At 62.3% G+C, this 225,227-nt stretch carries 218 protein-coding genes, 2 tRNA genes and 1 pseudogene (2 of these 221 cut by a window edge); 121 read left to right on the forward strand and 100 right to left on the reverse strand.

The genetic code is table 11. The features are described from left to right. Window positions 1–189 carry the beginning of a methionine gamma-lyase family protein gene (locus tag CWE16_RS00850; RefSeq protein WP_131592235.1) on the reverse strand. Its footprint begins 1,128 nt before the window's first position, so the window shows 189 of its 1,317 coding nt (coding positions 1–189); the start codon lies at window positions 187–189; the stop codon falls past the left edge of the window. 164 nt (window positions 190–353) lie between these two features. Here CWE16_RS00850 and CWE16_RS00855 point away from each other — a divergent pair, with 164 nt between their 5' ends. After that, entirely contained in the window at window positions 354–1,217 is an 864-nt protein-coding gene (locus CWE16_RS00855) for an acyl-CoA desaturase (RefSeq protein ID WP_443081598.1), read from the forward strand. Here CWE16_RS00855 and CWE16_RS00860 read toward each other — a convergent pair. Beyond that, window positions 1,205–1,879 (reverse strand): hypothetical protein, encoded by a 675-nt coding sequence (locus CWE16_RS00860; protein ID WP_443081599.1) that lies wholly within the window; start codon window positions 1,877–1,879, stop codon window positions 1,205–1,207. The two genes, CWE16_RS00855 and CWE16_RS00860, sit on opposite strands and share 13 nt — an antisense overlap. 127 nt (window positions 1,880–2,006) lie before the next feature. On the opposite strand from CWE16_RS00860, the gene CWE16_RS00865 reads away from it, so the two are divergent. The 7 genes from CWE16_RS00865 to CWE16_RS00895 all read left to right on the forward strand — a co-directional run bounded on the left by CWE16_RS00865 (window position 2,007) and on the right by CWE16_RS00895 (window position 8,829). Beyond that, the gene (locus CWE16_RS00865; protein ID WP_131592239.1) at window positions 2,007–2,939 is read left to right on the forward strand and encodes an acyl-CoA desaturase; all 933 of its coding nucleotides are present in this window, start codon (window positions 2,007–2,009) and stop codon (window positions 2,937–2,939) included. A gap of 41 nt (window positions 2,940–2,980) precedes the next feature. Further along, window positions 2,981–3,439, forward strand: a complete 459-nt coding sequence (gene rplI, locus CWE16_RS00870) for a 50S ribosomal protein L9 (RefSeq protein ID WP_131455019.1) — start codon at window positions 2,981–2,983, stop codon at window positions 3,437–3,439. Window positions 3,440–3,533: 94 nt separating this feature from the next. Beyond that, a complete protein-coding gene (dnaB, locus tag CWE16_RS00875; protein WP_131455020.1) occupies window positions 3,534–4,952 on the forward strand; it encodes a replicative DNA helicase in 1,419 nt (472 codons plus the stop codon). A gap of 21 nt (window positions 4,953–4,973) precedes the next feature. Next, window positions 4,974–6,953, forward strand: coding sequence for a tRNA uridine-5-carboxymethylaminomethyl(34) synthesis enzyme MnmG (gene mnmG, locus CWE16_RS00880; RefSeq protein WP_131592241.1), 1,980 nt, complete (start codon window positions 4,974–4,976; stop codon window positions 6,951–6,953). Between the two features lie 24 nt (window positions 6,954–6,977). Next, a complete protein-coding gene (locus CWE16_RS00885; RefSeq protein ID WP_131592243.1) occupies window positions 6,978–7,715 on the forward strand; it encodes a hypothetical protein in 738 nt (245 codons plus the stop codon). Then, window positions 7,712–8,311, forward strand: coding sequence for a chorismate lyase (locus CWE16_RS00890; RefSeq protein ID WP_201737952.1), 600 nt, complete (start codon window positions 7,712–7,714; stop codon window positions 8,309–8,311). The genes CWE16_RS00885 and CWE16_RS00890 overlap by 4 nt, the downstream gene beginning before the upstream one ends. Window positions 8,312–8,400: 89 nt before the next feature. Continuing rightward, the gene (locus tag CWE16_RS00895) at window positions 8,401–8,829 is read left to right on the forward strand and encodes a hypothetical protein (protein WP_131592247.1); all 429 of its coding nucleotides are present in this window, start codon (window positions 8,401–8,403) and stop codon (window positions 8,827–8,829) included. Here CWE16_RS00895 and CWE16_RS00900 read toward each other — a convergent pair. From CWE16_RS00900 to CWE16_RS00910, 3 genes are all read right to left on the reverse strand, one after another. Continuing rightward, window positions 8,799–9,320 (reverse strand): DUF1269 domain-containing protein, encoded by a 522-nt coding sequence (locus CWE16_RS00900; protein WP_131455025.1) that lies wholly within the window; start codon window positions 9,318–9,320, stop codon window positions 8,799–8,801. The genes CWE16_RS00895 and CWE16_RS00900 overlap by 31 nt on opposite strands. Before the next feature lie 45 nt (window positions 9,321–9,365). Beyond that, complete coding sequence (locus CWE16_RS00905; RefSeq protein WP_131592249.1) at window positions 9,366–9,908, reverse strand: RNA helicase; 543 nt, start codon at window positions 9,906–9,908, stop codon at window positions 9,366–9,368. A 106-nt stretch (window positions 9,909–10,014) separates the two neighbouring features. Beyond that, complete coding sequence (locus tag CWE16_RS00910; RefSeq protein WP_131592251.1) at window positions 10,015–10,602, reverse strand: SprT family zinc-dependent metalloprotease; 588 nt, start codon at window positions 10,600–10,602, stop codon at window positions 10,015–10,017. A 112-nt stretch (window positions 10,603–10,714) separates the two neighbouring features. Here CWE16_RS00910 and CWE16_RS00915 point away from each other — a divergent pair, with 112 nt between their 5' ends. From CWE16_RS00915 to CWE16_RS12070, 3 genes are read left to right on the forward strand one after another with little or no spacing between them, the layout of a single operon-like run. Then, window positions 10,715–11,134, forward strand: a complete 420-nt coding sequence (locus tag CWE16_RS00915; RefSeq protein ID WP_131592253.1) for a hypothetical protein — start codon at window positions 10,715–10,717, stop codon at window positions 11,132–11,134. 13 nt (window positions 11,135–11,147) lie between these two features. Continuing rightward, window positions 11,148–13,274, forward strand: coding sequence for an NAD-dependent DNA ligase LigA (gene ligA / locus CWE16_RS00920; RefSeq protein WP_131592254.1), 2,127 nt, complete (start codon window positions 11,148–11,150; stop codon window positions 13,272–13,274). Next, entirely contained in the window at window positions 13,271–13,441 is a 171-nt protein-coding gene (locus CWE16_RS12070; RefSeq protein ID WP_164498738.1) for a hypothetical protein, read from the forward strand. The genes ligA and CWE16_RS12070 overlap by 4 nt, the downstream gene beginning before the upstream one ends. Here CWE16_RS12070 and CWE16_RS00925 read toward each other — a convergent pair. The 4 genes from CWE16_RS00925 to CWE16_RS00940 form a co-directional block, all read right to left on the reverse strand. After that, a complete protein-coding gene (locus CWE16_RS00925) occupies window positions 13,423–14,067 on the reverse strand; it encodes a TVP38/TMEM64 family protein (RefSeq protein ID WP_131592256.1) in 645 nt (214 codons plus the stop codon). The genes CWE16_RS12070 and CWE16_RS00925 overlap by 19 nt on opposite strands. Continuing rightward, complete coding sequence (locus CWE16_RS00930) at window positions 14,067–16,811, reverse strand: valine--tRNA ligase (RefSeq protein WP_131592953.1); 2,745 nt, start codon at window positions 16,809–16,811, stop codon at window positions 14,067–14,069. The genes CWE16_RS00925 and CWE16_RS00930 overlap by 1 nt, the downstream gene beginning before the upstream one ends. An 85-nt stretch (window positions 16,812–16,896) precedes the next feature. Continuing rightward, window positions 16,897–17,523, reverse strand: a complete 627-nt coding sequence (locus CWE16_RS00935; RefSeq protein ID WP_131592258.1) for a 2OG-Fe(II) oxygenase — start codon at window positions 17,521–17,523, stop codon at window positions 16,897–16,899. After that, on the reverse strand, window positions 17,514–17,987 hold the full coding sequence (locus tag CWE16_RS00940) for a protein phosphatase (protein ID WP_443081593.1): 474 nt from the start codon (window positions 17,985–17,987) through the stop codon (window positions 17,514–17,516). The genes CWE16_RS00935 and CWE16_RS00940 overlap by 10 nt, the downstream gene beginning before the upstream one ends. A 47-nt stretch (window positions 17,988–18,034) precedes the next feature. Here CWE16_RS00940 and CWE16_RS00945 point away from each other — a divergent pair, with 47 nt between their 5' ends. Beyond that, window positions 18,035–18,292, forward strand: a complete 258-nt coding sequence (locus tag CWE16_RS00945) for a hypothetical protein (protein WP_131455034.1) — start codon at window positions 18,035–18,037, stop codon at window positions 18,290–18,292. A 23-nt stretch (window positions 18,293–18,315) separates the two neighbouring features. Then, a complete protein-coding gene (locus tag CWE16_RS00950) occupies window positions 18,316–18,720 on the forward strand; it encodes a Fur family transcriptional regulator (protein WP_131455035.1) in 405 nt (134 codons plus the stop codon). A 9-nt stretch (window positions 18,721–18,729) separates the two neighbouring features. Here the strand turns inward: CWE16_RS00950 and CWE16_RS00955 are convergent. After that, window positions 18,730–18,801, reverse strand: a tRNA-Val gene (locus CWE16_RS00955). Window positions 18,802–18,858: 57 nt separating this feature from the next. Here CWE16_RS00955 and CWE16_RS00960 point away from each other — a divergent pair. Both CWE16_RS00960 and mazG read left to right on the forward strand, forming a co-directional pair. Next, window positions 18,859–19,359, forward strand: a complete 501-nt coding sequence (locus CWE16_RS00960) for a metal-binding protein (RefSeq protein ID WP_131592955.1) — start codon at window positions 18,859–18,861, stop codon at window positions 19,357–19,359. Between the two features lie 29 nt (window positions 19,360–19,388). After that, complete coding sequence (gene mazG, locus CWE16_RS00965; RefSeq protein ID WP_131592262.1) at window positions 19,389–20,243, forward strand: nucleoside triphosphate pyrophosphohydrolase; 855 nt, start codon at window positions 19,389–19,391, stop codon at window positions 20,241–20,243. Window positions 20,244–20,266: 23 nt separating this feature from the next. Here mazG and CWE16_RS12075 read toward each other — a convergent pair whose 3' ends face one another. Together CWE16_RS12075 and arfB are read right to left on the reverse strand one after the other, a co-directional pair. Continuing rightward, window positions 20,267–20,434, reverse strand: coding sequence for a hypothetical protein (locus CWE16_RS12075; RefSeq protein WP_201737935.1), 168 nt, complete (start codon window positions 20,432–20,434; stop codon window positions 20,267–20,269). A gap of 69 nt (window positions 20,435–20,503) precedes the next feature. After that, the gene (arfB, locus tag CWE16_RS00970; protein ID WP_201737936.1) at window positions 20,504–20,941 is read right to left on the reverse strand and encodes an alternative ribosome rescue aminoacyl-tRNA hydrolase ArfB; all 438 of its coding nucleotides are present in this window, start codon (window positions 20,939–20,941) and stop codon (window positions 20,504–20,506) included. Window positions 20,942–20,990: 49 nt separating this feature from the next. Here arfB and speE point away from each other — a divergent pair, with 49 nt between their 5' ends. Together speE and speB are read left to right on the forward strand one after the other, a co-directional pair. After that, window positions 20,991–21,854 (forward strand): polyamine aminopropyltransferase, encoded by an 864-nt coding sequence (speE, locus tag CWE16_RS00975; protein WP_131455223.1) that lies wholly within the window; start codon window positions 20,991–20,993, stop codon window positions 21,852–21,854. Beyond that, window positions 21,854–22,741: an agmatinase gene (gene speB, locus CWE16_RS00980; RefSeq protein ID WP_131592264.1), complete on the forward strand. Its 888-nt coding sequence runs from the start codon at window positions 21,854–21,856 to the stop codon at window positions 22,739–22,741. Before speE ends, speB begins: the two co-directional genes overlap by 1 nt. On the opposite strand, the gene CWE16_RS00985 is transcribed toward speB, so the two are convergent. Next, window positions 22,735–23,151, reverse strand: coding sequence for a Crp/Fnr family transcriptional regulator (locus tag CWE16_RS00985; RefSeq protein ID WP_236629492.1), 417 nt, complete (start codon window positions 23,149–23,151; stop codon window positions 22,735–22,737). The genes speB and CWE16_RS00985 overlap by 7 nt on opposite strands. A gap of 104 nt (window positions 23,152–23,255) precedes the next feature. Beyond that, window positions 23,256–23,510, reverse strand: coding sequence for a metal-binding protein (locus CWE16_RS00990; protein WP_131592266.1), 255 nt, complete (start codon window positions 23,508–23,510; stop codon window positions 23,256–23,258). Between the two features lie 144 nt (window positions 23,511–23,654). Between CWE16_RS00990 and gcvT the strand changes: the two genes are divergently transcribed. The 6 genes from gcvT (at window position 23,655) to CWE16_RS01020 (ending at window position 30,713) form a co-directional block, all read left to right on the forward strand. Continuing rightward, the gene (gene gcvT / locus CWE16_RS00995) at window positions 23,655–24,746 is read left to right on the forward strand and encodes a glycine cleavage system aminomethyltransferase GcvT (RefSeq protein WP_131592268.1); all 1,092 of its coding nucleotides are present in this window, start codon (window positions 23,655–23,657) and stop codon (window positions 24,744–24,746) included. 56 nt (window positions 24,747–24,802) lie between these two features. Next, on the forward strand, window positions 24,803–26,623 hold the full coding sequence (aspS, locus tag CWE16_RS01000; protein ID WP_131592270.1) for an aspartate--tRNA ligase: 1,821 nt from the start codon (window positions 24,803–24,805) through the stop codon (window positions 26,621–26,623). Between the two features lie 65 nt (window positions 26,624–26,688). Further along, window positions 26,689–27,819: an RNA polymerase sigma factor, RpoD/SigA family gene (locus CWE16_RS01005; RefSeq protein ID WP_131592272.1), complete on the forward strand. Its 1,131-nt coding sequence runs from the start codon at window positions 26,689–26,691 to the stop codon at window positions 27,817–27,819. Window positions 27,820–27,893: 74 nt separating this feature from the next. Further along, window positions 27,894–28,376 carry a Dps family protein gene (locus CWE16_RS01010; protein ID WP_131592274.1) on the forward strand — a complete coding sequence of 161 codons (483 nt, stop codon included), beginning with the start codon at window positions 27,894–27,896 and terminating at the stop codon, window positions 28,374–28,376. 73 nt (window positions 28,377–28,449) lie between these two features. Next, window positions 28,450–30,108, forward strand: coding sequence for a CTP synthase (locus tag CWE16_RS01015; protein WP_131592276.1), 1,659 nt, complete (start codon window positions 28,450–28,452; stop codon window positions 30,106–30,108). Next, complete coding sequence (locus CWE16_RS01020) at window positions 30,105–30,713, forward strand: 7-carboxy-7-deazaguanine synthase QueE (protein ID WP_131592278.1); 609 nt, start codon at window positions 30,105–30,107, stop codon at window positions 30,711–30,713. Before CWE16_RS01015 ends, CWE16_RS01020 begins: the two co-directional genes overlap by 4 nt. A gap of 13 nt (window positions 30,714–30,726) precedes the next feature. Here the strand turns inward: CWE16_RS01020 and CWE16_RS01025 are convergent, their stop codons facing one another. Then, on the reverse strand, window positions 30,727–31,200 hold the full coding sequence (locus CWE16_RS01025; RefSeq protein ID WP_236629493.1) for an ecotin family protein: 474 nt from the start codon (window positions 31,198–31,200) through the stop codon (window positions 30,727–30,729). 111 nt (window positions 31,201–31,311) lie between these two features. On the opposite strand from CWE16_RS01025, the gene queC reads away from it, so the two are divergent. From queC to CWE16_RS01050, 5 genes are all read left to right on the forward strand, one after another. Further along, the gene (gene queC, locus CWE16_RS01030) at window positions 31,312–32,010 is read left to right on the forward strand and encodes a 7-cyano-7-deazaguanine synthase QueC (protein ID WP_131592282.1); all 699 of its coding nucleotides are present in this window, start codon (window positions 31,312–31,314) and stop codon (window positions 32,008–32,010) included. Beyond that, the gene (locus tag CWE16_RS01035) at window positions 31,980–33,308 is read left to right on the forward strand and encodes an anthranilate synthase component I family protein (RefSeq protein WP_236629494.1); all 1,329 of its coding nucleotides are present in this window, start codon (window positions 31,980–31,982) and stop codon (window positions 33,306–33,308) included. The genes queC and CWE16_RS01035 overlap by 31 nt, the downstream gene beginning before the upstream one ends. Next, window positions 33,305–34,171: an aminotransferase class IV gene (locus CWE16_RS01040; RefSeq protein ID WP_131592284.1), complete on the forward strand. Its 867-nt coding sequence runs from the start codon at window positions 33,305–33,307 to the stop codon at window positions 34,169–34,171. Before CWE16_RS01035 ends, CWE16_RS01040 begins: the two co-directional genes overlap by 4 nt. 124 nt (window positions 34,172–34,295) lie before the next feature. Continuing rightward, window positions 34,296–35,870 (forward strand): APC family permease, encoded by a 1,575-nt coding sequence (locus CWE16_RS01045; protein ID WP_131592286.1) that lies wholly within the window; start codon window positions 34,296–34,298, stop codon window positions 35,868–35,870. 24 nt (window positions 35,871–35,894) lie between these two features. Beyond that, window positions 35,895–36,656 carry a carbonic anhydrase gene (locus tag CWE16_RS01050; protein ID WP_131592288.1) on the forward strand — a complete coding sequence of 254 codons (762 nt, stop codon included), beginning with the start codon at window positions 35,895–35,897 and terminating at the stop codon, window positions 36,654–36,656. Between the two features lie 3 nt (window positions 36,657–36,659). Here the strand turns inward: CWE16_RS01050 and urtE are convergent, their stop codons facing one another. From urtE to ureE, 8 genes are all read right to left on the reverse strand, one after another. Next, complete coding sequence (gene urtE, locus CWE16_RS01055) at window positions 36,660–37,370, reverse strand: urea ABC transporter ATP-binding subunit UrtE (protein WP_131455052.1); 711 nt, start codon at window positions 37,368–37,370, stop codon at window positions 36,660–36,662. Further along, complete coding sequence (urtD, locus tag CWE16_RS01060; RefSeq protein WP_131592290.1) at window positions 37,367–38,122, reverse strand: urea ABC transporter ATP-binding protein UrtD; 756 nt, start codon at window positions 38,120–38,122, stop codon at window positions 37,367–37,369. The genes urtE and urtD overlap by 4 nt, the downstream gene beginning before the upstream one ends. Next, window positions 38,119–39,246: an urea ABC transporter permease subunit UrtC gene (urtC, locus tag CWE16_RS01065; protein WP_131592292.1), complete on the reverse strand. Its 1,128-nt coding sequence runs from the start codon at window positions 39,244–39,246 to the stop codon at window positions 38,119–38,121. Before urtC ends, urtD begins: the two co-directional genes overlap by 4 nt. A gap of 4 nt (window positions 39,247–39,250) precedes the next feature. Then, window positions 39,251–40,405: an ABC transporter permease subunit gene (locus CWE16_RS01070; RefSeq protein ID WP_131592294.1), complete on the reverse strand. Its 1,155-nt coding sequence runs from the start codon at window positions 40,403–40,405 to the stop codon at window positions 39,251–39,253. 103 nt (window positions 40,406–40,508) lie between these two features. Then, window positions 40,509–41,801 (reverse strand): urea ABC transporter substrate-binding protein, encoded by a 1,293-nt coding sequence (gene urtA, locus CWE16_RS01075; RefSeq protein WP_131592296.1) that lies wholly within the window; start codon window positions 41,799–41,801, stop codon window positions 40,509–40,511. A gap of 120 nt (window positions 41,802–41,921) precedes the next feature. Beyond that, complete coding sequence (gene ureG / locus CWE16_RS01080; RefSeq protein ID WP_131592298.1) at window positions 41,922–42,527, reverse strand: urease accessory protein UreG; 606 nt, start codon at window positions 42,525–42,527, stop codon at window positions 41,922–41,924. Continuing rightward, window positions 42,527–43,198: an urease accessory protein UreF gene (locus CWE16_RS01085; protein WP_131592300.1), complete on the reverse strand. Its 672-nt coding sequence runs from the start codon at window positions 43,196–43,198 to the stop codon at window positions 42,527–42,529. The genes ureG and CWE16_RS01085 overlap by 1 nt, the downstream gene beginning before the upstream one ends. Then, entirely contained in the window at window positions 43,195–43,704 is a 510-nt protein-coding gene (ureE, locus tag CWE16_RS01090) for an urease accessory protein UreE (protein ID WP_131592302.1), read from the reverse strand. Before ureE ends, CWE16_RS01085 begins: the two co-directional genes overlap by 4 nt. Before the next feature lie 112 nt (window positions 43,705–43,816). Between ureE and CWE16_RS01095 the strand changes: the two genes are divergently transcribed. Genes CWE16_RS01095 through ureC form a run of 4 tightly spaced genes read left to right on the forward strand, consistent with a single transcriptional unit; the run spans window position 43,817 to window position 47,153 of the window. Further along, window positions 43,817–44,776, forward strand: coding sequence for an urease accessory protein UreD (locus CWE16_RS01095; RefSeq protein WP_131592963.1), 960 nt, complete (start codon window positions 43,817–43,819; stop codon window positions 44,774–44,776). Between the two features lie 18 nt (window positions 44,777–44,794). After that, window positions 44,795–45,097 (forward strand): urease subunit gamma, encoded by a 303-nt coding sequence (locus tag CWE16_RS01100; protein ID WP_131592304.1) that lies wholly within the window; start codon window positions 44,795–44,797, stop codon window positions 45,095–45,097. Between the two features lie 22 nt (window positions 45,098–45,119). Continuing rightward, window positions 45,120–45,440, forward strand: a complete 321-nt coding sequence (locus tag CWE16_RS01105; RefSeq protein WP_131455060.1) for an urease subunit beta — start codon at window positions 45,120–45,122, stop codon at window positions 45,438–45,440. A 3-nt stretch (window positions 45,441–45,443) separates the two neighbouring features. Next, window positions 45,444–47,153, forward strand: coding sequence for an urease subunit alpha (gene ureC, locus CWE16_RS01110; RefSeq protein WP_131592306.1), 1,710 nt, complete (start codon window positions 45,444–45,446; stop codon window positions 47,151–47,153). A 10-nt stretch (window positions 47,154–47,163) separates the two neighbouring features. Here ureC and CWE16_RS01115 read toward each other — a convergent pair whose 3' ends face one another. Then, on the reverse strand, window positions 47,164–48,774 hold the full coding sequence (locus CWE16_RS01115; protein WP_236629495.1) for an alpha/beta hydrolase: 1,611 nt from the start codon (window positions 48,772–48,774) through the stop codon (window positions 47,164–47,166). Window positions 48,775–48,913: 139 nt separating this feature from the next. Here CWE16_RS01115 and CWE16_RS01120 point away from each other — a divergent pair, with 139 nt between their 5' ends. From CWE16_RS01120 to CWE16_RS01130, 3 genes are read left to right on the forward strand one after another with little or no spacing between them, the layout of a single operon-like run. After that, window positions 48,914–50,395, forward strand: a complete 1,482-nt coding sequence (locus tag CWE16_RS01120; RefSeq protein WP_131592967.1) for a circularly permuted type 2 ATP-grasp protein — start codon at window positions 48,914–48,916, stop codon at window positions 50,393–50,395. Continuing rightward, a complete protein-coding gene (locus CWE16_RS01125) occupies window positions 50,389–51,372 on the forward strand; it encodes an alpha-E domain-containing protein (RefSeq protein WP_131455062.1) in 984 nt (327 codons plus the stop codon). Before CWE16_RS01120 ends, CWE16_RS01125 begins: the two co-directional genes overlap by 7 nt. Then, window positions 51,357–52,277, forward strand: coding sequence for a transglutaminase family protein (locus CWE16_RS01130; protein WP_131592308.1), 921 nt, complete (start codon window positions 51,357–51,359; stop codon window positions 52,275–52,277). Before CWE16_RS01125 ends, CWE16_RS01130 begins: the two co-directional genes overlap by 16 nt. On the opposite strand, the gene CWE16_RS01135 is transcribed toward CWE16_RS01130, so the two are convergent. From CWE16_RS01135 to CWE16_RS01145, 3 genes are all read right to left on the reverse strand, one after another. Next, window positions 52,265–52,756, reverse strand: coding sequence for a redox protein (locus CWE16_RS01135; RefSeq protein ID WP_131592310.1), 492 nt, complete (start codon window positions 52,754–52,756; stop codon window positions 52,265–52,267). The two genes, CWE16_RS01130 and CWE16_RS01135, sit on opposite strands and share 13 nt — an antisense overlap. Window positions 52,757–52,845: 89 nt before the next feature. Further along, window positions 52,846–53,901, reverse strand: coding sequence for a GTP 3',8-cyclase MoaA (locus CWE16_RS01140; RefSeq protein ID WP_131592311.1), 1,056 nt, complete (start codon window positions 53,899–53,901; stop codon window positions 52,846–52,848). Next, the gene (locus CWE16_RS01145) at window positions 53,888–54,508 is read right to left on the reverse strand and encodes a molybdenum cofactor guanylyltransferase (protein ID WP_236629496.1); all 621 of its coding nucleotides are present in this window, start codon (window positions 54,506–54,508) and stop codon (window positions 53,888–53,890) included. Before CWE16_RS01145 ends, CWE16_RS01140 begins: the two co-directional genes overlap by 14 nt. A 159-nt stretch (window positions 54,509–54,667) precedes the next feature. Here CWE16_RS01145 and CWE16_RS01150 point away from each other — a divergent pair, with 159 nt between their 5' ends. Next, window positions 54,668–56,224 (forward strand): MFS transporter, encoded by a 1,557-nt coding sequence (locus tag CWE16_RS01150; protein ID WP_131592313.1) that lies wholly within the window; start codon window positions 54,668–54,670, stop codon window positions 56,222–56,224. Between the two features lie 121 nt (window positions 56,225–56,345). Continuing rightward, complete coding sequence (locus CWE16_RS01155) at window positions 56,346–58,574, forward strand: molybdopterin oxidoreductase family protein (protein ID WP_131592315.1); 2,229 nt, start codon at window positions 56,346–56,348, stop codon at window positions 58,572–58,574. Here the strand turns inward: CWE16_RS01155 and CWE16_RS01160 are convergent. Then, window positions 58,555–59,025, reverse strand: coding sequence for a nitrate reductase associated protein (locus CWE16_RS01160; protein ID WP_131592317.1), 471 nt, complete (start codon window positions 59,023–59,025; stop codon window positions 58,555–58,557). The genes CWE16_RS01155 and CWE16_RS01160 overlap by 20 nt on opposite strands. A gap of 61 nt (window positions 59,026–59,086) precedes the next feature. Between CWE16_RS01160 and CWE16_RS12200 the strand changes: the two genes are divergently transcribed. Genes CWE16_RS12200 through CWE16_RS01180 form a run of 4 tightly spaced genes read left to right on the forward strand, consistent with a single transcriptional unit; the run spans window position 59,087 to window position 61,298 of the window. Then, window positions 59,087–59,296: a hypothetical protein gene (locus tag CWE16_RS12200; protein WP_131592319.1), complete on the forward strand. Its 210-nt coding sequence runs from the start codon at window positions 59,087–59,089 to the stop codon at window positions 59,294–59,296. Between the two features lie 28 nt (window positions 59,297–59,324). Further along, entirely contained in the window at window positions 59,325–59,540 is a 216-nt protein-coding gene (locus tag CWE16_RS01170) for a hypothetical protein (protein WP_131592321.1), read from the forward strand. 32 nt (window positions 59,541–59,572) lie between these two features. Next, complete coding sequence (gene moaC, locus CWE16_RS01175) at window positions 59,573–60,070, forward strand: cyclic pyranopterin monophosphate synthase MoaC (protein WP_131592323.1); 498 nt, start codon at window positions 59,573–59,575, stop codon at window positions 60,068–60,070. Continuing rightward, window positions 60,018–61,298 carry a molybdopterin molybdotransferase MoeA gene (locus CWE16_RS01180; protein WP_236629497.1) on the forward strand — a complete coding sequence of 427 codons (1,281 nt, stop codon included), beginning with the start codon at window positions 60,018–60,020 and terminating at the stop codon, window positions 61,296–61,298. Before moaC ends, CWE16_RS01180 begins: the two co-directional genes overlap by 53 nt. Before the next feature lie 2 nt (window positions 61,299–61,300). Here CWE16_RS01180 and CWE16_RS01185 read toward each other — a convergent pair whose 3' ends face one another. Then, the gene (locus CWE16_RS01185; protein WP_131592325.1) at window positions 61,301–61,753 is read right to left on the reverse strand and encodes a molybdenum cofactor biosynthesis protein MoaE; all 453 of its coding nucleotides are present in this window, start codon (window positions 61,751–61,753) and stop codon (window positions 61,301–61,303) included. Window positions 61,754–61,794: 41 nt separating this feature from the next. Then, the gene (locus CWE16_RS12395; RefSeq protein WP_330848521.1) at window positions 61,795–62,229 is read right to left on the reverse strand and encodes a MoaD/ThiS family protein; all 435 of its coding nucleotides are present in this window, start codon (window positions 62,227–62,229) and stop codon (window positions 61,795–61,797) included. On the opposite strand from CWE16_RS12395, the gene moaB reads away from it, so the two are divergent. Next, entirely contained in the window at window positions 62,125–62,670 is a 546-nt protein-coding gene (moaB, locus tag CWE16_RS01195) for a molybdenum cofactor biosynthesis protein B (protein WP_131592327.1), read from the forward strand. The genes CWE16_RS12395 and moaB overlap by 105 nt on opposite strands. Here moaB and cobA read toward each other — a convergent pair. Together cobA and CWE16_RS01205 are read right to left on the reverse strand one after the other, a co-directional pair. After that, window positions 62,648–63,463, reverse strand: coding sequence for a uroporphyrinogen-III C-methyltransferase (gene cobA, locus CWE16_RS01200; protein WP_201737938.1), 816 nt, complete (start codon window positions 63,461–63,463; stop codon window positions 62,648–62,650). The genes moaB and cobA overlap by 23 nt on opposite strands. After that, window positions 63,460–64,113, reverse strand: a complete 654-nt coding sequence (locus CWE16_RS01205) for a DNA mismatch repair protein MutS (RefSeq protein WP_131592329.1) — start codon at window positions 64,111–64,113, stop codon at window positions 63,460–63,462. Before CWE16_RS01205 ends, cobA begins: the two co-directional genes overlap by 4 nt. Window positions 64,114–64,161: 48 nt before the next feature. On the opposite strand from CWE16_RS01205, the gene CWE16_RS01210 reads away from it, so the two are divergent. From CWE16_RS01210 to CWE16_RS01230, 5 genes are all read left to right on the forward strand, one after another. After that, a complete protein-coding gene (locus CWE16_RS01210; RefSeq protein ID WP_131592331.1) occupies window positions 64,162–64,353 on the forward strand; it encodes a hypothetical protein in 192 nt (63 codons plus the stop codon). Between the two features lie 224 nt (window positions 64,354–64,577). After that, on the forward strand, window positions 64,578–66,119 hold the full coding sequence (locus tag CWE16_RS01215) for a ferredoxin--nitrite reductase (RefSeq protein ID WP_131592333.1): 1,542 nt from the start codon (window positions 64,578–64,580) through the stop codon (window positions 66,117–66,119). A gap of 96 nt (window positions 66,120–66,215) precedes the next feature. Continuing rightward, window positions 66,216–66,350, forward strand: coding sequence for a ferredoxin--nitrite reductase (locus tag CWE16_RS01220; RefSeq protein WP_131592335.1), 135 nt, complete (start codon window positions 66,216–66,218; stop codon window positions 66,348–66,350). 62 nt (window positions 66,351–66,412) lie between these two features. Beyond that, window positions 66,413–67,303, forward strand: a complete 891-nt coding sequence (locus CWE16_RS01225; RefSeq protein WP_131592975.1) for a formate/nitrite transporter family protein — start codon at window positions 66,413–66,415, stop codon at window positions 67,301–67,303. Between the two features lie 5 nt (window positions 67,304–67,308). Next, the gene (locus tag CWE16_RS01230; protein WP_131592337.1) at window positions 67,309–68,046 is read left to right on the forward strand and encodes a HEAT repeat domain-containing protein; all 738 of its coding nucleotides are present in this window, start codon (window positions 67,309–67,311) and stop codon (window positions 68,044–68,046) included. A gap of 72 nt (window positions 68,047–68,118) precedes the next feature. Here the strand turns inward: CWE16_RS01230 and cynS are convergent, their stop codons facing one another. Further along, window positions 68,119–68,598 (reverse strand): cyanase, encoded by a 480-nt coding sequence (cynS, locus tag CWE16_RS01235; protein WP_201737954.1) that lies wholly within the window; start codon window positions 68,596–68,598, stop codon window positions 68,119–68,121. 203 nt (window positions 68,599–68,801) lie between these two features. On the opposite strand from cynS, the gene CWE16_RS01240 reads away from it, so the two are divergent. The 6 genes from CWE16_RS01240 to CWE16_RS01265 all read left to right on the forward strand — a co-directional run bounded on the left by CWE16_RS01240 (window position 68,802) and on the right by CWE16_RS01265 (window position 75,522). After that, the gene (locus CWE16_RS01240) at window positions 68,802–68,999 is read left to right on the forward strand and encodes a hypothetical protein (RefSeq protein ID WP_131592339.1); all 198 of its coding nucleotides are present in this window, start codon (window positions 68,802–68,804) and stop codon (window positions 68,997–68,999) included. 62 nt (window positions 69,000–69,061) lie between these two features. Further along, window positions 69,062–70,141, forward strand: coding sequence for an anthranilate phosphoribosyltransferase family protein (locus tag CWE16_RS01245; protein WP_131592341.1), 1,080 nt, complete (start codon window positions 69,062–69,064; stop codon window positions 70,139–70,141). 21 nt (window positions 70,142–70,162) lie between these two features. Beyond that, window positions 70,163–71,425 carry an MFS transporter gene (locus CWE16_RS01250; RefSeq protein WP_131592343.1) on the forward strand — a complete coding sequence of 421 codons (1,263 nt, stop codon included), beginning with the start codon at window positions 70,163–70,165 and terminating at the stop codon, window positions 71,423–71,425. A 43-nt stretch (window positions 71,426–71,468) separates the two neighbouring features. Beyond that, the gene (gene ppk1 / locus CWE16_RS01255) at window positions 71,469–73,634 is read left to right on the forward strand and encodes a polyphosphate kinase 1 (RefSeq protein WP_131592345.1); all 2,166 of its coding nucleotides are present in this window, start codon (window positions 71,469–71,471) and stop codon (window positions 73,632–73,634) included. Between the two features lie 215 nt (window positions 73,635–73,849). Beyond that, complete coding sequence (locus tag CWE16_RS01260; RefSeq protein ID WP_131592347.1) at window positions 73,850–74,875, forward strand: RpoD/SigA family RNA polymerase sigma factor; 1,026 nt, start codon at window positions 73,850–73,852, stop codon at window positions 74,873–74,875. A 20-nt stretch (window positions 74,876–74,895) separates the two neighbouring features. Further along, window positions 74,896–75,522 carry a diacylglycerol/polyprenol kinase family protein gene (locus tag CWE16_RS01265; RefSeq protein WP_236629498.1) on the forward strand — a complete coding sequence of 209 codons (627 nt, stop codon included), beginning with the start codon at window positions 74,896–74,898 and terminating at the stop codon, window positions 75,520–75,522. Here CWE16_RS01265 and CWE16_RS01270 read toward each other — a convergent pair. Further along, window positions 75,519–75,839, reverse strand: a complete 321-nt coding sequence (locus CWE16_RS01270) for a hypothetical protein (RefSeq protein ID WP_131455082.1) — start codon at window positions 75,837–75,839, stop codon at window positions 75,519–75,521. The two genes, CWE16_RS01265 and CWE16_RS01270, sit on opposite strands and share 4 nt — an antisense overlap. Before the next feature lie 123 nt (window positions 75,840–75,962). Further along, window positions 75,963–77,036 (reverse strand): 3-deoxy-7-phosphoheptulonate synthase, encoded by a 1,074-nt coding sequence (locus CWE16_RS01275; protein ID WP_131455083.1) that lies wholly within the window; start codon window positions 77,034–77,036, stop codon window positions 75,963–75,965. Between the two features lie 112 nt (window positions 77,037–77,148). On the opposite strand from CWE16_RS01275, the gene acnB reads away from it, so the two are divergent. The 3 genes from acnB to CWE16_RS01290 all read left to right on the forward strand — a co-directional run bounded on the left by acnB (window position 77,149) and on the right by CWE16_RS01290 (window position 82,936). Next, window positions 77,149–79,749 (forward strand): bifunctional aconitate hydratase 2/2-methylisocitrate dehydratase, encoded by a 2,601-nt coding sequence (acnB, locus tag CWE16_RS01280; protein ID WP_131592351.1) that lies wholly within the window; start codon window positions 77,149–77,151, stop codon window positions 79,747–79,749. 37 nt (window positions 79,750–79,786) lie between these two features. Continuing rightward, on the forward strand, window positions 79,787–81,280 hold the full coding sequence (locus CWE16_RS01285; RefSeq protein ID WP_131592353.1) for a ClC family H(+)/Cl(-) exchange transporter: 1,494 nt from the start codon (window positions 79,787–79,789) through the stop codon (window positions 81,278–81,280). Between the two features lie 81 nt (window positions 81,281–81,361). After that, entirely contained in the window at window positions 81,362–82,936 is a 1,575-nt protein-coding gene (locus tag CWE16_RS01290) for a B12-binding domain-containing radical SAM protein (protein WP_131592977.1), read from the forward strand. Here the strand turns inward: CWE16_RS01290 and CWE16_RS01295 are convergent. Then, window positions 82,884–84,155, reverse strand: coding sequence for an O-antigen ligase family protein (locus CWE16_RS01295; protein WP_131592979.1), 1,272 nt, complete (start codon window positions 84,153–84,155; stop codon window positions 82,884–82,886). The two genes, CWE16_RS01290 and CWE16_RS01295, sit on opposite strands and share 53 nt — an antisense overlap. 26 nt (window positions 84,156–84,181) lie before the next feature. Continuing rightward, a complete protein-coding gene (gene purU, locus CWE16_RS01300; RefSeq protein ID WP_201737939.1) occupies window positions 84,182–85,036 on the reverse strand; it encodes a formyltetrahydrofolate deformylase in 855 nt (284 codons plus the stop codon). Window positions 85,037–85,113: 77 nt separating this feature from the next. Here purU and psbQ point away from each other — a divergent pair, with 77 nt between their 5' ends. From psbQ to CWE16_RS12205, 3 genes and pseudogenes are all read left to right on the forward strand, one after another. Further along, entirely contained in the window at window positions 85,114–85,572 is a 459-nt protein-coding gene (gene psbQ, locus CWE16_RS01305) for a photosystem II protein PsbQ (protein ID WP_131592357.1), read from the forward strand. Window positions 85,573–85,589: 17 nt separating this feature from the next. Beyond that, window positions 85,590–86,687 (forward strand): NAD(P)/FAD-dependent oxidoreductase, encoded by a 1,098-nt coding sequence (locus tag CWE16_RS01310; protein WP_330848522.1) that lies wholly within the window; start codon window positions 85,590–85,592, stop codon window positions 86,685–86,687. Between the two features lie 60 nt (window positions 86,688–86,747). Next, window positions 86,748–87,002, forward strand: a pseudogene (locus CWE16_RS12205) (phosphate ABC transporter substrate-binding protein PstS); the annotation flags it as partial. A gap of 102 nt (window positions 87,003–87,104) precedes the next feature. Here the strand turns inward: CWE16_RS12205 and dnaK are convergent. Next, complete coding sequence (gene dnaK, locus CWE16_RS01320; RefSeq protein ID WP_131455090.1) at window positions 87,105–89,015, reverse strand: molecular chaperone DnaK; 1,911 nt, start codon at window positions 89,013–89,015, stop codon at window positions 87,105–87,107. 129 nt (window positions 89,016–89,144) lie between these two features. Here dnaK and CWE16_RS01325 point away from each other — a divergent pair, with 129 nt between their 5' ends. The 4 genes from CWE16_RS01325 (at window position 89,145) to CWE16_RS01340 (ending at window position 91,404) form a co-directional block, all read left to right on the forward strand. Next, complete coding sequence (locus CWE16_RS01325; protein ID WP_131592361.1) at window positions 89,145–90,050, forward strand: shikimate dehydrogenase; 906 nt, start codon at window positions 89,145–89,147, stop codon at window positions 90,048–90,050. A 32-nt stretch (window positions 90,051–90,082) separates the two neighbouring features. Next, window positions 90,083–90,547, forward strand: coding sequence for a Tic20 family protein (locus CWE16_RS01330; RefSeq protein ID WP_131455092.1), 465 nt, complete (start codon window positions 90,083–90,085; stop codon window positions 90,545–90,547). An 80-nt stretch (window positions 90,548–90,627) separates the two neighbouring features. After that, the gene (rpsF, locus tag CWE16_RS01335) at window positions 90,628–91,014 is read left to right on the forward strand and encodes a 30S ribosomal protein S6 (RefSeq protein WP_131592363.1); all 387 of its coding nucleotides are present in this window, start codon (window positions 90,628–90,630) and stop codon (window positions 91,012–91,014) included. A gap of 45 nt (window positions 91,015–91,059) precedes the next feature. Further along, window positions 91,060–91,404 (forward strand): hypothetical protein, encoded by a 345-nt coding sequence (locus tag CWE16_RS01340; RefSeq protein ID WP_131592365.1) that lies wholly within the window; start codon window positions 91,060–91,062, stop codon window positions 91,402–91,404. 3 nt (window positions 91,405–91,407) lie between these two features. On the opposite strand, the gene CWE16_RS01345 is transcribed toward CWE16_RS01340, so the two are convergent. Together CWE16_RS01345 and CWE16_RS01350 are read right to left on the reverse strand one after the other, a co-directional pair. Continuing rightward, complete coding sequence (locus tag CWE16_RS01345; RefSeq protein ID WP_131592367.1) at window positions 91,408–92,613, reverse strand: argininosuccinate synthase; 1,206 nt, start codon at window positions 92,611–92,613, stop codon at window positions 91,408–91,410. Continuing rightward, on the reverse strand, window positions 92,613–92,837 hold the full coding sequence (locus tag CWE16_RS01350) for a hypothetical protein (RefSeq protein WP_131592369.1): 225 nt from the start codon (window positions 92,835–92,837) through the stop codon (window positions 92,613–92,615). Before CWE16_RS01350 ends, CWE16_RS01345 begins: the two co-directional genes overlap by 1 nt. Window positions 92,838–92,912: 75 nt before the next feature. Between CWE16_RS01350 and CWE16_RS01355 the strand changes: the two genes are divergently transcribed. Both CWE16_RS01355 and mraY read left to right on the forward strand, forming a co-directional pair. Beyond that, window positions 92,913–93,167 carry a DUF3134 family protein gene (locus CWE16_RS01355; RefSeq protein ID WP_131455097.1) on the forward strand — a complete coding sequence of 85 codons (255 nt, stop codon included), beginning with the start codon at window positions 92,913–92,915 and terminating at the stop codon, window positions 93,165–93,167. Between the two features lie 50 nt (window positions 93,168–93,217). Next, entirely contained in the window at window positions 93,218–94,318 is a 1,101-nt protein-coding gene (mraY, locus tag CWE16_RS01360) for a phospho-N-acetylmuramoyl-pentapeptide-transferase (protein WP_131592371.1), read from the forward strand. Here the strand turns inward: mraY and CWE16_RS01365 are convergent. Next, on the reverse strand, window positions 94,311–94,706 hold the full coding sequence (locus tag CWE16_RS01365; RefSeq protein WP_131592373.1) for a hypothetical protein: 396 nt from the start codon (window positions 94,704–94,706) through the stop codon (window positions 94,311–94,313). The genes mraY and CWE16_RS01365 overlap by 8 nt on opposite strands. A gap of 168 nt (window positions 94,707–94,874) precedes the next feature. Here CWE16_RS01365 and CWE16_RS01370 point away from each other — a divergent pair, with 168 nt between their 5' ends. Beyond that, window positions 94,875–95,123 carry a hypothetical protein gene (locus CWE16_RS01370; protein WP_131455099.1) on the forward strand — a complete coding sequence of 83 codons (249 nt, stop codon included), beginning with the start codon at window positions 94,875–94,877 and terminating at the stop codon, window positions 95,121–95,123. A gap of 30 nt (window positions 95,124–95,153) precedes the next feature. Here the strand turns inward: CWE16_RS01370 and CWE16_RS01375 are convergent, their stop codons facing one another. Continuing rightward, window positions 95,154–95,312, reverse strand: coding sequence for a cytochrome B6 (locus CWE16_RS01375; protein ID WP_131592375.1), 159 nt, complete (start codon window positions 95,310–95,312; stop codon window positions 95,154–95,156). Window positions 95,313–95,358: 46 nt separating this feature from the next. Here CWE16_RS01375 and purT point away from each other — a divergent pair, with 46 nt between their 5' ends. Continuing rightward, the gene (gene purT / locus CWE16_RS01380; protein ID WP_131592981.1) at window positions 95,359–96,525 is read left to right on the forward strand and encodes a formate-dependent phosphoribosylglycinamide formyltransferase; all 1,167 of its coding nucleotides are present in this window, start codon (window positions 95,359–95,361) and stop codon (window positions 96,523–96,525) included. Here purT and CWE16_RS01385 read toward each other — a convergent pair. From CWE16_RS01385 to recN, 4 genes are all read right to left on the reverse strand, one after another. Beyond that, the gene (locus CWE16_RS01385; RefSeq protein ID WP_131592377.1) at window positions 96,522–98,657 is read right to left on the reverse strand and encodes an HAD family hydrolase; all 2,136 of its coding nucleotides are present in this window, start codon (window positions 98,655–98,657) and stop codon (window positions 96,522–96,524) included. The genes purT and CWE16_RS01385 overlap by 4 nt on opposite strands. A 243-nt stretch (window positions 98,658–98,900) precedes the next feature. Continuing rightward, complete coding sequence (locus CWE16_RS01390; RefSeq protein WP_236629499.1) at window positions 98,901–100,421, reverse strand: alpha/beta fold hydrolase; 1,521 nt, start codon at window positions 100,419–100,421, stop codon at window positions 98,901–98,903. Between the two features lie 26 nt (window positions 100,422–100,447). After that, window positions 100,448–103,393: an excinuclease ABC subunit UvrA gene (gene uvrA / locus CWE16_RS01395; protein WP_201737955.1), complete on the reverse strand. Its 2,946-nt coding sequence runs from the start codon at window positions 103,391–103,393 to the stop codon at window positions 100,448–100,450. Between the two features lie 46 nt (window positions 103,394–103,439). After that, entirely contained in the window at window positions 103,440–105,131 is a 1,692-nt protein-coding gene (recN, locus tag CWE16_RS01400) for a DNA repair protein RecN (RefSeq protein WP_131592381.1), read from the reverse strand. A gap of 78 nt (window positions 105,132–105,209) precedes the next feature. Between recN and CWE16_RS01405 the strand changes: the two genes are divergently transcribed. From CWE16_RS01405 to purF, 7 genes are all read left to right on the forward strand, one after another. Then, complete coding sequence (locus CWE16_RS01405; protein ID WP_131592383.1) at window positions 105,210–107,069, forward strand: ABC1 kinase family protein; 1,860 nt, start codon at window positions 105,210–105,212, stop codon at window positions 107,067–107,069. Window positions 107,070–107,092: 23 nt separating this feature from the next. Then, window positions 107,093–107,686 carry an alpha/beta hydrolase gene (locus tag CWE16_RS01410; RefSeq protein ID WP_131592385.1) on the forward strand — a complete coding sequence of 198 codons (594 nt, stop codon included), beginning with the start codon at window positions 107,093–107,095 and terminating at the stop codon, window positions 107,684–107,686. Between the two features lie 112 nt (window positions 107,687–107,798). Next, entirely contained in the window at window positions 107,799–108,857 is a 1,059-nt protein-coding gene (thrC, locus tag CWE16_RS01415; RefSeq protein ID WP_131592985.1) for a threonine synthase, read from the forward strand. A 431-nt stretch (window positions 108,858–109,288) separates the two neighbouring features. Next, window positions 109,289–110,425: a DNA polymerase III subunit beta gene (dnaN, locus tag CWE16_RS01420; RefSeq protein ID WP_131592387.1), complete on the forward strand. Its 1,137-nt coding sequence runs from the start codon at window positions 109,289–109,291 to the stop codon at window positions 110,423–110,425. Window positions 110,426–110,429: 4 nt separating this feature from the next. Next, window positions 110,430–111,227, forward strand: a complete 798-nt coding sequence (locus tag CWE16_RS01425; RefSeq protein WP_131592389.1) for an RNA methyltransferase — start codon at window positions 110,430–110,432, stop codon at window positions 111,225–111,227. Between the two features lie 41 nt (window positions 111,228–111,268). After that, window positions 111,269–113,599, forward strand: coding sequence for a phosphoribosylformylglycinamidine synthase subunit PurL (gene purL / locus CWE16_RS01430; protein ID WP_131592390.1), 2,331 nt, complete (start codon window positions 111,269–111,271; stop codon window positions 113,597–113,599). Window positions 113,600–113,677: 78 nt separating this feature from the next. Then, window positions 113,678–115,120, forward strand: a complete 1,443-nt coding sequence (gene purF, locus CWE16_RS01435; protein ID WP_236629500.1) for an amidophosphoribosyltransferase — start codon at window positions 113,678–113,680, stop codon at window positions 115,118–115,120. On the opposite strand, the gene CWE16_RS01440 is transcribed toward purF, so the two are convergent. From CWE16_RS01440 to queG, 3 genes are all read right to left on the reverse strand, one after another. Continuing rightward, complete coding sequence (locus CWE16_RS01440) at window positions 115,111–117,588, reverse strand: DNA gyrase/topoisomerase IV subunit A (RefSeq protein ID WP_131592394.1); 2,478 nt, start codon at window positions 117,586–117,588, stop codon at window positions 115,111–115,113. The genes purF and CWE16_RS01440 overlap by 10 nt on opposite strands. Window positions 117,589–117,655: 67 nt before the next feature. Further along, entirely contained in the window at window positions 117,656–118,549 is an 894-nt protein-coding gene (locus CWE16_RS01445) for a tetratricopeptide repeat protein (protein WP_131592396.1), read from the reverse strand. Further along, window positions 118,549–119,526, reverse strand: a complete 978-nt coding sequence (gene queG, locus CWE16_RS01450; RefSeq protein ID WP_131592398.1) for a tRNA epoxyqueuosine(34) reductase QueG — start codon at window positions 119,524–119,526, stop codon at window positions 118,549–118,551. The genes CWE16_RS01445 and queG overlap by 1 nt, the downstream gene beginning before the upstream one ends. Window positions 119,527–119,567: 41 nt before the next feature. Between queG and CWE16_RS01455 the strand changes: the two genes are divergently transcribed. The 7 genes from CWE16_RS01455 (at window position 119,568) to CWE16_RS01485 (ending at window position 126,881) form a co-directional block, all read left to right on the forward strand. Next, window positions 119,568–120,233 (forward strand): HpsJ family protein, encoded by a 666-nt coding sequence (locus CWE16_RS01455; RefSeq protein ID WP_236629501.1) that lies wholly within the window; start codon window positions 119,568–119,570, stop codon window positions 120,231–120,233. Between the two features lie 75 nt (window positions 120,234–120,308). Then, the gene (locus tag CWE16_RS01460) at window positions 120,309–121,058 is read left to right on the forward strand and encodes a DUF502 domain-containing protein (protein ID WP_131455114.1); all 750 of its coding nucleotides are present in this window, start codon (window positions 120,309–120,311) and stop codon (window positions 121,056–121,058) included. 36 nt (window positions 121,059–121,094) lie between these two features. Then, complete coding sequence (gene nusB / locus CWE16_RS01465) at window positions 121,095–121,748, forward strand: transcription antitermination factor NusB (protein WP_131592402.1); 654 nt, start codon at window positions 121,095–121,097, stop codon at window positions 121,746–121,748. 26 nt (window positions 121,749–121,774) lie between these two features. After that, entirely contained in the window at window positions 121,775–123,316 is a 1,542-nt protein-coding gene (ftsY, locus tag CWE16_RS01470; RefSeq protein WP_131592405.1) for a signal recognition particle-docking protein FtsY, read from the forward strand. A gap of 36 nt (window positions 123,317–123,352) precedes the next feature. Then, window positions 123,353–124,762 (forward strand): PP2C family protein-serine/threonine phosphatase, encoded by a 1,410-nt coding sequence (locus tag CWE16_RS01475; protein WP_131455242.1) that lies wholly within the window; start codon window positions 123,353–123,355, stop codon window positions 124,760–124,762. 32 nt (window positions 124,763–124,794) lie between these two features. After that, window positions 124,795–126,201: an argininosuccinate lyase gene (gene argH, locus CWE16_RS01480; RefSeq protein ID WP_131592407.1), complete on the forward strand. Its 1,407-nt coding sequence runs from the start codon at window positions 124,795–124,797 to the stop codon at window positions 126,199–126,201. A gap of 110 nt (window positions 126,202–126,311) precedes the next feature. After that, the gene (locus tag CWE16_RS01485) at window positions 126,312–126,881 is read left to right on the forward strand and encodes an RNA recognition motif domain-containing protein (RefSeq protein ID WP_131592409.1); all 570 of its coding nucleotides are present in this window, start codon (window positions 126,312–126,314) and stop codon (window positions 126,879–126,881) included. A 36-nt stretch (window positions 126,882–126,917) separates the two neighbouring features. Here CWE16_RS01485 and dusA read toward each other — a convergent pair whose 3' ends face one another. Beyond that, on the reverse strand, window positions 126,918–127,925 hold the full coding sequence (gene dusA, locus CWE16_RS01490) for a tRNA dihydrouridine(20/20a) synthase DusA (protein ID WP_131592411.1): 1,008 nt from the start codon (window positions 127,923–127,925) through the stop codon (window positions 126,918–126,920). A gap of 62 nt (window positions 127,926–127,987) precedes the next feature. Here dusA and msrB point away from each other — a divergent pair, with 62 nt between their 5' ends. Beyond that, window positions 127,988–128,500, forward strand: a complete 513-nt coding sequence (gene msrB, locus CWE16_RS01495; RefSeq protein WP_131592413.1) for a peptide-methionine (R)-S-oxide reductase MsrB — start codon at window positions 127,988–127,990, stop codon at window positions 128,498–128,500. Next, entirely contained in the window at window positions 128,427–129,737 is a 1,311-nt protein-coding gene (locus CWE16_RS01500) for an NAD(P)/FAD-dependent oxidoreductase (protein WP_131592415.1), read from the forward strand. Before msrB ends, CWE16_RS01500 begins: the two co-directional genes overlap by 74 nt. A gap of 7 nt (window positions 129,738–129,744) precedes the next feature. Here CWE16_RS01500 and CWE16_RS01505 read toward each other — a convergent pair whose 3' ends face one another. Genes CWE16_RS01505 through CWE16_RS01515 form a run of 3 tightly spaced genes read right to left on the reverse strand, consistent with a single transcriptional unit; the run spans window position 129,745 to window position 133,845 of the window. After that, complete coding sequence (locus CWE16_RS01505) at window positions 129,745–130,995, reverse strand: type II secretion system F family protein (RefSeq protein ID WP_131592417.1); 1,251 nt, start codon at window positions 130,993–130,995, stop codon at window positions 129,745–129,747. Between the two features lie 14 nt (window positions 130,996–131,009). Then, the gene (locus tag CWE16_RS01510; RefSeq protein ID WP_131592419.1) at window positions 131,010–132,083 is read right to left on the reverse strand and encodes a type IV pilus twitching motility protein PilT; all 1,074 of its coding nucleotides are present in this window, start codon (window positions 132,081–132,083) and stop codon (window positions 131,010–131,012) included. Between the two features lie 10 nt (window positions 132,084–132,093). Beyond that, window positions 132,094–133,845, reverse strand: a complete 1,752-nt coding sequence (locus CWE16_RS01515; RefSeq protein WP_236629502.1) for a GspE/PulE family protein — start codon at window positions 133,843–133,845, stop codon at window positions 132,094–132,096. A 114-nt stretch (window positions 133,846–133,959) separates the two neighbouring features. Between CWE16_RS01515 and grpE the strand changes: the two genes are divergently transcribed. The 4 genes from grpE to rsgA are packed head-to-tail and all read left to right on the forward strand — an operon-like array spanning window position 133,960 to window position 137,053. After that, window positions 133,960–134,739, forward strand: coding sequence for a nucleotide exchange factor GrpE (grpE, locus tag CWE16_RS01520; protein WP_131592987.1), 780 nt, complete (start codon window positions 133,960–133,962; stop codon window positions 134,737–134,739). A gap of 45 nt (window positions 134,740–134,784) precedes the next feature. Continuing rightward, complete coding sequence (gene dnaJ / locus CWE16_RS01525) at window positions 134,785–135,912, forward strand: molecular chaperone DnaJ (RefSeq protein ID WP_131455125.1); 1,128 nt, start codon at window positions 134,785–134,787, stop codon at window positions 135,910–135,912. A 3-nt stretch (window positions 135,913–135,915) separates the two neighbouring features. After that, on the forward strand, window positions 135,916–136,158 hold the full coding sequence (locus CWE16_RS01530) for a sulfurtransferase TusA family protein (RefSeq protein ID WP_131592423.1): 243 nt from the start codon (window positions 135,916–135,918) through the stop codon (window positions 136,156–136,158). A gap of 19 nt (window positions 136,159–136,177) precedes the next feature. Continuing rightward, window positions 136,178–137,053, forward strand: a complete 876-nt coding sequence (gene rsgA, locus CWE16_RS01535; RefSeq protein WP_131592989.1) for a ribosome small subunit-dependent GTPase A — start codon at window positions 136,178–136,180, stop codon at window positions 137,051–137,053. Here the strand turns inward: rsgA and CWE16_RS01540 are convergent. From CWE16_RS01540 to murC, 3 genes are read right to left on the reverse strand one after another with little or no spacing between them, the layout of a single operon-like run. Further along, window positions 137,028–137,369, reverse strand: a complete 342-nt coding sequence (locus CWE16_RS01540; protein WP_131455127.1) for a YbaB/EbfC family nucleoid-associated protein — start codon at window positions 137,367–137,369, stop codon at window positions 137,028–137,030. The two genes, rsgA and CWE16_RS01540, sit on opposite strands and share 26 nt — an antisense overlap. A gap of 32 nt (window positions 137,370–137,401) precedes the next feature. Beyond that, window positions 137,402–138,316, reverse strand: a complete 915-nt coding sequence (murB, locus tag CWE16_RS01545; RefSeq protein WP_236629538.1) for a UDP-N-acetylmuramate dehydrogenase — start codon at window positions 138,314–138,316, stop codon at window positions 137,402–137,404. Continuing rightward, complete coding sequence (gene murC, locus CWE16_RS01550; protein WP_131592427.1) at window positions 138,316–139,767, reverse strand: UDP-N-acetylmuramate--L-alanine ligase; 1,452 nt, start codon at window positions 139,765–139,767, stop codon at window positions 138,316–138,318. Before murC ends, murB begins: the two co-directional genes overlap by 1 nt. 203 nt (window positions 139,768–139,970) lie before the next feature. On the opposite strand from murC, the gene gap reads away from it, so the two are divergent. Further along, window positions 139,971–140,993, forward strand: a complete 1,023-nt coding sequence (gene gap / locus CWE16_RS01555; protein WP_131592429.1) for a type I glyceraldehyde-3-phosphate dehydrogenase — start codon at window positions 139,971–139,973, stop codon at window positions 140,991–140,993. Window positions 140,994–141,090: 97 nt separating this feature from the next. Here the strand turns inward: gap and thiL are convergent, their stop codons facing one another. Together thiL and CWE16_RS01565 are read right to left on the reverse strand one after the other, a co-directional pair. Next, window positions 141,091–142,077 (reverse strand): thiamine-phosphate kinase, encoded by a 987-nt coding sequence (gene thiL / locus CWE16_RS01560; RefSeq protein ID WP_131592431.1) that lies wholly within the window; start codon window positions 142,075–142,077, stop codon window positions 141,091–141,093. Window positions 142,078–142,103: 26 nt separating this feature from the next. Further along, window positions 142,104–143,177: a peptidylprolyl isomerase gene (locus CWE16_RS01565; RefSeq protein WP_131592432.1), complete on the reverse strand. Its 1,074-nt coding sequence runs from the start codon at window positions 143,175–143,177 to the stop codon at window positions 142,104–142,106. 64 nt (window positions 143,178–143,241) lie between these two features. On the opposite strand from CWE16_RS01565, the gene efp reads away from it, so the two are divergent. Continuing rightward, window positions 143,242–143,805 carry an elongation factor P gene (efp, locus tag CWE16_RS01570; RefSeq protein WP_131455133.1) on the forward strand — a complete coding sequence of 188 codons (564 nt, stop codon included), beginning with the start codon at window positions 143,242–143,244 and terminating at the stop codon, window positions 143,803–143,805. Next, a complete protein-coding gene (accB, locus tag CWE16_RS01575) occupies window positions 143,802–144,299 on the forward strand; it encodes an acetyl-CoA carboxylase biotin carboxyl carrier protein (RefSeq protein ID WP_131592433.1) in 498 nt (165 codons plus the stop codon). Before efp ends, accB begins: the two co-directional genes overlap by 4 nt. On the opposite strand, the gene pdxA is transcribed toward accB, so the two are convergent. Further along, window positions 144,277–145,308 (reverse strand): 4-hydroxythreonine-4-phosphate dehydrogenase PdxA, encoded by a 1,032-nt coding sequence (pdxA, locus tag CWE16_RS01580; protein ID WP_131592434.1) that lies wholly within the window; start codon window positions 145,306–145,308, stop codon window positions 144,277–144,279. The genes accB and pdxA overlap by 23 nt on opposite strands. Before the next feature lie 116 nt (window positions 145,309–145,424). Further along, window positions 145,425–146,417 (reverse strand): SDR family oxidoreductase, encoded by a 993-nt coding sequence (locus CWE16_RS01590; RefSeq protein ID WP_131592435.1) that lies wholly within the window; start codon window positions 146,415–146,417, stop codon window positions 145,425–145,427. Window positions 146,418–146,448: 31 nt separating this feature from the next. On the opposite strand from CWE16_RS01590, the gene CWE16_RS12210 reads away from it, so the two are divergent. Further along, entirely contained in the window at window positions 146,449–146,658 is a 210-nt protein-coding gene (locus CWE16_RS12210; RefSeq protein WP_236629503.1) for a serine protease inhibitor, read from the forward strand. A 13-nt stretch (window positions 146,659–146,671) separates the two neighbouring features. Here CWE16_RS12210 and CWE16_RS01600 read toward each other — a convergent pair whose 3' ends face one another. After that, complete coding sequence (locus tag CWE16_RS01600; RefSeq protein ID WP_131592436.1) at window positions 146,672–147,106, reverse strand: HNH endonuclease; 435 nt, start codon at window positions 147,104–147,106, stop codon at window positions 146,672–146,674. A 226-nt stretch (window positions 147,107–147,332) separates the two neighbouring features. On the opposite strand from CWE16_RS01600, the gene CWE16_RS01605 reads away from it, so the two are divergent. After that, the gene (locus CWE16_RS01605) at window positions 147,333–148,874 is read left to right on the forward strand and encodes a DEAD/DEAH box helicase (protein ID WP_201737956.1); all 1,542 of its coding nucleotides are present in this window, start codon (window positions 147,333–147,335) and stop codon (window positions 148,872–148,874) included. Here CWE16_RS01605 and CWE16_RS01610 read toward each other — a convergent pair. The 3 genes from CWE16_RS01610 to CWE16_RS01620 form a co-directional block, all read right to left on the reverse strand. Next, complete coding sequence (locus CWE16_RS01610; protein WP_236629504.1) at window positions 148,829–149,242, reverse strand: hypothetical protein; 414 nt, start codon at window positions 149,240–149,242, stop codon at window positions 148,829–148,831. The two genes, CWE16_RS01605 and CWE16_RS01610, sit on opposite strands and share 46 nt — an antisense overlap. Beyond that, window positions 149,220–149,639, reverse strand: coding sequence for a DUF6554 family protein (locus CWE16_RS01615; protein WP_131592437.1), 420 nt, complete (start codon window positions 149,637–149,639; stop codon window positions 149,220–149,222). The genes CWE16_RS01610 and CWE16_RS01615 overlap by 23 nt, the downstream gene beginning before the upstream one ends. 63 nt (window positions 149,640–149,702) lie before the next feature. Further along, window positions 149,703–150,218 (reverse strand): AbrB family transcriptional regulator, encoded by a 516-nt coding sequence (locus CWE16_RS01620; protein ID WP_131592438.1) that lies wholly within the window; start codon window positions 150,216–150,218, stop codon window positions 149,703–149,705. Between the two features lie 83 nt (window positions 150,219–150,301). On the opposite strand from CWE16_RS01620, the gene CWE16_RS01625 reads away from it, so the two are divergent. The 3 genes from CWE16_RS01625 (at window position 150,302) to CWE16_RS01635 (ending at window position 151,324) form a co-directional block, all read left to right on the forward strand. Continuing rightward, window positions 150,302–150,616: a chemotaxis protein gene (locus CWE16_RS01625; RefSeq protein ID WP_131592439.1), complete on the forward strand. Its 315-nt coding sequence runs from the start codon at window positions 150,302–150,304 to the stop codon at window positions 150,614–150,616. A gap of 108 nt (window positions 150,617–150,724) precedes the next feature. Then, window positions 150,725–150,952 carry a hypothetical protein gene (locus tag CWE16_RS01630; RefSeq protein ID WP_236629505.1) on the forward strand — a complete coding sequence of 76 codons (228 nt, stop codon included), beginning with the start codon at window positions 150,725–150,727 and terminating at the stop codon, window positions 150,950–150,952. A 171-nt stretch (window positions 150,953–151,123) separates the two neighbouring features. Then, window positions 151,124–151,324, forward strand: coding sequence for a hypothetical protein (locus tag CWE16_RS01635; RefSeq protein WP_131592440.1), 201 nt, complete (start codon window positions 151,124–151,126; stop codon window positions 151,322–151,324). 22 nt (window positions 151,325–151,346) lie between these two features. Here the strand turns inward: CWE16_RS01635 and CWE16_RS01640 are convergent. Both CWE16_RS01640 and CWE16_RS01645 read right to left on the reverse strand, forming a co-directional pair. Then, a tRNA-Gly gene (locus tag CWE16_RS01640) sits at window positions 151,347–151,418 on the reverse strand. A gap of 44 nt (window positions 151,419–151,462) precedes the next feature. Continuing rightward, a complete protein-coding gene (locus CWE16_RS01645) occupies window positions 151,463–152,614 on the reverse strand; it encodes a pyridoxal-phosphate-dependent aminotransferase family protein (protein ID WP_131592996.1) in 1,152 nt (383 codons plus the stop codon). Window positions 152,615–152,700: 86 nt separating this feature from the next. Between CWE16_RS01645 and cbiD the strand changes: the two genes are divergently transcribed. The 5 genes from cbiD (at window position 152,701) to mrdA (ending at window position 158,403) form a co-directional block, all read left to right on the forward strand. Further along, window positions 152,701–153,852 (forward strand): cobalt-precorrin-5B (C(1))-methyltransferase CbiD, encoded by a 1,152-nt coding sequence (gene cbiD / locus CWE16_RS01650; RefSeq protein WP_131592441.1) that lies wholly within the window; start codon window positions 152,701–152,703, stop codon window positions 153,850–153,852. A gap of 56 nt (window positions 153,853–153,908) precedes the next feature. After that, window positions 153,909–155,495, forward strand: coding sequence for a glutamine-hydrolyzing GMP synthase (gene guaA, locus CWE16_RS01655; RefSeq protein ID WP_131592442.1), 1,587 nt, complete (start codon window positions 153,909–153,911; stop codon window positions 155,493–155,495). A 61-nt stretch (window positions 155,496–155,556) separates the two neighbouring features. Further along, window positions 155,557–156,168: a hypothetical protein gene (locus tag CWE16_RS01660; RefSeq protein WP_131455143.1), complete on the forward strand. Its 612-nt coding sequence runs from the start codon at window positions 155,557–155,559 to the stop codon at window positions 156,166–156,168. Window positions 156,169–156,182: 14 nt separating this feature from the next. Continuing rightward, window positions 156,183–156,542, forward strand: coding sequence for a hypothetical protein (locus CWE16_RS01665; RefSeq protein ID WP_131592443.1), 360 nt, complete (start codon window positions 156,183–156,185; stop codon window positions 156,540–156,542). A gap of 22 nt (window positions 156,543–156,564) precedes the next feature. Continuing rightward, entirely contained in the window at window positions 156,565–158,403 is a 1,839-nt protein-coding gene (mrdA, locus tag CWE16_RS01670; RefSeq protein WP_236629506.1) for a penicillin-binding protein 2, read from the forward strand. 16 nt (window positions 158,404–158,419) lie between these two features. On the opposite strand, the gene CWE16_RS01675 is transcribed toward mrdA, so the two are convergent. The 4 genes from CWE16_RS01675 to CWE16_RS01690 form a co-directional block, all read right to left on the reverse strand. Next, complete coding sequence (locus CWE16_RS01675) at window positions 158,420–159,565, reverse strand: glycosyltransferase family 4 protein (protein ID WP_131592444.1); 1,146 nt, start codon at window positions 159,563–159,565, stop codon at window positions 158,420–158,422. 28 nt (window positions 159,566–159,593) lie between these two features. Then, window positions 159,594–160,790, reverse strand: a complete 1,197-nt coding sequence (locus tag CWE16_RS01680) for an NAD-dependent epimerase/dehydratase family protein (RefSeq protein WP_131592445.1) — start codon at window positions 160,788–160,790, stop codon at window positions 159,594–159,596. A gap of 58 nt (window positions 160,791–160,848) precedes the next feature. Beyond that, window positions 160,849–161,016 carry a photosystem II assembly protein Psb34 gene (gene psb34 / locus CWE16_RS01685; RefSeq protein WP_131592446.1) on the reverse strand — a complete coding sequence of 56 codons (168 nt, stop codon included), beginning with the start codon at window positions 161,014–161,016 and terminating at the stop codon, window positions 160,849–160,851. A gap of 90 nt (window positions 161,017–161,106) precedes the next feature. Further along, window positions 161,107–161,934 carry a thiazole synthase gene (locus CWE16_RS01690; protein WP_131592447.1) on the reverse strand — a complete coding sequence of 276 codons (828 nt, stop codon included), beginning with the start codon at window positions 161,932–161,934 and terminating at the stop codon, window positions 161,107–161,109. A 92-nt stretch (window positions 161,935–162,026) separates the two neighbouring features. Between CWE16_RS01690 and CWE16_RS01695 the strand changes: the two genes are divergently transcribed. Then, window positions 162,027–162,548 carry a hypothetical protein gene (locus CWE16_RS01695; protein WP_131455149.1) on the forward strand — a complete coding sequence of 174 codons (522 nt, stop codon included), beginning with the start codon at window positions 162,027–162,029 and terminating at the stop codon, window positions 162,546–162,548. On the opposite strand, the gene CWE16_RS01700 is transcribed toward CWE16_RS01695, so the two are convergent. The 3 genes from CWE16_RS01700 to rpmI are packed head-to-tail and all read right to left on the reverse strand — an operon-like array spanning window position 162,516 to window position 163,705. Beyond that, window positions 162,516–163,088: a tetratricopeptide repeat protein gene (locus tag CWE16_RS01700; protein ID WP_131592448.1), complete on the reverse strand. Its 573-nt coding sequence runs from the start codon at window positions 163,086–163,088 to the stop codon at window positions 162,516–162,518. The genes CWE16_RS01695 and CWE16_RS01700 overlap by 33 nt on opposite strands. Before the next feature lie 29 nt (window positions 163,089–163,117). Then, on the reverse strand, window positions 163,118–163,465 hold the full coding sequence (rplT, locus tag CWE16_RS01705; protein WP_131455151.1) for a 50S ribosomal protein L20: 348 nt from the start codon (window positions 163,463–163,465) through the stop codon (window positions 163,118–163,120). A 42-nt stretch (window positions 163,466–163,507) separates the two neighbouring features. After that, window positions 163,508–163,705 (reverse strand): 50S ribosomal protein L35, encoded by a 198-nt coding sequence (gene rpmI, locus CWE16_RS01710; RefSeq protein ID WP_131455152.1) that lies wholly within the window; start codon window positions 163,703–163,705, stop codon window positions 163,508–163,510. A gap of 57 nt (window positions 163,706–163,762) precedes the next feature. Here rpmI and CWE16_RS01715 point away from each other — a divergent pair, with 57 nt between their 5' ends. Then, on the forward strand, window positions 163,763–165,346 hold the full coding sequence (locus CWE16_RS01715; protein ID WP_131592449.1) for a SpoIID/LytB domain-containing protein: 1,584 nt from the start codon (window positions 163,763–163,765) through the stop codon (window positions 165,344–165,346). A gap of 24 nt (window positions 165,347–165,370) precedes the next feature. Then, entirely contained in the window at window positions 165,371–166,696 is a 1,326-nt protein-coding gene (locus CWE16_RS01720; RefSeq protein WP_131592450.1) for a glycosyltransferase, read from the forward strand. A 3-nt stretch (window positions 166,697–166,699) separates the two neighbouring features. On the opposite strand, the gene CWE16_RS01725 is transcribed toward CWE16_RS01720, so the two are convergent. The 7 genes from CWE16_RS01725 to tig all read right to left on the reverse strand — a co-directional run bounded on the left by CWE16_RS01725 (window position 166,700) and on the right by tig (window position 175,309). Next, window positions 166,700–168,490, reverse strand: coding sequence for a DNA polymerase III subunit gamma/tau (locus tag CWE16_RS01725; RefSeq protein ID WP_131592451.1), 1,791 nt, complete (start codon window positions 168,488–168,490; stop codon window positions 166,700–166,702). Window positions 168,491–168,513: 23 nt separating this feature from the next. After that, window positions 168,514–169,209 carry a lecithin retinol acyltransferase family protein gene (locus tag CWE16_RS01730; RefSeq protein ID WP_131592452.1) on the reverse strand — a complete coding sequence of 232 codons (696 nt, stop codon included), beginning with the start codon at window positions 169,207–169,209 and terminating at the stop codon, window positions 168,514–168,516. A gap of 106 nt (window positions 169,210–169,315) precedes the next feature. Beyond that, complete coding sequence (locus CWE16_RS01735) at window positions 169,316–170,809, reverse strand: zinc-dependent metalloprotease family protein (RefSeq protein ID WP_161567551.1); 1,494 nt, start codon at window positions 170,807–170,809, stop codon at window positions 169,316–169,318. Between the two features lie 70 nt (window positions 170,810–170,879). Beyond that, on the reverse strand, window positions 170,880–171,623 hold the full coding sequence (locus CWE16_RS01740) for a calcium-binding protein (RefSeq protein ID WP_131592454.1): 744 nt from the start codon (window positions 171,621–171,623) through the stop codon (window positions 170,880–170,882). A 91-nt stretch (window positions 171,624–171,714) separates the two neighbouring features. Next, window positions 171,715–173,070: an ATP-dependent protease ATP-binding subunit ClpX gene (clpX, locus tag CWE16_RS01745; protein ID WP_131592455.1), complete on the reverse strand. Its 1,356-nt coding sequence runs from the start codon at window positions 173,068–173,070 to the stop codon at window positions 171,715–171,717. An 87-nt stretch (window positions 173,071–173,157) separates the two neighbouring features. Then, window positions 173,158–173,847: an ATP-dependent Clp endopeptidase proteolytic subunit ClpP gene (gene clpP / locus CWE16_RS01750; protein ID WP_131592456.1), complete on the reverse strand. Its 690-nt coding sequence runs from the start codon at window positions 173,845–173,847 to the stop codon at window positions 173,158–173,160. Window positions 173,848–173,893: 46 nt separating this feature from the next. Further along, window positions 173,894–175,309, reverse strand: coding sequence for a trigger factor (tig, locus tag CWE16_RS01755; RefSeq protein WP_131592457.1), 1,416 nt, complete (start codon window positions 175,307–175,309; stop codon window positions 173,894–173,896). A gap of 224 nt (window positions 175,310–175,533) precedes the next feature. Here tig and CWE16_RS01760 point away from each other — a divergent pair, with 224 nt between their 5' ends. The 3 genes from CWE16_RS01760 to CWE16_RS01770 are packed head-to-tail and all read left to right on the forward strand — an operon-like array spanning window position 175,534 to window position 179,556. After that, window positions 175,534–176,517 (forward strand): aspartate-semialdehyde dehydrogenase, encoded by a 984-nt coding sequence (locus CWE16_RS01760; protein ID WP_131593000.1) that lies wholly within the window; start codon window positions 175,534–175,536, stop codon window positions 176,515–176,517. Beyond that, window positions 176,514–177,422 carry a 4-hydroxy-tetrahydrodipicolinate synthase gene (gene dapA, locus CWE16_RS01765; protein ID WP_131592458.1) on the forward strand — a complete coding sequence of 303 codons (909 nt, stop codon included), beginning with the start codon at window positions 176,514–176,516 and terminating at the stop codon, window positions 177,420–177,422. Before CWE16_RS01760 ends, dapA begins: the two co-directional genes overlap by 4 nt. Before the next feature lie 52 nt (window positions 177,423–177,474). Beyond that, window positions 177,475–179,556, forward strand: a complete 2,082-nt coding sequence (locus CWE16_RS01770; protein WP_131592459.1) for a ribonuclease J — start codon at window positions 177,475–177,477, stop codon at window positions 179,554–179,556. Window positions 179,557–179,570: 14 nt separating this feature from the next. On the opposite strand, the gene CWE16_RS01775 is transcribed toward CWE16_RS01770, so the two are convergent. The 3 genes from CWE16_RS01775 to CWE16_RS01785 are packed head-to-tail and all read right to left on the reverse strand — an operon-like array spanning window position 179,571 to window position 184,469. After that, window positions 179,571–180,794, reverse strand: coding sequence for an HlyD family secretion protein (locus CWE16_RS01775; RefSeq protein WP_131592460.1), 1,224 nt, complete (start codon window positions 180,792–180,794; stop codon window positions 179,571–179,573). A gap of 1 nt (window position 180,795) precedes the next feature. Further along, complete coding sequence (locus CWE16_RS01780) at window positions 180,796–183,762, reverse strand: ABC transporter transmembrane domain-containing protein (protein ID WP_131592461.1); 2,967 nt, start codon at window positions 183,760–183,762, stop codon at window positions 180,796–180,798. Further along, window positions 183,759–184,469 (reverse strand): peptidylprolyl isomerase, encoded by a 711-nt coding sequence (locus CWE16_RS01785; protein ID WP_131592462.1) that lies wholly within the window; start codon window positions 184,467–184,469, stop codon window positions 183,759–183,761. The genes CWE16_RS01780 and CWE16_RS01785 overlap by 4 nt, the downstream gene beginning before the upstream one ends. A 52-nt stretch (window positions 184,470–184,521) precedes the next feature. On the opposite strand from CWE16_RS01785, the gene CWE16_RS01790 reads away from it, so the two are divergent. Both CWE16_RS01790 and CWE16_RS01795 read left to right on the forward strand, forming a co-directional pair. Next, complete coding sequence (locus CWE16_RS01790) at window positions 184,522–185,781, forward strand: sulfotransferase family protein (protein ID WP_161567552.1); 1,260 nt, start codon at window positions 184,522–184,524, stop codon at window positions 185,779–185,781. 40 nt (window positions 185,782–185,821) lie between these two features. Beyond that, window positions 185,822–186,616, forward strand: a complete 795-nt coding sequence (locus CWE16_RS01795; RefSeq protein ID WP_131592464.1) for a glycosyltransferase — start codon at window positions 185,822–185,824, stop codon at window positions 186,614–186,616. 10 nt (window positions 186,617–186,626) lie between these two features. Here CWE16_RS01795 and CWE16_RS01800 read toward each other — a convergent pair whose 3' ends face one another. From CWE16_RS01800 to tilS, 6 genes are all read right to left on the reverse strand, one after another. After that, the gene (locus tag CWE16_RS01800) at window positions 186,627–188,831 is read right to left on the reverse strand and encodes a glycosyltransferase (protein WP_131592465.1); all 2,205 of its coding nucleotides are present in this window, start codon (window positions 188,829–188,831) and stop codon (window positions 186,627–186,629) included. Then, window positions 188,828–190,645 carry a glycosyltransferase family A protein gene (locus CWE16_RS01805; protein ID WP_161567553.1) on the reverse strand — a complete coding sequence of 606 codons (1,818 nt, stop codon included), beginning with the start codon at window positions 190,643–190,645 and terminating at the stop codon, window positions 188,828–188,830. Before CWE16_RS01805 ends, CWE16_RS01800 begins: the two co-directional genes overlap by 4 nt. Window positions 190,646–190,713: 68 nt before the next feature. Then, window positions 190,714–193,158: a calcium-binding protein gene (locus CWE16_RS01810; protein ID WP_201737941.1), complete on the reverse strand. Its 2,445-nt coding sequence runs from the start codon at window positions 193,156–193,158 to the stop codon at window positions 190,714–190,716. A gap of 137 nt (window positions 193,159–193,295) precedes the next feature. Then, window positions 193,296–198,602, reverse strand: a complete 5,307-nt coding sequence (locus CWE16_RS12400; protein WP_131592467.1) for a choice-of-anchor I domain-containing protein — start codon at window positions 198,600–198,602, stop codon at window positions 193,296–193,298. A 137-nt stretch (window positions 198,603–198,739) separates the two neighbouring features. Continuing rightward, the gene (locus tag CWE16_RS01820) at window positions 198,740–199,279 is read right to left on the reverse strand and encodes a hypothetical protein (protein ID WP_131592468.1); all 540 of its coding nucleotides are present in this window, start codon (window positions 199,277–199,279) and stop codon (window positions 198,740–198,742) included. 6 nt (window positions 199,280–199,285) lie between these two features. Continuing rightward, complete coding sequence (tilS, locus tag CWE16_RS01825) at window positions 199,286–200,290, reverse strand: tRNA lysidine(34) synthetase TilS (protein WP_131592469.1); 1,005 nt, start codon at window positions 200,288–200,290, stop codon at window positions 199,286–199,288. A gap of 50 nt (window positions 200,291–200,340) precedes the next feature. Between tilS and CWE16_RS01830 the strand changes: the two genes are divergently transcribed. Both CWE16_RS01830 and CWE16_RS01835 read left to right on the forward strand, forming a co-directional pair. Beyond that, window positions 200,341–201,114 carry a DUF561 domain-containing protein gene (locus CWE16_RS01830; protein WP_131592470.1) on the forward strand — a complete coding sequence of 258 codons (774 nt, stop codon included), beginning with the start codon at window positions 200,341–200,343 and terminating at the stop codon, window positions 201,112–201,114. 62 nt (window positions 201,115–201,176) lie between these two features. Next, complete coding sequence (locus tag CWE16_RS01835) at window positions 201,177–201,593, forward strand: phage holin family protein (RefSeq protein ID WP_131592471.1); 417 nt, start codon at window positions 201,177–201,179, stop codon at window positions 201,591–201,593. Between the two features lie 63 nt (window positions 201,594–201,656). Here the strand turns inward: CWE16_RS01835 and CWE16_RS01840 are convergent, their stop codons facing one another. Next, the gene (locus tag CWE16_RS01840) at window positions 201,657–203,693 is read right to left on the reverse strand and encodes a S8 family serine peptidase (protein WP_131592472.1); all 2,037 of its coding nucleotides are present in this window, start codon (window positions 203,691–203,693) and stop codon (window positions 201,657–201,659) included. A 144-nt stretch (window positions 203,694–203,837) separates the two neighbouring features. Then, window positions 203,838–206,567, reverse strand: coding sequence for a DNA mismatch repair protein MutS (gene mutS, locus CWE16_RS01845; RefSeq protein WP_131592473.1), 2,730 nt, complete (start codon window positions 206,565–206,567; stop codon window positions 203,838–203,840). A 120-nt stretch (window positions 206,568–206,687) separates the two neighbouring features. Between mutS and uvrB the strand changes: the two genes are divergently transcribed. Next, window positions 206,688–208,724 carry an excinuclease ABC subunit UvrB gene (gene uvrB, locus CWE16_RS01850; protein WP_131593002.1) on the forward strand — a complete coding sequence of 679 codons (2,037 nt, stop codon included), beginning with the start codon at window positions 206,688–206,690 and terminating at the stop codon, window positions 208,722–208,724. Between the two features lie 15 nt (window positions 208,725–208,739). Here the strand turns inward: uvrB and CWE16_RS01855 are convergent, their stop codons facing one another. Next, on the reverse strand, window positions 208,740–210,542 hold the full coding sequence (locus CWE16_RS01855; protein ID WP_131592474.1) for an aspartate kinase: 1,803 nt from the start codon (window positions 210,540–210,542) through the stop codon (window positions 208,740–208,742). A gap of 57 nt (window positions 210,543–210,599) precedes the next feature. After that, the gene (gene holA / locus CWE16_RS01860) at window positions 210,600–211,580 is read right to left on the reverse strand and encodes a DNA polymerase III subunit delta (protein WP_131592475.1); all 981 of its coding nucleotides are present in this window, start codon (window positions 211,578–211,580) and stop codon (window positions 210,600–210,602) included. 41 nt (window positions 211,581–211,621) lie between these two features. On the opposite strand from holA, the gene CWE16_RS01865 reads away from it, so the two are divergent. From CWE16_RS01865 to ribH, 3 genes are all read left to right on the forward strand, one after another. Further along, window positions 211,622–212,278, forward strand: coding sequence for a precorrin-8X methylmutase (locus CWE16_RS01865; protein ID WP_443081594.1), 657 nt, complete (start codon window positions 211,622–211,624; stop codon window positions 212,276–212,278). 121 nt (window positions 212,279–212,399) lie between these two features. Beyond that, window positions 212,400–212,588: a photosystem II reaction center protein PsbZ gene (psbZ, locus tag CWE16_RS01870; protein ID WP_131455170.1), complete on the forward strand. Its 189-nt coding sequence runs from the start codon at window positions 212,400–212,402 to the stop codon at window positions 212,586–212,588. A 32-nt stretch (window positions 212,589–212,620) separates the two neighbouring features. Continuing rightward, complete coding sequence (gene ribH / locus CWE16_RS01875; RefSeq protein ID WP_131592477.1) at window positions 212,621–213,106, forward strand: 6,7-dimethyl-8-ribityllumazine synthase; 486 nt, start codon at window positions 212,621–212,623, stop codon at window positions 213,104–213,106. Between the two features lie 272 nt (window positions 213,107–213,378). Here the strand turns inward: ribH and CWE16_RS01880 are convergent, their stop codons facing one another. The 4 genes from CWE16_RS01880 to CWE16_RS11985 form a co-directional block, all read right to left on the reverse strand. Then, entirely contained in the window at window positions 213,379–213,795 is a 417-nt protein-coding gene (locus CWE16_RS01880; protein ID WP_131592478.1) for a PIN domain-containing protein, read from the reverse strand. After that, window positions 213,795–214,025: a DUF6364 family protein gene (locus tag CWE16_RS01885; RefSeq protein WP_131592479.1), complete on the reverse strand. Its 231-nt coding sequence runs from the start codon at window positions 214,023–214,025 to the stop codon at window positions 213,795–213,797. Before CWE16_RS01885 ends, CWE16_RS01880 begins: the two co-directional genes overlap by 1 nt. A gap of 102 nt (window positions 214,026–214,127) precedes the next feature. Next, complete coding sequence (locus CWE16_RS01890; RefSeq protein ID WP_201737942.1) at window positions 214,128–214,271, reverse strand: hypothetical protein; 144 nt, start codon at window positions 214,269–214,271, stop codon at window positions 214,128–214,130. Window positions 214,272–214,667: 396 nt separating this feature from the next. Further along, complete coding sequence (locus CWE16_RS11985) at window positions 214,668–214,856, reverse strand: hypothetical protein (protein WP_161567555.1); 189 nt, start codon at window positions 214,854–214,856, stop codon at window positions 214,668–214,670. On the opposite strand from CWE16_RS11985, the gene CWE16_RS11990 reads away from it, so the two are divergent. Further along, on the forward strand, window positions 214,849–215,379 hold the full coding sequence (locus CWE16_RS11990; protein ID WP_161567556.1) for a hypothetical protein: 531 nt from the start codon (window positions 214,849–214,851) through the stop codon (window positions 215,377–215,379). The genes CWE16_RS11985 and CWE16_RS11990 overlap by 8 nt on opposite strands. Window positions 215,380–215,482: 103 nt before the next feature. Here the strand turns inward: CWE16_RS11990 and CWE16_RS01905 are convergent, their stop codons facing one another. Next, on the reverse strand, window positions 215,483–215,683 hold the full coding sequence (locus CWE16_RS01905) for a hypothetical protein (protein WP_131592482.1): 201 nt from the start codon (window positions 215,681–215,683) through the stop codon (window positions 215,483–215,485). A gap of 259 nt (window positions 215,684–215,942) precedes the next feature. On the opposite strand from CWE16_RS01905, the gene CWE16_RS01910 reads away from it, so the two are divergent. From CWE16_RS01910 to CWE16_RS01920, 3 genes are all read left to right on the forward strand, one after another. Beyond that, window positions 215,943–216,197, forward strand: a complete 255-nt coding sequence (locus tag CWE16_RS01910; protein ID WP_131592483.1) for a CopG family transcriptional regulator — start codon at window positions 215,943–215,945, stop codon at window positions 216,195–216,197. Then, window positions 216,197–216,607 carry a type II toxin-antitoxin system VapC family toxin gene (locus CWE16_RS01915; protein ID WP_131592484.1) on the forward strand — a complete coding sequence of 137 codons (411 nt, stop codon included), beginning with the start codon at window positions 216,197–216,199 and terminating at the stop codon, window positions 216,605–216,607. The genes CWE16_RS01910 and CWE16_RS01915 overlap by 1 nt, the downstream gene beginning before the upstream one ends. A gap of 262 nt (window positions 216,608–216,869) precedes the next feature. Then, on the forward strand, window positions 216,870–217,286 hold the full coding sequence (locus CWE16_RS01920) for a hypothetical protein (protein ID WP_131592485.1): 417 nt from the start codon (window positions 216,870–216,872) through the stop codon (window positions 217,284–217,286). Window positions 217,287–217,325: 39 nt separating this feature from the next. Here CWE16_RS01920 and CWE16_RS01925 read toward each other — a convergent pair whose 3' ends face one another. Then, a complete protein-coding gene (locus CWE16_RS01925) occupies window positions 217,326–218,369 on the reverse strand; it encodes a glycosyltransferase family protein (RefSeq protein ID WP_236629507.1) in 1,044 nt (347 codons plus the stop codon). A gap of 101 nt (window positions 218,370–218,470) precedes the next feature. On the opposite strand from CWE16_RS01925, the gene CWE16_RS01930 reads away from it, so the two are divergent. Then, window positions 218,471–220,786, forward strand: coding sequence for a DNA gyrase/topoisomerase IV subunit A (locus tag CWE16_RS01930; RefSeq protein ID WP_236629508.1), 2,316 nt, complete (start codon window positions 218,471–218,473; stop codon window positions 220,784–220,786). A gap of 1,179 nt (window positions 220,787–221,965) precedes the next feature. After that, complete coding sequence (locus CWE16_RS01935) at window positions 221,966–222,955, forward strand: radical SAM protein (RefSeq protein WP_131592487.1); 990 nt, start codon at window positions 221,966–221,968, stop codon at window positions 222,953–222,955. On the opposite strand, the gene CWE16_RS01940 is transcribed toward CWE16_RS01935, so the two are convergent. Further along, window positions 222,950–224,287 carry a hypothetical protein gene (locus CWE16_RS01940; protein WP_131592488.1) on the reverse strand — a complete coding sequence of 446 codons (1,338 nt, stop codon included), beginning with the start codon at window positions 224,285–224,287 and terminating at the stop codon, window positions 222,950–222,952. The genes CWE16_RS01935 and CWE16_RS01940 overlap by 6 nt on opposite strands. 626 nt (window positions 224,288–224,913) lie before the next feature. On the opposite strand from CWE16_RS01940, the gene CWE16_RS01945 reads away from it, so the two are divergent. Then, window positions 224,914–225,227: the 5' portion of a glycosyltransferase family 25 protein gene (locus CWE16_RS01945; RefSeq protein ID WP_131592489.1), read on the forward strand. It continues 457 nt past the right edge of the window; the window shows 314 of its 771 coding nt (coding positions 1–314); it begins with the start codon at window positions 224,914–224,916; its stop codon lies beyond the right edge, outside the window.

Below are 225,227 nucleotides of genomic sequence, written 5' to 3' on the forward strand. Positions count from 1 at the left end.
GGTACCGACCCGCTCAGCCGTAAACGCAGCGAGGACCTTTTCAAGACGGCTTGCCACCCCCGCCGTCCGTGCAGCAGCGGAGGCCGACTGCTGCTCCCGCACGGCCTGAACCACGGCCCTGGCCTGCGCCTCAGCCTCAGCCCGGTCTCCAGTGGCAGTGGCAGTGGAAGCGGCGAAAGACGAATCCATGAAACGGTGTCGCTCGCTGCATCATGCAGCGCTCTCCTACATTCTCTTCTCCAGCCGAACGCCTTCCAGCTCCGGGCTTACCGAAGTCAAGGGCGCACCGGTTCGAGGAGTACTCCTTGGTTACAACTGCACCGGCCCCTGCCGTCACCGACCGTGAGCTGCGCATGCGCGCTGCGGTCATGTCCCCGCGTCAGCCCCTGCCTCGCCGGCAACGACGCATCAAGTGGGGCACCACAAGCTTCATGCTCGTGATGCACGTTCTGGCCACCGTGGCCCTGCTGCCGCGCTTCTGGAGCTGGCAGGGAGTGGCAGCCCTAGCGGTTCTTTACTGGGTCACCGTTCTCGGCGTCACCCTTGGACTCCATCGCCTGGTAGCCCACCGCAGCTTGGAGGTTCCCCGCTGGCTCGAGAGGATCCTGATGGTGATGGGCACCCTGGCCTGCCAGAGCGGACCGATCGACTGGGTCGCTCTGCACCGCCACCACCACAAGTTTTCTGACCAACCCAACGACCATCACGACGCTGGTCGTGGCCTCTGGTGGAGCCACAGCGAATGGATGCTCCATGAAATCCCCGCCCTTGAACACAAGGAGCGCTTTGCAGGCGACCTCTTGAGCGATCGCTTCTACGTGTGGCTGGATCGCTGGTTCCTGTTACTCCAGATTCCCCTGGGACTTGGCCTGTACTGGTACGGCAACGCAGCGCAAGTGCATGGTGGCGGCCTGGGCCTGGTCCTCTGGGCCATTCCCCTACGCCTGGTGCTCGTCTACCACGTGACCTGGCTGGTGAACTCGGCCACCCATGCCTTTGGCTATCGCAATTTCGACTGCCCCGACCTTTCACGCAACTGCTGGTGGGTGGCGATCCTCTCCTTCGGCGAGGGCTGGCACAACAACCATCACGCGCACCCTGCCAGCGCTCGTCATGGCTTGCGCTGGTTTGAGTTCGACATCACCTGGCAGCACATCCGGCTGCTGCGGCGCCTTGGGCTGACCCGTCGCATTCGCCAGGCGAGTTACGTGCCCTGAGTCCCGGCAGTCAGCCCCTTGGCCTTCTGCCGCAATTCGGCCAGGAATCCTTCGGCTCCAGAGCGACTTGATCCGCCGAGGGCTTGATGGGTGGCATGCAAGTCCAGGAGCTCCCCATCGAGCTCCTCGGCGCTGTAGTCCCGCAGACCGGCCATCACAGCAGCGAAACGCTCCCGCCGCTGACTCTTGCTGGCTGGATAAGCAGCCATCACCTGATCGCGGCACTGCCGCCAGGACTGGCCGCCACAAAGATGTTCAGCCAATGCCGCACTGAGCGAAGCCCCCTCATCGGCTTCAATCCGCCAATCAAACCCAGGCGGCAACGGCGCCAAGCCCACGAAGATCTCGAGAAGATCCCCAGCTCCCAGGGCCTCACCCCGGGCATTGCGAAGCGGTTCAGCACCCGCGGCCAGCACCTCCAAAAGCTCGGGGTGCACCTCAGCAAGACGCGCTCGGATTGATTCCAAGCCGGCATGGAGAACTGCATTGGCCTGTCCTAAGGCGAGGAACACCTCAGGACCGGGAGACGCGAGCTTGCCGTTGCGCAGGTTGGAGATCTGGGAGTTATGCACACGGCCGAGATCCAGGGTTTCGGCGAGGGCGGGCAACACCTTGTGCGACCAGCCATTGCGCTCATGCCAGACGTGCACGAGATGGGCCATGGCCCAACGGCCCTCGGCGAGGCGCTCCCGGTAACCCTTGGTCACAGAATCAGCCTGGATATTGAGCTCAGCCACTTGATACGGATCCTTATCGCTTATAGTTTATCGATAGTTACCGGATCGAGCCATGGTTTCAAACGTGATCACAGCACCATCGCCACCCAGCAGGCCGACAGACTCGCACAGGGCCTTGGAAAGGGCTCAAGGGCTGCACAAACCCCGCAAAGGCGAAACCTCTGTGCCGCTGGATCACGGACGGCGCTGGGGAACCATCGGCTTCATGATCGCGATCCATGTGCTGGCCGTGGTCGCCTTGCTGCCGAGCTTCTGGAGCTGGCAGGCCGTCACCAGCCTGCTGGTTCTCTACTGGGTCACCGCCTGCCTGGGGGTGACGATCGGGTATCACCGCCTGCTCTCGCATCGATCCTTCCAGGTGCCCCACTGGCTCGAGCGCTTCTTCGCCACCTGCGGCGCGCTGAGCTGCCAGCACGGACCCATCGACTGGGTGGGTCTTCATCGGCATCATCACAAGTTCTCTGATACGGATGCAGATCACCACAACAGCCACCGCGGATTCTGGTGGAGCCACATGGGCTGGATGTTCGAACCCATTCCAGCCATGCAGGCCGTCCCGCGCCTGAGCGGCGATCTGGCCAGCGATCCCTACTACCGCTGGCTCAACAACAATTTCCTGCTGCTGCAGTTGCCCCTTGCGGGACTGCTCTTCTGGATCGGCACCGCCACTGGCGCAGGCGGCTGGGCACTCGTGCTCTGGGGCATCCCCCTACGCCTCGTGCTCGTCTATCACGTCACCTGGCTGGTGAATTCGGCCACCCACTGCTGGGGCCAGGTGGTGTATGACAGCGGCGATGCCTCCCGCAACAACAAGTGGGTCGCAGCCCTCACCTTCGGCGAAGGCTGGCACAACAACCATCACGCTTTCCCCCATTCCGCCCGCCATGGGCTTCAGCCCGGTCAGATCGACCTCACCTGGGAGCACATTCGTCTGATGCGGGCGCTGGGACTAGCCAGCAAAGTGCGCCTACCCGTCGCATCGTAAAATTCTCGATCGCTCCATCGTCGTCGTCAGGAAGCATCCCCATGGCCAAGCGCGTACAAGTCGTTCTGAATGAGGACGTTCTCAGCCTCGGCCGGGATGGTGATCTGGTTGAGGTGGCTCCGGGCTACGCCCGCAACTTCCTGCTCCCCTTCGGCAAAGCCGTTCCCGTCACGCCTGCCGTGATGAAGCAGGTGGAGCACCGCCGGGCCAAGGAAGCCGAGCGCCAGGCCGCCCTCAAGCAAGAGGCCCTGGCCTTCCGCACCGCCCTCGACACCATTGGCCGCTTCACCGTCAAGAAGCAGACCGGTGACGACGACGTTCTCTTCGGCACCGTCACCAATGGCGATGTGGCCGAGGTGATCGAGGAAGCCACCAAGAAGGAAGTCGACCGGCGCGACATCACCGTGCCCGACATCCACCGCACCGGCTCTTACAAGGTCAGCGTCAAGCTGCACAGTGAAGTCACTGCTGAAATCAATCTGGAAGTGGTCAGCTACTGATCCCTCAAACTCAAGGGTTTCTTCCGTCACAACCCACTCTGACGCCTGCCCAAGGGTGCGCCAGAGTGGGTTTTCGCTTGCAGCCAACGACTCCATGGTGACCGTCCCCTTCAGCGATCAGGGCGGCGAGGCCGCTGAGGGGGGACGCCGGGGTTTCGGTCAGGGCCGCCGCCGAGATGAGCCCAATTTCGAAGCCTTACCGGACTCGATTCCCCCTCAGAACCTGGAGGCGGAAGAGGCGGTGCTGGGCGGCATCCTGCTGGACCCCGATGCCATTGGCCGCGTCGCCGATGTGCTCCAGCCGGAAGCCTTCTACCTCAATGCCCACCGGGAGATCTTCCGCACCGCGGTGATGCTCCACAGCCAGGGCAAACCCACCGACCTCACGGCCATGACCGCCTGGCTGGCCGATACAGGTGCCTTGGAGAAGGTGGGGGGAAGCAACCGGCTTGTGGAGCTGGTGGAACGGGTGGCCTCCACCGCCTCGATCGAGCAGGTGGCCCGCCTGGTGATGGACAAATTCCTGCGCCGTCAGCTGATCCGCTCTGGCAACGAGGTGATCCAACTGGGCTTTGATCAGAGCCTGCCGATGGAGCAGGTGCTCGATAAGGCCGAGCAGACGATCTTCGCCATCAGCCAGGAGAAACCCACCAAAGGCCTCACTCCCACGGCTGAGATTCTCACCAGCACCTTCAACGAGATCGAGAGCCGCTCGCTCGGCACCTCCGTGGCGGGCATCCCGGTGAACTTCTACGACCTCGATGCCATGACCCAGGGCCTGCAACGCAGCGACCTGATCATCGTGGCGGGCCGGCCAGCCATGGGCAAAACCTCGATCGTGCTCAACCTGGCCAAGAACGTGGCTCAACTGCACAACCTGCCGGTGTGCGTGTTCTCCCTGGAGATGAGCAAGGAGCAGCTCACCTACAGGCTGTTGTCGATGGAAGTGGGCATCGAAGCCGGGCGCCTGCGCACGGGCAGGCTGCAGCAGGAGGAATGGCCCTTGCTGGGGCAGGGCATCAACACCCTTGGCCAGCTGCCGATCTTCATCGACGACAAACCCAACTCTGGAGTACTAGAAATGCGCTCCCTCTGCCGGCGCCTGATGGCCGAACAGGGCAAGGAGCTCGGCCTGATCGTGATCGACTACCTGCAGCTGATGGAGGGCTCCACCCCAGACAACCGGGTGCAGGAGCTGTCGCGAATCACCCGGGGCCTCAAAGGCATGGCCCGAGAATTAAACGTGCCGGTGATCGCCCTCTCCCAGCTCAGCCGGGGCGTGGAGTCGCGCACCAACAAACGGCCGATGCTGAGCGACCTGCGCGAATCGGGCTCGATCGAGCAAGACGCCGATCTGGTGCTGATGATCTACCGCGACGAGTACTACAACCCGGAAACTCCTGATCGGGGCATCACCGAAGTGATCGTGACCAAGCACCGCAACGGACCCGTGGGCACCGTGAAACTGCTGTTCGAGCCCCAGTTCACCCGCTTCCGCAACCTGGCGGCCTGAGTCGTTTCCGATACTGGTGGGATGACACCCAGTCCAACCCCCACTGAAGTCTTCGACGTGATCGTCGTGGGGGGTGGCCATGCCGGCTGTGAAGCCGCCATCACCGCCGCCCGGCTGGGCCTGAACACCGCCCTGTTCAGCCTCAATCTCGATCGAATCGCCTGGCAGCCCTGCAACCCTGCCGTCGGCGGCCCCGCCAAAAGCCAGCTGGTGCATGAAGTGGATGCCCTCGGTGGAGTGATCGGCCGCCTCGCCGATGCCACCGCCATCCAGAAGCGGATCCTCAATGCCAGCCGCGGCCCTGCGGTGTGGGCCCTGCGTGCCCAGACCGACAAACGCCAGTATTCACGTCAGATGCTGCAGCTGCTGCAGCACACCCCCAACCTGGCCCTGCGTGAGGCGATGGTCACAGGGCTGGACATCGAAGGCGATCCCAGTGGCGGTGGTGAACGGTGGGATCCCAGCCAAGGCCCAGCCGCACGGATCACAGGCGTACGCACCTATTTCGGCAGCATCTACGGCGCCAAGGCCGTCGTGCTCACGGCCGGCACCTTCCTGGGGGGGCGCATCTGGGTGGGCCATCAATCGATGGCGGCAGGCCGTGCCGGCGAGCAGGCCGCCGAAGGCCTCACCGAAGCCCTGCAACAGCTTGGATTCCATACCGACCGTCTCAAAACCGGCACCCCGGCGCGGGTCGACCGGCGCAGCATTGCCCTCGATCAACTCGAAGAGCAACCCAGCGACGCCGCCGATCGCTTCTTCTCGTTTGACCCCGCCGCGTGGAGCAGCGGTGAACAGATGAGCTGCCACATCACACGCACCACGGCAGCAACCCATCAACTGATCAAAGACAACCTGCATCTCACCGCCATCTACGGCGGCGTGATCGACAGCAAGGGGCCGCGCTACTGCCCCTCAATCGAAGACAAGATCGTGCGCTTCGCCGATAAAGACAGCCACCAGATCTTCCTCGAGCCGGAGGGGCGCGACACGCCCGAGATCTACGTGCAGGGCTTCTCCACGGGCCTGCCCGAACCGATCCAGCTGCAACTGCTGCGCAGCCTGCCGGGCCTGGAACAAGTCGTGATGCTGAGGCCGGCCTACTCCGTGGATTACGACTACCTGCCCGCCACGCAACTGTTGCCCTCGCTGGAAACCAAACGGGTGCAAGGGCTCTTCAGCGCCGGCCAGCTCAACGGCACCACCGGCTACGAGGAAGCCGCGGCCCAGGGACTGGTGGCCGGCCTCAATGCCGCCCGCCGCATCCGCGGCCAGGAGCCGGTGCATTTCCCCAGAGAAGGCAGCTACATCGGCACGATGATCGACGATCTGGTGAGCAAGGATCTACGCGAGCCCTACCGGGTGCTCACCAGCCGCAGTGAATACCGGTTGGTGCTGCGGGGCGATAACGCCGACCGCCGGCTGACGCCACAGGGCCGTGAGCTCGGTTTGATCGATGACCGTCGCTGGCGCTTGTTTGAAGACAAACTCCAGGCGATGGAGGCCGAAAAGCAGCGGCTGGAAACCGTGCGCCTCAAAGTGAGCGATCCGGTGGCCCCTGCGGTCGAAGCAGAGACCGGTGCGCCAATTAAGGGCTCCATCACCCTGGCGGATCTCCTGCGACGCCCGGGCATGCATGCCGCCGATCTGGTGCGCCACGGCCTGGCCGATGCCGACCTCCCCCTGCCGGTGCGCGAAGGCGCCGAAATCGACATCAAATACAGCGGCTATCTGCAGCGCCAACAGCAGCAGATCGATCAGGTGAAGCGCCAGGGCCAGCGCAAATTGCCTGCCACCATCGACTACACCAACATCAGCACCCTCTCCCGGGAGGCGCGCGAAAAGCTCACGACCGTTCGCCCGTTCACCCTGGGGCAGGCCAGCCAGATCCCCGGGGTCAGCCAGGCCGACCTCACCGCTCTCCTGGTGTGGCTGGAGCTCCAGCAACGGCGTCGCCAATCCGGCGAGTCAGAGCTCGCCCCCCTGGGCCAAGCTCGATAGCGTTGCAGCAGACAACGGTCTGCGGTGCCACCACGCCTTTCCACATCCCGGGCCTACTGGAACCTGCGCGCAGAGCAGGTGATGGATCGGGTGTTCAGTGATGGCGAACAACGGCTTGAAGCCGTCACCGTGCAGGTGGAACCGGCCTCAGCACCTGCCGCCCCCCGAGCCACAGCAGCTGCACCAGAGCGTCAGCCTCGAACCCTCCGCTGGATGCTGGCGTTGATTGGCATGCCAGCCCTGATCAGCATGGCCATGAGCGTCTGGCTGGCGCGCAACTGGCAGGCCTCCCAACGGGCCCTCAGCCGCGAGCGTGACCTCCAGCTGATCGAACGGGTGCGCCGCCTGCCCCCTCCAGAACCTGCCAAAACCACAGACAACTCAGCCGCAACAGCCCCGTCAGCCGCCCAAACCAGCAACAGCGAGATCCGGCTCCCCACCAGCCTTGAACCGGTGATGGTGCCCTTGCCTGCCATCCCCCGAATCGATGGAACATCAGCGAACAGCGCCGGATCAGCAGCACCGGTGAATGCTCCAACCCCTCAAACGCCTGCTGGGTCTGACCCCCTACTGGTGGGAGTCGTTCATGCCGGTGGAGGCAAGGGCTCGGCGATCTTCCGCCTCGATCAGCTCTCCCTCTCCGCCAGCCCGGGGGAGATGATCGGCAACAGCGGATGGCGGCTTCACTCGGTTGAAGCGCAAGGAGCGGTCATCGAGCGCCAGGGTCAGCAGCGCCAGCTCTCGGTGGGAGGCGCCTTCTGAACGACGTACCCTCAGCCCTCTTCCCTTCACCCGAGCCTCTCTGGCAAGCCGCAAGCGCCTCGGTGATCGGTGCCGAAAGCCCTTGGTCACTGCCAGGCCCCTGGAGGCTGATGCTGCTGGGGGATGGCAGCCCCACCCGACACCTGCGGCTGCTCACTGGCCATCCCGTGGCCGTGCGCCTGATCGCCATGGAAGCCGACAGCACCATGGAAGGAGCACCTCGAGAGGTGCGGGAACTGGACCATCCGCTCCTGCGCCGGCAGGTCTGGTTGGAATGCGGCGGAATCACGCTGGCCTGGGCAGAAAGCTGGTGGAACCAGACGGAAGCGGAACAGCATCTGCAAGACAGGAATCTGCCGATCTGGCTGAGCCTGACCCAGGGCCGTTCGGAACTGTTCCGGGAGGTGGATGGCCTGGCGCTTGTTCAGAGCCATTGGCTTGAGGAAGGATTCCAGGCCACTGGTCCGTTTTGGAGTCGTCACTACCGCTTCTTCCGTCAGGGGCGGGAGCTGACCGTGATCCGGGAGGTGTTCAGCCCCCGATTGGAGGACTGGCTGGGCGCAGCTCCTCGACAAGCGCTTCACCTCCCGTCATGAAGGAATCACTCGGATTGTCCCGTTTTCCTCTTGACAACTTGCCATTCAATGTGCTCTCCCCATGATGGCTGCACTGGAACTCCACTCCAATGGCAAACCACTCCTGGCTGAGCCTTACTGAGCTGGGGCAGCTGTTTGGCATCTCCACCCGCCACTGTGAACGTGCCCTCGATCAGGCCGGCTGGCTGGACCGCCATGGCAGGCCGACCCCAGCGGCGCTCGACGCCGGTGCAGCCTCCGTTCAAGGACCGCAATGCCACCCGCGCGGCAGTCGCTGGAATGCAGACATCTGCCGCACCCTGCTCGAAACCCGGGGCTACAGGCCCATCAGTCGCGACGACCAGGTGAAGCAATGGGTGGCCCTGCTCGAAGCGATGAGCGAAGGGTCTCCATCCATCGCCGCCACGGCTGACCAGATGGCGGAGGATCTTCCCTCCGATCTGGTGGAGGACGTCAACGCTGGCCTGAGTCGCCTGGGCTGCCGATATCAGGCCAGCCGTAGGGCTTCCGCCTGCTGACGTGCCTTCTCCAACTGCTCCCGCAGGCGTTCCTCATCCGCATGGCTGAGGCTGGTCTGAATCAGACGGGCATGGGGAGCATGGCGGCGAAGCTTTTCGATCACGCGATCCGCGGTCACCTCGCGCACAAGCAGGGCCAGAGCCGCCGTTCCCTTGGGAAGGGTCTCCCCAAGATCGCGCAGGAACTGGTCATTGATCCCCATGTCACTGAGGGCACCGGAAGCCGCACCGGCACTGGCACCGACCGCCAAACCCAGCAAGGGATTGGCGAACAACAGCCCCACAAGCACCCCCCAGAAACTGCCACCGAGAGCACCCGCTGCCGTGAGGTTGATCGCCTGACGCAGGTGCACATGCCCGTCCTGCCCATGCTCAAGCACCACGGCATCCTCCAGGGCAATCAGATGCTCCTGCTGGAATCCCACCAGTTCCTGACGGACCTCCTCGGCCTCCTCCAGCTTGGGGAAGCCCACCACCACGAGATTGCTCATCAGTCCACAGTCGGATAATTCGAGGCTAGGAACGGTTCGGCGATCTCAACCGTCCCGACGACGACTGGAGCGGGGTAGAGAGCGGCGCACAGGAGACTCCGCAGCAGCGGAACCTGGACGTCGCACCGGAACGCCCTCAGGAACACCGGCGACTTCCGATGCAACGCCTCGCTTCCAGCGCTCCACCCGGAATTCACTCTCATCCGGCCACTCATCGTCGGCCACCGATGGCTGCCGCGCCTGAACTGCAGGAGGAATCAAAGGTGGCTGGCGGCGAGAGATCGCCTCGAGGGGCCGCTTGCGGCCGTTGGATCGCAAAGGCTGTTCAGATCGCAGGGGCTGTGCAGATCGAACAGGCTGTGCAGGCGGTTCCCGCCAGCTGTCACCGCCATCGTCCTCCTCATCCAGGAGCCAGTCGATCTTGTCGCCCACCCAACGCCCAACCGCATCCAGGCTGCCCGCAGCAGTCCGGCCTGAACGGGAGCCAGGGCGTCGTCCTGGGCGCGTCCCGGCAACACCATCCACCAGCTGTCGGCCCGTTTCCAGCCACTGATCCAAGCGTTGCGCCTGTTGCCGTCGTCCATCCATCTCCTGACGTTACCGACGCCGTCGTCTCAACCAACGCTCCCGGCGCCATCCCACCAGAGCGATGGCGATGCCAGAGCACTGAAGCACCAGCAGAAACAGATCGATTTCAGCCATCCGCCCCAGGGCCTTGATCCACGACAGAGCAGGTGTCTTGACCGTCATACGGCTGAAACTGCAAGACACAGCTGGCATGCCATCGCCCCCCATGGTGGCGATCACAACAGGAGCGACAGGCGGCCTGGGCCAGTCGGCGGCGGTAGGGAGAGCGATGCCCACAGCGGGGGCAGACCGCCAGCCAACGCGGGGCTGTCACAGGCACCGGAAAGTGATGGCGCACGCTCACCACAAATCGATCCTGGGCGCGGTTGATCTGCTCCATCCGCGCCCGGAACTCAGGTCCATGCCCCTCCGACGACCCCAGCACCAGATCCACCCAGGCGTGAATCATTTCGTGGCAGAGGGTGCTTTCCGTCGCCAGGCGTGGCAAGGGGTCGAGCAGAGGGCGGGAGAGCACGATTTCACGGCCATGGGGCGGGGCGACCTGGGGGCCACGGCGGTAGAGCCCGGCCGTGCGCCGCATACGGCCGTCACTCCAACGCACCGCAAGCAAGGGCTGCTGTCCGCGCACGAGGCTGCCCTCGAAATGCTCTCGGTTCAAGCGATGAAACAGGGGGAGCAGCGGCTCCAGGGCCATGGGAGGGGTCCGGTGAGCGTCCAGCCGGTGGTCAACGGCGCCAGTCTGCACACCTTCGGCAACGGCCTGCACAACCGTCAGTCAGACTCTTTGCGCATCATCGTGGCCGCGGATGGATCTGGCTCTGGTTCGGGAACTCGGAAGCAAGGCCCTGCTGGCCGGTGCCGGAGCACTGCTCCTCTACTGGACGATCACCGCCGTCAAGCTGGTGCTGAGCGCCCGTGGCATCAACCCCCTGATCAAGCAGTTCTTCACCCAGGTGGCAGCAGGACGCATCGACGCCGCCTACCTGCTCACCACCAAGAGCTACCGCCAGCACGTGAACCGCCAGCAATTCATCCGCTTCCTGGCTGGTCTCAAGCTCAATCGCTTCCGCAACCTCAAATCCGGTCGCCCAAGGATGCAAGAGGGCAACATCATTCTCACCGTGAAGCTGCTGGCTGAAAACAAAGAGGAAATGCCGCTCGACTTCACCTTCACCAAGGTGGAGGAGAGCTGGAAGATCGAGCGGATCACCCCGGTGAACGCCTGACGCCTCCCCCGTCATGACAGCCCCACCCCGGGAACGGGCCAGCGAACTGCGTGCTCTGCTCAACCGGGCTGCCCACGCCTATTACGTGCTGGATGCTCCAGTCATGGAGGATCCGGTCTATGACCGTCTCTACCGTGAACTGGCAGACCTGGAGGCTGCCGATCCTGAGCTGATCAGCGCCGACAGTCCGACCCAAAGAGTCGGAGGGTCCCCCGCTGAGGGATTCACGAGCGTGCGCCATCGCATCGGCCTGCTCAGCCTCGACAACGCCTTCAACATCGAGGAGCTCCAGGCCTGGCATGGCCGACTGCTGCGGGCTCTCGATCGGGAGCCGAACCAAGGCGAGCCTCTGCCAGCCCTGGCGATGGTGGGCGAGCTGAAGATTGACGGGAATGCCCTCGCGCTCAGCTATGAGCACGGCGTGCTGGTGCGAGCCGCCACCCGCGGCGATGGCGAACAGGGGGAGGAGATCACCGCCAATGTGCGCACCATCGCGTCCGTGCCCCTGCGTCTGCAACTGGAACAGCCCCCCGCATGGCTGGAGGTGCGGGGCGAAGCGTTCATTCCCGATGGCACCTTTGATGCCATCAACCGTGCGCGACAGCAGCGGGGCGAAGCCCTATTTGCCAACCCCCGAAACGCCTGCGCCGGGACCCTGCGCCAGCTCGATCCAAAGGTGGTGGCCGCCCGCAGACTTGATTTCTTCGCTTACACCCTCCACCTACCGGAAGGCTGGCAGGGCCATGGGAGCGACCCGCCACTGCCTGCCACTCAGTGGGAGTCATTGCTGTGGTTAAAAGCCGCCGGCTTCAAGGTCAATCCCAATGCCGAACTACTCCCCGACTTGGCGGCGGTCGAGACGTTCTTCGCTGCCTGGGACAGCCAACGCCACGAGCTCGATTACGCCACCGACGGGGTCGTGGTGAAACTCAACGACCTTCGCCTGCAGGACGCCGCCGGCTTCACCCAGAAGGCACCCCGCTGGGCCATCGCCCTGAAATACGCCGCAGAGGAGGCACCCAGCAAGTTGCTGAGGATTACCTGCCAGGTGGGACGCACTGGGGTGGTGACACCCGTGGCCGAATTCGAACCCGTGCCCCTAGCCGGCACGGTTGTGAGCAGAGCCACCCTGCACAACGCCAATCGGCTGGCGGAGCTCGATCTGCATGGCGGCGACACCATCGTGGTGCGCAAGGCAGGGGAAATCATTCCCGAGGTCGTGCGGGTCCTCACAGAACTACGCCCCGCCGGCAGCCAGTCACTCGCCCTGCCCCACAGCTGTCCTGAATGCAGCTCCGAGTTGGTGCGGGAAGAAGGCGAAGCGGCCACCCGCTGCGTCAACAGCAGCTGCCCGGCGATCCTGCGCGGGGCGCTACGCCACTGGGTCAGCAAGGGCGCGCTGGACGTCGATGGACTGGGCAGCAAGCTGATCGAACAGCTTGTCGACCGGGGCCTGGTGCGCTCCATCGCTGATCTCTACAGGCTCGATGCCGCCCTGCTGGGAAGCCTGGAGCGGATGGGCAGCAAAAGCGCCACGAATCTGCTGACCGCCCTCGAGGCCTCCAAGAACCAACCATGGCATCGACAGCTCTATGGATTGGGAATCCACCATGTGGGCGAGGTGAATGCCAAAGCGCTGGCGGCCAGCTTCACGACTGTGGAGACGCTGGCCCGCGCGGCAGCCGAGCAATCGGACGCGTTGACAGCCGTCCAGGGCATCGGCGGTGAAATCGCCCAGAGCCTGCAGCAGTGGTTCGCCACCAGCGCCAACCAGGAGTTGCTGAACGGCCTGCAGGCCATGGGCTTGAGCCTGGCGGCATCCGAGCAGGAACTGGCCGGAGCGGCCGCCAGGGAGCGCGATGGCCACCTCAACGGTCAGACCTTTGTGCTCACCGGCACTCTTCCCAACCTCAGCCGCTCCCAGGCCCAGGCCTTGATCGAAGCAGCAGGGGGCAAAGTCAGCGGGTCGGTGAGCAAGAAAACCCACTACCTGGTGGCTGGTGAAGAGGCGGGTAGCAAGCTGACCAAGGCCGAGGCCCTAGGGGTGCCGGTGCTGGATGAGGCAAGCCTGCAGCAGCTGCTGGCAGCCAATGGACCGAGCGATCATTCTTCCTCAAGAGCATCGAAGCAACTGGAATGACACCAACAGCCTTCCGCTGGATCAAAAGCGACTGCGGAAGGGCCAAATATGCCGATCTGGCAGGCCGCCGCGGTGCCATCGCACGACTGCGACTGGGCTGGTTCATCCTTATTGCCGCCCTTCGCGACTGGCGCCTGCCCGATCCTGATCAGACCTCAGGATCCTGATCAAGGCCAGGGCCCTCCTGCAGCGCCCGCCGGGCGGCACGACCCACGAACCACACCACGGCGATGGTGGCGAGCACACCGACAACCCGTAACCACCAGGCCCCTGGCGAGGCATCACCGGCCAACACCTCCCCAAAACGGGCGGCATCACCGGCCAAGGCACCAAGGGCACAAAACATCACCGTACCGGGAAGAATTCCGATCAAGCCAATGGTGTAATCGCGCAGCGACACTTCACTGAGGCCATAAGCCAAGTTGAGCAGCGAGAAGGGGAAGGCGGGCGAGAGTCGGGTGAGCAGCACCAACTTCAGGCCCTCGCGACTCACAGCACGCTCCACAGCCTGCAGCTTCGGCAAACTCGCCAATCGCTGCTGCGCCCATCCGCGCAGCCAGGTTCTCCCCAGCAGAAACGCCGCTTCAGCGCCGAGGCAGGCGCCCACGAAAACGATCAAGCTGCCCCACCAGGTTCCATACAGAGCTCCCGCGAGCATCGAGGCCCACACCCCCGGGAGCAGCAACGTCACCCAGAGGGCGTAGAGGGGGATGAACAACAGGGCCCCCAGCGGAGACTGCAGGGCGGGAAGCCAACCCTGCCAATCAAGGAGCACGCCCAGAGCCGCCAGCATCAACCAAGATCCTGCAGGCGACGGCGGGCCAACTCCGCTTGCGCTTCCGCTTCCGCAAGGTTGGCCTTGCATTCCGCCACCACCTCGGGCGGCGCCTTGTCCGCAAAGTTGGGATTGCTGAGGCGACCAGCCAAGCCTTTGATCTCCTTCTCCGCCTTCGCGATGTCTTTCTCCAGGCGCGCCTTGAGCGCCTCGAGGTCGACCAGGCCCTCAATCGGCAACAGCACCTGCAGTTCGCCGCTCACGCCAGCGAGCGCTTTCGCCACCGGTGCTGCTTCAGCCTGCTCAGCAGTCATCACCTCGACGGTCTCCGCGCGCGTGAGTGCACGGATGTCAGCACTACCCTGCTGCAGCACAGCCGTCAGAGCATCACGACCGGTCACGAAACGCACCGGCACCGTCTGGGATGGCTTCAAGCCGGCCACAGCACGCAGATTGCGCACGACTCGGATGGCCGCGATGAGTTCAGCAAACGACGACTCGAGCTCGTCATCCAAAGCCTCCATATCGACAGCGGGCCAGGATTGCAAGGCCAAGACCGTTGTCTCCGGTTGAGCAGTGACGCTATGCCAGAGCTCCTCGGTGAGATGGGGCATCAAGGGATGCAGGAACAGATGCATTTGACTGATCACCTTGGCCAGCACCTGCTTGGCGGTTCGCTGATCGGCCAGTGCCTCGGCTGAGGGGTTCTCGCCCGGATTGAGCCGACGCTTGCTCAACTCCAGATACCAGTCGCAGACATCGTTCCAGGCGAATTCATAGAGACCCTTGGCTGCTTCGCCAAGGCCGTAGCTGCCGTAGCGCTCGGCAGTTTCCCTGTTCACCCGTGCCAAGCGCGACAGAATCCAACGGTCGGCCAGCTGCAGGGCAGCGGGATCGGGCTCCCCGAGCTCAGCTGGCGTCGCACCATCCAGGTTCATCAGCGCAAATCGCGTGGCGTTCCAAAGCTTGTTGGCGAAGTTGCGCGCTGCCTCCACCGTGGCGGAGGTATCGGATTTGCGGTCGTAATCGAGGCGGATGTCCTGACCAGCACCGGCGACCTCCCGCACCAAAGCGAAACGCAGGGCATCGGTGCCGTAGCGATCGATCAGCAGCAGCGGATCGATGCCGTTGCCCGCGCTCTTGCTCATCTTGCGGTTCTGTTCATCCCGCACCAGACCGTGGATGTAGACCTCCTTGAAGGGCATCTCGCCGGTGAAAGCGCCGGCCATCATCGTCATCCGGGCCACCCAGAAAAAGATGATGTCGAAGCCCGTCACCAGGGTGCTGGTGGGATACCAGCGCTGCAGGTCAGCACTGCCTGTATCGGGCCAGCCCAGGGTCGAGAAAGGCCAGAGACCGCTGGAGAACCAGGTGTCGAGCACATCTTCGTCCTGCTCGATCTCCGCAGCAGGGCCGTACTCCGCTTTGGCCTTCTCCAGGGCTTCGGCTTCGTTGCGGGCCACCACGTAGGGCGTGGTGTCGGTGTACTGGCCACCAGTTTCGCTGATCACGAACCAGGCGGGGATGCGATGGCCCCACCACAGCTGGCGGCTGATGCACCAGTCGCGGATATCGGTGAGCCAGTCGCGATAGACCTTCTCCCAACGCTCGGGGATGAAGCGGGGATCCTGCTTCTCGAGAGCTTCGCGGCAGCGGGCCGCCATTGGTTCAGTTTTGACAAACCACTGGGTGGAGAGCAACGGCTCCACCGGCACCTTGCCTCGGTCGGAATAGGGAACGCTGTGGCGGTAGTCCTCCACCTTCACCAGCAGCCCTAGCGCGTCGAGCCCTGCCACCACTGCCTTGCGGGCCTCGAAGCGATCCAGCCCCTCAAACTGGCCGGCTTCGGCATTCATCGTGCCGTTCTTGCGCATCACGGTGATCTGGGGCAACCCGTGGCGCTGGCCGATCGCAAAATCATTGGGGTCGTGGGCCGGCGTCACCTTCACGCAACCGGTGCCGAAATCCTTCTCCACGTGATCGTCCGCCACGATCGGAATCTCCCGACCCACAAACGGCAGGGTGAGGGTCTGGCCCACCAGATGGGCGTAGCGCTCATCGGTGGGGTTCACCGCCACAGCCGTATCACCGAGCATCGTTTCGGGGCGGGTGGTGGCGACCTCCAGGTGTCCCTCACCACTGCTGAGCGGATAGCGGAAATGCCAGAGGTGACCATCGACCTCTTTCATCTCCACCTCCAGGTCACTCACCGCCGAACCGGAGGCGGGGCACCAATTCACTAAGTACTCACCGCGATAAATCAACCCCTGCTCATGCAGTCGAACGAAGGCCTCCTTCACGGCCTCACTCAGCCCCTCATCGAGGGTGAAGCGCTGACGCTTCCAATCCACCGAGTACCCCAGCCGCCGCAGCTGCCCAACAATCCGTCCACCGCTCTCGGCCTTCCACTGCCAGGCCCGCTCTAGGAAGGCTTCCCGACCCAGGTCGTGTCGGGTCTTGCCCTCCTCCTTGAGCTGCTTCTCCAGAATCGTTTGCACCGCAATGGAGGCGTGGTCGGTGCCGGGCAAGCAGAGCACGTTTTTGCCCGCCAACCGCTGATACCGCACGATCGTGTCGATCAAGGCCGTGTTGAAGGCGTGGCCCATGTGCAGGCTGCCGGTCACATTCGGCGGTGGAATCACCACCGAGAAGGGCTCGCCCTCGGCGCCAGGATCGGGATGAAACGCCCCCTGCTCCTCCCAGGCCTGCTGCCAGCGCGCTTCGGTGCCCACTGGGTCATAGGTCTTGGCGAGCTCAGACACAGCGAACAGGCAATACAGAGGCGCCATGCTCGCAAAGGGGCGTCACCCTTGAACCAGCAAGGAGGCTTGAGTCGTCAGCCAAGGCCTAGCCCTGGGCCAGTCGCTCCAGATACCCCGACCTTGCCCCAGCATTGATCCAGCCTGTAGCAATCGTCTTGCTAGCGGTGTGATTCACCCGCCCGCGATGGATGTGGGAAGGACCTGCGGGAAAGATCAGCAACTTGCCGCGCTCGGCAGGTTCGTGGTGCCCCTGCCAGTGGAACTCCGTCCCGGCATCCGTCACCGTGTCGCAGTAAAGAATCCAGGCCAGCACCCGATGGACTGGCTCGGTGGCCTCATCGCTGATCGTCCAGTCGCAGTGCCACTGCTTGAACCCCTCTCCCGGCGCATAGCGCTGAAGATTGAAGATCGGCAAAACAAACAGCTCTTGATCGGGGCAGACCTGCTGGAAGAGGGGTCGCTCCTGCAGATAGCGCTCCAAGCCAGCGCTGACGCCCCGCAGAATCACCTCAGCAAGGGCAAAAGCCTCGGGGTCACTGCGATCGATGGCCACCAGGCTGATGTCAGTGCTGAGCTTGGCGGGTTCAGAGGGATCGGCTGACCCGAAGGCCACTCCGGGCCGATGCAGATCAGTGCGCCGCTCAAAGAACGTCATCACCCCATCAGCCACGGCCTCATAGCCAGGGTTGCTGTAACGCGCGATCAGCTCCATGGAATCGCCACCACCGCATCAAGGGTCTGCCAGCGGGTCTGATCGCTCGTCACCCGGCTCTCAAGACCCACCCGCTTCAGAGCCTGCTCGAGTCGCTCCGGCGAAAGCACAGCCGGATCCTGGGGAGCAAGGGAGAGCAAGAGCACCTGCTGCTCCGCCGGATCGGCAAGCACCTGCAGCTCCAGATCCGTGAGATCCCTCTCGAAGAACAGACGCCGCAACCGGGAGGTGAGCCGAGGCCCGAGGGCCTCGGCGAACTGCTCCAGGGCATCCCTCTCACCGGAGAGACCACAGTTGAGAGCCAACCAAATCAGCAGTTTCGCCCAGCTGTCGACAGTCCAGAGGGGCTGGAAGCTGTCTCGATGCTGGCGGATCAGCTCGGCCAGGGCGAAATCCACCAGGGTGCCCTGCAACTGGGCCGCAGAAGGGAGCAATGGATCGGATCGCTGGCTCATACCTGCCATCCTCTCCTCCGGGGGTCAGACTGGACGTTGAGATGCCCGCCATGGTCATGACCCTGGATCTAAACGATCCCGAACTCGAGTTCTCGGACCTCGTCTACGCCTACCAAAGCTGGGTGATGGCGGTGATCAACGATGAAAAACTGGACAGTGAGGACAAGCTTCTCAGTGACGAGATCACCGAGGATGCCCTCAACGCGATGCGCTTTCTCCCCGGCGAAGTCACCAGCGCGATCGAAACCAGCCTGGCTCGGGTCTACGACGTCGATGCTGATGAACTAGCGGCTCTGCTCTTCCCAGAAGACTGAGCAGCAGACAATCCAGGCACAGGATGGCCAGCCAGATCACATCGGTGAATGCCCGCCAGCGAAGGCTGCTGGAGGAACTTGAGCGCTGTGGTGACGAGATGAGTGGCCAGCAGCTCCATCGCGCCATCCAGGCCGGAGAGCGGCCCATGGGCCTGGCCACGGTCTACCGCCATCTGCGCCTGCTACAGCAACAGGGGCTGGTGCGCTGCCGGCACCTGCCGACTGGCGAGGCGTTGTATGCCCCTTTAACCAGAGATCGTCACCATCTGACCTGCGTGGACTGCGGCCGCACCAGCGCCCTCAGCCACTGCCCAATCCATGGCCTGACGGTGCCGGCCGAGGAAAGCCAAGGTTTCGAGCTGCTGTTTCACACCCTGGAGTTCTTTGGGCTCTGTGCCAGCTGCCGGGAACAACAGAGGCAGCCTTGACGTTTGGAATGGGCGATACCGGGATCGAACCAGTGACAATCTGCTTGTAAGGCAGGTGCTCTACCGCTGAGCTAATCGCCCGTGCTGCTGATTGTGCCTGAAGGCGGCAGGCTTGGTCCAACGCTTCGATGCGACGCGATGGCCTCCGGGCGGGACCACGACCGCGCCACCAGCCTCTGGGCCCTGCCCATGGCCGGCCTGCTCGCCATGCTGCTGGGTGGTTGGGCCGGTGCCCTAGGGGGCCTGGCCTTCCTCATGGGTGGCCTTTGGCTGTCACCGGATCTCGACACCCACTCCCGCGCCCTCAATCGCTGGGGCCCATTGCGCTGGATCTGGTGGCCCTACCGGCGTCTGCTCCCCCACCGTTCGCTCTTCTCCCATGGGCCTGTGATCGGCATGGCCCTGCGTCTGGGCTGGCTCCTGATCCTGCTGCTGCTGGTCTGGCAAGCCCTGGCCTGGTTGCCACTGGCATGGGTTCCCAACATTCAGGAGGGACTGCCCTGGCTGCTGCAGCAACTGGTGGGACAACCCAACGCTCTTCTGGCCGTGCTGCTGGGCCTTGAGGCCAGTGTGTGGCTACACCTCATCCTCGACGGCGATCCGCTGCCGGCGGAGTGGCGCGCCAGACGACGCCGGTGAGAGGGTGGCGGCAACTCGCTGCCGCCGAGATGGCCGACCCTCAGACCCAGCCGCCGCACCACCCCGATCCAATCCGCCAGCTGGAGGCTGTGGTAGCCAGGCTGCGTGATCCTGCAGGTGGTTGCCCGTGGGATCTCGAGCAGACCCATGCCTCCCTCGTGCCCTATGTGCTGGAAGAGGCTCACGAGGTGGCTGACGCAATCCGCCACGGGGATGACCGTCATCTCAAAGAGGAGCTTGGCGATCTGCTGCTGCAGGTGATGCTGCATGCCCGGATTGCGCAGGAAGAACAGCGTTTCGATCTCAATGCGATCGCCGAAAGCATCAGCGACAAATTGATCCGACGCCATCCCCACGTGTTCGCCGGCGCTGAGGCGGCCGACAGCGCTGCGGTGAAGGCAACCTGGGACGCGATCAAGGCTGCAGAGCGGGCCGAGCAAACGGCAGATGGGGCTCCTTCCAGAAGTCCCCTGAGCGACCAGCTGGCTGGCAAGGTGCGGGGCCAGCCGGCAATGGCCGGCGCCATGACCATCTCCAAGAAAGCCGCCAAGGCCGGTTTCGAATGGGATGACCTGGCCGGGGTGTGGGACAAGGTGCATGAGGAGCTCAATGAGCTCAAGGAGGCGGTCGCCTCAGGAAACAGGGCCCATGCCCAGGAGGAACTGGGTGATGTGTTGTTCACCCTTGTGAACGTGGCCCGCTGGTGCGGCATTGATCCGGAGGCCGGCCTAGCGGGAACGAACCGGCGCTTTCTGGACCGCTTCTCCCGGGTGGAAGCCGCCCTGGGCGGAGACCTGCAAGGACGCGGCATCCAGGAACTGGAACGGCTCTGGCAGCAAGCCAAGGCCCAGATCAGAGCAGAAGCAAACTCTCCAGCCAGCTGAAAGCAGCCCTGAGACGCTGAGCGTCAGCTCATCGTGCCTTCCGTGCTGCCCCAGAGTTGACGCTTGGCGGCATCGGCCTTGCGAATGCAGACCTTCGCCTCACCGCGCGTCAGGCAGACCCGGGCCCGTTCCTCGAGCTGCATCAACTCCACCAACTGGGTTAATGCCCCTCGGCTTTGTGGATGCTTCATGTCGACCTCCACAGTCTTTCCCTTTACTTAACTGCTGCTTAACCTTTAAGTCAACTGGGCTCAGCTTTCTTAATCATCCAGCGATGGTTTGCCCTGACGCCGCCGCTTGAGGGCGCTACGCCGCCCCTTGGCCTCGAGGCTCCGCCGCACCGCACCCCGCCCGGGACGGGTGGCACGCCGCTCTGGTGGGGGTGCTTTCAATCCCTCCCTGAGCAGATCCCCCAAGCGCACAAGCGCCAACTGACGGTTCTGCCACTGGGAGCGCTCTTCCGCCACCACCACCCGCAGACAGGTGCCATCAAGTCGAGTGCTCAGACGCTCCTTCAAGCGCGCCCGACGAAACGGACCAAGGGCCGACGACCGCTCCAGATCAAACACCAGCTCAACCCTGGAATCGGTGGTGTTCACCCCCTGGCCACCAGGACCAGAGGCACGAGAAAACCGCCACTGAAGCTCAGCGGCCGGGATCACCAGGCGATCGTTGACGATGCAGTGCAGAACTGACAAGAGGCCTCCCGCCGGTTTTAGCTGGAGAGAACCGTTTGCCACCCCTGCGATGAACCACGATGCTGCGGCATCCACCTCCGGCTGGATCGACGAACCCCATCAGGGGGTGCGTTACGGCCTGGCCGGGCGCGTGATCGCCGAGGAGCAATCACCGTTCCAACGGGTCACGATCATTGAGAGCGAGCGCTACGGCAAAGGCCTGCTACTCGATGGTTGCTGGATGACAGCCGAACGCCAGGAGCGGCATTACCACGAATCGATCGTGCATCCAGCCCTTTGCAGCGCCGCACAGATTGAGCGAGTGCTGGTGATTGGCGGCGGCGATGGCGGCACCGCCCGCGAGTGTCTGCGCCATGCGGGCGTGCAGCACCTCGACATGGTGGAAATCGATGGGCTGGTGGTGGAGTGGAGCCAGCAGCACCTACCGAGCATCGGCGGTGGCTGCTGGAGCGATCCGCGCTTCCACCTCACCGTGGGGGATGGCATCGCCTGGGCCGCGAATGCCTCCGACGCCAGCTACGACGTGGTGATCGTTGATGGATCCGATCCCGCTGGCCCAGCCGAAGGATTGTTCAACCGCGCCTTCTTCGAGCAGTGCCGCCGCATCCTGAAACCGGGCGGTGTGTTTGCCACCCAGAGCGAATCACCCGAAGCGTTCCGGCAGGTGCACATCGACACCGTGAAGGTGATCCGCGAGGTGTTCGGCCACGCGGATCCGATGTATGGATGGGTGCCGATGTACCCCAGCGGCTGGTGGAGCTGGACCTTTGCCGCCACCGACAGCCCGCGTTACCGACGGCCCGACCCAGTGCGGGCCGCCGCCGTCGCCGAGGGCTGTGAGATCTGGAGCCCTCGCTGGCAATGCGGTGCCTTTGATGCCGTGCCTGCCTTTGTTCAACGGGAGCTGGCTTGATGGACACGACCACCATCAACACCCAACTGGTCAACACCGATCTGTTTGACACCGATGGAGCCATCTACATGGGCAGCCAGCGGGACCCTGCCGGCTGCCGAGTGGGGCTGTTCGGCGTCCCCTACGACGGCACGACCTCCTTTCGCCCCGGAACCCGATTCGGACCGGGGGCCATCCGGGAGGTAAGCAACGGTCTCGAGACCTATTGCCCCCAGCTGGACCAAGACCTGGAGGACCTGAACTTCGCGGACCTCGGCGCCGTGGACATCCCCTTCGGAGCACCTGAACCCGTGGTGACCGCGGTGAAACAGGCCACCGAAACCGTACTGGCCCTTGGCCTGAAGCCACTGATGCTGGGCGGCGAACACTCGATCAGCTCCGGAGCAGTCGCAGCCGTGGCGGCACGACACCCCGACCTGGTGCTGGTCCAGCTCGACGCCCACGCCGACTTGCGCCATGAATGGCTTGGGGCCAGCCACAGCCACGCCTGCGCCATGCGCCGCTGCCTGGAGGTGCTGCCCAGCCAACAGCTGCTGCAGATCGCCATTCGCAGCGGCACCCGGGAAGAATTTTCAGAACTGCGCAACACAGGCCGTCTGGTGGCGATTGAACGAATGACCGACGCCCTGAAGCCACTGCGGGGCCAACCGATGTATCTCACGGTTGATCTGGATTGGTTTGACCCGGCCGTCATGGCCGGCACCGGCACCCCGGAACCAGGCGGATTCCTTTGGGGCGACTTCGCAACCCTCGTGGATGAATTACGCCACCATCAGCTCGTCGCCGCCGACGTGGTGGAACTGGCTCCGCAGTTGGATCCTTCAGGCGTGAGCAGCGTGCTGGCCAGCAAAGTGACCCGCAGCCTTCTGATGCTGCTGCATCAATAGAAATGGCAGGCATCCAGCCGCTGCTCCCGCAGTCGGCTGTGCTGCCGCTCCAGCAGGCTCAGCACCATGGTCGGGTGGCGGTGGACCAGCTCCAAAAAGCTGATGCGAGGCAGACGCACGAAGGCCACCGGCGTCAAGGCCCGGGCATCACGGCTGTGATGCAGACGGTTTCCTGACAGGTCTTCATAGAAGAACACCTCCCCGGCGCCGTAACGAAGCCGGCCGGCACCCGGGGCAGACAACTCAACCAGCCCCCGCTCAAGGGCATAGATGGCCTGCACGGGCTCGGAACGTCGGAACAGGATCGCGCCCGTCGGCACCGTGTGCTGATCGGCGTGGGCGTGTTCTGCAATCAACTCCACCGGCGAAGGCAAAGGGCTGGTGGTAATCAAGGCAGAGGGTTCCCCCACGTGTTCCATCAGGCAATGCTCACGGATGAGATCGGAAAAAGAGGTTGCTCAGATCACAGAATAGAAATCCAAGCTCGATCTTCAGCTTTTCTTCTGTTTTTAGCTCAACCCTCACCCGCTGCCGCCAGGGGCAGGGAGCGTTCTTGCAGTTCCAACTGAACGTCTGACCGAGCGACTGCTTGCTCCATCGCCACGAGCCGAGGCAACGACGGTGGGCGGGCGGTCCAGTGATGACACCAGGCCACCCGAGCGAGATCCGCATGAACCGGCAGGCGGCGCAGGCAACACCAGCCGCCATCTGCAGCCGCAGCGGCACCTGCAGTGCAGTGAAGACAGGTGTGGCAGCAAACGTCTGCCAAACGCAAAACCCGGAGAGCGCCAAGCGTAAGGACGGTTGAAAAAGCGAACCACCTCCGCAAGCAAATCTGCGGCTTTGCTTCCAATTACGGTGCGGAGGGCGATCACCTTCGCCGAGAATGCAGATCTCGTGCCCTCGGTGAGTGATGGAGCTGAAACGCACCCCCCTGCACGATCTCTGCCAAGAAGCAGGAGGCCGCATGGTGCCTTTCGCCGGCTGGGAGATGGCCGTGCAGTACTCAGGGCTCGTGGCCGAACACACCGCGGTGCGTCAGGCGGTGGGCATGTTCGACATCTCCCACATGGGAGTGCTGCGCTTCAGCGGGCCTAACCCCAAAGACGCCCTTCAGCAGCTGGTGCCCACCGATCTTCACCGCATCGGACCTGGCCAGGCCTCCTACACGGTGTTGCTCAATCACAACGGCGGCATCCTGGACGACCTGATCGTCTACGACCTCGACGACAGCACGGTGCTGGCGGTGATCAACGCCGCCTGTGCCGAAACCGATCGCGCCTGGTTGGCACAGCAACTCAGCAGCAGCTCCATCAGCATCAGCGACGCCAAAGGCGATGGTGTGTTGCTGGCACTTCAGGGCCCAGAGGCCCAGGCCGTTCTGGAAGAACTCAGCAGCACATCGCTGCAGGAATTGCCCCGCTTCGGGCACAGGCTGCTCGCCCTGCCAGGGCTGAATGTGGAGGCCCTGGTGGCGCGCACCGGCTACACAGGCGAAGACGGCTTTGAATTGCTGCTGCCCCGTGACGCGGGCCGGGCACTCTGGAAACACTTACTGCAGCAAGGCGTGACCCCCTGTGGCCTCGGCGCCCGGGACAGCCTTCGCCTTGAGGCGGCGATGCACCTCTACGGCCAAGATATGGATGTCAGCACGACCCCCCTCGAAGCCGGTCTGGGCTGGCTGGTGCACCTGGAGAATCCAGTGGCATTCATCGGCCGGGATGCCCTCGAGCGGGAAGTGGCCTCAGGCAGCCAGCGCAGGCTGGTGGGACTGCGCCTGGAAGGCCGGGCCATTCCCCGCCACGACTACCCGATCCTCAAGGGTGACCAAGTGGTGGGCAAGGTGAGCAGCGGCGGCTGGGCTCCCAGCCTCGAGGCGGGCATCGGCCTGGGCTATGTGCCAACAGCCCTCGCAACGGTGGGCACCCCCCTCAGCGTTGAGATCCGCGGCCAACGCCATCCCGCCACCGTGGTGAAACGCCCCTTCTATCGACGGACCACCTGACGGTGCAGCCTCCTCCCTGTGGGAAACTCGCCTCTCACATCACGCCCCCTGGCCCCATGCGCAGCAACGGATGCGGAGATCTGCGCGAAACACAGGTCAACGAGCAGGTCATGCTCTGCGGTTGGGTCGACCGACGACGCGATCACGGTGGAGTGATCTTCATCGATCTGCGCGACCGCACCGGCACCGTGCAGATCACCGTGGACCCCGATCTTGGGGCCGACGCCTTCGCGGTGGCTGAACACCTGCGCAGCGAGACCGTCCTCCAGGTGCAGGGCAAGGTGCGGGCGCGGCCGACTGAATCCCTCAATGAACGACTGGCCACCGGCGCGGTGGAAGTTCTGGCCAGCACCATCACGGTGCTGAACAACGTCAAGGGCAACCTGCCCTTCCCGGTGTCGATCCACGACGAGGAGAACACGCGCGAGGAGCTCCGCCTGCGCCACCGCTATCTGGATCTGCGCCGCAAGCGCATGAACGACAACCTGCGCCTGCGGGCTCAGACGATCCAGACCGCCCGCCGCTTCCTTGAAGACGAAGGCTTCATCGAGGTGGAAACTCCGGTGCTCACCCGATCCACACCAGAGGGAGCCCGCGACTACATCCTCCCAAGTCGCGTCTGTGGGGGGGAATGGTTCGCGCTGCCCCAGTCACCCCAGCTGTTCAAACAGCTGCTGATGGTGGGTGGCATCGAGAAGTACTACCAGGTGGCCCGCTGCTTCCGGGACGAAGACCTGCGCGCCGATCGCCAGCCGGAATTCACCCAGCTGGACATGGAGATGAGCTTCATGGATCAAGAGGACATCCTCGATCTGAATGAACGGCTGATCAGCACCATCTGGAAAACGGTGAAAGGGATCGAGCTGCCCCGTCCCTTCCCGCGCATGACCTGGCATGACGCCATGGAGCGTTATGGCACCGACCGACCCGACACCCGCTATGGGATGGAGCTCACCAATGTGAGCGACATCGTTCAGGACATGGGCTTCAAGGTGTTCAGCGGTGCGGTGAAGGCCGGTGGCTCCGTGAAATGCATCGCCGTTCCCGGCGGAAACGATGCCGTGTCAAACGTGCGCATCAAGCCAGGTGGGGATGTCTTCAGTGAGGCCCAACAGGCCGGCGCCGGTGGTCTGGCCTTCATCCGAGTGCGCGAGGGCGGCGAGATCGACACGATCGGGGCGATCAAAGACAACCTCAGCGAGGCGCAGAAGCAGGAGCTGCTCAGCCGAAGCGGCGCCGAGCCAGGCACCCTGCTGCTGTTCGGTGCCGGCGACACCGCCACGGTGAACAAGGCCCTTGATCGGGTGCGTCAGTACCTGGCGCGCGAACTGGGCCTGGTGAAGCACGACCGGGACAACGACCAGTGGAATTTCCTCTGGGTGGTGGACTTCCCGATGTTCGAGTTCAACAGCGACGAGAACCGCTACGAAGCGCTTCATCACCCCTTCTGCGCTCCCAACAACAGTGATCTGGGCAGCGATCCAGCGCAATGGGCCCACAACCTGCCCACGGCCCGCGCCCAGGCCTACGACCTGGTGCTCAACGGTCTGGAACTCGGTGGGGGCTCCCTGCGCATCCATGACTCAGCTCTGCAGCGTCAGGTGCTCCAGACCGTTGGACTGCCCCTGGAAGAGGCGCAGCAGCAGTTCGGCTTCCTGATCGACGCCCTCGACATGGGCGCACCACCCCACGGAGGCCTGGCCTTTGGCATCGACCGCATGGTGATGCTCTTGGCGGGTGAGGAGTCGATTCGCGACACGATTGCCTTCCCCAAAACCCAGCAGGCCCGCTGTCTGATGACTTCAGCGCCCGCAGGGGTTGCCGACAAGCAACTTGAGGAGCTGCACGTGGCCAGCACCTGGGTGGATCCCGAATAGATTCCGCGCATTCCAAGCACTGCTGAGCAACGCGCGGAACCCTGAGGGCATTCAGGCGTACGCCTTTGACCACCAGTGAGCGATCGAGCGGGGCCTCCCGGGAGCGCAGGGGCGCAGGTAATGACCTGCTGCGCCTTTACCTGCAGGACATCGGTCGGGTCGATCTGCTCAGCAATGAAGAGGAGGTGCTGCTGGCCCGGCAGGTGCAACGGCGGGAGCAACTGCTGCGGGAGGAACGCGCCCTAGCGGTGAACCACCCGGTGCTGCAGACGCTGTTGGAGCTGGAGGAACTGCAGCAACGGGAGGCGAACCATCTCTGCCACTGGCCGACCCGCCAGGAATGGGCGCGAGCGGCGGGGCTAGCCGTCAGCGACCTTCAGGCGACGCTGACCGAGGGGTACGGCACCTGGGCAGAGCTGATCCAACTGGAACCCAGGGAGCTCAAACGACAGCTGCGTGACGGTCGCCGAGCCCGCGACCGCATGATCGCCGCCAACCTGCGCTTGGTGGTGACCGTGGCCAAGAAATATCAGCAACGGGGGCTGGAACTGCTGGATCTCGTGCAGGAGGGCACCCTCGGACTCGAACGGGCCGTAGAGAAATTCGACCCCACCCGTGGCTTCCGCTTCAGCACCTACTCCTACTGGTGGATCCGCCAGGGCATCACCCGGGCGATCGCCACCCAGAGCCGCACGATTCGACTGCCGGTTCACATCACCGAAAAGCTGAACAGGATTAAGCGAGTGCAGCAGGAAATCGCAAGTCAGGAGGGGCGACTCGCCTCCCTTTCAGACCTGGCGAAGCGTCTGGGGCTCAGCGAGGAAACGGTGCGCCTGACCTTGATGCGAGTTCCCCGCTCGGTCTCCCTTGAAATGCGCGTGGGCCGCGAACAGGACACCCAGCTCGGCGACCTGCTGGAGGATGGCAAAGCCACTCCCGAACAGGAACTGACCCGGGACGCCCTGCATGACGACCTGGAACACCTGCTGGATGAGCTCACTGACCGGGAGGCGGAAGTGATCCGTCGGCGCTTTGGACTCGAGGACGACACCCCCTGCACCCTGGCGCAGATCGGTGAAGCGATGGCCCTCTCCCGGGAGCGGGTCCGGCAGATCGAAACCCGGGCCTTGCTGAAGCTGCGCCAACCCCAACGACGTTGCAAGGTGCGGGATTACATCCAGGAGTTCGATTCCTGAGCGGGGCCTGCTGCCCGCCGCTAAGACAGCCGCTCAGACAGCCGCTAAGACATAGGCAACAGGACCTCACCGTCATGACCGGCACCCCCACGATCGACATCGGCATCCCCGCTGACCAACGCGAACAGATTGCCTCCGGCCTCAGCCGACTGCTGGCCGACACGTATGTGCTCTACGGCAAGACCCACGGCTTCCACTGGAACGTGACCGGCCCGATGTTCAACACGCTCCATCTGATGTTCATGGAGCAGTACACCGAGCTCTGGAATGCCTTGGACGTGATCGCGGAGCGGATCCGCGCCCTCGGAGTTGTGGCACCCCACGGCGGCAGCACCCTGGCCAGTCTGGCCTCGATCCAGGAAGCCTCTCAACAACCTGCCGCCCTGGAGATGGTGCGCGAGCTGGTGGCAGGTCATGAAGCGGTGGCCCGCACCGCCCGGAGCGTGTTTCCCCTGGCGGAGGCCGCGAGTGATGAACCAACTGCCGATCTGCTCACCCAACGTCTGCAGATCCACGAGAAAACCGCCTGGATGCTGCGCAGCCTGCTGGAGGGCTGATCACGATTGGCGCGATCCCTGGGATCCATTCCCCTTGGGGCGCTCGGTACATTGAAGAGTCGCCTGGGGGGTCATGGCCAAATTCGTCTTCGTCACCGGTGGAGTGGTCTCCAGCATCGGCAAGGGGATCGTGGCCGCCAGCCTCGGTCGTCTGCTCAAATCCCGTGGCTACAACGTTTCGATCCTGAAGCTGGATCCTTATCTCAACGTGGACCCGGGCACGATGAGCCCGTTCCAGCACGGTGAGGTCTTCGTCACGGAAGACGGTGCCGAAACCGACCTCGACCTCGGCCACTACGAACGCTTCACCGACACGGCGATGTCACGCCTGAACAGCGTGACCACGGGCTCGATCTACCAGGCGGTGATCAACAAGGAGCGTCGGGGTGATTACAACGGCGGAACCGTTCAGGTGATCCCCCACATCACCGGAGAGATCCGCGAGCGGATCCATCGCGTGGCCTCCAACAGCGGCGCTGACGTGGTGATCACCGAGATCGGCGGAACCGTCGGTGACATCGAATCCCTGCCATTTCTGGAAGCCATCCGCGAGTTCCGCGGCGATGTAGGTCGCCACGACCTGGCCTACATCCATGTGACCCTGCTGCCTTACATCGGCACCTCAGGTGAACTGAAGACCAAACCCACCCAGCACTCCGTGAAGGAGCTGCGCTCCATCGGCATCCAACCCGATGTTCTGGTGTGCCGCAGTGACCGGGAGATCAGCGATGAACTCAGGCGCAAGATCGGAGGCTTCTGCGGTGTTCCCCAACGGGCGGTGATCCCATCGCTGGATGCCGACAGCATCTATGCCGTGCCCCTGACCCTGGAGGAGCAGGGCCTTTGCCGGGAAGTTCTCGATGTGCTGCAGCTCAATGATCACGAGAGCGACATGGCCGGATGGGCCCAGCTCGTGCACAAGCTGCGCAATCCAGGGCCCGCCGTGAAGGTGGCCTTGGTGGGCAAATACGTGCAGCTGAACGATGCCTACCTGTCGGTGGTGGAGGCCCTGCGCCACGCCTGCCTGGCCCAGGATGCATCCCTCGATCTGCATTGGGTCTGTGCCGAGGAGATCGAAAATCGCGGAGCCGATGCCCTGCTGGGCGGCATGGATGCGGTGGTGGTGCCCGGGGGCTTTGGCAACCGTGGCGTCGACGGGAAGGTGGCAGCGATCCGCTGGGCCCGCGAACAGCGAGTCCCCTTCCTGGGGCTTTGCCTGGGCATGCAGTGCGCCGTGATCGAGTGGGCTCGCAATCAGGCGGGACTCATCGGCGCCACCAGTGCCGAGCTGGAACCGGGTACGACCCATCCCGTGATCCACCTGCTTCCCGAACAGCAGGATGTGGTCGACCTGGGCGGCACCATGCGGCTGGGCGTTTACCCCTGCCGTCTGGCTCCGGGAACGATGGCCGCCAGCCTCTACGGAGGCGAAGTGGTCTACGAGCGTCACCGTCACCGCTACGAGTTCAACAACTCCTATCGGAGCCTCTTCCTGGAGTCGGGATACTCAATCAGTGGAACCTCGCCGGATGGACGACTGGTGGAACTGATCGAACTTCCCGGTCACCCCTTCTTCACCGCCTGCCAATACCACCCTGAGTTCCTGTCCCGACCGGGCCAGCCCCATCCCTTGTTCAGGGGACTGATTGAAGCGGCACAGCAGCGGCTGCCCTCCAGCCCCAGCGAAGCGCTGCGTCAGGCTGAGCAAGTCAGCGCCAACACCAGCCCTTGAGCCAGCAGCTACCGGTGGTGGAAACCTTCCATTCCCTGCAGGGGGAAGGGCTCCATGCCGGCCGCAGTGCTTTTTTCATCCGGCTCGGGGGCTGCCGTGTGGGCTGCGTCTGGTGCGACACCAAACACTCCTGGCCTGCCGACTCCCACCCATCGAGGAGCGTGGAGTCCCTCGCCAGGGAAGCATCCAAGGCGGCCCGTGATGGCGCTGCGTTTGCCGTCATCACCGGAGGAGAACCGCTCCATCACAATCTCGATGCCTTGACGGCAGCCATCCGGAGCGCCTGCACCCTGCCAGTTCACCTGGAAACCAGCGGCGTGGATCCTCTGAGTGGCTCCCCCGACTGGATCACCCTCTCACCCAAGCGTCACCGTCCACCACGACCGGAGCTGCTGAGCCACTGCCATGAACTGAAGGTGATCGTGCACGAACCGGCAGATCTGCTGTTTGCCGAGGTGGTGTCAGCCCAGGCACCCCAGGCCCACTGGCTGCTTCAACCAGGATGGGAGAGCAGCGAAGGCCAGCAGCTAGCCGTGGATCAGGCCCGCAGCAATAGCCGCTGGCGACTCAGCCTCCAGAGCCACAAGTGGCTCGGGGTGCGCTGATTCAAAATCCCGCTCAAAGCTTTACGGCGTCCTGCTGACGGGTTTCCGCCTTCCAAATCCGCCAGCGCAGTTCGGTGCCCTTGGGCAGATCGACCACAATCGGCCAGGAGGCGTTGTAGGGCACGAGAAAAGGCTGTTTGCCGAGGGCGAGGAAAGAACGCCCTGATGTCTGATCCGGCGGGCACGCCTTGCGGGTGCTCATCACCACCACCGGACCCTTCAGCTCGAAAAGAGCCTTGCCGGATGCCTGAGGCAGACGACGCAGGCTCAGGGCTGGGCCGCTGAGTCGCTTGAGGTTGCAATCCTTTGCCACCTCCTGACCCACGATCAACTGCACACGCCAGTCCAGAGGATTCCTGGAGATGAGAGCGTCTGGACTCTTCGGCAGCAGACCAGAGGGCTGAATCACCCAACGCTGCAGCCCCGGCGCCGGTGCGGGATATCCGCTGAGATCCAAACGGGGAATCGCCTTTGCAGCTGGTGCCATGGCTGCCGTTGCGGCAGCCAGCAGGACCAGACCCTGCAAACCCACACGCTTTGCGCTTGATGCGTGGAAGCAACGCCTGGCCATGACCCTTGCGGCAACAGAATGCCAAGCATGACCGATTCCATCGCGATTGCCCTCCTATCCGGAGGGCTTGATTCCGCCACCGCCGCCGCCCTGGCCATCGAAGCCGGGCAAAGGGTGATCGGCCTCTCCTTCGACTACGGCCAGCGCCATCGCCGTGAACTGGAGGCCGCCAGTCGACTGGCAAGCACCCTGGGGCTGGCGGAACACCACACCATCGCGGTCAATCTCGCCAGCTGGGGGGGGTCATCTCTCACCGATGCACAACTCACGATTCCCAGTGATGGCGTGCAAGACGGGGTGATCCCCTCCACCTATGTGCCTGGGCGAAACACCGTGTTTATTTCGATCGGCCTCAGCCTGGCGGAGGCACGGGGTGCAGAACGACTAGTGCTGGGGGTCAATGCCGTTGATTACTCCGGTTACCCCGACTGCCGACCCGACTATCTGGCCGCTTTTCAAACCCTGGCCAATCTGAGCAGTCGGGCTGGGCGGGAAGGCCGGGGTCCACGACTCTGGGCACCGCTGGTGGAATGGAGCAAACAGCGGATCGTGGAGGAGGCGCTGAGGTTGGGAGTGCCCATTGAGCAGACCTGGAGCTGCTACAGCGGTGGTGCCGAACCGTGCGGTGTCTGCGACAGCTGCCGCATTCGTGATGAGGCTCTGAGAAGCGCCGGGCGGCCGGATCTCTGCAGCCCTTGCGCTCCAGGCGACATCCAGCCGTGTTGATCCGTAACGCCTGCCCCTGGCGAGAGCCGTCGTGGATCGCGACGGCCTTAGCGGCTGACCATGGGGAAGACGGCCTGATCTGGCTGGATGGCGATGGCAGCGATCTGGGTCGTTGGATCACCCTGGCGGTCGATCCACTCGAGCAGGTCTGCTGCAGAGGGCTGCCCAGTGACGCTGATGCAGCAAATCCCTTCACGGCCCTCCGCAGCCTGGGCCCCGGCCACTGGAGCGGCTGGCTCAGTTATGACGCAGCCGCGTGGCTGGAGTCAGGCAACCCCTGGAAAGCCGACTCGATGGCGAGCCTCTGGATCGCCCGACATGACCCAGTGCTGCGTTTCGATCTCCAGCGGCAGGAACTCTGGCTGGAAGGCATGGATCCCGGTCGCCATGCGGCAATGCTGCGCTGGCTGAGCGATCTCACGGATCACCCTGCGACCCCCGAGGCTCCAGCACCACGCCACAGCCCCTGGCGCCGTCACACCGACCGGGATGACTTTGTGGTCGGTGTGGAGCGGATCCGGGAACTGATCGCCGCCGGGGATCTTTTCCAGGCCAACCTCACCGCCTGCAGCAGCTGCAGGCTGCTCGAGCCCATCAGCAATCTGCAGCTCTACAGGCGCCTACGCCAACGCTGTCCGGCACCGTTCGGCGGACTGATCGTGGCGGCGGGAGAGGCCGCAGGGGAGGCACTGCTTTCCACATCACCGGAGCGGTTCCTCTCGGTGGAGCCCGACGGGCGGGTGGAAACCAGGCCAATCAAAGGCACCCGGCCCCGCGATCCAGATCCGGAGCGGGACGCTGATCTGGCGGCCGAACTGATCTGCAGCGGGAAGGACCGAGCGGAGAACGTGATGATCGTCGACCTCTTGCGCAACGACCTGGGACGGGTCTGCCAAACGGGTTCGGTGCAGGTGCCTCAATTGGTGGGCCTTGAAAGCTACGCACAGGTGCATCACCTCACGTCGGTGATCACCGCTCAGCTCCGGGAGGGAGCGACTTGGGTGGAGCTGCTGGAGGCGAGCTGGCCGGGGGGATCAATCACCGGTGCCCCGAAGCTGCGGGCCTGCCAACGCTTGCAGGAGCTTGAGCCAGTCGGGAGGGGGCCCTACTGCGGCTCCCTGTTGCGCATCGACTGGAACGGCCGTTTCGACAGCAATATCCTCATCCGCACGGTGCTGCGCCAAAACGACCAACTGCGCCTGCATGCAGGCTGCGGGATCGTCACCGACTCGCAACCCGAAGCAGAAGCGGACGAACTGGACTGGAAACTGCTGCCACTGCTGGAGGCCCTGGGATGAGCAACCTGTCCGCGCAGAACTCCAAGCCTGAGTCGATCAGCTGGTGCAACGGCCTTTGGGGTTCTGCAAAGGAGCTGGGGGTACCCCTCAGCGACCGAGGCCTGCTGCTGGCAGACGGTCTGTTTGAGACCGTGCTGGTGCAGGCGGGCAAACCACGGCTGCTGGAGGACCATCTCCAGCGCTGGCAGATGAGTGCGGCGCTGCTGGCCATGGCCCCTCCCCCTGAAGCGGACTGGCTGAAAGGCCTGATCACCGAAGCAATCGACCGCTGCGGTCTAAGCGGGGATGGGAATGAATGCAGCGGCGCCCTGCGCTTGAACTGGAGCCGAGGCGATGGCGACGGCCGCGGGATCGAACTTCCAACCGCAGCCACCGATCCAAACCAGCATCGCTTTTGGTTGACGTTGCAGCATCACACCCCGACCTTCTCCCCGGTCCGTTGCTGGATCAGTCGCCATGAACGCCGCAATGCCACAAGCCAGCTGAGCCGTTGCAAAACCTTCGCCTATGGCCAGGCGATTCAAGCCCGACGAGAAGCACGGACCCACGGCGCCGACGATGCCCTGCTGCTGAGCAGCAAAGGGGATCTTTGCTGCGGCAGTACCGCCAACCTGCTGGTCCTTCGCCAAGGCACCTGGATCACCCCGCCCCTGAGCAGCGGCTGTCTGCCAGGCATCATGCGAGCCCGCGCCCTGACCCTGCCCAACGCCAACGAGGAACCACTCGGCACACAACCGCAACCAGGGGATCAGTGGCTCCTGATCAACAGCCTTGGATGCAGGCCGCTGGCGCAGGTCGACGACCAACCCCTAAACGTCAATGTGGCCAGCGCCCAGGCGCTCTGGAGAAACCTGCTGGACTGAGCCGAGCAAAAAGAGACGCTGACGTTACCGAATAGTTACTGAATCAACACCGAATCGTGCCATGGATCAATCTGTGGCGGGAGCGCCGTGCTGTGGTGATGCTGCAACAAAGAGGCGCAAGCCGATGGAACTGAAACGCGATCTGGGGATCAGCACCCTCACCCTGGCCGTGGTCACCAGCACGATCGGGTCTGGGTGGTTGTTCGCGCCTTACTTCTCAGCCCGTAGCGCCGGGCCTGCGAGCCTGCTGGCCTGGGTTGTCGGTGGAGCCATGGCCTTCGTTCTGGCCCTGGTGTTCGCCGAGCTGGGAGCACTCGTCAACAGCTCAGGCGCCCTGGCCCAGATCCCGCTGCTCAGCCATGGGCGGCTCTCCGGCTTTATCGGCGGCTGGAGCGCCTGGATCTCTTACGTCTCCCTACCCACCATCGAGGTTCTGGCCCTGCTGCAGTACCTGGCCAGCAGCCTGCCCTGGCTCACCCACGACGAGGGTGGCCAGCAACTGCTCACCGGTGCCGGTCAGCTGCTGGCTGTTGCACTGCTGGTGTTCTTTACCTGGATCAATCTCGCCGGAGTCAGCCGACTGGCCCGATGGATCGACAGCCTCACGATCTGGAAACTGATCGTGCCGGTGCTGGTTTCAGTGACCCTGATGCTTCTGGCAGGCCATTGGGGCAACCTCGGCATTCGGGTCCCCATGGGACAGGGTGCCCTCGTGGACGCGATCGGCAGTGGTGGCATCCTGTTCAGCCTGCTGGGATTCCGCACCGCCATGGATCTCGCCGGGGAAGCACGCAGACCGCAGAGAGACGTGCCCCTGGCGATGGGATTGGGCCTGGGCCTCTGTCTGGGGATTTACTTGATCCTCCAGCTGGCCTTCCTGGTGAGCGTGCCTCCTGCAAACCTCGCCGGAGGCTGGTCGCGCCTCACCCTCAGCGCCCATGGTGGGCCGATGGTGGCCCTTGCCCTTGGCCTCGGCCTGGGCTGGGTGGCCACCCTGCTGCTGATCGATGCTGTGATCTCACCGGGAGCCACGGCCCTCACCTTCGTAGGGGTGTCGGCACGGGTGAGCTGGATGATGGGTGAATGCGGCCTTCTACCGAAAGGGCTCGGACGTCTCAACAACCGTGGCGTTCCCCACTGGGCATTAATCAGCAGCCTCGTGATCGGCTCCGCGCTGCTCTGGATCGGTCCGAGCTGGCAGACGGTGGTGAGTTTCCTCACCTCCACCCTGGTGATCGCCCTGGCGATGGGCCCGGTGAGCTTGCTGAGCCTGAGGCGGCAGCTCCCGAATGAACCCCGCCGGTTCCGCATCCCCCAGGCGCGGTTGCTCTGCAGCATCGCCTTCGTGATGGCCACCTGGGCCACCAGCTGGTGCGGCCGTCCAGCCCTGGAGGGAGCCGTGGTGGTGATCCTGATCCCCACACTGATCTATGTCGCCAACCGCTGGCGGCAACGCCAGCCAATCGATGCTCGCGCCGGTCTTTGGTGGATCCTCTATCTGGGTCTGCTGCTGCTGGACATGGAACTGTTCAGCGAAGGACAACCCTTCGCCCTGCCAACCGGCCTCCACCTGCTGCTGCTCACGGTCCTTGCCCTCGTGGTGCTGCCCCTGGCGACCTGCAGCGCCCTGAATGAAGTATCACCGCACGCGCTCACCGGCCTGGGACAAGACACAGCCGGATCCAAAAGGGCCAGCTAGGTTCCGGACATTCGTCCCATCAGCATGACTCTCGACCGTCGCAGTTTTCTTCTTGGCACCGGACTCACCGCCCTAGGCCTGGTGGGTTGTGCGAAAAAAGCCACCCCAGAATCATCTGGAGCGACGGGCGGAACCACAACAGCGGCCAGCATTCCCGCGGATGAAAACCCCAGATCCTGCAGGCCTTCTGATTCACTGAAGGCCCTCAAAGACGGCAATGCCCGCTTTGCTGCCGCCTGGGAGAAAAAGAACAGCGCCAACACCCCTCAAGAACGCGCTCAGGTGATGTCCAACCTCTGGCTGGACAATTGTTTCCTTCCCGCCAGTGTGCTTAGCGAGGGGCAGGCCCCATGGGCCACCGTCCTCACCTGTGCTGATTCGCGGCTGGCCCCGGAATGGATCTTTGATGCCGCTCCCTCTGATCTGTTTGTGATTCGCAGCGCTGGCAACACCGCGTTCGATGATGCGATCGCTTCCATGGAGTTCGGCGTTCTGGCCCTGAAGACGCCCTTGATCATGGTGATGGGCCATAGCGCCTGCGGCGCTGTAAAGGCTGCGCAAGGCGACGAACTCCCCACTCCGCTGCTGACGGAACTGGTGAAGCCGATTCGAGCGGCCATCCAACCAGGGCAAGATGTGGAAACGGCGACCAAAGCCAATGCCAGTTACGCCGCCAAGCAGCTCACCGCCCGAAGCGAGGTGATCAAAGACGCCGTCGACAACGGCACATTGCAGATCGTGGTCGGCTATTTCGACATTGGCTCTGGCAAGGTGACGATCGTCTGACGATCACACACTCAAAAAGCGATCCACGACCGCCTGACTGAGTTCGGCGGTCGGACCGCTCGCCACAATCCCCCCCCGCTGCATCGCGTAATAGCGATCGGCTTGCCGGACAAAATGGAGGTGCTGCTCCACCAGCAGCACACCAATGCCGGTCTCGGCAATAATGCGACGAACAGCAGCTTCAATGTCCTGCACGATGTTGGGCTGAATGCCCTCGGTGGGTTCATCGAGGAGCAGCAATTTGGGCTTGCCAAGCAGTGCCCGGGCAATGGCCAGCTGCTGCTGCTGGCCACCGCTGAGGTCACCACCCTTGCGGGGCAGAAACTCCCGCAAGATGGGGAAGAGCTCATACACAAACGGATCGATGCGCCGGTGGCGTCCGAGCCCACCTGGGAGCGCTTCCATACCCAGCATCAGGTTGTCCTCAACGGTCAGCTGGGGAATGATTTCTCGCCCCTGGGGCACATAGCCGACCCCAGCCCTTGCCCTCTGATAAGGAGCCTGACGGTCGAGCCCATCACCGTTGAAGACAATCTCTCCGCGGCGTGGTCGCAACAGACCGATCAACGACTTGAGCAGCGTGGTCTTACCCACACCGTTACGGCCGATCAGACAAACCATCTCACCAGATTTCACGGTGAGGTCCACGTCCCGAAGGATATGGCTCTCGCCGTAATAGGTGTTCAACCCGCGGATTTCCAGAAGTTCCGTCATCCGTTCTGCTCCTCCGTGGTTCCGAGATACACCTCAATCACACGCGGATCAGCCTGCACCTGATCCATCGTTCCCTCACAGAGCACATGACCCTGGTGCAACACCGTCACTGGGCTCTCCAAGCGCCGGATGAACTCCATGTCGTGCTCAATCACCAGCACGGTGTGATCCCCCGCCAACGACTTGAGCAAATCGGCGGTGAGATCCGTCTCCTCATCGGTGAGTCCTGCCACCGGCTCGTCGACCAGGAGAAGGTCAGGATCCTGACCCACCAACATCGCAATCTCCAACCACTGTTTCTGACCATGGGAGAGAGCGCCTGCAAGCCAGTCAGCCCGGTGTTGCAGATTCACGATGCTCATCAGCTGATGCACCTGATCGCGCTGCGTGGCATTCAAACCGCCTAATAACAGTGACCATGGCTGCTTGGGCCGGCTGACCGCCAGTGCCAAGTTCTCCTGGACGCTGAGCTTCTCGAACACCCGCGGACTCTGAAATTTGCGGCCGATGCCGAGTCGAGCGATGCGGTGCTCTTTGGTTCCCACCAGGGAGCGCCCCTTAAACACCACATCCCCTTCGGTGGGAGTGGTCTTGCCAGTGATCACATCCAAAAAAGTGGTCTTGCCAGCCCCATTGGGACCAATCACCGCCCTCAGTTCACCAGGCTGGAGACTGAGATTGAGATCGCGTAGGGCCAAGAAGCCGTCAAAGCTGACTGTGATCTGGCGTAACTCCAAAAGGGGAGCACTCATGGCTGCACCTCCTCCTGACCGTCGATTTCCAGTTGGGGGTAGGTGGCGATTCGACGACCCAAACCCAGACGGGAAAGCAGATTGCGAGGGCCATCTGTGCGGAACCAACCGATCACACCTTCCGGCAGTGCCGTGACCACCAAAATGAACAGTCCGCCTTGAATAAACAGCCAGCTCTGCGGCATCGCCTCGCTCACCAGGCTTTTGGCGTACATGATCGAGACGGCGCCGAGGATGGCACCGACCAACGTGCCACGCCCTCCGACGGCGACCCAGATCACCATTTCGATCGAAAAGGGCACAGCCATGTACTGGGGCGAGACGATCCCCGACTGCACCGTGAAAAGGGCACCGCCAATGCCCGCAAGGCCTCCGGCAATCGCAAACACAATCGTCTTGAACAGGGTGGGGTTAAAGCCGGTGAAGCGAAGCCGCGGCTCGTCATCGCGGATCGCAATCAGCACATCGCCGAAGCGACCACGCACCACCCAGCGCACAAACAGCCAGGCCAAGATCACAATCACAGCGGTGATCCAAAAGAACCAACGCTGCATCTCAGGTGAACCAACCATCTGTCCGAACAGCTTGGTCACATCGGTTTTGAGACCGTTGGTGCCGTTGATCAGCTTCTGTTGGCCATTGAAAAAATTGAAAAACACCAGCAAGGCCGCCTGGGTCAGGATCGAGAAGTAGACCCCCTTGATGCGATTGCGGAACACCATGTTGCCGAGCAGCGCAGCCAACAATGCCGGCACTAGCCAGATGGCAATCAGCGTGAATAGAGGATTGTGGAAGGGTTCCCAGAACAAGGGCAGCCGATCCACGCCATAAAGGCTGAAGAACTCAGGGATGCCGTTGGGATGGCTAGCAGAGCTATTGAGCTGGAGATACATCGCCGCCGCATAGCCACCGAGAGCGAAGAAAATGCCCTGCCCGAGGCTGAGCAATCCGGTAAAACCCCAGATCAGATCGATGCCGAGGGCCACGATCGCCAGGGAAAGGAACCGACCCAAAAGATTGAGCCGAAACACAGGAAGCACCGCTGGTGCCGCCACGACCGCGGCAACGATCAGCACCCAAAGGAGCACCAGGGGCCAACGGCGCTGTTGAAAGACTTGAATCATGAGCTCAGGCCTCCACCATGCGTCCCTTCTGCGGGAAGAGACCCGCTGGACGGAACTGCAGGAACACCACGATCAGAGCGAAGACCATCACCTGAGCCATGCTCGTGGTGGCGAAGAACTTCACCGCTCCCTCCAAGGGGGCAGGCATACCGGGCCAGATCGAAAGCAGCCGCCCTGCACCGATGAGGTCGGTCAGCAAGCCGATGAAGAAGGAGGCGATCACCGTGCCCAGCAGATTGCCAACTCCGCCAAGCACCACGACCATGAAGCAGCCCACGATGTAGGACGTCCCCACATTCGGACCGACTGAACCGAGCAACGACACCGCCACACCAGCGACCCCGGCCAAGCCGGAACCAATGCCAAAGGTGAGCACGTCGACGGTGTCGGTGGGGATACCCAGGCAATCACTCATCTCTCGGTTCTGGGTCACAGCACGGATACGCATGCCCCAGACGCTGCGGTTGAGGAACCAGGTCACGCCGACCACGGCCACCACCGTGATCACGATGATCACCAGACGAGGCACGGGGAAGGTCAGATCTGCGAACTCAAGACCACCACGCATCCATTTGGGCGCCGTCACATCCACGTTGCGAGAGGTGGCACGCGCGATCCGGCTGACCTGAGACGCCAATCCACTGGCAAACACCACGCCAACCAGAGCTGCAACACCCCAGCTGGCAGCACGCATCCAACGGGCTCGGGGTCCTTGCAGCAGGAGCTGAGGAAGCAACAGAGGCAATGAAAAACCAAGCACCAGGGCAAGCACCACACCGGCGGCCTGAGCCAGGGGCACGCTGCGCACGAACTGCTGCAGGATCAAGCTGACGCCCCAGGTGGCCAGCAGTGTTTCGAGGGGATTGCCGTAGAGGCGGCGAATCACGGTGCGTTCCAAAAGGATGCCCACCACACCACTGGTAATGAAGGCCAGCGGAATCGCCACAAGAACGTAGGTGTCGTAGATGGGTTGAAGCGCGGGCAGCTTGAAGATCAGCTGCACCACATAGGTGGTGTAGGCCCCAAGCATGATCAGCTCGCCGTGGGCGAGGTTGATCACACCCATGAGGCCGAACACAATCGCCAATCCGAGAGCAGCCACCAGCAGCACCGAGCCAATGGCCACCCCGTTGAACAGGCTTTCAAAAAGCAGTTGCACGGAAGTTGATGAAATGAGCGATCAGACAAACCACAGAAAGAGGAGCCCCAGATGGGACTCCTCCGGAAAGCATGCAGACCAGGGTTCGGCCTGAGTCAAGCGATCAGAGCTTGTACTTCTCGCCCTTGCTGGGATCACTCCAATCGCAGGCAAAGCCCTTCGAAGAAGGCTCAAATTGGTTCCAGGTCTGCGGATCGATCGGATTATCAGACTGCTCAACGATCTTGAACTGACCGTCAGCGGTGATCTGACCAATGCGCACAATCTGGGAGATGTGGTGATTGGGCCGCACCTCAATTGGACCCTGAGGAGCATCGAACTTGATACCAATCAGAGCCTCACGCACCTTGTCATCATCAAATGTGCCGGCCTTCTCAACGGCCTTCTTCCAGAGATAGACCATGTTGTAAGCCGACTCCTGAGGGTCAGCCACCACGCGGTTGTCACCATATTTGGCCTTGAAGTCGGCCGCAAATTTCTTCGATGCCGGTGTGTCGATCGACATCATGTAGTTCCAGGCGCCGTAATGGCCTTCGAGGAACTCAGGTCCAATCGTGCTGATCTCTTCTTCAGCGATCGAATAACTCATCACGTAGTAACCATTGGCAGGCGTGATGCCGGCGTCCTGGATCTGCTTGAAGAAGGCAACATTCTGGTCGCCATTGAGAGTGTTGATGATGACACCACCGTCAGGAAGAGCCTTTTTGATCTTGGCAATAATCGGAGCCACCTCGGTATTACCCAGAGGCAGATAGTCCTCACCAACAACCTTGCCACCGAGCGACTTCAGCTGCTCCTTGGTAATCGTGTTGGAGGTACGGGGGAAGACGTAGTCCGAACCCACGAGGAAGAAGGGCTTCCCTGCTGCAGGGGAATCCTTGAACATGAAATAGGTCGCCGGCTCAGACTGCTGGTTAGGAGTGGCACCGGTATAGAAGATGTTCTTAGAACACTCCTGACCTTCGTATTGAATCGGATAGAAAAGGAAGGCATTCTTCGATTCGTAGACCGGCAACATCGCCTTGCGGCTGGCGGAGGTCCAACCACCGAAGACAACGGGCACCTTGTCTTGATCGATCAGCTTTTTCGACTTCTCAGCGAAGGTGGGCCAATCCGAGGCTCCATCTTCGACGATGTACTCAATCTTGTATTTCTTGCCGTCGACCTCAACACCACCAGCAGCATTGATCTCATCAATGGCCATTTTCTCGGTATCCACGAGGGTGGACTCAGAGATGGCCATGGTGCCGGTCAGTGAGTGAAGGATGCCCACCTTCACCGTGTCGTCGAACTGAACATTGGAGGCCTGATCACCACCGCCACAGGCCGTGACTACCACGCCCAGCGAGGTCGCCGCCAGGCTGATCAGAATGCGTTTTGACAACGGTTGAGACATGGTGTGTTGACAGTGATAACTGTTGCGCTAGGCGCCATGAGACAGTCCCAGCCAGCCGGACTCCTTCCAGTAACACTCACTACCAATCGGACAGAAGAGGCCTGATATCGGAGCAAGCAATCACGAATTCGGTAGTTGTTGCAACACAAACGCCACCACCAAATCCAGCCCCTCACCGCTGTGCAGATTGGTAAAGCACCAGGGGCGATCGCCGCGCATGCGCAGGGTGTCGTGCTCCATCACGGCCAGGTCAGCCCCTACCAGAGGCGCCAGGTCGATCTTGTTGATCACCAGCAAATCCGAACGCGTGATCCCGGGGCCGCCCTTGCGCGGGATCTTGTCGCCTGCGGCCACGTCAATCACATAGATACAGAGATCAACCAGCTCCGGACTGAAGCTGGCCGCCAGATTGTCGCCGCCGCTCTCAACCAACACCAGATCTAGAGCTGGGAACTGAGCTTCCAACTCCGCCACCGCTGCCCTGTTGATGGAGCAGTCCTCCCGTATGGCCGTATGCGGACAGCCACCGGTCTCCACACCACGGATCCGTGACGGCTCTAAAGCTCCCGCGCGAGTTAAAAACTGAGCATCTTCCTGGGTGTAGATGTCATTGGTGACCACCGCCAACTGCAGTTGATCCCGCAGTCGCCGGCAAAGCGCCTCCACAAGAGCGGTTTTGCCGGACCCCACCGGCCCAGCCACACCAAGCCGCAACTTGCTCCCCATCAGCTTCGGAATAAACGGGAATACAACTCAGCATGGGACAGCTGCGCCAGCGATGCCCCCACGCCCGCTGACCACAAGGTCCGTGGATCAGCAGCGAGGAGCTCTTGGGCCTCGGCAGCGATCCGCGGCAACAGACGCTGCTGAAGCACCTGAGCCCTGGTCGGGCCCAAAGGCAACAGGCGCACGGCCGCACTGAGCTGATTGGCTACCCAGCTGTAGAGGTAGCCCTCCACCGTTTCAGCCTCCGACACCCCCAGCGACAGTGCCGCCCAAGCCCATGCCGCCGGCCAGGCCAGGGGGAGTGGTTCTGTCAGTGGATGACCCATGTCGGCCAACAGCTGCAGGAGAGACCCCCCCATCTGACGTTGTTGAGCTCGCACCTCCGCAGCTTCACGGGTGGCCAGCAGCCAACCATCCAGATCCAGCAAACGAAGTCGGGCCGACTGATCAGCGCCATTCACCCATCGGTCCAGGTCAGCCATCAGGGTGGCGAGGGCGGCAGCCTCCAACCGCAGGGATCCCCGCTCCAACTCGGCGATCAACCACTGCTCGAGACCAGCCTCACTCTTCAGCGCCCCGGCCTGGATCAAGACCTCTAACCCCTCCGAGTAACTGAACGCTCCCACCGGCAAAGCCGGGCTCACCAACTGGAGCAACGCCAGGGAGGTCATGGCGTTTCATGGCTGTGACGATGAGCATGGCTGTGACCACCCCCATAAGCGCCTCCCTCCGGAACAAACGGACGCTCACAGGCACTCACACGCAAGCCACGGCTCCGCAACATCGCCTCCAGCACCGAATCCGCCAGCAACAACAAGTCCCCGTCGTGGAGCTCGAGCGCCACATGGCGGTTGCCGAGGTGATACGCCGCCTGCAGGAGCTCCAAGACTGAATCCGCCTGCACCCGCAGCAACGGTTCCGGCGCCGCAATCACCACCACCTCCCAGCTCCGGGAACAATCCAACAAGCAATCACCGGGCTGAAGGGCACCCTCCCGCGGCAGCTGAAGCAAGAGAGCACGTCCACAGTGGCTTCGGCGGCGACCACGGAGCACCGTGCGTTCTTCGGCCGTGAGCGGCAATTGCAGGCGGCGGTCGGGCGGAAGATCTCCAACGGCCTCACCCACTTGGCGATGCTCCAACACGATCGGTTTGTGATCGCTCGCGTTGTCACTCATCGCGTTGTCGTCCAAGGCTGCTCCGCTTTCACCCTGAGCCTGCCCAGCCGTCTGCCTTGATTTGGTGTTGATTGCTACAGGTCATCGCAGCTCGAGCGCCGAGCGTGGGGGCATGCAACGCCTCGATCCCTGGCATGGCCGCTGCGACCTGCGGTTTGAACACCGGCAGACCGAGCACGGCGACGCAGGCACAGTTCACCAAGGGGGCTGCAGCGCCCCGTTCAAGCTTCTGCGGGCTGAACAAGGCAACAACGGTCGCTGTGAGCTGCCAATCCTGCATACAGCTGGAGGACTGGTGGGTGGCGACCAACTCAGCATTGCCCTGGCCCTGAAAACAAACAGCCGCTGCTTGATCACCAGCGTCGCCGCCCAGAAGGTCTACGGATCCATCGGCCGCAGCCGCCTCTACCCCGAAGGCCAATGGGCCCGTCAACAGGTGCACTGCAAACTGGCGAAAAGCAGCGATCTGGAATGGCTACCCCAGGAGCTGGTGCTTTATGCGAATGCCCTCTATGAGCAGCATCTGACGGTGCAACTACCAGCTGACGCCTCCTTTCTCAGTGCAGAAATCGTGCGGCTGGGCCGCACCGCCGCCGGAGAAACCCTGCAGCAGGGTCGCTGGCGCTCAGCCCTGAGCATCTGCCGACGCAGTGATGAACCTCATCAAGCCGATCGCTGGGAAATGGTGGACCGGTTGGACTTGGGGGGCGATGCCCTCAACGACCAGCACGGACTGAACAAACAGCCAGTGTTCGGATCGCTGGTGTGGGCTGCGCCGATGCCCTTGAGCGGCGATGCTCTGGCGCAACTGCTGGAGCTGGTCCGCAGCGATCGCGAAGGCCTGGAAGGCACGCTGCGCTGCAGCCCCTTGAATCAGGGCCTGGTGGCCCGTTATGCCGGTCCGTCCAGCCGCGATGCCCGCTTCTGGTTCAGCCGCATCTGGGCTCGTACCCGCGCCCTGCGCGCCCTGAGCGCTCCACAGATCCCAAGGGTCTGGCCTCTGCAGGAACAGCCTTTGCCACCGTCATCGTTCACCACGAACACTGCTTGGCCCGCGGTAAGGACACACTGAGAATGACCGAGCCAGTCCATGCATCTCAGTCCCCAGGAAAAAGACAAGCTCCTGATCGTCACCGCGGCATTACTGGCCGAACGGCGACTCCAGCGCGGCCTCAGGCTCAACCACCCCGAAGCGGTGGCTTGGCTGAGTTTCCTTGTGCTGGAGGGTGCCCGCGACGGAAAGAGCGTTGCGGAGCTGATGCAGGAAGGCACCACCTGGTTAAGCCGCGAACAAGTCATGGACGGCATTCCCGAACTGGTTCACGAGGTGCAGATCGAAGCGGTGTTTCCCGATGGCACCAAGCTCGTGACCCTGCACGACCCAATTCGCTGACCCACCACCCTGCATCCCTGCCATGGCCCCGCTGATTCCCGGTGAACTGTTGCCCGAACCCGGCGACATCGAACTCAACGCCGGCCGGCCCGTGACCACCATTCCCGTGGCCAACAGCGGCGACAGGCCAGTGCAGGTGGGTTCCCATTTCCATTTCGCGGAAGCCAACAACGCCCTGCAGTTCGACCGCGATGCCGCCCGGGGTCAGCGGCTCGATATCCCCGCTGGCACAGCCATCCGCTTCGAACCGGGTGACAGCAGAGACGTGCATCTGATCCCCTTTGCCGGTGCCCGGCGGGTGATCGGCTTCAACGGCCAAATCAACGGATCCCTCGACGCCTGACCCATGCCCTACCGCATCTCCCGCCAGGCCTACGCCGAGACCTACGGACCCACCACCGGTGACCGGGTTCGCCTCGCCGACACTGAACTGATTCTTGAGGTTGAAAAGGACTACACCGTTTACGGCGATGAGGTGAAGTTCGGCGGCGGCAAGGTGATCCGCGACGGCATGGGCCAGGCCCAGACAACCCGAGCAGGTGGTGCCGTCGACACCGTGATCACCAATGCCCTGATCCTCGATTGGTGGGGGATCGTGAAAGCCGATGTGGGCCTGAAAGACGGCCGCATCGTGGGCATCGGCAAAGCCGGCAATCCCGACACCCAGGCAGGGGTCACGATCGTGGTGGGCCCCGGCACCGAAGCGATCGCCGGCGAAGGTCACATCCTCACGGCCGGTGGCATCGACACCCACATCCATTTCATCTGCCCTCAGCAGATCGAAACGGCCCTGGCCAGTGGCGTCACCACCCTGATGGGCGGTGGCACCGGCCCGGCCACCGGCACCAACGCCACCACCTGCACCCCCGGCGCTTTCCACATCAGCCGCATGCTCCAAGCCGCTGAGGGGCTACCGGTGAACATTGGCTTCTTCGGCAAGGGCAACGCCAGCACGCCCGAAGCGCTCGAAGAACAGGTGCGCGCCGGTGCTTGCGGCCTGAAACTGCATGAAGACTGGGGCACCACACCCGCCAGCATCGACGCCTGCCTGTCGGTAGCCGACCGCATGGATGTGCAGGTGTGCATCCACACCGACACCCTCAACGAAGCAGGCTTCGTGGAAGACACGATCGCCGCCATCAAGGGCCGCACGATCCACACCTTCCACACCGAGGGTGCCGGTGGGGGTCACGCCCCAGACATCATCAAGATCTGCGGAGAAGCCAACGTGCTGCCCAGCAGCACCAACCCCACCCGGCCTTACACCCGCAACACCCTCGAGGAACACCTCGACATGCTGATGGTGTGCCACCACCTCGATCCCAAGATCCCGGAAGACGTGGCCTTTGCCGAATCGCGGATTCGCCGCGAAACGATCGCCGCCGAAGACATCCTTCACGACCTGGGCGCCTTTTCGATCATCGCCAGCGATTCCCAGGCCATGGGCCGTGTGGGCGAAGTGATCACCCGCACCTTCCAGACAGCCCACAAAATGAAGGTGCAACGGGGTGCCCTGCCGGAAGACTCGAGCCGCAACGACAACCACCGGCTGAAGCGCTACATCGCCAAGGTGACGATCAACCCGGCGTTGGCCCACGGCATCAGCACCGAAGTGGGCTCGATTGAAACCGGCAAGCTCGCCGATCTCGTGCTGTGGAAGCCGGGTTTCTTCGGCATTCGGCCCGAACTGGTCCTCAAGGGCGGCTCGATCGTGTGGGCCCAGATGGGGGATGCCAACGCCTCGATTCCCACCCCTGGCCCGGTGCATGGTCGGCCGATGTTCGCTGCGTTCGGCAAAGCCTTGGCGCCCAGTTGTCTCACCTTCGTGAGCGAAGCGGCGATGGATGCCGACATCCAACGCCAGCTGGGGCTGGAGCGCACCTGCATGGCCGTCCAAGACACCCGCAGCGTGGGCAAAAGCGCCCTCAAACTCAACGCCGCCCTGCCGAACATCAGCGTGGATCCACAGACCTACGAAGTGTTCGCCGACGGTGAGCTGCTGACCTGCGAGCCTGCCGAAGTGTTGCCCCTGGCCCAGCGCTACCTGTTGCTCTAGGGCTGGTGGTCTAAGGGAACTGCTTGAGGCCAGGATCAACCTGATTGAGCTGTTCACGGCTGAAACGAGGCGTGATCAGCAGGCGCAGGGGATCGCTACCACTGAACACTCCGGATCTGGCCGTCGGTGCTGCAAGCGGCGGCGCGGATGGGGTGTTGCTCAGGTGATGATCGAAGAAAGCGCGGGCCATCCCCTTCAATTCCTCTCGCGCTAGAGGCTGATCCGGACCGATCACAACAGCGGGCAACGCGGACGTGCCATCAAGGAACGAGAGATGGGTGCCGTTGTGTTGAAGAGCCAACAAGGAACCAGGCTGCTGAATCGACGTGAAGGGGATCAGCTGCTGAGAGACGGGCGGCGCAAAGATATCGCCCGTACCGGAAACAAACAGAATCGGCGCAGCAATCGCCTTCAGCGACGTGGGGCTGAAGATCGGATTGGTCACCGGATTCACCGCCACCGCTGCCTTCACGCGCGGATCTCGGAAACTCTTGCGTTGCACCACCTGGCCGGGGGCGACACATTGCCAGACCACCGCAGGATTGAGCACCACCTTGTCGGGATCGTTCAGCTCATCGCACCCCTTCAGGAGATAGGGCCAATCGAGCTCAGCACCAGCCAGGGCCGTCACGGTGTAACCGCCGAGCGACTGACCAAGCACGCCCACAGCGGCGGTATTCACCTTGGTTCCCCAACGCTGCTGCATCTGGTCGATCAGGTCACTGACGCTGAGCGGTTGGCCATACCAGGCATTCGCAGGCGGAATCGCACCGGTGCCCTGAATCGCCGCCTTGATCGTGTTGGCGCTGGTGAAAGGGAAATTCAGCGATGCCACGGCATAGCCATGGCTCGCCAGCTGCTGGCCCACATACAAGAGGGCATTCATATCGGTGTTCAGGCCAGGAGCAATCAGCACCAGCCGTGCCGGGCTGGCGCTCGTGGCACTGTTGGGGATGTAGGCGATGGCGCTAATCGTGTCGCCGAAGCGTCCCTGAAATTGAAAAGGGATCTGAGTGAAAGCCACCGCCCCCTTGTCGGCCATCGTCACCAGATCAGGACCCTGGGCCGGTTCCCCCTGAATGGAGGCAATGCGAGGAAACAGCTGGCTCTGAAGGTTGAACTGCTGGGTGAGCGATTGAGCCAGGGAGAGCACCGCAACCACATTCACCGGCAGGGTTCGGGTCGGATAGGCCTGGAGCACATCAATCAGGCGCAGCTCACCAGATTGGGCAGCTCCAAGAATCAAAGCGGAAGACAGCGCCGGCTCGGCAATCTCAGGAGGCTGGGCGAGCACCTTCACCAGTTGCTGCAAAGAGCGTTTGCCAAGTGGAGTGCTGAGGAAATTGGACGCCATCACATCCGTGACGGGCACGCTTTGATTCAGCAGATTGCGCAATGACTGCTGCTGCTGTGGTTTCAGCAGGTTGAAGTAACTCTGTAGATCCGGATTGACACGACCTGTTTCGGTGAAGGTCACCAGCGATGGCACCGACACATCGCGGGACAATTCACCGAACTGAAAGCGAACGCGCTCGGCTCCTATCGCTGGCAATCCCAGGGGCACAAGACCAGCCAGCAGGGAAAGCATCGTCAGTCCATAGCGACGCATGAGCAGCTCCATTCCGCCGCAGCACCCTCTCCGAATCAGGGCAGATTGACAAGTGCAGACGCTCGCCAGATTCAGGATTCCAATTCGGTAACGACCGCCACCCGCGATGGCACCACTGAAGCCTTGGATGGGCCCAGCCATTCCACGGCACATGTTCACCGATTACAAACCCAGCCGCGGCTACGACGAATATTTCTGCAGCGAGCAAGCGGAACCGCGCACTCCCCTGCTGCCGCTGCTGTCGTCCCTCGGGCGCATCGGCCTTGATGAACTGAATCGCTCACACGCCTCCGCCAGTAATCTGCTTCGCCGCCTTGGTGCAACCTTTCGCCTGAATGATTCAGGCCAGCTCGGTGGTGAGCGGATCCTTCCCTTTGATCCATTACCTCGCTTGATCAGTCGTTCCGACTGGAACAGCTTGGAACGAGGGCTTTTTCAACGCCTTGAAGCGATTGACTGCTTTCTTGCCGATGTTTATGGAGAGCAGCGGATTCTCAACGACGGTGTGATCCCCCGGGAGGATGTGGAGAGCTCCCAGGGCTGGCGTCCTCAGATGCAAGGCATGACAGTGCCGCTGGGGCGCTGGTGCCACATCTCAGGTCTCGATCTAATCCGGGACGGACGGGGCACTTGGCATGTGCTTGAGGACAATCTGCGTTGTCCATCAGGCGTGGCCTATTTCCTGGAAAACAGGCGGGTCATGAAACGGCTGTTTCCGAGCCTGTTCGAGGGCCGCACGGTGCAGCCCATCGACGACTACCCCTCCCATCTGCTGCGCACGCTGAAGGAACTCGCCCCCTGGACAGACACGCCCCGAGTCGTGCTGCTGACCCCGGGGGTGTTCAACAGCGCCTACTTCGAACACAGCTATCTCGCCCAGCAAATGGGTATCGCCCTGGTGGAGGGGCGAGACCTGGTCTGTGAGGACGGTCGGGTCTGGATGCGCAGCACCCGTGGATTGGAAGCCGTGGATGTGATTTATCGACGCATCGATGACGACTTCCTCGACCCTCAGGTGTTCCGCCGCGATTCGATGCTCGGCGTGTCCGGGCTGCTTGAGGTGATGCGTGAGGGACGGGTAGCGATCGCCAATGCCCCAGGCACCGGAGTCGCTGACGACAAGCTCATCTACGCCTACGTGCCCGAGATGATCCGCTACTACCTGGGAGAAGAACCGATCATCGCCAATGTGCCGACTTATCTCTGCTCTCGCCCCCAAGATCTCACCTACGTGCTGGAGAACCTGCGGGAGCTGGTCGTGAAGTCCGTGGCCGAAGCCGGTGGCTACGGCATGTTGATTGGCCCCCACGCCAGCCGGGAGGAGATCGAGGCCTTTGCTCTCAAGATCCAGGCCAACCCCCGCAATTACATCGCCCAACCAACCCTCGAACTCTCCACCGTCCCATCTCTGAGCGAAGGAGTGCTCTTCCCCTGTCACGTGGATCTTCGGCCCTACGTGCTGCGCGGACGCAGCAACTGGGTCAGCCCCGGCGGCCTCACCCGGGTGGCACTGAAGCGAGGCTCCCTGGTGGTGAACTCCTCCCAGGGGGGCGGCTGCAAAGACACCTGGGTTGTCTCCGACAGCCAGGTTGTCTCTGACAGCCAGGTTGGTTCCGAACTCACGCCATGTTGAGCCGCGTTGCCGACTCGCTCTACTGGATCAATCGCTACGTGGAGCGTGCCGAGAACATCTCCCGCTTCGTGGAGGTGAGTGAAGCGATGGCGCTCGACTGCCCACCAGGCAGTGCCGAGCCCTGGCTGCCATTGGTGGAGGCGAGTGGAGACCGAGAGGCCTTTGATCAGCACTACCCGGGCCAGAACCCGAAGGAGGTGATCCGCTTCCTTGTCTCTGATCGAGACAACCCCAACAGCATCGTGAGCTGCATCGCCATGGCCCGGGAGAACGCGCGCCAGATCCGCGATGTGATCACCACAGAGATGTGGGAGCAGATCAATGGTCTCTACTGGAGTCTCCAGGATGGTGAGGCGATTTGGCAGGAGCCGGAGCAGGAGCAGCTACGCGACATCCGTCGCGGCTGTCAGCTCTTTTACGGGATCACGGATGCCACCCTCAGCCGGGATCTGTCCTGGCTGTTCAGCCAACTTGGTCGCCTGATTGAGCGAGCCGACAAGACGTCCCGCATCCTGGACGTGAAATATTTCCTGCTGCTGCCCTCACCGGAAGAGGTGGGGGGCGTACTCGACGAACTGCAATGGATCGCCCTGCTGCGCTCTGCCGGGGCCTATCAGATGTTTCGCCAGAGCATGCAGGAGGCGATCGCCCCCAGCGCCGTGGCCTCCTTCCTGCTGCTGGATCCCACCTTCCCCCGCTCCGTGCGCTGCTGCCTCCAGGGCATCAGCGACACCCTGCAACAGATCCAGCGCCAGCCGGTGCCAGGTCCACCCGATGACCTGGAATGCCTGCGTGGCCAACTGCTGGCGCGCTGGAGTTTCGTGCGCATCGATTCCCTCATCCACTCCGGTCTGCATGAGGCGATCGATCACCTCCAGGCGGATCTGAACCGCTTGCATCAGCTGATTCACGAGCGTTACTTCACCCTCAGCGATCTCCGTTCCATCCCTGCCGATCCCGCATGCGCGCTCAGCTGATCCATCGCCTCAACTACCGCTACGCAGCTCCCGTGAGCCTTGGGGAGCACCGTCTCTGCCTGCAACCGAGGGGTCAGGGATTCCAGCGACTGATCAGCCATCAATTGGAGATCAGCCCCGATCCGGTGCATCGCCACGAACTGGTGGCCTCCAGCGGCGATGAAATCTGCCGGGTACGTTTTTTCGGCGCCACCGACCGGCTCAGCTTCATCGCCCGAAGCCTGGTGGAAACCCGCAGTGCACCACCGCTTGAGAGCTGTTTCAGTGGCATGGAACCCTCATTGCCCTATCCGCGCGGCCTGCTGAACAAGGATCTCCAGGGGGCGCTTGAGGGCTGGCTGCCCGATGGACAACACGACCCCTCGGCGGTGGAGCTGGCCCAGGATGCACTGATGGGCAGCAATCAACAGGCCCTGCCCTTTCTGCGCCAACTGGTGGAGATGATTCAAGATCGGGTCAAATACACCCAGCGCCACATTGGTCCGGCCTGGCCCGCCGGCCGCACCCTCCGGGAGCGAGTCGGTTCCTGCCGAGACCTGGCCATGCTGATGATCGAATGCTGCCGCTGTGTGGGTCTGCCAGCTCGCTTCGTGAGCGGTTACCACCTGGTGGATCCGGCCCCGGAACAGTACGACCTGCATGCCTGGGCGGAGGTGTATTTGCCCGGTGCCGGCTGGCGAGGCTTCGATCCAAGCGGCAGCGGCGCCATCGATGATCGCTACATCGTGCTGGCCAGTTCCTCAAGACCCGAGCTCACAGCAGCGGTAACCGGCAGTTTCAGTGGGCCGCCGAACACCGCCAGCGACCTGAGCTGGAGCATCGAAGCGGAGATTGATGGCTGTGGCCTGCAGCTTCGAGGGGAACATGGGCAGGAGCCTGATTCCAGGCAAGCTCAGGCCGCCTGAACCAGTGGCGCCAAACCATGCAAACGCGGCCGAGGGGCTGCGGTGGAGGTGATGGCAAACAGCTTGGGAATTTGGCGGCTGTTGTAAACGCGGAATTCACGCACGAGCGACGCACCGGTCTCACGCAGGGCCTGGTTGAGCACCACCGAACCCTCAGGATCCGACACGGAGCGATGAAAGGTGCCCTTCGGGATGCGCAGGATGTCACCACCGCTCTCCAGACGCACGATGTGGAAAGGCACCTTCCAGCTGAGATTCACCAGATAGAAGGTGCGACCACCACTGGCAGCCAACAGGTTGTCTTCCTGATGGGGGTGGAGATAGAACTGCCAGGCGCCGCTCTCAGGATCATTGGGGGGGCTGACGGCCGGACCGCTGTGGATCACCAGATCGCGGGCATTGGAGTCAGCGACGGTGACATCAAAGAAGCGCACCGCCGGCGTGTCGCGAAAGCGTTCGTAGGAGAGCAGTTCGAACACGGTGAGAGGTGGGCCGTAGAGCTAAAGCCTTTGTAAACGGCTGAAAAGCAACCGATGGTGCCAGATGCAACCGATTCCCAAGCCGGCGTTCAGCCGCCGAGATAGGCCATCTCGGCGCGCTCCGGATCGGTCTGCACCTGGAGACTGCGCTCTTCGCTGTAGCGATCCATGCGCGCTGACCAGTGATCCCTCAGCGCCACGACCAGCGACTCGGCATCAGGGTGAGGCTCAAGCCAGGGCCGGAGATTGAGCCCGGTCGATGCAAACAGACAAGTGAACAGCTGGCCATCAGCGGTGATCCGGGCCCGATTGCAATCAGAGCAAAACGGCTCGCTCACAGAGGCGATCATCGCCACCACGCCGGCTCCATCTCGGTAACGCCAACGCCGGGCCGTGCCCCCTGCTGGCCGACCCAGGGGCTCCAGGGGCCAAACCGCTTGCAGTTGGCGGAGCATCTCCGCCGCCGGCATGACCTGATCGCCGCTCCAGCCGTTCCGATGCCCCACATCCATGAACTCGATCAGGCGTAGTTCCAGCCCTTGGTCACGTGCGAAGGCAGCCAAGGGCAGCAGCTGATCCTCATTGCGACCCCGTTGGATCACGCTGTTGAGCTTGAGTGCACCCAAACGAGGGTCAAAGCCAGCCTCACGGGCCACCACAATCGCCTCACGCACCGCAGCGAGGGCGCGGGAACCGGCCTCGCCCACCTCTGGCAATCCAGCCATGGCGGCCACCACACCGGCATCGAGGCCATCGAGGCTGAGAGTGATCCGATCCAGACCAGCTCGCCGCAGACGCTCAGCCCTGGCTTGATCCAGGAGCAAGCCATTGCTGGTGAGAGCCACCTCCTCCAGTTGCGACAGTGGATCGCCTGGCTGTTGTCGCCGCAGGCGAATCGCCTCAAGCAAAGGCTCCAGCTGGTCACTGAGCAAGGGTTCACCACCGGTGAGGCGCAGGGAGCGAACCCCAAGGCGACAGCAGGCCTCAATCAGCGCCAGGCGCTGCGACTGACTCAGCAACCCGCTCACCTCCCTGTGGTCGGGCTGGCAATAGGAACAGGCGAGATTGCAACGGGCCGTCAACGACAGACGCAGCACCTGAAGAGGGCGCTGCCTGCGGTCCGTCACCAACTCAGAACTCACCATCAGTCAACGCTGCCAGATCAGCGGGATGGTTGGCATTGAGCAGCTGCTCTGGAGGCAGAAAAAAGGAGCGGTGGGGAATCAGGTCCAACCAATCGTGCCAGCGATGGCAGCCGCGACCTAACTGCCGCTCGAGTGCAGCGTGGGAGCCAGCCATACCGGGATAAATCCCAAGCAGGGGCTGCTGCCGTTCGCCGTCATGCGCCACCAAGGCCGCGTGCTCCTGTTCCCGCCAGGCGACCAACAGCGTGTCCAGCGCAGGGGAGGTGAGGTAAGGCAAATCGATCGGCAGCACCAACCAGGCCTCATCGACCCGAGCGGAAAACACGGCAGCAAAAGCCTGCAAAGGTCCGGCAGGAGGCCATGGCTCAGGCAGCACCAACAAATCCGGAAAACGCGAAGCAAGGTGCTCGCGATGTCGGGGATGACCTGACAGCACTAGCACCTGCAGACCCAGAGCCCTCGCCATGGCCACGGTGTTGTCAATCCAGGTCCCGCCCCTGGGATGGGGCAACAGCGCTTTGTCAGCACCCATGCGACGGCTGGCCCCTCCGGCGAGAACACACGCACGTAGCAGTCGCGGCACAACAGAGGCTCGGATCACCGTCACTTAGCACCGCCGCAGGGGGGCAATTCCGTAACAACAGCGACCAGGGAGATGGCGGGGAGGTGGTGCAATAGCCAGGCGGTTTGCATTGGCGCCGCAACTGAAATCCTGGGCGCTGCCTTTTCCGAAGCCGGGGTTTGATCCTTCCTCATCCACAACCCCATGCTTGGCGATCTTTGGTCGTTCCAAGGGAGATATCGAACGCTTCATCTCACTTGGTTCGCCTTTTTTCTCACCTTTGTTGTCTGGTTCAACCTGGCGCCCCTGGCCACCACGGTGAAGGCGGATTTCGGACTCAGTGTTCCCCAGATCCGCACCCTGGCGATCTGCAACGTGGCATTGACCGTGCCCGCTCGCATCCTGATCGGGATGCTGCTCGACAAGTTCGGCCCACGCATCACCTACTCCACCTTGCTGGTGTTCGCAGCCATTCCCTGTCTGATGTTCGCTGGAGCACAGGATTTCAACCAACTGGTGGTGGCCCGTCTCCTGCTCTCGATCGTGGGTGCGGGTTTTGTGATCGGGATCCGCATGGTGGCTGAATGGTTCCCACCCAAGGAGATCGGCCTGGCAGAGGGGATCTACGGTGGTTGGGGCAACTTCGGCTCCGCCTTCTCGGCCCTTACCTTGGTGATCGTGGCCGGCTGGCTGTCATTGTCCGGCGGCTTCGAACTACCGGGCGGCGAAATCCTGAACTGGCGCGGTGCCATCGCCCTCACCGGCATCATCTCCGCGGTGTACGGCTTCATCTATTACGCCAACGTCAGTGACACACCTCCTGGCAAGGCCTATCAGAAGCCGGCCAAGTCAGCGGGCCTTGAGGTCACATCCATGAAGGATTTCTGGGGTCTGCTGGGCATGAACGTGCCCTTCGCGGCCATCCTCTGCGTGCTCTGTTGGCGTCTCCAGAAAGTTGGCTTTCTGAATGCCGGCACCTATCCCCTGGCGTTGGTTGCGGTGCTGATCTGGTTCATCTTCCAGACCTGGGGAATCATCCGCACCAACCGTGAGCTGATCCTTGGCACCAAGACCTACCCCAAGGAGGATCGCTACGAGTTCAAACAGGTGGCCATCCTGGAGCTCACCTACATCGTCAACTTCGGTTCCGAGCTGGCCGTGGTGTCGATGCTGCCTGCTTTCTTCGAAAGCACCTTCGGTCTACCCAAGGCCACGGCAGGCATTCTGGCCTCCTGCTACGCCTTCGTGAACTTGATCGCCCGCCCCGGTGGCGGACTGATCTCCGATCGGCTCGGGAGTCGCAAAGGCACGATGGGCTTCCTCACCATCGGCCTGGGCATCGGCTATTTGGTGATGAGCCTGATCAAGCCAGGAACCTTCAGCGGCACTGCCGGCATCGCCATCGCCGTTTTGCTCACCATGGCCTGCTCCTTCTTTGTGCAAGCCGGTGAAGGTGCCACCTTCGCCATGGTGCCCCTGGTCAAGAAGCGGGTCACCGGACAGATCGCTGGCATGGTGGGTGCCTACGGAAACGTCGGAGCCGTGGCCTACCTGACGATCTTCAGCCTCCTGCCCATCTGGATGGGTGGTGATGCGAAGGATCCCTCACCCGAAATCGTGGCGGCCTCCAACAGTGCCTTCTTCCAGGTTCTGGGGATCGCTGGCCTGATCGTGGGCTTCCTCTGCTACTTCTTCCTCAAAGAACCCAAGGGATCCTTTGCTGAAGAGCATGCCGATGAGGCTGCACTGGCAAAGGTCTGATCAAACCGCGCCTCAACAGGCTGCACTCGTGGGGAGCCCAACAGGGCTCCCGCTTTTGTTGGCACATCGATCCCGATCATGTCCCAGCGCTGGTTAACTCAGCGCCAACATCCCTCTCGCCATGGCTGAGCCGACGACCAACCAACACAGCCAGTGTCCATACTGCGGAGTGGGCTGCGGTCTTGAGCTCCTGCCGCCGGGAGAAGCCGGAAAGGCCGTGAAACGCGATGCTGAAGGCACACCGATGTGGAGCTCCCGCGGTGATCGAGACCATCCCTCCAGCCTCGGGCAGGTTTGCATCAAAGGGGCCACGGTGGGAGAAACCCTGGCCCGAGGTCGACTGAATCAACCTCTCTATCGCGCCAGTCTCGACCAGGATTTTCAGCCGATCGACTGGGATCAGGCCCTGGATCTGCTTGAAGGTCGAATTCGTAGCACCCTTGCCGGCAAGGGGCCCCAGGCGATCGCCATGTATGGCTCAGGCCAGTTCCACACCGAGGACTACTACCTCGCCCAGAAACTGCTGAAAGGAGCCCTGGGCACCAACAACTTCGATGCCAACTCCCGGCTGTGCATGAGTTCTGCGGTGGCCGGCTACACCCGCAGCCTCGGTTCCGACGGCCCCCCCTGCTGTTATGAGGATCTCGATCAATGCGCGGTCGCCGTCCTGATCGGCACCAATACGGCTGAGTGCCATCCGGTGCTGTTTCAGCGTCTGCTCAAGCGCAAAAAACGAGACCCCAAGGGCCTCACGATCGTGGTGGTCGATCCCCGGGCGACCGATACAAGCAGGATCGCCGATCACCATCTGGCCATTGCCCCCGGCACCGATCTCGCACTGCTGCATGGTCTTGCTCGACTGATCGTTCAGGACAACGGCTTCGACAGTGACTTCATCGATGAGGCCACGGAAGGCTTCGCCGCCTATGCGAAGACCATCAGAACCTGGACTCCAGCCAAGGTGGCCGCACTCTGCGGAATCAGCGAAAAAGAACTGCGACAGGTCGCCAGGCTCTGGAGTCGCAGCCAGGGGGTGCTCAGCCTTTGGTCCATGGGTGTCAACCAACGGCGAGAGGGCACCGCCGTTGTGAGCGGCATCATCAACCTGCATCTGCTGACAGGGCAGATCGGCAAGCCGGGGGCCGGCCCCTTCTCGCTGACTGGCCAACCGAACGCGATGGGGGGGCGAGAGGCCGGCGGCCTGGCCCATCTGCTTCCGGGATATCGCCTGGTGAGCAATCCCGAGCACAGAAGCGAACTCGAGCGGGCCTGGGGTCTTCCGGAGGGCTCGATCCAGCCGACCCCGGGCCTGACCGCCTGGCAGCAGGTGGAGGCGATGGAGCGGGGCGAGCTGGATCTCTGGTGGGTGGCAGCCACCAACCCGTTGGTGAGCATGCCCAACCTAGAGCGGGTGAAGGCGGCCATGAAGCGCTGCCCCATGGTGGTGGTGAGTGAGGCCTACGCCGACACAGAGACCTCCCATTACGCCCATTTGCTGCTGCCCGCAGCGCAGTGGAGTGAGAAGGCTGGTGCGATGACCAACTCAGAACGGCGCGTGACCTTCTGCCCCGCCTTCCGGCCCCGGCACGGTACGAGCCGTCCTGACTGGGAGGTGTTTGCTGAGCTGGGACGACGTCTGGGATTCGTCGAGCAATTCAGCTATGTCTCCTCTGCAGAGGTGTATGCGGAATTCACAGCGCTCACCGCGGGCCGGGTCTGCGACATGTCGGGGCTCAGCCATCAACTCCTGGCGCAGCATGGGCCGCAGCAGTGGCCCTTCGAAACCGGACGCGAACCCAGCAACAGCTCCCGGCGGCTCTACAGCGACCATCACTTCCCCACCAGCAGTGGACGGGCTCGCTTTCACGCCGAAGACCCCCTCGGCCTGGCCGAACCGCCCTGCGAGATGTATCCGCTGGTGCTGTGCGTGGGCCGCTACCTAGGGCAGTGGCACACCATGACGCGCACCGGCAAGGTGGAGCGCTTGCGAGCAATGCATCCAGAACCGCGCCTGGAAATGCATCCGGAAGACGCAGCCCGCTTCTGCATCGAAGCCGATGGCCTGGCGGCCATCAGCTCACGGCGGGGCACCCTCACCGCCCGCGTCACCATCAGTGAGCGCATTCGCAGGGGGTCGGTATTTCTGCCGATGCACTGGGGATTCAGTCAGGACAATGCCTGTGAAGCCAACGCGCTGATGCACGAGCTGGCTTGCCCAGTCTCCAAACAACCGGAACTGAAGGCAACTGCCGTGGTGGTGGCCCCTGCAGTGTCGGTGGTCAAACCGATCGAACAGGACAGCCGGCGCTTGGATGCACTGCGACGCTGGCTCAGCCCAGCACTTCGCTGAACGCCGCCTCCAGATTCTGATGATCGTGGCCGGGCCGAGCCAGCTTGCAAAGCGCGAAACGCTCCAGTTCACTCAGACCAGCCCAACGGTCGAGCGCGAGGGGAATCCGCCTCCGCTGAGCCGCCTCCAACAACAGGTCCGGCAGCTGGTCAGAGCATTGCCAAGGCTCTGCAATGGCGACGGGCAGGTCAGTCACCATTCCGTCGGCCATCGCAGCGGTGCAGAGGCGCAAATGATCCCTCAACAGGTCAAGAGCCTTTGAATCATCAGCCCAGTCCACCAGCTCCTGGCGTTGCTGCTGACTGAGGGCAAGCCAATGATTGAGCCTCAGCTTGACGCCGCTCAAATCGAGTTTGCGCCGCACACAAAGAGGAATACAGCGCCAGTTGCCGATGAAATCCTGCTCAAAGGCAAAGCAATGACGGGCCTGATCGATCGACCGTTCAGGCATTGGTATCAACAGCAACCATGCACTCTTGTTTAGCCGAAAACGGTGTATCTGATGACCATCCATGCCAGCGGAAGCCAGCAAGCTCTGCGCACGCTGTACAGCCATCATGCGCTTCGCCATTTCTCTCGGCATGCTTTTGGGTGTCTCCCATGGCTGGGTGGTCTCCGAGGGTTACGCCTCCGACTGGCTCACTATCAATCCGGAAAGAACCATGACATTTCCGGGGCTGAATCGGGCATTCGGTAGCGAATCATTCAGTGCTTTTCCATAGTGGGATCTTCATCCCTTGCACTGCCTCCATGGCAACCAGCAACGTTTCGGCAACGAGCACCCGTAGCCCGATCACCATCGCCGCCGGTTTCATCGGTGCCTTCATCGTCGCCTCCCTGGCCGTTCAGATGGTGCGCAGCCAGATCGCGATCCATCCTGTGCAAGCCGAGGCATCGAAAGCGGCCACCGTTGAGCCAGTGATTCCCTCCCAAGCCAGTCTCTGGTCGGTGCTCGGCGAGCGCTGATCAACACGGACAGGCCAAGAAGACGCAAAGCCATGGCTGATGGCCTCACCCACCTCACCGGCCAAGGAGAGGTGCACATGGTCGATGTGGGCGATCGAGACATCAGCCGAAGGGAGGCTGTCGCAGAAGGTTGCCTGCGCATGGAGACCAGCACTCTGCAGCGGATCATCCAGGGAGACACTCCCAAGGGTGATCTGCTGGCCGTGGCCAGGATTGCTGCGATTCAAGGGGCGAAACGCACCTCAGAGCTGATTCCCCTCTGCCATCCCCTTCCCCTGAGCGGCATCGAGGTTGCGATCAAGCCTGACCAAGAGCTGCCTGGACTTCAGCTGCAAGTCCACTGCCGAACCACTGGGCAGACCGGTGTGGAGATGGAGGCACTCACCGCTGTCTCCATCGGCCTGGTCACCCTCTACGACATGCTCAAGTCCGTGGACCCCGGCATGACCATCGAAACGATTGGGCTTGTGGAAAAGCATGGCGGACGCCATGGCAGCTGGCACCGACAAGCTGCAGGCCATGACGGCTGAGCCCTTCGGACGCGAAGGGCTGCCGCTTGAGCAGGCGCGCGAGCAGATCCTCGAAGCGTTGCAACCCCTTGGCCGCAGCGAAGTTCTGCCCCTCGTGCAGGCCCTTGGCCGCACCACCGCCAGCCCCCTACAGGCGCTGGCCGCAGTGCCGGGGTTTCGCGCCTCGATCATGGATGGCTATGCGATTGCCGGTGCTGAGCAACCGGAGCCCGGTGCCCGCTGGCATCTGGTGGGGGCTTCAGCAGCCGGTGCGCCCTATGGCGCCAAGCTTGTAGCTGGTGAGGCGGTGCGCATCCTCACCGGCGCTGTGGTGCCCGAGGGGAGTGAGCGGGTGTTGCCGCAGGAGCTGGTGTCTGCCGCTGGGGATCAGCTGGAGTTACTGAAGCCCTGTGGGCCGAACCCCTGGATTCGCTCCCCGCAGGAGGAGGCGGCGCCGGGCCAGGCGCTGGTGGGCGTGGGCCAGCGGCTGGGGGTGGCGGAGCTGGGGCGGCTGGCGAGTTGCGGGGTGCGGGAGCTCCGCGTGAGCTGCCGGCCTCGGATTGGTTTGCTGATCAGCGGTGATGAGCTGCTGCCGCCCGGGGCTGAGCGCGGGCCGGGCCAGATCTGGGAAAGCAATTCCGCACTGCTGTCCGCTCTGCTCCAGCGCCTTGGCTACCCGGTGACCAAACAGCTGGTGGTGGCTGACGCGCCGGAACCGCTGCGCGAAGCCCTGCAGGAACTGGCAGCGACCTGTGATGTAGTGGTGAGCACCGGTGGCGTGTCTGCCGGAGACAGCGACTGGATCCGCCCGCTGGTGGAGGAGCTGGGGCAGGTGCGCTTCTGGAAGCTGTTTCTCAAGCCGGGGCGGCCATTTGCCTGGGGGCAGGTGGCGGGGGTGCCGTTCTTCGGACTGCCGGGCAACCCGGTGGCGGCAGCGGTCACAGCACTGCAACTGCTCTGGCCAGCGCTGCAACGCCTGGAGGGCGCTGAGCTGGAGCTGTTGCCCCGGCTCAAGGTTCGCCTGGAAGCACCCCTGCGCCGTGGAGCCGGCCGGCCGGAGCTGGCGCGGGCTCAGCTGATGGTGACGGCCGATGGCGCCTTGCAAGCCCGGGTGGAGGGATCCCAGGCCTCCTCGCGCATCGGTTCGCTGCAAGGTGCTGATCTGCTGCTGGAGATTCCCGCGGAGCTGGGGAGTCTGGAAGCAGGCACGGAGCTATGGGCACAGCTGCTGCGGTTGCCATTGCTCTGAACTCAGAGTGGCGTGTTGGCACTGAGCCATTCGCTGCTGCCATCAGCACGCCACTCCCGTTTCCAGAAGGGAGCCTCATGCTTGAGCAACTCCAAAAGCTCCTGGCAGCACCGCTGAGCGGGACCGCGGCGGTCAGCGCCGATCGCCACAAGCACAATCGGCTCACCGGGGAGTACACGCCCAATGCGGTGCTGAATCAGGCAGCTGCGTGCGTGATGGCGCGCGCCACAGGCGTGAGCCAGTTGCTCGAGATGACGTTCGCTCATGCCGGAGTAATGGTTCAGCTCCAGAGCCTCCAGCGCACTGCCATCAGCTGCATGAGCGCGCATGCGACCAATGAACAGACCCTCGGCAGCGCTGCTGGCATGACCTTGAGCATGGAGCTGACAATGCCATCGCTCAAGAGAGCTGAATGGCTCAAAAGGTTGATGGAGCAGTTCAATCCTCAGGTGCATCGGTCCCGAATCAGCGATCTGAATCAGTCAAAGAACTTGAATCAGCCCCCAGTGAAAGGTGGCAGAAAGGCCAGCTCATCGCCGGCATGCACCCTTTGCTGAGGGTCCACCAGGTTTTGGTTGATCGCCACTCGGATACTCGAACTCCAGGGACCGAGATTCAGCTGATTCCAAACCTCGAGGGCCGAGACGTTGTCACCTGCCGGCAGCGACAACTCCCGTTCAGACCAACCGGCCCGATCCTGCAGTGCTGCGAAAAGCAGCACCCGCACGTTGTCAGCGCCCCCCCGTTCCGAATCCGCTTTCAACACCTCGCCCACGACTCCAGCTCTGCATGGTTCTAGCGTCAGCACTGGCGAAGCTTCTTTGCTCTGACTCTCTCGATCGCTCTGCTGACGGTTTCCGATCGCCGCAGCCTCGCTGATGATGTCAGCGGCGACTGCCTGCAGCAGCGCCTCCAAGCGGCGGGTCACCACCTGGCAGAGCGCCGCATCTGCCCCGACGATCGCTACAGGATCCGTGCCAGCGTTAGCACCTGGATCGCCGATGAAACCATCCAAGTGGTGATCACCTGCGGCGGCACCGGACTGACGGGGAGGGACGGCACCCCGGAAGCGGTTGAACCCCTACTCGACAAATGCATCGACGGTTTCGGCGAATTGTTCCGGGTGCTGTCGTTTGAAGCAATCGGCACCAGCAGCCTCCAAAGTCGCTGTCTCGCAGGCGTGGCCAATGGAACGATCGTGTTCGTTCTTCCCGGCTCCCTTGATGCGGTGGAAACCGCCTGGGATCGGTTAATCAAGTCTCAACTCGATGCAACGACCAAACCCTGCAATCTCGTGCAGCTGATTCCCCGACTCAGAGAGTCGCCGGATCGCCTTGCAGCCGAGTCGTTCAAAAAGGGATCGGCATCGTGACCGCAGCAGGCTGAGGCGCACACGCCTCGATCTGCTCCGCCACCACATCACCCACCACCACGATCGAAGGAGAAGCGAAGGCCTCCTCCTGAGCCCGCTCGGCCACCGTGGCCAGCGTGGCCTTCAGGCAGCGCTGGCCAGACACTGTGCCTTGCTGAATGACCGCCACCGGCGTCTCGGCGCTCAAGCCACCCTTCACGAGCTCTGCTGCGATGCGGGGCAGGTTATGGAGGCCCATATAAATGACCAGTCCATCGCTGGCGCTGGCCAGGGCCTGCCAATTGACGCTTGGACGCCGTTTATCAATCTCCTCATGGCCAGTCACAAAGGTCACCGACGACCCCGCCCTGCGATGGGTGACAGGAATGCCGGCATAGGCGGGTGCGGCAATGCCGGCGGTGACACCGGGCACCACCTGCACGGGAACCCCATGACTGGCCAGGTGGGCCGCCTCCTCACCACCACGCCCAAACAGAAAAGGGTCACCCCCCTTAAGGCGCACCACACACTGATGCCGCTGAGCCAGCTCCACGAGCACCGCATTGGTGCTGGGCTGAGGCACGGAATGATGCCCCCTGCGTTTGCCGACGAACCGGCGCTCACAGCTCTCGGGCACCAGATCCAGCACCTCCCGCGGAACCAAGGAGTCATAGACGAGCGCATCACAACTGCTTAGAAGCCGCTGGGCTTTCACCGTGAGCAAGTCAGGGTCTCCCGGACCTGCTCCAACGAGATAAACGGTTCCCACCTTCAAATCTCCAAGAGTTGCATCGGTCACAGTCGCTTCGGTCACGGGAGAGCAGCAAGGAGATCGATCAAACCGGAGCGCACCAAAGGGACCTCCAACAGTGCAGGCGATCCACCAGCCTGACGCAGGGCCTCCGACATCCGGTTCGGTGCCAGTGCCAGTGGCCGAGGCTGATATCCCGGATGTTCGGTCTCAAAGACCTCCCACTGATCCGCCGGCACCAACGGACAACCCAGTTGAGTTGCCAGAAGGTTCAAGTAGCGATCGGCAGGCCCCGGTCGCACGGGGTGATGGACCACAGCCTGGGATGGCACCACCCCATCATCCGGGGATGACAGCCAGCGACCCAGCAAGTCTCGCCAGTAGGGCCAGGCACCGAGAAAAGGCAACAGGGTTGTGGACGTCCCTTCTTCACGCAGCCGTTGGCGGATCTGTGGCAAATCGGAACGCACATGACTGCCGGGCAACAGCAACAAAGGAACAAGCCACTCGTGCTCGGGTTCTGAGGTCGGGAACCCCAGCCTGGTCTGCGCCGGTTCAGCCGCTGTAAGGGCCTCCAGCAGCACTGGGGCCTGGCGACAATGCGCCACCGCATCAGCCAACTCGAGCCAACACGATGGAATCTCGCCGCCACTGCGGCCATGCACCACCAAGCGAAGAGTGGATCGCTGGAGAGAGCCAGATTTCCGTAACAACCGCCACGGATCAAAACGAGCAGGCGCTGATGAAGTCAGACCGAAGCAATGAACACCCTTCGCATCATGCCCAGACAACGCCCACGACCGAGCGCCATCTCCGAGCACAGGCGTCACGAGCGGCCAACAGCCAAGAGACGGTCGGAGCTCGATCGCGACCTGGCGGCGATGGCAAAAGTCTGGTGGATGATCCGCCAGGGCGCCGTGCGCATGCTTGGTGAAATCGGTCGTCAATACTGACCAGGACCCCCATGAATTGGGCGCTGCCATGCAGCCAGAAAGCGCCGCACTCACGTGTAGCGAAACAGACAAAATCGCGGGCTCGCACCCATTGGCCGTTTGGTGAGATCCGCTACCGAACGTCGCACCAGTCAGCCGCTAAAACCTCCCTGCAGCGCGCCTTTCCTTTTGAAGTGCTGCTCAACACGTCCTCTAAGAGACGTTTGCACTTCACCCGTCGATCCATGACCGTCAGCGCAGCCACCAGGGACTACCTGGAAGGGAAAAAGCTCAACAAAATCGAGCAGAACAAAGCCGAAAAGGATGGCCTTTTGGTTGGCAGCGAGATTGAACATTTTGCCCAAATCGGCTGGGAGCAAGTCGACGAAACCGATCTGCAATTGCGTCTGAAGTGGTACGGCATGTTCTGGCGCCCGAAAACACCAGGGAAGTTCATGCTGCGCCTGAGAGTGCCGAATGGTGTGCTGAACAGCGATCAGCTGCGCGTTGTCGCTTCGATTGTGGAGCGCTACGGAGACAATGGCAGCTGTGACATCACCACGCGTCAGAATCTGCAGCTGCGCGGAGTGCTGCTCTCTGATCTACCCGAGATTCTGAAGCGCCTTCAAGAAGCCGGGCTCAGCACGATCCAATCCGGCTTTGACAACCCTCGCAACGTCACCGGCAACCCAATCGCGGGAATCGATCCCACAGAAATCGTTGACACACGCCCATACACTCAAACACTCAACGACTTTCTCACCAACGACGCCAAAGGCAACAGCGATTACTCCAACCTTCCACGTAAGTGGAACACGGCTGTCGCCGGGTCGAAGGATAATTTTCTGCTTCACAACGACATCATCTTCCATCCGGTCGAGCACAACGGCGAACTGGGCTTCGGGGTTTGGATCGGTGGCATCCTCTCCTCCCAGATGAATGCCTACGCCATTCCCCTCAATGCCTGGGTGAAGCCGGATCAGATCTGCGCCATGACCGATGCAGTGATCAGCATCTGGCGTGACAACGGCGAACGCGACAAGCGTCCGAAAGGTCGGTTCCGCCTTTATCTCGACCAGGTGGGGCTGGAACCGTTCCGGGCGATGGTGGAGGCGCGCCTCGGAACTCTCACCCCGGATCCCGGTTCAGTCTTTGATGCCGAACCACGCTCCCACTACGGCATCCATCCCCAGAAACAGGAGGGACTCCACTTCGCCGGTCTGCACGTACCCGTGGGCCGACTCACGGCGGATGATCTGCAGGATCTCGCCAGCGCCAGCCTCCGCTATGGCGGCGGTGAGGTGCGACTCACAGAGGATCAGAACGTGATCCTTGTGGGCATTCCCACCGAACAGATCGGTGTCCTGGAATCCGACCCGATCGTGCAGCGCTTCCCTCTGGCACCAGGCACCCTTGCGGCCGGCACCGTGTCTTGCACTGGCAACACCTACTGCGGTTTTGCCCTCACCAACACCAAGGATCAGGCCCTGGAAGCAGCCCGACGTCTCGACGCAGAGCTGGAACTTCCCGCCGAACTCAAAATCCACTGGACAGGATGTCCGAATACCTGTGGCCAGGCCTACATGGGTGCCATTGGCCTCACAGGAACCAAAGCCAAGAACAGTCAAGGCGAGATGGGCGAGGGCTACACCCTGACCCTGGGGGGATCGCAGGGAGCGAATCCACAGATCGGCGAACTACACCGCAAGGCGATTCCAGCCGAGGAGATCCACTCGGTGCTCCGGGAGGTGCTGATCGAACAGTTCGGAGCCAAACCGCGCTCCTGAACCCAACTCCCAGAAGCAACGGCATCCGTGGCGCTGACCTTTTGAAGCCATGGATCAAGACCCATTCACCACTGTTCCATCTCACCCCTCCAGATCATGAGCACCTCACGCGATCTGTTCTCTCGCCTCGTCAATTGGTTCAGCGCCAGCGGTCGGGATCGAGCACCGATCCTGCGTCCCGCCCATCAGCGCGACCTGTTTTCCAAGTTGATGAATCGCATCAGCGGCTGAGCTTCCTGCATCCCACAACATCCCCCAGAGAGATCAACGCCATGAGTGCCACTGCCTCACAAATGGACTACGTCCTGCCCAATGAACTCGTCGACGGCATGATTGCTGCCGGCGGCAAGAAAGCAACTGTCAGCGTCAAGAACCTGCTGATTCGTGGTTTCTATTCCGGCGCGATTCTCGGCCTGGCCGTGATCCTTGCCCTCACCGTGGCCGCCCAGAGCAAGATGCCCTTCCTCGGCTCCCTGCTCTTCCCCTTTGGATTTGCCAGCATCGTGCTCTTTGGCATGGAACTGGTCACCGGCAACTTCGCCCTGTTGCCGATGTCCACCTGGGCGGGACGCAGCACCTGGAGCGCCACCTTCCGCAACTGGAGCTGGGTGTGGATTGGCAACTTCATCGGCACGGCCGTGGTGGCGCTGATCATGTGGGCCAGCCTCACGAGCGCCGGTCACGTGGCACCTTTAGCCGCGGCTGACGGCGGCAAGGGCTGGCAAGTGGTCGCCGCAACGATCATCAAACTCAACAAGCTGAATGTGGTCACCAAATACGAGGCCCTCGGCAGCACCGGACTCTTCCTCGCTTTCCTTCGCGGCGTGGTAGCGAACTGGTTGGTTTGCCTTGGCGTGACGATGGCCCTGGTGAGCAAGAGCGTGCCTGGAAAACTGCTGGCCTGCTGGCTGCCGATCACCGCCTTCCAAACGATGGGCATGGAGCACATCGTGGTGAATCAATTCCTGCATACCGCTGGACCGCTACTCGGCTCTGGGGTCAGCTTCGGTCAGGTGATCGTTTGGAACTGGATCCCAGTCACCCTGGGCAACATCGTCGGCGGCATGGTGTTCATCGGCATGCTCTTCTACAGCACCCACCGCACCCCAGTGGAAAACGTGCTGCCCCGGGAGCATGACGAGAAGCTCGAGCGGGAACTTGCCGCCGAACTGGGAGCACGCTGATCCGAATGGCTGCCCGTGCAATCGATGAGGCCGCCCTCTGGGAGCGGCTGTCGCAATCGCGCAAGGTTCCTCTGGAACCCGACTGGCTGGGGGAGGCTTACTCCCCTGGCCTTTCGTCTGCACTCTGCAGTGCGATCAGTGAACAGCTCGGCATGCTCGGACCGCGGGGATGGCCCGTGATCGAAACGTTGATCCACAGGCATGGCCACCGGCCGGACCTGGTGCACGCCGCTGGGCTCTGTCATCAAGACTCCGCGCGCGACTGGCTGCTGCGTCAATTGCGCGAGAATGACTCTGACGCCGAATGCCCGGATCTCCCCCTGCTTGAAGCGCTCAGCTGCTGGGGAGCCGAACTCACGCTGACGGAACTGGAGCGAATCCTGGAAGCAGCCCCACAGGCCACAAGGCTGGCGGGTCTTGAGCTCCTGAGCTTCAAGACCCATCAACTGGATGCCCACACGCTGCTTCAGCTGTGCGCTCCAGCCCTGGCCGATTGGCGGGACCCAGTCACCATTGCAGCGATTCGTCTCTTGCAGCGCCGAGATGAGCCCTGCATCAGCGATGCCCTCGCTGGCTTGAGCCGCACGGGATCCGATGCCGCCGCCGCCGCCGCCCTCAAAGCACTCGGCTGCATAGCCACCCCCCGAAGCCAGGAACTGCTGGGCACTCTGGTCGTCGAGTTATCGAGAACCCGGCGGGACTTGGCCATGCGTCAGTTGCAGCAGCAATTTCGCAATCGGTAAAACAAGCCATGAAAAAGGGTCCGATCAAGTCGGACCCTGGGTTATAGCTGTCTCAATCCACAAGAAGATGGATCACCATTTTTTGTATGGGAGAAATTTGCCACACATCGTGATCTTGACACGATCACCCTTCGGATCCTCGACCTTATCAACATCGAGAGTGAAGTCAATGGCACTCATAATGCCGTCGCCAAACTTCTCTTGAATCACATCTTTTAGAGGCATGCCATAAACCTGCATGATCTCGTAAAAGCGATAAATCAGCGGATCGGTTGGAATCACAGGATCAAGGCTGCCCTTGGTGGGGTAGTCCTGCAGAGCAGCGGTGATCGCAGGATCCAAGGAAAGCAAGGAAGCCAACTTGGCGGCTTCCTCCGCAGATGCTGTGGCCTGACCATAAAAAAGAGATGCAATCCACACCTCATCGAGACCCATAGCTGCCTCGAGATCAGCAAAGGTCATGCCCTTAGCTTTTTTGGCGGCCATCAGAGTGGCCGTGACCGTGGCCTGAGATGGCGAGGCCAGTGAATGAGTCAGAGCTGATGCGGTCATGCTGAAACTAATAATGGGAACTGCCTTAAGAACAGCATCTCCTGTGAGACGTCTCAGCAGCTCAATAAGCTTGTCCGAATCAGGAACATCCAACTGAAGCATCGACTACAGAACCAAGGGTTTTGGCCAGGATTTAGCAGCCGTTTTAACAGAATTTTAGCGGCAATCCTTGCAGCATCATCTCAATCACTGACCAAAACTTCATGGCATTCATCCGCCGTATTCTCACGACAAGCTGGTCGACTCTGGCCTCGACCATTGACAAGATCTGGAGGCCAAGAGCAGCTAGCTCAAAGCAAAGCTTCCCCAACTTGATTGTTGAACGCCTCTATTACGCCGAGGGACGTCAGCATCCGGACCACCCCCTCCATGGCCTGCAAGTCGGCCTTGCCCGTTGGTAGCGGTTGTTACGCCCTGGGGGTGAGGCAATCAAGAACGATCGCTCTATAACGGGCTTTCCACCGTGCCTCAGTCGGCCACCAGCACCCCTGAGCTCCGCCAACGCTTCAAAGAGCTGCTGCGCAAAGTTGGCAGCGGTGAGCACACCAGCCGTGGCTTGAGCCGCGAGGAAGCCGATGAAGCCCTCGCTCTGATGCTTCAAGGACATGCATCGGACACGCAAATCGGTGCCTTCCTGATCGCCCACAGGATCCGTCGTCCGGAACCCCAGGAACTGGCAGGGATGGTGGACACCTACCGACGCCTGGGGCCCCAACTGACCAGCACATCGGCTCAGCCAAAGCCGGTCTGCTTTGGCATGCCGTTCGATGGACGCACCCGCACGGCACCTCTCTATCCCCTGACCGCTCTGGTGCTCTGCGCGGCCGGACAACCGGTGGTTCTCCAGGCTGGTGCTCGCATGCCCGTGAAGTACGGCGTCACAGCCCTGGAACTGTTCCAGGATCTGGGCTTGGATCTCCAGGGGCTGCCCCTGAACGCTGTGGCCTCCGGCTTCCGGCACCATGGCCTCGCCCTTATCCACCAGCCCGACCACTTCCCCCTCGCCGACAGCCTGATCCGCCATCGGGACGACCTGGGCAAACGACCACCGGTGGCCAGTGCCGAACTGCTCTGGACTGCCCACCATGGCGACCACCTGTTGGTGAGTGGTTTTGTGCACCCACCCACCGAAAGCCGCGCCTGGGAAACCCTGAGCCTGCTGGGGGAAGAGGATGTGATCACAGTGAAAGGGCTTGAAGGCAGCACAGACCTGCCGATCAGCCGCGCCTGCATCACGGCCCGCATGCGCCATGCAAAACCAGCGGAGCGGATGATCCTTCATCCGCGCGATCACGGGTGTTTCGGCCCCGACCAAGAGTGGACAGGCAAGGAAGCCTGGACGGAGCAGGCCCACGCAGCCCTCCGCGGTGCTGGCCCTCTGGCGGCAGCCCTGCGCTGGAATGCCGGTTGCTACCTCTGGTTCTGCGGTGTCAGTGCAAGCCTCAGTGCTGGCCTGGAGCGCGCGGAACAGTGCTTGCAGAAGGCAGAGGGTCAAACCATGCTCGAGTCTCTGATCCGTTGGCGCTCTGCTGTAGGAGGGTGAGATCCTCCGCAGCGCCCAGCCTTGCGTCGGCCTCCCGTTCCCACCCTGCTCAGCGCCTTTCTGACGCTGCTCAATGACCGGCTGGGTGAAAGCATCGTGTTTCCGCTGCTGCCGTTTCTGCTAGCGGGATTCAATGCCGATGGACGCACCCTGGGTTTACTCGCCGGCAGTTATGCGCTCGCGCAGTTCACCGTCACACCGCTGATCGGCGCCCTCAGTGATCGCTTCGGTCGCAGGCCCGTGATCGCCACCTGTGTGAGTGGCTCGGTCTTAGGGCTCGGTTTATTCGCGATCACAGTGAGCCTCGACTGGCCGATCGGATCGACCCTGCCGCTGATGCTTCTGTTCGCAGCGCGGCTGATCGATGGCATCAGTGGCGGCACTGCAGCCACGGCAGGAGCCGTGCTTGCGGATGTGACCCCACCGGAACGCCGAGCTCAGGCCTTCGGTCTGATCGGCGTGGCCTTCGGACTCGGTTTCATCATCGGACCGTTTCTCGGAGGGCAGCTGGCCCGCATCTCCGTCACCCTGCCGGTGTGGGTGGCCACAGGCTTCGCCGTGCTCAACCTGGTGGTGGTTCTACTGCTGCTGCCGGAGACCCACGCCCGTGATGCCCGCCGGGCAATGCCGCGCAAACGGGATCTCAACCCCTTTGCTCAGATCGCCAAGGTGATGGGCAACCCAGCGGTGGGACGTCTCTGTCTGAGCTTCTTTCTGTTCTTCCTGGCCTTCAACGGCTTCACCGCCATCCTGGTGCTCTACTTCAAGCAGCGGTTCAACTGGGGCCCGGAGCTGGCCACCACTGCTTTTCTGATCGTCGGAGTGGTCGCCACCCTGGTGCAAGGCGGCCTGATCGGACCTCTGGTGAAACGACTCGGTGAGTGGCGTCTCACCCTGATCGGACTCGGACTGGTGATTGCAGGCTGCCTGCTGATTCCCGCCACGGATCCTGAGCAAGCCCAAGTCGGGGTGTTCAGTGCCGTGGCGATACTGGCCACCGGTACAGGTCTGGTGACACCAAGCTTGCGCAGCCTGGTGTCTCGACGCCTGGACAGCGAGGGCCAGGGTGCTGCTCTAGGCAGCCTTCAGGCTCTGCAGAGTCTGGGCAGTTTTCTCGGCCCCCCCGTGGCCGGACTCAGCTACGACCTGATCGGTGCCGCCAGCCCTTTCCTGGGCGGTGCCATGGTGCTTGCCCTGGTCATCCTGCTGGTCAGCGGCAGCCCCCTACCGCTCAACTCAGACCTGAACACAAGCTCTCCAGAACACAGTCGGGGCAAAGCGTGATTGCTACGTTGCGCGGGCAGCAGCCACCACTCCAGGCCCTCCCATGTCCGCTCATCACCTGGCCCCGGAGCACTACATCAACCGGGAACTGAGCTGGATCGCCTTCAACGAACGCGTGCTGGAACTCGCACTCGATGAGCGAACACCCCTTCTGGAGCAGGCAAAATTCAGCGCGATTTTCAGCAACAACCTCGACGAATTCTTCATGGTGCGAGTCGCCTCCCTGAAGAGTCAGGTGGAGGCTGGTATCAGCAAACGCAGTGAGGATGGACTGACTCCCCTTGAGCAGCTGCATAAGATCCGCGAACGGCTGACGCCGGTCTTAGAGCAGCAACAAAAGCATTACCGCAGCCGCCTGAAATCACAGCTGCGCGAGCATGGCGCCCACCTGCTCGATTACGAGCAGCTGAACAAGAAACAGCGCCTCTGGATCGACAACTTCTTCCAGACAGCAATCTTTCCGGTGCTCACGCCGCTGGCCGTGGATCCGGCCCATCCCTTCCCCTTCGTCAGCAACCTGAGCCTCAACGTCGCCGCCCTGATCCTCGATCCCCAATCAGGCCAACGCCAACTGGCCAGGGTGAAGGTGCCCCAAAAGATCCTGCCCCGGTTCGTTGCAATCCCTACCGATCTCTGCGATTTGGAGCGTGAGCCCCTCCACACCGCCGTGCCCTTAGAGCAGGTGGTGGCCTTCAACCTCAGCCTTCTCTTCCCTGGTATGAAGATCGAAGGCCATTATTTCTTCCGCGTCACCCGAGACGCCGACCTGGAACTGCGTGATCTCGAGGCCGACGATCTCATGATCGCGATCGAGCAGGGCCTGCGCAAACGGCGCATGGGTGGAGAGGTGGTACGCCTCGAGGTGGCCGATGAAATGCCCCAAGACGTGATCGACATGCTGATGGAAGGCATGTCTGTGGAAGAGGAAGACCTGTACCGGATCGGTGGTCCCCTCGGCCTCGATGACCTCTTTGGTCTGCTGGCAATCCCCCTGCCTCAACTCAAAGATCAGGGCCACAGCGGCCAGACCCCAGCGATTCTGTCCCGGGCCCAGCGAAGCATGCTCGAGGACGGCTCGATCAAGGAAGAGGAATTTGAAAGCATCTTCTCGGTGATCCGTCGGCGTGATGTGCTGCTGCACCACCCCTATGACCTGTTCTCCACCTCCGTGGAGGAATTCATCAATCAGGCCGCTGATGATCCACTGGTGATGGGGATCAAGATGACCCTCTATCGCACCTCCAAGGATTCACCGATTATCGCCGCCCTCATCCGTGCAGCCGAAAACGGAAAGCAGGTGATGGCTTTGGTGGAGCTGAAGGCCCGCTTCGATGAAGACAACAACATCCAGTGGGCCAAACACCTGGAGCGATGCGGCGTCCATGTGGTGTACGGGGTGATCGGCCTCAAAACCCACACCAAGATCGTGCTGGTCGTGCGCAAGGAGAAGGAGCGCCTGCGCAGCTACGTGCACATCGGTACTGGCAACTACAACTCCAAGACCTCGAAGCTTTACACCGATGTGGGGCTTCTCTCTGCCCGTCCGGAACTGGGCCAGGATCTGGTGGAACTGTTCAACTATCTAACGGGCTTCTCGAAACAGCAGAGTTTCCGTCGCCTGCTCGTGGCCCCAGTGTCCCTGCGCAAGGGGATGGAACAACTGATTCGCCGGGAGATCGATCACGCCCGCGAGGGTCGCACCGGTCACATTCGGGCCAAGATGAATTCACTCGTGGATTCGGAGATCGTCGCACTTCTCTATGAAGCCTCCCAGGCAGGGGTGCGCATTGAACTCATCATTCGCGGCATGTGCTGCCTACTTCCTGGGCGAGAAGGTCTCAGTGAAACAATCAGTGTGGTGAGCATCCTGGGCCGCTTCCTCGAGCACTCCCGCATTTTCTGGTTCGCCAATGGCGGTGAGCCCGAGGTATTCATCGGCAGTGCTGATTGGATGCCCCGCAACCTCGACCGCAGGGTGGAGGCGGTGACCCCTGTCGAGGAGCCGGCCCTGCGCGAGCAACTGGAGCGCCTGCTCGCTCTCTACCTGGCAGACAACCAGGGTGCCTGGGACATGCAGAGCGATGGCAGTTTCCAGCGCCGCTTCGCCGACACTGAAGGCTGCAACTCCCAGCTGCAACTGATCGATCGTTGGCGGCAGGGAGTTCCCTCCGAAACAGCGCTCAAAGAAGCCAATGCAAACGATTCTTGATCTTCGTTACGACTGCTACAACATTGGCTGACAAAACAAACAGTTTCCCACAGGGAACAGAGGTCGCTTCAATTCAATATCTGCATCGCCAACAGAAGTGAGACGGCCAAGTATCAAACTCGTTCGAATGTCCTGAAAAGCTTCCAATTCATACAGCACACCCTCAGCTCATAGTGCTAAATTGCGCGCAAATCTAATCTCAGGAGGCCAGGGTGATGGGGATCCCTCTGGAATCTGCCGCAGGAGCACATCGCGCTTCTTCGTCGGAACCTGTATTGCCGAACACATCGCGTGTTCGCAATGCTGATCGCGCATCCAAACCAGCGCAAGGATCACGTCAGTCCCGCCAGGGCGGACGACTTTCCACTGATTCCATTGGCTATTACCTGAGCAGCATCGGCAGGATTCCTCTGCTCACGGCCGCCGAAGAAATCGAGCTTGCACACCACGTGCAGTCCATGAAGCAGCTTCTCGAGCTGCCTGAGCAAGAGCGCAGCCCACGCCAGAAGCATCAGATCCGCATGGGCAAACGCGCCCGGGATCGCATGATGGCGGCCAACCTTCGCCTCGTGGTCAGCGTCGCCAAGAAATACCAAAATCAGGGCCTGGAACTGCTGGACCTGGTTCAGGAAGGGGCGATCGGCCTAGAGCGGGCTGTCGACAAGTTCGATCCCGCCATGGGTTACAAATTTTCCACCTATGCCTACTGGTGGATCCGTCAAGGAATGACCCGGGCCATCGATAACAGCGCCCGCACCATTCGCCTGCCCATCCACATCAGCGAGAAGCTCTCGAAGATGCGGCGCATCTCCCGTGAGCTCTCCCATCGTTTCGGTCGCCAGCCCAATCGCCTAGAGCTGGCCCATGCCATGGGGATCGAACCACAGGATCTGGAAGACCTGATCGCCCAAAGCGCCCCCTGCGCCTCTCTCGACGCTCACGCCCGCGGCGAAGAGGATCGCAGCACCCTCGGTGAGCTGATACCCGATCCCAATGGCAGCGAGCCGATGGAGGGAATGGACCGCAGCATCCAGAAGGAGCATCTGGGCGGCTGGCTCTCCCAGCTGAATGAGCGGGAGCAAAAGATTCTCCGCCTTCGCTTTGGCCTTGATGGCCAAGAGCCCCTGACCCTTGCAGAGATTGGTCGTCAGATCAGCGTGTCCCGTGAACGGGTGCGCCAACTGGAGGCCAAGGCCATTCTCAAGCTGCGGCTCATGACCAACCACCAGCAGGCGGCCTGATTACACCCCTGCCCCTGCTGGTGATCGCCGCCTGGCTGGCCTGCGTGCTCGGCATCGCAGTGGTCGCCCGCAGGCTCTGGCCGGAGCGTCGTGAGCTGAGCCGCAAGATCGTGCACATCGGCACCGGTCCAGTCGTCCCTCTGGCCTGGTGGCTCGGGATCACGGCCGCCGTCGCGATTCCCATCGCACTGCTGGTCACCCTGGTGGCCTTGATCAATCACCGCTGGCGGCTGTTGCCGGCCGTCGAGGACATCGAGCGCCACAGCTACGGCACCGTCGCCTATGGCCTTTCCATCAGCGTGCTGCTGATGGCGTTCTGGCCTGACCATGCCGATGCCGTCTGCGCCGGTGTGCTGGTGATGGCTTGCGCCGATGGTCTTGCCGGATTAATCGGTCGCGGCATTCCTTCCGCCAGTTGGCGTCTGTGGGGTCAGCGCAAGTCGATACTCGGAACCCTCACGATGGCCCTGGTCAGCCTGTTGGTGCTGATCGTGCTGGCAGCGCTGACCTCGCCGTCTCCACCGCTCACCAGTTTGTTGATCATCGCGGGGCTGGCCACAGTGCTTGAACAACTCAGCTGGTGGGGCATCGACAACTTTTCTGTACCAGTGACTGTGGCCATCTGCTGGTGGAGCCTGAATCCCTAAACCCGCAGCAGCCTCTCCCAGTGTCGCTGCCAGTCCCCGTGGCTTCCAAGACCCACCACGAGCAGCTGTTCCCTGGGAAGCCGTTGCAATCCCGCCTGCCAGCTCGTGATTTGCTCTGCTTTCTCCATCCACAACGCCATGACATGGCCTTGGAGCCGGTCAGCATCCCAGTGCTGTTGAACAGCCATCCACTGCGTCCACTGCAACAAAGCGTCCAACTGGATCGGGCGAAAGCCCTTGAGTAACAACCCGGTTTCCTGCTCGAGCTCAAACAGACGCAGTGAATCCCCAAAACCAAAGAAGTGAAGAAACACCATAGGCCTCAGCTTCCCTAAGAGGTTTCCTCAACCTAGGCAATACGCAACGATACGAAGTTCAGCCTGAACGAATTATTTAACTGGCGCAAATCAACGGATTAATGATCAACAACCTTGGCACTCTCACGAGGAGAGTGCCAAGGGGCGACCTGCGGCCACCGCTGCTGCCAAACCATCAAGAAGTTGCTCTGTGGTGTCGATGCTGATGCAGGCATCGGTGACGCTCTGCCCGTAAGTCATGGCCGAACGGTCGGCATTGAGCTTCTGGCTGCCCTCCACGAGATGGCTTTCCAGCATCACGCCCATCAACTGGCCTGAACCCTGTCGCACCTGGTCAGCAACTGCTGAGAGCACCTCTCCCTGACGACGGAAATCCTTGTTGGAATTGCCATGACTGCAATCCACCATCAAGCGGGCGGGGAGTCCGGCCTGCACCAGAGCAGCAGACGCCTCCTGCACAGCCTCCAGATGGTAATTCGTGCCCCTGCTGCCCCCACGCAGCACGAGATGACCATCTGGATTTCCGGTCGTGCTCACGATCGAGGCATGACCCTGACCGTTGATCCCGAGGAAATGGTGGGGCCTCGAGGCGGCCTGAATCGCATGGATTGCAATCGTGGCACTGCCATCGGTGCTGTTCTTGTAACCGACTGGCATCGAAAGGCCTGAAGCCATCTCCCGGTGGGTCTGACTTTCCGTCGTGCGTGCGCCAATCGCCGTCCAACTGATCAGATCAGCGATGTACTGGGGCACCACAGGGTCCAGCAGTTCAGTGGCTGCCGGCATACCGTCGCGGGACAGATCCAGCAGCAGCGAGCGTGCCATCCGCAAGCCTGTGTTGATGTCGTAGGAGCCATCGAGGTGCGGGTCATTGATCAACCCCTTCCAGCCAACGGTGGTGCGCGGCTTCTCGAAATAGACCCGCATCACCACCTCCAACTGGTCGGCATGACGCTCCCGCAGAGGCGCAAGACGGCGGGCATACTCCCGGGCCGCGTCAACATCGTGAACCGAACAAGGGCCCACGATCACCAGCAGCCGCTGGTCCTCGCCCCGCAGGATGGCCTGGATACGTCCACGGGCCGCTGCAACCGTCTGTGTCGCCGCCGCATCGGTGGGCAAATCAGCGTGAAGCAGAGAGGGAGCCACAAGGGGGCGGGTCTCCACCACATGCAAATCGGAGGTGGTGGTGCTCATACCCCGCGCCAAGAAAAACCCAGATTACGGACAATCCCGGCAGCATCCGACACCAGGTCCGTTCACCCCAACAAGAAGAATGGATGCCAAGACCGCTGCCTGAGCCATCGCCATGCTGAGTGCCTACCGAGCCGCCGCCGCCGAACGCACCGCCCAGGGAATCCCTGCCCTGCCCCTGACAGCGGAGCAAACCCAGGCTCTCACCGGCCTACTCGAGGCACCCCCCGCAGGAGAGGAGCAGGAGCTGCTGCACCTGCTCAGTGAGCGCATCCCACCCGGAGTGGATGAGGCCGCCTACGTCAAAGCCTCCTGGCTCAGCGCGGTGGCCCAGGGCTCAGCCAGCAGTCCGCTGGTGACACCCCTTGAAGCCGTTCGCCTGCTGGGAACGATGGTCGGTGGCTACAACGTGGCAGCCCTGATCGAGCTGCTGCAGCACAGCGACAGCAGCCTGGCCGCCTGTGCCGCTGAGGGACTGAGCCGCACCCTGCTCGTCTACGACGCTTACAACGAAGTGATGGAGCTTGCTGGCTCCAAACGCTTTGCCAAGCAAGTCGTCGACAGCTGGGCCGCCGCCGACTGGTTCACCTACCGACCCGCCCTGGCTGAGGAAATCACTGTCACGGTGTTCAAGGTGGAGGGCGAGACCAACACCGACGACCTCTCTCCAGCGACCCACGCCACCACTCGACCAGACATCCCGCTGCACGCCCTGGCGATGCTGGAAACTCGGGATCCGGAAGGCCTGAGCACGATTGAGACGCTCAAGGCCAAGGGACACCCGGTGAGTTACGTGGGCGATGTGGTCGGCACCGGCAGCTCCCGCAAGAGCGCCATCAACTCCGTGCTCTGGCACACCGGCAACGACATCCCCCATGTGCCGAATAAGCGCGCCGGTGGGGTGATCCTGGGCGGAAAGATCGCCCCGATCTTTTTCAACACAGCCGAAGACTCGGGTGCTCTGCCGATCGAATGCGACGTCACCGCCCTCAACACCGGCGATGTGATCACGATCCGACCCCATGCAGGCACGATCGAGCGGGCGGCCGGGGAAGCCAATGCCGGTGAGATCATCGCCCGCTTCGAACTCAAGCCGAGCACGATCACGGATGAGGTGCGCGCCGGTGGGCGTATCCCCCTGATGATTGGTCGCGCGCTCACCGACAAGGTGCGCAACCAGCTCGGTCTGCCCCCGTCCGACCTGTTCATCCGTCCATCGGCACCGGTGGACACCGGCAAAGGCTTCACCCTGGCCCAAAAGATGGTGGGCAAGGCCTGCGGCCTGCCGGGCGTGCGCCCAGGCACCAGCTGCGAGCCACTGATGACCACCGTGGGCAGTCAGGACACAACGGGTCCGATGACTCGCGACGAAATGAAGGAGCTGGCCTGCCTGGGCTTCTCCGCTGATCTGGTGATGCAGAGCTTCTGCCATACCGCCGCCTATCCCAAACCGGTGGATCTCCAGACCCAAAAGGAGCTGCCCGACTTCTTTGCCCAGCGGGGCGGCGTTGCCCTGCGCCCCGGCGACGGCATCATCCACAGCTGGCTCAACCGGATGCTTCTGCCCGACACCGTCGGCACCGGCGGTGACAGCCACACCCGCTTCCCTCTAGGAATCTCTTTCCCGGCCGGTTCCGGTCTGGTGGCCTTCGCCGCGGCCATCGGCGCCATGCCGCTCGACATGCCCGAATCCGTGCTGGTGCGCTTCAGTGGCTCCCTTCAACCGGGGGTGACCCTGCGCGATGTCGTGAACGCAATCCCCTGGGTGGCCATCCAGAAGGGCCTGCTCACCGTGGAGAAAGCCAACAAGAAAAACCTGTTCAACGGCCGGATCATGGAAATCGAGGGTCTGCCCGATCTGAAGCTTGAGCAGGCCTTCGAACTCACCGATGCCTCGGCGGAGCGCTCCTGTGCCGGCTGCACGATCAAGCTCTCGGAGACAACGGTCAGCGAATATCTGCGCAGCAACGTGGCGCTGCTTAAAAACATGATCGCCCGGGGCTACAGCGACGCCCGAACCCTGGCCCGTCGCATCAAGGCGATGGAAGCCTGGTTGGCCGATCCCCAGCTACTGAGCGCCGACAGCGATGCCGAGTATGCCGAGGTGCTCGAGATCAACCTGGATGAGCTCACCGAACCCGTGGTCGCCTGCCCCAACGATCCCGACAACGTGAAGCTGCTCAGCGAGGTGGCCGGCGATGCCGTGCAGGAGGTGTTCATCGGATCCTGCATGACCAACATCGGCCACTACCGCGCCGCGGCCAAGGTGCTGGAGGGAGCCGGTCAAAACAAGGCGCGCCTCTGGGTATGTCCGCCCACCCGTATGGATGAGGACATGCTGAAACAAGAGGGCTATTACGCCACCTTCGAGGCAGCCGGCAGCCGCATGGAAATGCCCGGTTGTTCACTCTGCATGGGCAACCAGGCCCGTGTGGACGACAACACCACGGTGTTCTCCACCAGCACCCGCAACTTCAACAACCGACTGGGCAAAGGCGCCCAGGTGTATCTAGGCAGCGCCGAACTGGCCGCGGTCTGCGCCCAACTGGGCCGCATCCCAACCGCAGATGAGTACCGCAACATCGCCGCCGAAAAGATCGATCCTCTCTCCTCTGAGCTGTACCGCTACCTGAACTTTGACCAGATCTCTGGCTTCGAAGACGAAGGGCGTGTCGTGAGTGCGGACGACGAAGCGAAGGTGCTAGCGGGGGCTTGATCCCCCTGCTGGCACCCGCCTTGGTAGAACGCACCGCATGGTTGTTCTGAGCGAACCGAAGCAACGCCGGCACCAGCTGGGTTCCAGTCGCAGCATCCGCCGTTTACTGGAGCGGCGCTGGTGGGTCGTGGTTCTGGCCTTGATGCTCACCGGGCTCGGGGCCGCTCTGACCGGGGTGCTGTTCAAGGCGGGCATCAAGCTTCTGGGCAGCTGGCGACTGGAGCTTCTGGCCGACCTGCCCGCCTGGGCGGTCCTCCCAGGCCTCGGCGCCGTCGGCGGCCTGATCTCAGGCCTGATGGTTGCCAATCTGGCGCCGGCCGCCGGCGGATCCGGCATCACCCACATCATGGGCTTCCTCAAGCATCGGGCCGTACCGATGGGCCTCCAGGTGGGATTGGTGAAGCTGATCGCAGGCATCGTGGCGATCGGCAGCGGTTTTCCCCTTGGCCCCGAAGGCCCCTCCGTGCAAATGGGGGGATCGGTCGCCTGGCAAATGGCCCGATGGCTCAAGGCTCCGGTGGCCTTCCGACGCGTGATCGTGGCCGCTGGAGGTGGGGCCGGTATCGCAGCGGTGTTCAGCGCCCCGATCGGCGGCTTTGTCTACGCCGTGGAGGAACTGCTGCATTCCGCCCGCCCGGTGGTGCTGCTGCTGGTGATCGTGACCACCTTCTGGGCGGATGCCTGGGCCGACGTCCTCGGCCTGGCCGGCCTCAGCCCCAGCAGCGGAGGGCTTGACGCCACCGAAGGCTTTCAACTCGAACGGGAGTACACGCCTCTGGTGAATTTTCTACCGATCGATCTTGGTTATCTGATCGCACTGGGGGTGGTCGTCGGAGTGCTCGCAGAGCTGTATTGCCGCTATGTGCTGGCCATGCAACGCAAAGGCAATGCCTGGTTTGGAGACCGGCTCGTGCTGCGCATGGTGATCAGTGGCGGTGTGCTCGGAGGCGTGTATGCCTTTCTGCCTGAACCCTTTCACAACCTGGAAGGCCTCCAGCATCTGATCGCCGATGGCAGCGCCGACATCCCGATGGCGCTGGGGACCTTCACCGTGTTGTTCTTCAGCACAGGGCTGGCAGCCGCCTCCGGAGCTCCTGGCGGCCTGTTCTTTCCCATGCTCACCCTGGGAGGCTCCATTGGCCTGGCCTGCGGTATCTGGGTGGAAGCGCTCACTGGGCATGTGCCCAGCACTTACGTCTTTGCCGGCATGGGCGCCTTCGTGGCCAGCTGCTCGCGCACGCCGATCACAGCGATGTTTCTGGCCTTCGCGCTCACCAAAGATCTTCTGATCCTCAAGCCAATTCTGGTGGCCTGCTTAGCAAGCTTTCTGATCGCGCGGCTCTTTGATCAGCGCTCGATCTACGAACGCCAACTGGGAATGGAACTGCAGGTGGAGGACCACCTGGCCGCTCAACGGGAGCGCCGAGGCGGCATCCACCACGCCTGGGATGGATCGGTCCGACGCCGGGCCTTTCAGCCTCCCCCACCACCGCAGCCTGCGATTCAAGCTTCAGATGACCCTGCAGGATGATGGGGTATCCCGGACGCCCTCCTGAACCAGGAAACCCTGCTGTTTGATCCGGCAGTGCCGGACCCAGGCGCCCTGCGGACGGTGCTGGCCTTTCCGAGCACCTACACGGTGGGCATCACAAGCCTCGGTTATCAGATCGTCTGGGCCACCCTGGCGATGCGCCCCGATCTGGACGTCCGCCGCCTGTTCACCGATCAGGGAGATCCACCACACCGACACTGCGACCTCTTTGGTCTTTCCCTGAGCTGGGAGCTCGACGGACCGGTGCTGCTCGATCTGCTCGAACAGCAGCGGATTCCTATCTGGAGTGCTGATCGCAGCGACAACGATCCGCTGGTGTTCGGCGGTGGGCCGGTGCTCACCGCCAACCCTGAGCCCCTGGCGCCTTTTTTTGATGTGGTGCTGCTTGGTGATGGAGAGGAGCTGCTGCCAGCCTTCATCGATGCGCTCCAGAGCGTGAGAGATCAACCCCGGGCGCAACAGCTGCGTCACCTGGCCCGGATCCCAGGCATCTACGTGCCTGCGCTCTATGCACCCCGCTACGACCCGGATGGCTGCCTGCGGTCGATCGAGCCGATCGAAGCGGACTGCCCCGAGCGAATCGCCAAACAGACCTGGCGGGGCAACAGCCTCAGCCACTCCACGGTGATTACACCGGAAGCGGCCTGGCCAGAGATTCACATGGTGGAGGTGGTGCGTAGCTGTCCGGAACTGTGTCGCTTCTGCCTCGCCAGCTACCTGACCCTGCCCTTCCGCACCCCCTCCTTGGATGACGGCCTGATTCCAGCTGTGGAGAAAGGACTCACCGCCACCCGACGCCTGGGACTGCTCGGCGCCTCCGTCACCCAACACCCCCAGTTCAGCGAACTGCTGCATTGGCTTGGCCAAGACCGCTTCGAGGATCTGCGCGTCAGCGTCAGTTCAGTGCGGGCCGCCACGGTGACACCGGATCTCGCCCAGGGGCTAGCCCGTCGTGGCAGTAAGTCGCTCACGATCGCGATCGAAAGCGGCAGTGAACGGATGCGCGGAGTCGTGAATAAGAAACTGAGCACCAGCGAAATCGAAGCAGCAGCGCGGCATGCCAAGCAGGGAGGCCTGAGCGGTCTCAAGCTCTATGGCATGGTCGGGCTACCAGCTGAAGAGGAGAGCGATGTGGAAGACACCGCCTCTCTGCTGCTGGATCTCAAGAAAGCCACTCCGGGGCTGCGCCTGACTCTGGGTGTCAGCACCTTCGTCCCGAAGGCGCACACCCCTTTCCAGTGGCAAGGCGTGCGACCGGAGGCTGAACAACGACTCAAGCTTCTGGCGAAACGGCTCAAACCCAAGGGGATTGAGCTGCGACCGGAAAGCTACGGATGGAGCGTGATTCAAGCCCTGCTCTCCCGCAGCGATCGTCGGCTCGCTCCGGTGATCGCTGCCGTGCGCGGATCGCAGGACAGCCTGGGGGGTTGGAAGAAGGCCTACCGGGCAGCACGGGCAGGGGAGCTGCCATCAACCACCAGCGCCGGAGTCACCCTGCCCGTTCCCCCGCCCTGGGAGCAGGTGGTTCATGACGTTTGGGATGAACAGATGGTTCTGCCCTGGACCCATCTCGACGGCCCCGTTAGCGCGTCGACCCTGGCGGCCCATCAGCGGCAAGCCCTGGATCTGGCCTGAGCATCATCCGCAACCCAGCCAGCAGAATCCAGCCGGCGATGTTGAGCCGACTGTCAAAGAACGGCATATCGGTGCCATGCAGCACCACCAGGATCAAGACCGACGCCCACCAGGCCCGATCAAAGAGGGTGCGCAGCCCCCTCCGAAGACTGGTGATCAACAGAGCCAAGACAAAACCGATGAGGAGCATGGCCACCGGTAGGCCATGGCTCAGAGCGAGCTCCAGGGGAAGGTTGTGGGCATGGCCGTGCCACTTGCCGGTACGCAAGGGGTAGAGAACGGAGAAGGCAGCTGCCCCCCAGCCCAGCCAGGGACGTTCCCCGATCAGCTGCAATGCAACTCCCCATTGACTGAGACGGGTGGAAGCCAGCGCCCGCTCCGCCGCATGGCGACTATCGGTGAGCCGAGACCAGATCGCTTCAGGCACTAGGGCCCGGGCCGGCTGCTGAAACGCTGATGGCACCCCTGGCAGCACAGCCAGCAGCAGTGGAAACAGAGTCAGCAGCAACAGCGGTAGCAACCAGAACCAGCTCTGAGCTCCCAGCACGATTGGAACAGCCAGCACCAACGCTCCCCAGGCATTACGGGAATCGGTGAGCAGCAGAGCAGCCACCTGGGCAGTCGCGAGGAGAATCGCCAGGGCCCGCCGCTCTGGTTTCAACCCCGGCTGCACAAGGGCTGCAAGTGCAAAGGGCCAGACCAAAGCCAGCCAAGCCCCGGCGATATTGGCGTAATCGAACAACCCGGACAGACGGCCGCTCGGTTCACCCCCCGGGGTCACAAACCAGATGATCAGGCCGTTGAACAACTGCCAAGGACCCTGCCAACCCCACCAGATCTGGCCCAGACCGGTCACTAGCACTGGCACGGTTCCCGCCACCAGCCAAAGGGCGGTACGCCGGCGTCCGCCGGTATCGGAGACATAGGGCTGAAAGCCCCAGAACCCCCAGAAGAAAGGAAGCCAATTGGCAAGTCCAGCCCAGGCCAGCGGTCCTGAATAAGCGCGCAAACATCCGCTGACCATCAGCACCGCGGCCAGGATCAGGGGCAGCGTCCAGGGATCGCTCCAGCCGTTGCGCTCCCGACGCAGACTGCCGATCAGCAGCGCTGGGAAGAGCAGCAGGCTCCCTAACAGCGCAGAGGAAGGCAGCAGAACAACACCCAACTGAAAGAGCAGCCAGCCACTGGGGGCTGCCTGCCGCGGCCGCTCAGTGGCCAAGGCTCCCGCCAGAACACGGACCGGACTCACGCGAACACCGCAGTGCGGCCGCGATAGACCATCACCTGACGACGCAGATGCAGTCGCAGCGCCCTGGCGAGTGCCAGGCGTTCGGTATCACGGCCCTTGCGGATCAGATCCTCCACCTCATCGCGATGGCTCACATGCGCGATCGTTTGCTCGATGATCGGGCCGTCATCGAGATCTTCGGTGACGTAGTGAGCTGTGGCGCCGATTAGCTTCACACCTCGCTCCCAGGCCCGGTGGTAGGGCTGAGCACCCTTGAACGCGGGCAGGAAGGAATGGTGAATGTTGATGACGGTGGGGAACTCGGCAAGGAAGTCTGCACTGAGGACCTGCATGTACTTGGCGAGCACCGCTAGTTCAATCCGATGCTCCCGAAGCAACGACAAGATCGTCTGCTCTGCCTCGGCTTTGCGCTCCTTCTCCACAGGAACACACACGAACGGCACACCGAAGTCCTTGCAGAGGGACTCAAGATCGGGATGGTTGGCGATCACCAGAGGCACCTGCATCGGCAGCTCGCCGCTTCGGGCACGCCAGAGCAGATCCAACAGACAGTGACTCTGCTTACTGGCAAAGATCGCCACCCGGGGATGCTCATCAGAAAAGTGAAGCTGCGCCTCACCACCGAGGCGTTCTGCCAGGGCCGCAGCCGCCGGTGCAATCGCCTGGCGCGGTAACCCGAAACCGTCCAGCTCCCATTCAATCCGGCTGAGAAAGAGGCCGGCACCGGCATCGGTGTGGTGATCGGCGTGGCGAATGTTGCCGCCATTGGCCGCGACCCATCCAGCCAACTCGCTCACCAGGGCAGGTCGATCCGGACAGATCACCTGAAGAATCACCGATGGGGATGACACGATTCACCAACGTGGAAGCATCGATTCTGACCCTGTGCGATCACGGTTAAAGTCCTCGAGTCTTCCTTGGAATCCCAATGCTGAGCGCCATGCGTCGCCTCGCTGCGTTCTGCCTCTGCCTCGTCCTCTGCTTTGGCCTTGCGGCCTGCAGCGGCGGCGCAAAGGCCAAGCCCGCCACCATCAGCCCCGAGGAGATGGCCGTGATTCGCCGTCAGGCAGAGGGATTCACCAGTGCCCAGGAGCGACTGTCTGAACTGGCAGCGCTCGTGAACAAGCGCGACTGGACCTTCACCCGCAACCTGATCCATGGGCCCATGCAGGAAGTCGGCCGCGAAATGCTGTACATCAATCAGCGTCTGCTGCCAGGCGACCGGGCAGAAGCCAATGAGCTGGCTACGTCCCTGAAGGACGCCCTGGCGAACCTTGACGAAGCAGCCCGACTCCAGGACGGTGTGAAGCTCCAGAAGGCCTATGTGGAAGTCGCCACCGGCTTCTCCAACTACGCCAAGGTGATCCCCGCCCAAGCCCTCAGCTGAGCGCCTCAGTCACTGTTATCGGAGCCGGAGCCGTTGGGGCCGGCTGCGCCTGGCGCCTCGCCAAGGCCGGTCATTCCGTCACCCTGATTGATCCCAGGCTCGGCTCTCCACCCCCCTCCGGAGAGCGTTCAGGTCCGCTCGACAGCGGTACCGTCGCGTCCCTGGGAATCCTGATGGGACTGGTCTTCAGGCGATCCAGTGGTCGCGCCTGGCGCCTACGGCGACGCAGCATGGAACTCTGGCCCCAATGGGCAGAGGAGCTCGGTGATGAAAGGCAGCCCCTTCGGCTCCAGACACCGTTGGTGCAAGTGGCCGCCACCGAAGAAGAAGGCATGCAGATGCAAGCGCTTGCCGAGGAGCGTCAGAGTTCAGGGCTGCGTTTCCTAAGCCAGGAGCACCTGCAGCGGCAGCATCCCGACTGGCCTGGCGGAGAGCATGGCGCCCTTCACTCCGCCCAGGATGGACGCATTGATCCCCTGGCGCTCCTGAAGGCCCTGCGGAAGCAGCTGACTCGGCTCGATGTGACCCTGATCAGCGAAGCGGTGACGAGAATCCGCCGCGCTCCACCATCGCCTGCACTGATCGGGAAACCCTGGACTCTGGAGATTCAAAGCAGTGGGTTGCTCGAAACCGACCAGGTGGTGGTCTGCAGTGGCCTGGCCGCCCAACCGTTACTGGCAGAACTGGGCCATCAGCGTGCGCTGGAACCGGTCCTGGGCCAAGTGCTGGACCTGGAGCTGGCGGAAGCAAGCGCACCCTGCTCCCCCTGGCCGGCAGTGCTGGTCTGCCAGGGCATCAATCTGGTGCGGCAGGGTGCATCGGCGAACGGTCGTCAACGACTTTGGCTGGGAGCAACCCTGGAGCCAGGAACCCAGGCCGATCCGCAAGCCCTGAACCAGCTGCTCTCCCTGCAGGGCCAGGCTCCCGCCTGGTTGCAGCGGGCAACCATCGTCCGGCACTGGCAAGGGCTTCGAGCCCGACCGATCGATCGGCCTGCACCACTCCTGGAGGTGCTCGAACCAGGCCTGATCCTGGCCAGTGGCCACTACCGAAACGGTGTGCTGCTGGCCCCGGCAACAGCGGAGTGGGTCTGCGAACAGATCACAAACCGATGATGACGAGAGCCTTACAGACTCTTAAAGGCCAACCCAAAACGATCTGCATAGGGTCCGGTTAATGCCTCTAGCGAGCTGGTAAAGCCCACCAACGAGACCGAAAGCCTGGCTCTCGATTCCATCGATCTCGGCCCCGATCTGATCGGTGGTAATCCCAATCCACCCAAGGGTTACCCGATCGTCACCTTCACCTGGATCCTGGCTTACAAAACCGGGAATGCCGACCAAACCGATCGCCTGAAGAAGACCTATGTGAGCCTGCCCGCAGGGGTCGTGGAGAAGGCCAAGGCTGCTGTGTCCCAGATCAGCCAGTGATCCTCTGAAACCGATCCGTCTGATGCGTCAGACAGCAAAAAGGGGGCCTTCGGGCCCCCTTTCTTGATGGCGCAGATCGAGCGAACGACCCTCAGGCAGCAATCACTTGGATTCAGTGAATTCCGCGTCAATCACATCGTCACCAGCATCGCTGCTGGATCCGGCGGCACCGGCAGCACCATCAGCACCTGGGGCTGCAGCGCCATCAGCACCGGCCTGCTGGTAAACGGAGGCACCCAAGGCATAGAGCTCCTGCTGCAGTTGCTCCAGCAGAGACTTCATCGCGTCGAAGTCCTCCTTCTCGGTGGCCTCCTTGAGCTGGGTGCGCTTCTCCTCCACCTTGGCCTTGGCGGCATCGTCAACCTTGTCACCGAGTTCGCCCAACTGCTTCTCGGCCTGGTAGACGAGGGTCTCGGCCTGGTTCTTCAGGTCGATTTTTTCGCGCTTCTCCTTGTCGGCGCTGGCGTTGGCCTCGGCATCCTTCACCATCTTGTCGACCTCGGAATCACTGAGGGTGGAGGCACCGGTGATGGAGATGCTCTGCTCCTTGCCGCTGCCCTTGTCCTTAGCGGTGACGCTGAGGATGCCGTTGGCGTCGATGTCAAAGGTCACCTCGATCTGAGGCACGCCACGGGGGGCGGGGGGGATGCCATCAAGACGGAAGGTTCCAAGCGACTTGTTATCGGAAGCCATCTCGCGCTCGCCCTGGAGCACGTGAATCTCCACGTTGGTCTGACCATCCACAGCTGTGGAGTAAGTCTCCGACTTCTTGGTGGGAACCGTGGTGTTGCGGGAGATCATCTTGGTCATCACACCGCCGAGGGTCTCCACACCCAGGGAGAGGGGAGTGACGTCCAGCAGAAGGATGTCCTTGACCTCTCCGGCGAGCACACCGCCTTGAATGGCGGCACCAACAGCCACCACCTCGTCGGGGTTCACCGTCTGGTTGGGATCCTTACCGGTGATCCGCTTCACCAGCTCGAGCACGGCGGGGATCCGAGTGGAACCACCCACCATCACGATCTCGTCGAGCTCGCCAGCGGAGAGCTTGGCGTCCTTGAGAGCCTGCTCCACCGGCACGCGGCAGCGATCGATCAGCTTGGAAGCCAGTTCCTCGAACTTGGCGCGGGTCAAGGTGAGGTCGAGATGCTTCGGACCCTCAGGGGTCGCCGTGATGAACGGCAGGTTGATCTCGCTCTGCGTGGCACTGGAGAGCTCGATCTTGGCCTTCTCAGCCGCCTCGGTGAGACGCTGCAGAGCTTGCTTGTCCTGTCGCAGATCAATGCCTTCGTTGGCCTTGAAGCTGTCCGCCAGGTGATCAACGATCACCTTGTCGAAATCATCACCACCGAGGTGGGTGTCACCGGAGGTGGAGAGCACCTCAAAGACCCCATCGCCAACTTCGAGGACGGAGACATCAAAGGTGCCGCCGCCGAGGTCGAAAACGAGGATGCGCTCGTTGCTCTTCTTGTCGAGGCCGTAGGCAAGCGCAGCGGCCGTGGGCTCGTTGATGATGCGCAGCACCTCGAGGCCGGCGATCTTGCCGGCATCCTTGGTGGCCTGACGTTGGGAATCGTTGAAGTAAGCGGGAACGGTGATCACCGCTTGCGTGACGGTCTCCCCCAGGTACTTGCCGGCATCTTCAGCAAGCTTGCGAAGCACCTGAGCGCTCACCTCCTCAGGGGCGAACTGTTTGTCAAGCACCGGGCACTTGACCTTGACGTTGGAACCAGCCTTTTCAACGGTGTAGCTGACTTCCTTCGACTCTTCGTTGACCTCATCGACACGACGGCCAATGAAACGCTTGACCGAATAAAACGTGTTATCGGGATTCATGACCGCCTGGCGCTTGGCGATCTGACCAACGAGCTGGTCCTGATTCTTCGTGTAGGCGACCACGGAGGGGGTCGTGCGGAACCCCTCGGCATTGGCAATAACGGTGGGCTTGCCACCCTCCATCACAGAAACACAGCTGTTTGTGGTGCCGAGGTCAATACCAACAACCTTGCCCATGGGATCCCACCTCCTCGATTGAGTCCGTCTTGAACTTCTGCATCCTCAGCAATGGGGCCTCCCACAGGCGAGGTGTGGTTCCCGAACAGTTGGCCAGGCAGGCTGGGAAGTCAGCGCGCAGACCCGTTCATGACCAGCCCCGGGACCATCGGCGCCAGCACCGGTCTGGTGGGCCTTCTCGGCGATCCGGTGCATCACTCACTCTCCCCTGCCATGCACAACGCTGCTCTGCAGGCGATGGGGCTCGATTGGGTGTTTCTGGCCCTACCGACCCCTGCTGACCAGCTAGGCAGCGTGACCCAGGGGCTTGAGGCGATCGGCTGCCGCGGCCTGAACGTGACCATTCCCCACAAGCAAACCGTTGCCGGACTCTGCCGGGAACTCAGCCCCCTGGCCCAGAGAGTCGGTGCCGTCAATGTCCTGGTGCCGCACGCCGAGGGCGGCTGGTTTGGCACCAACACCGACGTTGAAGGCTTCTACAGCCCCCTGCAGGAAGCTGAATCCGACTGGAGCGAGCGCCGAGCCCTGGTGCTGGGCTGCGGTGGAAGCGCCCGTGCCGTGGTGGCAGGACTGACCGAACTCGGCTGCACCCGGATCCAGATCGCCGGTCGTCGCCAAACGGTGCTGGAGGACGTGATGGCAGCCTGCGGGAGCTGGTCCCCTCAACTGGAAACGCTCCTCTGGAGCGACGACGAGATCCTCAACGATGCGCTGGAGCACAGCGATGTTGTGGTGAACACCACCCCTGTGGGAATGGCCTCTCCTTCAAAACCGGAAGCCGCTGAAGCAAGCCCTCTGAGCACCCATCAGATCGATCGCCTGAAACCGGGGAGCTGGATGGTCGACATCATCTACACACCCAGGCCAACTCGCTTGCTCCAACTGGCGGCAGCCCAGGGCTGTCAGACCCTGGACGGTCTGGAAATGCTGGTGCGACAGGGGGCAGCCGCCCTGCGCCTCTGGTCCGGTCGCCAGGACGTTCCAGTCGAGATCATGCGAGAGGCCGCCCTGGCACAACTGACCCCTCAGGCCTGACCGCCTAGCGTCAGCCCAGCCATAACCGCCGCATGTCCATCCCCGTCTGGCAGCGACTGCTCGGCCTGCTGGTTTACGTGCTGCCCTGGAGTGATGCCATCCCCTTTGGCAGCCATCTGATGGGTCAGTTCCCCTGGCTGCAATGGCTCACCCTTCCGGCACTGCCGCTTGTGCTGCTGGAGCGGGGAATCCCCTTCGGCAACCTGCTGATCTTCTTCCTGTTGTTTTTGGCCGTTGTTCGCAACAGCAACGTGCCTTACTTCATCCGCTTCAACACGCTCCAGGCCCTGTTGGTGGACATCGTCGTGGTGCTGCTGGGCTATGCCTTCGCAATCCTGCTGCAGCCCCTGGGTGGCGGCCTGATGCTGCGAACCCTCTCCAGCACGGTGGTGATCGCCGTGCTGGCCGTGGTGATCTTTGCAGTGATCGAATGCCTGCGGGGACGGGAACCGGATCTACCTGGTCTCAGTCAGGCGGTCCGCATGCAGCTCTACTGAGCTGTCAACCCCTCAGGCGTTAAGTTGGTGAATCCGTCGCTCACCCTGGTGAGCCTTCAGTCCCCGTCGGATCGGATTCCATGACCCAGCAGCCCTACTACGAGACCATGTACATCCTCCGTCCGGATATTCCGGAAGAGGAAGTCGAGTCCCATCTCACCAAGTATCGGGACATCCTTGTGGAAGCCGGGGCCGAAGTGCTGGACAACCAGATGCGCGGCAAGCGCCGCCTGGCCTACACGATTGCCAAGCACAAGGAAGGGATCTACGTGCAGCTCAGCCACAACGGTGATGGCCAGCAGGTGGCCGTGCTGGAGAAGGCGATGCGCCTGAGCGAAGACGTGATCCGCTACCTCACCGTGAAGCAAGAAGGCCCTCTGCCCGCACCCCGGGTGATGCCTGGCAGCGAAACGGTGAGCGCAGAGCCTCAGGCAGCGGAGCAGGAAACCGCAACCGCCGGTTCCTGAAACAGCTGGATTGATGCAGCCATGGCCCGGCGATAATCTCCGGCCATGGCTGAACGATCGGACCCCTATCAAGCACCCTTCCCTGTCTGGAGAGCTCTCCATGAGCCCAGCGAGGAAGAAACAACCGATGTGAATCAACTCCGGCAGCGCGTGCAGGAGTTGGAGGCCAGGGTTGAAGAGTATGAAGCCCTGCTTGAAGAACTGCCCGCTCTGTTCGAACGCAAGTTCCAGCAACGGCTGGAACCGCTTCTGGAGCGGTATCGACTGCTGGCCAGTGCCCAGGACCTGAACACCACCAAGACGCCGCCCCTCCTCAAAGCAGCCCTGCGCTGGAAACAACGCAACGATTGCGAAGTCAACAACTGCGAGGTCCCGGAAAGGGCTGCCTGAACGTCAGCGGCGGCGAGCAGCAGCCCAGAGCCTGATCGGCAGCCCCCACACGTAGATGAAGCCCTCGGCGGCGCGGTGATCGAATTGATCGTCGCTGCCATAGGAGGCCATGGCCGGCACATAAAGGCTGCTGGTCTCCGAGGCTCTGCCGATCACGATCGCGTTGCCCTTGTGCAGGCGCAGACGCACCACCCCATTGACATGTTGCTGGGTGCGATCCATGAAGCCATCCAGAGCTTCTTTGAGCGGACCGAACCAGAGCCCCTGATAGATCAGATCAGCCCATTGCATCTCCAGCTGTCGCTTGGTGCGAAGCACATCCGCAGCCAAGGTGAGGCTCTCGAGTTCCTGGTGGGCCTGAATCAGCAGTAACAGGCCCGGGGTCTCATAGATCTCCCGGCTCTTGATGCCCACCACCCGGTTTTCAATCATGTCGAGACGGCCGATGCCGTGACGGCCAGCCAGACGGTTGGCCTCACGAATCAGGGCCACAGGATCGAGGCGCTGGCCATTGATGCTGACGGGATTGCCCGCTTCAAAAACGATCTCGATCTCCTCGGCCTGGTCGGGGGCATCGCTGATCGAGGCGGTCATGGCAAACACCTCCTCAGGAGGCGGCACCATCGGATCCTCGAGCGGTCCAGCCTCGATGCTGCGACCCAACAGATTCAGATCGATCGAGTAAGGGGATTTCTTACTGACAGGAGCCGGAATCCCGCAACGCTCTCCGTAGGCAATCGTCTCCTCGCGGCTCATGCCCCACTCTCGAGCGGGCGTCAGCACCTTCAGATCCGGAGCCAGGGCGGCGATGGCCACATCAAAGCGCACCTGGTCATTGCCCTTACCGGTGCAACCGTGAGCCACGGCATCGGCACCCACCTCGCGAGCCACCTCCACGAGACGGCGGGCAATCAGTGGCCGGGCCAGCGCTGTGGAGAGGGGATAGCGACCTTCATAAAGCGCGTTGGCACGGATCGCAGGGAAGGCAAAGTCACGAATAAAAGGCTCGATCAGATCACCCACCAGCGACTGGCTGGCGCCTGCCTCAAGGGCCTTGAGACGAATGGGCTCCAACTCGTCGCCCTGACCTAGATCCGCGGCGAAGGTGATCACCTCCTCCACACCCCACTCCTGCTTCAGATAGGGGATGCAGACACTGGTATCGACCCCACCGGAATAGGCGAGCACCACTTTCTTCGCGCGCCCCATTAACTGGACTCCTGATCACGATCGTCTGATTCTCCCTCCCCGTCGGCCCAGCCCAGCAAGAGCCACACCGCCAGCACCACAGGAGGACCGAACACCAGCACCAGCAGTCCTGGCCAGGCGAGCGGGACAGGATCGAGATGGGTCGCACCCCAGAGCCTTAAAGCAGCGCTGATGAACAGCGCCAGCAACCAGACCCCAAGCAACGAGCTCAGCTTGAGGGGCACGCTTTGAGGGGCAAGGTGGACATCAACGCTGTCTCCTATGATGACGGATTGGACTGATTGGACTTGTCCTCAGCGATGAGCAGCGCCCTCGACAGCATCAACCCGGCTCTGACCCGCTACGGGCGCAAGGAGCCCGCACCGGTGCTGCCCCTGCGTGAGGAACCCGATCTGCTGAGCTGGCTGGAAACCAGCGGTCGTCTGGTGGAAGACGAGGAGTCGACCTCACCGGAAGTGAGCACGGTGGAAGAGGAGGAACTCTCCGCACTGATGGGCGAGAAAGAGGACTACAACGCCGCTGACGAGCAGAGCGAAGAGAACTGGGAAGACTGATCCCACAGGCCTGAACCGCCCTAATCTCGGCGCGCCCGAACGCCCCTGCCTTGAGCGACTCCCTGGCGCCGAGATCCAGTTCAGACGGACGCATTGCAGCGACGGTTCTGGCCGTCGTTGTGTTCAGCATCGCCTTTGCAGCCGATCGTTGGATCCCCAATAGCCTGCTGAGCCTGCCGCTGCTGGTGGCCAGCCTGATCGCGGCCGCGACAACGGCCTGGGGGGTGCCGCAGCTGCGGGCCCTAAAAATGGGGCAGGTGATTCGGGAAGACGGACCCGAGGCCCATCAACGCAAAGGCGGAACACCAACCATGGGTGGCTTGCTGGTGGTGCCGGTCGGGGTGATCGTCGGCTCCCTCAGCGCCGTGGGCGAGGAAAGCGGTCCACGGCTGCTGGCGGTTGCAGCGGTCACCCTCGCCTACATGGTCATCGGCGGAATCGATGACTGGCGCAGCCTCACGCGACAGACGAACAAAGGACTGACGGCACGAGGCAAGCTGCTGCTGCAGGGCCTGACAGCGATTCTTTTCCTTGCCTTTGCAGGATCCCAGGGCTGGATCAGCAGCAGCGTTGCCCTGCCCTTTGCTCTGACCCTGTCTCTGGGATGGCTGATCTGGCCCCTCGCCCTGTTTGTGTTCCTGGCGGAAAGCAATGCCACGAACCTCACCGATGGCCTCGATGGACTGGCCTCCGGCTGCGGAGCTTTGGTGTTTACAGGGCTTGCCCTGCAGCTGATGTTGCGTGGCAACAGTGGTGATCCAGCCCTGGCTGGCTTCTGCATGGCCATGGCCGGAGCCTGGCTGGGCTTTCTCGCCCACAACCGCAACCCGGCAAGACTGTTCATGGGTGACACCGGGTCCTTGGCGATGGGGGCTTCCCTCAGCGCCGTGGCGCTGCTCAGCAACAGCCTCTGGCCTCTTCTGGTGATGGGAGGTGTGTTCCTGGCGGAATCCCTCTCCGTGATCCTTCAGGTTTGGGTGTTCAAGGCCACCAAAGGCCCCGATGGCGTAGGCCGTCGCGTGTTCCGAATGGCACCGCTGCATCACCATTTCGAACTGGGTGGCTGGAGCGAACAAACGGTGGTGCGCAGCTTCTGGCTGATCAATGCAGGCCTCGTGCTGCTGGGGCTGCTCGTCCTTCCGCCTACATAAAGGGAAAGAAGACCCCCTTGAATCCCTCCACAATCTGCAGAGCAACGGCTAGGCCGATCGGAAGCATCGGCCAGCGACGACGAAACGAACGCCAATGCCAGATCGATGGCGCCTGGTTGATCTCCCTGAGCATCAACAACACGAGATAAAGCTCCAGAAAAACAGTCAGCGGAACAAACACAAGAAAACTGGCGCCCTCCATCAACAACCGGTCCCATTGACCCGTCCTCGACACAAAGGAAACGGTGACCTGCAATCGTGCAGGCCAAACGAAGAACACAGCCCAGAACGCCCTCAGAAATGATGCTGTACTTCCAAACAGCACCAGCCAGCGGGCCGAACGCTCGAACCAAAGCCTGACTTGCTGCACGGGGAGTGGCCGATCCATGGAAAACAGAATTTAAGAGCCTTCCGGCTTACGAACCAGCGTCAAGCGCACACCTAAACAACACGAAACTGTTGCTTTCCCGTTACGTTTTCGTCTCAGGCTGAAGATCTTTCCGTTCTTCGGAGAGCATGAAACTCAGCCCCAGCCATCGACCCTGGACGCATTGCCATGGCCTATTTCACCTGGAAGGAAGCTGGGCTCACCAGCGATTGCCCCAGCCTCCAAGCCATGGCGGCCCGCTTCGAAGAAGCCGCGAGCCTGATGCGACGGATGGCCGGGGAAGGATTCCAGTTGGAACGTTCCGCCGGAGAGGCAAGGATCACCCATCCCCAGGCGGAGGTGTTCGATGCCTGGGGGTTCATCAATGAGGAATCGCCGGAACGGCAACTCACCTTGATTCCGGATCAACCCGATTGAGCCAACCGGCCTCACTGTCACCTGACCTCACTATCGCCGGAGCGCACCCACAATCCAAACCACAAGAAACGCGAGCGACGAAACACCCAGATAGATCAGAGCCCACTTCTGCATGGTGGCGATCTCCCAGCCGAACAACAGACCATCCGCCGCATCGCCAGCCGTGGAAAACGCAAAGACGACAGGCATGGCCGGTGGAGCGCGAAGATCACCCCATGCTGCCCTGTCCATGACGATGACCCTGTTTCCAAAAACGGTGATGCTGCTGGGTAGCGGCGAACTGGGGAAAGAGGTGGTGATCGCTGCCCAGCGCCTCGGATGCCGGGTGATCGCCTGCGATCGCTATGCCAACGCTCCCGCGATGCAGGTTGCGGATGCGGCGGAGGTGTTCGCCATGACCGACCCAGAGCTGCTGCAAACGGTGGTGCGACGTCATCAACCGGATGTGGTGATTCCGGAAATCGAAGCGCTGGCCGTGGATGCCCTCCAGGCCCTGGAGGATGACGGCATCCGGGTGATCCCTACGGCACGGGCGACGGCAGTCACCATGAACCGGGACCGGATCCGAGACCTGGCGGCTGGCCCCCTGGGACTGCGTACCGCGCGTTTCGCCTATGCCGCCAACCTCGAAGAACTGAGAAAGGCTGCGGAACCATTGGGTTGGCCCGTGGTGGTGAAGCCAGTGATGAGCTCCTCCGGCAAAGGGCAAAGCGTGGTGCACAGTGCCGATGAACTGGACGCGGCCTGGCAGGCAGCGGTTTCAGGAGCCCGCGGAAGCGCTGAGCGGGTGATCGTGGAGGAATTCCTTCGTTTCGAGCTGGAAATCACACTGCTCACGATTCGTCAGAGCGATGGCACCACCCTGTTCTGCCCACCGATCGGTCACGAACAGAGCGGTGGTGACTACCAATGCAGCTGGCAGCCCGCCGCCCTCAGCGCCGGACAGCTGGAACAAGCCCAAGCCATGGCGCGCAGCGTTACCGACAACCTGGGCGGTGCAGGACTGTTTGGAGTGGAGTTCTTCCTCTGCGGCGATGAGGTGATCTTTTCGGAGCTCTCGCCACGCCCGCATGACACTGGCCTGGTGACACTGATCAGCCAGAACCTGAGTGAGTTCGAACTGCATCTGCGCGCCGTGCTCGGTTTACCGATCCCAACGATCCGCTGCGAACAACCCTCAGCCAGCCGCGTGATCCTGGCGAATGAGCACCTGAAGCAAGTGCGTTACGCAGGACTGACAGAGGCCTTGCAGGAGAACAACACCGAAGTGCTGCTGTTTGGGAAACCCGATGCCCGGCCTGGCCGGCGCATGGGGGTCGCCCTCGCACAGGGATCGGATCTGAACGAAGCCCGCAGCAAGGCAGACCGAGCGGCAGACCGGATTCAGGTGCTAGGCGCCTAGCGACGCTGAAGAAAGCGATAGTGCTGGAGCCCTTCGAGCACACCAGACACTTTGGAGCGACTGGCAAAGAACACGCGCTGCTGCTGACGGAAGCCCTCCAGGCAAGGGTCATGTTCGGCAGGCACCACCGTGGCAGGCAGACCACGCACCAGTTCGGCATCGCCCTGCTGACTGGCCACCACCAAAATCCGATCGAGGGGCAGTTGCCAGCGAAGCGCGAGGAAACGGATCGCTTCACTGCGAGAAGCCCGCAGTGGCAACACATCCAGAAACCAGTGGCAGCGAAGGTAGGGACGCGCCGCCTGGCGACGTTGGCGCAGGCGCTGACGCACCAACGCCAGAATCGCCTCGCCAGGTTGTCGAAGCAAGTAGCTGACCTTGAAGGGGCCCTGCTGGGCTGAATCCTGCAACTCAAGATGGGCACCGAGATCGGAAAGGCTCCGTTCCACCTCCTCTCGCTGCCAGTCCACCGCAATCCGCGCAGCCCACTGGGGATCGGCTTCGAGATCCTCTCCGTAGGCGATCTCCGTGCCTGCCCGGGTGATCCACACCCCTGGCGACGGCAGGTGCAGCTCAGCAAAACGGTGACGGGCCGCGGCCAGCGAACGACCACTGAGAATCCCAAAACTGCCAGCCCCGGCCCCTGGCCCACTGGCCTCGAGCTGCTGCCGAAGCAGCTGAAGCGCGTCAGCATCGGGATGCTCGAGGCTGCTGTCGAGATCCAACAGCAGCAACCGATCACCAAGCGGACGCCTCTCAGGGCTGGTGGTTCGGACTGCAACTGGGGATGCAGCCGCATGGACCCGCTGCTGCATCAAGGCCAGATAACGGCAGACGTGGGCATCCCAGCTGAAATGACGACTGACCGCCTCAATGCCGTTGTCGCGCCAGCGACGCCAGCACTCCGGATCAGAGCTGGCTCGTTCCAGACCATCCTGAAGCGCCTCCAGGTCGGTCACATCGACCAGCAAACCGTTATCGCAACGCGCCAGGATGTCGCGCGGTCCTCCGTCATCAGTCGCCACCATCGGCAACCCACAGGCCGCGGCCTCCAAAAGGGTGAGCCCGAAGGGTTCCGTGAGCGCCGGATTCACAAACAAACCGCGACGACGAGCCGCCCAGCGATACACGGCGGGAATCTGCGCGCGCTGATGCTGTTTGGGATAAGCAACCTTGCCGTAGAGGTCGTAGCGATCCACCAGGTCGAACACCTGCTGAAACACCTCTCGCTGCTGTTTCTCGAGTTGACGGGGATCCTCTCGACAGCCGAGCACAAGCACCAGATTGTGGCGTTGCCGCAACACCGCAGAACGACCGAACGCCTCCACCAGTGCCGGAATGTTCTTGCGACGAACCGCCCTGGAAATCGCCAGCAGGGGAGGGAGTTCCGGTTCCCTGAGAAAGGACGCCAACAGACCATCCACCACAGGAGCTTCGCCTGGCGTGGCATCGGGATGGAACCGCTGGGAGTCCACGCCCGGCGGCACCACCTGAGCCTGTTCGGCCTGGAAGCGGCCGTAACGGGCATATTGCTCATCCGCCTCCTGGCGGGTGCTGGTGATCACCAGATCGGCATGGGCCAGGGCGAGCTCCTCGGCATCGATGCGCCGACTGATTGCAAACGCCTGCTCGATTTGTTCGTGATCCCCACCAGCGGCAAGCAAGCGACGCAATTTCTCGCGACCGAGGGAATGGCCGGTGAAGACCAGAGGGATGCCAAGCCGGCGACTGACCAGGGCGCCCAAGTATCCGGCATCGGCGTAATGGGCATGAATCCAATCCGGTCGATGCTGAGGATGCTGGAGACGAGTCACCAACTGATCAGCCAGCTCGTCGAGATGCGGCCAGAGCAATTCCTTGCGCAGATAGCGGCGTGGTCCGAAGGGAAAGCGCAGGATCGAAGCCCCCGGGGCGATCAGTTCCTCGCTTCGGGCGTAATCAGCGGAGACGCGCCGATCCTGAATCAGGCGAGTGACAACCTCAACCCGCTCCACTTCCGGACGAGCGGCCAGGCCCCTGGCCAGTTCGAGCACGTAGAGGGTCTGACCGCCAGTGTCGGCATCACGGCCAAGCTCAAGATCGTGCGACCGAAACAGTCCGTGCAGGTGCAGATGCAACAGCTTCAAACCCACACTCACCCCCGACGCACAACAGGGCAATCAAGCGATTGCCTTGGTTAAGAGATAAGGGCGGCAATCAAGCAAAAAACTGAAAAGAATCTGAGAGATTCGCTATTGATCACCCTCACAACCGCGAAACCGCTCTCCCTGCAAGGGGATTAGAGCAAAGGCTCAGGAGAACGACGCAACAAGCACATGAGGAAATGCAAACAGATCAGGGGTTGATGAAAAGCAGCCACCTGTCTTAAAAGGCTCCTACAAACCGCTGGTCACATCCACCAGTGGTCGAGCAGAACTGCCCCAGCGACCAGCGCTGAAGGTGAACGTGGTCGACACGCCCAACTGCTCGTGAATCCAAGCAAGGATCAGGGGCCCAAGCACGGGCGGGTCTGCTTGATCGGCAGGGGCCCAAAGATTGAAATGGTCACCCCCTGAAACAAGCACCAGCCGATGACCACGAGCCATCGGCTGGCCACGACGCAAAGGGGTAACCGCCTCGGGATCCGGAGGCACCACCCAGTCACTGGTGCCACTCACAAACAGGGCCTTGGCCTGAGCGGAGGGCGCACTGGTTTCGTCGAACAACAGCATCAGCGGGGGGCTCACGGCCACCACGGTCGTCACGCGGGGATCGGCAAGGGACCCTTGCTCCGCCCCCGTCAGCCAGCTGCACTGAAGGATCCAACTGAGGTTGCGTTCCGGATCGCGAGGATCCTGACAACGGTCCTTGAGTTTGCGACTGGTGGTGCCCAGGCCCCCAAGCTGCAGGGCGGACACGGCCCCCCAGGAATGGCCGACCACCGCCACAGCCCTGGTGTTGAGTGCCGTGCCAGGCAGCAGAGATCCGGCTTCGATGCCATCAAGCAGTGCCTGAACGTCCAGCGGTCGCAGTCGTAACTCCTCTGGACCCGGTGGGGGCTGATCCCCGAGGAGCATTGCTTTCTGCTGTTGGGAATCGCTGCCGGGATGGCGAGGCAGCAGCACGGTGTAGCCCTGGGAAGCAAGCAAACGGCCCCAACCCTCAAAGCTGGCAGGTTCGTCCCAGAGGCCATGAGAAATCACCACCAGGCGACCATTGGCCGCTCCCGTGGGCTTCACCACCGTGAGGCTGATCGGCTGAGGGCGGTGAGCCACCGACAGGCTGAGCTGCTCACGGGTCCAACCGGTTGCGGCCGATGCCAGCAGCGAGGGCGGTGCCGGCACTGCCGGAGTTCCCTGCTGCACCAGCTGGCGCGCATCATCCCAGTTGTTCTGAAGCCTCTGGGCGTAGAACGCGAGAGCCTGAAGATTGAGTGTGATGCTCTCGCCAGGCATGTTCTGCAACAACCCGAGCACGGTGGGTTGGCCGTCCCGGTACGTCGCCGCCAGCGCATCGCTGACCATGCGACCACTCGTGTCGGTGGGCAATCCCTCCACCTCCACCAACTCCGAAGCAGCCACTAAGGCTTGCTCAAGCAATGGATGGCCGACCATTTGCTCAGCGACGCCTCCGGTCTGTTCCGGCAGTGGTGCCGTAAGCAGCTGATTGAGCAGGCGCAGCACCGCACCCTCGCCGGCGCGATCGAGCTCCTGCAGATCGGGATTCGCCTGGATCAGTTCCGCAGCCGTTCGCACCTGAGCGATGTCCAAGGTGATCGTCATCTCCATCACCGGCAGGCGTAGTTGGAGGCGATCCACTGCCTCAGCAGGGAGAGGGGCCAAGCCCATGCCGCCGAAACAACAGGCCACCCCAGCAGCCATAGAAAGCAGGCGCTGTTGAATCCAGCTCTGTTTCATGCGACCCGTTTTCATGCAGCCCTTTTTCATGCAGCAGTGGCCATCTCTTGGGCGGGATGTTGCTCGAGCACCTTGCGTAGATAACGACCGGTGTGACTGCTGGGGTGCTGGGCCACCTCCTCAGGGGTCCCGCAGGCGACGATCTGCCCGCCCTTGTCACCCCCTTCTGGACCCAGATCAATGATCCAATCGGAGCACCGAATCACATCGAGGTTGTGTTCGATGCAGATGATCGAATTGCCCTTATCCACCAGTCGCTGCATCACATCCATCAACTTGTGCACGTCGTAGAAGCTCAGCCCGGTCGTGGGCTCATCGATCAAATAGAGCGTTTTGCCGGTGGCACGGCGTGAAAGCTCGGTGGCCAGCTTCACCCGCTGTGCTTCGCCGCCGGAGAGGGTTGGTGCCGGCTGACCGAGCTTCACGTAGCCGAGACCCACATCCACCAAGGTGCGCAGCCGATCCGCCGCCTGGGGAATGGCTGAGAAGACATCAGCCGCCTGCTCGACGGTCATCTCAAGCACATCAGCAATGGTGTGGCCCTTGTAGGTGACCTGCAGGGTCTCGCGATTGAAGCGAGCCCCTTTGCAGACATCACATTGCACATACACATCAGGGAGGAAATTCATCTCAATCACGTTCACCCCCTGACCGCGGCATGCCTCGCAGCGACCACCCTTGACATTGAAACTGAACTGACCGACCTGATAGCCACGGGCCTTCGCCTCCACCGTGGCCGCAAACACCTGACGGATCGGATCGAAGGCACCGGTGTAGGTGGCCGGATTCGAGCGGGGCGTGCGACCGATCGGCGACTGGTCGATCACGATCACCTTGTCGATCGACTTAAGACCGCGCAGTTCTCCCAAACCCTGCGGGAACGGCACCTTGTGACCGAGACCGTGCTCCAGGGCGGGGTGCAGCAGTTCATTGACCAGGGTGCTCTTACCGCTGCCGCTCACCCCGGTGACCGACACCAGACGACCAAGGGGGAACTCCACGCTCAGACCTTTGAGGTTGTTGCGGGCGCAATCGAGCAGCTTGAGGCTTCGGCTACCAGCGTTGCGCCGCTCCGCTGGCGTGGGAATGCTGCGGCGGCCACTGAGATACGCCCCCGTGAGCGACTGCTCCGCAGAGAGCAGATCGTCCAACGAACCCTCCGCCACGATGTGGCCCCCATGCACTCCAGCTCCAGGGCCGATATCCACCAAATGATCCGCCGCACGAATCGTGTCTTCGTCGTGTTCCACCACCACCAGGGTGTTCCCCAGATCGCGCAGACGCTCCAAGGTGGCCAACAGGCGGTCGTTGTCACGCTGGTGCAAACCGATGCTCGGTTCATCCAGCACGTAAAGCACACCGGTGAGACCGGCGCCGATCTGAGTGGCGAGACGAATCCGCTGGGCCTCACCGCCGGAGAGGGTCATCGCCGGGCGATCCAGGCTCAGGTAATCGAGCCCCACATCGAGCAGGAAGCGCAGGCGCATGCGGATTTCCCGCAGCACCAGATCACCGATCTGAATCTGACGAGATGAGAGCAGGGGTTCAGCGCCATCGGCAGCGCCGACCCCCATGAGTCGTTCAATGCGTTCCAGGGTCTGACCAACGCTCACAGCGGTCAGCTCAGTGATCCGGAACGGACCCACGCGCACCGCCAGAGCCTCCGGACGCAGCCGTTGACCAGCGCAAGTCGCGCAAGGCACCAGCTCGAGATATTTCTCCAACTTCTGACGTTGGGCCTCGCCACTGGCATCCCGCAGCTGACGCTCAAGAATTGGCAGGATCCCCTCGAAGGGCCTCTGGTAGCCGGCGCTCTTGCGATAGCGGCTGTCGGCCTGGATCAGGATCGGCTCGTGGCTGCCGTTGAGCAGCACATCCCGTTGGTCGTCATTGAGCTCCTGCCAGGGGGTTTTGATCTCAAACCCGAAGGCCTCCCCAACGGAATAGAGAAGAGAGAAGTAATAGCTGTTGTCCTTCTCTGCCCAAGGAGCAACGGCGGCATACACCGGCAGGGAGGGATCGGGCACCACCCGCTCCGGGGTGAATTTGCGCAGGTGTCCGATGCCGTGGCAGTCCTCGCACGCGCCGTAGGGACTGTTGAAGGAGAACAGGCGGGGAGAAAGCTCCTCAAACACAGCGCCGTGTTCCGGACAAGCGAAGTTCTCGGAGTAGAGCCGCTCCCGTTCCATGCCATCAGGAAGCTCCTCGTCCTTCTTGGGCACCACCTCCACCACCGCTAGGCCATCTCCGCGTTTGAGGGCCGTGCGCAGTGAGTCGGTAAGACGCTCCTGGATCCCCTCACGGGCCACCAAACGGTCCACCACGACATCAATGCTGTGGCTGTGGTTCTTGTCGAGTTCGATGTTGTCGGAGAGCTCGCGCACCTCACCATTGATGCGAACCCGTGCAAAGCCCTCGGCGGCCAGGCCACTGATCAGCTTGCTGTGGGTGCCCTTCTTGCCGCGCACCACTGGAGAGAGCAGCTGATAGCGGGTGCCCTCCGGGAGGGTGAGGATCTGATCGACCATTTCGTCGATGGTCTGAGGGCGGATCGGTCGATCGCACTGCGGGCAGTGAGGTTCACCGGCACGACCGAACAGCAGACGCAGATAGTCCTGGATCTCCGTGACCGTGCCCACCGTGGAGCGAGGGTTGTGGCTGGTGGATTTCTGATCAATCGAAATCGCTGGCGACAGGCCCTCGATCGCATCGACGTCAGGCTTGTCCACCTGACCGAGGAACTGCCGGGCGTAGGCAGACAGGCTCTCGACGTAACGGCGTTGTCCTTCCGCAAAGATAGTGTCAAAAGCCAAGGAGCTCTTGCCGCTTCCGCTCACACCGGTGAACACCACCAGCTTGTTGCGCGGAATCGTGACGTCGACATTCTTGAGGTTGTGCTGACGGGCGCCGCGCACACGGATCACGTCCTCGAGAGAGCCGCCGCTGAGGTTGACCGGAACCGCAGCCTTCATCGGCAGATCCTTGGAGGGCATCAGAGTCTACGGAGATGAATCCGACTCAGGCGGCTCGTTGCTCCAGCAAGCTGGCTGCATAGGCACGCGCTTCGTCCAGATCACCACCGGCGAGCTCCGCCAATTCCTGCTCTCGGGCCTGAGTGTCCCGCAGGTGGGACACTCGCGAGCGGGTCACACCAGCATCCACCGCTTTACTGACGCGAAAGTGATGGTCAGCAGCAGCGGCCACCAATGGCTGATGCGTCACGCAGAACACCTGGCGGTGACGCGACAACCGTCGCAAAAGATCCGCCATGGCACCGCTGACGCGGCCACTCACACCGGAATCGATCTCGTCAAACAGCAGCGTGCTGGACCCATCGACATCAGCCAGGCAGGTCTTAAGGGCCAGCAGAAAGCGCGACATCTCTCCACCAGAAGCCACCTCGCCCAGCGGCGCCAGGGGCTGGCCGGGGTTGGCTGAAAAGAGAAAGCGAATCGCATCCGCCCCGGATTCGGAAGGCTCGGCCGGATCCACAGCCACCTGAAAGCGAACATTAGCCAGACCCATGGGGCGCAGATAAGCCAAGAGGTCCTCCTCCAACTGAAGGGCCACTCCCTTGCGCAGAGCGGTCAACTGTTGATTGACCTCATCCCGACGCTGACGGGCCGCGGCTTCCTGTTGCTCCAGGGCGTGGACAACGGCTTCCGCTCCTCCGGGCTCGAAGCTCTCGCGCAAGCCATCACGCAGCACACAGAGCTCCGCCAGATCCTTACCATGACGCCGCTCCAGGTGTTTGAGCAAAGCCAAGCGCTCCTGCAGATCACTGAGACGGGCGGGGTCACTCTCCAGGGCAGCTCCATAGGTCTCCAGATCACGGATGAGATCCCGCAACCCCGCCTCCAGATCCAAACAGCGGTCACCCAGACCCTGGAGGGAGGCATCCAGTTGGGCCATCTGCTGCAGTTCATGGCAACAGACCAGCAGATGATCCACAGCGGAGGGCGCCTGATCGGCACCGTCCTGAAGGCGCCCGATCAAAACGGCAAGCCCCTCCTGGAGGCGCACGCCATGGACCAGTCGATCCTGTTCAGCGGTGAGAAGGGCGATCTCATTGGGATCGTCCAGAGCCGCAGCCTCCAGTTCCTCCAGCAGGGCCTGATGATGCTCTCGCTCTCGCTCGAGCCGTTCACGATCCTCGCGAGATCTCTCGAGAGTGCGCTGCTGATCGCGCCATTGCTGCCAGGCGCGACGCACCACAACCAAAGGTTCCTCAAGGGCGATGGAACCCAGTTGGTCGAGCCATTGGCGCTGCAATCCCGGTCGAGCTAGCTGCTGGGTCTGCCCCTGAACCGTGAGATCGATCAACATCGGCCGAAGGGAGAGCACCTGCTGACGATTCACGGCCACGCCATTAAGGCGAAAGCGGCTGCTAAGGCGATCATCCTGCCGACGCCAATCGCGACTGATCAGGAGCTCCTCCTCCTCCTCGAGAGGCAGCTCCTGCTCTTCCAACCAGGTGAGCATCGCGGGCTGCAGAGAAAAACGGGCTTCGATGGAGGCCCGCTCCCGGTCGTGGGGCACCAAACGCTGAGCCGCCGGACCCTGCAGGCCACCGAGCACAGCATCGAGGGCATCCAAGAGGATTGACTTACCTGCTCCCGTCTCTCCTGTGAGCACGGTGAAGCCCCGCTCAAAATCGAGCTCCAGGCGGTCGATCAGGGCGATGTTCTGGAGGCGCAGCCCGGTCAGCACGACAGCTCCCGGTGGTCACGTTGACCGTAGCGGCTGCCCAGCTCGTTTAGAAGGGGTGCACTGGCGTTGCCGGCCGTGATGAATCAGGAACTCGGAGATTTCATCGAGGCCTCGGGCCTGATGGAGTACGACCCTGCTGCGATCACCCGGATCTACGCGGGGCATCCCAACCGTCTGCTCAAGCGCCTCTGGCAGACCCTGATGCCGATTGGTCTACTGCTACTGGGCATCGGTTTCGACTGGCTCTTTCAACTGCTGAAGAGCCCGGAACGGGCCAGGCAACGGGCCCGGGAATGCGCCGAACTGCTCGTGGATCTGGGACCGGCCTTTATCAAGGCAGGGCAGGCCCTCTCCACCCGACCAGACATTGTTCCTCCGGTGCTTCTCGAGGAACTCGCCCAACTGCAGGACCAGCTCCCAGGATTCTCCAGCGAGCTGGCGATGGCCTGCATCGAAGAGGACCTGGGAGCACCGGTTGACTCCATCTTCGCGACCCTCGAACGGGAGCCGATCTCCGCGGCCTCGCTCGGTCAGGTGCATCGGGGGGTGCTGAAGGAAGGGCAGCGGGTGGCCGTGAAAGTGCAACGGCCAGGACTGCGGGAACAGATCACCCTCGACCTCTACATCGTCCGCAACATCGCTGCCTGGCTCAACAGCAACATCGGGCTGATCCGCAGCGATCTGGTGGCCCTGATCGATGAACTGGGCCGGAGAGTCTTCGAGGAGATGGACTACCTCAACGAAGCGCAAAACGCCGAGACCTTCCGCGATCTCCACAGCCACAACCCGCGCATCGCCGTACCGCGCATCTACAGGGAAGCCACCAGTCGCCGGGTCCTCACCATGGAGTGGATCGATGGTGTGAAGCTCACCAATCTCGAGGCTGTGCGGTCCATGGGAATCGATCCCGATGACATGGTCGAGGTGGGGGTCAACTGCAGCCTCCAGCAGCTACTGGAACATGGTTTCTTCCACGCCGATCCCCATCCGGGGAATCTGCTCGCTCTTCAAGACGGACGTCTCTGCTACCTCGATTTCGGAATGATGAGCGAGGTGAGCCGAGAGTCGCGAACGGGGTTGATCCAGGCCGTGGTGCATCTGGTGAACCGCAATTTCAGCAAGCTCTCCAAGGATTTCGTGACCCTGGGCTTTCTGGCGGAAGACGTGAATCTCGAACCGATCGTTCCGGCCTTCGAGAGCGTGTTCAGCCAGGCCTTGGAGATGGGAGTCAACCGGATGGACTTCAAGAGCGTCACCGATGACATGTCAGGAGTGATGTATCGCTTCCCCTTCCGGGTGCCGCCCTACTACGCCCTGATCATCCGCTCCCTGGTGACGCTGGAGGGAATCGCCCTAAGCGTCGATCCTGAGTTCAAGATCCTCGGGGCCGCCTATCCCTACTTCGCCCGACGTTTGATGGAGGACCCGGATCCGCAGCTGCGCCAGAGCCTCAAAGAAATGCTGTTTGACGGCGATGCGTTCCGTTGGGCGCGCCTGGAGAATCTGATGGCCAGTGCCGCCAGTCAAGCCCAGCTGGATCTCAACACCCTGCTGGATCAGGTCCTCGATTTCCTGTTCTCCCCCAACGGCGGCATGCTGCGCAACCAACTGGTGGAGGCGGTGGTCGATCGCCTCGACAGTTTTGGATGGCTGGCCATGCGTCGGATTGGCCGCCAGCTTCCCCGGCCCCTGCAACCACCAGCTCTGATGTTGCAATCCGACTGGAACAACAGCGACATGCTGGATCTCGAACCGATCCGACAACTGCTGAGCGTGCTCCAGCAACTACCGGGATTCCGTCCGGAACTTCTGCTCAGTCGTTTGCCCCGCTTGCTTCGAGAACCCGATGCACGCCGGATGGGTTTCAAGGTGGCCAAAGGGTTGGCCGAACGAGGAGTTGTCCGCCTTGTGAAGGTCGCCGCCGGAGTCCCTGCCTAGATTCCGCTGGCTTGGACCTGCCGATGCTTCGTTCCACCTCCGACCAATCACGGCGACGCGCTGTACTCGCCCTGACGACGGGTCTGGGCATCGGTCTCAGCAGCCTGTTGGCACCCGCCCACGCCGCCAAGGATGTGGCCTTCGTCAGCGGTGCCTTTCGGCGTTCGATTTCGGTAGCGGATCTTGCATACCTGGCTGACACGGGCAAACCCCGCGGTCTGCTGGCCGACATCCTGCGCCTCAGCCGTCAAGACCCTGAGGCTGTCGCCAAGCTCCTGAACCAAAAGCTCGATCTGCCCCTCGTGCTCACCAGTCGACTGATGTCGACCCGGATCGGCGATGTGATCATCCAACGGGTAGCGAAAATCATCTATCCACTGATGGTGCCGGCCCCGTCCGTGAGCGTGCCGGCCATCCGCGCCGGAGTGATCAACGGACTGCAAAAAGGCAGTGGCGGATTGAATGCGATCAAGTTTCTGGAGGCCTACCCAGCCGAGATCATGGAGGTGAACATCCCTGCCCTGATGGCCGTGATCGAAAAGGCGGAATCGATCGCAGGGCTGGTGAAATTCTTCTCCGAATCCCCCCTCGATGGACTCAAGGAAGCCAAGCCCTGAATCCATCCAACCGATGAGCCAGGGCCCAGCCGCATAGATTCCTTGGGTCCTTTGCGTTGTGCCGGTGTCTCTGCTCCAGAAGCTGCGCAGGCGTCTGACCACCGGTCCTGTGATGCAGGACTGGCCAGGCCTGATCGAGGCCTACAGGAGCTGGCTCCCCGTCAGTGACGCTACGCCTGTCATCACCCTGAGGGAGGGAGCCACCCCCCTGATTCCCGTGCCTTCAGTCAGCGAGCGGATCGGCCGCGGCGTGAAGGTCTACGTGAAGTACGACGGTCTGAACCCAACGGGATCCTTCAAGGACCGGGGCATGACCATGGCGATCAGCAAAGCCAAGGAAGCAGGCTGCGAAGCAGTGATCTGCGCCAGCACCGGCAACACGTCCGCTGCAGCTGCCGCCTACGCCCGCCGGGCCGGCATGCGAGCGTTTGTGCTGATTCCCGATGGCTACGTGGCCCAGGGAAAACTGGCTCAGGCCTTGGTCTACGGCGCCGAGGTTCTGGCAATCCGTGGAAACTTCGATCGCGCCCTCGACATCGTGCGTGAAGTCTCCGACCGCTATCCGGTCACGCTGGTGAATTCAGTGAATCCCTACAGGCTCCAGGGACAGAAAACAGCTGCCTTCGAAGTAATCGAAGCCCTGGGTGATGCCCCGGACTGGCTGTGTATTCCCATGGGTAATGCGGGCAATATCACCGCCTACTGGATGGGGTTCCAGGAGTACCACCAAGCCGGTCGCAGCCGCAGGCTGCCCCGAATGATGGGTTTCCAGGCGAGTGGATCCGCCCCACTCGTCAACGAGACCACGGTGGAACATCCGGAAACGATTGCCACAGCGATCCGGATCGGTAATCCAGTGAACCGGGAGAAAGCGATCGCAGCCCGCCAGGCGAGCAATGGTGCCTTCCTCGACGTCACCGATGCCGAAATCGTGGCCGCCTACAAACTTCTAGGAGGGCAAGAGGGTGTGTTTTGCGAACCCGCCAGCGCCGCATCCGTCGCCGGACTACTGAAGCGGAAGGATGAAGTGCCAAGCGGAGCCACTGTGGTGTGTGTGCTCACAGGCAATGGCCTCAAGGATCCCGACTGCGCGATCCAGAACAACGATGCCTCCTTCCACACGGATCTCGATCCAGACCTGGACACAGTGGCGAAGGTCATGGGGTTCTGAAAACAGAGCGAAGTCTCCCCCCTCTGAGAGGGGGTTTTTTTATGAGTCAGCAGCGCAACCAGCCAGCAAACTGCCTGCGGAAGACGGCCACCAACCGTTTCCAGAATCCGTGGAAAACCCTGGCAAACAAGCCTCGTCAACCAACGGCATCGTCTCCACAGCCTGTGCAATCTGTGCAGAACGGTCATTTCTCCAGATCAGCCTTCTCTCTCTCCCCAGGGCTGTGAACTGGAGATCGCCCATGAGGCAAGCGCTCTGGGCCTTTTTCCACGCTTTCCCCAGTACCGACTACGGCTGTTTGGATTGGTTTTAATAAAGATCAAATCCTTGATCCGGATCAGGAACAAACCAGATCCAATGCCATTGCACTTCTCCCGAGCCTGTGAAACCGTGGGAGGCCATTCAGAATCAACGGTCCAGACGTTGACGCCATGAAACTGGTCTGTTCCCAGGCTGAACTCAACGCCGCTCTGCAGCTGGTCAGTCGCGCTGTCGCGTCCCGCCCGACCCATCCGGTGTTGGCCAATGTGCTGCTCACGGCCGATGCCGGAACAGGTCGGCTGAGCCTCACCGGGTTTGATCTCAATCTCGGCATTCAGACGTCCCTGGCTGCCTCCGTTGACAGCAGTGGAGCCGTCACCCTGCCCGCCAGGCTCCTGGGGGAGATCGTTTCGCGGCTCTCGAATGAATCTCCAGTGACCCTGGCGTCGGATGAGGCGGGGGAACAGGTGGAGCTCACCAGCCTCAGCGGCAGCTATCAGATGCGTGGCATGCCCGCTGATGAATTCCCCGAGCTGCCGCTCGTGGAGAACGGCACAGCCCTGCGATTGGATGCGGCGGCCCTCGTGCGAGCCCTGCGGGCCACCCTCTTCGCCAGCAGCGGCGATGAAGCCAAGCAGCTGTTGACCGGCGTGCATCTCCGCTTTGAGGGGCGCCATCTTGAGGCTGCCTCCACGGATGGTCACCGTCTGGCGGTGCTGGCGGTGCCCGATGCCCTTCAGGATGATCAGGACGAGCTCGCGGTGACCTTGCCCGCCCGCTCCTTGCGGGAGGTCGAGCGCTTGGTGGCGGGTTGGAAGGGGGACGACCCTGTGACCCTTTTTTATGACCGGGGGCAGGTCGTAGTGCTTGCCGCAGATCAAATGGTGACCAGTCGCACCTTGGAGGGCACCTATCCCAACTATCGGCAGCTGATTCCCGAAAGCTTCAGCAGGGTGCTCGAACTGGATCGCCGCGGCTTCATCGCCGCTCTGGAACGGGTGGCTGTCCTGGCCGATCAGCACAACAACGTGGTGCGAATTGCCAGTGACACCAGCTCCGGTCTCGTGCAGATCAGTGCCGATGTTCAGGATGTCGGTAGTGGTTCTGAGTCCTTGCCCGCCGAGTTGAGTGGTGAAGCTGTGCAGATCGCCTTCAACGTCCGTTATGTGCTGGATGGTTTGAAAGCCATGGAGGGTGATCGGATCCGTCTTCGTTGCAATGCCCCCACCACGCCGGCTGTCCTCTCGGCCGCCGATGATGAATCCAGCTTCACCTACCTGGTGATGCCTGTTCAGATCCGCAACTGAGTCCTTGTCACGTCCCGATCAGATCCTGCTGAGCGATCTGCTGCGGCATCGGGTCCGTTGCGATCAGGGCCTCGATCACGGCCCGGGAGTGATGGCCTGGATGCATCCACCGGTGCATCGGTTGCTGGGTTGGGTCAGTCGTCCATCAGCGCTGCGCACCACTCGAGAGGTCTGGCGTCTTGATCAATGGCGCGGGCTCAGTGAGCAGGAGGCATTTGTCAAAGGTCCCCCGGCAGAGGCTGACCTCGCCACCCTTGAGCGTCTTCCCACGTTGATGGAGGCTGATCTGCTCGATCGCCACGGAGAACGGCTGGGCAGCATTGCTGATCTGGCTGTCGTACCGGCCACCGGTCAGATCCTCCACTACCTCGTGTGCAGGAGTGATCCACGGTTGCCCGGCAGCAGTCGCTGGCGTCTGAGTCCCGATCGGATCGTGGATCAGCAGCCTGGTCAGGTCACCACGGCGCTCCGGGAACTGGATGAATTGCCCTTGGCCCGAGCCAGCGTTCGTCAGGATTTCCTGCGGCGCTCCCGCCACTGGCGCGAACAGCTGCAGCAGATGGGTGATCGCGCCGGTGAACGGCTCGAAGGTTGGTTGGAGGAGCCCCCCTGGGAGGGCTCTGGGGGCGACTTTGATGCGGAATTGGACGACCACGACCAGGAGCGTTCTCAAGCTCGATGGTCTGAGGCATCGTCTTGGGAGGAAGAGGATTGGGGGGATACCTGGGCTGACGAACAACCGGTGCGTCCTGACTCCCCCTCATCACGTCGGCGGGATGACGATCCCGATCCCTGGATCTGATCCCGCCGTCGGCAACACTGGGAGAAGCTGACATCCCGTTTGTGGCTTCGTCTCCTGCTTCGGCGCAGTCGTTTGATGTGTCCGCCGCTCTCCGTCAGGAGGGATTGACCGAGGAGGACTACCGCGAAATCCAGCGCCGTCTTGGACGGGACCCGAATCGGGCGGAGTTGGGCATGTTTGGTGTGATGTGGTCGGAACACTGCTGTTACCGCAATTCCAGGCCGTTGTTGCGGGGATTCCCCACGGAAGGACCGCGCATTCTTGTGGGGCCTGGTGAAAACGCAGGTGTCGTGGATCTCGGTGACGGACACCGTCTCGCCTTCAAGATCGAGAGTCACAATCACCCGTCGGCGGTGGAACCGTTCCAGGGAGCGGCGACCGGCGTGGGCGGCATCCTGCGGGACATCTTCACCATGGGGGCCCGTCCGATTGCCTTGCTCAACGCGCTCCGCTTCGGACCTCTGGACGAGCCGAGCAATCGGGGCCTGCTTGAGGGTGTGGTCGCCGGCATTGCCCATTACGGCAACTGTGTCGGCGTTCCCACCGTTGGCGGGGAGGTGGCCTTTGATCCCTCCTACAGCGGCAATCCCCTCGTGAATGCCATGGCACTCGGTCTGATGGAGACCGATGACATCGTCAAATCCGGGGCCATGGGTGTTGGTAATCCCGTGGTGTACGTGGGCAGTACCACCGGTCGCGATGGCATGGGTGGGGCCAGCTTTGCCAGTGCGGAACTGAGTGCTGCTTCCTTGGATGACCGACCTGCCGTTCAGGTGGGCGATCCCTTTCTGGAGAAGGGATTGATCGAGGCCTGTTTGGAGGCTTTCAAAAGTGGAGATGTGGTGGCTGCTCAGGACATGGGCGCGGCTGGTCTGACCTGCAGCTGTTCGGAAATGGCAGCCAAGGGAGATGTGGGTGTGGAGCTGGATCTTGATCGCGTGCCCGCCAGGGAGGAGGGAATGACCGCTTACGAATATCTGCTTTCGGAATCCCAGGAGCGGATGTTGTTCGTGGTGCGTGCCGGGCGGGAGGAAGCGTTGATGGAACGCTTCCGCCGCTGGGGCCTGCAGGCGGCTGTGGTCGGTCGTGTTCTTGAGGAGCCCGTGGTTCGGGTGCTCCAGCACGGTGCCGTGGCGGCGGAGATTCCGGCCCGCGCGCTGGCGGAGGACACCCCGATCAATACGCATACCTTGATCGCGGAACCCCCTCTGGACATACAGCAGCACTGGCGCTGGACCGAGGCCGATCTGCCCGCAGCGGACCCAGGCCACGACTGGGGAGAGGATCTGCTCCGTTTGTTGGATGACCCAACCATCGCCAGCAAACGTTGGGTCTATCGCCAGTACGACCAGCAGGTGTTGGCCAACACCGTCATTCCTGCCGGTGGCGCCGATGCAGCTGTTGTGCGCCTTCGACCGCAGCAGGGGGATGGCTCTCTATCGGCTGTCGAGCGGGGCGTGGCCGCCACGGTGGACTGCCCCAACCGTTGGGTCGCCCTGGACCCGGAGCGTGGAGCCATGGCAGCCGTTGCAGAAGCGGCCCGCAATCTCAGCTGTGTTGGTGCCGAACCAGTCGCCGTCACCGACAACCTCAACTTCCCTTCACCGGAAACCGACCGTGGTTACTGGCAACTCGCCATGGCCTGCCGCGGTCTCTCGGAAGCCTGTAGGCAGCTCAACACTCCCGTCACCGGTGGCAACGTGTCTCTCTACAACGAGACCCGAAGCGACGATGGCACGCTCCGACCGATTCATCCGACCCCGGTCGTGGGCATGGTCGGTCTGGTGGAGACCATTGCTTCGGTGATCGGTCTGGGTTGGCGCCGTTCCGGGGATCCCCTGTTTCTCCTGGGTGTCGCCCCGGATGAAGCCAATGACGATCGATTAGGCCTGGCTGGCAGCGCCTATCAGGGGGTGATTCATGGCCTGCTCAGCGGCCGGCCGCCGCGGCCTGATCTTGCCCTTGAGGCTCGTGTGCAGGCTCTCGTGCGTGCCGGGGCCGCTTCCGGTCTGCTCGCTTCAGCCCACGACTGCAGCGATGGTGGTTTGGCTGTGGCTCTGGCTGAGAGTTGTTTAGCGGTTGGTCTCGGTGCACAGATTGATCTGTCCGCTTGCGCTGCGCGGCCGGAACGTCTCCTCTTTGCCGAAGGTGGTGCGCGGATCGTGATCTCCGTGAAGGCTGAATGTCTCTCGGCCTGGACGGGTTTGTTGGCGGGTCCTGAAGGTCGGGACGTGCCGGTCACGGCCCTGGGAACCGTGACGGATCAGCAGCGACTGACCCTCAGCATCGGTGAACAGCGCATGATCGATACCCCTGTTGAGGCCTTGGTTCAGGCCCATGAGCAGGCCTTGCCCCGCCGGATGGAGGCGTGAGGGCGTGAGGCACAATCAGAAGGAACTCTGAAGACGAGGCGCCCTGTGCATCAGTTTGCGGCTGAGCGTCCCGATCGAATGGAGGAGGCCTGCGGCGTTTATGCCGTGCTCGCGGCTGATCAGCCCGTGGCCAACCTCACCTACTTCGGCCTTTACTCCCTTCAACATCGCGGTCAGGAATCAGCTGGGATCGCTGTCTTCAATCAGGGCAAGGTGCGCCTGCATAAGGACATGGGTCTGGTCAGCCAGGTGTTTGATCAGGATGTGCTCGCTCGTATGCCCGGCCATCTCGCCGTTGGCCATAACCGCTATTCCACCACCGGTAGCAGCCGCGTCTGCAATGCCCAACCTGTGGTGCTGATGACCCGCCTTGGTCCGTTTGCCTTGGCTCACAACGGCAATCTGGTCAATGCCGCTGAGTTACGGGAGCGGGTTGACGATGGTGCTGCCGAATTCACGTCCACGACTGATTCAGAGTTGATCGCCCTGGCGATTCAGCAGGCTGTCGAGCGAGGGCTCGATTGGGAGCCGGCCATTCGCGAGGCCGCCGCCCTCTGCCGAGGCGCCTTCAGTCTCGTGATCGGCACATCAGATGCTCTCTTCGCGTTGCGCGATGGTTACGGCATTCGGCCACTCGTGTTTGGCCGTTTAGGTGAGGCCGCCGATGGTCACTGGGTGGTGAGCAGTGAAACATGCGGTCTCGACATCATCGGAGCTAGTTATGAAGATGATGTGAAACCTGGTGAGATTGTTCGTTTTCTTTGTGGTGATCTAGAGCCTAAGCGTGATCACTGGGTCGAGGCATCGACGCGGATGTGTGTGTTTGAAATGATTTATTTTGCTCGCCCTGATAGTCGTTTCTTTGGGGAATCTCTCTACAGCTATCGGCAGAGAATTGGTCAGATTCTGGCTAGGGAATCGGCTGTCGAAGCCGATCTCGTGATTGGTGTTCCTGACTCGGGAATTCCTGCTGCAATTGGCTACTCCCAGGAGAGTGGTATTGCCTTTGCTGATGGACTGATCAAGAATCGCTATGTCGGTCGAACCTTTATTCAACCGACTCAGGCGATGCGTGAAGCGGGAATCCGAGTGAAGCTCAATCCTTTGCCTGATGTGCTGGCTGGCAAGCGTGTTGTGGTGATTGATGACTCAATCGTGCGTGGTACGACCAGCCGAAAACTGGTGCAAGCCCTTCGCGATGCCGGTGCCACGGAGGTCCATATGCGTATCAGCTCTCCCCCGGTGACCCATCCTTGTTTTTATGGTATTGACACCGACACTCAGGATCAGCTGATTGCAGCTCGCCTCACGATCGAGGAGATCACCGCTCACCTCAAGGTGGATTCGTTGGCCTACCTCAGCAAGGAGGGCATGGTGGAGGCCGCTAAGGCTAAGTCCGAGCATTTCTGCACGGCGTGTTTCGATGGTGCCTATCCAATTCCCATGGATCAAAGCGTCAGCTCCAGCAAGTTGATGTTGGAGCCCTCGGGTGTGGCTGCGGTTAATAGGGCTCAGGCCTGATCGCTGATTATTGGAATTAAATCCACAAGCGTTTCCTCTGCTTTCAGAGGAAGCTGCAGCCCCTGGTCTGTTGCAATGTCGGCTGAGAGCAAACGGCCATGACGGCCCTGGCTGGAGACCACCCCCAGCAGCGTGTCAGCGGAACTGACCGCCACCACTCGATCGTTTGGCTCCTGATCCTCATGGAGCTTGATCACCACATCGCCTAGGTCACCACGCCTGCAGAGGCGTAGCTCATTCAAGGGCTGTCGGATCAACCGTCCCTTCTGGGTGGCAAGGATCAAATCGCTCTCTGACTGTTCATCAAGACTGAGGGCGCCGATCAGTTGCTCCTCGGGCAGCAGACGCATGGCGATGGGTCCTTGAGCCAGCTTGCCCATCAGCGGCAGGGTGCTCTCATCGACTGGCAACTGCAGCACCCTTCCCAGGTCTGACACCAGAGCCACCGTTCCTCCGTCTTTGCAGATCAGAGCTGTTTGCAGGCTCACGCCATCCTTGAGTTTGAGGATCGTCGCTGCTCGTCCTGAGAGGTCCTGCAGGTCTTCAAGGGGCAGCCGCTTGAAGCGTCCGTCTGTGCTCAGCAGCCCCAGGGACAGCTTGGAGTCTGAGTGTCCGGAGTCCGGCAGTCGCAGCAAACTGACCAGCGGATCGCCTTCCAGAGCGGTGGGCAGGAATCGCTCCAGGGAGCCTGGCTGCTGTCCGGCGAATTCCCAGCGCAGGAGCGCAATGCGACCGGTGGCGGAGAGGGCCAGCAATCGTGGTGCCGATGTGACGGGCAGGATCAGTCGTGCCGGTGCTGGTTCATCGCCCAGGGGAGCGGCTTCCTGTAGGTGCAACCGTCCGAGGAGCTGGGGGCTGATCACCTTCACCTGACCATCGGCCTGGATCAGCAGGCGGGCATCCCCCGGGAGGGCTTCAAGGGCCTGCTGACGCTGAAGTTCTGCGGTTGGTCGTTGATTGGCCGCCCGTTCTGCCAGCAGGTGATCGCCCCCTTCAATCAAGCGGGTGCGTCGCGGTGTTGCGAAGCGCTTTTTCAATTGTTTGAGCTCGGCCACCAGGGCATCCAGTAGCTCGTCCCGCTCCTGCAGCAGTCGTTGGAGACGGCTGCGTTCCTGACGGAGGTCGTTCGCTTCCTGGCGCAGGCTTTCCTGTTCCAAGCCTGTGAGTCTGCGCAGCGGCATCGCCAGTACCGCATCGGCCTGTCGCTCGCTCAGGCTGAGATGCACCATCAAGCTGGCTCGGGCGCTCGCGGCGTCGCGGGCTTTCTGGATCATCTCGATCACCTCTTGCAGCGCATTGAGGGCGCTGATTAGACCCTCCACCACTTCCAACCGGTCCTCTGTTTTGCGCAGCGCATGGCTGGTGCGCCGGATCAGGGTCTGCTCTCGGTAATCAAGGAAGGTTTGCAGCAACTGCCTCAAGGACAGCTGCTGGGGCTGACCATCCACCAGGGCGAGCAGGATGGCGCCGAAGTTGCTCTGTAGGGATGTGCGTCGTTGCAGGTCCTGGAGGACTTTTTCAGGTTCTGCATCCCGCCTGAGTTCCACGACGACGCGCATGCCGTCTCGGTCGCTCTCATCGCGGATATCGGCAATGCCGCCGATGCGGCCATCGTTCACCTGCTCTGCCAGTTTTTCGATCCAGCCAGCCTTGCTCAGTTGGAACGGCAGCTCCGTGATCACCACCGCATTGCGCTTATGCCGACCTTTGCCAGGTTGCACCTCTTCAATGTGGGCGACACCCCGCATGGGAATGCTGCCCCGACCGTTCAGGTAGGTCTCGCGTACACCACTTCCCAGCAGCACTTCTCCGCCGGTCGGGAAGTCTGGCCCTGGAACCAGCTCCAGGAGCTTGGCATCGCTCAGTTCGGGTTTGCGCACCAGGGCCACCAGGGCATCCACCACTTCACCCAGGTTGTGAGGGGGGATGTTGGTGGCCATGCCCACGGCGATGCCGGCACAACCGTTCAGCAGCAGAAAGGGAAGCTGGGCAGGGAGAACCGTGGGTTCTTGTTGGGATCCGTCAAAGTTGGCCGCGAAATCAACGGTGTCATCACCGATTTCGTCCAGCAGTCCCTCATGGGCGATCGGTGCAAGCCGCGTTTCCGTGTAACGCATGGCTGCCGGGGGATCGTCATCGACGGATCCGAAGTTGCCGTGGCCATCCAGCAGTGGATGACGACTGGAGAAGGTCTGCACCAGGCGCACAAGCGCGTCATAGACGGCCTGATCTCCATGGGGGTGGTACTTGCCCAGCACATCCCCAACCACGCGGGCGCATTTCCGGTAAGGCCGGTCTGGGGTCAGCCCCAGCTCGTGCATCGCGTACAGGATGCGTCGCTGAACCGGTTTGAGGCCATCGCGGGCATCGGGCAGGGCCCGACCCACGATCACGCTCATGGCGTATTCGAGATATGAGCGCTGCATCTCCTGATGCAGGGCGATCGGTTGAACGCGCTCCTCGGCCATCCGGATCGGGAATTCTGAGGGCGGAAGGGGCTCAGCCTACAGATCTCTGCGGGATTGATCAGGCGATTCAGCGTCCGCTGCTGGGATCGGCATTGGCTTCCGCCCGTTCGACAGCGTCTTTAAGGGTTGCGCTGGAGAGGAGCGTGCTCGTGGCCTGGCGCAGATTCAGACCCCAGAGCTGTTGTTTTTGATGGGCCGGCAGCACGTAATTGGGATCCTCCGCCAGGGCCTGACGGGCCAGGGTCAGGGCCTCATCACTGCCGGGTGACTGGCTGTTAAGGGCGGCGGCCAGCGCCAGCATCGGTTCTGCATTGCGTTTGATGTTCAGTACCCGCCGCCAGCGCTGGATTGCCTCGCGGGTGTTGCCCATTTCAAACAGCACCAGTGCCTGGTTGTTCACCGCTTCCCAGAAGGTGGGTTTGAGTGATGACGCTTTTTCAAAAGCCTTCAGTGCAGACCTGTAGTCGGTCTGCATGATCCGGGCGTTCCCCAGGTCGAAATAGGCGCCAGGGTTGTTGGGATCGAGCTTCAGCCCTTCTTCCAGCAGCGGGATCGCGTCATCTGGCCTGTTGTCCCGAAGGGCTAGAGATGCTTCTGCGAACCAGAGGCCGGCCTTCTTGGGGTTCAGTTGTTTGGCCCGTGCGAGAGATTCGGCGGCCTGATTCAGTTGCTCGCTGCGCAGCTGGGCTTCCGCCAGAACCGACCAAAGTCGTTCATCGTTGGGTTGCAGACGCACGGCGAGGGCAGCCAGACGGGCGGCTTCCTCGGGCTGTCCGAGCTTGAGCAGTTGTGCAGCGGTGCGTCCGATGCCGATGCCGGAACCCTCCAGTTCTTGGCTGCTGGGTAGATACACCGTTGGAACCAGTGCCCTTGAGGCAGGTGGCAGCATCACGCTGGCCAGGCCCATCAATGCCGCAGCACACCAGGTCGCTCTGCCGACGCGCTGACCCTGCCGCCCCATCACTGTGCCTCAGATCCGTTCAGGTTAGGCGGGCTCTCCACAGCCGTCGCTGCCGCGTTTCGTCTCCACATCCAGGGTTTGATCCGGCGCAGTGCCGATCCCTGCAATTTGTCTCTCCAGGTGACGTCATCCCAGCTGAGTGCCTGTTGGCGCGTCAGGCTGAGCACCCAGGGTCGCGGTTGCACATCGGGATCCTCACTGCTGGGGATCGAGCCTTGATTCCAAGGACAGACCTCCTGGCAGATGTCGCACCCGGCCACCCAGGGTCCGAGGGAGCTGCTGATCGCCTTTGGCAGTTCCGTCGTTCGGTTCTCGATGGTGTGATACGCCAGACAGAGTCGTGAATCGACGACAAAAGGTTCGCGAATTGCGGCGGTTGGACAGGCCTCCATGCAGCGTGTGCAGCGACCGCAGAGGGGCTTGGCAGCCTGGTCTGGATCCAGCTCCAAGGTCGTGAGTAGATGGCCGATCACCATCCAGGAGCCCCGCTGTTGATGGATCAGGTTGCTGTGCTTGCCGATCCAGCCCAGACCGGCTTCCTCAGCCCAGGCCTTGTCTAGTAGCGGTTCAGCATCCACACAGGCTCTCCAGCCCACGCCGGGATGCTGGGCTTCCAGCCAGCGACCCAGGCGTTTCAGCCGTTGGCTGACCACGCGGTGATAGTCCCTTCCCCAGGCGTATCGGGCGATCGCCAGGGCCCCCGGTTCCCGGTTGGAAGCCACGTGGTAATTGAGACCCACCGCAAGCAGGCTTCTGGCCCCGTCCAGCAACCGATCCGCAGCTAGACGCCGCGGTGCGGCCATCCAGCCCATCTCTGCCTGGTGGCCTGCTTCCAGCCAGCGTTGCAGGGCGGCTGTGCGCAGCTGCAGTCGGGCGCTACCCGGCAGTCGAGCGATGCCGACAGGGTCGAACCCCTGGAGGCGCGCCTGCTGTTTCAGGGCCCTGCTGAGCTGGCACAGATCGGTGTCATGCGACACGGAAATCGACCGTAAAGTTGGGCACCTTTTGGCATCTTGCCGTGTCCGCTTCCGCTTCGGGTTCCTCCTCCAACCTGCGCCTCGCGCCGGTGCTGCGTTGGCTCGGTCTCACCCTGGTGGTTCTTCTCGCTCTGCAGATCTCCGTTGTGCTCAGCGGTGCGGATTGGTCTGAGCCGGCTTTTCAGCAGCTGTTGATCGAGCGGCTGGTCAGCCAGGCACCGATGGGTTTTGTCGGTTTGCTGTTGATGCTGATCGGTTCCCGTCTGGATCATCCCGGTGCTGAGCGCACCGTGATCCGTTGGGTTGTCTGCGTTCTTTCCGCCCTGCTCACGGTGGTCATGATCGCGGTGGTTCCCATGGCGATCAGCGGCAATCAGACCCTTTCCGGTCAAGCCGATCAGACCCTTCAGCAGCGTCGCGGTCAGCTCGAGATGGCCCGTCAGCAAGGCAAGAATCCCGACAACGTCAAAATGCTCGGCGACCAACTGGCCCAGGCCGGTCAGCTCCCAGCCGGGGCGAGCGATGAAGAGAAAACCAAGGCGGCTCAGCGCTTTATCGATGGTCAGCTTCAGCAGATGGATGACCAGATCCAGCAGGCGGAGCGTCAGCGCAACCTTGCGGTGAATCAGCGCCGTTACGGCGGCACCGTCAGTGCTGTGGTGCTGGCTGTCGCCTTCGTTCTTCTTGCCTTTGCAGCCGTTCTCTGAACGGCTTTTCTGACTGATCCTCTGGCCGCTGGTTAGGTTGGACAGACCTCGTCGACTCCAGGACCGGGACGTTTCTTGGTGCAGTCCAACCCCAGACCTGATCTGCCGCTCAGCGCCAGACTTCAACAGGATCTCAAGAATGACCTGATTGCTGGCTTGCTGGTGGTGATTCCGCTCGCCACCACGATCTGGCTGGCGACCACGGTGAGTCGCTTCGTTCTGGCCTTTCTCACCTCGATTCCGAAGCAGTTCAATCCCTTCATCACTCTCAATCCGCTGCTTCAGGACCTGATCAACCTGGCTCTGGGGCTCACGGTTCCTCTGTTGGGCATCCTCCTAATCGGTTTGATGGCTCGCAACATCGTCGGCCGTTGGCTGCTCGAGTTCGGGGAGGGAACCCTGTCGAGGATTCCCCTGGCTGGATCGGTCTATAAAACCCTCAAACAGCTGCTGGAGACGTTTCTTCGTGACAACTCCAAGCGCTTTCGTCGGGTCGTGCTGGTGGAGTATCCGCGGGAGGGTCTGTTCAGCGTCGGTTTTGTGACTGGGATCGTTGGTCCCTCTCTGCAAGCGGAGCTTGATCAGCCCTTGCTGAGCGTGTTCATTCCCACGGCGCCCAATCCGACCACCGGGTGGTACACCCTGGTCCCGGAGAGCTCCGTCCGTGATCTGAATATTTCCGTGGAGGATGCCTTCCGCACGATTATCTCGGCTGGGATCGTCAATCCCGATGAACGGGAAGCACCGGTGAATCGCAGTTTCTCCAGTTTGATCTCCCAGTTGCGGGCCTCCGTGACGCCTTCTTCAAGCACCTCCGAAGCCTGACGCTTGCGTCTGCCGTTCCTCTTTCGCGAATCCTCCATGCAGTCCCGATCCCTGGCCCGAGAGCTGGCTCTTCTGGTGCTTGGTCAACTTCCTGACCGTGAGGTGAAAGCAATTCAGGAGTCGGCTAAGGCTGACTTCTCTGTGGAGAGCCTGCTCCAGAAAGCGCTTGACACGCTTCTTCAGCATTGGCGCGAGACCCTTGATGGCTGTGCTGCCGATCTGGAGAAGGCCCAGCAGCATTTGCTGGACAGCGAACTGAAGGATGGCGATCGCAGTGACAATGCCGTGGTTCGCGACCAGCTCAAGGCGTCCCTGGAGTCAGCTGAGCAGGTGCTGAACGGTTTGTCTGGATCTTTAGAGCTGCCTCGACTACTGGCCCTCGCCGATCAGGATCGTGTGCGGGAGGACGCCAGGCAGCGGATCGCGTTGGTGCTGGAGCAGCGCACCAGCATTGATGCCCGTTTGGATGGAGTGATGGAGGGCTGGAGGCTGACCCGTCTGCCTCGCATTGATCGGGATATTTTGCGTTTGGCTGTTGTGGATCTCACCGCTCTGAAGACCCCCGCAGCGGTTGCTTGTAATGAGGCTGTCGAGCTGGCCAATCGTTACAGCGATGATCAGGGGCGGCGCATGATCAATGGAGTGCTTCGCCGTCTCCAGGCGGCGGCATCCACCTCGTCCCTGTCCTGACCTCCGGTCACCCAAGCCCCGCATCGATGGTTTACGACTGGTTCAATCGCACTTCCGTTCCGCCCGGACAGGAGCCCGCCGATGGAGAGGTGACCGCTGCTGAACCCGCAGAGGCGGCTGAATCTGCGGTTGATCCATCACAGGCCAATGGGGCAGTTGTCGATGAGGATCCCCTGGAGTGGGCCCGGCAGGCCTACGCACGCCTGAAGGCGCAGAAGGCCCAGGAAGCATTGGCTGTTCAGGCAGAACAGCCTGTTCAGGCAGAACAGGCTGTTCCTGTTAAGGAGTCCATCGCGTCCTCTGAGTCAGCTCCTCTCTCTGAGTCTCAAGAGCGCGAATCCACACCCGAAGCGTCATCCGCGGTGTCGCCTGATCCGGCTCCGACAGCTGGTTTGTCCCTGCTGGAGCAGGCAGCGGCCCAGCGTCAGGAACGCCGCGAAGATCTCGAACGCCGGAGCCTTCCAGTCGATCCCGTGGAGCCGGTCCAACCGGCTCAGCCCTTGGACATCAGCGGATCTCCTGCTCTGGTCAGCGATGGTGACGATCCACAGCTCGGGGCATTCGATGACACCTTCACCTGGTCTGCCGAGGTGCTCGCAGCCCAGGGGCGCCGCGCTGAGCAGGTCTCGCTTGAAGAGATTGATTGGCTCGGTCGCCTGCGGCGCGGCCTTGAAAAGACCCGCCAGGGTTTTGTTACGAGCCTGCTGGAGAATCTGGGCGACGACCCCCTCACTCCAGAGGTGGTGGATGAACTGGAGGCTCTGCTGCTGCGGGCAGATGCCGGCGTGCAGGCCACCGATCAGGTGATGGAGGCCTTGCGCCGACGCCTGAATGAAGACGTGGTGGATCCTCGCGAAGGGATCCGGTTCCTGAAAGAGCAGCTGCGCAATCTGCTGGAGAAGCCTATTCAGGCCAGCGGTGTCGAGCTTCTCGCTCCGGAGCGCGGTCGTCTCAATATCTGGCTGATGGTGGGCGTGAACGGTGTGGGCAAGACCACCACCCTGGGCAAACTCGCCAATCTCGCCGTCCGCAGTGGCTACAGCGCTCTTGTGGCCGCGGCCGACACCTTTCGTGCGGCGGCGGTGCAGCAGGTGGCGGTCTGGGCTGAGCGCAGTGATGTGCCGGTGGTCTCCAATCCCTCGGCCAATGCCGATCCCGCGGCGGTGGTGTTCGATGCGATCGGTGCCGCCCGTTCCCGCAACGCCGATCTGCTCTTGGTGGATACGGCTGGTCGGCTTCAGACCAAGCACAACCTCATGGAGGAACTGCAGAAGATCCGTCGGATCGTTGATCGGCTTGCTCCGGAGGCCAAGGTCGAGTCTCTGCTGGTGCTCGATGCGAGCCAGGGTCAGAACGGTCTGAAACAGGCGATGGCCTTTGCCAAGGCTGCTGATCTCACGGGTGTGGTGATCACCAAGCTTGATGGCACTGCCCGCGGTGGGGTCGCTCTGGCGGTGGCATCGGAGGCAGGTTTGCCGATCCGTTTCATCGGAGCAGGGGAGGGGATCCGAGATCTACGGCCTTTCAACAGCTTTGAGTTTGTCGAGGCATTGCTGGCCGGCCGCTGAACCCTTGCTACCTTGCGGGTCCTGCCATGGTTGGCCGTGAGCAGTAAGCCACCACGGCGCCACTCCACTCCGCGTCAACGCAGTGCCCCCCAGGCATTGACGGCTACGGCATCGTTTCGGCAGCTTCTCGACAGCCTTTCCAACGAACAGCGCACCAACCAGGACCTGTTGGTGTCGCTCGGTTTCGCCCTGCGCAGCTTCACCAACCTTGATCGTTTCCTGGAGCTGGTGCCCGTGGTGGCATCGCGGCTCGTTGGAGTGGAAGGAGCCCTGTTGGTGCCGTTTCAGGCGGATGGGCGCCTCTGGCGTGAGCAGCTCCAGGTTTTGCCGTCCGATCGATCGGAGGAGCTTCTGCGACAGGTCGCTGCCTACGAGCCTGGGCTGGTTGTGGGTTTCGCCTCAGAGGAGAGTCAGCTTCAGGGTCTCGATCATCTGGTGCAGCGTCAGCTCGGTCGAGCGGAGCTGTTTGCCACCAGCCTCGTGGCCCGTGGTCGTCCTCGGGGTCGTCTTTATGTGTTCAGCCATGGGCCGTCCATGGCCTGGAGCGAGGTGCATCGCCGCCACGTGCAACTGGTGGCCGATCTGGCCGCGGTGGCGATTGAAAACGATCTGATGCTGCAGCAGGCCCGTCGCCATGAACGGGTGGATCGCCAGCTCAGCATTGGTGCGGAGATCCAGGCGCAGCTGCTGCCCGATCGCTGCCCGGTGATTGAAGGGGTGGAGTTGTCGGCCCGTTGCCGCCCGGCGTTTCAGGTGGGCGGTGACTACTACGACTTCATCCCGACGCGACCGGAACTGATCGGGCGACGACGGGAACGGGGTCGTTGGGCCTTAGTGATGGGGGATGTGATGGGCAAGGGGGTGCCGGCCGGTTTGCTGATGACCATGCTCCGGGGGATGCTCCGCGCCGAGGTGCTGAGCGGACTGCCTCCGGATCGCATCCTCCATGACCTCAATCAGCTGGCCCAGGAAGATCTGGCCCAGTCCCACCGATTCGTCACCCTTTTTTATTCCGATTTCGATCCACGCACCCGTCGGCTTCGTTTTGCGAATGCGGCCCATAACCCGCCGCTGATTTGGCGTGCCCAACAGCGAACGATCAGTCGCCTCGATGCACCGGGTCTGTTGATCGGTCTTCAGCCGGAGGCCGACTACGGCTGCGGCGATGTGGTGCTCGAACCCGGTGACGTGATTCTGTATTACACCGATGGGGTCACGGAGGCCCCTGGCATCACGGGTGATCGCTTTGATGAAGCTCGCCTGATGCGAACCCTTGAGGCGGCTTGTCGTTCTGGGATGGGCTCCCAGGGCATCCTCGATCAGCTATTTACCCGTCTGGATCGTTTTATCGGTGCGGATCGGCAGTTGGAGGATGACGCCTCGATGGTGGTGCTCAAGGTGCGTGAGGAGGTGATGCTTCCGTCTGTTCCCCGTTCTGCCCTCTGACAAGCTGAAGGCTGGTGGCGTGAACGGCAGGTATGGCAGCGGGAGTGACGGGCGGCGGCTCGGGCACCTGGAGTGATCGGTTTGAAGAGGGCTTGCACCCGGCGATCGAGCGCTTCAACGCCTCCATCGGGTTTGACATCACCCTGTTGCAGGAGGACCTGGATGGCTCGATCGCCCATGCACGCATGCTTGCTGAATGCGGAGTGATCAGCGGTGAAGAAGCCGGTCAGCTCTGCGCCGGTTTGGAGCAGATTCGCAGCGAAGCGGCATCCGGCCACTTCCAGCCTGGCCTGGCCGATGAGGATGTGCATTTTGCGGTTGAGCGGCGTCTGATTGCCTTGCTGGGTCCGGTCGGTAAGAAGCTTCACACCGGCCGCAGCCGCAATGATCAGGTGGGAACGGATCTGCGTCTCTGGTTGCGCAGGAGGATCGACGCGCTGGAGCAGGCGGTTGTGCGTTGTCAGCGTGCCCTGCTCACGCAGGCCGATCGCCATCGTGAGACCTTGATTCCGGGCTACACCCATCTGCAGCGGGCCCAACCGCTTTGTTTGGCCCACCATCTGCTGGCCTACGTGGAAATGCTCGAGCGCGATCGTGAGCGACTCAGGGATGTGCGCGTTCGGGTGAACATCTCTCCGTTGGGGGCTGCGGCATTGGCTGGTACACCCGTGCCGATCAATCGACGCAGCACGGCAACGGCCCTGGGTTTTGAGCGGGTCTATGCCAACAGTCTTGATGCGGTGAGCGATCGGGATTTCACGGTGGAGTTCTCCGCAGCGGCTGCTTTGGTGATGGCCCACCTCAGCCGCTTGGCGGAGGAGGTGATCTTCTGGGCGAGTGAGGAATGCGGTTTCGTACGTCTGACCGACCGCTGCGCTACCGGCAGCAGCCTGATGCCTCAGAAGAAGAATCCAGATGTGCCGGAACTGGTGCGTGGAAAGTGTGGCCGGGTCTTCGGCCATTTGCAGGGACTGCTGACGATGATCAAGGGGTTGCCGCTTGCTTACAACAAGGATTTTCAGGAAGACAAGGAAGCCCTGTTTGATGTTGTTCGCACGACCTCTGATTGTCTCGAGGCCATGGCGATTCTTCTCGAGGAGGGGGTGGAGTTCCGACCGGAGCGTCTCGAGCAGGCTGTCGCCTCTGATTTTTCCAATGCCACCGATGTGGCTGATTATCTGGTGACCCGTGGTATGCCCTTCCGTGAGGCTTATCAGTTGGTGGGTGCGGTGGTGAAGCGTTGCCTTCAGGACGGTGTGCTTTTGCGGGATCTCAGTCTTGAGCAGTGGCAGCAGTTTCATCCGGTGATTGAGGCGGATCTGCTGGAGGCGCTTGTGCCTCGCCGCGTGGTGGCGGCCCGTCTCAGTGAGGGGGGAACGGCTTTTGTTCGCGTTGAGGAGCAGCTGGCTCTCTGGTCTGAACGTTTGTCAACGAAGTGACTCACTGGGTCTACGCTGAACAAGCCAGAGGCCATTGATCCCCTTTCGGACCATGAACCGATGGCAGGTCAGGTCCCATCGGTCCCTCTTATCAACGGTCCATTAGGAAAGTGAGCATTTTCGTCGGCAATTTGCCCTTCCGCGCTGAGCAGGAAGACATCATTGAATTGTTCGCCGCCCATGGCGAAGTCACCAACTGTGCCCTTCCTCTGGAGCGCGACACCGGCCGCAAGCGTGGTTTCGCCTTCGTCGAAATGGCGGATGAGGCATCAGAAGCTGCTGCGATTGAAGCCCTTCAGGGTGTTGAACTGATGGGCCGCCCCCTGCGCATCAACAAAGCCGAACCCCGCGGCAGTGCTCCCCGTCGAGGCGGCGGTGGCGGTTACGGCGGTGGCGGCGGTTATGGGGGCGGCGGCGGCCGTGGTGGCTATGGCGGTGGCGGCGGTTATGGGGGCGGCGGTGGTCGCTCTGATGACGGCGGTGGCGGTGGTTATGGCGGTGGTTCCGGCGCCCGTGGCTGGGAAGATCGCAGCTACGGCGGTGGTGGCGGTTATGCGGGAGGCGGTGGAGCACCCCAGGGCGGTGACTACGACGATGGCCGCAGTCGTCGCCGCCGCGGCGGTGGAGCTACTGCTCCCCAAGGCGACGATTACGGCGATTACGGCGGCGCAGAGGGCTGATCCCCTTCGCTGTTCCAGGCGATCAGCGGCGCAGGTTCAGAGCCCGGCATCCTCAAGCTGCCGGGCAGCTGACTCGAGAACGGTCAGATCGGCTCCTTTGCGTTGGGCGTTCTGACCAAGATCCCTGCGCCAGTGGCGTGCTCCAGGCACTCCTTCCACCAGTTGCACGAGATGACGGCCCATGTCCCAGAGTCGTCCCCCCCGCTGGAGGTGTCGTTCCGCATGGGGCATCAGTCCCCTCACCACCCCTGAGGCGCTGACTGGTGGTCGTGCTGAATCGCCGTAGATCAGTTGGTCCACCTCGGCCCAGCGCAGGGGATGGGCGTAAGCCGCACGACCCACCATGGCTCCATCGCAGTGGCGCAGGGCATTGAGGCAGTCGCTTGGGGTGTCCAGCCCGCCATTCAGCTCGATGGTGAGCTCGGGTCGGCGCTCCTTCAGGGCAATCACTCGGTCGTGCTGCAGAGGCGGAATTGTGCGGTTCTGTTTGGGATCCAGTCCCTCCAGCCAGGCCTTGCGGGCATGCACGCTGAATCGTGATGCGCCAGCGGCGGCCACTGCATCCACGAAGGCGGTGAGAAAAACATCGCTGTCGAGCGCATCGATACCGACCCGATGCTTGACCGTCACCGGGAGATCCGAGGCGGCTTTCATTGCTGCGACGCATCGGGCCACCGTCTCTGGTTCGGCCATCAGGCAGGCACCGAAATTCCCCGCTTGCACTCTGGGGCTCGGGCAGCCCACGTTGAGGTTGATCTCGTCATAGCCCCAGTCGGCGGCCATTCGGGTTGCTTCCGCCAGCAGCAGGGGATCGTCTCCACCCACTTGCAAGGCAAGGGGGTGCTCTTCTGGATCAAATCCCAGCAGTCGCTCCCGCCGATCGCTGTGGTGCAACGCTTGGGCCACCACCATCTCGCTGTAGAGCAAGGCTCTTCTGCTGATCTGCCGCATCAGCAGGCGGAAGTGACGATCGGTGCAGTCGAGCATTGGCGCCACACTGAAGCGCCAGGGCGGTTCCCGGTCGGAGCTGGTGGGGGAATCCATCCCCCCATGCTGCCTCGCGCCAGGCCTCGCTTAGAACACCATCATTGCTTTTGCTCTCCGCCATGACCCTTTCCATTCGGCAGCGGTTACTGAGCCGTCGCTCTCTGCTGGGCCGCGTCATGGTGGTTGCGTTCGGTTGGATGGCAGCTCCCAGGCCTGTCCTGGCGGCGTCAAAGGCAGCAGACCCTGCCTGGACTCTCTCGGATGCTGAATGGAAGCGTCGGCTCACACCAGAGGCCTATCAAGTGTTGCGGCGGGAAGGGACCGAGCGCCCCTTCACCAGTCCCCTGAATGGTGAGAAGCGCAAGGGCACCTATCACTGCGCTGGCTGTGACCTGCCTCTGTTTTCCTCTGCCGCCAAGTTCGACAGCGGTACGGGTTGGCCCAGCTTCTGGGAGCCGTTGGCCGGTGCGGTTGCCACGAAAGTAGATTTCAAATTGATCATTCCGCGCACCGAGTACCACTGCCGTCGTTGCGGGGGCCATCAGGGTCATGTGTTCGATGACGGTCCAAGGCCTACCGGCAAGCGCTACTGCAACAACGGCGTCGCCCTCCGGTTCCAGCCCTCTGCATGATCTGATCGTGATCGGCGGTGGTGCCGCCGGCTTCATGGCAGCGATCACGGCTGCCGAGCAGGGGCTCAGGGATGTCCTGGTCCTCGAGGCCACCCCTGAGCCCCTCAGCAAGGTGCGCATCAGCGGCGGCGGCCGTTGCAATGTCACCCATGCCTGCTGGGATCCGATCGAATTGGTGGGCCATTACCCCCGGGGTAGTCGCCCCCTGCGCGGTCCCTTCAGTCGTTTCGCCTGCGGGGATGCTGTGGGCTGGTTTGCCGATCGAGGTCTGGAGCTTGTCGAGGAGCCGGATGGTCGGATGTTTCCTCTCGCTAACCGATCAGAGGCGGTGATCCAATGTTTGCGCCGTGCAGCTCGGAGTGCTGGGGTTGAACTTCAGCTGCGTGCTCCGGTGCGCAGCCTGCGGCAGCAGGACGAAGGGTTTCTGCTCGAGGGCCATGGCCGCCAAGGCGAGACAGCTCCGCTTTGGACGGCCCGTCGGGTGCTCGTGGCCACCGGTGGTCATCCCAGTGGACGGCGACTGGCTGCCGCTCTCGGGCACCAGATCGTCGATCCCCTTCCCTCGCTGTTCACCCTGGCACTTCAGGCCCCTGGGCTTACAGCCTGTTCTGGGGTGGCGCTCGATGGCGTGGAACTGGAGCTCAGCCTGTCCGGCGGTCGCTCGCGACAGCTGGGCAGGGTGCTGATCACCCACTGGGGGCTCAGCGGTCCGGCGACCCTCCGACTGACGGCCTTCGCTGCTCGTGGGTTGCATGCGGAGCGGTATCGAGGCGAGCTGACCGTGCGCTGGTTGGCCGGGTTGGCCAATGCTGAGGTCTCCGCAGCCCTGCAGACCCTGCGTCATCAGGAATCACGCCGCAGCCTCGCCGCAGCCCGACCCTATCCCCAGCGGCTGCCACGGCGGCTCTGGCTCACCCTGCTCGCTCAGGTGGGAGCTGATCCTCAGCGTCGCTGGGCGGACTGCCCAGCTGCCTGGGAGCGAGCCCTGGTGCAGGCGTTGACCGGCAGTCGCTATCCGATCCGGGGTCGAGGTCCTTTTGGAGAGGAGTTTGTGACGGCCGGCGGTGTCGCGCTTGGCGAGGTCAATCTGGCAACGATGGAGAGCCGACTGGTGAACGGTCTTTACTTCGCTGGGGAGCTGCTGGATGTGGATGGGGTTACCGGCGGCTTCAACTTCCAGCACTGCTGGAGCAGCGGCTGGCTGGCGGGTCAGGCGATCGCTGCCTCCCTCCCCTGAGCACTGTTCACTGGATCTGGTCGAACACCGTGAACATCGGCAAATACATGGCCAGCAGGATTGAGCCGACAATGCCACCCACCACGACGATCATGGCCGGTTCCAGCATCGAGGTGAGCGCTTTGACCGCCGCCGACACCTCGTCTTCGTAGAAGTCCGCCACTTTGCTGAGCATCTGGTCCATCTCGCCGGTTTCTTCACCGATCGCGAGCATGCTGAGGGCCATCTCCGGCAGCACCTTCTGGCGGTTCAGGGCTGTGCTCAGAAGCACCCCCTCCTGGACGAGCGTTCTTGAAGCCAGGATCGCGTCCGAGATGATCGAATGACCGGCCGTCTCGCTGGAGATTTCCAGAGACATCAGGATCGGCACGCCGGCGCGGGTGAGGGAACTGAAGATCCGGCAGAACTGAGCGGTGGCCGTTTTCGTGATCAGGTCGCCGAACAGGGGTAGGCGCAGCATCAGCCGATCCACCACACGACGGCCTTTGTCGGTGTTGTAGTAGCGAGCAAATAGCCAGACCCCCACCAGCAGCCCCACCGCGAAGACCAAGGAGGCGGAGGATCGCAGCAGTTTGCTGAGGTCCACCATCAGCTGGGTGAACAGGGGCAGTTCCGCCCCCAGGTCTTCGAAGATTCCGGCAAAGGTGGGAATCAGAAAGATCGTCATGCCCAGGAACACGAGGATGGCGATTACCAGCACCGCAACCGGATAGCCCAGCGCGCCTTTGATCTGGTTCTGCAGGCGGGCGTTGTCTTCGAGCAGTTTGGCCAGGCGTTTCAGGGATTCATCGAGCACACCCCCCGCCTCGCCCGCCTCCACCATGGCCACGGTGAGCTGATCAAAGACCTTCGGCCATTGCCGCATGGCTGCACCCATCGCCGTGCCCTGGTTCACCTCCAGTTGAACGGCGACGAGAGCCTTTTTGAACATCGGCAGTTTTTGCTGGCTGGCCATCAGATCGAGGCTGCGCACGATCGGTACGCCGGCATCCACCAGCGCGGCCAGCTTGCTGGCCCAGACGGCCTTCTCCTTCACGCCCGGAGGTTTCTGGAACGCCTCCCCCAGGTCGAGGGAGAGTAGTCCGGCCTTGGCTTGGCTGCCTGCGGCTGTCTGATCCTGGGTTTTGGCACGTAGATCCGTGGCCTTGATGCCGCGTCTCCTGAGCTGGCGCCTGGCGTCGGCGGGATCACTGGCACGGATCGTCACCGATCGCGCCTGTCCTGAGGCGGAGGTGTAGCTGGCGGTGAAGGTGGCCATCGTCAGCGCCTGGGTCAGCCGTTCAGCAACCGTTCCAGTTCGGACGGTTTGCTCGCTTTGGTTCTCGCCTCATCCAGGCTGATCTCGCCGCGGTTGACCAAATCCGCCAATGCCTTCTCCAGGGTCTGCATCCCCTGCTCTCCCCCGGTCTGGATCTGCGAGTAGAGCTGAGCGGTCTTGCCCTCGCGGATCAGATTCGCCACGGCTGGTGTGTTGATCAGGATTTCCTGGGCCATCACCCGGCCGAACTGGCCTGGTTGAGGATTCTCTTTCCGGCAGAGGGTCTGGGAGAACACCGCCACCAGGCTTCCAGACAGCTGCACGCGGATCTGGGTCTGCTGGCCGGGTGGGAAAACATCCACCATGCGGTCGACGGTTTGAGCGGCCGAGCTGGTGTGCAAGGTGCCAAACACCAGGTGACCTGTTTCCGCCGCGGTGATCGCCAGCTGGATTGTTTCGAGATCGCGCATCTCCCCCACAAGGATCACGTCCGGGTCCTCCCGCAGGGCTGCTCGCAGGGCATTGGCGAAGCTGCGGGTGTCTTCGTTGAGCTGCCGTTGGTGCACCAGGCTGCGGTCACTTCGATACACGAACTCGATCGGATCTTCGATCGTGAGGATGTGTTCTGCTCGGGTGTGATTGATGTGGTCGAGGAGGGCCGCGAGCGTCGTGGTCTTGCCCGAGCCCGTCGGGCCGGTCACCAGCACCAGCCCCCGCGGTCGCTTGCTCGTTTCCACCACCACCGAAGGCAGCTGCAGGGCCTCAATGCTGGGGATGCTGCTGCCGAGGGCCCGCAGGCAGGCGGCGTAACTGCCTTTCTGGCGATAAACGTTCACGCGGAATCGCGCCACCCCCTTCAGGCCGTACGCGCAGTCCAACTCCCACGTCTGTTCGAGGGTCTTGCGCTGACTGTTGTTCAGCATCGAGAAGATCAGCCCGTTGCAGGTCTCCTCCGTCAGGGGGGTCTCCGTGAGGGGGCGGAGCTGCCCGCTGAAGCGTCCGTAGGGAGGTTGCCCGCTGGCGAGGTGCAGGTCGCTTCCGTTGCCCTGAACCAGCTGTTCCATCAGCTCTTCAATCATCAGGTCCATGGCAGGCAGCTCATTGACGCGGGCGCAGGCAGTACGGACATTCCAGCCAGGCTTCCTGCAGTCCGCCACCACAACCGGCGCAGGTCAGGGTGCTCAGGGCCCGGGCGCGGCGTTCCGATTCGAGTCCGGCATCGGTGAGGATCATGCGTCCCACCTCCTCCAGGGTGGTGAGTCCTTGGCGCACCAGCTCCAGGCTGTAACCCAGCAGCGTTTTCATGCCGCTCTCCAGGGCGAGGCGCCGGATCACGTTCGTGGTTGCTCCCTTCGCCACGGCGGTGGCCAGGGTTTCATTCATGCGCAACACCTCATACACACCAACCCGGCCTCTGTAGCCACTGCCCTGGCAATGGCCACAGGCGCTGCCGCTTCCGTCGTGGTGACGGGCGCGCACGAAGCGCACATCGGTTTCTCTGTGGGTGATGAGTCCGAAGCGCCCCAGTTCGTCGGTATCGGGCTGGTAAGGCTCGCAGCAGTGGCTGCAGACCCGGCGCAACAGGCGTTGGGACACGATGCCGATCAGGGAAGCGCTGACCATGAACGGTTCGACGCCCATTTCGCTGAGACGGGCGATCGCACTCGGGGCGTCATTGCAGTGCAGGGTGGTCAGCACGAGGTGTCCGGTGAGGGCGGCTTCGATGGCTGTTTTGGCGGTTTCCAGATCGCGCGTCTCCCCCACCAGCAGCACGTCCGGGTCTTGACGCATAAAGGCGCGCAGGGCGGTGCTGAAGTCGAATCCCTTGTCACGATTGACCTGGCACTGGGTGATCCCAGGCAAGGTGTATTCAATGGGATCCTCCACCGTGGAGATGTTGATCCCAGGGTCGTTCCGTTCCGCCAGTAGCGAATAGAGCGTCGTGGATTTACCCGATCCAGTTGGGCCCGTGACCAGGATCATCCCGAAGGGTTTGGAGCCGAGGCTGCGCACCATTTGCAAGGCGTCAGCATCGGTGATCAGCTTGTCCAGCCCCAGCTGGGTGGCGCCGCTGTCGAGCAGCCGCAGGACGATCTTTTCCCCGAAGCGGCTCGGAAGGCTGTTGACCCGGAAATCAACGGTGCGCTTCTGGAAACGTCGCCGAATGCGCCCATCCTGGGCCTGTCGGCGTTCGGCGATATCCAAATCGGCCATGATTTTGAACCTTGAGGTCACCGCCGGCACAAGGCGACTCGGCAACGGTTCGCTGTAGCTCTGAAGCAAGCCGTCCTGACGGAAGCGCACCTGAAGTCCGGCCTGTTGGGGCTCTACGTGGATGTCACTGGCTTCCAGTTGCAGGGCCTGCAGCAGGATTCGGTTCACCAGATTCACGACCGGTGAGGCGTTGGTGTCTTGCAGGGTCTGCTCGAGGTCCTCGTGCAGGGCCGCCAGCCTCGCGGTTTCCTCGGGGTCTTCTTCCAGGACCCCCTCGGGATTGAAATTTTCAAGCAGGGAAGGGCTGGCGGCTGGGTTGGACGCCGGTTCTGCGCTGAAGGCTGTTTCTCCGGAGGCTGTTTCTCGGGAGAGCGTGCCCGTGATCAGTGTGACGGGGGTGTTGGCTTCAACAGTGCTCTGCGGTTCTTGGCGTTCCAGCCCTTGCAGCTCCAGCTCTTGGAGCAGCCTTGCCAGCTTTGGCTGGTTGAGGTCTAGTCCTTTGCGTTCGATCGCGTCCCGCAGGCGTGAGGCGCTGAGGGGTGTGGGCTGTTCCGGCAGCGGGATCTGCAGGAGCAACTCCAGTTCCAACCGTTGCCGAGTCGGTTCGGAATCGGAGGTTGATGCCTGCTCGTTCATGCTCGACTCCGCAGACGATGCAAGGTGATGGGTCGGAGGTGCGGGCTTCCGCCGCTTGTGGGAGGCGCGCCTCACCCTTCAACATGTCTAGACGTGAATTCGGTCCCGGTCAGCATGAGTGGCGATCTCTCCTCCCCTGCACATGAGTCCACCGCTGGTGGCGGTTCTGAGGTTCCGTCGTCATCTGTGAGTCCTGACTCCGCCGCGCAGCAGCCCTCAGATCCCTCGACCGATGGCTCCGCTGGTTCGATGGACAGCCCAACGGCCAGTGCAACGGCCGATGGGTCGACCGAGTCTGCTGCTGACAACAGTGCCCGGCTCGAGCAGCTGGAGCGCGAGCACAGCAGCCTTCGGGAAGAACATGAGGCCCTGCGCAGTCAATACATGCGCATCGCTGCCGATTTCGACAACTTCCGCAAGCGCCAGAGCCGGGATCAGGACGACCTCAAGCTGCAGCTCACCTGCAGCACCCTCAGCGAGATCCTGCCGGTGGTCGACAACTTTGAGCGGGCCCGCCAGCAGCTCAACCCTGAAAGCGAAGAGGCGCAGTCGCTGCATCGCAGTTATCAGGGCCTCTACAAGCAGTTGGTGGATGTGCTCAAACAGCTGGGAGTGGCCCCGATGCGAGTCGTGGGTCAGGACTTTGATCCGACCTTGCATGAGGCAGTGCTGCGGGAACCCAGCGACGAGCACCATGAGGATGTGGTGATCGAGGAGCTTCAGCGCGGTTATCACCTCAATGGCAGGGTGCTTCGCCACGCCATGGTCAAGGTCTCCATGGGGCCCGGTCCCCAAGGTGGGGCTGCAGCTCGTCCCGATGCCGATGCCGATGCCGATCCCGATGCCGACAGCAGCTCCGCGGAGACTGGAGACTCCAGTGATGCGTCCGCTTGATCGCCTGGAGCTGGCCCTTAGGGTGATGAACGGGATGACGAGCTGATGGCCGATTACTACGAGCTGCTCGGGGTCGGAAGGGATGCCGATGCCGACAACCTGAAGCGGGCCTATCGGCGATTGGCTCGCCAGTACCACCCGGATGTCAACAAGGATCCTGGTGCTGAGGATCGTTTCAAGGAGATCGGCCGCGCCTACGAGGTCCTCAGCGACCCTCAGACCCGTGCCCGTTACGACCAGTTCGGTGAGGCCGGTCTCGGTGGTGCTGCCGGCATGCCCGACATGGGCGACATGGGTGGCTTCGCCGATCTGTTCGAAACCTTCTTCAGCGGCTTTGGTGGAGCTGCAGGTGGGCGGCAGCAGCGCCGCCGCGGACCCCAACAGGGCGATGACCTCCGCTACGACCTCACGATCGATTTCGAGCAGGCGGTGTTTGGTCAGGAGCAGGAGATCCGTATCCCCCACCTGGAAACCTGCACCACCTGCAACGGCAGCGGCGCCAAAACCGGCAGTGGACCCACCACCTGCACCACCTGCGGTGGTGTTGGTCAGGTGCGACGTGCAACCCGAACTCCCTTCGGCAGCTTCACGCAGGTGGCGGAGTGTCCCAGTTGTGATGGCAGTGGTCAGGTGATCGCTGATCCCTGCTCCGCCTGCGGTGGCCAGGGGGTGCAGCAGGTTCGTAAGAAGTTGCGGATCAACATCCCTGCCGGTGTCGATACAGGCACCCGACTGCGGGTCGCCGGAGAGGGCAATGCCGGCCAGCGCGGCGGTCCCTCAGGGGATCTCTATGTCTTCCTCACCGTTCGTCCCCATCCCAGCTTGCGACGGGATGGCCTCACCGTGCTTTCCGAAGTGAAGGTGAGCTATCTCCAGGCCATTCTTGGCGACACGATCGAGGTGGAGACCGTCGATGGTCCTTCCAGCCTCGAGATTCCTGCCGGCACCCAGCCCAATGCCGTGCTCACCCTCGAGAACAAAGGCATCCCCAAGCTCGGCAACCCCGTGGCCCGAGGTCACCAGCGCATCACGGTCACCGTTCAGTTGCCCACCCGCCTCAATGCGGAAGAGCGGACCCTGCTGGAGGATCTGGCCGGCCACCATTCCGCCCGGGGTGAACAGCATCACCACCACAAGAGCGGATTGTTTGCCCGCCTGTTCGGACAACGCTGAACGGTGCCCTTTCCCGAGCCCGATTCGTCACTTGATCTTCGGGGCACCCCCTGCCCGGTGAATTTCATCAGGGCACGACTGGCCCTGGAGGGCCTGGAATCAGGGGCTGTCTTGGAGCTGGTCTTGGATCGAGGCGAACCTGAAGCCATGGTGTTGCCCGGTCTGGAGCGGGAGGGTCATGCCGTGTCGGTGCAGGAGACCACGGACGACTGGCTGAGACTTCACGTGACCTGCGCTGGTGGTTGATTCCGACCGCCGGCACGGAATGGTGGTGGCCCTTCAGGCCAACTATCTGGAGGTGGAGCTGGATGATCCGGAGGCGGGCATTCGCCTGCTCTGCACCCGTCGCACGCGACTCGCCCATCGCGGTGCCGCGGTGCATGTCGGTGATCGGGTCTGGGTGGAGGCGATTGATCGGGAGCACAACCGCGCCGTGGTGGCGGAGGTGGACCCGCGCAGCAGCTGGTTGACGCGTCCACCCGTGGCCAATGTCACCGCGGTGGTGGTGGCTCTGGCCGTGGAGCAGCCTGCCTTTGATTCTGATCAGGCCAGTCGCTTTCTGCTGACGGCGGAGCAGACCGGCCTGCAGGTGCATGTGCTGCTTAGTAAGTGCGATTTGATCCCAGCGGAGCAGCAGCAGGCGCTGGTCGAGCGTTTGCGTGGCTGGGGCTATGACCCCCTGGCGGTGTCCAGCCGTTCGGGCATGGGACTGGAAACGCTTCGTTCCAGGCTGGCGCAGGGGTCGCTCTCAGTGCTCTGTGGTCCATCTGGAGTGGGTAAGAGCTCCCTGCTCAACGGTTTGATCCCCGGGTTGGAGCTCAGGGTTGCGGCTGTGTCCGGTCGTCTGCAGCGCGGCCGCCACACCACCCGTCATGTGGAGCTTCATACCCTCCCTTCAGGCGCGAGGGTGGCCGACACTCCTGGCTTCAACCGTCCTGAGCTGCCCGGTGATGTGCAGAACCTGGAAGTGCTTTTCCCAGAGCTGCGTCGGCGTCTAGAGGATCAACCCTGCCGATTCCGTGATTGTTTGCACCGGGGCGAACCTGGCTGTGGGATCGATCAGGACTGGGATCGCTATCCCCTTTACCGGCGTGCCGTCGAGGAGATGCTTGCCCTCAGCCGCCCATCCCGGGGAGGTTGAGGTTGAGGCCGCCTGTGAGTTCCTCCATGCGTTCTTTCATGGTGCCGGTGGAGCGTTCATAGGCCGACTTGAGTGCTGCGAGCACGGCCGCTTCACAGGCTTCTGTGCCTTCTGACAGGAGAGCTGGATCCAAGCGCACCCGCAGGGGTTGCTGATTGCCAGACAGCCACACACTCGCCCGGCCATCGTCTGATGTGCCTTCCAGTTCCATGGCGTCGAGCTCCTCCTGGAGCTTCTGGGCGTCCTGCTGGATCTGCTGGGCCTTCCGGAACGCTTCCGTGAGCTGACCGAAATTGGGGAGTCCGAACCCTGCCATGACGCCTTTGGAGGAACCGGCAGGTTAGGCGGTCAGGGCGAGGGCGACTCGCTGAAGCCGAGGCGCTTCACTTCGGTGTGCAGTCGGATTCCTCGATCCCGTTCGACCTCGGTTTGCACCAGGTCGATCAGATTGCCGATGTCGGCAGCGGTCGCTCCTCCCAGATTCACGATGAAATTGGCGTGGATGTTGGAGACCTCGGCGGCACCAACCCGACGGCCCTTCAGGCCCAGTGACTCGATCAGTTGACCGGCCTTGAGTGGTTCGGGATTGCGGAACACGCTGCCGCAGCTCGGCCATTGATACGGCTGTGTGGTGGTGCGATGGGACAGGTTGTCGCTGGTGCGACGGCTGAGCTCGGCTGGATCATGACCGGGTTCCAGCAGGAATCGCGCGGCGATCACCAGGTGCTCGGCACTTTGCAGGCGACTGTGCCGATAGGAAAAGTCGAGGACTTCGCTGGTGAGGGTGATGGGCTCGCCGCTGGTGCCCTGGAGATCGAGAACGTCGACTGAGACCAGCCGTTCTGCGGTGCAGCCCCCTTGGGCTCCCGCGTTCATCACGGCGGCGCCTCCCACGGTGCCTGGAATGCCCACGGCCCATTCCAGGCCGTGGAGACCGGCCTTGGCAGCCCGGCGCGCCAGGGTGGGAATCGGCTCTCCGGCCCAGGCGCTGACCTCACCGCTGTCGCCACAGATCTGGGTGCCCTGCAACTTCCGCAGGCAAAGGGTGAGCCCCGGCAGCCCGCGATCGCTGATCAGCAGATTGGAGCCTGCACCGATCACCCGGATCGGTAGGGATTCGATCTGAGCCCACTGCAGCAGCTCCTGCAGCTGGTGGATGTCTGCTGGTTCCGCCAGCCATTCGGCCGGACCACCCACGCGCCAGGTGGTGTAGTCGGCGAGAGCGACCTTCCGACGCAGCAAGCCCGACTGCTCAAGCTCCATCAGGCCGCCAGTGGTGAGCGACATGAGGCTTTCGAGGAAGACGTGTCGTCGGCAAGACGGCTCCAGAGGCTGTTGACATCACCGGCGCCCATGGCGAGCACGAGGTCATCGGGCCGGCTGTGCTCCTGAACCAGAACGGTGAGCTCCTCCAGGCTGTCGGCCACCAGAACGGGACGCTCCGGTGCCAATCGATGCAGGGACGAGGCCAGTGCGTGGCTGTTCACGTCGGCGATCGGTGCTTCACCGGCGCTGTAGACGGGGGCGAGCAGAACGCAATCGGCCAGGGTCAGGGCCGCAGCGAACTCCTCGAGGAATTCCTGGGTACGGCTGAAACGGTGGGGCTGGAAGACCACCATCAACCGTTGGGGCGCTCGGGGCAGGGGACTGCGTCCGCTGTTGAGCATCAGGCGGACCATGCTGAGTGTGGCGCGGACCTCACTGGGGTGATGGGCGTAGTCGTCCACGATCTGGCGTCCTTGCCAGTCGCCGCGGAAATCAAAGCGCCGACCCGGGGCCTGCAGCTGTTCAAGTCCCTGCTTCAGCTGATCGAAGCTCACGCCCGCTAAGCGACAGGCAGCCAGCGCTGCGGTCACGTTGCTGAGGTTGTGCAGCCCAGGCAGGGGGAGGGTGATTTGCCCGATCGGTTCCCCAGCTTCGAAGAAGTCGGCGATGGTGCGGTCGCCGTCTAGTGCCACCGGTAGCGCTGCGAAATCGACTCCCTCGCTCCGTTGAACAGACCACCAGGCGGCCGCTTGAAAATGCTCGCGCAGGATCGGGTCGTCGTGGTTGGCCAGCAGACGACCGCAACCCTGGGCGAAACGCCCCATGGTGGCGATCAGACCCTCAAGGTTCTTGTAGTGATCGGTATGATCCAGTTCCAGATTGGTGATGACACCGAGTTCGGCCTCGAACTTCACCAGGGATCCATCCGATTCATCTGCCTCCGCGACCAGGAAGCGGCCGGTGCCGGCATGGCCATTGCTGCCGAAGCAAGGAACGACGCCACCGATGACGGCGGTGGGGTCTTCACCAGCCGCCGCCAGCAGGGTGGTGATCACTGTGCTGGTGGTGGTTTTGCCATGGCTGCCTGCCACCGCGATCGACGGTTGATCGGCGATCAGAGCAGCGAGTACGTCAGAGCGATGCCAGATGCTGAGACCGTGCGCGCGGGCGGCAGCGAATTCAGGATTGTTAGCCGGAATCGCGGTGCTGACAACCACCAGCGGGGCTGGCTCCGACGTGGCGATCAGCCCATCGATGGTGCTGGCCACCTGGGAATCCAGCACCTGGATGCCCTGATCGATCAGACGCTGAACGATCGGCGTGCGCTTGGGTTCAGAACCACTCACCCGATAGCCGCGTTCCGCCAGGATCAGCGCCAGCGCGGACATGCCAATGCCGCCGATGCCGATGAAATGAACGGGCTGCTGCCGGCTGAGCGAACTGGCCAATGGGCTGGATCGTGAGCCCGAAAGATAAGGCAGTCCTCGGCCGAAAGCTTGTCTTCGACACGCATGTCAGCACTCCACCCCTTGTCAGGTTCGGCGCCCACCTGGGGTCTTCAGGGATTGCAGCAGGGGCTTGGACAAGGGAATCCTATTGATTTCTGTATGATCGGCGGCCAAACCACCCACTGCGGTCCGCCGCTTTTGCCATGACCCTGCGCGTTGCGATCAATGGATTCGGCCGAATCGGTCGCAACTTCATGCGCTGCTGGATCAGCCGTGGGGCCAACACCGACATCGAGGTGGTGGGTCTGAACGACACCTCCGACCCCAAGACCAATTCCCACCTGCTCACCTACGACACAATGTTGGGTCGTATTCAGGGTGCAGAGATCGGTTACACCGACAACACCCTGATCGTGAATGGCAAGACGATCAAGTGCTACTCCGACCGCAATCCCCTCAACCTCCCCTGGAAGGAGTGGGATATCGATCTAGTGATCGAGTCCACTGGTGTGTTCAACACCGATGAGAAAGCCAGCATGCACCTGCAGGCCGGCGCCAAGAAGGTGATCCTCACCGCTCCTGGCAAGGGCCCTGGTGTTGGCACCTTCGTGGTGGGCGTGAACGCTGATCAATACCGCCACGAGGACTTCAACATCCTGTCCAATGCCAGCTGCACCACCAACTGCATGGCGCCGATCGTCAAGGTGATCGACCAGGAATTCGGCATCGTCAAAGGCTCGATGACCACGGTGCACAGCTACACCGGTGACCAGCGCATCCTCGATGCCAGCCACCGCGACCTGCGCCGCGCCCGTGCCGCTGCGATGAACATTGTTCCCACCACGACGGGAGCTGCTCAGGCTGTGGCTCTGGTCTACCCCGAAGTGATGGGCAAGCTCGACGGTCTCGCTCTGCGCGTTCCCACCCCGAACGTGTCCCTGGTGGACATGGTCTTCAACGTGAGCAAGAACACCACTAGGGAGGAGGTGAACGCTTCACTGAAGGCTGCGTCCGAAGGTTCAGCCAAGGGCATCATCAAGTACTGCGAACTGCCCCTGGTCTCCACTGACCACGCTGGCACCGATGAATCCACCATCGTGGATGCCGAGCTCACCAAGGTGATGGGCGGTGACCAGGTCAAGATCCTGTCCTGGTACGACAACGAGTGGGGCTACAGCCAGCGCGTGGTTGATCTCGCCGAAATCGTCGCCAAGAACTGGAAGTGATGACACAAGCACTCTCCTGAGTGCTGTTCGTGACTGTTTCAACCCCTCCTGGATGGAGGGGTTTTTGTTGCGGACTCTCCTGGCCGCTGGTCTTCCCCTAAGCGCTGAAATGGGTGTATCCGGCTGCTGCAGAGACCACGCCGCTGCCGTCGCTCCAGCAGATTTGACCGTTGGCGTCACTGATCTCGCCGATCCGCTGGCTGCCTGGTTGTTGGGCCAGCCATTCTCGTGCCCAGTCGGGGGGCAGGCTCAGCACGAGTTCAAAGTCTTCCCCGCCATTCAGGCACCAGCTCTGCCATGGCTCTGTCTGGGGCCAACCTTGGGCCAGGGGAAGCGCCCTGGGATCGAGCAGTGCTCCGCAGTGGCTGCTGCGGCAGAGATCACTGACCGCTGTGAGCAGCCCATCGCTGCTGTCGGTGCCTCCTGCTCGCCACTCCAGACCATCCGGTTTGCAGCCCAGCAAGCTGTGCAGCGCATCGAAACGGGGTTGGGGGCGTTGATGCTGGCGGATCGCCTGCTTGCAGAGTGCGGGGTCGATGCCTTCGAGTGCCGGATCCAGGCTGTTTTGGAGCAGCGCCAGCCCCAGCCTGCTGAGGCCATGGGGACCACTCACCACCAACCAGTCACCTGGCCTGGCCTGATTGCGATGCAGACGGAGTGGACTGCAGCGACCCAGGGCTGTGATCGCCAGCATGCGTTGATGACCGCTGGTGCAGTCTCCGCCCAGCAACACCCCGCCGTGGCAGTGCAGGGCAGCCTGAAGACCTTGATAGACCCCCTCCACCCAGCGCCAGGGGGTGTCGGCAGGGGCGACCAGTCCGACCGTGATTCCTAAGACGTGATCAGCGCCGCTGGCGGCGAGGTCGGAGAGATTGACAGCGGCAGCCCGCCAGCCCACATCCTCTGCCTCCGTGGTGGCATCACTGAAATGAATGCCATCCACCAGCAGATCCGTGTTCACCAGCAGCTTGCTGCCATCGGATTCGATCAGGGCCGTGTCGTCCTCGAACTGACCAGGAGGGGCGTAAGCGGCCAGGCGACGGATCAGCTCCGCTTCCCCCAGGTCGCGCAGACGTTCAGCCACGGAATCGTTCAGCCAAGGGATCGTGCTCAGGCGTGGGGCTGCAGCCGATCAGCCCCATCGATCACTTTGATGCTGACCACGTTGTCGTCAACACCGAGTTCCTCGAGCACATCAAAGCCATCCACGACGTAGCCGAAGGCCGCATTGCGTCCATCCACCAGGTTGAGACCGGCGGGGGTGAGCTCGGCCTCGTAGAGGAACATGAAGAACTGGGACGATCCATCGTCCAGTGCCTGGTCGGAATGGGCCCAGCCCAGGGTGCCGAGGGTGGCGAAGGGGAGTGTCGGAGTGGCCTTGTAGAGCCCCACATCTTCGAAGGTCTGGTTGTAGAAGGTCTCCGCTTCACCGGGAACGCGGATCTCCAGGGGCACGTGGCGTTCTTGTTTGGTGGTCGGATCGATGTAGCCGATTTCGGGCCCCTTGGGATCACCGGTCTGAAGGATGTAGAAGTCTTCAGCGCGGATAAAGGGCAAGCCGTCGTAGAAGCCCTTGAGGCTCAGATCGATGAAGGCTCCTGCGGTGAGCGGAGCGTTGTAGCCATCCACCACCGCGGTGAGATCGCCTTGGCTGGTGCTGATGGTCACGGTGGCGCGACCCTGCAGGCGGGGCAGGGCGTCGAACTCCGCAGGGATTGCTGGGATCGTGTCGTCCGTCAGCAGTGCTTCGAGATCACCGATCAGGCTGAGGGTGGATCGACGTCTGTCGATGAAGGCGGACTTGTCTTGCCGCTCCACTTCGTCTTGGAGTTGGTGGATGCCTTCGGAGACAGCATCGAGCAGCTGATCGGCTGTTGCTTGGTCCGCCTCGGGCATGGCGGTGAGGATCGTGTTGCGTCGCGTCGCCAGTAGCGCTTGGCTGCGGCTGAGGGAGCGGGCCAGGGCACTCCAGCGTTTCGCCCGCAGGTCATCGCTGGTGCCTTCGAGTCGGTGCTGGAGCTCGCGCAGGTCTACCTGATCGAAGGGGAGTGCGTCGCGGAGGATCGCTGCGGGATCCTTGACGGCATTGCCCTGGGGCAGCCCGGCATAGGCCGGTGCTGCCAGCCAGAGGCCAGTGGCGGTGATCAGGGCGATCAGCAGGGAGCAGAGTCGCTGATGTGCCATGGGGAACCCAGGTGCTGCCTGGACTTTGGCACAGCCGTATGATCCCCTGAACCGTTCCGCGGGAATGATCTCCAGCAACGACTTTCGCACCGGCACCACAATTGAGCTCGACGGTGCCGTCTGGCGCGTCGTCGAGTTCCTGCACGTGAAGCCCGGCAAGGGTTCTGCCTTCGTTCGCACCAAGCTCAAGGCTGTGCAGAGCGGCAGCGTGGTTGAAAAGACCTTCCGTGCCGGCGAAATGCTTCCGCAGGCCATGCTCGAGAAGGCCACTCTTCAGCACACTTATATGGAGGGTGACGATTACGTCTTCATGGACATGGGTTCCTACGAGGAGACCCGTCTCACGGCCCAACAGATTGGCGACAGCCGCAAATACCTCAAGGAAGGCATGGAGGTCAGCGTCGTGTCCTGGAATGGCAAGCCCCTTGAGGTGGAACTGCCCAATTCCGTTGTCCTTGAGATCACGCAGACCGACCCTGGCGTGAAGGGCGATACCGCCACCGGCGGCACCAAGCCCGCCATTCTCGAGACTGGAGCCCAGGTGATGGTTCCCCTGTTCCTCTCGATTGGCGAGAAGATCAAGGTCGACACCCGCAACGACTCTTATCTGGGCCGCGAGAACGGATGACCATGCAGCTTGATCACGACCAGCTCCATCGCCTCCTGGAAGTGCTCTCGGAGAGCGACATTCAGGAATTCCGCCTGGAGGGGGATGACTTCCGCCTGGAGGTTCGTCGCAATCTCCCCACCATCGCTGTGGCTGCTGCAGCTCCCGCTCCAGCAACTGCCTCTGCGGCACCGATTGAGGTGCGACAGGAAAGCACTGCTGGCCCTGCCACCCCACCCCCTTTGGTGTCGGCATCCCGCTCTGACCTGGTGGACGTCACAGCGCCAATGGTTGGCACCTTCTATCGCGCTCCGGCTCCGGGTGAGGATCCCTTTGTTGAGGTGGGCACTCGGGTGAACTCCGGTCAAACCGTCTGCATCCTCGAGGCGATGAAGCTGATGAACGAGCTTGAGGTCGAAGTGGCCGGTGAGGTGATTGAGATCCTTGTTGACAACGGCACACCAGTGGAGTTCGGTCAGGTTTTGATGCGGGTCAAGCCCGGCCAGTCGAGCTGAGCTCCCAGGCCGCTCGCAGGGCGGCCACCATGCTGTCTGCCCGGGCGACTCCACGCCCGGCGATGTCGAAGCCCGTGCCGTGATCTGGTGAAGTGCGCAGAAAGGGCAAGCCCAGGGTGGTGTTCACGGCTTGGTCGAAGGCCAGCAGCTTCACGGGAATCAAACCCTGGTCGTGATACAGCGCCAGGATTCCATCCGGACTGTCAGTGCAGGCCCCCTGTTGCCAGGATCGGGCGGCACTGAGCCAGCAGGTGTCCGGTGGAAGCGGTCCACTCAGGGACACTTCGGGATGGTCCTGGGACCACTCCTGAAGCAGAGGTGCCAGCCAGCGTTGCTCTTCATCCCCCAGCTGCCCCTGTTCCCCGGCATGGGGGTTGAGCCCTGCCACCAGCAGCCTGGGGCTGGGGTTGAAGCGCTGGCAGAACGCGGCGAGTGTATTGAGTTTGTGCAGGATGCGGGCTGGTGTGAGCTGTTCGGGGACGGTGGCAAGTGGAATGTGGGTGGTGGCCAGCAGGGTGTTGAGGCGCCAGCCAGTCAAGGGTGAGACCGCCGTGAACAGCATGGAGGCTTGATCGGTTCCGCATAGTTCCGCCAGCCGCTCAGTCTGGCCTGGATAGTGATGGCCTGCGGCATGCCAGGCATGTTTGGCGATTGGTGCGGTCACGAGGGCCCGCCCTTGCCCCTGGAGCACCGCTTGGGTTGCGGTGGTCAGCCAGTGAAAGCTGCTGTCTCCACTGATGGCGCTTGGGTCTCCAGCCTCGATCTTGTGGCTGAGGGGTTGGTCGAGCATCGGTAGCCCGTCTGGATCTGCCAGCGGGCCTGCAGCATTGGCCCGCAGCTGCTGATACGTGGCTTCTAGAGCGCGACGACAGCCCACAAGCAGGGGGTTCAGGTCGGATGGCAGAGCTGGTGAGGCGAGAGCCTTCAGGGTCACTTCCATGCCGATGCCCGCCGGATCACCCAGGGCGATCAGCAGCGTCTGATTAGCGTCGGAGGACTCGATCGTCATGGCGATGCTGCGCTGGTTGCTTCTAGGGCTTCTGCTGTATGGCCTGGGAACGGCCCTGCGTCAGGGCTGGCTGGAGGTGCAGTGGCACCGTCTGCTCCATGACGCCGGTCTCACATTCATTGATCCGGAGAAGCCGATCCAGTGGAATGAGCTGATTCTGGGCGCTCCGGAGTCGGAGGGGGCTGATCAGCAGAAGGCACCGCAGCCCTGAATCCTTCCACCTTGAGGCAGTCGAGCAGGCCGCTGCGAAAATCAGGGTGCAGCAGCGTGTAGCCAAGCTCCTGGCAGAGCAGATGATTGCTCACCCGGCGGTTCTCTGCCCAGAAGGAGCGGGCCATCGCGCTCATGGCGACGCTGGCTTCGCTGTAGGGCTTCGGTTCGGGGATGGCCACGCCCAGTAGGGAGGCGGCATGGCGTTGCACCGTGGCCGATGGGGCCGGTTCGTTGTCGCTGATGTTCACGATCTCAGGCCGCTGCCCCTGCGCCGCACGTTCGATCAGGTGCAGACAGGCGCCTGCAATGTCATCGACATGGATGCGGCAAAACACTTGATTGGGTTTGTCGATCGGTTGTAGTTCACCGCGGCTAATTGTCCGAAGCGGCGAGCGGTCGGGGCCGTAGATCCCTGGCAGGCGAAGAATCTGTACGGGAAGACCAGATTCCAGCCAGGCCTGCTCGCAGGCCAGTCGTCGCTGGCTGCGTTCCTGGGTGGGCTTGGCTGGATCCGATTCCTGCACCCAGCCTCCCTGGCGGTCTCCGTAAACACCGGTGGTGGACAGATAGCCCACCCACTGCAGGGGGAGCTGTTGCAGTTGCTCCCCAAGACAACGCAGCACCGGATCCTGTCCATTGCGTTCAGGAGGAATGGTGCTGAGCACATGGGTGACATCGTTCAACTGCTCCGGATCGGGATGTTTGGCAAGTTGGCTGTCAAAGCGCAGTACCGACCCAAGGTCTGATTCATCGGGAAGGCGCCGCGTGGTGAGAACCCTGGCCCCCTGGCGTCGAGCGAGGGCGGCCAGATGGCTGCCACTGAATCCGGCTCCCAGCACGAGGAGGGTGGCGTCCGGCGGCAGAGGCGGGCAGCGGTTGACAAGATCGTCGAGCATCAGTACAACTGTATTAGTTCACCGTTGGCTCATGACCGGCTCCTGCCTGACCCTGGTACCCACGTCATCCATCATCGCGCCGCGGCGCCGGGCGCTGCGCCTCTCCTTGTCCACCACTAGTGCCGCCTTGGTGGCTGCTGCCTGCATCTCAGGAGCGTTTCTGTTGGCGCCTGAGCAGCCTGAGCAGCAGGCCTCGATTTGCCAGCGCCATAACTCCGCTGTCGCCTGCCGCGTTTGGTGAGCGGAGTTCAGGTTCAGGCGGGTTGCAGCAGCCAATCATCGTTCTGGGCGTCATTGCCGGGGGCGTCATCGTGCTCCAAGTCATCGCCAGTGTTGCTTTCCAGCTCCGGTTGGGCCCACTGCAGAAGTCTGAGGGCGAGGCGCAGATCGCCATCCATCCAGGCGCGGATCGCCATGGCCCGCCGGGGATCGTAGAAGCGTTGCCTCCGGTACCAGTCGAAAGCATCGGCATCCGACTTGTGTCCATTGCAGGACAGGCAGGCCGGCACGCAGTTTTCAGTCACACTCAAGCCGCCACGACTGCGTGGCAGAACATGATCAATCGACTCTGATGGTTTGCCGCAATAAATACAACTTTTGCCCGTGAACTTATGCAGGGATTGACGCCATCGTCGGACACGCAATTTGGGACATAGATCTTCAAGGAAAACCGCATCCCTGCTGTGCATCCGAGTGCCTCGGTTGTGCGCAGTGTGCCGTCTCTTCCCGGTGCGTCAATGTGTCGAAGACTGCATTTCAGAAGGTTCATCTCGCTCTGGGATCACAGCATTTCCTGCCTGCTTGTGCCTTGGCTGAGAAGCCCTAAGATGGTTTTTGCTGACTGATTCAGCCACGGCTTCAACAACGGCATCGCAGTGTTATCTCGGGCTCTCTCCTGCAGGTCTTGTGCAGGTGATGCATCCCTTTGATGCCGTCACCCAGGCTCAGATCCGACGGATCCGACCCCGGGGGATGTGGCGCGGTGCCAAGCGAGGCTGGGAATTCCCCATGGCCGCGGCCAAGGAGCTTCAGGCCCAGCTGGGCCCGCGGTTTCCGGTGCGCGACGATCTGGCCCGCTGGATGGCCTGGCATCAGCATCCGATGCCGCCGTTGCCTTCCCATCGCCAGTTGGTGGCATTGGCCGATCTGGATCAGGCGCTGCCTGACGGACGTCAGCCGCTTCCCCATCAGCGCAGTGGTGCCCGATGGTTGCTGGCCCGCAGAGGCGCGGTCCTCGCCGATGAGATGGGTCTTGGCAAGACCCTCACCGCCCTGCTGGCGGCTCGTGCCATGCAACGTGCCCTCCCGCTGGAGCTGGTGGTGGTGGCCCCGGTCGGACTCCATGACCACTGGCGGCGGGAGGCTGATGCCCTGGGGCTCAGCCCTACCTTGCTCAGTTGGGCTCGACTCCCTGACGACCTGCCCGAGGCGGGAACGCTGCTGGTGGTGGATGAGGCCCATTTCGGCCAGTCGATGCAGGCCCAGCGCACCCAGGCTCTGCTGCGCCTCGCCCGTCACCCCCGGTTGCGGGCGATCTGGCTGCTCACGGGCACGCCGATGAAGAATGGCCGGCCCGATCAGCTCTATCCATTACTGGCGGCGATTGATCATCCGATCGCCCGAGATCAACGCCAGTTTGAGGAGCGTTACTGCCAGGGTCATTGGCGCGAGCAGGCTGGTCAGCGGCGCTGGCAGGCCGGCGGTGCTAGTCAGTTGGAGGAGTTGCGACGGTTCACCCGCCCGCTGGTGCTCCATCGGCGCAAGCAGCGCCTTTTGGGGCTGCCGCCGAAGGAGCGGCGCTTTGAGCCTCTCCAGCTGGAGGATGCTGAGGCCCGCGGGATGGATCACCGTCTTGCTCAGGTGATTGAGGAGTACCGCCGAAGGGTGCGGGCTGGATCGGTGCGCTCCGATGCGGAATCCTTTGCTGTGCTGACGGCCCTGCGCCGAATTGCTGCGGAGTTCAAATTGCCTGCGGCGGCCAGCCTGGTGGAAACACTGCGTCGCCAGGGACAGGCGGTTGTGCTCTTCAGCAGCTTTGTGGAGCCCCTGCATCTTTTGCAGCAGCGCCTGGGGGGTGTCGTGCTGAGCGGGCGATTGCGACCTGAGGATCGTCAGGGGGTGGTGGATCGCTTTCAGGCGGGTGAGACCGATTTGCTGCTGAGTACCTATGGCACCGGCGGTCTTGGCTTCACCTTGCATCGGGCCCGCAGGGTGGTGTTGCTGGAACGGCCCTGGACCCCTGGAGCTGTGGATCAGGCCGAGGACCGCTGCCATCGACTTGGGATGGATGGGGGGTTGATCAGCTACTGGTTGCAGTTGGGGCTAGCCGATCAGCTGGTGGATGCGCTCGTAGCCAGTAAGGCGCGCCAGATTGAGATTTTGCTGGGCCCCAGAAGCCTGACCCTGGAGCGTCAGCCCTTGCCCGCGCTGCTGCTGCGCTGTTTGCAGGACGCCTGACGCACCTTCAGCTCATGGCTGATCATCGGGTCGGCGGCTTTCCCCTGCTTGTTCACCAGCTGCATGGCTTGGTTGACATCGCTGCAGGCCTGATCGAGGCGGCCGAGCAGCGTGTAGAGCAGCGAGCGATCCGTGAGCGGACCCGGGTCGCTGCGATGGAGATCGACCACAGCATTGCAGCGGCGCAGCGCCCGTTCGAGTCGATTGAGATCAAGGTTTTCCAGGCAGGCCTGGGCGGGCAATTCAGGATCGCTGGCCTTGCGGGTCGGGGCTGAGCGGCTACTGCAGCCCAAGCCTGAGACCAACAGGCCGGCCAGAAGTAGGCCGACCACAAGGTGTCTGGGTTCAGTAGCTGTATCGCTGATCACCGTAGGTATTCGAGGAGGAGCCGGAGCTGGAGGACTTGGTCTTGGGTTGATCCTGGGGAAGCTTGGCGGAGCCGCCGGATGCCCCGAACAGGTCACCGAGATAGCGACCGCAGTCGGGATAACTGCCGGGATCGTTGACCACAGCCTCGGTGATCATCACAGCAGCATGTTCTGGGGAGGTTTTGAAGACGCTATTGCCCTGACGCTTCACCAGGGCATAAGAGGCTTCCCAGCTGACGGAGTGGTCGTTCCCGTTGCTGCGCATGAAGCAGTAGATCTGGGCGCCTTTGTTGAGTTCGGGCTTATCAGCTGCTTTGACGCCGCTCGCCACCAGGTTGAGCCCGGCGAGTCCGGCCAGGGTGAGGACGGTTGCAAGACGGATCTGGATCCTGGCCATAGCTGGACGTTGTCGACGAACTGCGCCAACGTATCGATTCCCCGGTCGCTGTCCAGAGTCCATTCAGGACTCGCCCATGCCTAGGGGGACCAGCAGTTTCACCACAAGCGGAAGAACAAGAAGCACCGTGATCAGGCGCACGGCATGGAGCGCGGCCACGGCGGCTCCAACGCCAAAGTCGGCACCGACCAAACTCATGCCGCTGATCCCGCCGGGAGCGGCTCCCAGCAGCGCAACCACTGGATCGATCCCGAGGAGGCGGCTGGTCCAGAGCCCCACCACCAGGCCTGTCATCACCAGGGTGACGGTGATCAGGATTGCCGGGCGCCAGAGCTGCTGAAGCTGGTCCAGGGATTCCCGCGTGAGGCCGGTGCCGATCACGGTGCCGATTCCGATTTCGAGGGCGGTGCGGGTTCCAGGGGGCCACTCCGCCTGGGGCAGCCGACCGCTCATGCTCACCAATCCGGCACCAAGGAGAGCGCCAGCGAGTGGTGCCGCCGGGATGCCGGTGCGCAGGGCCAGAAGACCGAGGCTTGTTCCTGCCAAGAGATAGACCAGAAGCGTTGCCGGAGCGGGCATGGGGGGATTCCGATCAGGGAAGACTTCCAGTCTGATCTGCGATGTGTTGTCATCGGCTCATTCCCTCCGGTCTTCCCCCGGTCATGACCCAATCCGTGTCCTTCCGAATCACCCGTACGGCTGAGGATGTCGCCCAGACCCTCAACGCGCTCTCTCAGCGTCTGGTGAAACTGGAGCAGCGGTTGGAGAGCGTGGATCTGCAACTGCGTCAGCAGCAGGAGGCCCAGGCCATGCCGGTTGCGGAGATCGAGCGCCTCGATGGAGTCGATCAGATTCTCCAGGACTGCCGTGAACTGCTCCTTCAGTCGGAACCTGCTCAGCTCCATGGAGAGGAGGAGCACCAGCACGACCAACAGCATGGCGAGCACGAGCACCACGATGAGGCCATGGCTGCTTGATGAACGGGCTGCTTGATGAACGGGCTGCTTGATCAAGGGGTTGCTTGAGGAACAGGTCGGTATCGCAGCGGGCTGGCCAGGGGTGTCAAAATAAAAAGAAAGCCAACCATGGCACTCTCTAATTCCAGCTCCTGTGCTCCAGCAGGTTCGGTTCGCTTGGGTCGCACGGCGTCCCTCAGCTGCAACCGCAAGGGTTTCATTGAGGGAGGACATCAGCTTGAAAAGCTGGAATTCGCCCTGGCCGTCGCGATGACCCGTGGTGACGAGGGTCGTTCAGCGCTGCTTAGAGCTCAGATTGATGCTCTGGGTGGCAACGTTGAAGAGCCTGGCACCTAAACGTGCAGCGTTGAGGCTGTGGCGATGCGGCGCATGGGCCTCAATCGTTTTCATGCCCTGAATTAACAGATCTGGGTGGGTTGTTGCTCAGAACAGCGATAGGATTCTGATTAGATCAAAGCAACAGAATTGACATCCACATTGATCAGATCGACGTCGATCAGATCAGCGATGGCCCCGCCAGCGGCTCGCCCTGATCAGCGTCAGTCTCATTTGAATGAGGCCAACCGTCTATTTGAGCAGGCTCGCCACGAAGCAGATGCTGGCAATATCAGCGCATCAGGAATTCTGATCCTGAAAGGTCTTGAACAGGAACGACGGGCTGGCGGCGTTGGCCCTCAGGTGATGCAACTCATCAAGCCCAGGCAGTGAGCCGAGAGCCTTGAATTCGACAAGCGGGTGACCGGACTCGAACCGGCGACGTTCAGCTTGGGAAGCTGACATTCTACCACTGAATTACACCCGCATAGCGGCAGTTTAAGTCACTGCCGCCGATGGTTTTTGCCTGGATCAGGAGTGAAGGGCGGCAGCGGCAGCGGCCACGCCGGCGCCCACGCTCGTCTTATGCAGACCCATGGTTTGCAACGTGGCCTCAATGGCGGCCACGGCTGTGAGTACATCGCGATCACAGACAAAGCCGAGATGGCCGATGCGGAACACCTGTCCCTTGAGGTGATCCTGACCGCCGGCGAGAAGGATGTCGAAGTGTTCTTTGACGCTCTTGCGCAGCACTTCGGCATCGATGCCCTCTGGAGCCACGGCGGTGATCGCCGGGCTGCCGTGTCCTTCAGCGGCATAAAGAGGCAGGCCGATCGCCTTCATGGCCGCCTGAGCAGCATCTCGATGGCGGGCATGACGCGCAAAGATCGCATCGAGGCCTTCCGCCTGCATCATGTCCAGCGCAGCCTCCAGAGCGAAGTAGAGGTTCACCGCCGGAGTGAACGGGTTGCTGTTTTTCGCTGCTGTTTTCCGGTAGGGCCCGAGATCCAGATAGAACTTCGGCAGGTCGGAGCGCTCGTAGGCCTGCCAAGCGCGCTCGCTCATGGCGACAAAGCTCAGACCCGGCGGCATCATGTACCCCTTCTGAGAGCCGGAGGCGACCACGTCGAGCCCCCAAGCATCCATGGGCACATTGCTGGCTCCCAGACTGGTGACGCAGTCGGCGATCGTCAGCGCTGTGCCATGGGCTTTGACATGACGGCTGATCGTCTCGAGGTCGTTGATCACCCCTGTGGAGGTTTCCGAGTGGGTGAGGATGACTGCACGGATGCGCTTCTCGGTGTCGGCCTCCAAGGCGCTGCGGAAGGCTTCGGGATTCAGAGGTTGTCCCCACTCCGCTTTGATCACCTCTACGTCCAGGTCGTAGGCGCGCGCCACTTTCACCCAGCGCTCGCCGAATTTGCCGTTGTCACCGCAGAGAACCCGGTCACCGCGGCTCAGGGTGTTGATGATTCCCGCTTCCATCGCCGCCGTGCCGCTGCCGGTGATGACCAGCACGTCCCCTGTGGTCTGGTGCAGCCAGCGGAGCTGTTCGGTGGTGCGCTTGACCACGGCTTGGAATTCGCCGCTGCGGTGACCGATGGGATGTCGCCCCAGTGCTTTGAGAACCGTTTCAGGCACCGGCGTCGGGCCCGGGATCATCAGGGTGAGCTTGTCCTGCACGGTCTCGGATCGGGAATCGGCCATTGTAAAAAACGATCTTCACAGGGCTTGTCCCATTCCTCACTGGACGGCTGGTTGTGACTGCCATGGCTGAGACCTTTCCTCGGGATCAGTCGGGACTGACCCTGCCCATCTGGGTGGCGGCGGCGGCCCGTGCTGCGCTGCAGATCCTGTGTGGTGAGCCCTTCCAGGCCCGGCAGACCCTTCAGGTTCCTGACCGTTCGGATCCCTTGATTGTGGCCGTCCAGTCCGGCGCTCCTCTACGACCCGGCCGTGACGCGTTGGCGATCAGTCGTTGTGATCCCGGTCCAGGGTTGGATCTGACCCGAGATCTCGAAATCTGGGTACGGGCTTCCTGGCGTAGGCAGTCGCAAGGCGCTGACTGGTTGGAGCTGATTCCAGGGGAGGGGGTCGGGCGCCTCGAGGCTGATCAGCAGCTTTGTATTTCCGATTTCGCCCGTCGCCTTCTGGAGCTGAATCTCCGGCCGTTGCTCCCGGAGGGTCATGGTCTGCGCCTGGATCTGATCCTTCCGGTCGGTCGCTCTCTAGCGGAGCGCACCAGCAATGCCGCTTTCGGGGTGGTGGATGGATTGGCCCTGATCGGAACCCAGGCCGAGGTGCAGGCCAGCGCCTCACCGGAGCAGCTCGCTCACACCCTGGACCAGCTCCGCGCCCTGACCCAGTCAGCGGGATTCAAGGGCGACCTGGTGCTTGTGATCGGTGAGAACGGCAGGGACCTGGCTCGTCGCAGCGGACTGGCGGATCAGGCTCCCGTGCTGAAGGCGGGCAATTGGATCGGTCCATTGCTAGTGGCGGCAGCGGAAGTCGGTGTGCAGAACCTGCTGTTGCTTGGCTACCACGGCAAATTGATCAAGCTGGCCGGTGGCATCTTTCACACTCATCACCATCTGGCGGATGGCCGGCTCGAGGTGCTCATGGCCCTCGCGATTGAACAGGGCTGGCCCGCCGAGCGGGTGCGGCCTCTATTGGAGCTCGCTTCCGTGGAGGTGGCTCTGCAGGAGTTGGACGCTTGGAATCGGGAACGCACAAGGGCGCTCTGGCAAGCGATCGCCGGCGCTGTCGAAGCCCGAAGCCAGAGCTACCTCGCCCGTTACGGCTCATGGCCTCTAGAGATCGGCGCGGTGCTCTTTGACCGCTCCCGCCGGCTTCGTTGGGCCGGCCCACGGGGCCTGGCTCTCTTGGAGTGCTGGGGTGTGGAGCTCGAAGACCCCCACTGACCCTTTCATTACGCTGAAGGGCACGACGGTCGATCCGTTCCGACCAACCTGCCGAGATGTCCCAGATCCAGCCCGATGGTCAGCGCAAGCCGGCCATCGTCATCCTTGATTTCGGTTCCCAGTATTCCGAGCTGATCGCCCGGCGCGTGCGCGAAACCGAGGTGTTCTCGGTGGTGATCGGCTACAGCACCACGGCTGAGGAGCTACGACAGCTGGCGCCGCAGGGGATCATCCTGAGCGGTGGGCCCAGCTCGGTGTATGCCGACGGGGCACCCCTCTGCGATCCAGCGATCTGGGATCTGGGTATTCCGGTGCTCGGGGTCTGCTACGGCATGCAGCTGATGGTGCAGCAGCTGGGTGGTCGGGTGGTCGCGGCCACCGGCAAGGCCGAATACGGCAAGGCTCCTTTGGTGGTGGACGATCCCACAGATCTGCTCACCAACGTCGACGATGGTTCGACCATGTGGATGAGCCATGGGGATTCCGTGGAGGCATTGCCGCCGGGTTTCGTGCGTTTGGCCCACACCGCCAACACCCCGGAAGCTGCGGTGGCGAACCACAACCGCAGGCTCTACGGCGTGCAGTTTCACCCCGAGGTGGTGCATTCCACCTGCGGCATGGCTTTGATCCGCAATTTCGTGTATCACGTCTGCGGTTGTGAGCCCGACTGGACCACCGCTGCGTTCATCGATGAGGCCGTCGCCCTTGTGCGGGAGCAGGTGGGTGACAAGCGAGTGCTCTTGGCTCTTTCCGGTGGTGTCGATTCCTCCACCCTCGCCTTTTTGCTCAAGAAGGCGATCGGAGATCAGCTCACCTGCATGTTCATCGATCAGGGCTTCATGCGGAAGGGGGAGCCGGAGTTCCTGATGGACTTCTTCGATCGCAAGTTCAACATTCACGTCGAGTACATCAACGCCCGTAAGCGATTTCTCGACAAGCTCCATGGCATCACCGATCCGGAAGAGAAGCGCAAGATCATCGGCACGGAATTCATCCGGGTGTTTGAAGAGGAGAGCCGGCGGCTGGGACCCTTTGATTACCTCGCCCAGGGCACCCTCTACCCCGATGTGATCGAGAGCGCCGGCACCAACGTCGACCCCAAGACTGGGGAGCGGGTGGCGGTGAAGATCAAGAGCCATCACAACGTGGGTGGACTGCCCAAGGACCTTCAGTTCAAGCTGGTGGAACCCCTGCGCAAGTTGTTCAAGGACGAGGTGCGCAAGGTCGGCCGCAGTCTCGGGCTGCCGGAGGAGATCGTCCGTCGCCATCCATTCCCGGGCCCTGGTCTTGCGATTCGCATCCTTGGGGAGGTCACCAACGAGAAGCTCGATTGCCTGCGGGATGCCGATCTGATCGTGCGTGAGGAGATCAAGGAGGCCGGGCTGTATCACGAGATCTGGCAGGCCTTCGCTGTGCTGCTGCCGGTCCGTTCGGTGGGGGTGATGGGTGATAAGCGCACCTATGCCTGGCCGATCGTGCTCCGATGTGTCTCCAGCGAGGACGGCATGACCGCCGACTGGTCGCGACTACCGGCCGAGTTGCTGGAACGGATCTCCAACCGAATCGTCAATGAAGTGAAAGGGGTGAACCGGGTGGTGCTCGACATCACCAGCAAGCCGCCCGGAACGATTGAGTGGGAATGAGTGGTGGGGGCTGGTGATCGGCCCTGGCTGCCGATACCCTGAGCCCCCGGCCTGAAATGGTGTGACCGCTGCCCAACAGCAGGACCTGCAACTGCAGCGCCGACTGCAGCAGGACAGCATTCAGCTGGCAGGTAAGACGATCTACATCAATCCGTTCCTGTACTGGCGGCGTTTCGACAGCAACACCGATCGCTGGTTGCGGGAGCCCGGTCAGCTCAGTGAGGAGCAGATTCGACAGAACCGCAGTCGCTTCTACCCCGAGCTGGCCTGGGATCTTCTCGATGAGGAGTCGCTCCAGATCAAGGATGGTGCTGTGGAGATGTTCCTCAAGAGCCTGGAACTGATCAGCACTTTTCACCCTGAACTCACCTCCGGCCAGCTGCTGGAGGTCGAGCGCAAGATGGCGATCACCAAAAAGCGGTCCTTTGAGCGTTGGGTGGAGAAGTCCTATCGCCGTCGCTTCAAGCAGGAGGAGCGTGACCGGCGTCGTTTCGCCCGGGACCGCTTCCTGCGGGGCTGGCGGGAATGGTTGGTGCAGGAAACCACCCGACAGGCGATGGTGCCGATGCTGGCTGTGATCGTGCTTGCCGCGGTTGGTGGCTGGACCTTTGGGGCTTCTCAGTCAAGTTGCCCCACGCTGGTGCTCCCTGCAGAGCAGACTGGAGGACGCTGAACGCGCCCTGGCCCATGGCCGACCCACGCCCCCTGGATGCTGTCCGGCTGACGTTGATGCAGGACGTGTTGCCGATGGGTTTGGCCCTGGTGGAACGGGTCCGCCGTGGGGGCGCTGCTGGCCTGGTGGAGACGTTCACCACATCGGCGGATCCTTTTCAGGATCTGCGCACCGAGGGAGAACCAGGAGCTCGTGAGCTTCGTGATCGATTGGATCAGGTGAGCCCGGGGCTTGGTAATCCGGTGATGCAGGTGTCGGTGGAAGTGGATCCTGTGGCACCGGAGCCGGCCGCTGATGATCGGGCTGAATTACAGCGGGTGTTGATTCGCATTGATGATCAGCTGGCGCAACTGCGCCAGCTGATGGCCTCCTGAGGGGGCGCGGACGGCAGATCTCATGGCACGATCCGGCCTCGGCAATCGCAACAGCTCGCGTAGCAGCCAATCGCGCAGCAGCCAGTCGCGTAGCAGCGGCCTCAACCAGCAGCCCCTGGTGCTGCTGGGTGTGGTGTTGGTGTTCTGCGGCGCCATGCTGGCTCGCCTCACCTGGCTGCAGGTGTTCGAGGGGGCCCACTACCGGGAACTGGCGGATGAGAACCGAATCCGCCTGGTCCCCCGTTCCCCCATCCGCGGTCGTCTGCTCGATCGCGAGGGACGGGTTCTGGCCTCCAGCAAGCTCACCTATTCGCTTTACCTGGAGCCGCGGTTGGTGAGTGACCGCCAGTGGCCCGATCTGCGCGATCGCCTGGCGACATTGCTCAACCTTTCGGCTGCTGAGCTTGATCAGAGGCGTGCTCAGGGGGTGGATCGGGATGGTTATCGGATCACCCTGGGCACGGATCTGACTTCGGAGCAGGTGCTGCGTTTCCGCGAGCAGGCGCTTGGGTTGAAGGGGGCCCAGGTGGATGTGGACATCCTGCGCTCCTATCCCTACGGCACTCTGGCGGCCCATGCTCTCGGTTACACCCAGCCGATCACTGAGCAGGAATACAAACAGCTGGCCGACAAGGGCTACAAGATCCGTGATCGCATCGGACGCACCGGCGTCGAGGCCGCCTACGAACGTCAGCTGCGGGGCAAGTGGGGTGGTCAGATGCTCGAGGTCAATGCCATGGGCGAGGTGCAGCGCAGCCTTGGCGATCGGCCGTCTGTGGCCGGCAAGGATCTCACGCTCACGCTGGATCTCGATCTTCAGAAGGTGGCGGAGCAGGCTTTGGCGGACAAACCAGGCGGAGCGATTGTGGCCATGGATCCCCGCACTGGAGCTGTGCTGGCTCTAGCCAGCAAACCCAATTTCGATCCCAATTTCTTTTCCAAGCTGGTCACCACCCAGAAGGAGTACGACGCCCTCTTCTCCAATCCGGCTAAACCGCTCCTGAGCAGGGCGATGAATCCATATGACCCTGGCAGCACCTGGAAAGCGGTGACGGCCATGGCCGGGATGGAGTCCGGTAAGTTCCCCCCTGAAACGAAGTTGCAGACCGCTGCCTGCATCACCTATGGCGGCCACTGCTTTCCCGATCACAACGGAGCCGGGTTCGGCCTGATCGGTTACGCCGATGCCCTGCGCTTCTCGAGCAACACCTTCTTTTATCAGGTGGGTGTTGGGGCCGGTTCCAAGGCCCTGAAGAAGGCCGCCACCGCCCTTGGCTTTGGTGGCAAAAGTGGCATTGAGATCGGCTGGGAGGAGAGCGTTGGTCTTGTGGGTGATCAGGATTGGGCCGCGGCTGGCCGTGGCTGGGCGAAGCCAGGCACCACCCCCTGGATCCCGGAGGACATGGCCAGTGCGTCAATTGGGCAGTCGGTGGTGCAGATCACTCCTCTGCAGTTGGCGCGGGCCTACTCCGTGTTTGCCAATGGCGGTTGGCTGGTCACGCCTCATCTGGCTGATCAGGGTCTCGACTGGACCAGTCCCTCCCGTCGCACCAAGGTGGCGATGAAACCCGCCACCCTCGCCAAGATTCGCGAAGGCCTGCGCAAGGTGGTCTCTGATGGCACGGGTGCCGGTTTGAACGGGCCTGGAATTCCTCCCGCTGGTGGCAAGACGGGAACAGCGGAAGACAGCACCGGCGGCCCGGACCACGCCTGGTTCGCCACCTATGCGCCCTATCCGGAAGGCCAGATCGTGATTGTGGCCTTCGCCCAGAACACCCCGGGTGGTGGCTCCGTCCATGCCCTTCCGATGGCCAAGAAGGTCATGGAGGTCTGGAACCGCAAGCGTGGGGCTAGGCCCTGATTCGGAGGGGTGTTGATCAGGCGGCGCTGATCTGATCGGTTTTGAGCACGCCCCGGTAATAGGTGCGAAGTTGTTCGGTGGCACCGGCCCACCCCCAGCGCTCGGCTTCGCTGCGCGCGGAACGGCGCAGGGCTTGCCGTTCGAGATCGTTGCCGAGTAAGCGTTGGGTGGCGTTGATCAGGCTCGCGGCTCCACCGTCAGCGCCATCGGGCTCGTAGAGGCAGCCGTTGATGCCATCGCTGATGATGTCAGGGATGCCGCCACGGTTGGCACCCACCACCGGGCAACCGGCGGCCATCGCTTCCAGCAGCACCAGTCCGAGGGTTTCGGTGCTGGAGGGGAACAGGAAGGCGTCGCCGCTGGCGTAGGCGCTGGCCAGCTCTTCACCTGCCAAATAGCCCACGAAGGTGGTGGCGGTTCCCTCGAAATGGCGTTCAAGCTGCTGGCGGTGGGGGCCATCGCCCACCAGGGCCAGGCGTGCATCCGGCAGGGCTTCAAGCACGGGCTTGATGCGCTCGATTTGCTTTTCTGCGGAAAGGCGACCCACGTAGAGCAACAGGGCGCCACGGTCATCGTGTTCACCGAGCAGGCGGCGACGCATGTCGGCCTGACGCAGCTCCGGACGGAACAGATCCGTGTCGACCCCGCGCTGCCAGAGGGCGGTGTGTTGGATGCCCTTCTCACTCAGCTCTTTCACCATGGCGGTGGACGTGCAGAGGTTGAGTTCTGCTTGGTTGTGGGCGGCTTTGAGCAGTTCCCAGAGCAGGGGCTCGAGCATGCCCATGCCGTAGTGCTCGAGGTATTTGGGTAAGTGGGTGTGGTAGCTCGCGATCAAGGGGATCGACTTGTTTTTTGCCAGCCAGATGCCTCCAAGCCCGAGCACAGCCGGATTCACCACGTGCACCAGATCCGGTTGGAAGGCGTCGATGGCTTCCGACACGGCAGGCCTGGGCAAGGCAAGCTTCAGCTCGGGGTACAGGGGCAGCGGCATGGCCGGCACTCCCATGACCCGAGCACCCATGTAGTGGCTGGGCGCTCCCTCCGGACAGAACACCAGGACTTCATCGCCGGCATCCACCAGGTGTTTCACCGTTTTGGTCAGACGGGTGACGATCCCATCCACCTTCGGCAGAAACGTTTCGGTGAAAAAGGCGATCTTCACGGGTTCAACGGGCGTGCAGGGGGAGCGTTCAGGTCTTGACCCCGATCGCTTCTGCCTGTTTGTTGGTCCAGGCTGACACGCAGGGGATGCGCTTGCGGTCGCAGCGGTCGGAGTAGCGGGTGGCGATCTCCACCACTTCCTTGAGCAGGCCGTCATCAAGGGTGGTGGGGTTCAGACCCAGCTCGATGAAGCAGCGGTTGTCCACGATCAGGTCGTTTTCCACGGCCTCGTTGCGAGGGTTAGGCAGGTGGTTGATCTCAGCGCCGGTCAGCGCGGCCACCTTCTTGGCCAGTTCACCCACTTGATGACTTTCGGTCATCTGGTTGAAGATCTTCACCCGTTCTCCCTTGGATGGAGGATTGTCGAGCGCCAACTGCACACAGCGCACGGAGTCGCGGATGTGGATGAAGGCGCGGGTTTGGCCGCCGGTTCCGTGGACGGTGAGTGGGTAGCCGATGGCTGCCTGCATCAGGAAGCGGTTGAGCACCGTGCCGTAATCGCCGTCGTAATCGAAGCGGTTGGTCAGACGTGGATCGCGGTCCGTTGCATCGGTGTTGGTGCCCCACACGATCCCCTGGTGGAGATCGGTGATTCGGACCAGATCGTTTTTGTTGTAGTAGAGGAAGAGCAGCTGATCGAGCGTCTTGGTCATGTGATAGACGCTGCCCGGGCTGGCGGGATGGAGAATTTCTTCCTCGAATCGGCTGCCATCGGGTTGGGGCACCTCAACCTTGAGATATCCCTCGGGGATCGTGGCGCCCCGATGGGAGCCATAGCCGTAGACGCCCATGGTGCCGAGGTGCACCACATGGATATCCAGACCGCTCTCCACGATGGCGGCCAGCAGGTTGTGGGTTCCATTGACATTGTTGTCAACGGTGTAGCGCTTGGTGGCGCTGCTCTTCATGGAATAGGGAGCGGCCCGCTGCTCAGCGAAGTGCACCACGGAGTCGGGCTTTTCTTCGATCAGCAGATCGAGCAGCCGCTGATACTCATGGGCGATGTCCATGTGCACGAAGCGCATGGGCCTGCCGCCGGTGTCCTGCCAGGCCTGAAGGCGTACGCCGATGCTGGTGATTGGTGTGAGCGACTCGACTTCGAGATCGATATCGATCTTGCGGCGGCTGAGGTTGTCGATGATCACGACCTCATGGCCCTGATCCGCCAGGTTCACAGCACACGGCCAGCCACAGAAGCCGTCACCGCCGAGAACGAGAACTTTCACCCCAAACTCCTGCTGAAGCGTGCGAGCCGCTGATCTGAGGCAAGCTACTACAGGCTTTTCAGCTGATGGCCACGGAGACCGCCATCAGGGCCACCACAAGCACGGCGCCGGCCATGATCAGCAGGCGGGAGGCGTTGCTGCGGCTGGATGATTCAGCCATCACTTCCATTCGCGGTTCTTTTGCGAAGGCATTCAGGCGGCCGCCGTCTTCTTGGGTGACCTGCATGGCCAGGCATTGCATCTGAGCAGGAACCTATGGGCGCAGGCCTGTTCTGGTGCGCTTCTGCCACGCAGCTTCATGGCCAGTGATCGTTCGTTACCTGACCTGGCCGGTGCTGGGTGAGCTCGCTGAGGCGTCCTGGCGCAGAGGCAGGCGTCCGGCTATGCGGGCCCATCGGCCTGCCTGCACGGCAGCAGCCATCGCTTCGGCCATGGTGGCGGGATCCCCCGCCAGGGCGATGGCGCTGTTCACGAGCACGGCATCGGCACCCATCTCAAGGGCCTGGGCCGCTTCGCTGGGTACTCCGATCCCCGCATCCACCACGACAGGCACGCCAGCGTTATCGATAATCAGGGCAATGTTGGCCGCATTGCGCAGCCCTTGGCCTGAGCCGATCGGTGAGCCAAGGGGCATCACCGTCGCGCATCCCACCGCCTCGAGTCGTCGTGCCAACAACGGATCGGCATTGATGTAGGGGAGCACGGTGAAGCCCTCCTTCACCAGCTGCTCTGCGGCCTCCAGGGTTCCGAAGGGATCGGGCAGGAGGTGGCGGCTGTCGGGGATCACCTCCAGCTTCACGAAGTTGTTGTCTTCCTGGCCGGCAAGCTTGGCCAGCTCCCGGCCGAGGCGGGCAACCCGGACCGCTTCCTCGGCTGTGGTGCAGCCGGCGGTGTTCGGAAGCATCCAGATTCGAGACCAGTCGATCGCCTCCATCAGGCCGGCATGGCCTTCGGCTACGGCCTGCACCCTACGCACCGCGACGGTGACCATTTCACAACTTGAGCGCTCGAGACTGGCCTGCATCGTGGCCAGATCCGGGTATTTGCCCGTCCCGGTGAACAGACGGCTCCTGAAGGCGCGGCCTCCAATCAAGAGCGGGTCGTCGTTCAGCTGTGGCTTGACGGGTTGTGGAGTCGGATCCATGGGCTTGCGGCGGATTGGTGTGAGAACCGGATCAGGGAGCGTTCCCGTCGGATCGGATGGCTCTACCGTGCGCCCATCATCCATTTCTATGCATGCCGATTCCAGTCGCCGTGGATCTGCCGGTAGAGACTCCGGTGGTCTTTGAGAACCAGCTGCCCCTGGATGCCTCCCAGCTGGCAGTGCCAATGGTGCTTGAGGGGTCTGTCGAGAATTTCGATCCGATTGCCCGTGCAGCCTCCCTGGCAGCCGCGATGCCCCGCCAGTGGTGCGGCTCCTACCGCTCCTTTGAGGGCGGCGGAAAGCTGCCGGTGCAGGTGACGCTGGCCAGTGTGCAGCCCTTCGGTCAGATGGTGGCGGTGCGTGGCGACATGCGGATCGGCGAGGTGACCACGGCGGTGCAGGGCAACCTCAACGCCAAATCCGACCAGCTGGATCTGCTGCCCCTGTCCGATCAGCTCACCGCCGGCCTCGAGCCAGGCGGTGCCTTTCTGGGATTGCAGGGGGCAACCCTCGCCGGTTGGATGGCTCCGCGGATGACCAGCCCTGGTGGTCGCTTGAACCTTGCGGCCAGTTGCCCGGCTTCAGAATCCCTTCCCGTTCGCGGTCTCTGGTGAATTGCCGCTTTCAGGCTTTCGGCTCAAGCGCTGTTCGATCCGCTTGAGCCGTTTTTTGGCTGTTCCATTGTTGGGTTCGAGGCTCAAGCAACGCCGATACAGCTCAGCAGCCTCTTCCGGTTGCAGGAGACGCTCTTGGGCGAAGGCCAGATTGTTGAGGGCGACGGGATAGTCGGCCTTGGCCTGGAGAGCAGATTTGTAGTGCTTCACAGCTGCCTGAAAGTCCTTCTGGGCTGCGAGCGAGAAGCCTAAGGCGTTCTCCACCAGGGCTCGAGCTTCATCCGGTTCTCCGGAGAGTCGTTTCAGGGCTTGCCTGAGATTGGCGGTGGCCTGGGGATAGAGGCGTTTGCGCAGCTGAACGGAGGCGAGCTCATAGAGCTGACCTGCATCACGCGATGAGGCAGCTCCGTCCTGTTCAAGGCGGATGAGGGAAAGCTCATCACGGCGCACACGCAAGAGCTGGCGACCGACCACGACAGCCACGATCGCCAGCAGTGCAATCAGACCCAGCAGGTAGGTCTGCGGAACGAGGATGTCCATCACGAAGGGCTCCTCGGATCAGTTTGAGCTCAAGCCTTGGCGGCCGTCACCACAGTGGTGAAGGTGCCGGGATCGGCCACGGCGAGTTGGGCAAGCATTTTGCGATTGATGCGCACATCGGCCTTCTTGAGACCACCGATCAGACGGCTGTAGCTCAGACCGTTCAGGCGGGCCGCAGCGTTGATGCGGGCAATCCAGAGGCGGCGGAAATCGCGCTTGCGACGACGGCGATCACGGTAGGCATTGCAGAGAGCCTTCATGACCCGCTGATTGGCGGTACGGAACAGGGTTCCGTTGCTTCCGCGGAATCCACGGGCTAGGCGGAGGATCTTGTTGCGACGCTTGCGGGCGACGTTGCCTCTCTTGACGCGGGCCATTCGGGTAAGAAATCAGAATCGAACGTTGAGATGCCTTGGAATTCAGGCGTAGGGCATCATCAGGGCCACACGATCTTCATCGGTGCGGTCCACAACAGCCTTCGTGCCCAGGTGGCGCTTCAGCTTCGGGCTCTTGTGATCGAGCAGGTGGTTGCGGAAGGCCCGGCGACGCATGAATTTGCCAGTTGCCGTCGCCTTGAACCGCTTTGCGGCAGCTTTGCGGGTCTTGAGCTTGGGCATGTCTCTGGCTGCGCGTGGCACAAACGACAACAATACGCCCTCAACCTCCCCCCATCCATGCCACGCCCTTCTGCAGCTCTGAGGCAGGGATTGATCCTGCAGGCACTCCTGCTCATCGCAGCGGTTGCAGGTGGTTGCCGGGCCCAGGAGCTGCAGGCACCGCCCCCGATGGAGTCCTCCGTCGAGCGGCCTACCCACCGCGTGGTGGCGCAGCCGCCCTCAGCACGGAAGGATCGGCTCTGGGTGGCCCTCGAGGACCATCTCGGTCGTGGTGCTGGCCAGGGGGCGCCGGTGCCCCTGTTGACCCTGCAAAGCGCGGGAGTCGCTCCGCTGGTGTTGCGGTCTTCAGGGATCAAGGAGCCGTTGCAAACCGCTGCCCGTCTCAGCTTCAGCTGGCGTTCGGTCCCCCGCCAAGCGCCATTGGAGCTCGCTCGTCAGGTGGCTGGACCCTTTGCCAGTTTTGAATCCGCCGAGCGGGTGGCCACCCGCTGGCGCGGCCAGGGAGTGCAGGCCCTGGTGGCCCATCCCAATGAATGGGAGGTTTGGGCCCCTGAAGCAGCGCTGCCGCTCCCGGATGTTCCTGTCCGTCGGGTGAGGGAAACGTTGACGATGTCCATTCAGCCTGTGCTGGAAGGGGCCCAAGGTGGCCGAACGCTTCAGGGACCTCTGCTGATTGAGGCCCCCGACGGTCTGCGCTGGAAGGGGGGCGTGATGCGCGGACCCTTCCGGCTCCAGGCGGATGCCTATGGCAGCTGGACATTGCTGGAGCAGGTGCCCTTGGAGCGTTATTTGGAAGGGGTGGTGCCCCATGAGATCGGTGCCGGCTCGCCAGCGGCGGCACTTGAGGCCCAGGCGGTGCTGGCCCGCACCTGGGCGCTTGCTAACAGCCATCGTTTCGCGATCGATGGCTATCACCTCTGCAGCGACACCCAGTGCCAGGTGTACAGCGATCCTCGGCAGGCCGGGGCATCGGTGCGTCAGGCCATCAAGGCCACGGCTGGTCAGGTGCTCCAGTGGCAGGGTTCGCCGATCAGTGCCGTTTATCACGCATCCAACGGTGGGGTGATGGCGGGAGTGAACGAGGCCTGGGCGATGCCATCTGTGCCTTATCTGCGCAGCCAGGCTGATGGTGGCAAGGCCTGGACCGGGTCCGTGCTCGTCCCCGTGCCGAATCAGGCAGCGGTCGAGGCCTTGCTGAAGAGGTCAACTGGCGCCTATGGCTCCGGACATCCCCGCTTCCGCTGGACCCGCACCTACAGCGCGGCTCAACTGCAGGGGGCCTTGGCTGCTCAGGCGCCCCGCCTTGGGGTGGTGCAAGCGGTCAGCGTGCTGGAGCGGGGTCCGAGTGGTCGGGTTTTGGCCTTACAAGTGGTTGGAGATGGTCCTGGCTCACCCGTGGTGCTGCGACTGGATGGGATCCGCCGCAGCTTGCGACGTCTTCCCAGCACCTTGATGGTGGTGGAGCCTGCTGGTGCCGGGGTCTGGCGTTTCCGGGGCGGTGGTTTCGGCCACGGGGCCGGTCTCTCCCAGGCTGGAGCGATTGATCTGGCCCGTCAGGGCTGGTCGGTGGAGCGCATCCTGCAGCACTACTACCCCGGCACAACGCTTGTTCCTCTGTCGGCTCTCAGGAAGGCCTCTTAGAGTCCCGGCATTCCGGGATGCTTCATGGCCGTGGCCGCAGTGACTGGCGATCACCGACGCGGCAAGACGGCCCTGTTCCTAGCTGCCTGTGGCTGTGCTGGAGCGGCGCCCCATTGGTTGGACCCCGCCCGCAGTCTGCTGCCGGCGATCACCCTCGCCGTGGTGCTGGGTGGTTATGGCTTGCGAACCGTGCTGCGAGGACGCGGTGCGGAATCTGTTGACCCAGGCAGTGCAACTACGCCGCTGGATACCGGCAGCTGGCCTGCGGTGGATGTGGTTGTGGGTGCCCGTGATGAGGAGGCTGTGATCGCTCGGCTGGTGGAACGGCTAGCGGCTCTGCGGTATCCCGCTGACAGGCTCAGCTTCTGGGTGGTGGATGACGGCAGTCAGGACCGCACTGGGGCGATTCTTGACGGGTTGCAGCAGCAGCATCCCCAACTGCGGGTGCTGCACCGTCCGCGCGGAGCCGGTGGCGGCAAGTCGGGTGCGTTAAACGCCGTGCTCAAGCAGCTTCGCGGCGACTGGTTGCTGGTGCTGGATGCCGATGCTCAGCTCCAGGAGGACGTGCTCGAGCGCTTGTTGCCTTATGCGCTGGGTGGCGGCTGGTCGGCTGTGCAGTTGCGCAAAGCGGTGGTGAATGCGGGTCAGAGTCTGCTCACGCGCGTTCAGGCCATGGAAATGGCCCTCGACGCCTTGATTCAGCAGGGGCGTTTGCTGGGTGGCGGCGTGATGGAGCTGCGCGGGAACGGTCAGCTGCTTAGCCGTCGCAGCCTTGAGGCCTGCGGAGGTTTCAACGAAGACACGGTCACCGACGATCTCGACCTCAGCTTTCGCCTCCTGACCGAGGGATCTCGGATCGGCCTGCTCTGGGATCCACCTGTTCAAGAGGAGGCTGTTGAGTCGGTGTCGGCGCTCTGGAAGCAGCGGCAGCGCTGGGCTGAAGGAGGTCTTCAGCGTTTCTTCGATTACTGGCCCCAGCTGTTGTCGAGTCGGTTGAGCCCGAGTCAGCGTCGTGATCTCGCCTGTTTCTTTCTGCTCCAGTACGCCCTGCCGGTGGTCTCGTTCGCCGATGCACTCACCAGTGCGGCGACTCGCACGGTGCCGGCCTACTGGCCCCTGTCGATCGTTGCGTTCAGCGTGTCGGGTCTGGCCTATTGGCGTGGGTGCCGTCGGCCCAGCGAAGGCCCGGAGCTGCCGAGGCCCGAGCCCCTGTCACTGCTGCTGGCGATTGCCTACTTAGGCCATTGGTTTGTGGTGATTCCTTGGGTGAGTGCCCGAATGGCCCTGTTCCCGAAGCGGCTGGTTTGGGCGAAGACCAGCCACCGGGGCGAGGCGACGGTCGAGGCCTGAACCTCAGCTCTGGCCGTCGAGATCCACGTCAACCACATCGCCATTGAAAAAGTCGGCGAAGCGCTTCACTTTGTCGTCCATCGGTGAACTCAGGGGTCGCGGCTCCACTGGCTTGTTGTCGGGCACTTGGGCCACCGGCAGCTGAGGTTCGCCAGCGCCGGTGGGTTTCGCATCGGGGATGGTGGCAGTTGCTATGGGGGGCGATGTCTGTGGGGTGGATGGGCCTGTGACGGGTTCGGCAGGCGCGGTGATCTTCATGCGCTCGCTCAGTGGGGTGACTGACGGACTGACCGGTGCCGCTGGGGTCAAGGTCCCGCTCTGGTTTTCCAGCACCAGCTGACGGTTGCCGCCCAGGGCGCGGCTGATCGCCTGCTCCAACAGGCTGGCTCGGCTCTGCACCATGCCCATCCAGTTGCCGGCCACCTGGACCACGGCGCGGTGGGCATCAAGGCGTACCAGCTGGGCTTGCTGGGAGAGCAGCATGCGGGTGGAGGGCAGTTCCAGGCTCCCGAGGATCTGCTGCCAGAGCTCGCCCAGGTTGGTGGGGTCGGGTGGAGCAGCTGGCTCTGTGGCTGTCTCCGTCACGGGCTCAGGGACTGCCGCGACTGGCGTTGGGGCCTGTGTCTGGGTTGGGGGCAGGCTCACCGCGGCCTTTGCAGGGGCTGATTGCACCCCTTGTGTTGGCTGGGCCTGGGACTCAGGTTCCGCCAGCAATCCCAGAAGCAGCACCTCCAGCCATAGACGCGGCTGCACACTGAGACGGAGCTGTTGCTCACTGCCACGCAGGCGTGCTTGCCACTGGAGCAACCGCTGCCGGCCGATGCGTTGGGCCAACGGCGGCAGTTGATCCCGGAACTGGGGTGACACGCTGGTGAGTTCAGGCCTGTCGGGAGCGGCGGCCATCAGCACTAGATCCCGCAGGATTCCCGCCAAGCCCTGCAGCACCGCTCCGGGGTCGCGGCCACGATCGAGCAGGCGCCTGCTGCTCTCCAGGAGAGGCAGTGGCTCACCAGCGGCCAAGGCTTCGCTGAGATGGATCAATTCCTGTTCGGGTACGGCCCCCAGCAGTTCCCACACCGCATCGGCTTCGATCGGAGGTGGCAGCAGGCTGAGCTGATCCAGCAGGCTTTCGGCATCGCGCAGACCGCCCTGGGCCCTTTGCGCCACCACATGAAGGGCCTCCGGTTGAATCCCGATCGCTTCCTGTTCGGCAATCCAGCGCAGGTGGGCTTCGAGAGCCTCGAGGGGGATGCGCCGGAAATCAAAACGCTGGCAGCGACTCAGGATCGTGGGCAGCACCCGCTGGGGATCGGTCGTCGCCAACACAAACACCACGCGCGGTGGTGGCTCCTCCAGGGTTTTCAGCAGGGCGTTGAAGGCGGCGGTGGAGAGCATGTGGCATTCGTCCACCACGTACACCTTCCAGCGGGCCTGCACCGGGGCAAAGCGGGAGCGCTCGATCAGGTCACGGATGTTGTCAACACCCGTATTCGAGGCGGCATCGATCTCGATCACATCGAGGGCGCTGCCGGCGGCGATCGTGGTGCAGAGCTCGCAGGTCCCGCAGGGCTCAGGTGTGGGCCCGTCGCTGCTCAGGCAGTTGAGCGAGCGGGCGAGGATCCTGGCGCTGGACGTTTTACCTGTGCCCCGTGGGCCACTGAACAGATAGGCCGGAGCGATGCGATCGCTGCGTAGGGCGTGGCTGAGGGTGGCGGCAATCGCGTCCTGCCCCACCAGCTGATCAAACCGCTGAGGTCTGTACTTGTGATGCAGCGGCTGGTAGGCCTGACTCATGCGCTGCCGGCGGGACCCAGAGGTTACTCAGGTCTGCCTTGTTCCGATGTGGTGTCAGCGGCTTCCAGAAGCGCAACGATCTGTTGCTCCAGTTCCTCCACGGCGGCTAGTTCATCCGCGAGGGTCTGGCCGGCCTGGAGCAGGCGTCGGCTCTGGCGGTTACCGCGATTCGAAGCGCCGCTATCGGGGCCGCCCCGCAACCACCCCTTCGCTTGCTCCAGGGTTGTTTCGAGTTTTGCCAGCAGCCGTTGACGCAGTTGCTCGAGTTGGCTCAGGCCTCGGCGTGCCTGATCGCGGGAGGTCTGATCCACCAGGCCTTTGCCCAGCAGCAGGCGCAGGCCCGTGAGCAGGGCAGCGGGCATCAGTTGACCGAGGGCCAGGGCGCCCAAGCTGCCGGTGTGCAGCCAGTCCTCCACCTGGCCGCTGCGGTGGCGACCGGTCTTGCACCAGGTGGCGAAGTGCTCGCAATTGTTGAACAGCAGGTTGTAGTTCTGCTCGCCGATGCGGCTCATGGCGCGTCGGAGCGTGATGCCCGCTGGTGAGGCCTGTGGGTGGTCGATCACGCTGACCTCCTGGCCGCGGCTGAACTCTTGGAGAGAGCTGCGCAGGATTTCACGACCCTCTAGGTAGTGGGCCACGCTGCCATCGCCCAGATCGATGCCGTGATGCAGAAACAGGCCGTGCTGCCGGGGAACCGTGAGATGGTCGGCGGCGGCCATGGGGATTGCTCTCAAGCGCGGTGCTTTCAGTAAAAACCCCCCGACCTGCGAGAGGAGGGGGGGGTGGAGTCGGTGTGTGGAGACCACCGAGTCATCCGCAACAGGGTCAGAGGACCTGAGGGATGTCGTTACCGAAGTTGTAGGACCAGATCTGATTGTTCATGGCGGCGTCAGAAGCATCGCCGCTGGTCATGGAGCTGAGCTGAGCAGCGGAGAGGTCACCCCCTGTGTAGAGGGCCTCAAGGACGCCGTCGGCAAAGATGCCAATGCCGTCTTGCCCGTGAGCAGAGGCAGAGGAGAAGGAGAGACGATCGGTTGCGACGCCGATGATTTTGATTTGGTCATTGGCATCGAGTTTTTCGATGATGTCGGCCTTTTCACCATTGGGGCTGTTGCCGGCTTGTCCGTACCACCAGTTCACGAGGAACTGGTCGGATTTGATGGCGATGAGATCGACAAAGCCGTCGGCTTGATCGGTGTAGGTGTTCCAACCGAAGTCCCCATGAAGTTCATCGGAACCGGAGCCACCGGAGATGATGTCGCGACCATTGCCGCCGTGAACGAGGTCATCACCGCCTTTGGCATCGAGGATGTCCCAGCCAGCGAGCCCGCGGAGAGTGTCGGAGGAATCGCTGCCATTCAGCACCGAACATGCTTTTTCAAAGCTCTGCAGAGAAGGCAGAGTTCCGTCATCGATATTGACCTGCTTGGCTTGGAGATAGTCTCCGTCGTTGCCGGCTTGTGCAACGCGGTTGACGGTGATCGTGTCCGTCCAACTGCTTGCTTCAACGGTGAGTTGGTAGCCAAGCCCATCTAGATCTTCAGTGGCTGAATTAGTCAGATTTGTGCTTCCTATCCAAGTCGCCACGATGGTTTCGGCATCATTACTGCCTGAAAAAACCAACTCCTTGGGAGTGATCGGTGGTGTCGATGGCGGTATTGCTTGGCCCCAGAGCTTGTAGAGAGCAGCCCAGTCGTTGTCAGATAAGTCATTGGGCCAGTTCCCTGAGGCGGGATTCCGATAGGCCATAACGGTGTCTTCTGGATAAGCACTCTTCCATGGGTCGGTGATGCCATCGACGGCGTCTCCATCACCGTCCTCGAAGGGGTGCTCTAGTCCTAGCGTATGCCCAATTTCATGAATGAGAGCGTACCGGAAATAGCCATCGCTTGAATCATTGAATGCTGGTTGATTGAGATACACCTCCCAGAAATAACCATTGGTGTTGGTGTAGTTTGAGACTGCGAGTCCTAGAGTGTTGCTATTGCTTGAGCCAGTATTGATTTCTTTGTCGAGATAAATGGCTACATCGGCCGACTTTTGGTCAGATGTAAATCTGAAATCAATTTCCAGTTCATCATCAAGCGTGTTGTAAAAATCTTTGACGTAATTGAGGTCTGAGTCAGACCAGGTGAATGTCTCAATGACCTGAGATCCGTAGCTTCCGCCAGCCACTGTTGTAGGACCAGCTGCGTTATGCAGATAGACATCGATGTAATCGTCTTCTTGCAGCAGCTTTTGCGTTACATTTGCTAGGTTGTTATCGATTAGGAATTCGGGGTCAAGGCTACGCACTGTCTTTTCCCAGGCTTTCCCCAAGTCTAAGCGGATGCTTTGCGCTGATGGTGAGGATTGTCTGAGAGCTCCAGCTGCGCGCGCTTGAAGCGCCTTAGGGCAAGGGTTTGAATGTGTGACCAAATCGGTATGACCAAATCTGATTGTTCATGGCGTCATCCGAGGCGTCGCCGCTGGTCATGGAGCTGAGCTGAGCAGCGGAGAGGTCGCCCCCTGTGTAGAGGGCCTCAAGGACGCCGTCGGCAAAGATGCCAATGCCGTCTTGCCCGTGAGCAGAGGCAGAGGAGAAGGAGAGACGATCGGTTGCGACGCCGATGATTTTGATTTGGTCATTGGCATCGAGTTTTTCGATGATGTCGGCCTTTTCACCATTGGGGCTGTTGCCGGCTTGTCCGTACCACCAGTTCACGAGGAACTGGTCGGATTTGATGGCGATGAGATCGACAAAGCCGTCGGCTTGATCGGTGTAGGTGTTTCGACCGAAGTCCCCATGAAGTTCATCGGCTCCCATCCCACCGGAGAGGATGTCGCGGCCATTGCCGCCATGAATCAGGTCATTGCCAGCACCTCCGTCGAGGATGTCCCAGCCGGCGAAGCCGCGAAGGATGTCGGAGCCCTCGCTGCCTTGGAGCCAAGAACCGACGATGACCAGGATCTGTTCAGCAGGCGGTTGGGAGGGATCAAAGTTGAGTTGCTTGGCCTCAAGGCTGTCTCCTGAGCTGGAGGCAGTGGCGATGTGGTTGATTTGATAACTCTCCGATCGACCTGCGGACCGGCTTGAGGTCTGCACCACTACGACTTCAAGGGTGTTGCTCTGGGACTCCACTTGCTCTGCCATGGCCGAAGGATGAGGCTCCTTCAGCTCTTAGGCTCAGATCAGTGACTGTGATGGGTGCTGAAACCCCTTTCACAGCATCAGCGCAGCACCCTCAGGCTGATTCCTGCTGGCGTTCGCTGCCTGGCAGTGGCAGCACCTTCCCGCCGGTGTGTTCTTCCACCATGGCTCGCGTCACGGTGAAGGATTTCACGTTTTTGCGTGAAGGCAAGTCGTACATCAGGTCGAGCATCAACTCTTCCACGATTCCGCGCAGCGCCCGGGCGCCGGTTTTGCGCCGGTGCGCCTCGCGGGCAATCGCTACGACCGCGTCGCTTTCAAAATCCAGTTGCACATTGTCCATGCTCAACAGGGTGCGGAACTGCTTGACCAGCGCATCGCGGGGCTCGGTGAGGATCGATTCCAGCGCTTGTTCATCCAGAGGTTCCAGCACAGCGCTCACCGGCATGCGGCCGATGAATTCCGGGATCAAGCCGTACTTCACGAGGTCGTCCGGCTCCAGATGGCGCAGCACCTGGGCAGCTTGCAGGTCGCGATTGGCCTTGTTGCGACCGCGCCCATCACTGCTGGGCACGAAGCCGATCGCATTGCGTCCGAGTCGCTTCTGCACCACGTCATCGAGGCCCACAAAGGCGCCGCCGCAGATGAACAGGATCTGGCTGGTGTCGATCTGGATGCAGTCCTGATAAGGATGCTTGCGACCGCCCTGGGGAGGCACGTTGGCCACGGTGCCTTCCAGCATCTTCAGGAGTGCTTGCTGCACCCCCTCGCCCGACACATCACGGGTGATCGATGGGTTTTCGCTCTTGCGGGCGATCTTGTCGATTTCATCGATGTAGATGATGCCGCGCTGGGCTTGTTCCACATCCATGTCGGCCTTCTGCAGAAGCCGCAGCAGGATGTTTTCGACGTCTTCCCCCACATAGCCGGCTTCGGTGAGGGTGGTGGCGTCGGCTACGGCGAAGGGCACATCCAGGAGTTCTGCCAGGGTCTGGGCTAGCAGGGTCTTGCCGCAGCCGGTGGGACCGATCAGCAGGATGTTGCTCTTGTGAAGGCGGGTGGCGGTCTGTTCGGTTTCGCCCTTGCCATCGCCCTGCCAGGCCAGGCGCTTGTAGTGGTTGTAAACCGCTACGGAAAGCACTTTCTTGGCCGCTTCCTGACCGACCACCTGATGGTCGAGAAAGCTCTTGATCTCCTGTGGTTTGGGGATCGAGGCAAGGGTGGGGGCTGGCTTTGTGCCCTTGCGGGTTCCCTGGGCTGCCTTGCGGGAGGTTTCGCCCCCCTGGCGGGGGTTGCCCTGGGCATCGATCAGTTCTTCATCGAGGATCTCGTTGCAGAGATCAATGCACTCATCACAGATGTACACGCCGGGACCGGCGATCAGCTTGCGGACTTGCTCCTGGGACTTGCCGCAGAAGGAGCACTTCAGATGGGCGTCGAATTTGGCCATCGGGCGCTGGTCGCTTCAAACGGGATAAGTCGGATCGACGGATGGTCGCGGTCCGGATTCCCAGGATCGCCGTGGAGCTGCGCGATGTCAGCCCTCCGTAACGATTCCTCCGTCCGCGAGACTGTCCACCACCCGGTCGATCAATCCGTATTCAACCGCCTCTGCTGGAGAAAGGAAGTAATCGCGGTCTGTATCCTCAGCGATTTTTTCGAGGGGCTGGCCCGTGTGCTCGGCCATCAGACCGTTGAGGGTGTCTTTCAGGAACAGGATCTCCTGGGCTTGGATCTCGATGTCGACAGCCTGGCCTTGGGCGCCACCGAGGGGCTGGTGGATCATGATCCGGGCATTTGGCAGGGCGAGGCGCTTGCCCTTGCAGCCACCGGAGAGCAGGAAGGCGCCCATGGAGGCGGCCAATCCGTAGCAGATGGTCACCACGTCAGGGGCAACCTGCTGCATGGTGTCGTAGATCGCTAGTCCGGCCGTTACCGAGCCACCGGGGGAATTGATGTAGATCTGAATGTCTTTTTCAGGATCCTCAGCTTCTAGGAACAAGAGCTGAGCCACTAGGGCATCGGCAACTTGGTCATCGATTCCAGTTCCCAGAAAGATGATCCGCTCCCGGAGAAGACGCGAATAAATATCGAAAGCCCGCTCGCCTCGACCCGACTGTTCCACCACGGTGGGCAGCACACCAGGGGAGGCCGATGGCATGGCTGAGACGGGGCTGATGCCCCGCCAGTGGTTCTGGATCGGATGGTGGTGACGGGCGTCGATCACGCGGCAGCTGGCGGGTTCCTGTATCAGCTCAATCTATGGGTGCTGATCAGCCGTCGGCGTCCCCATCGGCCTTGGCTTTGCTGGTTTTGGCTTTTGCCGCAGGTTTTTTCTTCTTCTCCTTGGCGGTTACAGCCTCGGAGCTCTCAGGGGCCTTCTCGACCACGGTGTTGTTCTCTTCCAGCCAGCCGAGCAATTTGTCGCGCAGCAGGTCGTCGATCACGGCCTGGCGCAGCCGTGCCGGATCGATGTCGCGTTCACCGGAGAGCTGGCGCTTCACCTCCTTGAGCTTGGCTTCGATTTCTGTGTCCTCCACCTTGAGGTCTTCCGCTTCGGCCAGAGCACTGAGGGCGAGGCTGCGACGGAGGCGCTCTTCGGCTTCGGGTCTGGAGGAGTCCATCAAGGAGCGCACCAGCTCCGGGGTGAACAGGGATTTCACATCCATGCCCTGCTGGGCGAACTGGCCAGCGGTCTGCTCCACCAAGTTGCGCACTTCCTGCTGCACCAGGCTTTCGGGCAGCTCCACCTCCAGCTGCTCCACAAGGGCGGCCAGCAGGGCGTCGTGGCGATTGCTCTTCTGGCGTCGCTCGGCGTCGTCCTTGAGGCGCTTCTCCAGTTCTTCACGCAGCTCCGCCATCGTCTCCTTATCGCTGGCCTGCTTGGCGAAGGCGTCGTCGAGCTCAGGCAGTTCGCGGGTCTTGAGGTCCTTGAGGCTGATCACAAAGCTGGCCTTGCGACCGCGGGCATCCTCTTTGGGGTAATCCTCTGGGAACTGGCAGTCGACGGTTTTCTCATCGCCGATGGCCATGCCGACGATCCCTTCCACGAAGCCCGGGATCATCCGCCCGTCCTCCAGTTCCACATCCATCGAGTCGGCGCTGCCACCCTCGATCTCACTGCCGTCATCGGCATAGGTGCCTTTGAAGCCCACGACGGCCACATCACCGTTGGCGGCGGCCCGGTTGTCCACCGGCACCAACGTGGCCATCTGCTTGCGGGATTGATCCAGCATGTCGTCCACCTGAGCAGGATCAAAGCTGACGGCTTCCGCTTCGGCCTTCAGCCCCTTGGTGGTTTTGAGTTTCGGCACTGGAGCCACGTCGGTTTCGAGCGTGAGCGTGAGGGCCTTGCCGGGGTCAAAAGCTTCCAGCAGGCTCTCAAACCCGCCGGTTAGATCGGGTTGCCCCAGGGCCTCGATCTGTTCTTGTTCGATGGCCTCCCGCCAGACTCCGTCGACGATGGCTTCCAGGGCGGTGGCTCGGATCCGCAGCGGGCCGATCTGTTGCAACAGCACCGCCCGGGGCACCTTGCCTTTACGGAAACCAGGCAGATTGATGCTGCGGCTGAGGCGGGTCACCGCTGCTTCGTAGCTCTCCTTGCAACGCTCCGCAGGAACTGCCACTTCCACCGCCAGGCGGCTGCCCGGACGGGCGGTGGTCTTGACCTTCAGGGACGCGGCGCTCATGCAGGAGTAGTTCGGGCAGCCCAACACTTTATGGAAGCGTCAGTCCGTGGATCGCCACGTATTGTGAGGGCAACGTTTCATCGGATGCTCCAGCCTGGCGCTGCTGCTGGATTCCGATCGTGGCCAGGGGCCAGCGTCGTCATTGCAGTTCTAAAACCCACCGCTTGTCTCCCTCTCCGTCGAACCCCACCGCTTCTCTGCCGCATCGCCCCTTAACCGTCGCCGTGCTCGGTGCCAGTGGTGCAGTGGGACAGGAGCTTTTGCAGCTGCTGGAAGAGCGTGCATTTCCGGTTGGTGAGCTGCGATTGCTTGCTTCAGCCCGTTCCGCTGGAACGACCCAGAGCTGGAAGGGGCAGGAGCATTCGGTTCAGGAAGTGACGGCTGCCTCCTTCGAAGGGGTGGACCTGGTGCTCGCCTCTGCTGGTGGTTCGGTGTCGCGTCAATGGCGCCAGGCGATTACTCAGGCCGGCGCCCTGATGGTGGACAACTCCAGCGCCTTTCGCATGGAGGACGGTGTGCCGCTAGTGGTGCCTGAGGTGAATCCGAAGGCGGCCTTCCAGCATCAGGGCGTCATCGCCAATCCCAACTGCACCACGATCCTGCTCACCCTCGCGCTCGCTCCCCTGGCAGCGAAACGACCCATGCGTCGTGTTGTGGTGAGCACCTATCAGTCGGCCAGCGGTGCCGGTGCCCGGGCCATGGAAGAACTGCAGACCCTCAGTCGTGTGGTGTTGGACGGAGGTGAAGCCAAGAGTGAAGTGCTGCCCCATTCCCTCGCCTTCAACCTCTTTCTCCACAACTCGCCGCTGCAAGCCAACAGCTACTGCGAAGAGGAGATGAAGATGGTCAATGAGACCCGCAAGATCATGGATCTCCCTGAGTTGCGTTTCACGGCCACCTGCGTTCGCGTGCCCGTGCTGCGTGCCCACTCAGAAGCGGTGAATGTGGAGTTTGAGCAGCCGTTCCCGGTGGACGAGGCCCGTGCTCTCCTGGCGGCAGCTCCTGGGGTCGAGCTGATTGAGCAGCCCGAGTGCAACCGTTTCCCGATGCCCACAGATGTGACCGGCCGCGATCCCGTGGCGGTGGGTCGGATCCGTCAGGACATCAGTGATCCCAACGCCCTGGAGTTCTGGCTCTGCGGTGACCAGATCCGCAAGGGCGCGGCCCTCAACGCGATCCAGATTGCCGAACTGCTGATCAACGCATGAGCCTCTCCGCAGCCCTCTCCCCCACCCCCTTCGGCCGTCTGCTCACGGCGATGGTCACTCCGTTCGATGCCGACGGCCGGGTTGACCTGGCCTTGGCCGGTCGTCTCGCCCGCCATCTCGTGGACGAGGGATCCGATGGTCTTGTGGTGTGCGGCACCACGGGTGAATCCCCCACCTTGAGCTGGCAGGAGCAGGTGCAGCTGCTGGAGGCCGTGCGTCAGGCGGTGGGCTCTGGGGTGAAGGTGCTGGCGGGCACCGGCAGTAACAGCACCGCCGAGGCGGTGGAGGCCACCCGAGAGGCGGCGGCTGCCGGGGCCAATGGTGCCTTGGTGGTGGTGCCTTACTACAACAAGCCTCCTCAGGAGGGGCTGGAGGCCCATTTCCGGGCCGTGGCCGAGGCTGCCCCCGAGTTGCCGTTGATGCTTTACAACATCCCCGGTCGCACCGGCTGTTCGATGGCGCCGTCCACGGTGGCTCGACTCATGGATTGCGCCAACGTCGTGAGCTTCAAGGCCGCCAGTGGCAGCACCGATGAGGTGAGCCAGCTGCGCCTGAGTTGCGGTGCCCGGCTTGCCGTCTACAGCGGGGATGACGCCTTGACGCTGCCGATGCTGGCCGTCGGTGCCGTCGGCGTGGTCAGCGTGGCCAGTCACCTGGTGGGCCGGCGCCTGCGCGCCATGATCGAAGCCCAGCTCAGTGGCCGCAATGCCGAGGCCCTCGGCCTGCATGAACAGTTGCTCCCTTTGTTCCGGGCTCTGTTCGCCACCACGAATCCGATTCCGGTGAAAGCCGCCCTTGAGGCCAGTGGTTGGCCCGTTGGAGCCCCCCGTCTTCCCCTTGTTCCCCTCGAGACCGCCATGCGCGATGACCTGATCCAAGCCCTGTCTGCCCTGCGTCAGACCTGACGCCACGGCTGGCCGGCGATCACGCCTTTGTTCTTCGATTCATCTGACATTCATGACTGCTTCGATCTCTACGTCCCGCAATGGCGCGACCGCCGCCCAGGAGCCCTGTCTGCGCGTGATTCCCCTCGGGGGACTGCACGAGATCGGCAAGAACACTTGCGTGTTCGAGTATGGCGATGACCTGATGCTGGTGGATGCCGGCCTGGCCTTTCCGAGCGATGGCATGCACGGCGTGAATGTGGTGCTGCCCGACACCAGTTTCCTGCGCCAGAACCAGAAACGGATCCGGGGCATGATCGTGACCCACGGCCATGAAGACCACATCGGTGGCATTGCCCACCACCTCAAGCACTTCAACATCCCGGTGATCTACGGGCCCCGGCTGGCCCTATCGATGCTCACCGGAAAGATGGATGAGGCAGGTGTGAGCGATCGCACCACCCTGCAGACCGTCGGTCCCCGTGATGTGGTGCGAGTCGGTCAGCATTTCTCAGTGGAGTTCATCCGCAACACCCACTCGATGGCCGACAGCTTCTCGCTGGCGATCACAACTCCTGTGGGCACGATCATCTTCACGGGCGACTTCAAGTTCGATCACACCCCAGTGGATGGGGAGCATTTCGACCTGGCCCGTCTCGCTCATCACGGCGACAACGGCGTGCTGTGCCTGTTCAGCGATTCCACCAATGCTGAGGTGCCTGGATTCTGCCCGCCGGAGCGTTCGGTCTTCCCCAACCTGGATCGTCACATGGCCCAGGCGGAGGGTCGGGTCATCGTCACCACCTTCGCCAGTTCGATTCACCGGGTGTCGATGATTCTGGAGTTGGCTCTCAAGAACGGCCGCAAGGTGGGTTTGCTTGGCCGATCCATGCTGAACGTGATCGCGAAGGCGCGGGAGCTCGGCTACATGCGCGCTCCGGATGATCTGTTTGTGCCGATCAAGCAGATCAATGATGTGCCCGATCGCGAAACCCTGCTGCTGATGACCGGCAGCCAGGGGGAACCGCTGGCTGCCCTGAGCCGGATTTCCCGTGGTGAGCACCCTCAGGTGAAGGTGAAAACCACCGACACGATCATCTTCTCGGCCAGCCCGATTCCTGGAAACACGATCTCCGTGGTCAACACGATCGACCGCCTGATGATGCTTGGGGCGAAGGTGGTCTACGGCAAGGGCGAGGGCATTCACGTGTCGGGCCATGGCTTCCAGGAAGACCAGAAGTTGATGCTGGCGCTCACCAGGCCCAAGTTCTTCGTGCCGGTGCACGGTGAGCACCGCATGCTCGTCTGCCACGCCAAGACCGGTCACTCCATGGGTGTGCCGGAAGACAACACCTTGATCATTGAGAACGGTGATGTGGTCGAACTCACGGCTGAGTCGATCCGCAAGGGTGATCCGGTCAAGGCCGGTATTGAGCTGCTCGATCAGTCGCGCAACGGCATTGTTGATGCTCGTGTGCTGAAGGAGCGACAGCAGCTCGCGGAAGACGGCATCGTGACGATCCTGGCGGCGATCAGCACCGATGGGGCCATGGTCGCTCCCCCTCGGGTGAATCTGCGTGGTGTGGTGACCACCGCGGATGCCCGCAAGATGTCGCTCTGGACCGAGCGGGAAATCAGCTGGGTTCTGGAGAACCGCTGGAAGCAGCTCACTCGCAACACCGGCGGCAAGGCCCCTGAAGTGGATTGGATGGGTGTGCAGCGCGAGGTTGAGGTGGGCCTGGGCCGGCGTATGCGCCGCGAGTTGCAGGTGGAGCCTTTGATTCTTTGCTTGGTGCAGCCCGCTCCCGGTGGCACACCGGTGTACAAGGGCCGCGCCGATGCCGAGCCTGATGATCGTCCGGCACCACGGGGCCGCGGCGGCCGTGGCGGTCACGGTGGTGGTGGCCATCACGGCCAAGGGCGTCGCGACCGCGACCGCGCTCCTGCCCCCGTCAAGGCGGTACCGGCTCCTGCAGCTGCGGGCCAGTCAGCTCCAGCGGAGTCGACTCCGGCATCCACTGCCGAGAAGGCTGTCACTACTCAGGCTGTTGCCAGCAAGGCTGCTGTTGCGACCAAGGCGGTGGCGACCAAGCCAGAGCCGGATCAGGAGATGCCGGCCGGTCGCACCCGCCGCCGCCGTTCGGCGGCGGCCTGAGGGCCGATCAAGACTCAGATCTTCCGCAGTGAGTCGGTCTTGCTGCGGAAGGTGTTGAGCAGCAGCTGCAGATAGCTGACGCTACGCAGCTTGATATTGGCGGTGAGCGACATGCCCACCTGCAAGGGCAGGCTGGTGCCGTTCTTCAGCTTGAGTTGCTGGCTGTCGAGCTTGATCGTGGCCGGGAAGCGGTACTCCTGGCGGCCCTTCTGGGCGTCGGGGGCGAGGGCGTCCGATCCCACCGACGCCACACTGCCTTCCAGCACGCCGAAATCGGTGGCAGGGAAGGAATCAATGCTGATCTCGGCTGGTTGGCCCTTGCGCACGAAACCGATCTTGCTGCTGGGGATTTCCACATCGGCCTCGAGGGTGTTGAACGGCACCACCTTCAGGGCTGGTTCGCCAGTTTGGGCCACAAAGCCTGGCGTGGTGAGTTTGAGATCGAACACCACTCCATCGACCGGGGCCCGCAGGGACTGGTAGCCAAGGGTCACCTCCGCCTGGGTGATCTGGGAGCGCAGCTGGGCCAGGTCGCTGCGCAGGCCAGCGGTTTCGGCATTGATCTGTTCGATCTGCTGGTCAAGCACGCTTTGTTGGCGCCGGCCTTCAACAATCTCCTTGTTAACGCTGCCGCGCAGTTCCTCCACCTTGTTTTGTTGCTGCAGGTACTGCAGTTCTGAGGAGGCGCCTTCTTTGGCCAGTTTGGAGAGACGACTCAGGATCTTGTCTTCGAGGGCAAGACGGGCCTGGAGGCTGCTGATCTGCTCACGGTTGATCTCGTTGCTCCGTGCCTTCTCCTGTTGCTTGAGCAGCAGTTGCTGTTGCTTCTGGGAGAGCTGCTGCTGCTTGAGGCGCTGGGATTCCTGGAGCGACTTCAGTTCTTGGCTGCTGCTCTTCTGATCGAGCTCGATCAGCACCTGGCCTTTCTTCACTCGTTCGCCACCCTTCACCAGGATTGCCTTGACCACACCTCCGGACGGGATCTGAAGGTCTTTGACGTTGCCGACAGGCTCGAGTTTGCCCTGGGCTACCACCACCTCTTCGGTGCGGGCGATCGCCAGCCAGCCGATGCCGATCAACGTGGTGCCGACCAACCCCCAGGTGACGGAGCGCAGCCAGATGCGGTCCTGCTGAAGCACCGATTCGTTGTGGGTGAGGGAACCGGCACGACGCTCGAGCTGATCCTGAGCCTTGCGGATCAAACCACCGATCGGGTTATTGGATTGGAACGGACTCATCTCAACCGGCCTCCTGCTGGCGATACAGCGCGTAGTAACGACCCCGACGTTCCATCAGTTCGTCGTGACTGCCCACCTCGGCCACCACGCCCAGGTGCATGACCACGATCAGGTCAGCCCGGCGCACGGTGGCGAGGCGGTGGGTGATGAAGAAAACGGTGCAGTCCTGCAGAGCTCCGACGAGGTTGTCGCAGACCCTTCGCTCGGTTTCGTAGTCGAGGGCGCTGGTGGCTTCATCCATCACCAGTAGCTTGGGGTTGCTCAGCAGGGTGCGGGCGATGGCGATCCGTTGCCGCTGTCCGCCGCTGAGGGAGGCTCCGCGTTCACCCACGGGGGTGCTGTAGCCATTGGGCAGACCCATGATGAAGTCGTGTGCATCGGCCAGCTTTGCGGCCATCACGATTTCGTCGCTGCCGGCATCGGGCTGGGTGAGCGCAATGTTGTCGCTGATCGAGCCAGAGAACAGCAGGGGGTCCTGGGGCACGATGCCGATTTGGCGGCGCAGGGAGTACAGCTCCACCTTGTCGATGTCGTAGCCATCGATCAGGATCCGACCCTCCTCGGGGGCGTACAGGCGGGGCAGCAATTTCATCAGGGTGCTCTTGCCGCTGCCGCTCTGGCCGACGATGCCCACAAAGGTGCCCGCCTTCACGTGCAGGTTCACGTCTTTGAGCACCGGATCCATGTCGGGACGGAAACGGAAGCTGAGGTTTTCGAAGCTCACGTCCCCCTCGATCGGAGGCAGGGGCACCTTGGCCTTGTCGAGTGCGTCGGATTCCTGGGGGGTGTCGATCACATCGGCGAGACGTTCGAAGCTCACCTTGAGCTCCTGGATGCTTTGCCAGATGCTGGATAGGCGCAACAGCGGCTGGGTCACGTAGCCGGAGATGATCCGGAAGGCGATCAGCTGGCCGAGGGTGAGTTCTCCGCTCAGCACCAGGGTGGCGCCGACCCAGAGCACCAGCAGCTGCGAGAGCTTTTGCAGCACCTGGGAGGTCTGGTTGAGGACGGTGCCGCTGATCGTTTTCTCGAACGAGCGGTTGATGTAGGTGGCATACAGCTCCTGCCAGGAGAAGCGACTCACCATCTCCACGTTTTGGCTCTTCACGGTCTGAATGCCGGTGAGCACTTCCACAAGATGGCTCTGGGTCTTGGCGTTGGCCTCTGCGGCTTGGCGGTACTGACGGCGGAATAAAGGCGCGCCGATCAGGGTGAGAGCGATCTGAATCGGCAGCACCGCCAGGGCAATCAGGGTGAGCAGCCAGCTGTAGACAACCATCACCACGATGTAGATCACCGAGAAGGCGGCATCGAGAAGCGTGGTGAGTGCCTGACCGGTCAGGAAGTTGCGGATCTTTTCGAGCTCGCTGATCCGGGAGCCCAGTTCACCGACGGGGCGTTTGTCGAAGTAGCCGAGGGGTAAACGGAGCAGGTGATCGATCACTTCGGCGCCGAGGCGTTGATCGATGCGGTTGGTCGTTTCCGAGAACAGGAAGGTCTTGAGGCTGCCGAGCACTCCCTCCAGCAAGGTCACGGCCACGAGGGCAATCCCCAGCACCTGGAGGGTGTCGAGGCTGCGCTGGCTGATCACCTTGTCGATGATCACCTGGATCAGCAGGGGGTTGGCCAGGGCAAAGAGTTGCACCACGAAGCTGGCGATCAGCACCTGCACGAGCACGCCGCGGTAGCGGCGCAGGGCCGGCCAGAACCAGGAAGGTCCGAAGCTCTGGTTGAGGGTGGCGTTGGAGCGCTCCAGCAGCAGCACATCGAGGCCCTCGGGGAAGGCGTCGTCCAGTTGCTCGGGAGCCAGTTCAACGATGCCGTCCCGGGGGGAGGCGAGGACGAGGCCGCTTTGGTTGCTGCGTGCCACCAGGGCGAAGCTGTCTCCCCAGGGCACCAGGGTGGGAGTCTGCAGGCGGGTCCCCATGGCGGCGGCAACCCGGGCACCGGACACATGCAAGCCAAGGCCTGCGGCGATCTGGCCGCAGAGCCGCAGATTTGGTTCCTGCCCGCGGCGCGTCATCTCCCGCAGCACCTTTTCGATCGCATCGCGGCGGAAGGGCAGCTTCATGAGTTGCGCCAACATCTGGAAGCAGGCCAGGGTTTCCTGGAGCACGCCTTCGGCGCGGATCAGGCGCAACTGATCGAGCAGGTCGGCATCGGGACTGAAGCGGCTGACCGGTGCTGGACCAGCGGGAGTGGGGACCCGTGCACTGTCTGCCGCTTCTGTCGTCGTGGCAGTGAGCTCGACGCTGCTGGCTGTTGCTTCGGCGCCCTGCGGTTCGCTGCTGGTGATCTGCTCAACAAGAGCCGTTGGCAAGCTGATGAGGCGTGCGGGGAACGGTTGACTGGCCGGCGGCAGTGCCGATGGATTCAGGCGTTCACCTGGGGTGCAACCGGCCCAGGCGGAGGTCAGAAACACCTGGCGGTTCGATGTTTCTGCCTCTTGGATTGCTGCTGCATCGAGAGGCACCCTTCGGGCTTCCCGCAGGGCCTCTTGGAGCAGTTGCAGGGAGGTGTGGTCGGCCCGGGCGTTGCGCTCCTGCAGATCCTGAATCAGAGCGGTGGTTTCCGAGGCCCAGAGCTGGGTATCACACCAGCGGCGGAAGCTGTCTTCCTCTTGATAGAGCTCGGCCCAGAGTTCATCGCTGATCGCTGCCGCGGTGAGTGAATCACTGGCGATCAGGTTTTCGACACCCCGACCATTCATCAGGCTCGCAGCACCCAGCACAGCACCGGGCTCAAACTTGCCGAGGGACAGAAGGCGACCTTGATCCTGGCCGACGAGTCGTGCGCGGCCCTGGATCAGGATCAGCACCCGCCCCGGAATGACGCCGGGTTCCACCAGTTGCTGACCAAGCTCAAACGAGAGCAGTTGGGCCTGTTGCAGCACACGCTCCTGGGCGGCTTTGCTCAGGCAGCGGATCGCTTCCTGCCGGATCAGCTGGCCAACGGGTGTCTGGGTCATGACGCAGAAGAACCGCCGCTGTTGGCCTCAAGCGCGCCCAATGTACGGGAGGTTTCCTGCTTCACCCACTCCTGAAGCAATTCCATGCTCATTTGATCGGCCATCCGTTCATCGAACGTGGCTGGTGCGAAGCGTTCGAGCCGGGCAACCACCCACCAGCGGTCCACGCTGAAGGGTTCGAGCAGGGTACCTGGCTTGGCGGCTCGCAATTTCTCCGAGAGCGCTGGATGGGATTGATTCAGGGGCACCGGCCCCACGACGCCGTTGGTGTTGCGCTCTGTGCCTTGAGAGAAGCGTGCTGCCAACTCGCGGAAATCGGCTTCTCCATGGGCGATGCGCAGGTAGAGCTCCTGAGCCTGGGAGCGGCTGTTCAGCCGAAGAAGGCTGTAAACCACACGGTCCAACCGGTTTTTTTCCACGAGGAAACGGGCTTCGGCTTTGGCGCCGAACTGTTCGCGGGCGAGACGACTCATGCGCAGTGGTCGTTCGATCACGTCGCTGGGCACGGCGTCGGCGGTGATCCCCTGCTGACGGGCGTAGGCCTCTGTTGCAGCCGCCAGCGCTTCAGGGTCCGGCTGGATGTCTCGGATCAGTTCGCTAACCAGCATCCGTTCGATCAGGGCTTCGAGCAGGTTGTGCTCGCGGAGGAGATCGAGCCCCGCACCACCGATCAGTAGCTGCAGATCGGGAAGGGTTGGGTTAAGCACGCCAGAGTCGGATCTGGGCGAACAATACTCAGCACAATCGGTCTTGCTTGCGATGGGTCGCGTGCAGCCACCCTTGATCTTGTTGCTGGGGATGCATCGCAGCGGCACCTCCCTGTTGGCGGGTCTCCTGCAGCGGTTGGGGGTGGCGCTGCCCGGCACCTTGATCGCCGCAGATGCCCACAACCCCTCGGGGTATTTCGAGTGGCGGGAGGTGGTGGATCTGCAGGAGCAGTTGCTGGTGGATCTGGAGCGCTGGTGGCCCGCGGCGGAGGGATTGCGTCCCTTGCCGGAGGGCTGGCTCGACCATCCAGCAACACGAGCGGCAGCCGCGCAGTTGCAGCATTTGCTCAGTGCGGAACAGGCGCGCCAGCAGGGCCCATGGCTGATCAAGGATCCACGGAGCTCACGGCTGCTGCCTCTCTGGCTTGGGTTGGCTGAGGCCCTGGAGCTGCCTCTGCACCTGGTGCTGTCGATCCGAGATCCGGCGGAGGTGGTCACGTCACTCATGCGTCGCGATCGGGTGGCGACGGGGATGGATGCGTTGCGCGCCCAGCGGCTTTGGTGGTTGCACAACCAGGAGGTGCTGGCGGCACTGCCGCCAGGCCAGGCTCTGACGCTCGTTGATTACAGCGCTTGGTTCAGCTCTCCGGAGCAGCAGCTGGAGCGCCTGCTGACGGCTCTACCCGACCTTCAGCCAAGGGAGGAGCAACGCTTGCAGGCCCTGGCGCTGATCGATCCACGCCTGCAGCGCAGTGGACGCACGCCGCTCCAAGTCAGGGCTCTGGATGAACCGGTTGAGGTGGGGTATCGCCGTTTGCAGGCAGGGGCGCGGTCGCTGGAGGCCTGGCCTGGGGCAAGGATTCCGTCGCTGGAGCAGCAGGATCCAGAGCTTGCTGCTGGCGATCTGGCCGATCCCCATGGTTGGCGAGACTGGTGCGACCGTCATCACAGCTGGCCAGCCCCCCGCCGCCATCCGCCCTTGCCTGTGGGCAATTGTTTGCATGTGCAGGTGCTAGGGCGTTCCCGCTGGAAACCGCGCCTTGGACGCTGGCTCAGACGGTTGCCGCTCAGCGTTTGCCCTGAGGCATCAACGCGGCGGATAGCCCTGAACTTTTCCGTGCCCGCTCCAGCAGCGGCGCAGCAGTGGCAGCAACAACTGGCGCAGGCGGAGCTGATCTGGGACCCGGATCCGTCCCGGGTGCGGCTGCTGCGCGCCCTTGGTTATCCCGCCTATTGGTTGGATCCAGCGGCTCCGCCTCACCGATGTCCGCGTCGATCTCTTAGGCCGTTCTTTAAGTCAAAGGGCCATTGATTCTTCAGAATCCCCAGGAGCGAACCGGGCTTCAGTAGTTGTGATCCCGAGTCGTGAGCTGATGCTGGTGGTGGTGGCTTATCAGGCCACGGCCACGGAAGTGGAGCGTTTGCAGCAGTGCCTGCGCTGCCTGGATTCCCGCATCGGTTATGCCTTGGTGATCAACGCCTGGCGCCGTGACACGGCGGCGGAGGCTCTGAGTGAGGGAGCGGATCTGGTGATTCGCAACTCCAGCAATCTCGGTTACGGCCGAGCCCTGAACAAAGCGATTCAACGGCTGGGGGATCGCCTGCCCCTCGTGGCGGCGCTGAACACCGATCTGCAATGGGAGTCAGGCAGCTTCGAAACGATGCTGACCTGGATGCAGGAGCATCCCGATGTGGTGCTGGCGGTGCCGGGGATCCGCAGCCGCGACCCGCAGCGCAGCCTGCAGCAATTGGCCAAACGAGACCCCACGTTGTTGGCGCTGTTCAGTCGTCGATTCCTGCCCGATCGGATCAAGCCCGCCTGGCTGCGTCGCTATGACGCTCGCTATGTGATGGCGGATCTCAACTACGAGCAGGTGTTCGAGGCGCCTTATCTCAGTGGCTGTTGCATGGTCATGCGCCTGGACGCCTTCCGCGCCGTGGGCGGTTTCGATGAGCGCTTTTTTCTCTACTTAGAGGATGCGGATCTCACCCGTCGCCTGCGCAGCCATGGTCGCTGCGTGCACTTGCCCTTGGTGAATGTGGTGCATGCCTGGGGCCGCGGTAGCCATCACAGCCTCTGGCTCACCTGGGTGAATCTGGTGAGTGCCTTCACTTACTTCCGCAAATGGGGTTTGAAGTGGATTTGAACATCCAGCTTCAAAAGGGATAGAGGCGCAGATCGGGGCTCGGCCAGGCATCGAGATGGCTCCGTTCCAGACCCAGCCCGCTGAGGATCGAGGCCAGCCGTTGGCGGGAGGCCTCCGGCCCCCATTCCCGTGCAGCAAAGGCGGCGCCAAGGGTGCTGAAACGCTCCCAGGTGCTCTGATCGTTGAGCAGCTGCATGACGGCTGCAGCGAAGGCCTCAGCGCTGTCGGCCACCAGCAGTGGTGGGTTCTCTTGGGCAGGGAGCCCTTCGCAGCCGATGCTGGTGCTCACCACCGGTAGCCCCTGCCGCAGGGCTGTGCCCAGCTTGCCTTTCATGCCAGCGCCGTAGCGCAGGGGCAGAACGGCCACCTGCATGCGTGCCAGCAGGCCTTCGAGATCCTCCACGAAGCCATGCACCTGGAGGCATGGGCCCTGGAGGCGGCGGATCGCCTCCGGTGGCTCCTGTCCCACCACATGCAGGGTCAGATCCGGGAGGTTTGGCAGCAGCAGGGGCAGCACCGCCTCGGCGAACCAGAGCACGGCATCGGCATTGGGTCCGTGACGGAAATTGCCGACAAACACCAGATGCTGTCCCCCGAAGCGGGGCTGGAGAGCGGCGTTGTCCGAGCGGCTGAGCATCAGCGGTAGCCGGTCGATGCGCTGCTGCGGCAGGGCCCGTTGCAGGGCCTCCTGTTCCTGGCGACTGAGCACGATTGTGCTGTCGGCCTGCCGGCTGTTGGCCCACTCCTGGTGACGGCTGCGCTCGGCGCGGCGGGCGAGGGCCTGATCGTTGCGCAGGGCGGCCTCCCTGCCCCAGCGCAGGTAATGCAGATCATGGGGGTAATAGATCAGCCGTGCCTGGGGGCAATGACGACGGGCGGCCTCCAGGTGCACCTGGGCCAGCTCAGGCCGGAACACAAGCACCAGGTCGTAGTCAGACCCATGGCGGCGCAGATGGCTGTGGATGCTGCGGATGTGGGGGGCATGCAGACATTCAATCCCGAGCCGCTCGCAGAGGGCGGTGCCGGCCGCCGGCGCCGGTTCCGCGGCAGCGAGCAGGCTGGGCTGCACGTTGAGGTCCCGCAACAGCAGCATCAGATTGAGCAGGCAGACGGAGCCGGCATCGCGGTCGGGGCTGGGAATGGTCTGGTCGATCAGCAGGGCCCTGTAGGCAAAACCGCGGTTGAGTTCGCGCCGAACTTCCAGGCTTGATTGCTGCTCTGGCGGAGCGTGCTGTTGGAGGGCGTCGGCCCAACGCTCTCTGAAGCGCTTCTGATTGAGAACCTGATGACGCTTGAGCCCCTGCCTGGGGTCGGTGCCATGGCTCACGCCTTCGTGATGCACCACCACTGCAGCGGGTTGGTAAAGCACCTCTCGGCCCGCGGCCCGCACCCGCATCGCCAGGTCGGTGTCTTCGTAGTAGGCGGGCCGGTAGGCGGGATCAAACCCCCCCAGCTGCCGGAAGAGATCGGTGGGCAGCATGATCGCCGCCCCTGAGCAGTAGTCGACCCGGCGCAGGTGGTTGAACTCCGGGCGGCTGGGATCCTGGAAACGGCCCACGTTGCAGGCGGAGCCGTCTCGCCAGACCAGACCACCGGCCTCCTGCAGCAGCCCCTCTGCGTCAATGAGGCGGGCACCGACCAGACCGGCACGCCGTTGCTGCTCGAAGGTGTCCCTGAGGGCATCGAGGCTGCCTGCCTGCACGATCGTGTCGTTGTTGAGCAGCAGCAGGTGGCGGCCACGGGCCTGGGCGGCGGCTGTGTTGCAGCTGTCGAGAAACCCAAGGTTTTGGCTCTGCCGGATCAGGCGTAATCCGGGAACGGAAGCCAGCAGGCCGTAGTCGTCGTTGGGGGAGGCATCGTCAAGCAGGAGTAGTTCCCAGCTGCGGCTCGGCGGGTGGGCCTGGAGGCTGAGCAGACAGGCAACCGTGGTGCGGAGCTGGTCGTAGCAGGGCACGATCACACTGATCTCAGGCGCCGCTGCGCTTGTGGTGCTGAAGTGCAGGGAGGCAATGGCGGCGTCCAGGCCGTCCTGGCCTGCAGCAATGGCCGGTCGCCACGGTTTTGCTGACGGTTTTGCGGACGGTGTCGCGGACGGTGTCGCGACCCTTCGTCCCCGCCAGACGGTCGGCAGGAGCAACAGCTGGCGCCGCAGTGCCTGTTTGCTGCCAGCGGGCAGGGGCAGTCGGCGGTATCCCCAGCGCAGCAGCTGTTTCATGGCATCCCGCCCCAGCCCTCCGCCAGACCCTGTCCATGGGCCAGCTGTAACCAGGGATGCCGCGCCTGCAGGATGCGGCTGATCGAGCGTAGTTGCTGCAAGGTGCGGGTGGCCATCATGGACTCACCATGGCTGGTGTAAACAGCCAGTCGTCGCGGGCAGAGCACACCGCTGTAACCGGCAGCGATCAGCTTGCACCAGAAGTCGTAGTCCTCCCAGCCACCAGGGATGTGCTCGAAGCCGCCCACGGCCTCCCAAGCGCTGCGGCGGATCAGCGCCATGGCATCCACCTGGTTGAAACGCTGGAACTGCTGGGCCTGCCAGCTGATGCCCCCGAGCAGCGCTCCATGGCTGACAACGCCATCCTCCTGATCCACCGCCACCAACGGATGCACCATGGCCGTGCGTTCGGGTGCTTGGCGGGCCACCTGCAGGCAGGCTGCGGCAGCGTCGGGCAACAGCCGGTTGTCGGCATCGAGCACGAACACCCAGGGGGCGCGGGCGGCGGCGAAGCCGCTGTTGCGGGCCGCGGCTAGACCGCTGTTGTTGGTGTGACGAAGCAGCAAGGCGCGTTGGAATTGCTGGCCGTGCTGATCCAGCCACTGCTGCACCACCTGGACACCGTCGTCGCTGGAGGCGTCATCGACCACGATGAGCTCCAGGGTCTCGAGTCGCTGCTGGGCGACCGATTCCAGGGCTGTGCGGATCCGGCCGGCGTAGTTGTGCAGGCTGATCGTGATCGCCAGCTCCGCGTTTGCGCCGCTGCTCTCGTTGCCATCACCCCAGCTCCAGATCAGATCGCGAGCGGGCGTCGGGGTGTGGATGGGTCCCGGGGGCGGGCCGCCGGCGCGGCGCCAGGTCAGCTCACTGTGCAGGCTGGCGGGATGCAGCGGGGCCTGGAAGGCCTGGGCTGGCAACCAGTTCCTGGAGGCGGCTTCTGCGCTGGGATGTTCCAGGGCGCTGAACCCTCGACCGGTCTGTTCGGCGCGCGTTGGTTCTAGACGCACGAGCTGATGCCCCAGCTGCTGGCAGCGGTTCAACCAGGCGGCCAGTGCTTTTGCCTCAGCTTCGCTTTCGAGGAGTAGCTGATCGAAGCGGGGCAGGGTGTGGAGGTCGCTGGGGATCCTCTGCTCCCAGGCCTCACCGGCGCTTCCGAGCACCAGCAGCCTTGCTGGATCGAGGGCGGCAGGATCCGGCAGCCCCAGCAGCAGCGCTGCCTCAACCGTGAGCTGGTCTCCCTGCAACCAGGGGTTGCGGGCCGTGGTCGCTGGTCGGAGGCGATAGGCGTTCACCCCCAGGGCCCGCAGCACTGCGACCCGCTCGGGGTCGGGATCAAGTACGGCGACATGGCGGCGGCGCCATTGCAACACTTCACCGGCCCCCGGCAGCAGCGGCAACGGCTGGAGGTTGAGCAGCAGGTTGCGTTGGTCAGGTGTGCTCCATGTCGGCGACCAGGGAAGCTGTTGCAGCCAGGCATGCCATTGCCAGTTGCGGCGGTCCTGCGGCCTTGCCTGCAGTGGTAGACCCTGCAGGCTCTCGGGCAGGGGCAATTCGTTATTGCCGGTGGTGCTGGCTAACTGGCGCGCCTCCTCCGAGCTCAGGCCGATCAGGCTCCAGCGCAGCAGTCGCCGCCGCGTGCGTAGGAGCCCGCCACCGCTCAGGTGTCGGGCTCCATGCCTCCAGGGATGGCGGGGATTGAGGAGGGCCTGGAGCAGGGCTGGTCCGAGGGCGCGGCCGCTTGTGCCCAGCCGTTGCAGCAGGGCTGGCAGCAGGGGATTGGCCCGCGCGATCAGGGCATCAAGGTCGGTCGACAAGGCGATCGCTCATCAAAAAGGTCCGACTCCTAAGAGCCGGACCCATGGTGATACGAATCCGACCGAGATCAGATGCGCACGATGGAGCTGGAGGGGTTGAAGTCGTCGGCATTCACACCGGTGAGGGTGGTGGTGCCATAGCCCTCACGGATGATCGCCAGATCGTTGCCGATCTGCTTGAGGCTGAACGCCTGACCGCTCACGATGCCGAGTTTGTCGCCTCCCTTAGCGGAGAAGTCGGTGATCACATCGGTGCCCTTGCTGAGGCGGAAGAAGTCGGCACCCTTGCCGCCGGTGAGGGTGTCGTTGCCTCCGTTTCCGTTGATGTCATCGCTGCCGTCGCCACCATCGATCACATCGTTGCCACCCATGCCGGTGATCAGATCCTTGCCGCTGGTGCCGGTGACGGTGTCATCGCTGTGGGCGCGGTTGATCACGGAATCAAAGCCGCTGATCGGTGAGGAGTTGATTCGGTACTCGCGGGTGACTTTGTCGGGGATGTTGAAGTTGAACATGTTGATCTGGCCGCCGTAATCAGCCAGTCCAGCGGCCACATCGCCACCCGATTCACCGGAGTGCTGGATCACACCGATCAGGGTCTGGGCGGCCAGACCGAGTTTGCCGATCACTTCCTGCTCACCGGTACCCTTGAGCTCGTCCATGGAATAGAAGCTGCCGTCGGCCTTGGTGGCGACCAAACCGGTCACGTTCCAAACGCCGGAGTGCTCCGAGCTGGTGGCCCTAGAGAAGGCACCGGGCAGGGAGGCCACGCCAGCTTTGGCGCGGGGGTGGAGGCTGCCGCCACCAAGGCTCAGCAGGAAGCCAACACCGTCTTCCTTGAGCTTGAGGGTTTCGGAGTCGATTGGCAGCACGAAGCGGCGCTCGCCGTAATCGTTGCCGGAATCTTCGTCCACGATCAGGTAGTCACCGTCGGCCGTCTTGATCCATTGCAGACCATCAGGAGCCACGGTTTTGGCAGCCTTGCCCTCGATGTGAGTGGCAGCGGTCTTGCTGCCATCGGCATTGAGGGGGCCAGTGTGGGCTTGGCCCAGCCCACCGGTTTCGAGGGTGAGGGCCCCATCCACAGCAGCCACCAGGCGGGTCACATCCACCGAGAGGTAGTCGGGCAGTTTGCCGGCGGCGGCGGCCAGTTCGCTCTGGATCTTGCTGAGGTCGAAGGCCAGCAAACCGCCCTCGTCGGTCATGTTCTGGATGAAGCGGGTCTTGCTCGTGTCGGGGTCGGCAGCAGCGTGCTCCAGCTTGGAGTCACCATTGAAGAAGGTGTAACCGCTGGGCTGCTCGGCGGCTTTCTCCCAGAGCATCATCTCTGTGTCTTGCACCGCCTCGGGGCTGTCGAAGCCATCCCAGCGGTAGCTGGTGGGATAAAAGCGACCACTGAAGCTGTCGGGGGCTGAGGCATTCTTGAGATAGTCGTCCATGACCTTGTCGTCATAGACGCCGTTGCCGTCCTTGTCGGGTGTCACGCCCAGAGCACTGGCGGTGCTGCCATCGATGGCCATGCCGTAGATGCGGCCGTAGAGCAGACCGTTACGGGCCAGGAACTTGTCACGCTCGGAGGCGGTGGCGTAGTCGATCGCCGAACCATCGGCCAGCTTGTCCTTGATGCCCACATACACGCGGTTGGGGACCGGCTCCTGGTTGTGGTTGTAACCAGAGAGGGAGATCAGCGTGTAGTCCTTGCTGCCGGGGTTCAGGGGCACGAATTTTTCGTAGCCGGTCTGACCCAGCACCGGTGCGGTGTAGGCGGTTTGGTTAGCGATATCCACCACCATCGAGGCCAGGCCCATGGTGGCGTTGGAGTCGGTTTCACCGTTGTCAAACATGGATCTACCGATGTTCCACTCCTCGGCCATCAGCCATACGTCGTCTTCAAAGCCGATCCCGCTGCCCCACTTGTTGGCTTGCTCGTACCAGGCTGCGCAGAAGGAGTGGAAGAACCAGTCTCCTTGGGTGAGTTCTTGGCCGGCCTTGAAGGGAATCACCGTGCCGTCGGCCTTGGTCTGATTGCCCCACTTGGCGCTGAGATCCGAGCTGTCGGTGTTCTTGCCGTCCACCACTTCACCGAACACGTTGTAGACGGTGTCGAAGAGATGGCCGCTGCCCTTCACCATGGAAGCGGCGGCATCGTTGTTGTTCAGGAAGTCGGCGAACTTGCTGCGGTCGTAATCGATTGTGTGGATGTGGGAGCCGGTGAAGGTGGCACCGCTGTCCATGACCCAGCCATAGGTCTCGTTGGACATGGTTGCGTACGACTCCGACTGGTAGGCAACCCGAACGGTGTTGTTGTCCTTCAGCCAGCCGGCGATGCCGTCGGGATAGCCGGTCAGGGGCTTGCCGGTTTTGGAATCGACTTCGCCGACGGTGGCGATTGCCTTGTAGTGGCCGTAGGGATAAAGAATATTGCCGTCTTGCCCGTCCAGGAGTTGGCTGGCTTCCGTGGCAGTGCCGCCCTGGGGGATGCGTGCAGTGGTTGTACCGATGTACGGGGCCATGGTCAAAAAATAAAACCATCCCATCCTGTTCACGGTTCCTATTAGCTGATGTGGCCCAGTTGGCTGTTTTGCTGTCGCCGTGGATACAAAAAAGCGGTCCCAAATGGGACCGCTTGCACTGGTGAATTTGTTGAAGATCAGATGAACACGATCTGGTTGTCGCCGAAGTCGGCGCTGCTGATGTTCTTGAGGGTGGTCGTGCCGAAGCCTTCGCGAATGATCTGCAGGTCGCTGCCACTCTGGTTGAGGCTGTAGGTCTGACCGCTCACGATCGCCACCCGGTCACCAGCCGCGATGTTGAAGTCAGTGATCGTGTCGCTGCCCTTGCTCAGGCGGAACACATCAGCACCGCCACCACCGGTCAAAGTGTCATCGCCGGCATTGCCGTTGATGTCATCGCTGCCGTCACCACCGTTGATCACATCGTTGCCCGCGAGGCCACTGATGAAGTCAGCGCCGTTGGTGCCGGTGATCGTGTCGGCCACAGCGTTGCCGAAAATGCTGGCATCGAAGCTGCTGATCGGTGAAGGATCGCTGGCGTCCGCATAGGTCTTGTTAGCGAACTCGAAGATGTCGAGGGTGCCGCTCACTTCGTTGGCCGCCATCAGGAAGCCGCCGCCATTGCTGCCGGTGCTCACATACTCCAGGCCCTCAGGAGAGATGCTGTTCTCGTTGACGAGCGCATTCACGTAGTAGGCGTTGTAGGGATCGGTGACGTCGTACTGAAGGATCGCGGAGCTTGTGCCGCGCTCGAGGCCGACAAACACATAGGTGCGGCCGTTGATGACAGCGGTGGTCACACCCTCAGGCTCGGTGCCCTTGTCGTCGGAGCGACTGTCGTTGAGGATGCCGAGCTCGAAGGCTTTCTGCTCCAGCTCATTGCCGGAATCAAACACCACGTTGCCTTTGCCGTCGTAGATCGTGAAGGAGCGACCACCAAAGCCATAGAGGCGCTTGTCGGTGTTGAGGTCGACGATTGTTTTCAGGCGACCTTCACCTTTGGCAGCCACGATCGTGTTGGCGCTGGGCTGCTTGAGCTTGCCGGCACGCTTTTCATCGCTGTAGAACTCGTCGTCAGCGCCTGCGCCGTATTTCTTGGTGATGAAGAATTCATCGCCTTCTTCGGCTTCGAAGTCGAGGCTGGTGCCGATGCCGGCGCCCGCATACACGTAGAGGGTTTCGCCGGTGAGCGGATCGGCGAAGCTCTCGATGGCGCCCTTGGCTTTGTTGGTGCCCACGGAGTAGATGCCGTCGGCGGGAGCTTCGAAGTTCACATCATCCGGGCGGACGCGGCCGTCGCCTTCGTTAGCGGACACGACATAGGTCTTGCCCTCGGTGCTGAAGCTTGCAATGGTGTCGGCCATGCGCACGCCGTAGAAGCTGCGGTCTCCAGGGAGGAAGCCACCGTCTTTGTCGGAGGTGTCCACAGCCAGCTGCTGGAAGCTGATGAAGCTCAGCTGGTTGTCGGGGCGGCCGCTGGCAGAGAGGAAATCGTTGTCGTAGCCAACCACCAGGTCACCATCAGGGCCAATCGCCAGGCCCTCGGGCTTGTCGAATTTGGCGGAGGCACCGATCGAAGGAAGGTTGAACAGATCGGTCTGCTGCACCTGGGCGATGCCGGCAGCGGCCAACTTGGTCGAGAGGCTCACAGCGTCGAGCTGTTCGGGCTGGCTCACACCGAGCTTGGCGCTCCAGTCGAAGCCCAGCACGTTGGTGGCGTTGGCCAGATCGAATTCGAGGATCGATTTGTTGGAATCGATGCTGGTGCCGCTGTCGCGATCGAGCACATAGAAGGTGTCGCGCTCGGCGTCGTAGACGGCATCGCCGATCTTGTCTTGGTTGGAGGCACCAGCCTGGATGTAGAGGAACTCCTTCTTGGCTTCGCCGGTGGTGGGGTCAACGGCGACGATGCGGCGCAGCAGTGAATCCTTGTCGTATCCAGAGGGACGCATCGGACTCTGAATGAAGGCGTAGAGCAGGCCGTCCTTGCTGTTGTAAGCCAGGCCTTCAAAACCACGGTTGGCGCGGCGATCTGAATAGACCGACGGCAGGGTCTTGAGGGTGTAGCTGCTGACATCACCTCGTCCTGTGTCGTAGCTCACCGAGGAGTAGTCGGTGTCGGAAGGCACGATGCGGTGCACCAGCTTGCCGCTGCTGGCATCGAAGATGCCGATCTGGGGGCGGTACTCATCGGAGATGGCGAACACCGGATTGCCACCGTTGAGGCCGGGAACGGTGAGTCGGATGATGGATTCGGTGTCCATGCCGAAGGCGTCTGCGGCGATCGGGGTGTAGCCGCCGTTGCCATCGGGCTTGAAGCCGGCGTCATCGGGACCGCTCACCGACTCGGCACCGCTGGTGGAATCGACCGTGAACAGCTGGCCGATGCCGGTGAGATTGCGCCACTTGACGGTGCTGCCGTCGAGGTAAGGGACCTGTAGAGCGATCTGACCGGTGGCGGTCACGCCGTTGGCATCGCCAGACAGTGTGTAAACGGTGGGGGAGAACTCGGGGGCGTTGAACACCTTCTCGCCCTGGTAAGCCTTGGGGATGCCGTCCTTAACGGGCACGTCCTGGGCCTGGGGACCGCGGTCACTGATTGTGTAGTAGAGCTTTGTGCTCTCGTCGTACCAGAGGCCGGAGAGGCCGCCAGCCACGATCTTGTCGCTCGGGTAGTTGCTGTCGGCAATCACATTGGTGCCGGGAGCGAAATCGATCGAAAAGCTCACGTCCTTGGCGCTGGCCAGGCCACGATCCCAGTCCTTGATGCCAAGGCTGCGGATGTCGCTGATGCTGTAAGCCGAAGGATCGTCGCCGGCGATGTTCACCACGGCGAGCGCATTGTTTTCCTGCAGGCTCACGTAGGCGGTATCACCGCTGATCGTGACGTATTCAGGCTCGATGTCGGTGGAGGCATCGCCGGTGCTGATGCGCACCTCACGGGCCTTGAGGTAGGCGGTTTGTGCGGCATCGAAGCCGAGGTTGGTGACCACCGAGTTGCCGGGGTTGCTCCGGTTTACATCGATCACGCTGATCGTGCCGGGGCGATCGATGCTGTCTTCAGTTTCAAACCATTGGTTGGGCTCAGCCTCATTCGCCACAACGATCTTGGTGCCGTCGGCGTTGAAGCTGAGGGAGTCGGGCAGGGTGCCCACCACCACATTGCCGATGTTGCGGATCTTGGTGCTTGAGCCGCTGCCGCTGAGCTTGTAGAAGACCACCAGGCCTGCATCTTCCTGCGACTCCTTGCCGGCGATCGCCACGGCAGCCAGGTCACCATGCACGGTGACGCTCTGGGCATCGCCATCGAGGCTGTAGCTCTTCACCAGCTTCGGGGAGCTGGGGTTGGAGAGGTTCACCACGGCCAGCTGATCGCCACCGGTGATCACCAGGGCGACCTTGTGGTCTGCGGCGTAGGAGACGATTTCGGCGCCGCCGAGGTCGATGGAAGCCGTGGCCATGGTGGAAGGAAGGGGGATGATTTGGTTGCTGTTGCCGAGACCGCTGTTGATGATGCGTTTGTCGTCATCAACGCTGGTTTCTGCGGCTTTGAAGGCCTTATCCGCACTCGGATAGAAGGCCTGCAGGTATTGAGCGAGTGCGGTTTGCTCGCTCACCTTGGTGCCCGATTCGGTGATGTCGGTGATCGAACGCGACACCGTGGAGAAGGGATAGCTGTCGCCGTCGTTGTTGGCGAGGAAATTGAGAGTCACCATCTTGATGGTGCGGTCCGGATTGCCTACCAGCTGTCCGTTCTCAACGATCACGTCGGTGACGGCATCGTTCTCATCGACAATCACCAGGGTTTTGATGCGCTGCTGACCTGCTTCAGAGGAGTAGTCGACAGCGTGGTTGAACTCGAAACGCATCCCGGCGATCTGGGGGAACTGGCCCGGGGTGTTGCCGGCGGAGCTGGCGCTGATGGCGTGCTCCATGAGCGCACGCAGGCCGGCTGCATCGGTCTCAACGGTGACCAGTGTGTTGTTGAAGCGCAGGCTGTTCTCAATATCGAGCTGAGAAATAGCCCCAGCGGGCTTGTCGTAGCCATCCTTGGCCAGCGACTTGGCCAGGGGTGCCACCAGTTCAGGGGCAGCGGCGGTGCCGCCGATGTCTCCGATCGCAGCTCGCAGGCCGCCACCGTTTTTCAGCGAGACCTGGATGGTGGGATCAATCGTTCTGGCTTTCCAGAGCTGGGAATCAGCAGCCAGATTGCCGAAGTTTGTTTCCTCGGTGCGAATGAAGCCACGATTGCCCTGCAGGTACACATCGGTGTATCCGTAGATCTGTTGATCCTTACTGGTCACCACACCGGTGACGGCATTCACCAGGTTCTGAACAATGGCGGCAGTGCCTGTGGTCGCGTCACCGCCCACGGAGCTCACGCCGGCAGCAGTGGCAGGTATGCCGTCGGCCTTGATCAAGGAGGGCACACCGGAATCGTTGAAGCTCAACTGGATGCGACCGACCATTTCGTATTGGCCGGGAACAGACACCACATAGGCGGTAGTTCCATCCTTGTTTGTGGTGATGAAGATGTCGTCATCCGTGGAGGAGGTGCTGCCGTTGTCGAAGGTGCTGGCTTCGGAGCCACCGGCCACCATCACATCAACACCGGAGAGGGCGCGAATCAGGTCTTTCTCCATCTCCACCTGCTGAAGGTGCGACACCAGGATCACTTTGTTGGCACCGGCGGCAATGGCGGCGTCAATGCTGGTCTGCAGTTCAGTGGCGAGGGCCGCCACAACTTTGGCCCGCTCAGCGTCATTGACGGGATAGGTGCTCAGACCACCACCGCCTTCAGCCACCACGGCTCCGGGCGAGGAGATGGTGCTGAGAATCGGTGTGGTGGCACCGATCACGGCCACCTTCTCACCACCATCGAGGGTGAAGGATGCGGCGGCGGCCAGTTTGCGGGCGGCGGCACCTGCGGTTCCATCAACGATGCCGCTTTGATAAAGCGCGTTCAGGCCTGAGTCCGCGGAGACATCGAGGTTCGCCGACAAATAGGGGAACAGGGTGCCGACATAGCGGTCACCAGCGGGTCCTGCAGCGCCACGGGAATCCTGCTTGACCAGGTCGGCGAGGGCGCTGGTTCCGGCATCGAATTCGTGGTTGCCCAGGGCGGAGGCATCGAAGCCGATGGCGTTCATGATCGCCACATCCACAACCCCGGGAAGCTCGCGCAGGGAGTCGTAGTCGGTGGTGCTGAGCAGGGTGTTGTAGGCGTTATTCAGAACGCCGCTGTCGCGGAGTGCAGCCCTATCGCCCCCTGCGTTGTAGAAGGGCCCCGGAATCATGTTGTCGCCTGCCGACAGCACCAGGGTGGGGATGCTGCCGTCATCGAGGGCGTCGACGATGGCAGCGAAATTCACGGCTGCATCAAGGGCGCCGATGGAGCCACCCTCCAGATCTGAGGCGTAGAGGATTTGCAGTGAAAAAGCCATGAAACGCCAGACCTTGCGGCAGCAGAAACAAAACGTTCCCAAGGTTGCAAGTCTTCGCTTCAGCCAGCGTGTTTCCAACTACACGGCGATGTAGCAACCGCTACGTCGCCTGCTCGCCGTTGTCTTTGAGCTGTTCGCTACAACCTGTAGCGGAGCAGGAAGGGGCTGAGATCCACGTTGCTTGGCTCCGGTTGAGCGTCCTGTTGGATCACAACCTCCTGCTCTGGGGTGGGCTCGAGGGGTTCGCAGCGCGTGCTTCTGGATTGACCTGTTGACGGAGAGTCCAGCCACGGGGTGGCGGCATCGGCGCTCAGAAATGGATCTTGGATCAGCGCCTGTGACTGTTCTTTGGTGACAGTGGCTGTGGCTGAAGGAAGGCAGCGCCCAATCCCCTGCTCAGCCAGCTCTCGAAGGGTCTCGGGTGGCTGGCAGCTCAGCACCCGCTGGTAGTGCGCTTCAGCCGCCGCTCGATCCTGGAAGCCATGGAACTCGATGTGGCCCAGCAGCAGTGAAAGCACAGCTCGCCAAGCGATCAGGGCCTCCTCGGAACGACCCTTCGCTTCCGCCCCATTGAGTTCCTCCAGCAGGGTCATGCTCAGATCCCTCGCCTGCGGATAGTTCCCTTCCCCATAGGCCTGTTCGGCGCTCAGATAGCGCTGCTGAAAGTCGGCATCCAAGGCGGTTCAGGCGCGCTGTTCCAGTTGTAGGGCCTCTGCACGCCAGTGGATCCTCCAGCCAGCGCTCAGATCACGGCCAGCGGCGGGGCTGCCGGCCGCTGTCGCCTGGGCCAGCTCCTCCAGTTGGGCGGCGGTGAGCGGCGGCACCCCCCTGTCCCGCAGCCAGTGGGCCAGCAGGGTGCGGCGGGTTTCGAGCGGGAGGCTGCCGAAACGGCGGCGGTCGAGCGATCCCTCCGTCACGCTCAGGTGCTCCAGGGCCAAAGCGTTCAGGCTGGTTTGAGTGTCCCGCAGTTGGGACATCCGCTCCGCCAGCTCCGCCAGTCGTGCGCTGCAGCCCGGATGCAATTGCTCCAGCACGGGCAGTACCTCGGCGCGAATGCGATTGCGGGCATAGGCCGGATCCCGGTTGCTGGGGTCATCCCAGATCGGCAGGGCCAGCTCACTGCAGATCCTGGCGGTGTCGGCGCGGCTGAAGTCCCGTAGGGGACGAATCAGCTGCAGGTCGCTGCCCTCGAAAAGTCTTCGGCTGTGAAGTTGGCTGCCCAGCCCGGCCAGATCACTGCCGCGGGCCAGTTGCAGCAGCAGGGTCTCGGCTCGGTCACTGGCGGTGTGCGCGCTGATCACGATCTGGCAGGGGTGGTGGGGGTCCAGGCCGCTGAGCCGTTCGGCTTCGGCGGCGAGCGCGCCATAGCGCCAAGCGCGGGCGCCGGCTTCGCTGCGCTCAGGGCTCTCCAACGCGGCACGCCCTACAGCAAGATCCAGACCCTGAGCACGGCACCAGGCCTGCAGTTCCTGAGCGATCCGGCTGGATCCCGCATGCCAGCCGTGGTCGCCATGCCAGAGATGCAGCTGCCAGCCATGCAGAGGCTGGAGGCCCCGCAGGAGGGCCAGCAGGGCCATCGAGTCTTGGCCACCGGAGAGGGCCAGCAGCAGACGGCTGCCCCGGGGGAGCATCGCCGGCTGTGCCAGGAGCCGGCGATGCAGGCGGTCGTGCCAGGGAGTCCAGCCCATCGGGTGCGGCCTGCGTGCGGTGGGAGAATCAGGGCATTCGATTCCAAATCATGACCCGCCTCAGCTCCCTGCCTGCTGCCCTGCGTGCGCGCCTTGCGCAGCGTTCGGCCCTGAAGGTGATCGCCGGTCTGATGAACTTTGATGCCGACTCCGTCGCCCGGGTGGCCCGCGCGGCTGGCTTGGCTGGTGCTGATCTGATCGATGTGGCCTGCGATCCCGAGCTGGTGGCGCTGGCGATTCGCGAATCCGGCGGTGTGCCCGTGTGTGTGTCGTCGGTGGAGCCCGAGCAGTTTGTGGCGGCTGTGGAAGCTGGTGCGGCGATGGTGGAGATCGGCAACTTCGATGCCTTCTATCCCCAGGGCCGCATCTTCGGGGCGGCTGAGGTGCTGGCACTCACCCGCCAGACCAGGGCTCTGCTGCCCGAGGTGGTGCTGAGCGTGACCGTGCCCCACGTGCTGCCGATGGATCAGCAGGAGCAGCTCGCGGTGGATCTGGTGGAAGCCGGTGCCGACCTGATCCAGACCGAAGGCGGCACGAGCGCCAAGCCCTTCAGCGCCGGCAGCCTCGGCTTGATCGAGAAGGCTGCCCCCACGCTGGCGGCCGCCCACAGCATCAGTTCTGCTCTGCAACAGGCCGGTCTCGAGGCCCCTGTGCTCTGTGCTTCCGGCCTCTCGGCCGTGACGGTGCCGATGGCGATCGCCGCCGGTGCCGCGGGTGTGGGTGTGGGTTCGGCTGTGAACCGCCTCAACGATGAGCTGGCGATGGTGGCCGTGGTGCGTGGTTTGCGTGAGGCGCTCGGCAGCGCCATCACCATTCGGGTGTGATCACCCAACTGGTCAGCTTGATGGGGTGTCTCTAGCGTTTGGTCAGCCTTGCTCTGCCCGCGATGAACACCCTCGGCTGGTTGCTGCAATGGCCGATCCGGGCGCTGGTGTTGCTGCTGGTGGCGGCGCTGCCCCTGGGGGTGGAAATGGCCAACTTCGGCACGGCTCTCTGGGCGGCAATCCTGATCGGCCTGCTCGGCACCCTGCTGATCGGGCCCCTCAAGCTGCTGTTGGGGCCCGCCTGGGCCATCACCTCCCTGGGAGGGTTGATTGCGCCGGTGTCGTTTCTGTTCAACTGGCTGATCACCGTGATTCTTTTTGGCCTAGCGGCCTGGTTGATCACTGGTTTTCGTCTGAAGAACGGCCTGTTTAGCGCGATCCTTGGGGCGGTGGTGTACAGCCTGATCAGCGACTTCGTGCTGCGGGCCCTGGGGCTTGTGGATGTCGAGGTCACCAGGGCTGGCTTGTTGGTTGCATAAAAACTCCCCGGCGGTGGAGCCGGGGAGGATGCCGAACCCTGAAGGGCCAGATGGCGAAAGGAATCAGGCCATGAACTCGTTGTTGGCCCAGAAGGAGGCCAGCTCCTGGTTTTGATCCAGGGCATGGGCGCGGCGGATCGCGCTTTCGGCGTTTACCAGACCAAACCCGAAGGTGGTGTCGAAACCGCCGGCACCGATATCCATGGTACTACCGATCAGGATTTCGCGCAGCTCACCGCCATCGATGTTGGCGTTTTCACTCCAAACGAGGGCGGCGACTCCAGCCAGGTTGGGGTTGGCGCAGGAGGTGCCGCCGAAACCGCGCACGTTGCCTCCACTGTTGAGGATCGAGCGGCTGTCGGTGGGGGCCACCAGGGTGAGGTTCTTGCCTCGATTGGAGTAGCCCGCCAGATCGGTTCCGGTGGCATTCAGGAGACCGTCGACTTCGTCCTGACCAGTGAATTGCAAGGCACCGACACTGGCCAGATTGTTGAAGCGGTTCGTGCCGCTGGCCACGCCTGACACTGAGCTGAGGTAGTTGGGATCAGTGAGGTTGCCACCGGGTCCGCCATTGCCTGCTGCAATCGAGAAGAAGCCGACATCGGCGGTGGAGTCCAGTAGGGCCGTCATTTGCTCGCGGGTGGCACCATCGGTCCACCAGCTTTCTCCTTGGATCCCTCCCTGGAAGACAAGTCGTTGGTTGCCTTGGCGTTGGCTCATGGCGGAATCAATCGCCCCGTAAAGGGAGGTTCCACCGGCATAAACGTTGTAGGCCCAGAGCGATGCACCGGGGGCGATACCCGCCACTTCGCTGCCGTCATGGGCGGCTGCCATCACCGACATGGCCTGGTGACCATGGTCCGGCTGGTTGGTCAGGGTGTTTGTGGCTGTGCGATTGATGGCATGGTTCAGATCGCCATGAACATCACCACGACCTGCTGCATTGGCATCGAACCCTGTGTCCAAAGACACGAGCACGACATCGTCAGAGCCGGTGTTGAAGCGCCAGGCACCGTTCACATCCATCACCTGGGTGTTCCATTGGCGATCACTGGTGGCATCGAGATTGGGGGTGAGATCGATGGTGATGTCGGAGAAGCGCAGACGTTCGATCCCCTGGAGGTAGAGCTCATCACCGTTTTTGAGGCTCAGGGAGTCGAAGACCGTGCCGCCGTAGAAGGCCTGGCGACCAAGATCGGAGGCCGTCGCGGCATCGATGCCGGCGCGTCCGTTGAAGCTGAGCACATCGGTGCTGCGAATGCCATCGAGATTGAGGAAGTCGGTGCCACCGCGGCCCTTGTAGATCCGGGCGGAACCGATGGCAGAGCCGATATCGTTGTAGTTGAACGTGTTGCTGGTTTCATCACCCAGATGATTGGCGCCGTATTGCATCGGCTTGATCAGGGTGATCGCTTCTGAGAAGGATTCCAGCTGCTGAGGGCGTTCCTCACTGCCGCTGAAGAGATTCACCTCAATGCTGTATTGGTCGCGGAGGCTGCCTGTCGAAACGGCATCGAGCTTGTCTTTGAGGTTCACAAGGAAGGAACCCTGGGACGCATTGATCTGCTGGGTGCCGAGATTGATTACACGGCCGGATTCCAGATCCTTCGCGCTGATGGAGGCAAACACATCGACTTGATTGACGTGCACTTCGCCATCACGTCCAATTTGAATGCGTGAGGCTTCCTGCAGATAGTCCGGCCCCCAGTTGCGGGAGTCGAAGTTCACTTTGAGGGCGCCGTCTTCCAAGACCTCGGCCAGGCTGCCATCGCCTGATGCATCAGTAATGCGGCGGATTTTGAGAACGGGCACCTTGGGGTCGAAGGCATCTCCGGGCTTGCTCCAGTCGATCTTGAGTTGCTTGGGATCAAGGCCGGTGGCTTGAAGGAGTTGTTGATCCAGGGGCTGATCGATGTGGAAGCTCTTGTCGCTGATGATTGAAACCGTGGCGTTTTTGTCGATGGCATCGACTGATTGATTGAGCCCCAGCACGCTGGATTTGAGATCAGCATCTTGAAGTTGAGGTGCTTTGGGTTGAAGATCTGAGGCGGGGATCGCTTTGGCGAACCGGGAGTGCCATTGGGGAATGAAGTTGGTCATGGTTGAAGTGGTGGAGAGGGAGCGATTGCTCTGACCTCATCACCTTCTTCCGATTGCCCGGGCTTGTTGTTGATCAGCCTCAGTGATGCCTGTGACTTTGCTCACAGGGCTCTTCGTTGCCGGGTTTTCCCTATGGGGTCTGCTTCAAGCCGCCAGCTGATCGAGCACCTGCCGGGCCCGTTGCACCACGGGCTGGGGCACGCCAGCGAGACGGGCGGCCTCGATGCCGTAGCTGCGGCTGGCGCCACCGGACTGCACGCGATGCAGAAACACCAGGTCATCGCCGGTTTCCTCCACCAGCACCTGGAAGTTGGCCACATTCGCTCGCTCCGCCGCCAGGTTGTTGAGCTCGTGATAGTGGGTGGCGAACACAGTGCGGGCCTGCAGATCCCCGGCCAGGTGTTCGCTCACGGCCCAGGCGATCGAGAGGCCATCGAAGGTGGCGGTGCCCCTGCCGATCTCGTCGAGCAGCACAAGGGAGCGATCGCTGGCGTGATGCAGGATGTTGGCGGTTTCAGCCATTTCCACCATGAACGTGGACTGGCCGGCGGCGAGATCGTCGACGGCGCCCACACGGGTGAAGATGCGATCGGCGATGCCGACCACGGCTGCCTGGGCCGGCACCCAGCTGCCGGTCTGGGCCAGCAGCTGAATCAGACCGATCTGTCGCAAATAGCAGCTCTTGCCGCTGGCATTCGGTCCGGTGAGCACCACCAGATCGGTGCCATCGCCCAGGTGCACGTCGTTGGCGGTGAAGTTGCGCTCCACCAGCAGCTGCTCCACCACCGGGTGCCGACCGGCTGTGATCTGCAGCTCGCGGCCATCGCTGATCGTTGGCGCGCACCAGCGGCTTGTGGCCGCCACCTCTGCGAGGCCACCGACCGCATCGAGGGCCGCCACGGATCGGGCGGCCTGACGGATCGGAGCGGCCATGGCACCCACCTGCTCCCGTAGCTGGCAGAACAGTTCGTACTCCCGCTGGCAGGCGCGGGCCCGCAGCTGGAAGATCGTGCCTTCCCGCTGCTTGAGTTCGGGCGTGATGAAGCGCTCCTCATTGGCGAGGGTCTGACGCCGGATCCAGTGATCCGGAACGTCAGCGGCCTTGGCTTTGCTCACCGCCAGGAAATAGCCGAAGGTGCGGTGATACTGCAGGCGCAGATTGGCGTTGCCGCTGGATTGGCGCTCGAGCCGTTCCTGTTCCGCCAGCCAAGCGTCTTGATCATCGAGCTGGTTGCGCAGCCCATCGAGCAGGGGGTCGACGCCGTCGTGGATCAGGCCGCCTTCGCTGAGCGACAGGGGTGGGGTGTCGATCAGGGCATGGCGTATCGCTTGAGCCAGCTCCGCCAAGGCCGGATCCGGGCTGCAGAGATCCTGCAGCCAGTCGGGGTGCCGATCGTCGATTGCACCCTTGAGCCGCCCGGCCAGCTGGGGCAGCCGCTCGAGCCCATCGGCAATCGCCACCAGATCACGGGCCCCTGCATGGCCGGCACCGGCCCGGCCCGCGAGCCGCTCCAGGTCGCCCATCGGTCGCAGTAGCCGGCGCAGGGCCTGGCGCAGGTTGCGCTGCTCCACCAGCAGGGTCACCACAGCCTGGCGTTGCTGGATGGCGATGAGGTCCATCAACGGCGCTTCGATCCAGCGGCGCAGGCAGCGCCCACCCATGGCCGTGTGGGTGCGATCCACGGCCCAGAGCAGGGAGCCCTGCAGCTGTCCGTCGCGCTGGGTGGCGGTGAGCTCCAGGTTGCGTCGGGTCTGGGCGTCGAGCATCAGGGCTTCACCGCTGTGCACGATGACGGGCACCTCGAGGGGCACGCTCAGGTCGTCCTCCAGGGGCTGGGTGTCGCGCAGGTAGCGCAGCAGTCCGCCAACGGCTCGCAGGGCCAGGGGCAGGTCCCCCAGGCCGAGGCCATCGAGGCTGGCCAGGCGGTAGTGATCCAGCAGGGTCTGCTCCGCCTGCGGTCGGCTGAAGGGGGTGGTGGCCATCGGCGTCAGCCGCAGGCGCTGGGGGCACCAGGAGGGGCTGGCGTCGTCGTCGGCTGATGGGGCCCAGAGCAGCTCAGCGGCCTCCAGTTGGCTCAGCCGTTGGTGCAGGCCAGCACCACCGGTTTGCTCCATCACCTGCACCTCACCGGTGCTCACATCGGCGTGGGCCAGACCCCAGCGGAACGGTTGCTTGCCCTTGGCTGGCTCCACCACCACGGCCGCCAGCCAGTTGTTGCGGCGGGCCTGGAGCATGCCCTCCTCCAGCACGGTGCCGGGGGTGAGCACGCGGGTGATGTCGCGTTTGAGCAGAGCGCCCTTGGCGGGGGTGGTCTCCAGCTGGTCGCAGAGGGCCACGGAGTAACCGCGGCGGATCAGCTCGGAGCAGTAGCGCTCCGCGGCGTGATGGGGAATGCCGGCCATGGGCACACGGCCGATCGTTTTACCGCCCTCCTTGCCGGTGAGGGTGAGTTCGAGCACCCGCGAGAGTTCAATTGCATCGTCGAAAAAGCACTCAAAGAAATCTCCGAGCCGGTAGAGCAGCACGCGCTCGGGGTGGGCGGCCTTGAGCTCCACGTAGTGGCGCAGCATCGGTGTGAGCTGCAGCGGGTCTACCTGGCTGTGGTGGGCCCAGGCCGGTTCGTCGCTGATTGCGTCGTTTTCAGGCTCGCTCGTGGCGCTGACTGCCTCAGGGTCGAGTTCGGCGCTTGGTTCGCGGCGCTGGCGCGGCCGTTGGCTGGCATCAGCGCTCAGGCTGGCATCGCTGAGGTCTGCGGTTGCTGAAGCGTCTTGGCTGGCGCCCGCTCGCTGCTGGGGTTGCTCGGCTGGCTCAGGCGCTCCGAACAGATTGCCTTGCAGGGCCTGTTCTGGGGGTTGGGCGGCGGACCGTGGCATGGAGGCGAGTCCGGCGTGGGCAACGACGGGATCGTACCGATCCCGCCCTGGCTGCTTCCAGGTTTTCACTCTTCTCCTATCCCCCGTAACCTGAACGACCGGCCGTTGGCACCCGACGTCATGCCCGCCTACGAGCTTTCGGCGCCCTATTCACCCAAGGGTGATCAACCGACGGCGATCAAGCAGTTGGTGCAAGGGGTCAACGGTGGTGAGCGCTTTCAGACCCTGCTCGGGGCGACGGGCACGGGTAAGACATTCACGATGGCGAATGTGATCGCCCAGACCGGCCGTCCGGCGCTGGTGCTCGCCCATAACAAGACGCTGGCGGCCCAGTTGTGCAATGAGCTGAGGGAGTTCTTCCCCCACAACGCCGTCGAATACTTCATCTCCTATTACGACTACTACCAGCCCGAGGCCTACGTCCCGGTCAGCGACACCTACATCGCCAAGACGGCGTCGATCAATGAGGAGATCGACATGCTGCGCCACTCGGCGACGCGCTCGCTGTTCGAGCGGCGCGATGTGATTGTGGTGGCCTCGATCAGCTGTATTTACGGCCTGGGGATTCCGAGTGAATACCTCAAAGCGGCGGTGAAGTTTGAGGTGGGGGAGACCCTCAACATCCGCAGCCAGCTGCGGGAACTGGTGAACAATCAGTACAGCCGCAACGACACGGAGATCGCCCGCGGGCGCTTCCGGATCAAAGGGGATGTGCTCGAGATCGGCCCCGCCTATGAAGACCGGCTGGTGCGAATCGAGCTGTTCGGTGATGACGTGGAGGCGATCCGCTACGTGGATCCCATCACTGGCGAGATCCTCCAGAGCCTGGAGTCGATCAACATCTACCCGGCCAAGCACTTCGTGACGCCGAAAGACCGCTTGGATACAGCGATCAAGGCGATCCGCACGGAGCTGCGTGATCGCTTGGATGTGCTGAACACGGAAGGCAAGTTGCTGGAAGCGCAAAGGCTCGAGCAGCGCACCACCTACGACCTGGAGATGCTGGGGCAGGTGGGCTATTGCAATGGGGTGGAGAACTACGCCCGCCACCTGGCCGGCCGCGAGGAGGGCACACCGCCGGAGTGCCTGATCGATTACTTCCCCGACGACTGGCTGTTGATCGTGGATGAAAGCCACGTGACCTGCTCGCAGCTGCAGGCGATGTACAACGGCGACCAGGCGCGCAAGAAGGTGCTGATCGAGCACGGCTTCCGTCTGCCCAGCGCGGCGGACAACCGCCCGCTGAAGGGTGAGGAGTTCTGGACGAAGGCGCGTCAGACCGTGTTTGTGAGCGCCACCCCGGGGGACTGGGAGCTGAAGGTGAGCGATGGGCAGGTGGCTCAGCAGGTGATCCGGCCGACGGGGGTGCTGGATCCGATCGTGGAGGTGCGGCCGACGACGGGCCAGGTGGATGACCTGCTCGGCGAGATCCGCAGCCGCGCGGCCAAGCAGCAGCGGGTGCTCGTGACCACCCTCACCAAGCGGATGGCGGAGGACCTCACGGATTATTTGGCCGAAAACGAGGTGCGGGTGCGCTATTTGCACTCGGAGATCCACTCGATCGAGCGGATCGAGATCATTCAGGATCTGCGCCTTGGCGAATACGACGTGTTGGTGGGGGTGAACCTGCTGCGAGAGGGCTTGGACCTGCCGGAGGTTTCGCTGGTGGCGATCCTCGATGCCGATAAGGAGGGTTTCCTGCGGGCGGAGCGCTCATTGATCCAGACGATTGGCCGCGCGGCGCGGCATGTGGAGGGGGTGGCGCTGCTCTATGCCGACAACATGACCGACTCGATGGCCAAGGCGATCGAGGAAACCGAGCGCCGGCGCAAGATCCAGCACGCCTACAACGAGAAGCACGGGATCGTGCCGACGGCGGCGGGCAAGAAGGCGAGCAATTCGATCCTCAGCTTCCTGGAGCTGTCGCGCAAACTCAAGACCGATGGTCCCGATGCGGATCTGGTGCAGGTGGCCGGGAAGGCGGTGAAGGCTCTGGAGGATGACACCGACGGCATGGCCCTCGATGCCCTGCCGGAGCTGATTGAGCAGCTCGAAGCGAAGATGAAGGAGGCGGCCAAGAAGCTCGACTTCGAGGAGGCGGCGAACCTCCGGGATCGCATCAAGCAGCTGCGTCAGAAGCTGGTGGGGAGCGGCTGAAGCGCCGCCCAGTCGTCAAACCCCCAGCGGTGATTCGGTTCCCTGGGCTTCATGGCGCACGTTGCCGCCGAGCCCGAAGCCGGCGTGCACGGCCTGCAGGGCGGCGATGCCATCGGCTTCCGCCACCACGCAGCTGGTGCGGATCTCACTGGTGGCGATCAGTTCGATGTTGAGGCCGGCATCCGCCAGGTAGCGGAACATGCGGCCGGCGGTCCCGGCGGTGGCGGGCATGCCAGCACCCACGGCGCTCACCCGGGCGATGGCTGGTCCGTCTTCCAGTAAGGCTCCAGGCCACTGGGCCAGCAGGGCACTGAGGGCCTGGTCGGCGGCGGTTCGGTCCTCGCGTTTGAGCGTGAAGCTGATGTCGCGGCTGCCATCGCTGTGCTGCCGCTCCGACTGCACGATCGCATCGATGCTGATGCCGGCATCGGCGAGGGCCGAGCAGAGGGTTGCGGCCGTGCCAGGGCGGTCGGGAACATGACGCACGCTCACCTGCGCCTGATCGCGGTCAAGGGCGACACCGCGCACCTCCGGCTCTCCGGCGCCGGTGGCGGGGGGATTGATCTGCAGCTGCGGCTCGGCCAGTTCGAACGCTTCGCTCACGGCCCGCAGCGCCTTGCCGCCCAGGGAGGCATCGATCACGCAGCTCACCTTCACCTCGCTGGTGGCGATCAGGCGCAGGTTGATGCCCACCCGCGAGAGGGTGTCGAACAGACCGGCGGCGATGCCGGGGCGACCCATGATCCCGGCGCCGCTGATGCTCAGTTTGCTCATGCCGCCCTCGGCCACCAGCTGGCCGCCCATCGCGTCCACCAGCTCGGTGCAGATCCGGCGGGCCTTGCCCAGATCCGCTTCCGCCACGGTGAAGGTGATGTCGTTGCTGTTGCCTTCGTGGGTGGCCTGGATGATCAGGTCCACATTCACGCCGCCGGCCGAGAGGGCTTCGAACAGGCGGGCGGCCACTCCGGGTTGGTCGGGCACATGGGAGAGGGCGAGCACGGCCTGTTGTTCCAGCAGCTCGGCTCCATCCACGGGCCGGCCCAGTTCCAGGCCCTCGCGGCCGATCGGGCGGGCGCTGCGGCTGGTGAGGGTGGTGCCGGGCGCATCGCTCCAGCTGGAGCGCACCACCAGGGTGACGCCGTAATTGCGGGCGATCTCCACGGCGCGGGGGTGCAGCACGGCGGCGCCGAGGCTGGCGAGCTCGAGCATCTCGTCGCAGCTCACCTGCTCCATCAGCTGGGCATCGGCCACTTTGCGCGGATCGGTGGTGAGGACTCCAGGCACATCGGTGTAGATCTCGCAGGCATCGGCGCCGAGCGCTGCGGCGAGAGCCACGGCGGAGGTGTCGGAGCCACCGCGGCCGAGGGTGGTGATTTCAGCGGCGCCGCCACTGCTCTGGCTGGTGCCCTGAAAACCGGCCACCACCACCACCTGGCCGTCGCCAAGACGACTGCGCAGGCGCTCGGTGCGCACCTCGAGGATGCGGGCGCGGCCATGGGCTGATTCGGTCACGATGCCCACCTGGGCGCCCGTCATCGAGATGGCGGGAATGCCGAGCTCATGGAGGGCCATCGAGAGCAGGGCAATCGACACCTGCTCACCGGTGGCCAGGAGCATGTCCATCTCCCGCTGGGGCGGGTTGCTGCTGATGGCGCGGGCCTTGGCGGTGAGTTCGTCGGTGGTGTGACCCATGGCCGACACCACGATCACCAGGTCATGGCCCTCTTCCTTACAGGCGGCGATGCGCCTGGCTACGGCCTGGATGCGCTCCACGCTGCCGACGGAGGTGCCGCCGAACTTCTGCACCAGCAGGGCCATCCATGCCGCTTCATACCGGAGGCGATTGTCTCACTGGGTCAACCCAACAGCTTTCCCCTATCCCAACAGCCCATCGCGGAAGGCATCGCCGGGCTGGGCACCGCGCTTGAGCGCCGCTTCCACATCCAGGAGCCGGCCCAGCAGCTTCAGGCAGCGGGTGGGGGGCCGGCCTTTGAGTTGCTTTCGCATCACATAGATGCGCTTGGGGTTGCCGATGCCAGCGGCCTTGGCGATCACGTTGGCGTCCCGTTCGCCCTGTTGCTCCAGCAGGCTCACCCAGAGCCAGCCGCGGATCTGCCCGGTAAGGGTGGCGACGATGCGCACCGCCGGTTCGCCCGCTTCGATCAGGCCATCGAGGCGGCTGATCGCATCGCCCACGTTGCCCTCCAGCAGCGCATCCCCCACCTGCAGGGCATTGCTGGCCTGGCCCTCGATCAGGCTGCTCACCGCGGCGGCGGCGATCGCTTTGACGCCGCTGCTCTCGGCATGGAGGGCAAGTTTTTGCAGTTCCATGCTCAACCGGGCGCTGTCGCTGCCGATCGCATCGATCAGGGCGTCCACGGCTGCCGGTTCGAGCTGGAGGTCAAGTTCAGCGGCGGTGCGCTCCACCAGCTGCCGCTGGCCAGCCCCATCCCACACCGCTGGCAGTTGGAAGCTCCGTTCGCTGGCGCCGCCCGCTTTCACCAGTTTCTGCAGGGCCTTGGTCGTGCGCAGCCGCCCGTCGGGTTTGGACGGGTTGCAGAGCAGCAGATGGCAGTTCTCAGGAATCAGTTCCAGGCCAGCTTCGAAGCGATCGGCCAGTTCGCTCGGGCAGGCATTGCAGAAGGGAGAGCGCTGCAGCAGCACCAGGCGGCCACCGCCCCCGAAGGGAGGGGTGCGCGCTTCTTCCAGGGCCTGCTGGGCCTGACCGGCTTCGGCGCCATCGAGGCGGCTCAGATTGATGCTGCTCCAGCTCGGGTCCACCACCTGCTCGATCAGACCGTTCACCGCCCGCTCGAGGGCGGCGCTGTCATCACCCCAGAGCAGGTGGATCGGCATGGAGGCACCCGCAGGGTTGCTGTGGGTCGATGATGCCGCAAGTGAGCGCGACTGCCCTGGCCAGCGACCATCCGATCTTCACGGAAAGCATCCGGCGCATCCGAGTGCTGCTGGGGGAGACCGGGCTTGACCCGTTGCAACAGCAGGTGCTGGAACGCCTGGTGCACAGCAGCGGTGATCCGGATCTGGCGCCCCTGTTGCGGTTCAGTGCGCAGGCCTGTGAACGGGGTCTGGCGGCGCTTAAGGGCGGAGCTGTGATCCTCACGGATACGGCGATGGCCAGCGCGGCGGTCTCGCCGATGGCCTCGCGCACCCTGGGGAACCCGGTGCGTTGTCTGCTCGATTGGGCCCCGGAGCACTCACCCCAGGGATCAACCCGTTCAGCGGCGGCGATGCAGAGCGCCTGGCCGGAGCTCACCCAGGCAGCTGCAGCCGCTGGTCAGCCCATGCCCATCGTTGTAGTGGGCAGTGCACCCACGGCTTTGGAGCAGCTGCTCGATCAAGTCGAGGCGGGTGCACCAACGCCGAGTTTGCTGATCGGCATGCCGGTGGGGTTTGTGGGGGTGGCCGAAAGCAAGCGGCGACTAGCGGCCAGTGGTCTGGATCAGATTCGCCTCGAGGGCAGCCGTGGTGGCGCGGGCCTGGTGGGGGCGGCGGTGAATGCGCTGCTCAGGGCGGCACGCTCAGATCTGCCGTAGGGGAATCGGTCTTTTTGCGCCTTTGGCTCCACCACAAGCTGTAACGCTTCGTCTGTGCGCTTGCCCGCCTGCTACCGGCCCCGTGTGAGAATCGCCCCACCGACCCGGCGTCGACCCTCCCATGCAGATCCTGAACACCCTCACCGTGCTGGCCCTGGTGGTGATGTCTTTCGCGCTGATCGTGGGCGTGCCGGTGCTTTACGCCTCCAGCGAAGACAGCGGCCGCTCCAACCGCCTGATCCTGCTGGGCAGCATCGTGTGGGTGGCGCTGGTGCTGGTGAACTGGGGAATGAGCTTCTTCGTGGTGTGATGCCACGATGGGAGTTCTGACTCCCAGCGGCGATGGCCACCTTTGAAGGACGTTTCACGGATGCGCAAGGCCTGCGCATCGCCGTGGTGGTGGCTCGTTTCAACGATCTGGTGACCGGCAAGCTGCTGAGTGGATGTCTGGATTGCCTTGGCCGCCATGGGGTGGATACCTCCGCTGAGAGCAATCAGCTCGATGTGGCCTGGGTGCCGGGGTCGTTTGAGCTGCCCGTGGTGGCGCAATCGTTGGCGCGCAGCGGTCGCTACCAGGTGCTGATCACCCTCGGTGCTGTGATCCGCGGCGACACGCCCCATTTCGATGTGGTGGTCGCAGAAGCGAGCAAGGGCATCGCCAGCGTGGCGCGTGACACCGGCGTGCCGGTGATCTTCGGGGTGCTCACCACCGACACGATGCAACAGGCTCTGGAGCGGGCCGGCATCAAGAGCAATCTTGGTTGGAGCTATGGCTTGCAGGCCTTGGAGATGGGGAGCTTGATGAAGGCGTTGCCGACTGGGGGGTGATAGGAGGCCTTTGCAAAGTCCGCGCAAAAAAGCCGAGGATCTGCGCCCAACGCCCCAACTCAAACGCTTGACCGTGGCCGAACTGGTGCCGCAACTGAGTTGAACAGTTAGAGCCTACGAACCGCCTGGGCGCCATCCGCCTGAAGCTACGACCGATGAGCGCGGGGCGACGGCCCGGAGCCATGCACCCCATACGCCCACTGTCCTCAATGTGGAGCCCGATGCCGCGGAAGTGCTGCGCTGTGAGCTTGATCAGGCCGCCCGTGAGGGGCTCAGCGCTGCAGCGGATTGATCACCTGCAGCCCATGGATGTGGCGGCCATGGCCGAAGTCTTCGCTGAAGAGCACGTCACAGCCGCTGCGAATAGCCGCTTCAGCGATCAGGGCATCAAACCAGCTGAGTTGCTCCTGGTTGGCCAGTTGATCAGCGTCGAGCACGAGATGCAGGTCAGTACTGATCACCTCAAAGCCGCTGAGAGCGTCTAGCAAGGCACTGACCTGCGCCGGAGGAAGGGATGGTTGCAGTTTGCGGCAAACCACGGAGCGCAGTTCAATCAGCACCTGAGTGCTGATCACCACATCGTGTTCGGCAACGGTTTCTGAAAGCCACTGCTGAACCTGGAGACGCTTGCTGGGTTCGCGTTGGTCGAGCCGGTAGGCCCAGAGATTGGTGTCGATGAACACGCGCATCAGCGGCGTTCGTGCAGCGAGGCCCGCGACCAAGGCGCCTGGCTGGCGCTGTTGGTCTCAGACGCAATGGCTTCAAAAGCATTGAGGGCGACTAGTCGCCGGCTTCGGCTGTCGACGTACTGACTGAGGTAACTGCGGATCAGGGCATTAACGGATGTTTTTTCGCGCAGGGCCCGTTCACGGGCTCGCTGCAGCAGCTGATCGTCAATCGCGAGGGTGAGATTCGCCATGAACCAAACCTACACGGATTCCGTGCTCCACGCACCCTGCACGATCACGGCGCAAACGAGCCGGTGCGTGGCCAGAGGGGAGCGACCGCGCAGCCGTTGGGTTCAGTTGCGGCTGCCTAGCTCCCGTTGCAGGCTCTCCCAGTCTTCCTGCAGCTCACCGCGCTGCACCAAGCGCGAGAACACGGCGTAGCAATCGTTGCGGTCGCCGTCCTTACGGGGGAAGCCCATTGTGCGCCTGGCGCTCACGGATCTCTACAGGGCTCGCTGGAGCGATCAGATTCATGGGGCACCCCCGCCGCCATCACCTCAAAGAAGCGGTGGCCAGGGCGGTGGCTGAGCGGCACGTTGAGCACCTACGCATGCTGCGCGTAGAGCGCCACAGATTCTCGCAACTGGTGGTGGTGGCATGCCGCAGCGCCACCCGGCCGCAAGGGAGTGTCGTGGATAGGCGGGGCTGGGCCTTTCGGCGCCACCAGGCGCTGCAGCCCGAACAAGTGGCCCGGGCCGACGACCATCCCAAGCGCACGGCACGCAAGGGGTTGTGCGCGACCCGAACCCCGAGACGTCACGGTCTCAAACCCACAGCCCTCTCGAGCGCCTGGTCTTCGAGCAGGGCCCGCACTTCTGAACTGCTGAGTTTGCTCAGGACTTGCTCGAGCTGCTCTCGGTTGGCAGCGGATGGCCGGGCGAGGTAGGCGAGCTGGGCTTGCCGTGCTTCAGCCTCAACTCGAGCGCGTCGAAATCGCGCAGCTTCTTGTCGAGCTCCGCGTTCTCGGCTCTCAACAACTTCATTCTCTGTTCGTAGCCGGGATCGCGACGCCAGTTGAGCATCGATAACCACAACCGCCAGCGAGGCAATGATGAAGCAGACGCCTCGTTGCTGGTTGAGGGAGAGAACTTTGCCGAAGAGGTTGATGTGGTCATAGGAGCTGTAGAGAGCAATGAGGCCGATCACAAGGCCGCCGATCAGCTGGACGCCGCCCTGGGGATCAAAACCAAGGAACCTGGGACTGCACTTCTGTTTGGATTCTGGCGCAACCTCAGCGTCCTGGTCGACACCAGGGGCGACATGCACCGTTTCGGCATCACCGTCGCTCACAGCGCCGACCGCCCGGAATCAATCACTCTTGGTACACGTGTTCGCCCTGCGGTCGGCGGGCCGCGGCGCTACGGAAATGGCCGGCAGACGGCTTGCGATCAGGATCGCTTCAGCAGCTGGTCGTATTGGGCGTGGGTGCCGATCCACACCCACAGCAATACGTCTGGTGACGCCTCGACGGCCAGCGCACGGTGCCGGAGGCCGGCGCGAACGGACCAGAACCGCCCGATGCGTTTGCGATGGAGTGAGGGATGACGCGGGTCAGCCTTGAGCTGCTCATAAGCCCGATCCGCCAGAGCCTGAACATCCGCTGGCAGCTCTTGATAGCAGGCCCAGAAACGGGGACTGGCGCGATGCTTCACCGATCAGTGCAGCACCCAGCAGCTAGATCTCCAAGAGCCTCTTCGGCCAGCCAGTCCAGACGACCAGATTCCACGTCGCACTCCATCTGGCGGTCCCAGTCACTGGCATCGAAGGCCTCGAACCAAGCACGGAACTGGGCCCGCTGCTCAGGGGCCAGCTGCTCGACTGCGGCCTCGATGGCTTGAACAGTGGTCATCTCACAAGACTAAGGCGCTTCGCTGGAAACAGATTGCCCCTCGCCAACATGAGCGCCATGGGAGCCTGCATGAACCGGTGCGGGGCGCTGCCGCAAAGGAGCATTGAAGATGGAGGCAAGCGCTCGGCCGGAAGGGGTTACGCGCCACTCGAACCCCGCAACGTCACAACCTCAATCCCACAGCTCATTGAGATGCCGTAACCCAGGAGGTAATACCCCATGGCGGTGCGTATGATTCGTGCAGGCAACGGCGCTGCTCATGGCCCTTCTCACCGTGAAGCTCACCCCTGAGCTTGAGGCCCAGCTCCAAGGCCGCGCGTGCCAGGAGGAGCTGAGCAAATCAGAGCTCGTCCGTCGTGCCCTGTGGGCCTATCTCGCGCACCAGCCCTGCCCTGCGCCCAATCAGCGCCTGTCGGCGCTGGATCAGGTTGCCGATCTGGCGGGCATCTGCACCGGCGCACCAGCTGACCTGGCCTCCAATCCTGAGCATCTGGCTGGTTTCGGGGAGCGCTGATGCCCACTGTTCTGCTCGATACAGGGCCTTGGGTGGCTCTGCTCAGTGCCAACGACACCCATCACGCCTGGGCCAAACAGCAATTCGCGAGTCATCCGGGCCCTTTCATCACCTGTGAAGCCGTGGTGGCAGAAGCCTGTTTTTTGCTGGCCCGCTCTGGCTTTGATCCTGCGCTGCCTCTGGTGTTTATCGAACGTGGTGTGGTGCAGCTGCCGTTTTCGTTGCAGGAGCACATCAGCACGGTGCAACAGCTGTTCAGGCGCTACAACAACGTGCCTGCATCCCTGGCAGACGCATCGTTGATCAGGCTCAGCGAACTGATCGACCCCTGTCAGCTGTTGACCCTCGACAGCGACTTCACCGTGTACCGCCGCCACGGCCGCAGGCTGATTCCCCTGATCTGCCCGTAGAGCTGCTCCGCCGGCAGGGCTCGATACGAGTCCTCAGGACTCTGGCTGCGTTCAGTCGGGACCGGTTGAGCTCGGAGGGCTCGAGCTGGACTCGGGCAGTGAGCAAAGCTGCGCCGCGGAGGAGAGCAATTCCCTGCCTTTGGCGTTCAGCTGCCTCAGCTTCCCGTTCTCGAGCCTCAGCTGCTCGGTCTCGATCCTGATCTGCTCGGTTTCGCGCCTCAGCAGCTTCATTCGCTGCTCGTAGCCGGGATCGCGACGCCAGTTGAGCAACTGCTGCGCAGAAGCCTTCGGCTACGACAAAAACAACCGCCAGCGAGGCAATGATGAAGCAGACGCCTCGTTGCCGGTTGAGGGAGATGACTCGGCCAAAGACGTTGAAATGGTCATAGGAGCTGTAGAGAGCAATCAGGCCAACAACAAGGCCGCCGATGAGCTGGAGCCAACCCTGACTGTCGAGGCCAAGGAACCTGCAGCTGCGCTGCTTGGATTCTGGCGCAACCTCAGGGTCCTGGCCGGCACTGGGGTCGACAACACCACTTTCAACATCACCATCGGTCACGGCGCCGGCAACATCGGTTCAACTATTGATAGTACACCTGTTCGCCTCGCCCTCGCGGCGGTCGACGGCGCCACACCACTTCTGGTGTCTGAGCACCCCAATTTCGGGCCTTTTGCGTAAGGCATTCCAAAGGAACGACCAGCGGCCCGCGCCACCCCCCTACGGCGCCAACGCCGCCTTGAGCAGGTCCTTGAGCTCCCAGTACGGCGGCGGCGCCACGGGGATGGCCTGCAGGCGCTCGGGCTCGGCCAGGAGCTGCAGCACCAGCTCTTCGAGCTGCTCGAGGCTGCTGGCCCAGAACACATCTGGCCGCTCGGCCAGGTGGCGGTGTTCGCCCACCAGCCCCGGATCGCCAAACACCACCTGGGGAACACCGGCCGCCATCACCTCAAAGAAGCGGTGGTTGAGGTCGTGGTTGAGCGGCACGTTGAGCACCAGCGCATGCTGCGCATAAAGCGCCGCAGCCTCCTCGGGGCTGCTGGTGGTGGCATGCCGCAGCGGCACCCGGCCGCGGGCCTGCAGGGCCGTTACCAGCTCCCGCCGCCGCGGGTGGTGCGGCCCCAGGCTGCCCACATGCAGCAGCTCGCGCCGGGGCTGGGCCGCCGGCACCGCCGCCGGATAGCGAAAGAAGCTCGGTGGCAGCGATCGCACCGGCACCCGCAGCCGCTGGCGCACCTGGGCCACCAGCGCCGGGTTAAAGGTGAGCAGCACCGCGTCGTGGGGCTCGGCCTCGAGGTAGGCCGACAGCGTCTCGATGGGGTCAGTGCCGTGGTGAAGGTCACCGCAGGCCAGCAGCCGCGGCCCCTGCCACTGCCGCAGGCCCCACAGGGGCTTGGCGCGCAGCAGAAACGGGTCGCTGTAGTGCAGCAACACCCCGGGCCGCCCGGGATCGATGCCGCCAACGGCCCCCAGGATGCGCGCAACGCTCAGCTCGCCGTGCTGCAAGGCGGCATGAATGGCCGAGCCCACCTGCGTGAGCCCGGGCTGTTGCCACAACGGCTGCAAGGGGCCGCTGTGAACCAGCACGACGGAAGCTTGCATGGGGCCAAGTGCCGCCGCTACAACCTGGATTTTGCTGCATGAGCTGGCAGGAGGCCTTGCCGCATTGCAACGGTGCGAGCGGGATGGACTGGGCCTCTTGTCACCACCAGCCAATAGCGCCCGAACAAACAGTCCGGGCCGCCAACCCTTCCGAATGCTCAACAGCAGAAATGATGCTCCTCTGGAACCCTCATGACTGTGACCTCTGTTGCTCAAGAAACACCTGCTCTGCAAGCAAGGCCATAAATGCTCTACCGCCCTGCGTGCTGCACGAGCTGGGGCTCACCCCAGACCGGCCTTACCGCAAGTGCGCCCGCGTAGTGGGCGATGTGCTCGGCAAGTACCACCCCCACGGCGACCAGGCGGTGTACGACGCCTTGGTGCGCCTGGTGCAGACCTTCGCCAGCCGCAACCCGCTGCTGGATGGCCACGGCAACTTCGGCTCGGTGGACGACGACCCGCCAGCCGCCATGCGTTACACCGAAACGCGACTGGCACCGATCGCCAACGAGGCGATGCTCGATGAAATCGGCGACGACACCGTTGATTTCGCACCCAACTTCGATGGCTCCCAGCAAGAGCCCACGGTGCTGCCGGCGCAGCTGCCGTTCCTGATCCTCAACGGCTGCACCGGCATCGCCGTGGGCATGGCCACCAACATCCCGCCCCACAACCTGGGCGAGGTGGTCGATGCCCTGATCGCCCTGGTGCGCAAACCGGATCTCAGCGACGAGAAACTGCTGGAGCTGGTGCCCGGCCCCGACTTCCCCACCGGAGGTGAGGTGCTGATCGGCAGTGGCGTGCGCGACACCTACCTCTACGGGCGCGGCAGCATCCCGATGCGGGGCGTGGCTCACATCGAAGAAGTGCAGCCCGGCAAGGGGCGCCACAAGCGCGGCGCCGTGGTGATCACCGAGCTGCCCTATCAACTGAGCAAAGCGGGCTGGATCGAGAAGCTGGCCGAACAGGTCAACGAGGGCAAGATCAACGGCATTGCCGACATTCGCGATGAATCGGATCGCGAAGGCATGCGCGTGGTGGTGGAACTGCGCCGCGATGCCAACCCCGAGAAGGTGCTCGCCGATCTGCAACGGCGCACGGCCCTTCAGAGCAACTACGGGGCGATCCTCCTGGCCCTGGTCAACGGCAAACCGATCCAGCTGGGACTGCGCCAGCTGCTGCAGGAATTCCTCGATTACCGCGAGCTCACCCTGATCCGGCGCACCCGGCATGCCCTGAAGCGAGCGGAAGATCGCCTGGAGGTGGTGGAAGGTCTGATCACGGCCCTGAACAGCCTGCAACAGGTGATCGCGATGATCACCGCCGCCCCTGATGCCTCCAGCGCCAAGGCGAGCCTGCAGGTGCACCTCGACCTAAACGAGCGCCAAGCCGATGCAGTGTTGGCAATGCCGCTCAGACGGCTCACGGGTCTGGAGCAAGAAAGCCCGCGCAAGGAAGCCGATGATCTGCGCCAGGAGCGGGCCCGCCTAAGGCACCTGCTGGATGAACGGCCTGCCCTGCTCGACGCGATGGTGGCCGAGTTCAAGGCGCTGAGGAAGCGATTTGCCACGCCAAGGCGCACCCGGCTCGTGGAAGGCGGCGATGAACTAATGGCCGAGCGATCCATAGCCCAGCGCCCCAACACAGAGCTGTTGCGGAAGCGAGCTTTCGAGGGCCTCCCAAGCGACGGTCGCTTGGTGATCCAGGCAGATGGACAAGTGAAGGTGGTGGGGCCCCAACTGCTTGGGCGGCTTCACCTCGATGAGCCAGCGCCCCTGGGCGACAACCCCTCACCTGCCCGTCTGATCCTGCCGATCAGCAGCCGTCCTGCTCTTTTGGCCTTCACGGACGCCGGTCGCGTTGCGCTGCTGCGTTGGGAGTTTGCCGGGCAGAACCCGGGGACCCTGGAAAAGTTCCTGCCCGAGGGCATGAGCGGAGAGCGTGTGGTGGAGCTGCTCCCTGTACCAAAAGAAGCAAAAGGGAAGAGCGTTGGCCTGCTCAGCAGTGATGGTCGGTTCAAGCGTCTGCCACTGGGTGAGTTTCAAGACCTCTCAGGGCGGGCGACCTCGGTGCTCAAGCTCAAGGAAGGGGTAAGCCTCAAGCACGTGGTGCTTTGCCAGGAAGGAGAAGACGTCGTGGTGGGCAGCAGCTTGGGTCGGCTACTTCGTATGCAGGTGGAAGAAGGTTGCTTGCCCTTAATGGGCCGCAATGCTCAGGGACCTGTTCTGTTGCGCTTGCTGCCTGGAGAACAGGTAGTAGGTGTTGCCGCCGTAAGTCCGAAAGACTACTTGTGGCTCGCAAACTACTCAGGCATTATCAAAAGATTGGCGGCAGAGAACATCCGACGGTGCAAACGCGGGCACTGTGGGCAGATCGGGTTAAGCACTCGGGGAAAGAATGACCAAATGATTGGCCTGGAGGCAGACAAATACGCCATCATGTCAATAGAGATTAGCGATGGACGCAGTTTGAGGGTGAAACAGTCCAACCCACGAGGAGAAGAAATCGAAGAGATTGATCGAGACATAAATATCGATAAAAGCGAAGGCGTTGTGAGATTGGTGCCGCTGATTACGTGACGGCGAAGGAGGGGAGGGGACATTCCAATGCATTAGTACAGTCAAAAGGGATCAGAACCGTGCAGTTATCAGGTAGAAGCAAAGAGACATAAGAGAAGTGCGAGGATCGATTGAGCGATCCAGTCAAGAGAGGGGGGATGACGCCAAAAGTCAGCAGCTCCGTTCTAAAGCTGAAATAGCTAAGATTATGATAGTCAAAAGAAGAGGGATGACGTTTTGTTGAAGGGTGATAACGCTAGTCAAGAATTACTAGGGCTACAAATGATGTACACTTACAAAGCACAGAAGTGTTAAATAATGGCCAGCAACAGGCTCCAATGGAGGTAGAGAAGAAAAACATACAGAGCAGAGAGTAGCCAGGATGCCAGGGAAAGAGAGAGGAAAGAAAAAAGGGAAAATGGTGTGGGACTTACAAGGAGCGAAGAACCAAGGAGTTTATCTATTTGGAGCAGAACGTTAACGAAAAGGTACTACAAAGAGATGACATGGTCACGGCTTGGCCGGCATGGCAAATAGTAGTGGATTATGGGACAGTATGGCACTCTAGGACAGAAAAGAAAGAGGGTAACGCACACTCAGCTAGGTTCAGGGATTAACAATAGACTCGTGATTAGATAAAGGGTCCCGAAGAGATCGAAATCGATAAGGTACGAGGACAGTGACGGCAAGGGTTCGTTGAGCGATACAAGGGTGTACGAAAGAAAACCAGACCTAATTCACGCATAGAGATAGAAAGACTGGATGACTCTTACAAACCCGCGAGGTATCGTCACAAACATACTTATGATTTGGAGGTAGGGAGTTTATGGTACGGAGATAGTGCTGAATTCGCTAGGTCTCAGAGTCGAGACCAAAGGTTCTTGACACAGGATCGTTAAAGAAAGGCTACAAGGAGTTGAGAGGGGGAGAGCATTGGAAAGCTGGGGAGTAGTTTATTTAAAGATAACTCGACGGGAAACGAATGGTACTGAAAGAGATGATAGAGCTAGAGATAGATTATCTCGCAACAAGAGAATATCAATGCATATAAGAGATAAGGGGTCTGCATGGATCAGAGTGATTAAGCTAGATGCGATAGAGGAAAGAAGAGTAAGACCGTCGCTTGCTCAGGGATTCAACACGGATATGCAGAATATGTTAGATTAGGCAAGAAGCTACTATTTCCTATTTAAGGACGCTATGGCGAAGACGTTAAAGCACATAAAGGAAGCCTCTATTGAGATTAATGGTGCTTGTAACTATTCCTGCCCGTCATGCCCGCAGTCTGCTGGAAGAGAGATTGACTTTAAAAAGAGCCTGCCACTTGATCTATATCAAAAGATTCTGAATGATCTCAAGAGTCACGGATGCACCTCGATCAGCCTGCAAGGTTCTGGTGAGCCATTTCTGCAGCGAAACGTAGGAGAGTACATTGAACGCGCAACAGCTTTAGGCATTGATACTCATATAATCACTAATGGGTCTATGCTTGACGAAAGCATAGCCGAGGATTGCGTTAGAGCAGGTCTTAATTCCATCAGGTTCTCAATACTGGGCTTTGATGCTGATACTTATAGAGTCAATATGGGTACTAGTTTTGATATAGAGCAGACCCTAGCAAATATCGAACGCTTCATAGTTATAAGCAAGGGTTTAAAGTCTGAATGCCGAGTGTCGCTATATCACCTGATAATTCCAAGCGAACTGAGCATAAGTGAGCAAGTTCAGAGGTACAAGGAATTGTCAGCTTCACTTGACGTGGAAATTGAAATATGGCACTCGCACAATTGGGCAGGTCGAAATCCCAGTAGTACCACGATTGATCGGTCATATGGTGTTCGCCGCTCGTGTGGTCGACCTCAGGCAGAGTACTTAACAGTTAGAGCGGGAGGATCGAAGGGATTTAGGGCAGCGGTGGTTCCGTGCTGCTTTGTTTTAGGCAGGGACAGTGAGGCAGAACTGGGTAATCTGGAAATGAACACGATACAGGAAGTTCTGGATTCAACACTGTACCAAGAGCTACTCGAAGCACACAGAAAGAATGAATACGCGGGGGTAGCATACTGCGAAGGATGCGATCAGCTATACGAAACAAAAGAAGCGCTTGTATGGTCGAACTCACCAACTCGCGTACAAGGTCTTTCTCACACCGCTAGCAGGGAGAAGCCAGTCAGATTTATTGAGTCATAAGACGCTTGTCGCTAAAGGTAGAAGCTCGACTGCACCATGTAAAGAGTGTCTGCGTTGGCCTAGTTTCTCGCCAGCACCAAGAAGGTTATGTGTTCTAAAGTCGGCATCAGTCACAAGAGTGACTGATGCCCCAATCATCCGGCATTTATCTACGGAAGATCCATCTTGTAGAAAGTAGCAGTCGTCCAGCGATGTAACACAGTCTTCTATACTACCGGAAAGTGAAGAGTCATCTACGCGCGCCAAGAGTGTCCGATCGGAAGTGGTCAGGTCCTTCGCAAAAAGTCTTGCAAGAGTGGTCAGTCGTGGCTCTATAGGTTCGGAATGCTTATTCTTAATATAGAAAGTAGCATGAGGGTCGCGAAGGGAAAGGCATTCTAACAATGCAATAATAGTTTTAAGGTAATAGAAAGGTGTCCATCCAAATTTGCCACGCGGCTCTGGACAAACAGAGCCAAAGATAATCTTCCTACTGGTGCGACTGATATCAAGGTTAGGCTTGAACGTGTTAAATAAACGCTGCATACCTGCGAATGCTATGGTTCCATTAGCTGTAGCAGTGGAAGCTTGTGTAGGTGGTGGAACTAACGTATGAAGGGTTCCATGAGCGAGCCATGTTTCAGAGAAGTTAGTAAACATATGTGGAATTGTATGTACTTCTCTCGCCTCCATGAGATAAGGAATAATAGTGCAGGAAAGCGATGTATAGGGGTGGTCAGGTGCAACGAATAGGTTGCATTCATAGCTTCCTAGCTTGTTTGCAAGCTCAGCGGACAAGGCTAAGGTTGTGTCTTGAATAATCTGCGTCCACTGCAACCTGAGGGTTTCAAGCTTGGATCGAAGTGTGGCGATAGGGTTGTAGTCTTGAGACGAAATAATATCCTGAAGAAGCCTATATGTGCCAAGATGAAGGTCTCTGCTGCCTTCATGCTTAAGGCAGCAAGACATTGTCTTGGCACTGGAAATCACTAGTGGATCTGAGAGGTTTTGAAGGTTGCCCCAAGGAGGCAATTTATCAATGTAGACAATTTTGGCATCATTAGCGAGTTCTGAATATTGATGTAACTCAGTGACCGAGGATACGACCATGACAGAAGAAGGTAGACGCTTATTACTAATTGAGGTGGCTACATCTTGACATGCCATGTCAAGGTGCCGCGCTTCGAGACTAAGCGATTCCAGATAGTCATTCTCAGAGGTAAAAAGACATGCCTGCTCGGTAAGGCTGTTATAACTGTCGACAAAGAGATTAATACATCTATCAATCTCAGGGCCTCGGATCGGGGTCCATGTGATTCCAGTGGATTTCAAGCCACGAAGAAGTGTGGCCAAAATGACTTGTTTTTGTATGGAGAGCTTGAAACAGACAGCGATGTACCTGTCTAGAGTTGAACCAGTAGTGGGCCACAATAGTTCAAGCTCGTGGACCGTAGCGTTGAGGAGAGCTTTATCAATATACCTTCCGAAGTCGTCTATGATTGGGGGACTCTCAGTTGTAAGCAGGGTCTTCCAGTAAGAATGGTCAAGAGGGATTAGGTGAGACTGTGAGGTATAGAGGTGGGTGAACTGCTTAAACATGTCAACGAAGGAACGCTTGATTGAACCAACATACTACATATGAGGTATGAAACTGCGGGAAGTGATAAAAGGTCTAGTAGGCAAGATGGAATCAAGGCTAGGTGGTGGAAAGCAGTAGTTAACGAGAACTTGGTTGAATCCCGATAAGAAGGTGGAAGCGAAATAGGAAGCGAGAAGACACGTAAGATAATAGTGGATGTAAGTGTAAGTGAGAGGGTGCGAGAAGCTGGAAAAGAGAGTGGTAGGAAAATGAGAATTGGAAGCGCTAGGTACCAAGATGAATACAAGAGCTGAAGTTGGATGTATAAAGAGAGCATGACTAATGCGAGCAAAGAAGCAAGACATGCTAGACTTTGTGAAGGTTTCACTGGCGATCAAGGGTGACTCTTAGACTATATGTTCTTCACTACAAAAAGAATTACTCACGGAAAGCTTATCTTCGGGAAAATAAGCCGGAAAGCTACGACTATACCTTCATTGAAAAGGGGGACAAGGGTGAGTTTGCTCAAGACAGGTACTATAAGTATGAAAGGTCCAGAAACATAGAAGCTATCCGCAAGATTTATAGTGTTCTATCGTGCAACATAAGATTAGCACGTGGAGAGGTTATTGAGAGATGGCCTTACCGTGAAGGAAGAGGTAGTGATCTAAATATGGAAAGGATGACACCAGGAGTGATAAGCTTAACGAACTT

Source organism: Synechococcus sp. BS55D (genome assembly GCF_004332415.1).
Taxonomy (GTDB): Bacteria; Cyanobacteriota; Cyanobacteriia; order PCC-6307; family Cyanobiaceae; genus Synechococcus_C.

Bases quoted from the DNA above. Each gene is read 5' to 3' on its own strand.
- CWE16_RS00855 (WP_443081598.1), top strand. From the start codon at position 354: ATGCGCGCTGCGGTCATGTCCCCGCGTCAGCCCCTGCCTCGCCGGCAA.
- CWE16_RS00860 (WP_443081599.1), bottom strand. From the start codon at position 1,879: ATGGCCCATCTCGTGCACGTCTGGCATGAGCGCAATGGCTGGTCGCAC.
- CWE16_RS00865 (WP_131592239.1), top strand. From the start codon at position 2,007: ATGGTTTCAAACGTGATCACAGCACCATCGCCACCCAGCAGGCCGACA.
- rplI (WP_131455019.1), top strand. From the start codon at position 2,981: ATGGCCAAGCGCGTACAAGTCGTTCTGAATGAGGACGTTCTCAGCCTC.
- dnaB (WP_131455020.1), top strand. From the start codon at position 3,534: ATGGTGACCGTCCCCTTCAGCGATCAGGGCGGCGAGGCCGCTGAGGGG.
- mnmG (WP_131592241.1), top strand. From the start codon at position 4,974: ATGACACCCAGTCCAACCCCCACTGAAGTCTTCGACGTGATCGTCGTG.
- CWE16_RS00895 (WP_131592247.1), top strand. From the start codon at position 8,401: ATGGCAAACCACTCCTGGCTGAGCCTTACTGAGCTGGGGCAGCTGTTT.
- CWE16_RS00900 (WP_131455025.1), bottom strand. From the start codon at position 9,320: ATGAGCAATCTCGTGGTGGTGGGCTTCCCCAAGCTGGAGGAGGCCGAG.
- CWE16_RS00905 (WP_131592249.1), bottom strand. From the start codon at position 9,908: ATGGATGGACGACGGCAACAGGCGCAACGCTTGGATCAGTGGCTGGAA.
- CWE16_RS00910 (WP_131592251.1), bottom strand. From the start codon at position 10,602: ATGGCCCTGGAGCCGCTGCTCCCCCTGTTTCATCGCTTGAACCGAGAG.
- CWE16_RS00915 (WP_131592253.1), top strand. From the start codon at position 10,715: ATGGATCTGGCTCTGGTTCGGGAACTCGGAAGCAAGGCCCTGCTGGCC.
- ligA (WP_131592254.1), top strand. From the start codon at position 11,148: ATGACAGCCCCACCCCGGGAACGGGCCAGCGAACTGCGTGCTCTGCTC.
- CWE16_RS12070 (WP_164498738.1), top strand. From the start codon at position 13,271: ATGACACCAACAGCCTTCCGCTGGATCAAAAGCGACTGCGGAAGGGCC.
- CWE16_RS00925 (WP_131592256.1), bottom strand. From the start codon at position 14,067: ATGCTGGCGGCTCTGGGCGTGCTCCTTGATTGGCAGGGTTGGCTTCCC.
- CWE16_RS00935 (WP_131592258.1), bottom strand. From the start codon at position 17,523: ATGGAGCTGATCGCGCGTTACAGCAACCCTGGCTATGAGGCCGTGGCT.
- CWE16_RS00940 (WP_443081593.1), bottom strand. From the start codon at position 17,987: ATGGCAGGTATGAGCCAGCGATCCGATCCATTGCTCCCTTCTGCGGCC.
- CWE16_RS00945 (WP_131455034.1), top strand. From the start codon at position 18,035: ATGACCCTGGATCTAAACGATCCCGAACTCGAGTTCTCGGACCTCGTC.
- CWE16_RS00950 (WP_131455035.1), top strand. From the start codon at position 18,316: ATGGCCAGCCAGATCACATCGGTGAATGCCCGCCAGCGAAGGCTGCTG.
- CWE16_RS00960 (WP_131592955.1), top strand. From the start codon at position 18,859: ATGGCCTCCGGGCGGGACCACGACCGCGCCACCAGCCTCTGGGCCCTG.
- mazG (WP_131592262.1), top strand. From the start codon at position 19,389: ATGGCCGACCCTCAGACCCAGCCGCCGCACCACCCCGATCCAATCCGC.
- CWE16_RS12075 (WP_201737935.1), bottom strand. From the start codon at position 20,434: ATGAAGCATCCACAAAGCCGAGGGGCATTAACCCAGTTGGTGGAGTTG.
- speE (WP_131455223.1), top strand. From the start codon at position 20,991: ATGAACCACGATGCTGCGGCATCCACCTCCGGCTGGATCGACGAACCC.
- speB (WP_131592264.1), top strand. From the start codon at position 21,854: ATGGACACGACCACCATCAACACCCAACTGGTCAACACCGATCTGTTT.
- gcvT (WP_131592268.1), top strand. From the start codon at position 23,655: ATGGAGCTGAAACGCACCCCCCTGCACGATCTCTGCCAAGAAGCAGGA.
- aspS (WP_131592270.1), top strand. From the start codon at position 24,803: ATGCGCAGCAACGGATGCGGAGATCTGCGCGAAACACAGGTCAACGAG.
- CWE16_RS01010 (WP_131592274.1), top strand. From the start codon at position 27,894: ATGACCGGCACCCCCACGATCGACATCGGCATCCCCGCTGACCAACGC.
- CWE16_RS01015 (WP_131592276.1), top strand. From the start codon at position 28,450: ATGGCCAAATTCGTCTTCGTCACCGGTGGAGTGGTCTCCAGCATCGGC.
- CWE16_RS01025 (WP_236629493.1), bottom strand. From the start codon at position 31,200: ATGGCACCAGCTGCAAAGGCGATTCCCCGTTTGGATCTCAGCGGATAT.
- queC (WP_131592282.1), top strand. From the start codon at position 31,312: ATGACCGATTCCATCGCGATTGCCCTCCTATCCGGAGGGCTTGATTCC.
- CWE16_RS01040 (WP_131592284.1), top strand. From the start codon at position 33,305: ATGAGCAACCTGTCCGCGCAGAACTCCAAGCCTGAGTCGATCAGCTGG.
- CWE16_RS01045 (WP_131592286.1), top strand. From the start codon at position 34,296: ATGGAACTGAAACGCGATCTGGGGATCAGCACCCTCACCCTGGCCGTG.
- CWE16_RS01050 (WP_131592288.1), top strand. From the start codon at position 35,895: ATGACTCTCGACCGTCGCAGTTTTCTTCTTGGCACCGGACTCACCGCC.
- urtE (WP_131455052.1), bottom strand. From the start codon at position 37,370: ATGACGGAACTTCTGGAAATCCGCGGGTTGAACACCTATTACGGCGAG.
- urtD (WP_131592290.1), bottom strand. From the start codon at position 38,122: ATGAGTGCTCCCCTTTTGGAGTTACGCCAGATCACAGTCAGCTTTGAC.
- urtC (WP_131592292.1), bottom strand. From the start codon at position 39,246: ATGATTCAAGTCTTTCAACAGCGCCGTTGGCCCCTGGTGCTCCTTTGG.
- urtA (WP_131592296.1), bottom strand. From the start codon at position 41,801: ATGTCTCAACCGTTGTCAAAACGCATTCTGATCAGCCTGGCGGCGACC.
- ureG (WP_131592298.1), bottom strand. From the start codon at position 42,527: ATGGGGAGCAAGTTGCGGCTTGGTGTGGCTGGGCCGGTGGGGTCCGGC.
- CWE16_RS01085 (WP_131592300.1), bottom strand. From the start codon at position 43,198: ATGACCTCCCTGGCGTTGCTCCAGTTGGTGAGCCCGGCTTTGCCGGTG.
- ureE (WP_131592302.1), bottom strand. From the start codon at position 43,704: ATGAGTGACAACGCGAGCGATCACAAACCGATCGTGTTGGAGCATCGC.
- CWE16_RS01095 (WP_131592963.1), top strand. From the start codon at position 43,817: ATGCAACGCCTCGATCCCTGGCATGGCCGCTGCGACCTGCGGTTTGAA.
- CWE16_RS01100 (WP_131592304.1), top strand. From the start codon at position 44,795: ATGCATCTCAGTCCCCAGGAAAAAGACAAGCTCCTGATCGTCACCGCG.
- CWE16_RS01105 (WP_131455060.1), top strand. From the start codon at position 45,120: ATGGCCCCGCTGATTCCCGGTGAACTGTTGCCCGAACCCGGCGACATC.
- ureC (WP_131592306.1), top strand. From the start codon at position 45,444: ATGCCCTACCGCATCTCCCGCCAGGCCTACGCCGAGACCTACGGACCC.
- CWE16_RS01115 (WP_236629495.1), bottom strand. From the start codon at position 48,774: ATGGAGCTGCTCATGCGTCGCTATGGACTGACGATGCTTTCCCTGCTG.
- CWE16_RS01120 (WP_131592967.1), top strand. From the start codon at position 48,914: ATGTTCACCGATTACAAACCCAGCCGCGGCTACGACGAATATTTCTGC.
- CWE16_RS01125 (WP_131455062.1), top strand. From the start codon at position 50,389: ATGTTGAGCCGCGTTGCCGACTCGCTCTACTGGATCAATCGCTACGTG.
- CWE16_RS01130 (WP_131592308.1), top strand. From the start codon at position 51,357: ATGCGCGCTCAGCTGATCCATCGCCTCAACTACCGCTACGCAGCTCCC.
- CWE16_RS01140 (WP_131592311.1), bottom strand. From the start codon at position 53,901: ATGGTGAGTTCTGAGTTGGTGACGGACCGCAGGCAGCGCCCTCTTCAG.
- CWE16_RS01150 (WP_131592313.1), top strand. From the start codon at position 54,668: ATGCTTGGCGATCTTTGGTCGTTCCAAGGGAGATATCGAACGCTTCAT.
- CWE16_RS01155 (WP_131592315.1), top strand. From the start codon at position 56,346: ATGGCTGAGCCGACGACCAACCAACACAGCCAGTGTCCATACTGCGGA.
- CWE16_RS01160 (WP_131592317.1), bottom strand. From the start codon at position 59,025: ATGCCTGAACGGTCGATCGATCAGGCCCGTCATTGCTTTGCCTTTGAG.
- CWE16_RS12200 (WP_131592319.1), top strand. From the start codon at position 59,087: ATGCCAGCGGAAGCCAGCAAGCTCTGCGCACGCTGTACAGCCATCATG.
- CWE16_RS01170 (WP_131592321.1), top strand. From the start codon at position 59,325: ATGGCAACCAGCAACGTTTCGGCAACGAGCACCCGTAGCCCGATCACC.
- moaC (WP_131592323.1), top strand. From the start codon at position 59,573: ATGGCTGATGGCCTCACCCACCTCACCGGCCAAGGAGAGGTGCACATG.
- CWE16_RS01180 (WP_236629497.1), top strand. From the start codon at position 60,018: ATGGCGGACGCCATGGCAGCTGGCACCGACAAGCTGCAGGCCATGACG.
- CWE16_RS01185 (WP_131592325.1), bottom strand. From the start codon at position 61,753: ATGCACCTGAGGATTGAACTGCTCCATCAACCTTTTGAGCCATTCAGC.
- CWE16_RS01210 (WP_131592331.1), top strand. From the start codon at position 64,162: ATGAACACCCTTCGCATCATGCCCAGACAACGCCCACGACCGAGCGCC.
- CWE16_RS01215 (WP_131592333.1), top strand. From the start codon at position 64,578: ATGACCGTCAGCGCAGCCACCAGGGACTACCTGGAAGGGAAAAAGCTC.
- CWE16_RS01220 (WP_131592335.1), top strand. From the start codon at position 66,216: ATGAGCACCTCACGCGATCTGTTCTCTCGCCTCGTCAATTGGTTCAGC.
- CWE16_RS01225 (WP_131592975.1), top strand. From the start codon at position 66,413: ATGGACTACGTCCTGCCCAATGAACTCGTCGACGGCATGATTGCTGCC.
- CWE16_RS01230 (WP_131592337.1), top strand. From the start codon at position 67,309: ATGGCTGCCCGTGCAATCGATGAGGCCGCCCTCTGGGAGCGGCTGTCG.
- cynS (WP_201737954.1), bottom strand. From the start codon at position 68,598: ATGACCGCATCAGCTCTGACTCATTCACTGGCCTCGCCATCTCAGGCC.
- CWE16_RS01240 (WP_131592339.1), top strand. From the start codon at position 68,802: ATGGCATTCATCCGCCGTATTCTCACGACAAGCTGGTCGACTCTGGCC.
- ppk1 (WP_131592345.1), top strand. From the start codon at position 71,469: ATGTCCGCTCATCACCTGGCCCCGGAGCACTACATCAACCGGGAACTG.
- CWE16_RS01260 (WP_131592347.1), top strand. From the start codon at position 73,850: ATGGGGATCCCTCTGGAATCTGCCGCAGGAGCACATCGCGCTTCTTCG.
- CWE16_RS01270 (WP_131455082.1), bottom strand. From the start codon at position 75,839: ATGGTGTTTCTTCACTTCTTTGGTTTTGGGGATTCACTGCGTCTGTTT.
- CWE16_RS01275 (WP_131455083.1), bottom strand. From the start codon at position 77,036: ATGAGCACCACCACCTCCGATTTGCATGTGGTGGAGACCCGCCCCCTT.
- acnB (WP_131592351.1), top strand. From the start codon at position 77,149: ATGCTGAGTGCCTACCGAGCCGCCGCCGCCGAACGCACCGCCCAGGGA.
- CWE16_RS01285 (WP_131592353.1), top strand. From the start codon at position 79,787: ATGGTTGTTCTGAGCGAACCGAAGCAACGCCGGCACCAGCTGGGTTCC.
- psbQ (WP_131592357.1), top strand. From the start codon at position 85,114: ATGCTGAGCGCCATGCGTCGCCTCGCTGCGTTCTGCCTCTGCCTCGTC.
- dnaK (WP_131455090.1), bottom strand. From the start codon at position 89,015: ATGGGCAAGGTTGTTGGTATTGACCTCGGCACCACAAACAGCTGTGTT.
- CWE16_RS01325 (WP_131592361.1), top strand. From the start codon at position 89,145: ATGACCAGCCCCGGGACCATCGGCGCCAGCACCGGTCTGGTGGGCCTT.
- CWE16_RS01330 (WP_131455092.1), top strand. From the start codon at position 90,083: ATGTCCATCCCCGTCTGGCAGCGACTGCTCGGCCTGCTGGTTTACGTG.
- rpsF (WP_131592363.1), top strand. From the start codon at position 90,628: ATGACCCAGCAGCCCTACTACGAGACCATGTACATCCTCCGTCCGGAT.
- CWE16_RS01340 (WP_131592365.1), top strand. From the start codon at position 91,060: ATGGCTGAACGATCGGACCCCTATCAAGCACCCTTCCCTGTCTGGAGA.
- CWE16_RS01345 (WP_131592367.1), bottom strand. From the start codon at position 92,613: ATGGGGCGCGCGAAGAAAGTGGTGCTCGCCTATTCCGGTGGGGTCGAT.
- CWE16_RS01355 (WP_131455097.1), top strand. From the start codon at position 92,913: ATGAGCAGCGCCCTCGACAGCATCAACCCGGCTCTGACCCGCTACGGG.
- CWE16_RS01365 (WP_131592373.1), bottom strand. From the start codon at position 94,706: ATGGATCGGCCACTCCCCGTGCAGCAAGTCAGGCTTTGGTTCGAGCGT.
- CWE16_RS01370 (WP_131455099.1), top strand. From the start codon at position 94,875: ATGGCCTATTTCACCTGGAAGGAAGCTGGGCTCACCAGCGATTGCCCC.
- CWE16_RS01375 (WP_131592375.1), bottom strand. From the start codon at position 95,312: ATGCCTGTCGTCTTTGCGTTTTCCACGGCTGGCGATGCGGCGGATGGT.
- purT (WP_131592981.1), top strand. From the start codon at position 95,359: ATGACCCTGTTTCCAAAAACGGTGATGCTGCTGGGTAGCGGCGAACTG.
- CWE16_RS01390 (WP_236629499.1), bottom strand. From the start codon at position 100,421: ATGAAACAGAGCTGGATTCAACAGCGCCTGCTTTCTATGGCTGCTGGG.
- uvrA (WP_201737955.1), bottom strand. From the start codon at position 103,393: ATGAAGGCTGCGGTTCCGGTCAACCTCAGCGGCGGCTCTCTCGAGGAC.
- CWE16_RS01405 (WP_131592383.1), top strand. From the start codon at position 105,210: ATGAATCAGGAACTCGGAGATTTCATCGAGGCCTCGGGCCTGATGGAG.
- CWE16_RS01410 (WP_131592385.1), top strand. From the start codon at position 107,093: ATGCTTCGTTCCACCTCCGACCAATCACGGCGACGCGCTGTACTCGCC.
- thrC (WP_131592985.1), top strand. From the start codon at position 107,799: ATGCAGGACTGGCCAGGCCTGATCGAGGCCTACAGGAGCTGGCTCCCC.
- dnaN (WP_131592387.1), top strand. From the start codon at position 109,289: ATGAAACTGGTCTGTTCCCAGGCTGAACTCAACGCCGCTCTGCAGCTG.
- purF (WP_236629500.1), top strand. From the start codon at position 113,678: ATGGAGGAGGCCTGCGGCGTTTATGCCGTGCTCGCGGCTGATCAGCCC.
- CWE16_RS01440 (WP_131592394.1), bottom strand. From the start codon at position 117,588: ATGGCCGAGGAGCGCGTTCAACCGATCGCCCTGCATCAGGAGATGCAG.
- CWE16_RS01445 (WP_131592396.1), bottom strand. From the start codon at position 118,549: ATGGGGCGGCAGGGTCAGCGCGTCGGCAGAGCGACCTGGTGTGCTGCG.
- nusB (WP_131592402.1), top strand. From the start codon at position 121,095: ATGCAGTCCCGATCCCTGGCCCGAGAGCTGGCTCTTCTGGTGCTTGGT.
- ftsY (WP_131592405.1), top strand. From the start codon at position 121,775: ATGGTTTACGACTGGTTCAATCGCACTTCCGTTCCGCCCGGACAGGAG.
- argH (WP_131592407.1), top strand. From the start codon at position 124,795: ATGGCAGCGGGAGTGACGGGCGGCGGCTCGGGCACCTGGAGTGATCGG.
- dusA (WP_131592411.1), bottom strand. From the start codon at position 127,925: ATGGATTCCCCCACCAGCTCCGACCGGGAACCGCCCTGGCGCTTCAGT.
- msrB (WP_131592413.1), top strand. From the start codon at position 127,988: ATGACCCTTTCCATTCGGCAGCGGTTACTGAGCCGTCGCTCTCTGCTG.
- CWE16_RS01500 (WP_131592415.1), top strand. From the start codon at position 128,427: ATGACGGTCCAAGGCCTACCGGCAAGCGCTACTGCAACAACGGCGTCG.
- CWE16_RS01505 (WP_131592417.1), bottom strand. From the start codon at position 130,995: ATGGCCACCTTCACCGCCAGCTACACCTCCGCCTCAGGACAGGCGCGA.
- CWE16_RS01510 (WP_131592419.1), bottom strand. From the start codon at position 132,083: ATGGACCTGATGATTGAAGAGCTGATGGAACAGCTGGTTCAGGGCAAC.
- CWE16_RS01515 (WP_236629502.1), bottom strand. From the start codon at position 133,845: ATGAACGAGCAGGCATCAACCTCCGATTCCGAACCGACTCGGCAACGG.
- grpE (WP_131592987.1), top strand. From the start codon at position 133,960: ATGAGTGGCGATCTCTCCTCCCCTGCACATGAGTCCACCGCTGGTGGC.
- dnaJ (WP_131455125.1), top strand. From the start codon at position 134,785: ATGGCCGATTACTACGAGCTGCTCGGGGTCGGAAGGGATGCCGATGCC.
- rsgA (WP_131592989.1), top strand. From the start codon at position 136,178: ATGGTGGTGGCCCTTCAGGCCAACTATCTGGAGGTGGAGCTGGATGAT.
- CWE16_RS01540 (WP_131455127.1), bottom strand. From the start codon at position 137,369: ATGGCAGGGTTCGGACTCCCCAATTTCGGTCAGCTCACGGAAGCGTTC.
- murB (WP_236629538.1), bottom strand. From the start codon at position 138,316: ATGGAGCTTGAGCAGTCGGGCTTGCTGCGTCGGAAGGTCGCTCTCGCC.
- gap (WP_131592429.1), top strand. From the start codon at position 139,971: ATGACCCTGCGCGTTGCGATCAATGGATTCGGCCGAATCGGTCGCAAC.
- CWE16_RS01565 (WP_131592432.1), bottom strand. From the start codon at position 143,177: ATGGCACATCAGCGACTCTGCTCCCTGCTGATCGCCCTGATCACCGCC.
- efp (WP_131455133.1), top strand. From the start codon at position 143,242: ATGATCTCCAGCAACGACTTTCGCACCGGCACCACAATTGAGCTCGAC.
- accB (WP_131592433.1), top strand. From the start codon at position 143,802: ATGACCATGCAGCTTGATCACGACCAGCTCCATCGCCTCCTGGAAGTG.
- pdxA (WP_131592434.1), bottom strand. From the start codon at position 145,308: ATGACGATCGAGTCCTCCGACGCTAATCAGACGCTGCTGATCGCCCTG.
- CWE16_RS01590 (WP_131592435.1), bottom strand. From the start codon at position 146,417: ATGCTCGACGATCTTGTCAACCGCTGCCCGCCTCTGCCGCCGGACGCC.
- CWE16_RS12210 (WP_236629503.1), top strand. From the start codon at position 146,449: ATGACCGGCTCCTGCCTGACCCTGGTACCCACGTCATCCATCATCGCG.
- CWE16_RS01600 (WP_131592436.1), bottom strand. From the start codon at position 147,106: ATGCACAGCAGGGATGCGGTTTTCCTTGAAGATCTATGTCCCAAATTG.
- CWE16_RS01605 (WP_201737956.1), top strand. From the start codon at position 147,333: ATGCATCCCTTTGATGCCGTCACCCAGGCTCAGATCCGACGGATCCGA.
- CWE16_RS01615 (WP_131592437.1), bottom strand. From the start codon at position 149,639: ATGGCCAGGATCCAGATCCGTCTTGCAACCGTCCTCACCCTGGCCGGA.
- CWE16_RS01620 (WP_131592438.1), bottom strand. From the start codon at position 150,218: ATGCCCGCTCCGGCAACGCTTCTGGTCTATCTCTTGGCAGGAACAAGC.
- CWE16_RS01625 (WP_131592439.1), top strand. From the start codon at position 150,302: ATGACCCAATCCGTGTCCTTCCGAATCACCCGTACGGCTGAGGATGTC.
- CWE16_RS01630 (WP_236629505.1), top strand. From the start codon at position 150,725: ATGGCACTCTCTAATTCCAGCTCCTGTGCTCCAGCAGGTTCGGTTCGC.
- CWE16_RS01635 (WP_131592440.1), top strand. From the start codon at position 151,124: ATGGCCCCGCCAGCGGCTCGCCCTGATCAGCGTCAGTCTCATTTGAAT.
- cbiD (WP_131592441.1), top strand. From the start codon at position 152,701: ATGGCTGAGACCTTTCCTCGGGATCAGTCGGGACTGACCCTGCCCATC.
- guaA (WP_131592442.1), top strand. From the start codon at position 153,909: ATGTCCCAGATCCAGCCCGATGGTCAGCGCAAGCCGGCCATCGTCATC.
- CWE16_RS01665 (WP_131592443.1), top strand. From the start codon at position 156,183: ATGGCCGACCCACGCCCCCTGGATGCTGTCCGGCTGACGTTGATGCAG.
- mrdA (WP_236629506.1), top strand. From the start codon at position 156,565: ATGGCACGATCCGGCCTCGGCAATCGCAACAGCTCGCGTAGCAGCCAA.
- psb34 (WP_131592446.1), bottom strand. From the start codon at position 161,016: ATGCAGGTCACCCAAGAAGACGGCGGCCGCCTGAATGCCTTCGCAAAA.
- CWE16_RS01690 (WP_131592447.1), bottom strand. From the start codon at position 161,934: ATGGATCCGACTCCACAACCCGTCAAGCCACAGCTGAACGACGACCCG.
- CWE16_RS01695 (WP_131455149.1), top strand. From the start codon at position 162,027: ATGCCGATTCCAGTCGCCGTGGATCTGCCGGTAGAGACTCCGGTGGTC.
- CWE16_RS01700 (WP_131592448.1), bottom strand. From the start codon at position 163,088: ATGGACATCCTCGTTCCGCAGACCTACCTGCTGGGTCTGATTGCACTG.
- rplT (WP_131455151.1), bottom strand. From the start codon at position 163,465: ATGGCCCGCGTCAAGAGAGGCAACGTCGCCCGCAAGCGTCGCAACAAG.
- rpmI (WP_131455152.1), bottom strand. From the start codon at position 163,705: ATGCCCAAGCTCAAGACCCGCAAAGCTGCCGCAAAGCGGTTCAAGGCG.
- CWE16_RS01715 (WP_131592449.1), top strand. From the start codon at position 163,763: ATGCCACGCCCTTCTGCAGCTCTGAGGCAGGGATTGATCCTGCAGGCA.
- CWE16_RS01720 (WP_131592450.1), top strand. From the start codon at position 165,371: ATGGCCGTGGCCGCAGTGACTGGCGATCACCGACGCGGCAAGACGGCC.
- CWE16_RS01725 (WP_131592451.1), bottom strand. From the start codon at position 168,490: ATGAGTCAGGCCTACCAGCCGCTGCATCACAAGTACAGACCTCAGCGG.
- CWE16_RS01730 (WP_131592452.1), bottom strand. From the start codon at position 169,209: ATGGCCGCCGCCGACCATCTCACGGTTCCCCGGCAGCACGGCCTGTTT.
- CWE16_RS01740 (WP_131592454.1), bottom strand. From the start codon at position 171,623: ATGGCAGAGCAAGTGGAGTCCCAGAGCAACACCCTTGAAGTCGTAGTG.
- clpX (WP_131592455.1), bottom strand. From the start codon at position 173,070: ATGGCCAAATTCGACGCCCATCTGAAGTGCTCCTTCTGCGGCAAGTCC.
- tig (WP_131592457.1), bottom strand. From the start codon at position 175,309: ATGAGCGCCGCGTCCCTGAAGGTCAAGACCACCGCCCGTCCGGGCAGC.
- dapA (WP_131592458.1), top strand. From the start codon at position 176,514: ATGAGCCTCTCCGCAGCCCTCTCCCCCACCCCCTTCGGCCGTCTGCTC.
- CWE16_RS01770 (WP_131592459.1), top strand. From the start codon at position 177,475: ATGACTGCTTCGATCTCTACGTCCCGCAATGGCGCGACCGCCGCCCAG.
- CWE16_RS01775 (WP_131592460.1), bottom strand. From the start codon at position 180,794: ATGAGTCCGTTCCAATCCAATAACCCGATCGGTGGTTTGATCCGCAAG.
- CWE16_RS01780 (WP_131592461.1), bottom strand. From the start codon at position 183,762: ATGACCCAGACACCCGTTGGCCAGCTGATCCGGCAGGAAGCGATCCGC.
- CWE16_RS01790 (WP_161567552.1), top strand. From the start codon at position 184,522: ATGGGTCGCGTGCAGCCACCCTTGATCTTGTTGCTGGGGATGCATCGC.
- CWE16_RS01800 (WP_131592465.1), bottom strand. From the start codon at position 188,831: ATGAAACAGCTGCTGCGCTGGGGATACCGCCGACTGCCCCTGCCCGCT.
- CWE16_RS01810 (WP_201737941.1), bottom strand. From the start codon at position 193,158: ATGGCCCCGTACATCGGTACAACCACTGCACGCATCCCCCAGGGCGGC.
- CWE16_RS12400 (WP_131592467.1), bottom strand. From the start codon at position 198,602: ATGGCTTTTTCACTGCAAATCCTCTACGCCTCAGATCTGGAGGGTGGC.
- tilS (WP_131592469.1), bottom strand. From the start codon at position 200,290: ATGGGCTGGACTCCCTGGCACGACCGCCTGCATCGCCGGCTCCTGGCA.
- CWE16_RS01830 (WP_131592470.1), top strand. From the start codon at position 200,341: ATGACCCGCCTCAGCTCCCTGCCTGCTGCCCTGCGTGCGCGCCTTGCG.
- CWE16_RS01835 (WP_131592471.1), top strand. From the start codon at position 201,177: ATGAACACCCTCGGCTGGTTGCTGCAATGGCCGATCCGGGCGCTGGTG.
- CWE16_RS01840 (WP_131592472.1), bottom strand. From the start codon at position 203,693: ATGACCAACTTCATTCCCCAATGGCACTCCCGGTTCGCCAAAGCGATC.
- mutS (WP_131592473.1), bottom strand. From the start codon at position 206,567: ATGCCACGGTCCGCCGCCCAACCCCCAGAACAGGCCCTGCAAGGCAAT.
- uvrB (WP_131593002.1), top strand. From the start codon at position 206,688: ATGCCCGCCTACGAGCTTTCGGCGCCCTATTCACCCAAGGGTGATCAA.
- CWE16_RS01855 (WP_131592474.1), bottom strand. From the start codon at position 210,542: ATGGCCCTGCTGGTGCAGAAGTTCGGCGGCACCTCCGTCGGCAGCGTG.
- holA (WP_131592475.1), bottom strand. From the start codon at position 211,580: ATGCCGATCCACCTGCTCTGGGGTGATGACAGCGCCGCCCTCGAGCGG.
- psbZ (WP_131455170.1), top strand. From the start codon at position 212,400: ATGCAGATCCTGAACACCCTCACCGTGCTGGCCCTGGTGGTGATGTCT.
- ribH (WP_131592477.1), top strand. From the start codon at position 212,621: ATGGCCACCTTTGAAGGACGTTTCACGGATGCGCAAGGCCTGCGCATC.
- CWE16_RS01880 (WP_131592478.1), bottom strand. From the start codon at position 213,795: ATGCGCGTGTTCATCGACACCAATCTCTGGGCCTACCGGCTCGACCAA.
- CWE16_RS01885 (WP_131592479.1), bottom strand. From the start codon at position 214,025: ATGGCGAATCTCACCCTCGCGATTGACGATCAGCTGCTGCAGCGAGCC.
- CWE16_RS11985 (WP_161567555.1), bottom strand. From the start codon at position 214,856: ATGCTCAACTGGCGTCGCGATCCCGGCTACGAACAGAGAATGAAGTTG.
- CWE16_RS01905 (WP_131592482.1), bottom strand. From the start codon at position 215,683: ATGACCACTGTTCAAGCCATCGAGGCCGCAGTCGAGCAGCTGGCCCCT.
- CWE16_RS01910 (WP_131592483.1), top strand. From the start codon at position 215,943: ATGGCCCTTCTCACCGTGAAGCTCACCCCTGAGCTTGAGGCCCAGCTC.
- CWE16_RS01915 (WP_131592484.1), top strand. From the start codon at position 216,197: ATGCCCACTGTTCTGCTCGATACAGGGCCTTGGGTGGCTCTGCTCAGT.
- CWE16_RS01935 (WP_131592487.1), top strand. From the start codon at position 221,966: ATGGCGAAGACGTTAAAGCACATAAAGGAAGCCTCTATTGAGATTAAT.